Origin of the sequence: Streptomyces sp. NPDC052079 (assembly GCF_040680275.1) — a bacterium.
In the GTDB taxonomy this organism is placed as follows: Bacteria; Actinomycetota; Actinomycetes; order Streptomycetales; family Streptomycetaceae; genus Streptomyces.
In genome coordinates this window covers 113,893-341,943 of the sequence record NZ_JBFAWL010000004.1, presented here as the reverse complement: position 1 = coordinate 341,943, position 228,051 = coordinate 113,893, and the positions used below count along the sequence as shown (strand labels likewise).

At 71.4% G+C, this 228,051-nt stretch carries 194 protein-coding genes, 1 tRNA gene and 16 pseudogenes (2 of these 211 cut by a window edge); 89 read left to right on the top strand and 122 right to left on the bottom strand.

Going from position 1 to position 228,051, the window contains the following annotated elements; translation table 11 throughout:
* The 4 genes and pseudogenes from AB0L56_RS10815 to AB0L56_RS10800 all read left to right on the top strand — a co-directional run.
* Window positions 1-382: the final stretch of a DUF2510 domain-containing protein gene (locus AB0L56_RS10815; protein WP_365421370.1), read on the top strand. Its footprint begins 530 nt before the window's first position; 382 of the gene's 912 nt are visible here — the last part of the coding sequence; its start codon lies beyond the left edge, outside the window; the stop codon is at window positions 380-382.
* Between the two features lie 554 nt (window positions 383-936).
* A complete protein-coding gene (locus tag AB0L56_RS10810; RefSeq protein WP_365421367.1) occupies window positions 937-2,241 on the top strand; it encodes a GNAT family N-acetyltransferase in 1,305 nt (434 codons plus the stop codon).
* Window positions 2,242-2,431: 190 nt separating this feature from the next.
* Window positions 2,432-2,989 carry a winged helix-turn-helix domain-containing protein gene (locus tag AB0L56_RS10805; protein ID WP_365421364.1) on the top strand — a complete coding sequence of 186 codons (558 nt, stop codon included), beginning with the start codon at window positions 2,432-2,434 and terminating at the stop codon, window positions 2,987-2,989.
* Window positions 2,990-3,007: 18 nt separating this feature from the next.
* Window positions 3,008-3,778: pseudogene (locus AB0L56_RS10800) on the top strand (sulfite exporter TauE/SafE family protein); the annotation flags it as partial.
* 242 nt (window positions 3,779-4,020) lie between these two features.
* Here AB0L56_RS10800 and AB0L56_RS10795 read toward each other — a convergent pair.
* Complete coding sequence (locus AB0L56_RS10795; protein ID WP_365421362.1) at window positions 4,021-4,680, bottom strand: hypothetical protein; 660 nt, start codon at window positions 4,678-4,680, stop codon at window positions 4,021-4,023.
* 223 nt (window positions 4,681-4,903) lie between these two features.
* On the opposite strand from AB0L56_RS10795, the gene AB0L56_RS10790 reads away from it, so the two are divergent.
* From AB0L56_RS10790 to AB0L56_RS10780, 3 genes are all read left to right on the top strand, one after another.
* Window positions 4,904-5,560 carry a helix-turn-helix transcriptional regulator gene (locus AB0L56_RS10790; protein ID WP_361029607.1) on the top strand — a complete coding sequence of 219 codons (657 nt, stop codon included), beginning with the start codon at window positions 4,904-4,906 and terminating at the stop codon, window positions 5,558-5,560.
* Between the two features lie 31 nt (window positions 5,561-5,591).
* Window positions 5,592-6,134, top strand: a complete 543-nt coding sequence (locus AB0L56_RS10785; RefSeq protein WP_365421436.1) for a toxin-antitoxin system, toxin component — start codon at window positions 5,592-5,594, stop codon at window positions 6,132-6,134.
* A gap of 80 nt (window positions 6,135-6,214) precedes the next feature.
* Window positions 6,215-6,430, top strand: a complete 216-nt coding sequence (locus tag AB0L56_RS10780; RefSeq protein ID WP_361029604.1) for a hypothetical protein — start codon at window positions 6,215-6,217, stop codon at window positions 6,428-6,430.
* A gap of 162 nt (window positions 6,431-6,592) precedes the next feature.
* Here the strand turns inward: AB0L56_RS10780 and AB0L56_RS10775 are convergent, their stop codons facing one another.
* Together AB0L56_RS10775 and AB0L56_RS10770 are read right to left on the bottom strand one after the other, a co-directional pair.
* Entirely contained in the window at window positions 6,593-7,279 is a 687-nt protein-coding gene (locus AB0L56_RS10775; protein ID WP_365421358.1) for a 4'-phosphopantetheinyl transferase superfamily protein, read from the bottom strand.
* Window positions 7,276-8,133 carry a metallophosphoesterase gene (locus tag AB0L56_RS10770; RefSeq protein WP_365421355.1) on the bottom strand — a complete coding sequence of 286 codons (858 nt, stop codon included), beginning with the start codon at window positions 8,131-8,133 and terminating at the stop codon, window positions 7,276-7,278. The genes AB0L56_RS10775 and AB0L56_RS10770 overlap by 4 nt, the downstream gene beginning before the upstream one ends.
* A gap of 236 nt (window positions 8,134-8,369) precedes the next feature.
* Here AB0L56_RS10770 and AB0L56_RS10765 point away from each other — a divergent pair, with 236 nt between their 5' ends.
* The gene (locus AB0L56_RS10765) at window positions 8,370-9,503 is read left to right on the top strand and encodes an ATP-grasp domain-containing protein (RefSeq protein ID WP_365421352.1); all 1,134 of its coding nucleotides are present in this window, start codon (window positions 8,370-8,372) and stop codon (window positions 9,501-9,503) included.
* A gap of 175 nt (window positions 9,504-9,678) precedes the next feature.
* Here the strand turns inward: AB0L56_RS10765 and AB0L56_RS10760 are convergent, their stop codons facing one another.
* Window positions 9,679-11,016, bottom strand: a complete 1,338-nt coding sequence (locus tag AB0L56_RS10760) for a 6-phospho-beta-glucosidase (RefSeq protein ID WP_365421349.1) — start codon at window positions 11,014-11,016, stop codon at window positions 9,679-9,681.
* Window positions 11,017-11,294: 278 nt separating this feature from the next.
* On the opposite strand from AB0L56_RS10760, the pseudogene AB0L56_RS10755 reads away from it, so the two are divergent.
* The 7 genes and pseudogenes from AB0L56_RS10755 (at window position 11,295) to AB0L56_RS10725 (ending at window position 20,800) form a co-directional block, all read left to right on the top strand.
* Window positions 11,295-12,264 (top strand): annotated as a pseudogene (locus AB0L56_RS10755) (transaldolase family protein).
* Entirely contained in the window at window positions 12,261-13,976 is a 1,716-nt protein-coding gene (gene zwf / locus AB0L56_RS10750; RefSeq protein ID WP_365421346.1) for a glucose-6-phosphate dehydrogenase, read from the top strand. Before AB0L56_RS10755 ends, zwf begins: the two are co-directional and overlap by 4 nt.
* Entirely contained in the window at window positions 13,973-14,908 is a 936-nt protein-coding gene (gene opcA / locus AB0L56_RS10745; protein WP_361029586.1) for a glucose-6-phosphate dehydrogenase assembly protein OpcA, read from the top strand. The genes zwf and opcA overlap by 4 nt, the downstream gene beginning before the upstream one ends.
* Window positions 14,901-16,547: a glucose-6-phosphate isomerase gene (gene pgi / locus AB0L56_RS10740; RefSeq protein WP_365421344.1), complete on the top strand. Its 1,647-nt coding sequence runs from the start codon at window positions 14,901-14,903 to the stop codon at window positions 16,545-16,547. The genes opcA and pgi overlap by 8 nt, the downstream gene beginning before the upstream one ends.
* Window positions 16,548-16,553: 6 nt before the next feature.
* Window positions 16,554-17,438 (top strand): phosphogluconate dehydrogenase (NAD(+)-dependent, decarboxylating), encoded by an 885-nt coding sequence (gnd, locus tag AB0L56_RS10735; protein WP_361029580.1) that lies wholly within the window; start codon window positions 16,554-16,556, stop codon window positions 17,436-17,438.
* 4 nt (window positions 17,439-17,442) lie between these two features.
* Window positions 17,443-18,027, top strand: coding sequence for a histidine phosphatase family protein (locus tag AB0L56_RS10730; protein ID WP_365421341.1), 585 nt, complete (start codon window positions 17,443-17,445; stop codon window positions 18,025-18,027).
* Window positions 18,028-18,421: 394 nt separating this feature from the next.
* On the top strand, window positions 18,422-20,800 hold the full coding sequence (locus AB0L56_RS10725) for an excinuclease ABC subunit UvrA (protein WP_365421338.1): 2,379 nt from the start codon (window positions 18,422-18,424) through the stop codon (window positions 20,798-20,800).
* A gap of 75 nt (window positions 20,801-20,875) precedes the next feature.
* Here the strand turns inward: AB0L56_RS10725 and AB0L56_RS10720 are convergent, their stop codons facing one another.
* Window positions 20,876-21,322, bottom strand: coding sequence for a PPOX class F420-dependent oxidoreductase (locus AB0L56_RS10720; RefSeq protein ID WP_361029570.1), 447 nt, complete (start codon window positions 21,320-21,322; stop codon window positions 20,876-20,878).
* 48 nt (window positions 21,323-21,370) lie between these two features.
* Between AB0L56_RS10720 and AB0L56_RS10715 the strand changes: the two genes are divergently transcribed.
* Entirely contained in the window at window positions 21,371-22,597 is a 1,227-nt protein-coding gene (locus AB0L56_RS10715; protein WP_365421335.1) for a serine hydrolase domain-containing protein, read from the top strand.
* A 16-nt stretch (window positions 22,598-22,613) separates the two neighbouring features.
* On the opposite strand, the gene ribA is transcribed toward AB0L56_RS10715, so the two are convergent.
* The gene (ribA, locus tag AB0L56_RS10710) at window positions 22,614-23,270 is read right to left on the bottom strand and encodes a GTP cyclohydrolase II (protein WP_365421433.1); all 657 of its coding nucleotides are present in this window, start codon (window positions 23,268-23,270) and stop codon (window positions 22,614-22,616) included.
* Between the two features lie 41 nt (window positions 23,271-23,311).
* On the opposite strand from ribA, the gene AB0L56_RS10705 reads away from it, so the two are divergent.
* Complete coding sequence (locus tag AB0L56_RS10705) at window positions 23,312-24,079, top strand: creatininase family protein (protein ID WP_365421332.1); 768 nt, start codon at window positions 23,312-23,314, stop codon at window positions 24,077-24,079.
* Window positions 24,080-24,333: 254 nt separating this feature from the next.
* Here the strand turns inward: AB0L56_RS10705 and AB0L56_RS10700 are convergent.
* The 5 genes and pseudogenes from AB0L56_RS10700 to AB0L56_RS10680 all read right to left on the bottom strand — a co-directional run.
* Window positions 24,334-25,245, bottom strand: a pseudogene (locus AB0L56_RS10700) (lysylphosphatidylglycerol synthase transmembrane domain-containing protein); the annotation flags it as partial.
* Window positions 25,242-26,210, bottom strand: coding sequence for a class I SAM-dependent methyltransferase (locus AB0L56_RS10695; protein WP_365421329.1), 969 nt, complete (start codon window positions 26,208-26,210; stop codon window positions 25,242-25,244). The pseudogene AB0L56_RS10700 and the gene AB0L56_RS10695, both read right to left, overlap by 4 nt.
* Window positions 26,207-27,424, bottom strand: coding sequence for a glycosyltransferase family 4 protein (locus AB0L56_RS10690; protein ID WP_365421430.1), 1,218 nt, complete (start codon window positions 27,422-27,424; stop codon window positions 26,207-26,209). The genes AB0L56_RS10695 and AB0L56_RS10690 overlap by 4 nt, the downstream gene beginning before the upstream one ends.
* Window positions 27,425-27,441: 17 nt before the next feature.
* Window positions 27,442-27,840 (bottom strand): 6-carboxytetrahydropterin synthase, encoded by a 399-nt coding sequence (locus AB0L56_RS10685; RefSeq protein ID WP_365421326.1) that lies wholly within the window; start codon window positions 27,838-27,840, stop codon window positions 27,442-27,444.
* A gap of 115 nt (window positions 27,841-27,955) precedes the next feature.
* On the bottom strand, window positions 27,956-28,951 hold the full coding sequence (locus AB0L56_RS10680) for a zinc-binding alcohol dehydrogenase (RefSeq protein WP_365421323.1): 996 nt from the start codon (window positions 28,949-28,951) through the stop codon (window positions 27,956-27,958).
* A gap of 108 nt (window positions 28,952-29,059) precedes the next feature.
* Here AB0L56_RS10680 and AB0L56_RS10675 point away from each other — a divergent pair, with 108 nt between their 5' ends.
* A complete protein-coding gene (locus AB0L56_RS10675) occupies window positions 29,060-29,827 on the top strand; it encodes a CDP-alcohol phosphatidyltransferase family protein (RefSeq protein WP_361029552.1) in 768 nt (255 codons plus the stop codon).
* Window positions 29,828-30,187: 360 nt separating this feature from the next.
* Here AB0L56_RS10675 and AB0L56_RS10670 read toward each other — a convergent pair whose 3' ends face one another.
* Window positions 30,188-30,727: a hypothetical protein gene (locus AB0L56_RS10670; protein WP_365421320.1), complete on the bottom strand. Its 540-nt coding sequence runs from the start codon at window positions 30,725-30,727 to the stop codon at window positions 30,188-30,190.
* A gap of 1,026 nt (window positions 30,728-31,753) precedes the next feature.
* Between AB0L56_RS10670 and AB0L56_RS10665 the strand changes: the two genes are divergently transcribed.
* Window positions 31,754-32,668, top strand: a complete 915-nt coding sequence (locus tag AB0L56_RS10665; RefSeq protein ID WP_365421318.1) for a YceI family protein — start codon at window positions 31,754-31,756, stop codon at window positions 32,666-32,668.
* A 69-nt stretch (window positions 32,669-32,737) separates the two neighbouring features.
* On the opposite strand, the gene AB0L56_RS10660 is transcribed toward AB0L56_RS10665, so the two are convergent.
* Complete coding sequence (locus AB0L56_RS10660; RefSeq protein WP_365421315.1) at window positions 32,738-32,884, bottom strand: hypothetical protein; 147 nt, start codon at window positions 32,882-32,884, stop codon at window positions 32,738-32,740.
* Window positions 32,885-33,048: 164 nt separating this feature from the next.
* On the opposite strand from AB0L56_RS10660, the gene AB0L56_RS10655 reads away from it, so the two are divergent.
* The 3 genes from AB0L56_RS10655 (at window position 33,049) to AB0L56_RS10645 (ending at window position 34,380) form a co-directional block, all read left to right on the top strand.
* Entirely contained in the window at window positions 33,049-33,219 is a 171-nt protein-coding gene (locus tag AB0L56_RS10655) for a hypothetical protein (RefSeq protein WP_365421312.1), read from the top strand.
* Window positions 33,220-33,670: 451 nt separating this feature from the next.
* Window positions 33,671-33,985 (top strand): hypothetical protein, encoded by a 315-nt coding sequence (locus AB0L56_RS10650; protein WP_361029790.1) that lies wholly within the window; start codon window positions 33,671-33,673, stop codon window positions 33,983-33,985.
* On the top strand, window positions 33,982-34,380 hold the full coding sequence (locus AB0L56_RS10645; protein ID WP_365421309.1) for a PIN domain-containing protein: 399 nt from the start codon (window positions 33,982-33,984) through the stop codon (window positions 34,378-34,380). Before AB0L56_RS10650 ends, AB0L56_RS10645 begins: the two co-directional genes overlap by 4 nt.
* Window positions 34,381-34,629: 249 nt before the next feature.
* On the opposite strand, the gene AB0L56_RS10640 is transcribed toward AB0L56_RS10645, so the two are convergent.
* Window positions 34,630-35,262 (bottom strand): hypothetical protein, encoded by a 633-nt coding sequence (locus AB0L56_RS10640; RefSeq protein WP_365421306.1) that lies wholly within the window; start codon window positions 35,260-35,262, stop codon window positions 34,630-34,632.
* Between the two features lie 37 nt (window positions 35,263-35,299).
* Window positions 35,300-36,526, bottom strand: a complete 1,227-nt coding sequence (locus AB0L56_RS10635) for a DNA sulfur modification protein DndB (protein WP_365421303.1) — start codon at window positions 36,524-36,526, stop codon at window positions 35,300-35,302.
* A 147-nt stretch (window positions 36,527-36,673) separates the two neighbouring features.
* Here AB0L56_RS10635 and AB0L56_RS10630 point away from each other — a divergent pair, with 147 nt between their 5' ends.
* The 4 genes from AB0L56_RS10630 (at window position 36,674) to AB0L56_RS10615 (ending at window position 48,348) form a co-directional block, all read left to right on the top strand.
* Complete coding sequence (locus AB0L56_RS10630; protein ID WP_365421300.1) at window positions 36,674-38,818, top strand: N-6 DNA methylase; 2,145 nt, start codon at window positions 36,674-36,676, stop codon at window positions 38,816-38,818.
* Between the two features lie 183 nt (window positions 38,819-39,001).
* A complete protein-coding gene (locus tag AB0L56_RS10625) occupies window positions 39,002-40,234 on the top strand; it encodes a protein kinase (RefSeq protein ID WP_365421297.1) in 1,233 nt (410 codons plus the stop codon).
* Window positions 40,235-40,376: 142 nt separating this feature from the next.
* On the top strand, window positions 40,377-43,265 hold the full coding sequence (locus AB0L56_RS10620; RefSeq protein ID WP_365421295.1) for a DEAD/DEAH box helicase: 2,889 nt from the start codon (window positions 40,377-40,379) through the stop codon (window positions 43,263-43,265).
* 25 nt (window positions 43,266-43,290) lie between these two features.
* Window positions 43,291-48,348 carry a class I SAM-dependent DNA methyltransferase gene (locus tag AB0L56_RS10615; protein ID WP_365421292.1) on the top strand — a complete coding sequence of 1,686 codons (5,058 nt, stop codon included), beginning with the start codon at window positions 43,291-43,293 and terminating at the stop codon, window positions 48,346-48,348.
* Window positions 48,349-48,420: 72 nt separating this feature from the next.
* Here the strand turns inward: AB0L56_RS10615 and AB0L56_RS10610 are convergent, their stop codons facing one another.
* The 5 genes from AB0L56_RS10610 to AB0L56_RS10590 form a co-directional block, all read right to left on the bottom strand.
* On the bottom strand, window positions 48,421-48,624 hold the full coding sequence (locus AB0L56_RS10610; protein ID WP_365421289.1) for a DUF397 domain-containing protein: 204 nt from the start codon (window positions 48,622-48,624) through the stop codon (window positions 48,421-48,423).
* A complete protein-coding gene (locus AB0L56_RS10605) occupies window positions 48,621-49,385 on the bottom strand; it encodes a helix-turn-helix transcriptional regulator (protein WP_365421428.1) in 765 nt (254 codons plus the stop codon). Before AB0L56_RS10605 ends, AB0L56_RS10610 begins: the two co-directional genes overlap by 4 nt.
* A 701-nt stretch (window positions 49,386-50,086) precedes the next feature.
* Window positions 50,087-50,467 (bottom strand): hypothetical protein, encoded by a 381-nt coding sequence (locus AB0L56_RS10600; RefSeq protein WP_361029517.1) that lies wholly within the window; start codon window positions 50,465-50,467, stop codon window positions 50,087-50,089.
* Window positions 50,467-51,855, bottom strand: coding sequence for a hypothetical protein (locus AB0L56_RS10595; protein WP_365421286.1), 1,389 nt, complete (start codon window positions 51,853-51,855; stop codon window positions 50,467-50,469). Before AB0L56_RS10595 ends, AB0L56_RS10600 begins: the two co-directional genes overlap by 1 nt.
* The gene (locus AB0L56_RS10590) at window positions 51,852-52,286 is read right to left on the bottom strand and encodes a hypothetical protein (RefSeq protein WP_361029511.1); all 435 of its coding nucleotides are present in this window, start codon (window positions 52,284-52,286) and stop codon (window positions 51,852-51,854) included. Before AB0L56_RS10590 ends, AB0L56_RS10595 begins: the two co-directional genes overlap by 4 nt.
* Before the next feature lie 541 nt (window positions 52,287-52,827).
* On the opposite strand from AB0L56_RS10590, the gene AB0L56_RS10585 reads away from it, so the two are divergent.
* Complete coding sequence (locus AB0L56_RS10585; protein WP_361029508.1) at window positions 52,828-53,208, top strand: hypothetical protein; 381 nt, start codon at window positions 52,828-52,830, stop codon at window positions 53,206-53,208.
* 24 nt (window positions 53,209-53,232) lie between these two features.
* On the opposite strand, the pseudogene AB0L56_RS10580 reads toward AB0L56_RS10585, so the two are convergent.
* The 6 genes and pseudogenes from AB0L56_RS10580 to AB0L56_RS10555 all read right to left on the bottom strand — a co-directional run.
* Window positions 53,233-53,388 (bottom strand): annotated as a pseudogene (locus AB0L56_RS10580) (IS5/IS1182 family transposase); the annotation flags it as partial.
* A gap of 12 nt (window positions 53,389-53,400) precedes the next feature.
* Entirely contained in the window at window positions 53,401-54,390 is a 990-nt protein-coding gene (locus tag AB0L56_RS10575; protein ID WP_365421283.1) for a hypothetical protein, read from the bottom strand.
* 353 nt (window positions 54,391-54,743) lie between these two features.
* Complete coding sequence (locus AB0L56_RS10570) at window positions 54,744-55,154, bottom strand: hypothetical protein (RefSeq protein ID WP_365421280.1); 411 nt, start codon at window positions 55,152-55,154, stop codon at window positions 54,744-54,746.
* Between the two features lie 729 nt (window positions 55,155-55,883).
* Complete coding sequence (locus AB0L56_RS10565) at window positions 55,884-56,132, bottom strand: hypothetical protein (RefSeq protein ID WP_365421277.1); 249 nt, start codon at window positions 56,130-56,132, stop codon at window positions 55,884-55,886.
* Between the two features lie 174 nt (window positions 56,133-56,306).
* A complete protein-coding gene (locus tag AB0L56_RS10560; protein WP_365421274.1) occupies window positions 56,307-57,524 on the bottom strand; it encodes a hypothetical protein in 1,218 nt (405 codons plus the stop codon).
* Window positions 57,509-58,354 (bottom strand): hypothetical protein, encoded by an 846-nt coding sequence (locus tag AB0L56_RS10555; protein WP_365421271.1) that lies wholly within the window; start codon window positions 58,352-58,354, stop codon window positions 57,509-57,511. The genes AB0L56_RS10560 and AB0L56_RS10555 overlap by 16 nt, the downstream gene beginning before the upstream one ends.
* Before the next feature lie 642 nt (window positions 58,355-58,996).
* Between AB0L56_RS10555 and AB0L56_RS10550 the strand changes: the two genes are divergently transcribed.
* The 4 genes from AB0L56_RS10550 to AB0L56_RS10535 all read left to right on the top strand — a co-directional run bounded on the left by AB0L56_RS10550 (window position 58,997) and on the right by AB0L56_RS10535 (window position 69,350).
* On the top strand, window positions 58,997-59,488 hold the full coding sequence (locus tag AB0L56_RS10550) for an ATP-binding protein (protein WP_365421268.1): 492 nt from the start codon (window positions 58,997-58,999) through the stop codon (window positions 59,486-59,488).
* A 144-nt stretch (window positions 59,489-59,632) separates the two neighbouring features.
* The gene (locus AB0L56_RS10545; protein ID WP_365421265.1) at window positions 59,633-59,965 is read left to right on the top strand and encodes a hypothetical protein; all 333 of its coding nucleotides are present in this window, start codon (window positions 59,633-59,635) and stop codon (window positions 59,963-59,965) included.
* Window positions 59,966-60,225: 260 nt separating this feature from the next.
* The gene (locus tag AB0L56_RS10540) at window positions 60,226-67,113 is read left to right on the top strand and encodes a DEAD/DEAH box helicase (RefSeq protein ID WP_365421262.1); all 6,888 of its coding nucleotides are present in this window, start codon (window positions 60,226-60,228) and stop codon (window positions 67,111-67,113) included.
* Window positions 67,110-69,350, top strand: coding sequence for a UvrD-helicase domain-containing protein (locus AB0L56_RS10535; RefSeq protein WP_365421259.1), 2,241 nt, complete (start codon window positions 67,110-67,112; stop codon window positions 69,348-69,350). The genes AB0L56_RS10540 and AB0L56_RS10535 overlap by 4 nt, the downstream gene beginning before the upstream one ends.
* 294 nt (window positions 69,351-69,644) lie before the next feature.
* Here the strand turns inward: AB0L56_RS10535 and AB0L56_RS10530 are convergent, their stop codons facing one another.
* The 3 genes from AB0L56_RS10530 to AB0L56_RS10520 all read right to left on the bottom strand — a co-directional run bounded on the left by AB0L56_RS10530 (window position 69,645) and on the right by AB0L56_RS10520 (window position 71,581).
* The gene (locus AB0L56_RS10530) at window positions 69,645-70,589 is read right to left on the bottom strand and encodes a serine/threonine-protein kinase (protein WP_365421256.1); all 945 of its coding nucleotides are present in this window, start codon (window positions 70,587-70,589) and stop codon (window positions 69,645-69,647) included.
* A gap of 125 nt (window positions 70,590-70,714) precedes the next feature.
* Complete coding sequence (locus AB0L56_RS10525) at window positions 70,715-70,864, bottom strand: hypothetical protein (protein ID WP_365421253.1); 150 nt, start codon at window positions 70,862-70,864, stop codon at window positions 70,715-70,717.
* A gap of 189 nt (window positions 70,865-71,053) precedes the next feature.
* A complete protein-coding gene (locus AB0L56_RS10520; protein WP_365421250.1) occupies window positions 71,054-71,581 on the bottom strand; it encodes a hypothetical protein in 528 nt (175 codons plus the stop codon).
* 336 nt (window positions 71,582-71,917) lie between these two features.
* Here AB0L56_RS10520 and AB0L56_RS10515 point away from each other — a divergent pair.
* A pseudogene (locus tag AB0L56_RS10515) lies at window positions 71,918-72,145 on the top strand (MerR family transcriptional regulator); the annotation flags it as partial.
* Between the two features lie 173 nt (window positions 72,146-72,318).
* On the opposite strand, the gene AB0L56_RS10510 reads toward AB0L56_RS10515, so the two are convergent.
* The 5 genes from AB0L56_RS10510 to AB0L56_RS10490 form a co-directional block, all read right to left on the bottom strand.
* Window positions 72,319-72,921, bottom strand: a complete 603-nt coding sequence (locus AB0L56_RS10510; protein ID WP_365421247.1) for a hypothetical protein — start codon at window positions 72,919-72,921, stop codon at window positions 72,319-72,321.
* A 105-nt stretch (window positions 72,922-73,026) separates the two neighbouring features.
* Window positions 73,027-73,527 carry a hypothetical protein gene (locus AB0L56_RS10505; RefSeq protein WP_365421244.1) on the bottom strand — a complete coding sequence of 167 codons (501 nt, stop codon included), beginning with the start codon at window positions 73,525-73,527 and terminating at the stop codon, window positions 73,027-73,029.
* Between the two features lie 48 nt (window positions 73,528-73,575).
* Window positions 73,576-73,974, bottom strand: a complete 399-nt coding sequence (locus AB0L56_RS10500; RefSeq protein WP_365421241.1) for a hypothetical protein — start codon at window positions 73,972-73,974, stop codon at window positions 73,576-73,578.
* Between the two features lie 136 nt (window positions 73,975-74,110).
* On the bottom strand, window positions 74,111-75,769 hold the full coding sequence (locus AB0L56_RS10495) for an N-6 DNA methylase (protein ID WP_365421238.1): 1,659 nt from the start codon (window positions 75,767-75,769) through the stop codon (window positions 74,111-74,113).
* 122 nt (window positions 75,770-75,891) lie between these two features.
* Window positions 75,892-76,920 (bottom strand): alpha/beta hydrolase family protein, encoded by a 1,029-nt coding sequence (locus AB0L56_RS10490; protein WP_365421235.1) that lies wholly within the window; start codon window positions 76,918-76,920, stop codon window positions 75,892-75,894.
* Window positions 76,921-77,242: 322 nt separating this feature from the next.
* Between AB0L56_RS10490 and AB0L56_RS10485 the strand changes: the two genes are divergently transcribed.
* Window positions 77,243-78,694 (top strand): hypothetical protein, encoded by a 1,452-nt coding sequence (locus tag AB0L56_RS10485; RefSeq protein ID WP_365421232.1) that lies wholly within the window; start codon window positions 77,243-77,245, stop codon window positions 78,692-78,694.
* 195 nt (window positions 78,695-78,889) lie between these two features.
* Window positions 78,890-79,042, top strand: a complete 153-nt coding sequence (locus AB0L56_RS10480; protein ID WP_365421229.1) for a hypothetical protein — start codon at window positions 78,890-78,892, stop codon at window positions 79,040-79,042.
* 14 nt (window positions 79,043-79,056) lie between these two features.
* Here the strand turns inward: AB0L56_RS10480 and AB0L56_RS10475 are convergent, their stop codons facing one another.
* Window positions 79,057-80,709, bottom strand: coding sequence for a phosphodiester glycosidase family protein (locus AB0L56_RS10475; RefSeq protein ID WP_365421425.1), 1,653 nt, complete (start codon window positions 80,707-80,709; stop codon window positions 79,057-79,059).
* Between the two features lie 203 nt (window positions 80,710-80,912).
* Between AB0L56_RS10475 and AB0L56_RS10470 the strand changes: the two genes are divergently transcribed.
* From AB0L56_RS10470 to AB0L56_RS10450, 5 genes are all read left to right on the top strand, one after another.
* On the top strand, window positions 80,913-81,431 hold the full coding sequence (locus tag AB0L56_RS10470; protein WP_361029441.1) for a hypothetical protein: 519 nt from the start codon (window positions 80,913-80,915) through the stop codon (window positions 81,429-81,431).
* Window positions 81,431-82,828: a hypothetical protein gene (locus AB0L56_RS10465; RefSeq protein ID WP_365421225.1), complete on the top strand. Its 1,398-nt coding sequence runs from the start codon at window positions 81,431-81,433 to the stop codon at window positions 82,826-82,828. Before AB0L56_RS10470 ends, AB0L56_RS10465 begins: the two co-directional genes overlap by 1 nt.
* Before the next feature lie 86 nt (window positions 82,829-82,914).
* Window positions 82,915-84,342: a VWA domain-containing protein gene (locus AB0L56_RS10460; RefSeq protein WP_365421422.1), complete on the top strand. Its 1,428-nt coding sequence runs from the start codon at window positions 82,915-82,917 to the stop codon at window positions 84,340-84,342.
* Window positions 84,343-84,402: 60 nt separating this feature from the next.
* Complete coding sequence (locus AB0L56_RS10455; protein ID WP_365421222.1) at window positions 84,403-85,527, top strand: AAA family ATPase; 1,125 nt, start codon at window positions 84,403-84,405, stop codon at window positions 85,525-85,527.
* On the top strand, window positions 85,524-88,436 hold the full coding sequence (locus AB0L56_RS10450) for a hypothetical protein (RefSeq protein ID WP_365421219.1): 2,913 nt from the start codon (window positions 85,524-85,526) through the stop codon (window positions 88,434-88,436). Before AB0L56_RS10455 ends, AB0L56_RS10450 begins: the two co-directional genes overlap by 4 nt.
* Before the next feature lie 383 nt (window positions 88,437-88,819).
* Here AB0L56_RS10450 and AB0L56_RS10445 read toward each other — a convergent pair whose 3' ends face one another.
* The 4 genes from AB0L56_RS10445 to AB0L56_RS10430 all read right to left on the bottom strand — a co-directional run bounded on the left by AB0L56_RS10445 (window position 88,820) and on the right by AB0L56_RS10430 (window position 94,535).
* Window positions 88,820-91,909, bottom strand: a complete 3,090-nt coding sequence (locus tag AB0L56_RS10445) for a glycosyl hydrolase (protein ID WP_365421216.1) — start codon at window positions 91,907-91,909, stop codon at window positions 88,820-88,822.
* Window positions 91,910-92,088: 179 nt separating this feature from the next.
* Window positions 92,089-93,153: a kelch repeat-containing protein gene (locus AB0L56_RS10440; RefSeq protein WP_365421213.1), complete on the bottom strand. Its 1,065-nt coding sequence runs from the start codon at window positions 93,151-93,153 to the stop codon at window positions 92,089-92,091.
* A gap of 137 nt (window positions 93,154-93,290) precedes the next feature.
* Window positions 93,291-93,500, bottom strand: coding sequence for a hypothetical protein (locus AB0L56_RS10435; protein ID WP_365421210.1), 210 nt, complete (start codon window positions 93,498-93,500; stop codon window positions 93,291-93,293).
* A 174-nt stretch (window positions 93,501-93,674) separates the two neighbouring features.
* Entirely contained in the window at window positions 93,675-94,535 is an 861-nt protein-coding gene (locus AB0L56_RS10430; protein ID WP_365421208.1) for a helix-turn-helix transcriptional regulator, read from the bottom strand.
* Between the two features lie 86 nt (window positions 94,536-94,621).
* Here AB0L56_RS10430 and AB0L56_RS10425 point away from each other — a divergent pair, with 86 nt between their 5' ends.
* The 3 genes and pseudogenes from AB0L56_RS10425 to AB0L56_RS10415 all read left to right on the top strand — a co-directional run.
* Window positions 94,622-95,383, top strand: coding sequence for an SDR family oxidoreductase (locus AB0L56_RS10425; RefSeq protein WP_361029417.1), 762 nt, complete (start codon window positions 94,622-94,624; stop codon window positions 95,381-95,383).
* A 79-nt stretch (window positions 95,384-95,462) separates the two neighbouring features.
* Window positions 95,463-95,672 carry a tautomerase family protein gene (locus AB0L56_RS10420; protein ID WP_361029414.1) on the top strand — a complete coding sequence of 70 codons (210 nt, stop codon included), beginning with the start codon at window positions 95,463-95,465 and terminating at the stop codon, window positions 95,670-95,672.
* Window positions 95,673-95,723: 51 nt separating this feature from the next.
* Window positions 95,724-96,074 (top strand): annotated as a pseudogene (locus AB0L56_RS10415) (coagulation factor 5/8 type domain-containing protein); the annotation flags it as partial.
* A gap of 117 nt (window positions 96,075-96,191) precedes the next feature.
* Here AB0L56_RS10415 and fusA read toward each other — a convergent pair.
* Complete coding sequence (fusA, locus tag AB0L56_RS10410; protein ID WP_365421203.1) at window positions 96,192-98,240, bottom strand: elongation factor G; 2,049 nt, start codon at window positions 98,238-98,240, stop codon at window positions 96,192-96,194.
* A 484-nt stretch (window positions 98,241-98,724) separates the two neighbouring features.
* Here fusA and AB0L56_RS10405 point away from each other — a divergent pair, with 484 nt between their 5' ends.
* Window positions 98,725-100,131, top strand: a complete 1,407-nt coding sequence (locus AB0L56_RS10405; RefSeq protein WP_365421200.1) for an MFS transporter — start codon at window positions 98,725-98,727, stop codon at window positions 100,129-100,131.
* Window positions 100,132-100,229: 98 nt separating this feature from the next.
* On the opposite strand, the gene AB0L56_RS10400 is transcribed toward AB0L56_RS10405, so the two are convergent.
* The 3 genes and pseudogenes from AB0L56_RS10400 to AB0L56_RS10390 all read right to left on the bottom strand — a co-directional run.
* A complete protein-coding gene (locus tag AB0L56_RS10400) occupies window positions 100,230-100,409 on the bottom strand; it encodes a DUF397 domain-containing protein (RefSeq protein ID WP_365421197.1) in 180 nt (59 codons plus the stop codon).
* 242 nt (window positions 100,410-100,651) lie between these two features.
* The gene (locus AB0L56_RS10395) at window positions 100,652-101,050 is read right to left on the bottom strand and encodes a hypothetical protein (protein WP_365421194.1); all 399 of its coding nucleotides are present in this window, start codon (window positions 101,048-101,050) and stop codon (window positions 100,652-100,654) included.
* A 147-nt stretch (window positions 101,051-101,197) separates the two neighbouring features.
* A pseudogene (locus AB0L56_RS10390) lies at window positions 101,198-101,280 on the bottom strand (IS5/IS1182 family transposase); the annotation flags it as partial.
* A gap of 253 nt (window positions 101,281-101,533) precedes the next feature.
* Here AB0L56_RS10390 and AB0L56_RS10385 point away from each other — a divergent pair.
* Window positions 101,534-102,265 (top strand): EcsC family protein, encoded by a 732-nt coding sequence (locus AB0L56_RS10385; RefSeq protein ID WP_365421191.1) that lies wholly within the window; start codon window positions 101,534-101,536, stop codon window positions 102,263-102,265.
* Between the two features lie 232 nt (window positions 102,266-102,497).
* Window positions 102,498-102,596: pseudogene (locus tag AB0L56_RS10380) on the top strand (ABC transporter substrate-binding protein); the annotation flags it as partial.
* A gap of 116 nt (window positions 102,597-102,712) precedes the next feature.
* Here AB0L56_RS10380 and AB0L56_RS10375 read toward each other — a convergent pair.
* From AB0L56_RS10375 to AB0L56_RS10255, 25 genes and pseudogenes are all read right to left on the bottom strand, one after another.
* The gene (locus tag AB0L56_RS10375; protein WP_365421188.1) at window positions 102,713-103,327 is read right to left on the bottom strand and encodes a GAF domain-containing protein; all 615 of its coding nucleotides are present in this window, start codon (window positions 103,325-103,327) and stop codon (window positions 102,713-102,715) included.
* Complete coding sequence (locus tag AB0L56_RS10370; protein ID WP_361029348.1) at window positions 103,290-103,913, bottom strand: ATP/GTP-binding protein; 624 nt, start codon at window positions 103,911-103,913, stop codon at window positions 103,290-103,292. Before AB0L56_RS10370 ends, AB0L56_RS10375 begins: the two co-directional genes overlap by 38 nt.
* Window positions 103,891-104,277, bottom strand: coding sequence for a DUF742 domain-containing protein (locus tag AB0L56_RS10365; RefSeq protein ID WP_361029345.1), 387 nt, complete (start codon window positions 104,275-104,277; stop codon window positions 103,891-103,893). Before AB0L56_RS10365 ends, AB0L56_RS10370 begins: the two co-directional genes overlap by 23 nt.
* A 3-nt stretch (window positions 104,278-104,280) precedes the next feature.
* A complete protein-coding gene (locus AB0L56_RS10360; RefSeq protein WP_221759108.1) occupies window positions 104,281-104,673 on the bottom strand; it encodes a roadblock/LC7 domain-containing protein in 393 nt (130 codons plus the stop codon).
* Window positions 104,674-104,750: 77 nt separating this feature from the next.
* A complete protein-coding gene (locus AB0L56_RS10355) occupies window positions 104,751-106,211 on the bottom strand; it encodes an ATP-binding protein (protein WP_365421183.1) in 1,461 nt (486 codons plus the stop codon).
* 430 nt (window positions 106,212-106,641) lie between these two features.
* Window positions 106,642-106,726, bottom strand: a tRNA-Leu gene (locus tag AB0L56_RS10350).
* A gap of 235 nt (window positions 106,727-106,961) precedes the next feature.
* Entirely contained in the window at window positions 106,962-108,149 is a 1,188-nt protein-coding gene (locus AB0L56_RS10345; RefSeq protein ID WP_365421181.1) for a sugar phosphate isomerase/epimerase family protein, read from the bottom strand.
* 115 nt (window positions 108,150-108,264) lie between these two features.
* Window positions 108,265-109,644 (bottom strand): nucleotide pyrophosphatase/phosphodiesterase family protein, encoded by a 1,380-nt coding sequence (locus tag AB0L56_RS10340; protein WP_365421178.1) that lies wholly within the window; start codon window positions 109,642-109,644, stop codon window positions 108,265-108,267.
* Window positions 109,641-110,810, bottom strand: coding sequence for a metabolite traffic protein EboE (gene eboE, locus AB0L56_RS10335; protein ID WP_365421175.1), 1,170 nt, complete (start codon window positions 110,808-110,810; stop codon window positions 109,641-109,643). Before eboE ends, AB0L56_RS10340 begins: the two co-directional genes overlap by 4 nt.
* Window positions 110,811-110,813: 3 nt before the next feature.
* Window positions 110,814-111,704 (bottom strand): TatD family hydrolase, encoded by an 891-nt coding sequence (locus AB0L56_RS10330; protein ID WP_365421172.1) that lies wholly within the window; start codon window positions 111,702-111,704, stop codon window positions 110,814-110,816.
* Entirely contained in the window at window positions 111,704-112,444 is a 741-nt protein-coding gene (locus tag AB0L56_RS10325; protein WP_365421169.1) for an EboA domain-containing protein, read from the bottom strand. Before AB0L56_RS10325 ends, AB0L56_RS10330 begins: the two co-directional genes overlap by 1 nt.
* A complete protein-coding gene (locus AB0L56_RS10320; protein ID WP_365421166.1) occupies window positions 112,441-113,418 on the bottom strand; it encodes a sugar phosphate isomerase/epimerase family protein in 978 nt (325 codons plus the stop codon). The genes AB0L56_RS10325 and AB0L56_RS10320 overlap by 4 nt, the downstream gene beginning before the upstream one ends.
* Complete coding sequence (locus AB0L56_RS10315; protein ID WP_365421419.1) at window positions 113,415-114,332, bottom strand: SCO3242 family prenyltransferase; 918 nt, start codon at window positions 114,330-114,332, stop codon at window positions 113,415-113,417. The genes AB0L56_RS10320 and AB0L56_RS10315 overlap by 4 nt, the downstream gene beginning before the upstream one ends.
* Before the next feature lie 242 nt (window positions 114,333-114,574).
* Complete coding sequence (locus AB0L56_RS10310; protein ID WP_365421163.1) at window positions 114,575-115,750, bottom strand: inositol-3-phosphate synthase; 1,176 nt, start codon at window positions 115,748-115,750, stop codon at window positions 114,575-114,577.
* Window positions 115,751-115,905: 155 nt separating this feature from the next.
* Window positions 115,906-119,607 (bottom strand): ThuA domain-containing protein, encoded by a 3,702-nt coding sequence (locus AB0L56_RS10305; protein ID WP_365421160.1) that lies wholly within the window; start codon window positions 119,605-119,607, stop codon window positions 115,906-115,908.
* Between the two features lie 277 nt (window positions 119,608-119,884).
* Window positions 119,885-120,883, bottom strand: coding sequence for a sugar phosphate isomerase/epimerase family protein (locus tag AB0L56_RS10300; protein WP_365421157.1), 999 nt, complete (start codon window positions 120,881-120,883; stop codon window positions 119,885-119,887).
* 14 nt (window positions 120,884-120,897) lie between these two features.
* Entirely contained in the window at window positions 120,898-122,106 is a 1,209-nt protein-coding gene (locus AB0L56_RS10295) for a Gfo/Idh/MocA family oxidoreductase (protein ID WP_365421154.1), read from the bottom strand.
* A 79-nt stretch (window positions 122,107-122,185) separates the two neighbouring features.
* Window positions 122,186-123,229, bottom strand: a complete 1,044-nt coding sequence (locus tag AB0L56_RS10290) for a substrate-binding domain-containing protein (protein WP_365421151.1) — start codon at window positions 123,227-123,229, stop codon at window positions 122,186-122,188.
* A gap of 16 nt (window positions 123,230-123,245) precedes the next feature.
* Window positions 123,246-124,217, bottom strand: a complete 972-nt coding sequence (locus AB0L56_RS10285) for an ABC transporter permease (RefSeq protein ID WP_365421148.1) — start codon at window positions 124,215-124,217, stop codon at window positions 123,246-123,248.
* 133 nt (window positions 124,218-124,350) lie between these two features.
* Window positions 124,351-125,892 carry a sugar ABC transporter ATP-binding protein gene (locus AB0L56_RS10280; RefSeq protein WP_365421145.1) on the bottom strand — a complete coding sequence of 514 codons (1,542 nt, stop codon included), beginning with the start codon at window positions 125,890-125,892 and terminating at the stop codon, window positions 124,351-124,353.
* Between the two features lie 136 nt (window positions 125,893-126,028).
* The gene (locus AB0L56_RS10275; protein ID WP_361029772.1) at window positions 126,029-127,210 is read right to left on the bottom strand and encodes an ROK family protein; all 1,182 of its coding nucleotides are present in this window, start codon (window positions 127,208-127,210) and stop codon (window positions 126,029-126,031) included.
* A gap of 257 nt (window positions 127,211-127,467) precedes the next feature.
* Window positions 127,468-127,548: pseudogene (locus AB0L56_RS10270) on the bottom strand (GntR family transcriptional regulator); the annotation flags it as partial.
* 18 nt (window positions 127,549-127,566) lie between these two features.
* On the bottom strand, window positions 127,567-128,514 hold the full coding sequence (locus tag AB0L56_RS10265) for a beta-ketoacyl-ACP synthase III (protein WP_365421143.1): 948 nt from the start codon (window positions 128,512-128,514) through the stop codon (window positions 127,567-127,569).
* Window positions 128,515-128,657: 143 nt separating this feature from the next.
* On the bottom strand, window positions 128,658-128,798 hold the full coding sequence (locus AB0L56_RS10260) for a hypothetical protein (protein ID WP_361029301.1): 141 nt from the start codon (window positions 128,796-128,798) through the stop codon (window positions 128,658-128,660).
* Window positions 128,767-130,107, bottom strand: coding sequence for an OFA family MFS transporter (locus tag AB0L56_RS10255; RefSeq protein ID WP_361029298.1), 1,341 nt, complete (start codon window positions 130,105-130,107; stop codon window positions 128,767-128,769). The genes AB0L56_RS10260 and AB0L56_RS10255 overlap by 32 nt, the downstream gene beginning before the upstream one ends.
* Window positions 130,108-130,325: 218 nt before the next feature.
* Between AB0L56_RS10255 and AB0L56_RS10250 the strand changes: the two are divergent.
* From AB0L56_RS10250 to AB0L56_RS10240, 3 genes and pseudogenes are all read left to right on the top strand, one after another.
* Window positions 130,326-130,511, top strand: a pseudogene (locus AB0L56_RS10250) (Fe-S-binding domain-containing protein); the annotation flags it as partial.
* 17 nt (window positions 130,512-130,528) lie between these two features.
* Window positions 130,529-131,377, top strand: a complete 849-nt coding sequence (gene fdhD, locus AB0L56_RS10245) for a formate dehydrogenase accessory sulfurtransferase FdhD (RefSeq protein ID WP_365421139.1) — start codon at window positions 130,529-130,531, stop codon at window positions 131,375-131,377.
* A gap of 47 nt (window positions 131,378-131,424) precedes the next feature.
* Window positions 131,425-131,961: pseudogene (locus tag AB0L56_RS10240) on the top strand (hypothetical protein); the annotation flags it as partial.
* Here AB0L56_RS10240 and AB0L56_RS10235 read toward each other — a convergent pair.
* Complete coding sequence (locus AB0L56_RS10235; protein ID WP_365421136.1) at window positions 131,897-132,949, bottom strand: bile acid:sodium symporter family protein; 1,053 nt, start codon at window positions 132,947-132,949, stop codon at window positions 131,897-131,899. The pseudogene AB0L56_RS10240 and the gene AB0L56_RS10235 overlap by 65 nt on opposite strands.
* Window positions 132,950-133,107: 158 nt before the next feature.
* Between AB0L56_RS10235 and AB0L56_RS10230 the strand changes: the two genes are divergently transcribed.
* From AB0L56_RS10230 to AB0L56_RS10220, 3 genes are all read left to right on the top strand, one after another.
* A complete protein-coding gene (locus AB0L56_RS10230) occupies window positions 133,108-133,989 on the top strand; it encodes a LysR substrate-binding domain-containing protein (RefSeq protein WP_365421133.1) in 882 nt (293 codons plus the stop codon).
* A gap of 295 nt (window positions 133,990-134,284) precedes the next feature.
* Window positions 134,285-136,111, top strand: a complete 1,827-nt coding sequence (locus AB0L56_RS10225) for an AMP-binding protein (RefSeq protein WP_365421130.1) — start codon at window positions 134,285-134,287, stop codon at window positions 136,109-136,111.
* Window positions 136,112-136,251: 140 nt separating this feature from the next.
* Window positions 136,252-137,043 carry an aldo/keto reductase gene (locus tag AB0L56_RS10220; RefSeq protein ID WP_365421416.1) on the top strand — a complete coding sequence of 264 codons (792 nt, stop codon included), beginning with the start codon at window positions 136,252-136,254 and terminating at the stop codon, window positions 137,041-137,043.
* 21 nt (window positions 137,044-137,064) lie between these two features.
* Here AB0L56_RS10220 and AB0L56_RS10215 read toward each other — a convergent pair whose 3' ends face one another.
* Entirely contained in the window at window positions 137,065-137,952 is an 888-nt protein-coding gene (locus AB0L56_RS10215; protein ID WP_361029766.1) for a class I SAM-dependent methyltransferase, read from the bottom strand.
* A 342-nt stretch (window positions 137,953-138,294) separates the two neighbouring features.
* Between AB0L56_RS10215 and AB0L56_RS10210 the strand changes: the two genes are divergently transcribed.
* A complete protein-coding gene (locus AB0L56_RS10210; protein WP_365421127.1) occupies window positions 138,295-138,870 on the top strand; it encodes an AAA family ATPase in 576 nt (191 codons plus the stop codon).
* Between the two features lie 110 nt (window positions 138,871-138,980).
* Window positions 138,981-139,673 (top strand): peptidase E, encoded by a 693-nt coding sequence (locus tag AB0L56_RS10205; protein ID WP_365421413.1) that lies wholly within the window; start codon window positions 138,981-138,983, stop codon window positions 139,671-139,673.
* Here AB0L56_RS10205 and AB0L56_RS10200 read toward each other — a convergent pair.
* On the bottom strand, window positions 139,663-140,415 hold the full coding sequence (locus AB0L56_RS10200) for a methyltransferase domain-containing protein (RefSeq protein ID WP_365421124.1): 753 nt from the start codon (window positions 140,413-140,415) through the stop codon (window positions 139,663-139,665). The two genes, AB0L56_RS10205 and AB0L56_RS10200, sit on opposite strands and share 11 nt — an antisense overlap.
* Window positions 140,416-140,420: 5 nt before the next feature.
* Complete coding sequence (locus AB0L56_RS10195) at window positions 140,421-140,726, bottom strand: 4a-hydroxytetrahydrobiopterin dehydratase (protein WP_365421122.1); 306 nt, start codon at window positions 140,724-140,726, stop codon at window positions 140,421-140,423.
* A 62-nt stretch (window positions 140,727-140,788) separates the two neighbouring features.
* On the opposite strand from AB0L56_RS10195, the gene AB0L56_RS10190 reads away from it, so the two are divergent.
* Window positions 140,789-141,610, top strand: a complete 822-nt coding sequence (locus AB0L56_RS10190; protein WP_365421119.1) for a helix-turn-helix transcriptional regulator — start codon at window positions 140,789-140,791, stop codon at window positions 141,608-141,610.
* Here the strand turns inward: AB0L56_RS10190 and AB0L56_RS10185 are convergent.
* Window positions 141,592-142,017, bottom strand: coding sequence for a hypothetical protein (locus AB0L56_RS10185; RefSeq protein WP_365421116.1), 426 nt, complete (start codon window positions 142,015-142,017; stop codon window positions 141,592-141,594). The two genes, AB0L56_RS10190 and AB0L56_RS10185, sit on opposite strands and share 19 nt — an antisense overlap.
* Before the next feature lie 238 nt (window positions 142,018-142,255).
* On the opposite strand from AB0L56_RS10185, the gene AB0L56_RS10180 reads away from it, so the two are divergent.
* Window positions 142,256-143,119 (top strand): helix-turn-helix transcriptional regulator, encoded by an 864-nt coding sequence (locus tag AB0L56_RS10180; RefSeq protein WP_365421113.1) that lies wholly within the window; start codon window positions 142,256-142,258, stop codon window positions 143,117-143,119.
* Window positions 143,120-143,141: 22 nt separating this feature from the next.
* Here AB0L56_RS10180 and dnaK read toward each other — a convergent pair whose 3' ends face one another.
* From dnaK to AB0L56_RS10155, 5 genes are all read right to left on the bottom strand, one after another.
* Complete coding sequence (gene dnaK, locus AB0L56_RS10175) at window positions 143,142-145,016, bottom strand: molecular chaperone DnaK (RefSeq protein WP_365421110.1); 1,875 nt, start codon at window positions 145,014-145,016, stop codon at window positions 143,142-143,144.
* An 86-nt stretch (window positions 145,017-145,102) separates the two neighbouring features.
* Window positions 145,103-145,846: a glycerophosphodiester phosphodiesterase family protein gene (locus AB0L56_RS10170; RefSeq protein ID WP_365421107.1), complete on the bottom strand. Its 744-nt coding sequence runs from the start codon at window positions 145,844-145,846 to the stop codon at window positions 145,103-145,105.
* A gap of 79 nt (window positions 145,847-145,925) precedes the next feature.
* Window positions 145,926-146,354 (bottom strand): OsmC family peroxiredoxin, encoded by a 429-nt coding sequence (locus AB0L56_RS10165; RefSeq protein ID WP_365421104.1) that lies wholly within the window; start codon window positions 146,352-146,354, stop codon window positions 145,926-145,928.
* 140 nt (window positions 146,355-146,494) lie between these two features.
* Complete coding sequence (locus AB0L56_RS10160; protein WP_365421101.1) at window positions 146,495-148,579, bottom strand: phage holin family protein; 2,085 nt, start codon at window positions 148,577-148,579, stop codon at window positions 146,495-146,497.
* A 91-nt stretch (window positions 148,580-148,670) separates the two neighbouring features.
* Window positions 148,671-149,078: a hypothetical protein gene (locus AB0L56_RS10155; RefSeq protein ID WP_361034751.1), complete on the bottom strand. Its 408-nt coding sequence runs from the start codon at window positions 149,076-149,078 to the stop codon at window positions 148,671-148,673.
* Between the two features lie 83 nt (window positions 149,079-149,161).
* Here AB0L56_RS10155 and AB0L56_RS10150 point away from each other — a divergent pair, with 83 nt between their 5' ends.
* On the top strand, window positions 149,162-149,935 hold the full coding sequence (locus AB0L56_RS10150; protein WP_361034748.1) for an MBL fold metallo-hydrolase: 774 nt from the start codon (window positions 149,162-149,164) through the stop codon (window positions 149,933-149,935).
* A 44-nt stretch (window positions 149,936-149,979) separates the two neighbouring features.
* A complete protein-coding gene (locus AB0L56_RS10145) occupies window positions 149,980-150,603 on the top strand; it encodes a VTT domain-containing protein (RefSeq protein ID WP_361034792.1) in 624 nt (207 codons plus the stop codon).
* Window positions 150,604-150,615: 12 nt separating this feature from the next.
* Here the strand turns inward: AB0L56_RS10145 and AB0L56_RS10140 are convergent, their stop codons facing one another.
* From AB0L56_RS10140 to AB0L56_RS10120, 5 genes are all read right to left on the bottom strand, one after another.
* On the bottom strand, window positions 150,616-151,680 hold the full coding sequence (locus AB0L56_RS10140; protein ID WP_361034744.1) for an MBL fold metallo-hydrolase: 1,065 nt from the start codon (window positions 151,678-151,680) through the stop codon (window positions 150,616-150,618).
* Window positions 151,680-152,924 (bottom strand): aminotransferase class I/II-fold pyridoxal phosphate-dependent enzyme, encoded by a 1,245-nt coding sequence (locus tag AB0L56_RS10135; protein ID WP_361034741.1) that lies wholly within the window; start codon window positions 152,922-152,924, stop codon window positions 151,680-151,682. Before AB0L56_RS10135 ends, AB0L56_RS10140 begins: the two co-directional genes overlap by 1 nt.
* 157 nt (window positions 152,925-153,081) lie before the next feature.
* A complete protein-coding gene (locus AB0L56_RS10130; protein WP_365421095.1) occupies window positions 153,082-153,957 on the bottom strand; it encodes a hypothetical protein in 876 nt (291 codons plus the stop codon).
* A gap of 182 nt (window positions 153,958-154,139) precedes the next feature.
* Complete coding sequence (locus AB0L56_RS10125) at window positions 154,140-154,937, bottom strand: RNA polymerase sigma factor SigF (RefSeq protein ID WP_361034735.1); 798 nt, start codon at window positions 154,935-154,937, stop codon at window positions 154,140-154,142.
* Between the two features lie 150 nt (window positions 154,938-155,087).
* Window positions 155,088-155,231: a hypothetical protein gene (locus AB0L56_RS10120; RefSeq protein WP_361034732.1), complete on the bottom strand. Its 144-nt coding sequence runs from the start codon at window positions 155,229-155,231 to the stop codon at window positions 155,088-155,090.
* A 157-nt stretch (window positions 155,232-155,388) separates the two neighbouring features.
* Here AB0L56_RS10120 and AB0L56_RS10115 point away from each other — a divergent pair, with 157 nt between their 5' ends.
* The 3 genes from AB0L56_RS10115 to AB0L56_RS10105 all read left to right on the top strand — a co-directional run bounded on the left by AB0L56_RS10115 (window position 155,389) and on the right by AB0L56_RS10105 (window position 156,893).
* Complete coding sequence (locus tag AB0L56_RS10115; RefSeq protein WP_361034729.1) at window positions 155,389-155,781, top strand: DUF2795 domain-containing protein; 393 nt, start codon at window positions 155,389-155,391, stop codon at window positions 155,779-155,781.
* A gap of 91 nt (window positions 155,782-155,872) precedes the next feature.
* Window positions 155,873-156,337: a CBS domain-containing protein gene (locus tag AB0L56_RS10110; RefSeq protein WP_365421090.1), complete on the top strand. Its 465-nt coding sequence runs from the start codon at window positions 155,873-155,875 to the stop codon at window positions 156,335-156,337.
* Between the two features lie 7 nt (window positions 156,338-156,344).
* On the top strand, window positions 156,345-156,893 hold the full coding sequence (locus tag AB0L56_RS10105) for a type 1 glutamine amidotransferase domain-containing protein (protein ID WP_365421088.1): 549 nt from the start codon (window positions 156,345-156,347) through the stop codon (window positions 156,891-156,893).
* Window positions 156,894-157,020: 127 nt separating this feature from the next.
* Here AB0L56_RS10105 and AB0L56_RS10100 read toward each other — a convergent pair whose 3' ends face one another.
* Window positions 157,021-157,308 carry a DUF6158 family protein gene (locus tag AB0L56_RS10100; protein ID WP_361034720.1) on the bottom strand — a complete coding sequence of 96 codons (288 nt, stop codon included), beginning with the start codon at window positions 157,306-157,308 and terminating at the stop codon, window positions 157,021-157,023.
* 61 nt (window positions 157,309-157,369) lie between these two features.
* Here AB0L56_RS10100 and AB0L56_RS10095 point away from each other — a divergent pair, with 61 nt between their 5' ends.
* The gene (locus tag AB0L56_RS10095; RefSeq protein ID WP_361034717.1) at window positions 157,370-158,476 is read left to right on the top strand and encodes a Vms1/Ankzf1 family peptidyl-tRNA hydrolase; all 1,107 of its coding nucleotides are present in this window, start codon (window positions 157,370-157,372) and stop codon (window positions 158,474-158,476) included.
* 37 nt (window positions 158,477-158,513) lie between these two features.
* On the opposite strand, the pseudogene AB0L56_RS10090 reads toward AB0L56_RS10095, so the two are convergent.
* Window positions 158,514-159,845, bottom strand: a pseudogene (locus AB0L56_RS10090) (ATP-binding cassette domain-containing protein); the annotation flags it as partial.
* Between the two features lie 108 nt (window positions 159,846-159,953).
* Here AB0L56_RS10090 and AB0L56_RS10085 point away from each other — a divergent pair.
* Window positions 159,954-160,775: a methyltransferase domain-containing protein gene (locus AB0L56_RS10085; RefSeq protein WP_365421083.1), complete on the top strand. Its 822-nt coding sequence runs from the start codon at window positions 159,954-159,956 to the stop codon at window positions 160,773-160,775.
* Between the two features lie 42 nt (window positions 160,776-160,817).
* A complete protein-coding gene (locus AB0L56_RS10080; protein WP_142192056.1) occupies window positions 160,818-160,988 on the top strand; it encodes a hydrophobic protein in 171 nt (56 codons plus the stop codon).
* Between the two features lie 90 nt (window positions 160,989-161,078).
* Here AB0L56_RS10080 and AB0L56_RS10075 read toward each other — a convergent pair whose 3' ends face one another.
* From AB0L56_RS10075 to AB0L56_RS10015, 13 genes are all read right to left on the bottom strand, one after another.
* Window positions 161,079-161,402: a gas vesicle protein K gene (locus AB0L56_RS10075; protein WP_365421080.1), complete on the bottom strand. Its 324-nt coding sequence runs from the start codon at window positions 161,400-161,402 to the stop codon at window positions 161,079-161,081.
* Entirely contained in the window at window positions 161,399-161,587 is a 189-nt protein-coding gene (locus tag AB0L56_RS10070; protein ID WP_149550895.1) for a gas vesicle protein, read from the bottom strand. The genes AB0L56_RS10075 and AB0L56_RS10070 overlap by 4 nt, the downstream gene beginning before the upstream one ends.
* The gene (locus AB0L56_RS10065) at window positions 161,584-162,363 is read right to left on the bottom strand and encodes a GvpL/GvpF family gas vesicle protein (RefSeq protein WP_365421075.1); all 780 of its coding nucleotides are present in this window, start codon (window positions 162,361-162,363) and stop codon (window positions 161,584-161,586) included. Before AB0L56_RS10065 ends, AB0L56_RS10070 begins: the two co-directional genes overlap by 4 nt.
* Complete coding sequence (locus AB0L56_RS10060) at window positions 162,360-162,695, bottom strand: gas vesicle protein (RefSeq protein WP_361034700.1); 336 nt, start codon at window positions 162,693-162,695, stop codon at window positions 162,360-162,362. Before AB0L56_RS10060 ends, AB0L56_RS10065 begins: the two co-directional genes overlap by 4 nt.
* Window positions 162,692-163,894: an SRPBCC family protein gene (locus AB0L56_RS10055; protein WP_365421072.1), complete on the bottom strand. Its 1,203-nt coding sequence runs from the start codon at window positions 163,892-163,894 to the stop codon at window positions 162,692-162,694. The genes AB0L56_RS10060 and AB0L56_RS10055 overlap by 4 nt, the downstream gene beginning before the upstream one ends.
* The gene (locus tag AB0L56_RS10050; RefSeq protein ID WP_365421069.1) at window positions 163,891-164,511 is read right to left on the bottom strand and encodes a DNA primase; all 621 of its coding nucleotides are present in this window, start codon (window positions 164,509-164,511) and stop codon (window positions 163,891-163,893) included. Before AB0L56_RS10050 ends, AB0L56_RS10055 begins: the two co-directional genes overlap by 4 nt.
* Window positions 164,508-164,771, bottom strand: coding sequence for a gas vesicle protein GvpG (locus tag AB0L56_RS10045; protein ID WP_361034691.1), 264 nt, complete (start codon window positions 164,769-164,771; stop codon window positions 164,508-164,510). The genes AB0L56_RS10050 and AB0L56_RS10045 overlap by 4 nt, the downstream gene beginning before the upstream one ends.
* Before the next feature lie 4 nt (window positions 164,772-164,775).
* A complete protein-coding gene (locus AB0L56_RS10040; RefSeq protein ID WP_361034688.1) occupies window positions 164,776-165,549 on the bottom strand; it encodes a GvpL/GvpF family gas vesicle protein in 774 nt (257 codons plus the stop codon).
* A complete protein-coding gene (locus AB0L56_RS10035) occupies window positions 165,546-165,980 on the bottom strand; it encodes a gas vesicle structural protein GvpA (RefSeq protein ID WP_365421066.1) in 435 nt (144 codons plus the stop codon). Before AB0L56_RS10035 ends, AB0L56_RS10040 begins: the two co-directional genes overlap by 4 nt.
* Before the next feature lie 76 nt (window positions 165,981-166,056).
* Window positions 166,057-166,446 (bottom strand): gas vesicle protein, encoded by a 390-nt coding sequence (locus tag AB0L56_RS10030; RefSeq protein WP_361034682.1) that lies wholly within the window; start codon window positions 166,444-166,446, stop codon window positions 166,057-166,059.
* 82 nt (window positions 166,447-166,528) lie between these two features.
* On the bottom strand, window positions 166,529-167,455 hold the full coding sequence (gene ligD / locus AB0L56_RS10025; protein WP_361034679.1) for a non-homologous end-joining DNA ligase: 927 nt from the start codon (window positions 167,453-167,455) through the stop codon (window positions 166,529-166,531).
* The gene (locus AB0L56_RS10020; RefSeq protein ID WP_365421062.1) at window positions 167,452-169,299 is read right to left on the bottom strand and encodes a transketolase; all 1,848 of its coding nucleotides are present in this window, start codon (window positions 169,297-169,299) and stop codon (window positions 167,452-167,454) included. Before AB0L56_RS10020 ends, ligD begins: the two co-directional genes overlap by 4 nt.
* Window positions 169,296-170,942, bottom strand: coding sequence for an FAD-dependent oxidoreductase (locus AB0L56_RS10015; RefSeq protein ID WP_365421059.1), 1,647 nt, complete (start codon window positions 170,940-170,942; stop codon window positions 169,296-169,298). Before AB0L56_RS10015 ends, AB0L56_RS10020 begins: the two co-directional genes overlap by 4 nt.
* A gap of 142 nt (window positions 170,943-171,084) precedes the next feature.
* Here AB0L56_RS10015 and AB0L56_RS10010 point away from each other — a divergent pair, with 142 nt between their 5' ends.
* Together AB0L56_RS10010 and AB0L56_RS10005 are read left to right on the top strand one after the other, a co-directional pair.
* The gene (locus tag AB0L56_RS10010; protein WP_365421056.1) at window positions 171,085-172,047 is read left to right on the top strand and encodes a TIGR03557 family F420-dependent LLM class oxidoreductase; all 963 of its coding nucleotides are present in this window, start codon (window positions 171,085-171,087) and stop codon (window positions 172,045-172,047) included.
* 20 nt (window positions 172,048-172,067) lie between these two features.
* On the top strand, window positions 172,068-173,159 hold the full coding sequence (locus tag AB0L56_RS10005) for an enolase C-terminal domain-like protein (RefSeq protein WP_365421053.1): 1,092 nt from the start codon (window positions 172,068-172,070) through the stop codon (window positions 173,157-173,159).
* 381 nt (window positions 173,160-173,540) lie between these two features.
* On the opposite strand, the gene AB0L56_RS10000 is transcribed toward AB0L56_RS10005, so the two are convergent.
* Window positions 173,541-173,993 carry a phage holin family protein gene (locus AB0L56_RS10000; protein WP_365421050.1) on the bottom strand — a complete coding sequence of 151 codons (453 nt, stop codon included), beginning with the start codon at window positions 173,991-173,993 and terminating at the stop codon, window positions 173,541-173,543.
* 121 nt (window positions 173,994-174,114) lie between these two features.
* Here AB0L56_RS10000 and AB0L56_RS09995 point away from each other — a divergent pair, with 121 nt between their 5' ends.
* Window positions 174,115-174,462 carry a VOC family protein gene (locus AB0L56_RS09995; RefSeq protein WP_365421048.1) on the top strand — a complete coding sequence of 116 codons (348 nt, stop codon included), beginning with the start codon at window positions 174,115-174,117 and terminating at the stop codon, window positions 174,460-174,462.
* 15 nt (window positions 174,463-174,477) lie between these two features.
* On the opposite strand, the gene AB0L56_RS09990 is transcribed toward AB0L56_RS09995, so the two are convergent.
* From AB0L56_RS09990 to AB0L56_RS09945, 10 genes and pseudogenes are all read right to left on the bottom strand, one after another.
* On the bottom strand, window positions 174,478-176,442 hold the full coding sequence (locus AB0L56_RS09990; protein ID WP_365421045.1) for a DUF5107 domain-containing protein: 1,965 nt from the start codon (window positions 176,440-176,442) through the stop codon (window positions 174,478-174,480).
* A gap of 29 nt (window positions 176,443-176,471) precedes the next feature.
* Complete coding sequence (locus AB0L56_RS09985; protein ID WP_365421042.1) at window positions 176,472-177,026, bottom strand: GNAT family protein; 555 nt, start codon at window positions 177,024-177,026, stop codon at window positions 176,472-176,474.
* Between the two features lie 71 nt (window positions 177,027-177,097).
* Window positions 177,098-178,030: an LD-carboxypeptidase gene (locus tag AB0L56_RS09980; RefSeq protein ID WP_365421039.1), complete on the bottom strand. Its 933-nt coding sequence runs from the start codon at window positions 178,028-178,030 to the stop codon at window positions 177,098-177,100.
* Window positions 178,027-179,991: a prolyl oligopeptidase family serine peptidase gene (locus tag AB0L56_RS09975; protein ID WP_365421036.1), complete on the bottom strand. Its 1,965-nt coding sequence runs from the start codon at window positions 179,989-179,991 to the stop codon at window positions 178,027-178,029. Before AB0L56_RS09975 ends, AB0L56_RS09980 begins: the two co-directional genes overlap by 4 nt.
* 4 nt (window positions 179,992-179,995) lie before the next feature.
* Window positions 179,996-181,300 carry a M20/M25/M40 family metallo-hydrolase gene (locus AB0L56_RS09970; protein WP_361034649.1) on the bottom strand — a complete coding sequence of 435 codons (1,305 nt, stop codon included), beginning with the start codon at window positions 181,298-181,300 and terminating at the stop codon, window positions 179,996-179,998.
* The gene (locus AB0L56_RS09965) at window positions 181,293-182,126 is read right to left on the bottom strand and encodes a M55 family metallopeptidase (protein WP_361034646.1); all 834 of its coding nucleotides are present in this window, start codon (window positions 182,124-182,126) and stop codon (window positions 181,293-181,295) included. Before AB0L56_RS09965 ends, AB0L56_RS09970 begins: the two co-directional genes overlap by 8 nt.
* 114 nt (window positions 182,127-182,240) lie before the next feature.
* A complete protein-coding gene (locus AB0L56_RS09960) occupies window positions 182,241-182,966 on the bottom strand; it encodes a methyltransferase domain-containing protein (RefSeq protein ID WP_365421033.1) in 726 nt (241 codons plus the stop codon).
* Window positions 182,967-183,114: 148 nt separating this feature from the next.
* Window positions 183,115-185,595, bottom strand: a complete 2,481-nt coding sequence (locus tag AB0L56_RS09955; RefSeq protein WP_365421030.1) for a SpoIIE family protein phosphatase — start codon at window positions 185,593-185,595, stop codon at window positions 183,115-183,117.
* A gap of 144 nt (window positions 185,596-185,739) precedes the next feature.
* Window positions 185,740-186,177 (bottom strand): annotated as a pseudogene (locus AB0L56_RS09950) (carboxypeptidase-like regulatory domain-containing protein); the annotation flags it as partial.
* 434 nt (window positions 186,178-186,611) lie between these two features.
* Window positions 186,612-187,055, bottom strand: coding sequence for an SRPBCC family protein (locus AB0L56_RS09945; protein WP_365421027.1), 444 nt, complete (start codon window positions 187,053-187,055; stop codon window positions 186,612-186,614).
* 161 nt (window positions 187,056-187,216) lie between these two features.
* On the opposite strand from AB0L56_RS09945, the gene AB0L56_RS09940 reads away from it, so the two are divergent.
* From AB0L56_RS09940 to AB0L56_RS09930, 3 genes are all read left to right on the top strand, one after another.
* On the top strand, window positions 187,217-188,254 hold the full coding sequence (locus tag AB0L56_RS09940; protein ID WP_365421025.1) for an Rv2578c family radical SAM protein: 1,038 nt from the start codon (window positions 187,217-187,219) through the stop codon (window positions 188,252-188,254).
* Window positions 188,255-188,389: 135 nt separating this feature from the next.
* A complete protein-coding gene (locus tag AB0L56_RS09935; protein ID WP_365421023.1) occupies window positions 188,390-189,973 on the top strand; it encodes an alpha/beta hydrolase in 1,584 nt (527 codons plus the stop codon).
* A gap of 128 nt (window positions 189,974-190,101) precedes the next feature.
* On the top strand, window positions 190,102-190,620 hold the full coding sequence (locus tag AB0L56_RS09930; protein WP_365421410.1) for a GNAT family N-acetyltransferase: 519 nt from the start codon (window positions 190,102-190,104) through the stop codon (window positions 190,618-190,620).
* Here AB0L56_RS09930 and AB0L56_RS09925 read toward each other — a convergent pair.
* Entirely contained in the window at window positions 190,617-191,222 is a 606-nt protein-coding gene (locus tag AB0L56_RS09925; protein WP_361034625.1) for an adenylosuccinate lyase, read from the bottom strand. The genes AB0L56_RS09930 and AB0L56_RS09925 overlap by 4 nt on opposite strands.
* 360 nt (window positions 191,223-191,582) lie before the next feature.
* On the opposite strand from AB0L56_RS09925, the gene AB0L56_RS09920 reads away from it, so the two are divergent.
* The 9 genes from AB0L56_RS09920 (at window position 191,583) to pssA (ending at window position 202,551) form a co-directional block, all read left to right on the top strand.
* The gene (locus tag AB0L56_RS09920) at window positions 191,583-193,388 is read left to right on the top strand and encodes a 3-hydroxybutyryl-CoA dehydrogenase (protein ID WP_365421020.1); all 1,806 of its coding nucleotides are present in this window, start codon (window positions 191,583-191,585) and stop codon (window positions 193,386-193,388) included.
* A 163-nt stretch (window positions 193,389-193,551) separates the two neighbouring features.
* Window positions 193,552-194,361 carry a TetR family transcriptional regulator gene (locus tag AB0L56_RS09915; protein WP_361034619.1) on the top strand — a complete coding sequence of 270 codons (810 nt, stop codon included), beginning with the start codon at window positions 193,552-193,554 and terminating at the stop codon, window positions 194,359-194,361.
* A 403-nt stretch (window positions 194,362-194,764) separates the two neighbouring features.
* Window positions 194,765-196,102, top strand: coding sequence for a crotonyl-CoA carboxylase/reductase (gene ccrA / locus AB0L56_RS09910; protein ID WP_361034789.1), 1,338 nt, complete (start codon window positions 194,765-194,767; stop codon window positions 196,100-196,102).
* A 10-nt stretch (window positions 196,103-196,112) separates the two neighbouring features.
* A complete protein-coding gene (locus AB0L56_RS09905; RefSeq protein WP_361034616.1) occupies window positions 196,113-198,140 on the top strand; it encodes a protein meaA in 2,028 nt (675 codons plus the stop codon).
* Entirely contained in the window at window positions 198,137-199,156 is a 1,020-nt protein-coding gene (locus tag AB0L56_RS09900; protein WP_365421015.1) for a CoA ester lyase, read from the top strand. Before AB0L56_RS09905 ends, AB0L56_RS09900 begins: the two co-directional genes overlap by 4 nt.
* Window positions 199,157-199,161: 5 nt before the next feature.
* Entirely contained in the window at window positions 199,162-199,674 is a 513-nt protein-coding gene (locus AB0L56_RS09895) for a MaoC family dehydratase (RefSeq protein WP_361034610.1), read from the top strand.
* A 3-nt stretch (window positions 199,675-199,677) separates the two neighbouring features.
* On the top strand, window positions 199,678-200,883 hold the full coding sequence (locus tag AB0L56_RS09890) for an acyl-CoA dehydrogenase family protein (protein WP_361034607.1): 1,206 nt from the start codon (window positions 199,678-199,680) through the stop codon (window positions 200,881-200,883).
* Window positions 200,884-201,053: 170 nt separating this feature from the next.
* On the top strand, window positions 201,054-201,710 hold the full coding sequence (locus AB0L56_RS09885; RefSeq protein WP_361034604.1) for a phosphatidylserine decarboxylase: 657 nt from the start codon (window positions 201,054-201,056) through the stop codon (window positions 201,708-201,710).
* Between the two features lie 58 nt (window positions 201,711-201,768).
* On the top strand, window positions 201,769-202,551 hold the full coding sequence (gene pssA, locus AB0L56_RS09880; RefSeq protein ID WP_361034787.1) for a CDP-diacylglycerol--serine O-phosphatidyltransferase: 783 nt from the start codon (window positions 201,769-201,771) through the stop codon (window positions 202,549-202,551).
* Between the two features lie 456 nt (window positions 202,552-203,007).
* Here the strand turns inward: pssA and AB0L56_RS09875 are convergent, their stop codons facing one another.
* Entirely contained in the window at window positions 203,008-204,126 is a 1,119-nt protein-coding gene (locus AB0L56_RS09875; protein WP_365421406.1) for a glycerate kinase, read from the bottom strand.
* A 203-nt stretch (window positions 204,127-204,329) separates the two neighbouring features.
* Between AB0L56_RS09875 and AB0L56_RS09870 the strand changes: the two genes are divergently transcribed.
* The 3 genes from AB0L56_RS09870 to AB0L56_RS09860 all read left to right on the top strand — a co-directional run bounded on the left by AB0L56_RS09870 (window position 204,330) and on the right by AB0L56_RS09860 (window position 206,835).
* Entirely contained in the window at window positions 204,330-205,403 is a 1,074-nt protein-coding gene (locus AB0L56_RS09870; protein ID WP_365421011.1) for an ADP-ribosylglycohydrolase family protein, read from the top strand.
* 132 nt (window positions 205,404-205,535) lie between these two features.
* Window positions 205,536-206,039, top strand: coding sequence for an NUDIX hydrolase (locus AB0L56_RS09865; RefSeq protein ID WP_365421008.1), 504 nt, complete (start codon window positions 205,536-205,538; stop codon window positions 206,037-206,039).
* A 70-nt stretch (window positions 206,040-206,109) separates the two neighbouring features.
* The gene (locus AB0L56_RS09860; protein WP_365421005.1) at window positions 206,110-206,835 is read left to right on the top strand and encodes a Sir2 family NAD-dependent protein deacetylase; all 726 of its coding nucleotides are present in this window, start codon (window positions 206,110-206,112) and stop codon (window positions 206,833-206,835) included.
* 6 nt (window positions 206,836-206,841) lie between these two features.
* Here AB0L56_RS09860 and AB0L56_RS09855 read toward each other — a convergent pair whose 3' ends face one another.
* Together AB0L56_RS09855 and AB0L56_RS09850 are read right to left on the bottom strand one after the other, a co-directional pair.
* Window positions 206,842-207,324, bottom strand: a complete 483-nt coding sequence (locus AB0L56_RS09855) for a methylated-DNA--[protein]-cysteine S-methyltransferase (protein WP_365421002.1) — start codon at window positions 207,322-207,324, stop codon at window positions 206,842-206,844.
* A gap of 21 nt (window positions 207,325-207,345) precedes the next feature.
* Window positions 207,346-208,815 carry an AlkA N-terminal domain-containing protein gene (locus AB0L56_RS09850; RefSeq protein ID WP_365421403.1) on the bottom strand — a complete coding sequence of 490 codons (1,470 nt, stop codon included), beginning with the start codon at window positions 208,813-208,815 and terminating at the stop codon, window positions 207,346-207,348.
* A 139-nt stretch (window positions 208,816-208,954) separates the two neighbouring features.
* Between AB0L56_RS09850 and AB0L56_RS09845 the strand changes: the two are divergent.
* Window positions 208,955-209,098 (top strand): annotated as a pseudogene (locus tag AB0L56_RS09845) (transcriptional regulator); the annotation flags it as partial.
* Here the strand turns inward: AB0L56_RS09845 and AB0L56_RS09840 are convergent.
* Together AB0L56_RS09840 and AB0L56_RS09835 are read right to left on the bottom strand one after the other, a co-directional pair.
* A pseudogene (locus AB0L56_RS09840) lies at window positions 209,079-209,925 on the bottom strand (DUF72 domain-containing protein). The pseudogenes AB0L56_RS09845 and AB0L56_RS09840 overlap by 20 nt on opposite strands.
* A gap of 35 nt (window positions 209,926-209,960) precedes the next feature.
* Window positions 209,961-213,866, bottom strand: coding sequence for a glycoside hydrolase family 2 TIM barrel-domain containing protein (locus AB0L56_RS09835; RefSeq protein WP_365421000.1), 3,906 nt, complete (start codon window positions 213,864-213,866; stop codon window positions 209,961-209,963).
* Between the two features lie 354 nt (window positions 213,867-214,220).
* On the opposite strand from AB0L56_RS09835, the gene AB0L56_RS09830 reads away from it, so the two are divergent.
* Entirely contained in the window at window positions 214,221-214,652 is a 432-nt protein-coding gene (locus AB0L56_RS09830) for an NfeD family protein (RefSeq protein WP_361034583.1), read from the top strand.
* Window positions 214,653-214,656: 4 nt separating this feature from the next.
* Window positions 214,657-215,712 carry an SPFH domain-containing protein gene (locus tag AB0L56_RS09825; RefSeq protein WP_365420997.1) on the top strand — a complete coding sequence of 352 codons (1,056 nt, stop codon included), beginning with the start codon at window positions 214,657-214,659 and terminating at the stop codon, window positions 215,710-215,712.
* Between the two features lie 36 nt (window positions 215,713-215,748).
* Here the strand turns inward: AB0L56_RS09825 and ssuE are convergent, their stop codons facing one another.
* Entirely contained in the window at window positions 215,749-216,309 is a 561-nt protein-coding gene (gene ssuE / locus AB0L56_RS09820; protein WP_365420994.1) for an NADPH-dependent FMN reductase, read from the bottom strand.
* A gap of 60 nt (window positions 216,310-216,369) precedes the next feature.
* Here ssuE and AB0L56_RS09815 point away from each other — a divergent pair.
* Window positions 216,370-216,546: pseudogene (locus tag AB0L56_RS09815) on the top strand (TauD/TfdA family dioxygenase); the annotation flags it as partial.
* 17 nt (window positions 216,547-216,563) lie between these two features.
* On the opposite strand, the gene AB0L56_RS09810 reads toward AB0L56_RS09815, so the two are convergent.
* The 4 genes from AB0L56_RS09810 to AB0L56_RS09795 all read right to left on the bottom strand — a co-directional run bounded on the left by AB0L56_RS09810 (window position 216,564) and on the right by AB0L56_RS09795 (window position 221,565).
* Complete coding sequence (locus tag AB0L56_RS09810) at window positions 216,564-217,076, bottom strand: O-acetyl-ADP-ribose deacetylase (protein WP_365420991.1); 513 nt, start codon at window positions 217,074-217,076, stop codon at window positions 216,564-216,566.
* Complete coding sequence (locus AB0L56_RS09805) at window positions 217,073-218,482, bottom strand: NAD(P)/FAD-dependent oxidoreductase (RefSeq protein WP_365420988.1); 1,410 nt, start codon at window positions 218,480-218,482, stop codon at window positions 217,073-217,075. Before AB0L56_RS09805 ends, AB0L56_RS09810 begins: the two co-directional genes overlap by 4 nt.
* A 97-nt stretch (window positions 218,483-218,579) precedes the next feature.
* Entirely contained in the window at window positions 218,580-219,428 is an 849-nt protein-coding gene (locus AB0L56_RS09800; protein ID WP_361034569.1) for an inositol monophosphatase family protein, read from the bottom strand.
* A gap of 310 nt (window positions 219,429-219,738) precedes the next feature.
* The gene (locus tag AB0L56_RS09795) at window positions 219,739-221,565 is read right to left on the bottom strand and encodes a gamma-glutamyltransferase (RefSeq protein ID WP_365420984.1); all 1,827 of its coding nucleotides are present in this window, start codon (window positions 221,563-221,565) and stop codon (window positions 219,739-219,741) included.
* 392 nt (window positions 221,566-221,957) lie between these two features.
* Here AB0L56_RS09795 and AB0L56_RS09790 point away from each other — a divergent pair, with 392 nt between their 5' ends.
* From AB0L56_RS09790 to AB0L56_RS09775, 4 genes are all read left to right on the top strand, one after another.
* Window positions 221,958-223,151, top strand: coding sequence for a hypothetical protein (locus AB0L56_RS09790; protein WP_365420982.1), 1,194 nt, complete (start codon window positions 221,958-221,960; stop codon window positions 223,149-223,151).
* Window positions 223,152-223,241: 90 nt separating this feature from the next.
* Window positions 223,242-224,306 (top strand): biotin/lipoate A/B protein ligase family protein, encoded by a 1,065-nt coding sequence (locus AB0L56_RS09785; protein ID WP_365420979.1) that lies wholly within the window; start codon window positions 223,242-223,244, stop codon window positions 224,304-224,306.
* A gap of 180 nt (window positions 224,307-224,486) precedes the next feature.
* Window positions 224,487-225,149, top strand: coding sequence for a hypothetical protein (locus AB0L56_RS09780; protein WP_365420976.1), 663 nt, complete (start codon window positions 224,487-224,489; stop codon window positions 225,147-225,149).
* A 363-nt stretch (window positions 225,150-225,512) separates the two neighbouring features.
* Window positions 225,513-226,373, top strand: a complete 861-nt coding sequence (locus AB0L56_RS09775) for a CAP domain-containing protein (RefSeq protein ID WP_365420973.1) — start codon at window positions 225,513-225,515, stop codon at window positions 226,371-226,373.
* A gap of 22 nt (window positions 226,374-226,395) precedes the next feature.
* On the opposite strand, the gene AB0L56_RS09770 is transcribed toward AB0L56_RS09775, so the two are convergent.
* Both AB0L56_RS09770 and AB0L56_RS09765 read right to left on the bottom strand, forming a co-directional pair.
* Window positions 226,396-227,925, bottom strand: a complete 1,530-nt coding sequence (locus AB0L56_RS09770; protein ID WP_365420970.1) for an NCS1 family nucleobase:cation symporter-1 — start codon at window positions 227,923-227,925, stop codon at window positions 226,396-226,398.
* 29 nt (window positions 227,926-227,954) lie between these two features.
* Window positions 227,955-228,051, bottom strand: partial view of a TIGR03842 family LLM class F420-dependent oxidoreductase gene (locus tag AB0L56_RS09765; RefSeq protein ID WP_365420968.1) — the 3' end only. It continues 905 nt past the right edge of the window; only the last 97 of its 1,002 coding nucleotides appear in the window; its start codon lies beyond the right edge, outside the window — the gene reads right to left on this strand; the stop codon is at window positions 227,955-227,957.

Genomic DNA, 228,051 nt, shown 5'->3' with positions numbered 1-228,051 from the left:
GGGCGGCGCGTACTCGGCGCCCGCCCTGGCGCTCGGCGCCCGTGGCTCCACCGCCGAGGAGGTCGCCAAGGCGGACATCGCCGCCAACGCCGAGGAGAGCTACGGCGGCGACTCCTACGGGAAGATCACCTCGCACGACGTGCTCGCGTCCAAGGCGGTGACGGTGGCCGGGCAGAAGGGCTACCTGGTGCGCTGGAAGGCGGTCACCAGCAAGGGCTCCGACGGGTACGTGCAGTCGCTCGCCTTCCCGTCCCCCGCACAGCCGAAGCAGATCGTGGTGGTCCGCTTCGGGGTCGACACCGACCAGACGCAGGCCGTCCTCGACGAGATCACCGAGGGCATCGAGGTGTCGTCGGGCGGCGGCAGGGGCCAGGACGTCTGACGGCGGCGCATGACGGCCGGGTGGGCCACCTCTCCGCTCCAGAGGTGACCCACCCGGCCGGGCGCCCTGACGGCTCGTCGGAGGGGTCGCCGGTCGGGGAGTAACCGAACGAAGGGAGCTCAAAGGCGGCAGGTCCGCCGGCTTCGACCGACGGCACCGTCGCGGCCGCAGTGATCCGACCTGGCTCCGGCAGTGTTCCGCCGGACAGAACCTGGACCACATGTTCCTTCAGCCCGTGCTTCCAAAAGGTGAAATCCGGTGTCACGCCGTCGTCACGGCACATGAGAAGGCACACCATTCCTCTCGACAGGGGGAGCAGCGCCATCGGCCGGACACTGCGTCGGTGACGGGACCGCCCCGCGATCGACACGTCACAACAATCACCATTTGTCACGATACATCACTAACAGCTACATGCCCCATGTGCGTGCATACTGGCCAGAGCCTGGACATCGGCGAGCCTTTCCAGCAGTTCTGGCCCAAGCCCTACAAGCTTCCGGCGCGCGAGCCCGGAGCGGATATTCGGTTGCTCAAACGCGAACGTGGGGCATGCAATGTCCGGCATGGTGACTGAGGTTCGCATGCCGCGACACGACGAGATGACCGCGTACTACCGCGCATTGCCGTTCGCGAACGGATTGCCGCACTGGGAGCCCGCGGACGCGGCGTGGCACGGTGGCCCCGAACCATGGCCTCCACCACGCACACCCGCCGGCGTGGAGCAACTCGAGGAGTGGGCAGCGGCCGATATCAAGGACGACGCCTTCCATCCGATTGCGACCTTCGTCGACGGCAGATGCGTCGGCGCATCGGCGACCATCTCCTTCGAGGTGACGGTTCCGGGCGGGAGAACGGCGAGGATGGCCGGTGTCACTGCCACCGGAGTGATCGTGACACACCGCCGGCGTGGGTACCTACGGCAGATGATGCAGGCCATGTTCGAAGCAGCCCTGGAGCGAGGCGAGCCGTTGGCGATGCTCAGCGCGAGCGAGGGCAGCATCTATGGACGCTTCGGATTCTCGCCCGCGACGTACCGCACCCGCTGGGAGCTGGCCCGCCACGAAGCCGCCCTCCTGCCGGCGGAGCCCGATCCGGGTTCGCTGGAACTGGTCGACGCCGCGCAGGCGAAGGAGGTCTGGCCCGGGGTGCATGCGGAGGTGCGTGCCCACCGCGTCGGGGAACTCAGCCCTCAGCCCGGGCGCTGGGACGGGCTGTCCGACGAAGCAGACGGCACCAAGGGGCCGCTGCGCTATCTCGTCCACCGTAACCAGCGCGGCACTGTGGACGGCATAGCCAACTTCCGACTGCCATGGTCGCCGACCAGGGAGCATGCCGGAACGCTCGTGGTGGAAGCCCTGGAGGCGACGAACCCGGTGGCCTACCGTGCCCTGTGGGGAGTACTGATCGACTTCGACCTCACCAAAACCGTCGTGGCAGCCGGCCGTCCGCGTGACGAACCCCTGCGGTGGATGCTCACGAACCCGCGGGCGATGCGGGTCACCCGCCAGACGGACAACCTCTGGGCGCGCCTTCTCGACGTCCCCCGAGCCCTGACGCAACGCTCGTACCCGACGCCCGGCGAGCTGAGCTTCACGATTCGCGACGACCGGATGTGCCCGGCGAACAACGGAACCTGGCATCTGGAAGCGGACGGCCCCGTGGCGACGTGCGTTCCCACCGACAAGGCGGCAGACCTCACCCTCACGCTCCCAGCGCTCAGCTCCCTTTACTTGGGAGGCATGTCGACGAGTCACCTGGCGTATGCGGGCCACATCACCGCGCACACCGACGGCGCGATCGACCGGCTGGCTCGCATGTTCCGGACCGACCCCGAACCGCACAACTCCTTCGGCTTCTGACGAGGCGGTGCGTGGAGAGAGTAAGTCCCTCTCTCAACTTTGGTCACGTCGTCAGTGCCGCCTGCTGTCGCGCGTAAGGCACGCGGCCCGCACCCGAGCCCACGCCGCTCCGTCGCCTGCCCAGGCGTTCCGGCGCATGCGCACTCGCTGCGTCCGACCGGCCCGACACACACTGTGAGGGACAACCGCCATGACCACGGCATTTCCGGCCGCTCCGCTTCTTTCCGGCTCACCCCGTCTCCGGCTGGTGGGCGACACCGCTCGGCCTTTCCCCCAGGGACACCCCTCCGCGCCGCTCCTCGGCTACCTCGTGCTCGTCCCCGAGGGCACCGACCCCGCGGAGCTCTTCGCCAAGGACAGGCCACGGCCCGAGTTCCGGCCGGTCGTCGCCGCCACGGACCCGGACCCCGTCCGGGAGACGGCGGACGACGTCGTCCAGATCGATCCCGAGCGACATGTCGCCTTCGTCGACGGTCGCGAACTCGACCTCACCTACCTGGAGTTCGCGCTGCTGGCGCATCTCGTCCGGCATCCCCACCATGTGCAGGCACGTGAGCGGCTGGTGACCGCCGTCTGGGGCTACGACCACGTCGGCGACGGCCGCACCGTGGACGTCCACATCGCCCGCCTGCGCCGCAAGCTGGGCGAAGCGCACCGGCACCGCATCGTCACCGTCCGGCGCGTGGGCTACAAGTACGTGCCCGGTCAGCCGGAGAGCTCCAACGCCGCGCCCTGCGGCCGACCTTGAGGAGACCACGAGCCCGCCGTGAGTTGGTCGACGGGGGTGGCCGGGCTGGCCGCCGGGCTGCTCATAGCGATGGTGACCGCGCCGGTGGGGGTGTCCGGTGCGGTCTTCCTGCTGCCCGTGCAGCTGAGCGTCCTCGGCGTGCCCAGCCCGGCGGTCACTCCCACCAATCTGCTGTTCAACGTGGTGGCCGGGCCCGGCGCCCCGCTGCGCCACCACCGCGAGGGACTGCTGCGCGGCCCCCTGACGCGCCGTCTCGTGACCGGCACTCTGCCCGGCGTGGCCGTCGGCGCCGTCATACGCGTCTTCGCCGTCCCGGGAGCCATCGTCTTCCGGCTTCTGGTCGCCGCTCTGCTGCTGCCGCTGGGCCTGTGGCTCGTGGGGCGCACGCTGCGGCCCGCCCGGCGGGCCAGGGCCGCGGAACCCTCCCCCCGTGCGCTCACGGGACTGGCCCTGGCGGTCGGCGTCATCGGCGGGATCTACGGAATCGGCGGCGGGTCGCCCGTCGGCCCCGTCCTGGTCGGCCGGGGCATGCCCGTCGCCCGCGTGGCACCGGCCGCCCTCGCCTGCACCTTCGCCACCTCCGTGGCCGGCGCCGCGGCCTTCGCTCTGCTGTCCCTGACCGGCTCCGGTGACACCGCCCCCGTCTGGTCCCTGGGCCTGACCTGCGGCCTCGGCGGACTGATCGGCGGCTACCTCGGGGCACGTCTGCGGCCCCGTCTGCCCGAGACGGCACTGCGTCTCCTGCTCGGCGCCCTGGCCGCCCTCCTCGGAGCCGTCTACGCCGCTCAACAAGGTCCTCAAGGACGAGGGCAAGGAGGCGGCCGACGACGCCGGTCTCGGCGTCAAGTGACGGCACGGCGGTCTCAGGCGCGCAGCCAGACCGCCGTGTCCTTCGGCAGTCGTCCGTCCTCCGTGAGCGTGCCGCCGGCGCTCGCGGGCGGCCCCGTACTTCCGCCCCGGCCGCGGGGCGGCGGCGAGCTTGTGGGCAGCTGACCGGCCGTCCGCCCTGGGGGGTGCGACCGCGGGGGCGTTCAGTCGACGGCGGGGACCACCCGGAGGTGGGAGGCGGTGCGGCGGGTCCTGCGGCCGGCGGCCGCCACGGGGTGGGGCTCGCGCAGCACCAGGGTCAGCCGGACACACCCCATCTCCTGGAGGGTTCCTGTCGTCTCCACGACGATGCGGCAGTCGGTGGCGCCCCAGCGCGGGTCGGGGTGCAGCAACGGCCGTACCGCGCCGTCGTGTTCGGCGGCCCGCTCGCCGACGGACCGGAGCCAGTGCGGCAGCCCGTGCCGGTAGGCGGCCTCCATGATCGGGTCCTGGGCGATGTCGCGGCGGATGGACTGCAGCCCGTGGTCGTGGCCGTGCTGCTCGACGGTCTTGGCGAAGTGGGCCAGCATCGGCAGGCACCAGCTCGACTCGTGGTCGCCGAGGACCGTGGCGGCATCCGGGTGGAAGAGCACGAACCGCAGGAAGTTGTCGCTGGGCGCGGCCGTGGGATGCGGCTCGACCTCCCCGAAAAGTGACCGGAAAGCACCGTTGGTCAGCAGTACGTCCCAGCGGTGGTCCACCACCAGTGAGGGGAACGGGGCCGCTTCCAGAAGAGCGGCGTAGTCCTGCAGATAGGCCTGGGCCTCGGGGGTCCCGGGGACGGGCCGCGGTACCGGCCGCTGCCCTCCTGCCTGATATGCCATCGGGAGGTCACCCCTCTTGCCTGTGCGGCCCTGACGCGGCGCCCCGATCCTGGTGCCCGGACACGCGGCATGTCAACTATCGTGGCATTCCACGACGGTTGACGGCCGAAATTGGCCACAGTTGTGGCGAGACCTGGATGTGAGTTCGAAGCACCGGCTAGTCTCCGTGAAGTTCACGGCAATCGCTTGTGAGAAGCCTGTGAGAGACGTAGGAGATCTTTCGGTGACGGGTGGCTTCGAGGGTCCGGGCACCGCGCCGACGACCGCGCTGCCGGCCGTCGTCGCCCGCGTCTCCGCACTCGCCGACCGGCTGGGCGTGGCGCACACCGAGGTCTTCGACGTCGGCCGGCTGTCCGTGGCCTCCGGTGTCCCGGAGCCCGTGGTCAAGGCGCTGCTGAGCGGCCGGTCCGCGGGCGAGCCCGATGTGCAGGCCCGGTTCGTCCAGCGGCTGGACCTGCTGCGCCGCACCCGGCTCAAGCCCAACGGCCGCAAGTACACGCAGCAGGAGATCGCCGACGGGGCGGGCATGTCACGGCAGCAGGCGGGCGCGCTGATCAACGGCGACCGGCGGCCCACCATGGAGCACTGCGACGCCATCCAGCGGTTCTTCCAGGTCCACGCCGGTTTCCTCACCGCCGAGGACCCCGAGGCGCTCGCGAACGCCCTCCAGCACACCGAGCAGGACCTGCTCCAGAAGCTCGCGGACCGGGAGCGGGGCGCCGCGGACGTCGCCGACGACCCCCTGGAGCGGCTGCTGCAGGACCACGGTGTGCGGGGAATCGCCTGGCGGGCCGCGCAGCTGCCCACCGACCAGCACCGCGACAAGGTCGCGGAGTGGCTGGACATGCTCCTGGAGAGTGTCCAGCGGCCCAAGTCGTGACCCGGGGAGAACTGTGGGCATCGGTAGGGAAATGCGCCGCCTGTGCGGCGAGTTGGTCGCGGAGCTGACGCTTCCCGTCCCGGCGCGGCCCGCCGATCTGTACGCCGCCCTGTGCGAGGCGATGAGCAGGCGCCGCGGCCGGCCCGTGCTGTTCCGTACGGCCGTCTTCCCGCCGGGGACCGCGAGCGGGCTGTGGCTCGACATGACGGACCTGGACCTCGTGGTGATCGAGGAACGCACGGCACCCGACCACCAGTTGGTGATCCTGGGGCACGAACTGTGGCACATGAAGGCGGGCCACAGCGGTCATCATGTCGCGGGCGCGCAGGTCGCGACCCGGCTCCTGGGTGCGGTGCCGCTCGACGAGGACATGCTGCGGGCGACGGTCCTGAAGGTCGCCGCGCGCACCCGGTTCGACCTGGCAGAGGAGAAGGAGGCCGAGGCGTTCGGTCTGCTGCTGGCCAGCAAGTGCCGGACGCTGCTCGCCGGTTCGTCCCTGCGCGGGCCGGTGCGCCGGGACCATCTGGCGGGCCGCATCGGGGCGTCGCTCGGATACCTGGGTCCGCAGAGCTGAGCGGGCGCCCCGATTGTCAGTGGTGGGCGGCAAGCTGGATGTGCGTGCACCGACGACCACGACACGGGGAGAGCCGAGCGATGCCCACCGCCGTACTGACCGACCGCGAGCGCACCGCCGTCCAGGCCTATCTACGACTGCTGAGCACCGTACGCGCCGCCCTCGACACCCACCCGGGCACACCGGTCCCCCCGCTCGTCCTCACCGAGGCAGAAACCGCCCTGGCGGAAGCAGGCCTAACAGGCAACGAGGAGGCCTTCTTCCGCCTCCTCAGAGCCTGGCACCCCACCCAGTAGCCCTGGGAGACCACACGGGGGCCACCACCCGCCCCACCACCCCACGCGCATCAGGCATGCGCAAAATCCACCTACCCTGCCCCAAAAAACCCGCGTCGGACGGGGAACTACGCGACCAACCCCCGCGCACCCGCAGCCACCCCACCACCCCCCGCAGCAGCGTCAGGTGTGCGGAACCACGACCGCCGTGGCCACGAAACCCCCCGCTGCGGTCCAGCGCCCGGTGAAGTGGTTGACGCGGCGCCCGCCCACCCACGGCCCGGGGACGAGAAGCGCGGCCCGGAAGCCACCCCCGGACACCCCGGCGTCGTCGGGTTCGTCCGCGAACAACTCAATGTCCGCCTCCAAGAAGTCCAGCCACTTGCCAGTGAGCGGAAACCACGCCTTGTACACCGCCTCCTTGGCACTGAACAGCAACCGGTCCCAGTGCACGGCGGGCAACTCACGGGCCAGCCCGCCGATCCGCGCCGCCTCCCCGGGCAGCGCCACGGACGACAGCACCCCCTCCGGCAACGGCCCATGCACCTCGGCATCGATACCGATAGACGCCAGATCCCCGGCACGAACGAGCGCGGCGGCGCAGTAACCCGCGCAGTGCGTCATACTGCCCACCAGCCCCTCCGGCCAGATCGGCGCACCGCGTTCCCCCGGCAGCACCGGCCGCGGCGGCACACCAAGCTTCGACATCGCACGGCGCGCGCAGCACCGCACGGCGGTGAACTCCCGCCGCCGCTTGAGGACGGCCCGCTCCACCAGCGCCGCCTCCTCGGGATACAGCGGAGCGTCGGCACCCTCCTCGCCGTAGGCCTCGACGGCCACCACCGTCTGCGGCAGCAGTTCCCCAATCATCGCGACGCGTCCTCCCGGGGCACGATCCGCCGCAACCGCCCCGGTGGCCGGTCCCGCTTGCGCCACTCGCGCGGGTAGCCCACAGACACCTCCTCGAAGCGGACCCCGTCCTGCCAGGTGGTGCGGGGGATGTGCAGATGGCCGTAGACCACGGTGTGGACGGGGAACCGGCGGTGCCAGTCGTCGGTCAGCACGGTGCCGCACCACATGGCGAACTCCGGGTACCAGAGCACCTCCGTCGGATGACGGTGCAGCGGGTGGTGGTTGACGAGAACGACGGGCAGATCGTCCGGGAGTTCCCCGAGCCGGCGCTCGGTCTCGCCGACCCGGGCCCGGCACCACTCCTCCCGGGTCGGATACGGGTCGGGGTGCAGCAGATGTTCATCCGTGCAAACAACCCCGGTGCCGTTCGCGTACTCCAGCCCCTCCTCCTTGGTGGCGCAGCCGGCCGGCAGGAACGTGTAGTCGTACAGCAGGAAGAGCGGCGCGACGGCCACCGGCCCGCCCGGTCCGTCCCAGACGGGGTAGGGGTCCTCGGGGGTGACCACCCCGAGGTCGCGGCACTGCTGGACCAGATGGTCGTAGCGGGCGACGCCGCGGAGTGTGACCGAATCACGCGGATGGGTCCACAGCTCGTGGTTGCCGGGCACCCAGACAACCTTGGCGAACCGCCCGGCCAGGGTCTTGAGGGCCCAGCGGATGTCCTCGACGGTCTCCGCCACATCACCGGCCACCAGCAGCCAGTCCTCGTCGGACTCCGGCCGCATGCCCTCGACCAGGGCACGGTTCTCGGCGTAGCCGATGTGCAGGTCGCTGATGGCCCACAGCTGTCCGCCGCCGCCCGTCCCCGACATTCCCCGTCGTCCCTTCAGCCGTCACCGAACGCCACCACGAGATCACAAGCGTGCCGTCGGAACAAGCGCGACCCGTGCGCCGCACGTGGTATCAGGACCGGCTGCCGAAGCCCTATGATCCCCCTACACCACCGCCGTGAAACGTCTTTCGGACAGGGCGGTTCGGTGACCCTCCATACGTCTGCCCGGGCAACGGGCCGCTCAGCCCTGCCCGCGAACCCTGAAAGGCGGCCTGCATGGTCTCTCGCGTACGCGTCTGGCTCAACCGCACGTACGCGGAGAACGTGTTCTTCATGGATCAGCTGAGGAGAAATCCCAGCGACCGGGCCGTCGAGATCCATGCCACCCACGGCGACCTCGACTCCCCCGTGCTGGCCGCCGCCGACACCGCCGAACTGGAGCCCGAGGGGCTGTCCCCGTCCGCGTACGTCGAGTACGCGCTCATCCAGTGCCGGCGGCGCGGCATCGACGTGTTCGTCCCCCGGCTGCACCAGGCGGCGATCGTCGCGCACCGCGCCGAGTTCCAGGCGGTCGGTACGGCACTGCTGGCGCCGCCGCCCGAGGCGGTGGCCGTGTTCCAGGACAAGGTGATCGCCTATGAGGCGGTCCAGGCCATCGGCGTGCCGGTGCCGCCGTGGTGGCGGGTGCGCGGCGCGGACGAACTCATCGCGGCGGTCGACGAGTTGGAGGGGCTCGGACACCGGGCCTGTCTGAAACCCGCGTCCGGCGCGGGCGGTGTCGGCTTCCGCATGATCACCCGTGCCCCCTTCTCCCTCACGCAGTTGAGCGGCTACCCGAGCCCGTGCGTGCCCCTCGGCCTGGTGCTGGACGCCATGCGGCGGGCGGAGGAGCCGGTGGACTGGCTGGTGATGCCGCGCCTGGAGCAGCCCGAGGTGTCGGTGGACTGTCTGACCGGGCCCGACAACCGGGTCCGGCTGGCGGTGGGACGCACCAAGAACGGCAGGCGCAGGGGCTTCACGCTGCACGAGCAGTGGCTGGAGCCGGCCCGGCGGATCGCGGAGGGCTTTGGTCTGCATCACCTGTCGAACATCCAGTTCCGGATGCTCGGCGAGCGGCCCGTGCTCATGGACGTCAACACCCGGCCGGCGGGCGGGCTGCACCAGCTGTCGCTGTGCGGGGTGAACGCCCCGTGGGCCGCCGTACGGCTGGCGCTGGGCGACGATCCGGGCGAGATCGTGCCGCCGTTCCTGGGCCAGGACTATTCGGTGGTGTCCGGTCCGCGTCCGCTGCTGCCGGTGACGCTGCCGCAGCAGCGTGCCGAGGTGCCCGCGCCCCGGTCCGCGCTGGGTGCGGTACCTGCCCCGGCGGCGCCCGCCGGGCCGAGAACGACAACCGGGGCGCGGTCGTAGGAACTTCGCGGAAAAATTTTCCGCCGAGGGTGTATCAGGGGCCGGGCCACGGACTCTTGATGGTGAAGGCGACTGGGGAAGCCGCCGGGGGGAAACACGGGGGAACGGGGGCTCGGGTCGGTCGGTCGCTGTCACGGGGGGCGACCGGTCGGCCCGAAGCCCTCTTCGGTCTCGGCTAGTTGAGGTAGGCGAGGCCGGGATGGACAGCCGTGTAGCCGTCGACGAGCCGGCGGGCCACGGTGACGGAGTCCACGAGCGGGTGCAGCGCGAACGCCTTGACGGCGCTCGCGCGGGAGCCCGACCGGGCGGCGGCGAGCACCTCGCGTTCCACGGCCTTGACGGCGCAGACCAGGCCGGTGGCGTGGTCGGGCAGCGGGTCGACGGATACCGGGTGCGCCCCGTTGGCGTTCACGAGGCAGGGCACCTCGATCACGGCCTCCGCGTCCAGGGGCGAAAGGGTGCCGCGGTTGCGGACGTTGAGGATCAGCGTGGTGCGTTCGTCGCGGGCGATGGCCCGCATCAGGGCGAGGGCCACCTTCTCGTAGCCACCGGACAGATCGTCGGCCTCGCGCTCCCCCGCGCCCGCCGCCTCCCGGTTCTCGGACATATACGTGGCCTCGCGTTCGGCGCGGGTTCGCTCCCACAGGGCGAGGGCGGAGACGCCGGGGTCGCCGGTGCCGGCGTAGAAGGCGGTCTGCTGGTCGTGCAGGAACGCGCCCCGGGTCCGCTCGGCCCGCCGGTAGGCCTCTACGGCCTCACGGCTGAAGTAGTAGTAGTGCAGGTACTCGTTGGGGATCGCGCCCAGGGAACGCAGCCAGTCGGCGCCGAAGAGCCTGCCTTCCTCGAAGGAGCCGAGCAGGGCGGAGTCGGCGAGCAGGCGCGGCAGTTCGTCCCGGCCGGCGACCCACAGGCCGCGCACCCAGCCGAGGTGGTTGAGGCCGGCGTAGTCGATCCACGCCTCCCGCGGCGATGCGCCGAGCACCCGGGCGATACGGCGGCCGAGGCCGACCGGTGAGTCGCAGATGCCGATGACGCGGTCCCCGAGGTGGCGGGCCATGGCCTCGGTGACCAGTCCCGCCGGGTTGGTGAAGTTGATGACCCAGGCGTCGGGGGCGACGCGGGCCACCCGGCGGGCGATGTCGACGGCGACCGGCACGGTGCGCAGACCGTAGGCGATGCCGCCCGCGCCGACGGTCTCCTGGCCGAGCACGCCCTCCGCGAGGGCGACCCGTTCGTCGTTCGCCCTGCCTTCCAGGCCGCCGACCCGGATCGCGGAGAAGACGAAGTCGGCGCCGCGCAGCGCCTCGTCGAGGTCGGTGGTGGTGGTCACCCGGGGGGCGTCGGGCACGCCGTCGGCCTGCTCGGCCAGGACCCGGGCGATCGCGCGCAGCCGGCCGGCGTCCACGTCATGCAGGACGACCCGGGTCACCCGTCCCTCCGCGTGGTCCGCGAGCAGTGCTCCGTAGACCAGCGGAACGCGGAACCCTCCGCCGCCCAGAATCGTCAGCCTCACATCCGCACCCTTCCCACCACGACGAACGCGGACGACCCTACTCGCGGGGCGGACATCACCGCGGGCCGCACGCCCCCGCCGCCCGCGCCCTGCGCCGGCCCGCCCCGACCCCCGGGAGACCGCCGTCCATCCCGGCCGAGTCGCATGCCCCGGATGCCAGGTCCGCGCCCCACCCGAACGGACCAGCACGTCGAGTCCGAGGCGGGCCCGCGTGGTACCCGTTCACGCGAGTACCGATTCGCCCGGTGCGCGCGGTTGCCGCCATCGCGGGAGAGAAGATGATCAATGTGAGCGAAGCGACCGCGAGCGCGGGAGCACTGAACCGACGGCCGGACGCGGGCGTGTCGGTCCGGCTCGACGGCCTGTCCCGCGAGCACCTCACCTCCGGCGCTCTCGGGGCACTGGTCCGGTCCGGCAGCGTCACCGGCGTCACCACCGACCCGTCGGTCCCGCGGGCGGGTGTCGCCTCCGGAGCGGGCTACGAGGAGCAGCTCGCCGGCCTGGCGGTGCGGGGCGTGACCGCGGACGAGGCCGTTCGGATGATGACCACTGCGGACGTCCGAGGGGCCGCCGAACGTGCTGATCGGCATCCCGGTGACCAGGGCCGGACTCGCCGCGATCACCGAGGTGACGGCGCCGGCATCGGCGTCCACGTCACGCTGATCTTCTCCCTGGAGCGCTACCGCGAGGTGATGGACGCCCACCTCACCGGTCTCGAGCGGGCACGGACTCACGGACACGACCTGGCCGCCCTCCACTCCGTCGCCTCCCTCTCCGTCTCCCTCATGGACGGCGAGATCGACAAGCGGCTGACCGTGCCGGGCACGGACGAGGCGCTCGCGAACGCGCGGCTCGCCTACGCGGCGTACGAGGAGTTCTTCTCCTCGGAGCGCCGGCTGGCGGTGGCCAGTGGTACCCGGTCCGACAAGCAGCGGGCCGCTGTGGGCGTCCACCGAGGTGAGGGACCCCGCTCACCAGGACACCCGGTATGTGGAGGAGCTGGTCGCACCCGGCACCGTCAGCACGATGTCCGAGGCCACGCTGAGGGCCACCGCCGACCACGGGGTGGTCCGGGGCGACACCGTCACCGGCGGTTGCGCCCAGGCGCGGGCCGATCCGGCCGCCGTGGAGCGGCTCGGGATCTTGTACGACGAGGTGGTGCGACAGCTGGAGGACGAGGACGCCTGGCAGGAGCTGCTCGACGCGGTGACGCAGCCGCTCGACGGCAAGGGAGTTGACGCGCAATGACCGACGACACGACCCGACCCGGGGCGCAGCCTCCCGGCGGCAGGACCGAACCGGAGGCGGCGCCCGACGCGGGGGCCGCACCAGGCACCCGGCCCCCCGGCACACCGGCCGAGGCGGAGACGGACGCCCCGGCGGCCGAGGGCACCGCCCCGCAGGAGCCGCGCCCGGCCGCCCTCACCGCGCCCCCGGTCGGCTGGTCCAACCCGCTGCGCGACCCCCGGGACCGCCGGCTGCCACGGATCGCGGGCCCCTCCGGGCTGGTCATCTTCGGGGTGACCGGCGACCTGTCCCGCAGGAAGCTGATGCCGGCCGTGTACGACCTCGCCAACCGGGGTCTGCTGCCGCCCGGCTTCTCGCTGGTCGGGTTCGCCCGCCGGGACTGGGAGGACCAGGACTTCGCCGAGGTGGTGCATGACGCCGTCAAGGAGCACGCGCGGACCCCGTTCCGCGAGGAGGTCTGGCAGCAGCTCTCCGAGGGCATGCGGTTCGTCCCGGGCGACTTCGACGACGACCACGCCTTCGAACAGCTGCGCAAGGCGGTCGACGAGCTGGACGCGTCCCGGGGCACCAGCGGCAACTACGCCTTCTACCTCTCCGTACCGCCCAAGTTCTTCCCGAAGGTCGTCCAGCAGCTGAAGCGGCACAGGCTGGCCGAGGCCCCCGAGGGCTCCTGGCGGCGCGCCGTGATCGAGAAGCCGTTCGGGCACGACCTGAAGTCGGCCCAGGAGCTGAACGCGATCGTGCACGACGTGTTCGAGCCGGAGCAGGTCTTCCGCATCGACCACTACCTGGGCAAGGAGACGGTCCAGAACATCCTGGCGCTGCGCTTCGCCAACCAGCTGTTCGAACCGATCTGGAACCGGTCCTTCGTGGACCATGTGCAGATCACCATGGCCGAGGACATCGGCATCGGCGGCCGGGCCGGCTACTACGACGGCATCGGCGCCGCCCGCGACGTCATCCAGAACCACCTCCTGCAACTGATGGCACTCACCGCGATGGAGGAGCCGGTATCCTTCGACGCGGACTCGCTGCTCACCGAGAAACTGAAGGTGTTCCGGGCCGTGCGGCTCCCCGAGGACCTGGGCCGGCACACGGTTCCCGGGCAGTACGCGGCCGCCTGGCAGGGCGGTGCGAAGGTGCGCGGCTATCTGGAGGAGGAGGGCATCGCCCCGTCCTCCACCACCGACACCTACGCCGCGATCAAGCTCGGGGTGGACAACCGCCGCTGGGCGGGCGTGCCCTTCTACCTGCGCACCGGCAAGCGGCTCGCCCGCCGGGTCACCGAGATCGCGGTGGTCTTCCAGCGGGCACCGCACTCCCCCTTCGACTCCACCGCCACCGAGGAGCTGGGCGAGAACGCCGTCGTGATCCGTGTTCAGCCGGACGAGGGCATGACGGTCCGGTTCGGCTCCAAGGTGCCGGGTACCTCGATGGAGCTGCGGGACGTGACCATGGACTTCGCCTACGGCGAGTCGTTCACCGAGTCCAGCCCGGAGGCGTACGAACGGCTCATCCTGGACGTGCTGCTCGGGGACGCCAACCTGTTCCCCCGTCACCAGGAAGTGGAGGAGTCCTGGAAGATCCTCGACCCGATCGAGGAGTACTGGGCGTCGCACCGCCGGCCGGCCCGGTACGCGGCGGGCACCTGGGGGCCCGTGGAAGCCGACGAGATGCTCGCACGAGACGGACGGAGCTGGCGCAGGCCATGAAGATCGACCTGACCGACACCACGGCAAGTGACGTCAACAAGGCGCTGGTGCAGGGCCGCCGCGCCATCGGCACCCCGGCCGTGGGCATGGTTCTGACGATGGTGATCGTCACGGACGAGGAGAACGCCTACGACTCGATCAAGGCGGCCGAGGAGGCCTCGCACGAGCACCCCTCGCGCACCCTGGTGGTGATCAAGCGGCATGCCCGCAACCCGCGCGAGCGCACCCACTCCCGGCTGGACGCCGAGGTCAGGGTGGGCTCGGAGGCGGGCACCGGGGAGACGGTGGTGCTGCGGACGTACGGCGAGGTGTCGGACCACGCCGACTCGGTGGTGCTGCCGCTGCTGCTGCCGGACGCCCCGGCGGTGGTCTGGTGGCCGACGGAGGCGCCCGAGAACCCCGCGAAGGACCCGGTGGGCGCCCTGGCCCAGCGCAGGATCACGGACCTGTACGCCGCCGAGGACCCGATCGAGATGCTGGAGACCCGGATGCGTACCTACGCGCCCGGCGACACCGACCTCGCCTGGACCCGGCTGACGCTGTGGCGCTCCATGCTGGCGGCGGCGCTGGACCAGGCGCGGGCGACGGTGACGTCGGCGGCCGTGGAGGCGGAGGCCGACAACCCCTCCGCCGAGCTGCTGGCGCGCTGGCTGGAGGCACGGCTGCGGGTCACCGTCGACCGGGTGGTGACAGGGGGCCCGGTGGTCACCGCGGTACGGCTGAGGACCGAGGACGGCGAGGTCGTCATCGACCGGCCCGAGGGCCCGCTGGCCACCCTGACCCTGCCCGGGCAGCCCGCGCGCCGGCTCGCGCTGAAGGTCCGCTCCACCTCCGAGCTCATCGCCGAGGAGCTCAGGCGCCTGGACGCGGACGAGATGTACGCCGTCGCCCTGCGTGGCGAGGACCTCGAGGAGGCCCCCGCCCATGTCTGACGTCCCCGAGCCGACCCGGCGCCCCGAGTGGGCCGCCCTGGAGAACCACCGGTCGGACACCCTGCCGCAACCGGACCTGCGCACCTTTTTCGCCGACGACCCGTCCCGCGCACAGCGCTACGTCGTGGACGTGGGCGATCTGCGCATCGACTACTCCAAGCACCTGGTCGACGACGAGACGCTCGCGCTGCTGCTCGAACTGGCCGAGGCCACCGACGTGTACGGCCTGCGCGACGCCATGCTGCGCGGCGAGCGGATCAACGTCACCGAGGACCGGGCCGTGCTGCACACCGCGCTGCGCGCCCCGCGGGACGCGGTGATCGAGGTCGACGGGGAGAACGTCGTCCCGGCCGTGCACGCCGTGCTCGACCGGATGGCCGACTTCGTCGGACGGGTCCGTTCCGGCGAGTGGACCGGCCACACCGGCAGGCGCATCCGCACCATCGTCAACATCGGCATCGGCGGCTCCGACCTCGGCCCGGCGATGGCGTACGAGGCGCTGCGCGCCTACACGGACCGAGAGCTGGCCTTCCGCTTCGTGTCGAACGTGGACGGCGCCGACCTGCACGAGGCGCTGCGCGATCTGGACCCGGCGGAGACGCTGTTCATCGTGGCGTCCAAGACGTTCACCACGATCGAGACGATCACCAACGCCACCTCCGCGCGGACCTGGCTGCTCGACGCCCTTGGCGGTGGAGACAGCGCGGTGGCACGGCACTTCGTCGCCGTGTCGACGAACGCGGAGAAGGTCAGGGACTTCGGTATCGACACGGCGAACATGTTCGAGTTCTGGGACTGGGTCGGCGGACGCTACTCCTACTACTCGGCGATCGGACTGTCGCTGATGATCGCCATCGGCCCGGACCGCTTCCGGGAGATGCTCGACGGGTTCCGCGTCGTCGACGAGCACTTCGCCGGCGCGCCGGCCGAGGCCAACGCTCCCCTGATCATGGGCCTGCTGGGGATCTGGTACAACAACTTCTTCGACGCGCAGTCGCACGCGGTGCTGCCGTACTCGTACTACCTGTCGAAGTTCCCCGCCTACCTTCAGCAGCTGGACATGGAGTCCAACGGCAAGTCCGTGGACCGCCAGGGCCGTCCCGTCTCCTGGCAGACAGGACCGGTGGTGTGGGGCACTCCCGGCACCAACGGGCAGCACGCGTACTACCAGTTGCTCCACCAGGGGACGAAGCTGATCCCGGCCGACTTCATCGGCTTCGCCCGTCCGGTCGCCGAACTGAGCGACGAACTCAAGGCGCAGCACGACCTGCTGATGGCCAACTTCTTCGCCCAGACCCAGGCCCTCGCCTTCGGCAAGACCGCGGACGAGGTGCGGGCGGAGGGCGTGCCCGAGGAGCAGGTGCCGCACCGCACGTTCAAGGGCAACCGCCCCACCACCACGATCCTGGCCACCGAACTGACCCCCTCGGTGCTCGGTCAGCTGGTCGCGCTCTACGAGCACAAGGTGTTCGTACAGGGCGCGATCTGGAACATCGACTCCTTCGACCAGTGGGGCGTCGAACTCGGCAAGGTGCTCGCCAAGCGCGTCGAGCCCGCCCTCACCGAGGGCGCCGACGTCCCCGGCCTCGACCCGTCCACGGCCGCGCTGGTGGCCGCCTACCGCGAACGCAGGAAGTGAACTGACATGCAGATCGGTCTTGTTGGTCTGGGCAAAATGGGCGGCAACATGCGCGAGCGGCTGCGCCGCGCAGGCCACACCGTCATCGGGTACGACACCAACCCCCTTGTGTCCGACGTACCGCACCTGCCCGACCTGGTCGACCAGCTCGAACAGCCGCGCTCGGTCTGGGTGATGGTCCCGGCGGGCGGCCCCACCCAGGAGGTCATCGACCGGCTGGCGAGCCTCCTCAGGCACGACGACATCGTGGTGGACGGCGGCAACTCCCGCTGGACCGACGACGAGAAGCACGCCACAGAGCTGGCCGCCCGGGGCATCGGCTTCGTCGACGCCGGTGTCTCCGGCGGCGTATGGGGCCTGGAGCACGGCTACGCCCTCATGGTCGGCGGCGACAAGGACCACGTGGAGCGGCTCGAGCCGATCTTCGAGGCCCTCAAACCGGACGGCCCGTACGGCTACGTCCACGCGGGCAAGGTCGGCGCCGGGCACTTCGCGAAGATGGTCCACAACGGCATCGAGTACGCGATGATGCAGGCGTACGCCGAGGGCTGGGAGCTCCTGGAGAAGGTCCCCTCGGTGGACAACGTCCGGGAGGTGTTCCGCTCCTGGCAGGCGGGCACCGTCATCCGTTCCTGGCTGCTCGACCTGGCGGTCGACGCCCTCGACGAGGACGAGCACCTGAAGCGGCTGCGCGGCTACGCCGAGGACTCGGGCGAGGGCCGCTGGACGGTGGAGGCGGCCGTTGCCAACGCCGTGCCGCTGCCCGCGATCACCGCGTCCCTGTTCGCGCGGTTCACCTCCCGCCAGGAGGACTCGCCGCAAATGAAGATGGTCGCCGCCCTGCGCAAACAGTTCGGCGGGCACACCGTCGAGTCGGTGACGGAAGCCTGACGTAGTGGGCGATCTGCTACTGGCACGGCACGGTGAGACGGAGTGGAGCCGCGACGGACGCCACACCGGCCGCACCGACCTGCCACTGACCCCGCGGGGCGAGGACCAGGCCAGATCCCTCGCCCCGCTCCTCACGAACCTGACCTTCGCCCTGGTCCTCACCAGCCCCCTCCTCCGCGCCCGCCGCACCGCCGAACTGGCGGGCCTGACGGCCGCCGAACCGGAGCCCGCCCTCCGGGAGTGGGACTACGGCGCCTACGAGGGCATCACCACAGCAGAAATCCGCCGCACCCGCCCCGACTGGAACCTATGGACGGACGGGGTACCCCCCGGCCGGGAATTCCCCGGCGAATCACCGGCCGAGGTCGGCGAACGCGCGGACCGCGTCCTGTCCCGGGTCGCGGGAGCCCTGACCAAGGGAAACGTAATGCTGGTAGCCCACGGCCACCTACTACGCGTCCTAACAGCCCGCCGCCTAGGCCTCCCCCCATCCACCGGCCGCCTCTTCCGCCTGGAAACAGGCACGCTCTCCCGCCTCTCCCTGGAACACAACACCCCAGTCATCGCAGAGTGGAACACCCGCCCCTGAATCAGGGGCACAGGGAACCGCACGCCCTCAGGGGCGCGGGGAACTGCGCAAAGGGGGTCCGGGCCTTCAGGGGCGCGGGGAACTGCGCGCCCTTGGGGGCGCGGGGAACTGCGCAAAGGGGGTCCGGGGGCGAAGCCCCCGTGGACGGGACGGGAAGGGGCGGCGGGGGCGAAGAAACCCTGAGGCCGCGAGCGGACGGCCCGCTCCCATCGCACCCCACCCACCCCCACCCCGTCAGGAATGAAGAAGCGCAGATGGCCACCACCCGCCTAGCCTAGCCTTGGCGCGAGCACCGACCGGGGGACGCCACTCGGGCGAAGACGTAGGCGAACGGTGACCACCCCACGGCCGTACGGGGCCGCCCGCGCCCGACCACGGAGACGGATGGAGACCGATGAGCAACCCCACGAGCACGGACCGGCACCCCGCCGACACCCACGACCTGATCCGCGTACACGGCGCCCGCGAAAACAACCTCAAGGACATCAGCGTAGAACTCCCCAAGCGCCGTCTCACGGTATTCACCGGCGTCTCCGGCTCCGGCAAGAGCTCACTCGTCTTCGACACAATCGCCGCAGAGTCCCAGCGCATGATCAACGAGACCTACAGCGCCTTCCTCCAGGGCTTCATGCCCACCCTCGCCCGCCCCGAAGTCGACGTACTAGACGGCCTGACCACCGCAATCACGGTCGACCAGCAGCGCATGGGCTCCGACCCCCGCTCAACCGTCGGCACCGCCACCGACGCCAACGCAATGCTCCGCATCCTCTTCAGCCGCCTCGGCAAGCCCTACTTCGGCCCACCCGGCGCCTTCTCCTTCAACGTCGCCTCCGTCTCGGCCAGCGGCGGCTTCACCGTCGACCGCGGTGCCGACAAGACCAAAACCGAAAAGGTCTCCTTCAACCGCACCGGAGGCATGTGCACGCACTGCGAGGGCCGAGGCACGGTCTCCGACATCGACCTGTCCCAGCTCTACGACGACTCCAAGTCGCTCTCGCAGGACCCCTTCACCATCCCCACCTACACCGGGGGCGGCTGGGTCGTACGGGTCATCGCCGAGTCGGGCTTCTTCGACCCGGACAAGCCGATCCGCGAGTACACGAAGAAGGAGCGGCACGACTTCCTCTACCGCGAACCGACCAAGGTGAAGATCAACGGCATCAACCTCACCTACGAGGGCCTGATCCCCAAACTCCAGAAGTCGATGCTGAACAAGGACCGGGAGGCGATGCAGCCGCACATCCGGGCCTTCGTGGACCGGGCGGTCACCTTCGCCACCTGCCCGGAGTGCGACGGCACCCGGCTCACCGCGGGGGCGCGCTCGTCAAAAATCAAGAACATCAGCATCGCCGACGCCTGCGCGATGGAGATCAGGGACCTGGCCGCATGGGTGCGAGACCTCGACGAGCCATCCGTAAAGCCGCTGCTCACCGCACTGCAGCACACCCTCGACTCCTTCGTGGAGATCGGTCTCGGCTACCTCTCCCTGGACCGCGCCTCGGGCACGCTCTCAGGCGGCGAGGCACAGCGCGTGAAGATGATCCGCCACCTCGGCTCCTCCCTCACCGATGTCACCTACGTCTTCGACGAGCCCACCGTCGGCCTCCACCCGCACGACATCCAGCGGATGAACAACCTGCTGCTGCGTCTGCGGGACAAGGGCAACACGGTGCTGGTCGTCGAGCACAAGCCGGAGGCGATCGCGATCGCCGACCACGTCGTCGACCTGGGCCCCGGCGCGGGCACGGAGGGCGGCACCGTCTGCTTCGAGGGCACCGTCGAGGGGCTGCGGGCCAGCGACACGGTCACCGGCCGCCACCTGGACGACCGGGCCTCCGTCAAGGAGACGGTCCGCAAGCCGGCCGGCACGCTGGCGATCCGCGACGCGACGGCGAACAACCTCCAGGACGTCGACGTCGACATCCCCCTCGGGGTGCTCACCGTCGTCACCGGGGTCGCGGGCTCCGGCAAGAGCTCCCTGGTGCACGGCTCGGTCCCCGCCGACCAGGGCGTGGTCGCGATCGACCAGACCCCCATCCGCGGCTCCCGGCGCAGCAACCCGGCCACCTACACCGGACTGCTCGACCCGATCCGCAAGGCCTTCGCCAAGGCCAACGGCGTAAAGCCGGCGCTGTTCAGCGCCAACTCCGAGGGCGCCTGCCCCACCTGCAACGGCGCCGGCGTGATCTACACCGACCTGGGCATGATGGCCGGGGTCTCCACCACCTGCGAGGACTGCGGCGGCAAGCGGTTCGACGCGTCCGTGCTGGAGTACCGCTTCGGGGGCCGCGACATCAGCGAGGTGCTGGCGATGTCGGTGGCGGAGGCGGAGGAGTTCTTCCGCGAGGGCGAAGCGCGGATCCCGGCCGCCCACCGGATCGTCGAGCGGATGGCGGACGTGGGACTCGGCTACCTCACCCTGGGCCAGCCGCTCACCACCCTGTCCGGTGGTGAGCGCCAGCGGCTCAAGCTGGCCACGCACATGGGTGACAAGGGCGGGGTGTACGTCCTCGACGAGCCGACCACCGGCCTCCACCTCGCCGACGTCGAGCAGCTCCTCGGCCTGCTGGACCGGCTGGTCGACTCCGGCAAGTCGGTCATCGTCATCGAGCATCACCAGGCGGTCATGGCGCACGCCGACTGGATCATCGACCTCGGTCCCGGTGCCGGCCACGACGGCGGCCGCGTGGTCTTCGAGGGCACCCCCGCCGAGCTGGTCGCCGCCCGCTCCACCCTCACCGGCGAGCACCTCGCACAGTACGTCGGCGCCTGACCCGCCGCCCGCACGGACGCCGGGGCGGAGGCTACGCCCCGGCGCGCCGCGGGATGCCGTACGCCACCAAGACCGCTACGCCCCGGCCCCGCGCGGGATGCCGTACGCCCGCTCCACCCTCAGCCGCAGCACCAGCCGCCGGTCGCGGACCATCGCCGCCCGGTAGTCGCCCCAGTCCCCGTGCTCGCCGTTGATGTCGCGGTACAGCCGGATGAGTTCCTCCACCGTCTCGTCGTACGGGTCCCCGGCGACGGGCGACAGCTCGGCGGTGCCCTCGGCGACCGTGTACGCCCACCGGTCCGGGGTGGTGACGTGGTAGGACGCCCGGGGATCCCGCCGCAGGTTGCGGGTCTTGGCCCGGTCGTCGGTCACCGAGACGCGGATGACGCGCTCATCGGGGTAGTAAGCGTGCATGACGTTCGACAGCTGCGGCCGTCCGTCGCGTTTCAGCGTGACGAGCACTCCGCCGTTCCCCTCGGAGAGCAGGGCGAGCAGTGCGTTCTGTTCGGCGTCCTGAGTCATGACTCGATCAACGGTCCGCACCGGGCCGGCGTTCCCCGAAGGAGTCCGATGGGAGTACTGCGGCAGGAGATCCGACCCGAGGAGGCCGGGCTGGACGCGGGGGCGCTCGACCGTCTGGACCGGCATTGCGCCCGCCTGGTCGACGCCGGGAAGCTGCCCGGTTTCCTGGTGTCCCTCGCCCGGGGCGGACGCGTCGCGCACCTCACGGCGTACGGGGCGCGGGACGCGGCCGGGCTGCCCGTGGAGAACGACACGCTGTGGCGGATCTACTCCATGACCAAGCCGGTGACCACGGTGGGCGCGCTGATGCTGGTCGAGGAGGGCCTGCTGTCGCTGGACGACCCGGTCGGCCGCCACCTTCCCGCCTTCGCCGCACCCCGCGTGTACGACGGCGGCTCCGGTGACTCGGTGCGCACCCGTCCGGCCGCCGGCCCCCTCCTCGTACGGCATCTGATGACGCACACCGCCGGGCTGACGTTCGCCTTCTACCACGCCCATCCCGTCGACGCGTTGTACCGCGGGGCCGGGCTGGAGTCGTCGGTGGCGCCCGGGGCGGACCTCGCCGGGACCACCGATGTGTACGCGAGCCTGCCCCTGCAGTTCGATCCCGGGACGCAGTGGAACTACTCGGTCGCCTCGAACGTGCTGGGCCGGATCATCGAGGTCGTGTCGGGCCGTCCGCTCGACGAGTATCTCGCCGAGCGCGTCTTCCGGCCGCTCGGCATGACGGACGCCGGTTTCGAGGTCACCGACGAGCAGGCGGGGCGCCTCGCCGAGATGTACGGCGAATCGGACACCGGCGGCATCCACCCCATCCCCGGTCTCCCCCTGCGGGGCCGCCCCCGTTTCCTGTCCGGCAGCGGCGGCATGGTGGCCTCCGCGCACGACTGGCACCGTTTCATGGAACTGCTGCGCCGGCGCGGCGAGCTGGACGGTACGCGTCTGCTCGACCCGGCGACGGTCGACCTGATGACCCGCAACCACCTCCCGGGCGGCGCCGACCTGCGGGCCTCCGGCAGCCGCCCCGCACACGACGAACCGGGCAACGAGGGTGTCGGCTTCGGCCTCGGTGTCAGCGTCGTCATCGACCCGTGCCGTACCCAGTCCCCGTCGGCTCCCGGCGCCTACGGCTGGAGCGGGGTGGCCACCACCACCTTCTGGGTCGACCCGGGCCGCGACCTGACCGTGCAGTTCCACACGCAGGTGCGGCCCAGGTCCTCCCACACCGTCTTCCGGGACCTCAAGCGGCTGGTGCACGAGGCGGTGACGCACTGACGGGGGTGGGCCGCCGTCAGGAGAGGTGCGCCACGGCGTCCAGGTGGGGCAGATGATGGTCGAGGCGCTCCCGCTTGGTGCGCAGATAGGTGATGTTGCTCTCGCACGGCGGAATGAGCAGCGGCACCTGCTCGGCGACCTGGACGCCGTGCCGGAGCAGTGCCTCGCGCTTGCGCGGGTTGTTGGACATCAGCCGCACCGACCGCACGCCCAGGTCCTTGAGCATGCCGGCGGCGACCGCGTAGTCACGCGCGTCCACCGGCAGGCCGAGGGCGAGGTTGGCCTCGACGGTGTCCAGGCCGTCCGCCTGCAGGGCCATCGCCCGCAGCTTGGCGAGCAGTCCGATGCCGCGGCCCTCGTGACCGCGCAAGTAGACGACCACGCCCGCCCCTTCGGCCACGACCGCGCGCAGCGCCGCCGCCAGCTGGTCCCCGCACTCGCAGTGCTGAGAACCGAAGGCGTCGCCGGTCAGGCACTCCGAGTGCAGCCGGGTGAGCACCCGGTCCGCGCCCAAGTCCCCATACACAAGGGCGACTTGTTCATCCCCCCGATCATGGTCCAGGTAGCCGACCGCCTGGAACTTTCCGTACACGGTGGGCAGCGGCGCATTCACGACGCGTTCCACACCGGTCCGCTGAGGCTTCTTGCCGAGTACGCCTACTTCTTCTGTCATCATTCTCGAGTTCCTAAGCAGAGACGAAAGGCCGTGACGATATGGGTGGTTCACAAAAGCGTTCGGCGGCATACGGCCCGGTGCACGGTCTGTTGCCGGCGGATACTACTGAGGATGTACGGACACGGGGAGCGTCCGTCTCACGGCAGATCGCGGTACTTCCGGTCGGGAGTTTCGAGCAGCACGGCCCGTTTCTTCCGCTGGCGACCGACACGCTGGTCGCCTGTGCGATCGCACGGGAGATCGCCGACGCCTACCCGGTGCACCTCGTTCCTCCGGTGACGATCTCCTGCTCGCACGAGCATGCGGCCTGGCCGGGGACCGTCTCCCTCTCCTCCGTGACCCTTCACGCGGTGATCCGGGACATCGCCGACTCGCTCCGCCGGTCGGGCGTGGACACCCTGGTGCTGGTCAACGGCCACGGCGGAAACTACGTACTGGGCAACGCCGTTCAGGAAGCCTCCGCCCGCGGTGAGCGGATGGCCCTGTTCCCGGCCCCGGAGGACTGGGAGACGGCACGCGAGCGGGCCGGTGTCGCAACCTCTCTCCTCACCGACATGCACGCGGGCGAAATCGAGACCTCCATCCTTCTGCACACCCATCCCGATGTACTCCGACCCGGCTACGAAACCTCCGATCACATCGCCGACGACCGACGCCATCTCCTGACCCTGGGCATGTCCGCCTACACGGATTCCGGCGTCATCGGCCGCCCTTCCCTGGCGTCGGCGGAAAAAGGCAAGGAACTCCTGTCCAGCCTGACGGATTCCTTCGGCGCATATCTCTCGCTACTGACCCCCGAAGCCTGACCCTGAGCCCCAACTCGGGTCCCAACTTCCACCCCGTCCAGTGCAACATCCAGCCCGCCCGGCGTTTGAGGACGAGGCCGAAGGCCGACAGGGGGTCCGGGGGCAACGCCCCCGGGGACGATGGGGGTCCCGCCGCTCGAGCGAAGCCGAGAGTGGGGGAGGGAAGGGGCGGCGGGGGCGACAACCTCCGGGCCGGCACCACCCCGCATTCCCGCATACCACCGCACAACAAGCACGACCGCCCCCGGCAGACTGGCCACAAGACTGAGCACGCCGTACACGACGGCGACCGTCAACCCCCGCCCAGCCCCCAGCCCCGCCGCCCCGAACGCCCAAGCAGTAACCCCCTCCCGAGGCCCCCAGCCCCCCACGTTCAACGGCAACCCCATCGCCAGCAACGCCAGCACAGCCAACGGCACTAGCTCCCCCACAGACGCCCCAACCCCCACGACATCCGCGGCGAGAACGAACATCGCCACATACCCCGCCAGCACCACAACCGAAGAGACAAGCACCCCAGGCGCGTTACGCCGGGAAAACAACCCCTCACGCGCCTCCCCCAGCACCCCCCGCAAAACCCCCCGCTTCCCCCCAGAGCCCACCCCCGCCCGATTCATCCGCAGAGCCAGCCCCACCGCACAGACCCCCACCACCCCGAGCAAGACCACCGGCAACACCTGCCGCACCTCACCAAGCACCGGAGACGGCATACTCACCAACACCACACCCCCGGCAACGAACAGCGCGAGCTGTCCCGCCGTACGCTCCAACACCACCGCCCGCACCCCCCGCCCCATGTCCCCCGCGTCCTTCCCATGCCGCACGGCCCGGTGCACATCGCCCAGAACACCACCAGGCAACGCCGCGTTGAGAAACAGGGCCCGGTAGTAGTCGGCGACGGCGGCCCCCAGCCGCAACCGAATACCGATCCCCCGCGCCACCAGCGCCCACCGCCACGCGCTGAACGCGGTGGTCACCACCCCGATACCCAACGCCCCGACCACAGCGGCCACGTCAATGCGCCGCACCCCATCCACGAAGGCCCCGGTACCAAGCCGCCAGAACAGCACCGCGAGAATCGCGATACCGGCGACGGTACCGAGACGCGTCCGCACGGCACGGGTGTTGAGCCGCGCCCACACCGCCCGCGCCCCCACGACTTTCATACGGCCCCGCCCGCCGGCCGGCACAGGGCAAGCAGATCACTGTGATGCACGACGACCCGCAACTCCCCCGCCGCACAGGCCTCCAGCCGCTCGGCCAAATACCCTTCGGCCCGCCCCTTCAGCTCCGGCCGCTCCTCCACCGCCGCACCGACCCACCCCCGCAGCCACTGCTCCATGAGCGCCGCGTCCCCCGGCCCGAGACGCCAGGGGCTCGGATTCAGCCGTACGGTGGCGCCGTGCTCGGCGAACGCCTCGGCCGCGACCGTGACGGCGTCCGGTCCGAGCAGATCGCCCCGCCGCTGATGGGCGTTGAACGCCTCGGTGATCTCCTCATCCATGGGATGCGACGCGGTCAGCTCAACACGCCCGGCCACCGACAGGGTCAGCAGGGCCGGACAGCCGGCCCCCGCGCACGCGGCGGCGAGGGCGCCGATCTCCTCGCGGGTGAGAACGTCGAGCAGGGCGGACGCGGTCACCAGGGAGGCCCCGGACAGCGCGTCCGACGTGAGCAGGGCGACATCGCCACGCCGGGTCTCGACGGTGACATGGCTGCCGTCGGCGGCGGAGCGCGGGGAGGCGACGGCGGCGAAGTGCAGCAGGTAGGGGTCGCGGTCGTGCAGGACCCAGTGCTGGGCGCCGTCGAGGTGCGGGGCGAGCCAGCGGCCCATCGAGCCGGTGCCGCACCCAATGTCATGGATGACGAAACCATCCGCCCGCCCGGGGAGGTTGGCGAGCCGGATACGCAGCGGGTCCAGCAGGTCGTAGGAGCGGGCGGCGGCGTCGGCTGGTTCGCGCAGTTGCAGCCACTCGGGGGCATAGCGGGCCGGTTCCTCGTCGCCGGTCTCCCGCAGCCGCAGCGTGGCCCGCTCCCCCTGGCGGGGTACGGCGGGCCCGGCGCCGGGGATGACGGACGCCTGGGTCGGGATCGTACCGCCGTGCTGTGTGGTGGTCGCCGGGTTGGTCATGCGGCCCTCCGAGGTTCGGTCGGGAGCCGGCGCAGTACCGCCGCCAGGCTCTGTGCGGTGCTCGCCCAGCCGCCGAGCGCGGCCCGCCGGCTGCGGGCGGCGGCCTTCAGCCGGCGCCGTACGTCTGCCTCGCCGAACCAGCCGCGCAGTTCGGCGGCGATGGCGGCGGAGTTCTCCGGCGGCACGAGGATGCCGGGCACTCCGCCGTCGGGTGCGCGGCCGACCGCCTCCGGCACCCCGCCGACGTCGGTGGCCAGCACCGGGATGCCGCGCGCCAGTGCCTCGGTGACCGCCATGCCGTAGGTCTCCGCGTAGGAGGTGAGCACCATGAGGTCGGCGGAGGCGTAGCTGGCGTCGAGTGCGGCGCCGGTCTGCGGTCCGGCCAGCTCCAGCCGGTCGCCGAGGCCGTGCTCGCGGATGAGGTTGCGCAGGTGGGTGACGTACTCGGGGTCCTGGCCGAGTCCGCCGACGAGCGCGCAGCTCCAGGGCAGGTCGGCGACCGCGGCCAGTGCCTCCACGAGCCGGTGCTGCCCCTTGCGCGGGGTGACGGCGGCCACGCACAGCAGCCGTGAGACGCCGTCGGTGCCGGGCGCGAGGGGCGCGATGTCGGCGCCGGGGGCGGCGACATGGACCCGGTCGGGGGCCAGGCCGTGGTGGGAGACCAGGCGGCGTACGGCCCAGTCGCTGGTGGCGATGACGGCGGGGACGGCCCTGAGCACCGCGCGTTCGCGTGCGTCGAGTTCGGCGGCGACGTCGGCGTCGAGGCCGGTCTCGTCGCCAAGCGGGAGGTGGACGAGTACGGCCATGTTCAGCCGTCCCTCCTCCGCCTCCGGGACGACGATCTCGGGCACCGCGCAGGCGACCAGCCCGTCGAAGAGGACGACGGCGCCGTCCGGCAGTTCGCGCAGGGTGCGGGCGAGTTCCGCCCGGGCTCCGGCGTCCGGGCGGGGCCAGTCACCGGCCACGGTGTGCCGCTGCACCTGCCAGCCGAAGCCGGGCAGGTCGAGGCAGGCGCGGCGGTCGTAGGCGTTGCCGCCGCTCGGCGCGGACGGGTCGTCGACACCGCCCGGCATCACGAAGTGGACCGTACGCAGGGACATGGGGATGATCCCGCCGTTCCTCGGGAAGGACGCCTGCTGCGGAACATATCCCAGGCGGGCGGTTCCGGCCCGGTCGCCTGCGGTGTCGGCCGTGCCGGTGGTCGCGTGTGTCATGGCGACGGTCGTGTCGCTCACAGCGCACGCTCGTAACTCGCCCAGGCGATGTGCGACTCGTGCAGCGTGACGGCGATTTTCGCGATGCCCTTGGCGCCCTCGCCCAGCGCTCCCTTGTGGACGCGTTCGGCGAGCCGGTCGGCGATGACCTTGGCCAGGTACTCCGTTGAGGTGTTGACCCCCGCGAAGTCGGGCTCGTTGTCGAGATTGCGGTAGTTCAGCTGGCCGACGACGGCCCCGAGTTCCTGTGTGGCCAGGCCGATGTCGACGACGATGTTGTCCTCGTCCAGCTGTTCGCGCCGGAACGTGGCGTCCACGAGGAAGGTGGCCCCGTGAAGGCGCTGGGCCGGTCCGAAGACCTCGCCGCGGAAGCTGTGGGCGATCATGATGTGATCGCGGACGGTGATGCTGAACAACGGACGACCCTCCAGGTGCGGCGCGTCTGTGCCCCGGCCGATCTCCGGCGGGGATTGCCGTGTAGTACGGCTGACTCCCTTCCCCTGTTCAGCGCCGGTTACGTCTTTTCTCAGGTCAGGCGTGTTTCTTTCGGTCCTGGCCGGTGTAGCGCACGCGGTGGCACAGTGCGGGGATCTCTCCGGAGGCGAGGCGGGGCATGACGTCGGGCAGCTCCTCGAAAGGGGATTCGCCGGTGATCAGGGCGTCCAGGGCCGGGTCGGCGAGCAGGTCGAGGGCGAGGGCGAGCCGGTCGCCGTAACTGCGGTCGGCGCGGGCCGGGGAGACGGTGCCGACCTGGCTGCCGCGGATGGTCAGGCGCCGGGAGTGGAAGGCCTCGCCCAGCGGGAGGCTCACCTTCCGGTCGCCGTACCAGCTGAGTTCGACGACGGTGCCCTCGGGGCGGAGCAGTTCGAGTGCCCTGTTCAGTCCCTGTTCGGTGGCGCTGGCGTGGACGACCAGGTCGCAGTCGCAGAGGGCGTCCGCGGGCAGTGCGAACCCGACGCCGAGGGCGTCGGCGGTCTTCGCCCGTGCGGGGTCCGCGTCGACGAGCTGGACGCGTACGCCCGGGAAGCGGGCCAGCAGCGCGGCCACCGAGCAGCCGACCATCCCGCCGCCGACCACGGCGATGCGGTCGCCGACCAGCGGGGCCGCGTCCCACAGGGCGTTGACCGCGGTCTCCACGGTGCCGGCGAGCACGGCCCGTCCGGCGGGCACACCGTCGGGCACGGGGGTGACGGCGCTCGCCGGGACGACGTACCGCGTCTGATGCGGATAGAGGCAGAAGACGGTGCGCCCGGTGAGCGCCTCGGGGCCCTCCTCCACCACTCCCACATTGAGGTAGCCGTACTTCACCGGTCCCGGGAAGTCGCCCTCCTGGAACGGCGCCCGCATCGCCGTGTGCTGGCTCTCGGGCACACCGCCCCGGAACACGAGCGTCTCGGTGCCGCGGCTCACGCCGGAGTAGAGCGAGCGGACGAGCACCTCCTCCGCGCCGGGTGCGGGCAGGGTGACCTCACGGATCGCCCCCCGGCCAGGTGAGTCGAGCCAGAAGGCGCGTGCGGTGCGGTTCATCGAAGTCCTCCTGAACGATCGGGATCCTGCACGCGTACCGAGTGGTGCACAGGCCGCGCACAAGGTAGCGGCCTTGATCGACTCTGTCACACGGCCGGAGGATGTTCGGTGGCCCTGAACAACAGTTACGACGCGAGGCTCGTACAGCAGGAGACCGCCGTGGGCGCGGGCGTACAGATCCTGCTGCTGGCCCTGATCGGTACGGCGATCGGCATGGGCCCTGCGGGCTGGCTGACCGGCCTCGCGTTCGCGATCGCCACCTGGGCGGTGCTCTCCCGGGCCCTGCACCGGTCCCGGCTGCGGTCGTTCGGCCCGGCGAACCGGGTCACCCTCGGCCGGGCCACCCTCGTCGGCGGGGTCACCGCGCTGGTCGCTGACTCGTTCCAGGACTCACCGCCCGTCTCCCTCTTCGTGGGTCTGACCGCCGTGGCCCTGATCCTCGACGGCGTCGACGGCAAGGTGGCCCGCAGGACCGGCACCGCGACTCCGCTCGGCGCCCGCTTCGACATGGAGGTGGACGCATTCCTGATCCTGGTCCTCAGTGTGTACGTATCGATGGCGATGGGCCCCTGGGTCCTACTGATCGGCGGTATGCGCTACGTCTTCGTCGCGGCGGCCCGCGTCTGGCCCTGGCTCACCGCCCCGCTGCCCCCGAGCACGGCACGCAAGACGGTGGCCGCGCTCCAGGGTGTGCTGCTGCTGGTGGCAGGCGCGGCCCTGCTCCCGCACGCGGTCAACGTCGCGGTGGCGGCACTGGCACTGGGCCTCCTGATCTGGTCCTTCGCCCGCGATGTGCTGTGGCTGTGGCGCACGTCGAGGGTGACGACGGAGGCGCCGTCCGCACGCGAGGTGCGACGCGAACTGGTCGCGAGCTGACGGCCGGCACGGCGCGCTGTCGTGGGCGAGGTGAGCGGCCAGCCAGCCGAGTTGAGCCACCCTGCACCCGCACGACACGGTTGCCGTCACGGGGTGCGAGGCAACCGTCGCCTCCCCCGGCCACCGCTCGTGGCGAAGGGCGGACCAGGCCACACCGCCCGTGACCGCGCGGCACCCGGTCGTAGTGGGTCCGCGCGGGGAGAGGACGGGCGGCTACACCGCCCCGGTCACGGTCTCCGGGGCAACAGCCGCAGCAGCGGGGAGAACCGCAGGACCGGCCCGGCGCCTCGCGCGGACGTGTGATCCCCGGCCCGCCCGCGCGCAGTCAACCGACAAGACCCCACCACCTCCGCTCGCCGCTCACTCGATGCCCGCCGCGTCGAGCAGCCGGACCAAGTCCTTGCGCCGGTAGCCGAGTACGCGGGCCCGGTGGATCGCCGTCAGCATCAGGTGAGCGGCGATCACCGCCCCATGGCCGTCCCGGTCGGCCCCGTACCACTCGTCCGGCTTCTCCACGCCCAGGCTGTTCATCACCAGCCCGTGCTCACGGCGGACCTCCGCGACCGTACCGGCGACCGCGTCCAGGAGCGTCCTCCCCGGCCGCTCGCACTTCAGGGCGAAACAGCCCCAGTCGACCGGCACGCACCCCTCCGGCGGACGCGCCCGGAGCCCCGCGTACCGCTCGTCCGCGAACCCGGTGTGCTCGAACTCCTCGTGCACCAGCGCGAACCGGTGGAACCCGGGCGGCACCGGAGGCGGTGGCGGCGTGTACGCCCACCCCGCGTCCTCGTACAACTGTCGCTTCACCTCCTCCTCTTCGGCGTGCGTCACGGTGAAGCCGGTGGCCTCGTTCCGCCCGGTCGTCGTGCCGTCGGGGTTGCGGTGAAAATGCAGGCTCATGATGCGCTCCGGTCGTCCGTGCCGTGAGGGGACCAGGAGATGTCCCCGTCACCGGATCGAACGGATCGCCCGCTTCGCACGTGCCCGCATCGCACAGCACCACCCGATCGTGTGACATCGCCCGCCGACGACGCCACCACCGGCCACGACATCACCGCCCCGACGGACCGCTGTTGCGCCGGGGGCGATTGTCGGGGGTGGGAGTTATCCTCACAAGGCGCTTGTGACACATGTGTCTTGCGACCACGGGGGGTGTCCATGCAAGGCCGTGACCAGAGTTTCCTTCAGGACTGCCCGGGCGGTCACCCGGGCATGTCGACCGAGGCGGGGACCGACGTCCAGCGACAACTGGAGTCCCTGATCCAGGCCTAGGAGAAGGTCACCGCCTTCCAGGCCCTGCGAGCGGAGTTCGGCGACCCGGACCTCGACCGGCCGGTGCCGTACGGGGGTCCGTCCGCCCGCCCGTGAGCGCTGCCGGGCGCCGACCGCACGCCATCGGACGGACACCCACGCCTTAACGGGCTCCGTCGGCTTCGCCGACGGTGCGCCGGCTGTCGGCCTCGACGGCCGGCCACCTTATACCACCCACCGCCATCACCGCCGCCGCCCGTACGCTCACGCAGCGTACGGGCTTTCCCCTTCTGCGCGGACGGACGGAGCCGACCGGCGTGGTGGCGCGGCGCACGCGATGTGGGAACCGCGTGACGGGACCGGGAGCCACGTGTGAATCCTCCACGGTTTCAGGTGGCGTTCACCACAGCATCGGAGCAAAGCTCCGCAGCCGGCGGGCGCGGTACGACCCGTTGAATACCCGGGATGGCGGCGGTACACGTCATTCCGGCACACGGGTAAGGCGTGCAGCACTCCGACCGCGGTGACGAACCACCCCGCTCCGCCTACCCTATGATCCTTTAACAGTTGACTTCATCGCGCTTGCAACCACTCCCCGGCGGTTCTCGACGACCGCGAACACGTCCGGCGGCGCGGGTCTCGCGGTGGTGACACGTAGGAAGAAAGGTGAACCGCATGGCCCTCGGACTGCTCCGGCGTCGGCGCTCCCGCGGCGCCCCCGGCGCCGCACCGGACCTCTCACTGCCCCTGCCGGCCGGCGCCGGCGCGTACAGCTGCGAGGTCGTCGATCCCATGGGACAGCCCCTGGGCGGCTCCGAGGTCACGGTGACCGCCCTGGACACTCACCGGGTCGCCGCCCACGGCAAGACCGATCCGTACGGCCTGTTCATGGCGGTGCTCCCGCCCGGCTCCTACAGCGTGATGGTCGCGGCGGAGGGCCTCACTCCGGCCCGCACCAACGTCGACATAGCCGCCGGCGCCGTCCTCCCGCCGGCGCGCGTCGCACTGCTGCCCGCACGCCAGCTGGAGCTGCCGCCGGCCGGCACCTGGCTGTTCGACCCGCCGCACACCGCGATCCGCTTCATCGCCAAGCACGTGGGCATGGCCCACGTCCACGGACGCTTCACCCGCTTCACCGGCGGCATCCGCGTCATGCCGGACATGGGCGACTCCCAGGTCTCGGTGCGCATCGACGCCGCCAGCATCACCACGGGCAACAGGACCCGTGACAACCACCTGCGTTCCGCCGACTTCCTCGACGTCGAGCGCTACCCGTACATCGACTTCACCAGCACCCGGTTCGTCTACCGGGGCGGCTCCAGGTGGACGCTGAACGGCACGCTGACCATGCACGGCACCAGCCGCTCCATGGGCCTCGACACGACGTACCTCGGCACGGTGAACGGCGGTTACGAACAGGAGCTGCGCTGCGCGGCACTGGCGAAGGCGGAGCTGCACCGCGAGGACTTCACCCTCAACTGGCGCTCGATGCTGGCCCGCGGCATCGCGGTCGTCGGCCCGACCGTGCAACTGGAGCTGGACGTCCAGGCGATGTACCGCACCCCCGAAACCCCCACGCCCCCGGAGTAGGCCGGCGCGGGCCGTCGCCGACCGTCGGGCGGCGGCCTCTCACCGGGAGGTGCCCGCGCGGCCCCCGGCTCACGCGTAGGGGTCGGGAATCACCTCGGTCGCCGACTCCAGGACCTTCTCCAACCGCAGGACCGCCCTGCGGACGGCTCCCGACTCCGCGACCAGCACATCGGGGACGCGGGACTCGTAGAAGCGGAGGTACCCGACGGTGCCCACGGTCCGCCGCCCTTCTTCACCGAGGTGCTGGCCGGTCTGGGCTGGAAAGCCGGTCTCTCCACGGCCAAGGTCGCCGATATCTGGGCCCGCGAGCAGCGGACGGCGTACACGAGCGTGTGGCGGTACTGGTCGCCGTGGACCGCCACTCGGGATCACACGGTGTGATGCTGTCCTCGCTCCTGATCTCCGCCGATCACACACCCGTCCCCTACTTCGCCGACATTCTGCGCGGCCTCGGCCGCCCGCATGACTTGCGGCCTATCGAGCTTGGCCGGCTGCGGAAGGTGGAACAGGCACGCGCTTTCGCCGCCTACCAGGAGGGAGCCGAGAGCTGATCCTCTCTCGGCCTGTTGCGCACCGGGCGTCGATGCGTGCCAGGGCCCGCGCCGGCAATCTCCCACAATATGCGTCCGTACGGTCACGCTGCGTACGGGGCTCTCCTCTGGAACACGCCCCCGCGCGCCCGCCACGGTGGCCCCATGAGACAACACGGCGCTGCACGGCCGCGTCCAGGGCCGCGACTTTCCGTCTCGCCCTGACCCACGACCCCGCCGCCGGCGCCCTGTGCATCGCGGTCACCGACGCCCGCGGGGACCGGTTCCCCTCCCCGTGACGGACTTCGTCACGCCGCCGGACGACGAGTCGGGCCGGGGCCTGCGTCACCGCCTGGCCGACAGCTGGAGTACGGAGCCGTGTCTGCCGGGCGGCAAGACCTACACGCTCGATGGGGTGAGGCGGCTGCCGCTCGAGTCTCCTATCAGGGATGAGACCGGTATGGTCGATGGTATGGCAACGAAGAAGTACACCGTCACGCTTCCCGAAGAACTTGCCGAGGCCATTCGGGCCGAGGTGGGCCCTGGCGGGTTCAGCCGCTACGTCACTCACGCCATAGAGCGTCAGCGGGAGCAGGACCGTCTCGGAGAGGCGGTCGCCTGGTGGGAGGAGGAGTACGGCGAGGCCACCGAGGCCGAGCTGGCGGAGGCGGAGGCGGAGCGCCGGGAGATCGAGCGCAGGCATGCCGAGCTGGCCCGCGCGCAGCGGGTGGCCGCCGGTGGGCCGGTCGAGGGCACACCGGAAGGGCAGCGGGGGGCGGCAGCGTGACGGGGGACCCGGTCTACCTTCTGGACTGCGAAGGTCTGTCCCGCTGGGTGAGGGGCGAGCGCCGGACGGGCGTCCGGATCAAGGACGCCCACCGGCTCGGTATCCGCGTCATGACCACTTCGATGACGTTGATCGAGGCGTACGACGTACGGACCTATCTCCCAGCATGGCACTGGGCCCTCTCCCGGATCCACGTCGAGCCGGTGAGCGAGGACATCGCCGAGGACGCGATCCGTCTGCTCAAGGAAGCCGGCCTCCACGGCCACAAGTACGCCATCGACGCGGCCCTGGCCGCCGTCGCCCTGCGACAGCCGGGTCCGGTCACCGTCTTCACCTCCGACGAGGACGGCCTGCGCAAGCTGTGCGGGGACCGTGTGGTCGTCATGGGTCTGTGACGGGCCTGTCCGCCGCTTCCACCTCCGAGGGAGACCGCGGACCGGCAGCCCCGTCCTTGCGTCGCCGTGCTCGGCGTGACCGCCGGTGCGCTGCTGTTCGGCCGGGAGGTGACGCCGGCGTCCGTGGACGTCCTGCAGCACGAGTCGGCGAGGTCTGCTGGTGAAGGTGGAGGACTGGCCGGTCCGTTACACCGCGGTGCGGGCGGACTGAGGAGACCGTGCGGCGTGCCCGGCCTCGGGGCTCACCCGTCAGTGGACGGGGTGCCAGTGCTCCAGCGCATCGTCCAGCGAAGGCGCCTCGGGGTCGTCCCAGACCAGACAGCCCCACACCAGCCCAGGAACATCCGAACCCATGGCATCGGCCGGCCCTTCGGTGAGCGTGCGGTGCACGGCATCGAGGTAGGCGGCGATCGACGGGAAATCCGGCTTGTCACAAGCCAGGTTGTCCGGCACCGACCAGCGGCCGACACCGTCCGCCCCCACGTAGTGCCCGGACTCCGGCCCCGCTTCGTCGCCCGTGAGCCACGGCACCACAGCGGCACCGCCCCACGCATCCCCGCGGCCGGTCTCAGGCAGCCGCGCCCTGAGCGCGTCCGCCGGGCCGAGCAGGATCCCCCCGGGCAGGAACGCCCCCGAGCCGACCTCGCCCGCTTCCTCGTTGGCCTCGATGTACTGGTGCTCCACACCGCCGCACAGCCGCCACAGAGCACCCAGCTCAGCGGGAAGACCGAACCCGAGGTACTGCCTCAGTTGCGCATCGGCGGCCTCAATGGTGTGCTCCGGGGCCGGCGGCAGCAGGGAGGCGTACGAAACCGGCGCATGCGCTTCCAGCCAGTCCGTGACGCGACGCCAGACCAACTCCAGATCCCGTTGGTCACTCATCCCGCCCACCTACTGGGCCCCCCGTTTCAGCCGACCCTCAGAAGCCGCGGATCCGACGGCCCGCCTCCGTCGCCGGGTACAGGATCGCCTCCGCGACCCGGCCGCCGGAGTCCTTGACGCCGCCGCTGAAGTTGAGGCGGCCGGAGGTTCCCGTCTTGGCGGCGACGCCGTCCCAGTACCTCGCCTCGCGCTCCCAGCGGATGTCGCCCAGGAGGCGGATCAGGTCGTCGGTGCGGAAGGCGGACGCCGTGTCGGTCCACGGCATGGTGTGGTGGGCGGCGATGCCGATGCCGGCGAGGACGGCGGGCGCGGTGATGGCGCTGCGTGAGGTGAAGTGGTGGACGTGGCGGGCGATGAGCTGCGCCAGGATGGGGACGACGGTGGCTTCCACGCGCTCGGGGCGGTAACGGGAGGGCAGTTCGTCCTCGTGGACGGAGTCGGCGGAACGCTGGAGGCCACCCCGTCCGTAGAGCGTGGTGACGACGAGGGCGCGCAGCGCGGAGAGGGTGACGACCTCGCGGTCGCTCGCGGACACCTGCCGCTTGCTGACGTTGACCAGCCGGGCGAAGGGTACGCGCTGCCCGTCCAGGTCGACGGTCACCGCGTCGGCGACCAGGTGGGCGAGGCGGGTGCCGTAGTCGCGCTGGTCCATGGACATGGCGAGGTTCTTGGCGACGGCGACGCCCTGCACGTTGCGGTCGTAGAAGATCTGCCGCGCGTCGGCGGGCGCGAGGTCGATGTACAGCTCGAACGGCAGGCGCACCTGGGCGAGTTGAGGGTAGGTCAGGCCGTACGCCTCGGGGTCGTCGTAGAGGTCGTGCCAGGCGGTGGTCTGGGTCTCGCCGTCGATGGCGATGACCATCGTGCCGGGCGCGACGGTGAGGGTGCGCAGGCCGCTGCCGGGGACGAGTTCGTCGCTGAGCGCGGCGAGCGGTCCGGCGTGCCACAGGGTGACGGGCGGCGTGGACCATGCCGCGCCGAGTTCGCCCTTGAGTCCGGCGGCGATGTACTCGGCGTACGGGCCGACGTTCTTGCCCTTCTGGGACGACTTCAGCGTGCGCTGCACGGTGGCCCGCAGTTCGGCGTGCCGCCGTACCAGGCCGGACGCCGCCTTCAGTCTGCGCGGGTCCTCCTCGGCGCGGGGCGAGGGCACGAGCTGGACGAGCGTGGGCACGGACATCGTTCCGACGACGGCGTCGGGGCGGAACGGCATCACCGTGAGCTGGGTGCCTTCGACGACGGCCGTCGGCATGGTCAGAAGCATGGGACTCCCCCCGGAGAACGTGCGGCTTCCATGCGGAAGCGACACCAGAGAAGCATGACGCTGAAAGCGTCGTCAATCTCGTTGACAGATTTGACGAACGCTGTAGGTTGTTGACCGTTCGCTCCAGAGAGGCTCAGGACTCCCGAGATGCCCCAGTCATCCGCGTCATCCGCACAGGTGACCGCCGCCGAGATCTCCCGCATCGCGGGCGTCACGCGCGCCACGGTCAGCAACTGGCGCCGTCGGCACGAGGACTTCCCGGCGCCGTCCGGCGGCACGGACAGCAGCCCGCTGTACGACCTGGAGTCCGTGCGCGCATGGCTCGCCTCACGCGGTCACGCCTCGGCGGCGAGCCCCTCGGAGGAACTGCGGACGACGCTGCGCCTGCGCACGCAGAGCGGTGGCAGCGGTACGTCGGAGGGGCTGCTGCTCCTCGTCCTCGCGGCGGCGGGGCATTCGGTGGAGGAACTGACGGCCGCCACAGAGCTGTCGGACACGGATCTTGTCACGCGCGCGCAGCGTGACGTGGTGACGGCCGGCGAGTCCGTGCCGGCCGCCGACCCGGTGCGTTTCGGGACGGGTGACGCGCCCGTACTGCGCGCGCTGTACGCGTGCGTACGGGACGAGGGCGGCGAGGCCGCGTTGGGCGTGCTCGCGGAACGCGAGCTGGAGGACAGCGCCGCGTCCGGCGCGTATCTGACGCCCGCACCGCTGGCCGAACTGCTCGCCCGCCTGATCCCGGGCTCCCCGGCCCGTGTCCTGGACCCCGCCTGTGGTGGCGGCACCCTGCTGGCGGCCGCCGCCCGGCGCGGAGCACGGGAGCTGTACGGCCAGGACCACCTCCCCGTGCAGGCCCGGCGCAGTGCCGTGAGCCTGATGCTCACCGCACCGGAGACCACGGTCACCGTGCGCGCCGCCGACAGTCTCCGGGCGGACGCGTTTCCGGAGCTGGTCGCGGACGCGGTGCTGTGCAATCCGCCGTACGGCGTCCGGGACTGGGGGCACGACGAGCTGGCCTACGACCCGCGCTGGGCATACGGCGTACCGGCCCGCGCGGAGTCCGAGCTGGCGTGGGTGCAGCATGCCCTCGCGCATCTCGCGCCCGGTGGCTACGCGGCGCTTCTGCTGCCGCCGGCCACGGCCGGGCGTGCGTCGGGACGGCGGGTGCGGAAGGAGCTGGTGCGCAGTGGGGCGCTGCGGGCGGTGATCGCGCTGCCGGTGGGTGCCGCGGTGCCGTTGCACGTCGGGCTTCAGGTGTGGGTGCTGCAACGGCCCGAGCCCGGTGGTCCGGAGCGCACGTCGGTCTTGTTCGTGGACACAGTGGACACGGCGGGCGGTACGGCGGCGAGCCGTACCCGGGGCGTGAGCCGCTCCGCCTCCCTGGACTGGCCGGGCGTGACGGCCCGGGCGCTCGGTGCGTGGCGGGCGTTCACGGAGGACCCGGACGCGTTCGAGGGCGAACCGGGTGTCGCGCGCGCGGTCGGTGTGGTGGACCTGCTGGACGACGTGGTGGATCTGACCCCGGCCCGGCTCGTACGGGCGTCACGGTCCGAGGTCGATCCGGCGGAACTGTCGGCGGAGGTCGACGCCACCCGCCGGGACCTGGCCGGGGCGGCGAAGGCGCTGGCGCGGGCGGCCGGTCGCGAGGAGTGGAGCGCGGCGGGGGCGCGGCCACGGGAGTGGCGGACGGCCACGGCGTCCGACCTCGCGCGCGGTGGGGCGCTCACACTGCTGCGTACGGTGCCGGAGGGTGCGCGGGGGCGCGCTGAGGACGCGGGCGGGGAGCAGGCCGCGGCCCGTGCGGTGCTCACCGGGTCGGACATCTCGCGGGGTTCGGGTCCCTCGGGAGACCCGGCGGAGCTGCGCAGCGACACGGCGCCCGTGGTCGCCGTGGGGGACGTTCTCGTACGTGCGGTGGTGAGCGGGGACGGGCCGATGGCGCGGGTGGCGGGCGAGGAGGACGCCGGGGCGCTGCTCGGCCCTCACGTCCACCTGTTCCGTCCGGATCCCAAGCGCCTGGACGCCTGGTTCCTCGCCGGTTTCCTGGGCGCCGACGAGAATATCGCGGGCGCGTCCACGGGCAGCACGGTGCTGAGCGTCAGCCCGGGCCGGCTGCGGGTGCCGCTGCTGCCGCTGGAGGAGCAGCGGCGGTACGGCGAGGCGTTCCGGCATGTGCACGCGCTCCGGGCGGAGGCGCGGCGGGCGACGCGGCTGGCGGAGGAGACGGCACGGCTGCTGGCCGGCGGGCTGACCGGGGGTCAGCTGCTCCCGGCCCGGCACGCGACGCCATAGAGACGCCATAGAGACGCCATAGAGACGCCATAGCGAATCCTCCACCACTTCCTCACCCATAGAGGTTGATATCTCCATTCCGCAACCCCTGTTCCTGACCCCGCCCCCATCCACTACCGTGTCCCCAGGCACGCATCGCCGCTGATCGGACGCGCTTGCCAGGACCGAATGCCGAGGACACACGTGCAGATCACGCCCCTGAACCCCGAGGATCCGCGCTCCCTGGGCGACTTCGAGCTCCTCGGCCGGATCGGCCAGGGCGGCATGGGCCAGGTCTTCCTGGGCGAGTCGCTCGGCGGTGAGCCCGCCGCGGTGAAGGTGATCAAACCGTCGGTGGTGGACTCCGAGTCCCGGCAGCGGTTCGCGCAGGAGATCGAGGTGCTCAAGACCATCTGGGGTCCGCGCATCGCGGCCTTCCTGGGCGCCGACGCTGAGGCGGAGCAGCCGTGGCTGGCCACGGAGTACGTGGACGGACCGGACCTCGCGCGGCATGTGACGACGCACGGGCCGCTGCCGTCGGTCCTCACGGCGGCGCTGGGCGCGATCCTCGCCGAGGCGCTGTCGGCCGTGCACGCGCAGGAGTTGCTGCACCGTGACCTCAAGCCGGCCAACGTGCTGCTGGGACCGAACGGTCCGAAGATCATCGACTTCGGCCTGGCGGCGTTCACCGAATCGTCCATCTCCCTCACCGCCCCGCACCAGGTGGTCGGCACCCCGATCTGCATGGCCCCGGAGCAGGCCGCCGGTGTGAAGCCGCTGACGGCGGCGGTGGACGTGTACGCGCTGGGGGCCCTGCTGCTGTTCGCCGTCGCGGGTCACTATCCGCATGAGGCGAAGACCCCGTACATGGTGTTCCACCTGGTTACGGACCCGGGTACGGCGCCTGACCTGTCCGGCGTGCCGGACGACCTGGCACCGCTGCTGACCGGCATGCTCGCCCACGGTGCCGAGGACAGGCCGTCGCTGACCGAGGTGGTGCAGCAGTGCCGCTCGGTGATCGAGGCCCAGGGCATGAGGATCGCTCAGGCGCGTCGCCGGCTCACCGCGCATACGACGGAGCGGCGCCGGCACAGGCCGGCACCCGCCGACAGCGTCCCCACGGTCGCCTGGCCCGCCCCCGCGAACGACACCCCGGTCACAGAGATCAGCCCGGCCGAGCTGGAGACACCGGCCGACATACCGGCGGCGGCCCCTCCCACCTTGATCGAGACCGCCCCCGGGCCCGCAGACGCCCCCCGGCCCGCGGACACCCCCGCCGCCGCCCGCCGCGACCGCCCCGCCCCCGGCCGCCGCCCGCCCACAGACCCCCGGCGGACCCCGGAGCCGAAGCCGACGCACACCCTGCGCCACTCCGTGCAGGCCCGCAGAACGGCGGCACGGCTGCGCACCGCGTACGCGGCAAAGGCCCCGTTCTGACACCCCCCGCCGGGCCGCCCGCTCCAGGCCCCGTCTCCCCTCCCCCACCCACCCCACATCCCCCGGCCCGGCCGCGGAACCCACCGCCGGCCCGCCTCACCCCCGTCCACCCCACCGACCCGACCGCCCAGGAGGCACCCGCGTGACCGCCGACGTGAGCACCGCTCCCGCGACCACCGGCGAGGACGCCCAGTTCCCGCCGGGCGCCCAGATCCTCGTACGGGACGAGGTGTGGCTGGTCCGCAACGCGACGCGCAGCGAGCACGACGGGGCCAGGATCGAAGCGGTGGGCGCGTCGGACTTCGTACGCGATCAGGAAGCGGTGTTCTTCACCGGCCTCGACCGGATCGAGCTGCTCGACCCGAGGCGGACCCGCCTGGTGCGGGACGACTCGCCGAACTTCCGCCGCTCCCGCCTGTTCCTGGAGGCCGTGCTGCGCAAGACACCGCTGCCGCAGGCGGAGCGCGGCCTGGCGCTGGCGGACTCCTTCCTCCTGGACGCCCTCCCCTACCAGCAGCGCCCCGCCGAGCTTGCCCTGTCGGGCCGCAATCTGCGCCCGCGCCTGCTCATCGCGGACGTGGTGGGCCTCGGCAAGACCCTGGAGATCGGCCTCACCCTGGCCGAGCTGATCCGCCGGGGCCGGGGCGAGCGCATCCTCGTGGTCACCCCGCAGCATGTGCTCGAGCAGTTCCAGCATGAACTGTGGACGCGGTTCGCGATCCCGCTGGTGCGGCTGGACTCGGTGGGCATCGAGCGGATCCAGCGGGAGATCCCGGCGGGCCGCAACCCGTTCACGTACTTCAAGCGGGTCATCGTCTCCATCGACACCCTGAAGAACACCGACCAGTACAAGCATCATCTGGAGCGCATCAACTGGGACGCGGTCGTCATCGACGAGTCGCACAACCTGATCAACAGGGGTTCCCTGCGCAACCAGCTCGCCCGCACCCTCGCCCCGCACACGGACGCCCTGCTGCTGGCCTCGGCGACCCCCCACAACGGTGACGCCCGCTCCTTCGCCGAGCTGATCTCCCTGCTCGACCCGGCCGCGATCCGCGACCCGGACCACTACCGCGCCGACGACATCAAGCACCTGTTCATCCGGCGCACGAAGGTCAGCCCCGAGGTGCGGGAGCAGATGAAGGGGCAGTGGGCGGACCGGGGCCCGTCGCGTTCGATCCGGGTGACGGCCACACCCGCCGAGGAGAAGATCTTCGAGGAGCTGGCGGCGGTGTGGCTGCCGGCCGACGGGTCGACGTCGGTCAGCGACGTCCCCCTGTTCCCGTACACGCTGCTGAAGTCCTTCCTCTCCTCCCATACGGCGCTGAAGGCCACGGTCACCACACGCATCAGGACGCTGGAGAAGAAGAACGCCCCCAAGTCGACGGCCGCCGAACGTGCGGCGCTGCACCGGTTGCTGGAGCTGGCGTCGGGGATGACGGAGACGGACTCGGGCAAGTTCGGGGCGCTGGTCGGACAGTTGCGGGAGATCGGGGTCGGGCCGAGGTCGGACACCCGGGTGGTGGTGTTCTCCGAGCGGGTGCAGACGCTGGAGTGGCTGGCGCGGACGGTACCGGCGGCGCTCGGTTTCAAGGGGAAGGCCGCCGAGCAGGCGGCCCGGGTGATGCACGGCGGCCTGTCGGACGAGCAGCAGATGCAGTGCGTGGAGGACTTCGGCCTCGCGGACACGCCCGTACGCATCCTGTTCACGGGCGATGTCGCCTCCGAGGGCGTCAACCTGCACCGCCAGTGCCATCAGCTCGTCCACTACGACGTGCCGTGGTCGCTGATCCGCATCGAGCAGCGCAACGGCCGTATCGACCGCTACGGGCAGGCGCACCAGCCGCAGTTCCGGGCGCTGATCCTCACCAGCGGCGTCGACGGCGCCAAGGACGACACCCTCGTCTCCGAGCGCCTGCTGGAGCGCGAGGCCGAGGCGCACCGGTCGCTGGGGACGGCGGAGGCGGTGTCCGGGCTGTACCGGGCGGAGGCCGAGGAGAAGTCCCTCATCCAGGATCTGCTGCGGGGGCGTGACGTGGACGAGTCCCTGGACGCCGACCGCACCTCCGGGAGCGGCGACAGCGACGGCGTGGACGACTTCCTCGCCGACTTCTTCGGCGCCGTGAACGACGAGCCGGAGGAGGACGCCGGCGCCTCCTCCGACGCGGGCGGCACCGGCGCGGTGCCCCGGGCCGACGTGCCCCGGCTGTTCGGCTCCACACGTGAGTTCCTCGACGAGGCGTTGCGCGAGGTGTATCCGGACGCGCACGACCGGCTGGACCTGTCCGCCGACCCGGACACCGGTCTGCTGTCCTTCGTCCCGCCCTCCGACCTGATCCACCGTCTCAAGGCGCTGCCTCCGGAGTACGTCCGTGAGCAGGGCCTGCGCGACCGGCTGAAGGTGACCTTCAACCGGCGGCTCGCCGACAGCAGTTTGACGCGGGCCCGTGCGTCCGCGACGTCGAGCTGGCCCGACATCTCCCTGCTGACCGATCTGCACCCGGTGATGGAGTGGCTCACGGACAAGGTCCTGGTCCGCCTGGACCGGCAGGAGGCGCCGGTCCTGACGGCGGACGTGCGGCGGCCTACGTATCTCGTCCAGGGCATCTACTCCAACGCCCTCGGCCGGCCGACCGTCGTCAAGTGGATGGCGGTCACCACGGACGGCGAGGTCGACGACGACATGGTGGCGGTGCTGCGCCGCGCCCAGGTCGGCCCGACGATGGCGAACCCGGGCCTCGCCCACGACACGGAACTTCTCGCCCAGGCCATCCCCGCCGTCCTGGACACGGCGGAGGCGTTCCTGGAGCGGCACCGTGAGGCATGGGACGAACCGTTGCGGGCGCCCATCGAGGAGTACAAGACGCGTCTGGGAGCGTGGGAGCAGCCGACGCTGAATGCGGGCGGCGGCTCCGGGCCGACCGCCACGCGCGACCGGCTCACCTCGCTCGCGGACTCCCTCCTCACCACCGGCCGCCCGATGCTCCGCGTCCTCGCCGTCCTCGCCCCGGCCGCGCACCCCGCCGCCTGACCGACACACCCAGAGGTTTCTCACGATGACGTTCGACTCCCTGGTCAACCGCGGCGACTACTTCTCCGCGCACTACCTCGCCGAGGTCCTCCCCAAGGATCTCAAGTCCGGTCTGCTCGCGGAGTGGAAGCAGCGCGAGGACGACGCCGCCGGCGCCGAGCGGCCCGAGGGTGCGCTGCCCGTCACCCCGCGCGCGGGCCTGCGGGCGCTGCGCCGTACCTACTTCGCGGCCCGGTCGTACTTCACGATGGACGAGGAGCGGGCGGCGACCGGCGATGACGCCGTGACGTACGACGCCCCCGAGTGGCGCGAGCGGGTGCGGACGCTGAACGCGGAGGTGCTGCGCGCGCTCGGTTTCGACGCCAAGCCGGGCACGCTCACCGTCGTCCGCGCGGACCAGTCGTACGAGGTGACGGTCGCGCACGCCGAGAAGGATCTCGTCGCCCTGGACTGCGGCTGGTCGGCCGAGCCGGACGACGCGCTGGACCCGGATGGGGCGGGGCGGCTGCTGGAGGAACTGCGTCTGGACGGCCAGCACACGGTCGCCACGGGGTCCAAGCTCGCGTCGTTCCTGTTCGCGTGTGAGGACGCGCCGCGTTATGTGCTGCTGCTGGTCGGCGGTGTCGTCGTGCTCGCGGACCGGGCGGTGTGGGGTGAGGGCCGGTACCTCGCGGTGTCGCTGGACACAGCGCTTGAGCGCAACGACACCAAGTCGGGCGGCGAACTCGACACGGTGGCCGCCCTGTTCGGCGCGGACTCGCTGCGTACGCCGGAGGAGGGTGGGGAGAACCCCCTGGCTTCCCTTGTCGACAAGTCCACGAAGCACGCGGTGGGCGTTTCGAGTGAGCTGCGGGACGGGCTGCGGCTGAGCGTCGAACTGATCGCCAACGAGGTCCTCGACCGGATCCGGGAGGGCGGTGTCCGCCCGGAGGAGGTCAAGGAACTGCCGGAGCTGGGACGGCAGTTGACGCGGGAGTCGCTGCGGTATCTGTACCGGATCCTGTTCCTGCTGTACGCCGAGGCCCGCCCGGAGCTGGGCATCCTGCCCTCGGACTACCCCGAGTACCAGATGGGGTACGGGCTGGGCCGGCTCGGTGAGTTGATCGCCGAGCGGGATCTGGTCGACGAGAAGTCCCGCAAGGGGTTCTACCTGTACGAGTCGCTGGATCTGCTCTTCGGCAAGGTGCAGGAGGGGTACCGGCCGCGCCGTACGCACGGGGTGGTGGAGGACGAGAAGGCGTCGGAGGACGTGGGGCTGCGGTTCGAGCCGCTGCACTCCAAGCTGTTCGAGCCGGAGGCGATCCGGCTGATCGGCGCGCGTGCGGTTCCCGACCCGCGCGTCGAGGGTGAGGGCGAGGGCGGGGAGCGGTTCATCGACACCCGGTTGCGCAACGAGACGCTGTACCGGGTGCTGCGGCTGCTGATGCTCACGCGGGGCAAGAAGCGGGAGCGCGGTGGCTTCATCTCGTATGCCCAGCTCGGGATCAACCAGCTCGGGGCCGTGTACGAGGGGCTGATGTCGTACTCGGGCTTCGTCGCGGGTGAGGAGCTGTACGAGGTCGCGAAGCACGGTGATCCGAAGGACGGTTCGTGGCTGGTTCCGGCGGCGAAGGCCGACGAGTACCCGGATGAGGTGTTCGTCCGGCAGAAGGACGAGGACACGGGCGAGGAGCGGCGGGTTCGGTATGCGCCGGGTGCGTTCGTGTACCGGCTGTCGGGGCGTGACCGGCAGACGTCGGCCTCGTACTACACGCCGGAGTCGCTGACCCGGGTGACGGTGCAGCTCGCGTTGCAGCACCGGTTGGACCAGGACGACACGGTGACCCAGGCCCGTGAGCTGCTGGACTGGAAGATCTGCGAGCCGGCACTCGGCTCGGGTGCGTTCCTCAACGAGGCGATCAACCAGGTCGCCGCGGAGTATCTGCGGCGGCGGCAGGACGAGTTGGGCGTCGCCATCGACACGGAGAAGTACGCGGTCGAACTGCAGAAGGCCAAGGCGTACATCGCGCTGCACAACTCCTACGGCGTCGACCTCAACAACACGGCGGTGGAGTTGGCGGAGGTGTCGCTGTGGCTCAACACGATGCATCCGGGGATGGAGGCGCCGTGGTTCGGGCTGCACCTGCGGCGCGGTAACTCGCTGATCGGTGGGCGTCGGGAGATCTACTCGGCTGAGCGTCTGAAGAAGGGCGGTTGGCTGGGGGCGACTCCGGAGCGCTTCCCGTTGTCGGAGGCGATGGCGGGGGCCGAGCTGCCTGATGGGGCGGTGCATCACTTCCTGCTTCCGGCGAAGGAGTGGGGCGCGGTCGCGGCCGAGAAGGAGGCGAAGGCGCTGGCGCCGGCGGAGGCGAAGGCGCTGGGTGCTTGGCGGAAGGCGATCACCAAGTCGCCGAGCGCCGCGCAGACGAAGCGGTTGCAGGGGTTGGCCCGGCGGGCCGAGTACCTGTGGGGGCTGGTGGTGCGGCGGCTGGAGATTTCGGAGCGGGAGATTTCGCGGCGGGTAGATGTGTGGGGGGCGGAGGACGGGTGGCTGCGTTCGCCTGAGGTCGCGGTGCCGAGGGAGAAGGTCAAGGCGGACTTGGAGGCGGTGGATACGCCGTATTGGCGTCTGAAGACGCTGATGGACGCGTGGTGTGCGCTGTGGTTCTGGCCGGTGCAGAGCGCTGCGCTGCTGGATGGTTCGCATGAGGCGTACGCGCGGGCGGCGGAGGTCGCCTCGCAGTCGGCGGGGTGGACGGTGTCGGCGGTCCCGGTTCCGGGGCAGGCGGGTGCGCCCGCGCGGGAGACGTACGAGTCGGAGGACCTGTTCGGTGACGTCCAGGTCGTCGAGGTCAAGGCGAAGGCCGCGCGGAGCGGTAGTCGCAAGGAGCAGATTCGCGGTGAGCGGCGGGCTGTGATTCCGCTGGCCTCGCTGGATGACTGGCTGGACTTCGCCGAGTCGTTGTTGGGGACGCAGGATGTGGCTGCGGACTCGTTGGTGGCTCAGTTCGACACGTTGGACGAACTGGAGCGGTACGAGGACGAGTTGCCCGAGTGGATGGGCATGGAGCGGTTCACCTCGCTGGAGTCGCGGTATCCGTGGGCGGGGGTTGCTCGGGATGTGGCTGAGCGGCAGGGGTTTTTCCATTGGGAGTTGGAGTTCGGCAGCGTTTTCGGCACACAAGGTGGGTTTGACTTGCAGGTGGGAAATCCCCCCTGGGTTCGGCCGGATTGGCAGGAAGATGCTGCCCTCGCCGAGATCGAACCATGGTTCAAACTGGCTTCGAAGCCCAGCGCAGAGGAGTGGCGGCTCCGAAAGACAGGTGCACTCGCGAGCGCGGCGACTCTCAGGCAGTACACGAAGGAATTCTCCGGGGTTATTGGCACAGCTACACTGCTTAGCTCTGAGTCAATGTACCCACTCCTCAGCAAGACACGCCCAGACCTCTATCGAGCATTCATGACTCGAGTATGGACCAACGCAAATATGCCTGGAATCACTGGACTCCTTCATCCAGATAGCCACTTCAGTGGAGTGAAAGAAGGAGCCTTGCGTTCCGCCGCATACAAGCACCTTCGAATCCACGCACATTTCGTCAATCAACGTCGACAACAGCTCTTTACCGAAGTCGACAATCACGTGGAATTCGGCATCCACATCTACGGGGCCGCTCAACGTGTTTCGTTCCTTCAAGCAGCATGGCTATACGCCCCCGAGACACTCATGGAGTCGCTCAAACACAATGGGTCCGGTTCGATCCCCGGACTCAAATATCGGGGCGACTGGGACCTTCGCCCCCACCAGGCTCGACTCGTACATATTGACGCCACCCGACTTCGCCAGTGGAACTTGCTTGCAGGTGACGATAGTACGCCGCCTACTGAAGCAGCGCTGTTGTACCCTGTGACTTCACTTGAGGAAGGAGCTATACACGCTCTGGCTTCGACTCAGAAGCGCGTCGGCGAGCTAAACCCCTTCATCAGTGGTGGCTACAACGAAAAAACCGCAAAGGATGACGGTCTAATCCGCTGGAATTCGTCTGCCCCAACTTCACTTAGTGAGGTCATCCTTCAAGGACCGCATTTCAGCGTCGGGACACCTTTCAATAAGCAGCCGAACATCCCCTGTAAGAGCAATAAGGACTACACCACTTGGGACTTGACAGAAATCTCTGCGGATGCCAAGCCCCACACCAACTACGTACGCGAGTGTGACTCAGGAAGGTACCTGTCAGCGCAAGACCGCTGGAATGGCGCTCCCTATACCGAGTACTTCCGTCTAGTGTGGCGCGAAATGGTTCCACCAGCCAACGAACGCAGCCTTTTCGGTGCGCTCTTCCCGCCTGGTCCCGCCCATATTCACGCTGTCCGTAGCATGGCTTTTTCCGATGACACGATGACAACGCTAGCAGCAGGGTTCTGGTCCTCTCTGCCTCTTGATTACCTGATGCGAATCACCGGCCGAGGGCATCTTGACGTCGCCGAGACCAAGAAAATGCCGGCGCCTAATCGTGATCACCCGCTGGCGTCTCCTCTTCTCCTTCGCACTCTACGCCTCAATTCGCTAACCAACGCCTACGCGCCCCTCTGGAATGGCTTGTTCGATCCCACATGGCCAGCCTATGAAGACTGGGCGAACCCAAATTGGCCTGGCGTCGACCCGCTAGCCACTCATCTAAAGCCATCCTGGAATTGGGACACACCCCTTAGAACCGAGCATGAACGCCGCGCCGCTCTTGTGGAAATCGACGCTCTTGTGGCCGTTTGGCTCGGGATAAGCGCTGACCAACTCGCAGCAATCTACACTGCCCGGTATGCCGTCCTCCATGAATACGAGTCAGAAATGTACTTCGACGCCGAAGGACAGAAGATCGCAAAGGCGTACCATGCTCGAGGGGTTAAGCAAAAGACGACTGACTACGCGGATCTAGCAGCCTATTTCGAGAATCCTGATGCGGTCCCGCCACCCCAGGGCTACACCGCCCCCTTCTACAAGGCCGACCGCGAGGCTGAGATGCGGGCCGCGCACGCGCACTTCCAAGCTCGCTTGGACAAGGAGATCGCTGCTGGTCGCCTGGCTCCCCCTGGGAACCGCGAGGCCTGAGGGCCGTTCGTCACAACGGCGGTCGGTGCTTCCTTGAAGGAAGAACCGACCGCCGTGGGCAGCCGTACAACCTCACATCTTCTCAAGCAACGCAACCCACGCCGCCGAACCCACCCTCAGCACGGGCGCTGCCTCCACCACCTGCTTCGAGTCCCGCACGTGAACGACCCCGCCAGCGACAGCGACTTCCACGCACTCGCCACCCTCGCCGCTGCTGTAGGTGCTCTTGTGCCAGACCAGTTCACCGTTCGCCCTAGCTTCGTCCACGGCGTTCATCTCTCTCCCAGTAGCTTCTCAACCAGTTGCAACGACTCGCGGGGCGTCAGTGCTTGCGCCCGAAGGATGCCGTACTGCTCCTCATGCTCGCGCACCGAAGCCCGTTCGAGGAGTAGGCGGCTTTCCTTCTGCACCTCCACATAGGCGATCCTCTGCCCTTTGGCCGTTTCGATCAAGGTGAACGGACCAGCCAGCGCCGCATGTTCGCTGACCTCGGTCGGCATGATCTGAACCTCGACGTTCCGACTCCGCCCTCGGAGGCAGATCTCCTCCAACTGCCCACGCCAGACTCTCCACCCGCCGATCGGCCGCCGCAGCACCGTCTCCTCGATCACAAAGCTGATCGTAGGCAAGGGCTTCCGGCCGAAGATCTCCTGCCGTGCGACACGCGCTGCCACCCGCTCGGAGATGACCGTCTCGTCCAGCAGAGGGCGCCGCGCGTCGAACACCGCCCGCGCGTACTCCTCCGTCTGCAACAGACCCGGCACAGCCTGGTTGGCGTAGACATGCAACTCAACCGCCTCCGCCTCCAACTTCGCCGCATCGCGGAAGAACGACGGATACCGCGCCCGAGCCACCTCCTCCTTCATCACCACCAACAGCCCGCCGGCCTCCAGCGCCGCGTCCGCCCGCTCGATGAACTCCGGCTTCGGAATCCGCCGCCCCAACTCGACCGACGCCACCATGTCCTCGCCGTAACTGAGCTTGGCTCCCAACTCCGCCCGCGTCAGCCCCCTGCTCGTCCGCAGCAACCGCAGCATCTGCCCGAAACACCGCAGGATGCCCGTCTCGCCGTCACCGTGAGTCGTAGTCACCGGTGCCCTCACCTCGCCCACCCGCACAGTGGCGCCGCCCGCACCACACCCGTCCATCACTCACAGCTCACTCTAGAGACACGCACCGTAGCCTTCGCGCCACTTGGCCCCTATTCCCCCGTACCGGGGACGAGCGCCCGCCCTCCCCGTACAGCCCTCGCCTGTACATGCCCTCATGCCAGGCCTCCGCCCCCGCCCCCGTCGACCTACTGATCGGCGAGGACCTGCACGTTCATCCCGTGCCTCTTGCGCTTGCCGAGAAGGGTCGGTCCGCGGCCGTGCAAGTGATCGGCCGGGCGTGCGCTCCAGGAGCGGCCAAGTCGTCGTCGTGATGCGGGCGACGCCGGCCAAGGGCGGGGTGTGAGGGCGACAGAGCGAGACCAGGAGGCCGACGGGGGCCCCCGGTGGCGTAGCAGGTGGGCGAGTGAGGAACGATCAAGTGCCGGGCAGGAATCGCAACGATGAGGTGGCACCTGCGGGATGGACGACGTCCGACGCCACGTCGTCACGAAACAGCGTTCGACCTGACAAGTCGGCTTGCCGCCGACCGAGTGCTCCTCGGTCCACATCGCGGGCCCGAGGCCGAGGGTGACGTCGGTGATGCCGAGTGCCTCGCGGGTCCCTTGTGTTCGCGGGGCAGTGGGCATTCACGCTCCGCTGGACACCCAGCGCGCCACCGCCGCCACTCCCAGCACCACAGCCGGTACCGCCCACGGCCACCGCATCACCCGCCGCACCGAGGGCGCCAGCCACAGTGCTCCCACCGCGCCTACCGAGACGACGGCCAAGGCACTGGCCAGCTCGATCCCACCGTACGCGGCCTGGTCCCAGTCGCCGTCCGGACGGGTGTTGATCGCCAGCCAGAGGAAGAACGCCGACACCAGGGTCAGCAGCACCACCGGCACGGCGAGGATCACGCGGAGCAGGCGGCGGTCGTCGTCGGGGTGGTGCGGGCGGTCGTCCATCGGGTGACGGGAGTGACCGATCTCCTGCCTGTCTCCGGTGTGCGAGGGTTTCGAGGACTGCATCAGCGGATCGCGTTCCTTGCCTGGTCCAGGTGATGGGCGAAGTCCCGGCCATAACGCTGCGCCTGGTCGTTCTCCCAGTACGGTCCCCCGTTGTACCGCGCGGCGAGCTCCTGTTGCTGCTCCACCGTCATTTCCTCCGGGGATACGTGGGCGAAGCCGCTCTCCGCTTTGAGCTGAGCCAGGTACTCGGCGGCGATGAAGATGTTCTGTCCCGGCTCCTGGAGCGACTCCTCCACGATGGTTCGCTGTTGACCGGTGAGGTTCTCCGGGTCGTAGCCGAGCACCTCGGCGCCACGCCGTACCTGGATGGCAATCGGCCCGAAGGACGTCTCGTCGGGGTCACCGCCCAGTCGTGACGGCAGGTTCTCCGGCGCGATGGGGCTCAGCGGGGAGGCCGCTTGTTCCCGGAGGGTGTCGGTGATGTCGTCGAGTGGGCCGGGCTGGCCGGCGATCTCCTTCCAGGCGATACCCGCCACCATCGACGGCGGCAGCCCGGAGTTCTGCGCAGCGGCCTTGATGATGTCCTTGTTGGCCCGTATCCATTCGGTCTTCTCCTGGTCACTGGAGGGCGGAATCCAGTAGCTGTCCGTTGCGCCCGGCAAAGAAGCGAGTTGTATCCGGATGCTTTGGAGCGTCGGGGAGACCAGCTTGTCCCCGGCCGTCGGGTAGTAGTCCTGCTTGGGACCGCTGCCCGGCAACCGGGTCACCGGGTTCCTGCTCGCCTCGGCCGCCTCGCGCCGGAGGTCGGGCATGGCAGCGGCGACGTCCACCCGCTCGGTGAGGAATACCCGGAAGTCTGGCAGCAGGTCGTACGCCTGCTTGAGTTCGTGGACACAGAGGGCGCGGGCCTCCGCCTCGGTGGTCCGCGCCAGGTCGAAGTCGCCGCCCGCCGCATCGTGCAGCCGGTTGGCCTCGTCTCGGATGTCGTCGACGTCCATGGTCAGCTCCGCAAAGAAGTCCAGGACGCCGGTGGTGGCGCGCATGTCCTCCCACTGGCGCATCGGCTCGGCCTCCTGAGCCGTGCGGGTGATCGCGGTGCCCTTGGTGTGGATCAGGTTCGCGAGCGCCTGCTCGTTGACCAGACCATTGGAGTAGTACGCCTTCGCCACCGTCAGCGCCTCCGCGTAGCGACGCAGCCCACCCGCGGCGTGCCCGTAAGCTTCGGCGAGCTCGTCCACCAGGCGGCGGCCCTCCACGAGTCTGGCTGTGTAGTGCGCGCTGCCTTTGCTGCGCCACTCGGTGTGCTTCTCTGCCCGCTCGGCCGCAGGAGCGACAGCCGTCAGGAGCGCCTGGATGCGGCCGAATTCGTCCGCGTTACGCTCCACCAGTGGCGGATTGCAGTTCTCCAAGAACTCGACGTCCTTGCGGTAGCTGAGTCCGTCGCTCATCGCGTTCCCGGCGAGACGTAACGGCCGTCGAGCACGGCCTCCAGGAACCGGCGGGCGGTCTCGTCCTCGATCTCCGCGAAGTCCCCGCCAGCCATCCGCAGTCGGGTCGACAGCGCTGCGAACAAGGCCATGGTGTCCAGGAACTGGTCACCCGCGAACTCGGCGAAGCGCTCCACCTGACGTGCCACGTCCTCGTGCGCCCTGGGATTCCGCGCCAGGGTGGTCAGCTCGGCGTCCGGGCGACCCTCGTGGAGAAGCCCGGCGATCTCCACCAGCAGGTTGGCGTTCCCGTTGATGGAGTCAGCCTTCGCCACCAGATCCGGCGCGCCTCCGCCAGAGTCTGCCGGCAGTTGGTTGAGCCGCATGCTGCCCTCAGCCTGCCGCGCCAACGCATCGACTTTCAGCTGCGCCCATTCTTGCTCGAAGGACACCCCGTCTCCTTCTGTTCCATCTGCATCTCTGCATGTCTATTGACGCCCTGTGGGCCGAAAGAGTTCAGGAGAAGTGCATCTCTACCGAACCCGGAACGGTTCAGGTTGCGCGGTCAGCACCGCGCAGGCCGCCAGTGCCGGGACGTACACCAGGCTGTGGCGCACCCCGCGCGGCTTCCGGGGGCCGGGAACCGGGGCCAACCGGCCCGGCAGCCCGGGCCGTTCGACCTCGGCGACGTCAGGCTGATCGCGGAGTTGCAGGACAACCCGCTCAACCCGCGACTACGCCGAAGCCCTGGTGTGCCGGTGACGGTGTTCGTGCGGGGTCTCCATACGCCCTTCCCTGGGCCTGCGGCAAGGACAAAAGAAGCCGCATATGGGCAGTGATTGGCGTGGAACCGCTCTTCCGAGCCGGGTGACCACCTTGGCATGATCAGGTCACATTCAGATGCAGGCGATGCATCTCTTACCGGCCCTTGCCTACGACTGGCGAAAGCTGTCGGACAGCGGAAAAGGCCTGGACGAGCACCAAGGAGAACCTATGAAGCTCAGGCAGTATGTGTGCGTCCTCCTGGCAACCACGGCGACGGCGCTGGGCGTAACAGTGGCCGCACCCAATCAGGCCGCAGCCGACACCGCTTACGGTTGCGGCTACCCGCAGGTCTGCTTCTATGACTCATATGAGGACTGGCAGGCCCGGCGCTGGGATGCGGCCTACAAGGACATCACCTCGACCTATCAGAACCTCACGCCTCAGGCGTACGGGAGCTACGCGATCTACAACTCCCGTAATGACGACGGGGTACTGCTCCACCACACCGACGGCTGGACCAAGTGCCTGGGTCCCGGCGGGGTGATGACGTATGGCCTCGCCGTGGTCGACAAGATCCGCATCATGAATTCCCCCACCTGCTCCTACTGACCTGCTCTCTGCAGTGAGCCATTTTCATCCTGGCTGACGGGCGGTCTCGGTGTCGTGCAGGACGAGGACGGCCTGCACGACCGCGGTCGCCCGGCGTGGGCAGCAGCGCGGCTTGGTCAGGATCTTCCAGGTCTTGAGGGTGGCGACGGCGCGTTCGCCGAGTGCCAGGGCCTTGGCGTGGAGGCCTTTGACTCATTCCCCGTGCGGCAGGTTCCACAGGTGGAGGGTGGTCTGGTCCTTGGAGACCGTGTACCAGGCGCCCTGCCCTGCCGATCGGGGAGGTCCCGAGACAGCGAAGGGATAGGCGATCCGGCCGCGCAGGGCCATCGTCTGCGGGTCGACCAACCAGTGGCGGGGGTCCTCCGCGGAGTACTCGGTGCCGACCATGGCGGTGCCGTCGTAGGGGAACGCCGCCGCCTCGTAGTCCCAACGAACGCGCTCGCCGGCCGCGCTTGCGGAATGGGGAACGGCTTCCGCGGCGTCCAGGCTCCGCAATTCCGTGCCATCCTCCGCCCGGTGCAGGTAGAGGGACCACTGCCCCGTATCCGTGGTCACGAAGTACTCCCCGGACGGGCCCACGGCGAGGAGGACCTCCTCGGCGAACCGCTGGACGGTGAGGTCCGCGCCGTCCCACTGTCCCCACAGCACGGACGCGTTCTCCTCGTCCGCGAGAACAGTCAGCCCCATGTACGCCGAGTTCGGATGGGGGAAGTGGAGGGAGCCCGATCCCACGGTCATCGTGTCGGCCCGGGTCAGCACCGTGCCGTCCGCGGGGTCGAGGATCAGCCATTCCTCATTGATGTCGCGCCCCGCGCGGTTGCGGACGTGTGCCCACAGGAGCTTGCCGTCCGAGGAGAAGGCCGCCGAGCCGCTGTCCGCGTGGCCGTGGCGGTAGTCGTCGGCGTACTCGGCGAACGAGGCATGGGCCCCGGTGCACACGGCGGCGGACCAACAACCGTGCCGGATCTCCCACCGCACGGCGCCGGTCGCGTCCACGGCTCGCAACGCGTGCACGCCGGCGAACATGGCAACGTCACCCGTGGGCGAGACTGTCACCGAGCCGTACCGGCGAGGCCAGGGCGCGGGGAAGCGGACCACCGTCCCCTCCCCGTTGAGGTCGCGGACGGCCAACTCGGTGTCCCCGCGCTGGAGGAGAAGCCTGCGCCCGGGCCAGTGCAGCACCTGGGGGGCGTCCGCCGATACAGGGTCGAGCGGGGCCGCGGCGGTCGCTACGAGACGGGCAGCGACCTGGGCGGGACCCCCGTGAGCAGCATCGTTTGGCATCGTCGCATGCTTTCACACTCGTCGGATGGTGCAGCTGACCTGAAGCCGCCCGCTTTGACCTCCGCGGCAAGATCGCGAAGCCGTGCGGCAGTATTCAGGAGTTCCCTACCGGGAATCGACGACGGGGGAGAGGGCCTTCCGATCCCCTCCCCCACGCGCGTCCGGACACCGCCGCTCTCAGTGCGGCAGTGGGGGCCCGTTTCCGGTGGTGATCCTGCGGCTCTCTCCGGGCGCCGCAGGGGAGTTGGGACTTAAGGGATCACCACGTACGGGCTGTAGTAGTAGGCGCCGCTGTTGACGTCCTTCATGCGCACTCTGCAGGATCCCTGGTCGCCGACCGAGAAGACGAAGCTCTTCCGCTGACCTGCGGAGATGGAGAAGGCGCCGTTGTCGTCCTTCTGGAACCCGTTGATGCACATCAGTCTGAACCGCACGGTCACAGTGGAGCCCGAATACTTTGCGTAGGCTGCGTCGTATCCGTCGGGGGAACCCGAGATGCCAGTGGCGCAGAGGTCGCCATTCGTGAGGTACGAGCACTTCGTCGGGCCGAAGCCGAGGGTGCCCATCGTTCCGGCTTGGGCTTCGGTTGCGGAGAAGGCGGTGAGCGGTACGGCACAGGCCACCGCCAGTACGAGAGAGCTCAGCTTACGACGGAGTGTCACTTGTCGCTTCCTTTCGTGGGGTGGATTTTCATGCGCGCTGGCGCACTTATTGCCCGCCCGCCCTTCCGGGCGGTTTTCGCTGCCCGTCCGGCCGGCGGACAGCTGGGACTGATTCATGGCGACGCCGTGGACCGACCGCTTCGCACCTCAGCCGTCGTCAGCCCCGTTTCCGTCGCCGTCGAGTAGCTCTTCGACGGTGATGTGTCACGTGTGGACGCCGAGATCGTCATCCCTTGGATCGCGGGCTTGAAGCAAGGTGTCGTAACCGCATGTCTTGACGAAATCGACCGCGGTTCCCTTGAGATGGACGACTGCCCTTACGTCCGCCACGGTTGCCGGGATTGTGGCGAAGAGTCTCCTGCCTCGCCGCCGCACCAGCGGCCCCGTTACGCGAAACGACACGGCCATCTGACCCTTCTGACCAGGCAACGGACGCCTGGCCGACATGTCACTCACGGGCAATGCTGCACCTTGTAATGTGCATGATCATGCCGTGGTCATAGTCCTCCCGGGTAGGCGAAAACCGGACAGCGAGTCCCGGGTCCACTGGCTGGTTACCGACCCTTCAAAGCGTGATGTCCTCATGATGATTGGGGCAGGCCGGTGCCGGTGAGGCAGCCGTCGAGGACGTCGTGTCGCTACTGGAGCCGGCGTAGTGGCCCAGCGGGCTAGGAGACGGCTTCGGCAGCCCCTGCTTCCTGGCGGGCCGGCCGCCCGCCGTGCCCGTCCTCAGTCGGCCTCCCGGACGCGGGCAGCGGTCCGCTCGGCGAGCTCGCGGACGCCGTTCGCGGCGTTGTCCGAGAGTTCGCCGAGTACGGCATCGGCGGCGGTGAGGAGGGCACGGGCCTCCTCGGGGCGGCCCGCGTCGGCCAGGGCGAGGGTGAGCTGGTAGTGCTCCTCGGCGATGAAGCGGCCGAGGTTGACCCGGTGCCAGTGGCGCAGTGAGTCGTCGCCCGGGGTGGCCAGGGCGTCGCGCACGGCGGCCAGGCTGTCCGCCGCCTGCGGCAGCCGGCCCGCCTCCCGCTCCAGGCGGGCGAGGGTGTGCCGGGCCGAGGCCCGATCCCACGCCGTCTCGTTCGCGGATCAGCGTCACCCGCGCGAGGTCCGCCCTCCCACGTACAGCCCCCGCCTGTACACCCGCACCCGCGTGCTTCAGCGCCACTCCAGGAACACCGTGTCGTTGGTCAAGGACTCGGCGGAGACAGGAACCGCGGCCCCTTCCCCCGAGGTCGACACCACCCGGAAGTCGCCCAGGCCCAACGGCTGCCCCGAGCGGTCGTTGGGCGAGTGAACGGACGCGATGAACTTCTCACCGCCCGCCGCGACCACCATCCCCTCGGCGACCCTCCCGTCGTCCTCGCGCACCACGGCGACGGCGTTGCCCTCGGCACGGCCGGTACGGGCGTCCACGGTCCGGAAGGTGCCGGACTGGGCGCGGCACAGCACCCGTTCATCCGCGACCCAGCCGACGATGCCGACGCACCCGCTGAGCAGGGTGGCGGAGCGGCCCGACGCCGCGGTGAGCGGTCCCGAGGAATCCCGGGTGTAGAAAACGTGCCCGTAGATCTTCGGCGCGGTCGCGGTGAGGCGGCGGCCGTCGGGAGCGAGGTGGACCATGTTGGCCTGGACGGCGCGCGAGGGCTTCCCGGTGACGGTCAGGGGGAGGTCGTGCCCGATCGCCGGGCCCTCGTCCGACAGCCGGTGATCCCCTTCCGTGGACCGCGAGCCGATCCTGCGCTCACCGTCGGCGGTGATGTACGAGAACCACACGCTGCGCCCGTCGGGCGCCATCACCGCGTTCTGCTCGTCGTCGCCCTCCGCGTCGCTCAGACTCACGAAGTCGTCGGCGTTGCCCTCGCTCTCCACGTAGCCGGCGTGCGTCGTCCTGCCGTCCGGGTCCCGGAGCACCACCGCCATGCGCGTGTACGCCAGGTCGAACAGGGCGCGGACCCGGGGAGTCACGTACTCGAGATCGTCCACGGCGTAGGGCGACGGGCTGTCCGAACTCACTCCGCAGAGATCCACGAGAGGACTGTTGACGTTTTTGACGTCCGGGTAGTTGGTGAACGCGGCGTCGACCGGGATGAAGAAGCCCCGCGTCCCGCGCAGTTCCCACCGCTCGGGATCCCAGGCCTGCACGGTGACCCCGGCGTACCGTGCGCCCATGCTGCACGTGGCGGTGACGACCGTGTCCTCGCGGGTGAACGGGCTGTCCGGAAGGGTGTATCCGCGGTTGCCCCAGTAAGGCGCCGAGGGACCCGGCTCCGGCCCTTCCTCCTCCTCGGACTGCGAGGAGCCGCACCCCTGGACGCACAGGATGGCCAGCACGGCGGCCAGGACCGCGGCCTTGCCCGTCAGAGCCCGTAACACTGCCCCTCCTCGGGCATGTCGTCACACGACGTCCAGGGCATGGCCCCGAAGACCCAGCTCTGCCGGGGGTTCTCCGGGACGGACTCCGTGCGGATGCGCAGCGGCTCGCCCTTGTCGTCCTTCAGTTGGACCCACCGTCCTTCCGGCCGGTAGGTGTCGTTGTAATGGACCTGGATGCCCCATTCGCAGATCTGTCCCCGCGGCGCGATGACCTCCGCCCGGAGCCCGCCCGAGGACTGACCGTTGCCGACCTCGACGAAGCGGTTCTCGAAATAGGGCTCGCCCTGTCCTTCGGTTTCGTCGGTCAGCACCGGTTCGTCGGCGCGGGGCGGAAGGTGCAGCCGGATACCCTCATAGGCGGCCCCACCCTGCGGCGGAAGGCCGACGACGGCCTGCGCGGTGCTCTCCCGGCACGAGAGGTCCGTGACCTTCCAGTCGTTGATGGTCACCGCGTACTGGCGTGTGCTCATCACGGTCATCTTGAAGTTGTCCGAGAACTCCATGCGCCCACTGGAGGTCTGCCCCTCCAGGTAGCGCTGCGGAGCGTGCTCCAGCAGCGGCGCGTAGGCGAGCGGCCGGCCCCCCAGGGACTTGAGGTAGGAGAAGACGTCCGAACTGGCCTTCATCTTCCGGATCTCTTCGTCGGTCAGCGTCCGGTCGAGCACCATCGCCCACTCCCGGGGCTCACTCTGCTCGGGCTGGACGGACACCGTGAACGGCGGCTGGGAGGCGTCGTACGCCTTGTTGGAGTCGTTCTCCTTGGTGACGCTCGGCCCGATCATGGCGTACGCCAGCAGCGCACCGCCCAGACCTCCCAGCACAGCGCTCACCGCCGCCACCGTCAACCACAGCCTCCTCTTGCGCCGGGAGGCTCCGGCAGGCACGCCGAGCGCTTCGGGAAGGACCGTCCGCAGACCGTCGTCGGCCCCGCTGCCCGCGCCGGGGGACGCCGGGGGCTGAGGAGGAGGCGGAGGCGGCACGTCCGGGGGCCGCGTCGGCGGGGGCGGTACGGGGGCGGGCGGTGAGGTACCGTCCGGGGTTCCGTTCTGCCCTGCCGGTCCCGGAGTGGTGCTGCCCCCGGTGATCCCGGCGGTGTCCGGCCGGGGTTCCGGTGTCCCGCCCGCTGGCGCGGTCGCCGTCATGCCGTCCCCTCACGACGTGATAGGTGGTGTTCCCGCTCGGCGGCCCGGCGCGGAGCCCCGTGCGGAACCCCCGTCGAGGGCCGACCGTCCCTCATCACCCACCCTAGGGACAACGGCTCTTGCTGTCCGCAGGGTTGACAGCGGCGGGTCGTGGAGGCGGGCCGCCGGTGAGGAGCCGCGGCAGGTCGAGCAAGCGGCACATACCGTATACACACCGACACGGCGCCTCTTCCCCCCACACCCCGTACCGGCGTCCCACCGGCGTACAGCACCCCGTCGTACAAGCGTCGCTGCTGGTGGCGGCACCGACGCAGCCACAACGCTGAGCACATGCGCACCTCATCCTCTCCGCTCCGCCCCTCTCGCCCCACCGACACCGTGGAGTTCGCGATGGCCTTCACCTCCACTCCGCGAGGAGCCCGGCTGGCCCGGCTGTTCGTCTCGCACTGCCTGAACGCTTGGGGGCACCCGTATGACAGCGGCGTCAACGAGACGCTGGCCCTGATCACCGCCGAGCTCTGCGCCAACGCCGTCCAGCACGGACGCGTCCCCGGCCGGGACTTCCACGTCCGGCTCGCCGCCGAGGCGGACGGCGGGCGGCTGCGCGTGGAGGTCTCCGACACCCGCACCGAACGCCGGCCCACCGCCACCGCCCCCACGGACCCCAACCCCGACTCCGAGTCCGGCCGCGGCCTCCTCCTCGTCGCAGCCCTCGCCGACGACTGGGGCGTCACCGACCGCCGCGACGGCCCCGGCAAGACCGTGTGGGCGGTGACGAACACCGCGCCGAAACACCGGGAATCTGGGCTGTGCTGTCCGTAACGTGCTTGTCCGCTGCCCGAACGGCGCTGCGCCGGGCGCCGACCGAAGAGCTGGAAGCAGCCCGGGCGGCCATCGGGAGCTGCCCAATCGGGCACACTGGCAGCACGTGCGGCTCTGCTGTTCACGAGGGGACGAGGGGACCTTATGGACGTTTGGGCCATTATCGCTGCGCTGTCGGCGGTCCTGGGAAACCTGATTGCGATTGTGGTTGCTTTGACGAGCCTGCGAAGGGCAGATAAGGCACTCGAGCAGGCGCAGGAGATCGCTCGCGAGGCTCGGGACGCTCACTATCGCATTGAGGGGGCCGCGTCGGCGATCGCGTGGCGTGAACAGGTCGTCGGCCTGCACGACCGCGGTCTCACGCCTGAGCAGATCAGGCGAATCATGGAACTGGAAGACGAGGGCGAGGGATACGAGGAGGGGAACGGCCGTATCGACGACATCCTGCGTGATGTCCCTCGGCGACAGGGCGGATGAGACATGAGGTAGGCGTAGCGACTCTGGCCGGGAGCTGCTTTGGCGCCGTGGAGCCCACGGGGCCTCCGCCCACCAAGTCGGCGGTGGGCCGGGAGCCGTGAGTCGCGTCCGGTGCGGTCGGCGGTTGCGGGATGGGACCAGGTGGGTACGGATGTCCGAGGTGGGCGGTATTTTTGACGCTGGTCGTCATGGGGCCGCGTCGGCTGTGACGACGCCGCGTGCCCGACGGTCCCGGTAGTCGTCCCGCCCGAAAGGTCCTCGTGAAGCCCACCCTGGCCGCCGCGCAGCTCCGCGGCAGTCTGACGCAGTACCTCACGACGACGTACGCGCTGGCCGACGAGGACACGCGGCTCGCGCTGGAGCGGTTCCTGGGGGACCCGGAGACGGGGATATTCCGGGGGCCGTACCTGCGGATCAGGACGCCGTTCCATCCCGCCGGGGACGGGTGGCAGGCGGCGCTGGAGTGGCAGCCGGCGTTCACGCCGTGGCGGCACCAGGCGAAGGCGTGGCAGCGGCTGAGCACCTACCGGGGGGCGGCCGAGCCGACGCTCGTGACGACCGGCACCGGGTCCGGCAAGACGGAGTCGTTCCTCATCCCCGTACTCGACCACTGCCGGCGGCAGAAGGCCCTGGGGCGGCGCGGGGTGAAGGCCGTACTGCTGTATCCGATGAACGCGCTGGCCACCGACCAGGCGGGCCGTATCGGGGAGTATCTCGCGCAGCCGGAGCTGGCGCAGGTGACGGCCGGTCTCTACATCGGGGACAGGCCGGACACCGATTTCCGGCGGGTGATGACACGGCGCGAGGAGATGCGGCAGGCGCCGCCGGACGTGCTCATCACCAACTACAAGATGCTGGACCTGCTGCTCCAGCGAGCCGAGGACCGGCCGCTGTGGGAGGGCGCGGACCCGGCGTACGTGGTGCTGGACGAGTTCCACACCTACGACGGTGCGCAGGGCACGGACGTGGCGATGCTGCTGCGGCGGCTGGCGTCCGCCGTGGGCGCCTCGAAGCCGGAGCGGCCGCTCGGGTCGATCTGCCCGGTGGCGACCTCGGCGACCCTCGGTGAGGGCGGCGGCGACGGCAGCGGCATCCTCGCGGTCGCCGAGCAGGTCTTCGGCGTACCGTTCGGGCCGGACTCCGTGATCGGCGAGGAGCGGCTGAGCGCCGGCGACTTCGTCGGTGACATCGACTACGAGCTGCCCGAGCCCCCGGACCCCAAGGAGGTCATCGAGGTCTCCGGCGGACCGGGCGTCGAGTCCGACCCCGACCGGCTCGACCTGGACGGGCTCGCCGAACGGCTACTGGGGCGGCGCGGGTTGGACGCCTTCCAGATCGGAAGGCTGCTGCGGAAGCACGACTTCACCCACGGGGTGCTCGCGCTGCTGAACGGCGAGCCGCTCGACGCATGGGGGCTGCGCGACCGCATGGCCCGCTTCGGGTACGCGTGGGCGCGCACCGCGCGGGAGACCCCGCGGCTCGCCCTGGAGGCGCTGTCGAGGTTCGTGGCGCTGCTGTCGTCCGCGCGGGACCCGGAGTCCGACGAGCGCCGGCCGCGTCCGCTGCTGCACATCGAGGCACATCTGTGGGTGCGGCCGGTGGGGCGAGTGCTGAGCGGGGTGGGCGCCCGGCCGGAGTTCCGCTGGTACGAGGACGAGCGGACGATCGCCCGGCGCTCCGCGCTCACCGCCGCGTCCGCGTCCGAGGACTCCTCCGACGGCGACGAGTGGCCGACGGCGGACTCGCGGCGGCCCGACGCACTGCCCGGTTCGGACACCGTGCAGCGGCCGGCCCAGACGCATCTGCCCGCCGTCTACTGCCGCGTCTGCGGCCGCTCGGGGTGGGCGGCGCTGTCCCCGGAGGCCGATCCGCAGAAGCTGGAAACCGGCCCGCAGAAGATCTGGAACGCCGCCGTAGGACGGGACAAGCGCCGGCTGCGGTACTTCGTCTCGGCGACACCGGCCGAGGCGCGGGACGCCCTCGCGGCGCTCACCGGCAGCGCGCCGAAGGCGGCGGGCGGCGTGGACCCGCAGTCCGTGGTGGTGCTGGACGGCGCGCAGGGCACGTACCGGATGCCCGTCGCCGAGGACGGGGAGGGACTGCAGGACGCCTGGTTCGCGCGGGCCGTCCTCGACAAGAAGACCGCCGACCAGGCCGCCAAGGACGACACCTGCCCGGCGTGCAACGCCGACAACGGCATCCGCTTCCTCGGCACCGCGCTCGCCGCCCTGGCGTCCGCCGCCGTCACCCAGCTGTTCACAGGCGGCCAGGAGATCGCGCTGGCGCCGGAGGAGCGCAAGACGCTGCTGTTCAACGACTCCACGCAGGACGCGGCCCACCGCGCCGGATACGTCGCCAACGCCTCGTACAAGTTCTCGCTGCGCTCCCTGCTCGCCCACCGGCTGGACGACAACGGGGCGCCGCTCCCGCTGAACGACCTGATCGGCGACGTGCTGGACTCCGTCGACGACCCGCAGACGCTGGCCGCGGTCGTCCCGCCGGATCTGCACGACGAACCGGGCGTGGACCGGCTGCTGTCGGGGCGGGGCACGGGCGACGCGCGGACCTGGAAGCTCATCGGGGAACGGCTCGCGTTCGCCACCGTCATGGAGTTCGGGCTGCGCTCGCGCCTCGGGCGCACCCTGGAGCTGACCCGGACCACCGCCGCCGAGGTGGTGATCGCCGAACCCGACCGGATCGTCGCGCTCGCCCGCGACCTGCACCTCACGCTGCCGGGGCAGCTCGGCCTGGACGGCGGCCTGCCCACGCCCGACCGGTATCTCGCGTATGTGCGGGGCCTGTTGGAGCGGATGCGGCTGCGCGGCGGCGTCCGGCACCGGTGGCTGGACACCTGGATCAAGGAAGCCGGTGTCAACCAGTACCTCATCTCCGGCCGCCGTCCGGAGGGGATGCCCGCCTTCCCCGAGGGGTATGTGGCACCGCCGAGGTTCCTGCTCGCCGGGCCCAAGGAGAAGACCAAGTTCGACACCATCGCCGGCCGCGGCAACTGGTACCAGGACTGGACGCGGCGCTGCCTCGGCCTGGACGCCGCCCAGGCGACGGAGTACCTGCGGCGGCTGCTGCCCGTCCTCGCCGAGGAGGGCGTGGTGTCGGCGCGCACCGCCAAGGACCGCGCCACCCGCGTGTACGGGCTCCAGCCCGGCCACATCGAGGTGCGGCTGCTGGCGGACGACCTGGTGAACAAGGCGTTCGTGTCCTGCGAGGAGTGCGGTTGGCAGCAGGTCGTACCGCCCGAGCGGCGCACCCGCTGGTACGGGCACCCCTGCCCGCGCTGGCGCTGCACCGGCGTCCTCACGCCTCCCCAGTACGGCATGTCGTCGACCGGGGCGGGCAGCGGAGGCTTCGGCGGGAAGCTGGAGCGCGACTACCGGGAGGACTACTACCGGCGCCTGTATCTGACCGGCGGCACGTACCGGGTCGTCACGGCCGAACACACCGGCATGCTGACCCGGCCCGAACGGGAGCGCGTCGAGCGGACGTTCCGGCAGGGCGTCCACTACACCGACCCCAACCTGCTGTCGTGCACGCCCACTCTGGAACTGGGCATCGACATCGGCGACCTGTCGGCGGTGCTGCTCGGTTCGCTGCCGGGCGGCCCGGCCAACTACGTGCAGCGCGCGGGGCGTGCCGGGCGCCGGACCGGCAACGCCCTGGTGGTCGCCTTCGGCGGGCGGCGGGCCCGCGACAAGTACTACCTGGACGACCCCACCGAGATGATCGCCGGTGACATCGTGCCGCCCGGCTGTTACCTGTCGGCCGTCGAGATCCTGCGGCGCCAGTACACGGCACATCTGCTGGACCGGGCGGCACGCGGCGAACTGACCACGGCGGACGGCGAGTTGCTCACGTCCGTGCCCCGCCTGTCGTCGGCGCTGTTCGGCACGACCGGCTGGTGCCAGGACCTGTCGGACGCGGCGCTCACCCACGGCGCCCGGCTGGTCGAGGAGTTCCTGGCGCTGTTCCCGCAGGCGCCGGGCGGCCCCGACGACGACCGGGGGGTGTCCCCGCACGCCGCCGACGAGCTGCGCGCGTACGCCACCGGCGGCATCGCGCGCACCCTGGCCGAGGCCGAGGAGGAGTGGACGGCGCGCCGCGAGGAACTGCGCCGCCGTATCGCCGCCATCGACGAGGCAGTGGACGGGCTGCTCGCCGAGGACCGTGAACAGGGCGCCGAACGGCGCGAGTTGCTCGCCGAGCGACGCGCCACGACCGAACTGCTGCGCCAGCTCAGCCAGACGGGCGCGCACGGTGCCCTCGTCGAACTCGGGCTGCTGCCCAACTACAGCCTCACCGACACCACGACGACCCTGGAGGCCACCCTCTACTGGAAGGAGGCCGCCGGCGGAGAGGATGGCGCGGAGGCGTCTGGGGCGTCGGAGGACGGTGACGAGGAGCGCCGGGAGTGGGTGTACCGCAGCGACATGCGCGACTACGAGCGCTCCCGCAAACTCGCCCTGACCGAACTCGCGCCCGGCAACAGCTTCTACGTCAACGGCTACCGGCACGTCGTACGCGCCCTCGACATCGGCAGCCCCGAGCGGCGCGCCTGGTCGGTGTGGCGGCTCTGCCCGGCCTGCGGGTACGCACGTACCCACGGCGACCCCAAGAGCGACACCTCGCCGTGCCCGCGGTGCGGCTCCCGGGAGATAGCCGACGCCGGCTGCGTGCACCGCGTACTGGAGCCCCGCCGTGTCACGTCACGGGACAAGCGGGACGACGCACGGGTGCGCGACGACCGCGACGAGCGGGACCGCAAGCGCTACGCGGTGCTCACCACCGTCGACATCGACCCGGTGCATCTGGCGGCCGGATCGTGGCGGCACGACACCGCGGTCTTCGGCGCCGACTTCACCCGCAGGGCCGTCGTACGCACCCTGAACCTGGGCATCGACCGGCAGGACGGCAGCAGCACGGTTCCGCTGGCCGGGGACGACGTACGGCTCAACCCCTTCTACGTGTGCACGAGTTGCGGCGGCGCGACGGCCGACGGGCGGCCGGTCGTCGACCAGTCGCAACACGCGCTCACCGCGTCCCTCGCCCAGTCCACCCGGGCCAGCGCCCACCACCAGCTGTGGTGCCCGCGCCGGCGGCTGCGCGGCGGCGGGGAGGCGCAGGGCGCCGGCACGGACGTACCGCTGCTGCTCGCCCACGAGCTGACCACGGAGGCCGTCCGCATCCTGCTGCCGGCGTCCGTGGCACGGGCCAAGGAGCGGCTCGCCTCGTTCACCGCCGCCCTGTTCGCGGGCATAGCGGCCCGCTACGGCGGCGACCCCGACCACATCGACATCACGGCCGCGTCCATGCCGGACGGCGAGGACCGCGACTGGCCGCGCCGGTTCCTCGTGGTCTACGACCGGCTGCCCGGCGGCACCGGGTACCTGCACCGCCTGGCGACCTCCGACGGCTTCCGCGAGGTCCTGCTGAAGGCCCGGGAGGTGATCGAGGACTGCGGCTGCCGGGAGAAGGGCCTCGACGGCTGCCACCGCTGCTTGCTGCGCCGCGTCCCGCCGGCCGACTACGACAAGGTCAGCCGCAACGAGGTCCGGCAGATGCTGGACGAACTGCTCGGCGCGGACGGCGAACGCTGGGCCACCTCCCCCGTCACCACCACCCAGCACATCCCGATGCACCAGCAGGCCGAGAGCGACCTCGAGGTCCTGTTCATCGACACGCTGCGGGAGTGGGCCGCGCTGCCCGAGAGCCGCGCCAGCGGCGACGCCTACATCACCCCCGCCGGCACCCACGCGCTGGACCTGCGGCTGACGGCCGCCGACGGCACCACGCTGAGCTGGCGGGTGTCGCAGCAGCGGGTCCTCGACGGCACCCGTCCCGACGTCCTCTTCGAACGGGTCGACGCGCCCGGCCCGCGCGTGGCGCTCTATCTGGACGGCTACGAGTTCCACGCCGGCCGCGCGCACAACCGGGCCGGTGACGACGCCGACAAGCGCACCCGGCTGCGCGCGGAAGGGCTCCGGGTCTTCCAGCTCACCTACGGCGACGTGAGCGACTGGCGGCGCCGTGTCCGGGACACCGGGCGCGGGGGCGCGGGGCCGGCCGACCCGGTGTGGTTGCCGTACGGCGACGCGGCGCGCGACAAGGCGCGGGGCTACTACTCCACCGTGCGGGGCGGGCTGCCCGGGGAACTCGCGGAGACGGTGTGGGTCAACCCGGCCGTGCAGTTGGCGGAGTACCTGCGCCGGCCGGACGCGGAGCGCTGGCAGTGGCGTGCGGAGGCCGCGCTGGCGGGCTTCATGGGGACCGGCGTCCGCCCGGTCGCCCTCACCCCGGACGCCGTGGGCGGGCAGATCGCGGTGGCGCTGCGCGGGGGGACACCGGCGGGGCCGCGCGGCCCGGTGCAGCTGTTCGCGGTGACCGACCGTTCGGGGTTGCCGCTGGTCGTCGCCGCCGATGGCCGGGCCAGGCCGCCCGCGTGGACGGGCGTGGTCCTCCTCGACGACGCGTCCGGCGTCCACGCCCGGGAGGAGGCGCACAAGCGGCGCTGGCGGGCGTGGCTGTACTGGTCCAACGTGCTGCAGTTCCTGGACACCGGGGGCGGGGACGGCGTACAGCTCACTACGGGGCGGCTTGACGGGTTCGCGGTGGAGACGCTGGCGGTGACAGGTGGGGGTGGGGTGCTGGAGAGCGTTCGGGCCACGCTGGCGGGCGGCGTGCCGGAACTGGCCGCGGCGCCTGAACCTCAGGCTCCCCCAGCCGTCGAGGCGATCCCCACCCCGCGTGCGGCGCCTCCCGTCCGGGACCCGGCCTGGGACAAGGTCATCGAATACCTCGACCCGGACGAGCCCGGCCTGCACGCGCTCGCCGAGGCCCTCGCCGCACGGGGCGTCCCGGTGCCGCATGACGGCTACGAACTCGACGCGCACACCGGCTGGCAGGCCGAACTGGCCTGGCCGGACGCACGCGTCGGAGTCGTCCGGACCCCGAGCCCGCCGGAGGGCGAGGACATCGATCCGGAGGCCGCCGACCGGGACCGCGACTTCGCCGCGGCCGGCTGGGAGGTGCGTACCGCCGCGGCCTGGACGCCCGACGACCTCGCGGACCGCATTGACGGCGCACAACGATCCGACGACCGGGAAGGTCGTAACGAAGGGGAGAACGAAGAGCAGTGACCGGCAAGAACGTGACGCTGCGCCTGCTCGACAAGGCGGACCGGGAGATCCTCAAGCTCCCCCGTCCGGTCAAGGGCGCGATCTACGACTTCCAGCACAAGTTCAAGACCAACCCCGACTCGGCGGGCCTGCGCCTCAAGCAGTTGCAGGGGCACGACAAGCTGCACTCGGCGCGGGTCAACGACGAGTACCGCGCGCTGCTGCTGCGGCTGGCCGACGACGACTGGCTGATCGTCTCGGTCAAGCACCGCAAGGACGTGTACGCGCACCTGGACCGGCTCACCTACTCCGTCAACCGCGTCACGGGCGGCATCGAGTACGTGGACCTCCAGGTCGTACAGGAGGAGGTGCTAAGTCCCGCGGCCCCGCAGACGGCGCCTCCCGCCCAACCCGCTGCTCCGGAGCCGCTGTTCGCGAAGTGGTCGGAACAGGAGCTCACCGACCTGGGGGTGGCCCCCTCCCTGGTGCCCGTCGTCGCCGCGCTGACCACCGAGGACCAGCTCCTCGGGCTCGTCGAGTACGCGCCGCAGCTCTCCGGCGAGGTGCTGCTGGCGCTGTACGACGGCAAGGCGTACGGCGACGTCCTGGAGCAGGTCACCGCGCCCGTCGCGGTGCCCGATCCCGTGGACCCGGAGGACTTCCGGGCCGCCGTCGACCGCCCCGCCACCATCGTCACCACTTCCGACGACGCGCTGCGCGAGGCGCTCGAGGGCGAGGACTTCGGGCGCTGGAAGGTGTTCCTTCACCCCACCCAGGCCAAGCTGGTCGGCCGGGACTACAACGGCCCGGCGCGGGTGGGCGGCGGGCCCGGCACCGGCAAGACGATCGTGGCGCTGCACCGGGTCAAGCACCTGGTGGAGCGGCTCCCGGCCGGCCGGACCAAGCCGGTCCTGCTGACGACGTACAACAAGAACCTGGCGGCGGACCTGCGTTCACGGCTGCTGGCCCTGGGCGGCGAGGCGCTGCTGTCGCGCGTGGAGATCAGTCACGTCGACCAGCTCGCGCTGCGGACCGTCCGGGAGGCCGAACCGGGCAACCGCAAGCGCATCGTCGACGAGGCGCAGGCGGTGCGCGAATGGCGCTCGCTCCTCGACGAGCTCGGCGAGGACGGCTGGGACGCGGAGTTCCTGCACGACGAGTGGACCCAGGTGATCCTCGGCCAGGCGGTGACGTCCCGCACGGACTACTTCCGGGCCCGCCGCGCCGGACGCGGGCGTACGGTCAGCCGTGCCGAGCGTGCCGAGATCTGGCAGCTCGCCGAGCGGTTCACCCAGCGCCTGGACCGCCTCGGCGTGCAGACGTGGGACCAGATCGCGGAGCGGGCGGCACAGCTCGAGGCGGGACGCGCCCGGCGCATCCAGGACATCGAACGCCGGCGGGAGGAGGCGGGCGGGCTCGACAACGTCCACATGGCCGACGGTTCCGGGGGCTGGCTGCGCTACCGATACCGGCACATCGTGGTCGACGAGGCCCAGGATCTGCGGCCCGCGCACTGGAAGATGCTGCGCGCGATGACCGCCCCGGACCGCAACGACCTGTTCGTGGTCGGTGACACCCACCAGCGCATCTACAAGAACCAGGTGACCCTCGGCAGCCTCGGCATCAACATCCGGGGCCGGTCGTCGAGGCTGTCGCTGAGCTACCGCACCACGCGGCAGATCCTGCGCTCGGCGCTGAACGTGCTGGGCGAGGAGACGTACGACGACCTGGACGGCGCGGCCGACACGCTGGCCGGGTTCCGCTCCGTGCTCAGCGGCGGCGTACCGGACCTGCACCGGCTGGCCGACTGGCAGGAGGAGCGCGAGGCGATCGCCGCGCTGATCGCGTCGTGGGGCGAGGTGCCGCACGAGCAGATCGCCATCGCCGTACCGACCAACGACATGGCGCGCGAGGTCGCGTACACGTTGCGGCAGCACGGCATCATGGCCCTGGAGATCGGCCCGGACGGGCCCCTCGGCGACAGCGGCGTGCACATCGGCACGATGTTCCGGTTCAAGGGGCTCGAGTACCGGCGCATGATCCTGGCCGGGGTCACCGACGGCCTGGTCCCGCGCGCCGCCATCCAGCAACGCCGCACGACGGACCCGGCCCGCTACCGCACGGAGATGCAGCGCGCCCGGTCCCTGCTCTTCGTGGCGGCTACGCGGGCTCGGGACAGCTTGGACATCTTTTGGCACGGGGAGGCGAGCCCGTTCCTGAGGGAGCTGATAGAGACGCGGGGGCGGGTTACGGCGTGACGCGACGGGGGGCGCCCGGGGGCGCGGGCGTGACCCGTGGCGCGGCGTGACCCGCCGCCGGGGGGCTGGCGCGACCCGGGGGCGCGGCGTGACCCGGCCCGGGGTCGCCGCGTACACACCCCCGGGGCCGCGGCGCGACCCGCCGCCGGCGTCGCGACGTGACCCACCCCTGGGGCCACGGCGTAACCCACCGCCGGCGTCGCGGCGCGACCCGCTCCGGGTGCCTGCGGCGTAACCGCCCCCGGCGTCGCGGGCGTAACCCGCCCCCGGGGACCGCGGCGCGACCCGCCCCGGCTAACGCGGCATGACGGGTGCCTGCGGGACGAGGAACGGTCGCCGGGGGTCCTCCGGCGGCATCCTGCGGGTCGCGAGGGCCGGGTCGGGGGCCGGCAGGTACGGGGCGAGGGCCGCGTACACGTCCGCCGCACCGGCGGGACGGTCCTCGGGACACTTGGCGAGCAGGGCGTGCGTCAGGTCCTGGAGCGCGGCCGGCGCGTCGACACCGTGGTCGGCCAGCCGGGGCGGGGTCGCGGTGAGGTGCTGGGTCACCAGCTCGGCGGGCCCCTGACCGCGGAAGGGAGGGTGGCCGGTGAGCATGTAATGCAGCAGACAGCCCACCGCGTACAGATCGCTGCGTCCGTCCAACGTCCTGTCCCCGGCCAGCAGTTCGGGCGAGGCATAGGCGACGTTGCCGAGCGTCTCGCCGGTCATGGTGAGCTGCGGGTCGGCGTCCGCCAGGACCTTCACAAGACCGAAGTCGAGGATCTTCACCAGGCCACTGGTGCGGACCATGACGTTCTGGGGCTTGAGGTCACGGTGGACGAGGCCGGCGGCGTGGGCCGCGGAGAGCCCTGAGCACAGTTGCGCGGCCACCGAGACCGTGGCCGGCACGGAGAGACGCCCCTCGTCGGCACAGTCGACGACGTTGTCGAGGGTCGTCCCGTCGACCAGCTGCATCACCAGGCAGCAGACCTCCTCGGTGACGGCGGCGTCGTACACGGTGGTGACGTTGGCGTGATCCAGGCGCGCCGCGGTCTTCGCCTCCCGCTCGAACCGCGCCAACGCGGTACGGCGCCAGTCGGGCAGGGCGAGGAGATCCGCGGCGACGGTCTTGACCGCGACGGGACGCTCCAGATACGTGTCCGTCCCCTGCCAGACGTGCCCCATCCCGCCTCTGCCCAGAATCCGGTCCAGCCGGTACCTGCCGCGCAGTACCTTGCCCGCAGCGAACTGCTCCACGTGCACTTCCTTCGATGAGCCCCAGCGATGTGTTCCGCGCGGGCCGCCCGGCCGGAGGCGCACCCGGTGCCGTCGGCCTCGCGCGGAAGAAGTCAACCAGTCTCGCGCACCTGCCGTGGGGCGCGTCAGTCGTCCTGCACCTGGATCAGCACGACGAAGCGTTCACCGTCGCTGCCGGCGACGAAGCTGTCCAAGGTGGCACCGGGGACCACCAGCGGGCCCCGGGGCCGAGCGCGTCCACGCCCGGCGACGGCATCGGCCTCGCCCCGATCCACGTATGCGTGCGTCGGCCACAGCAAACCCCGCCACAGCGCGGCAGGACCTCCGCGATCCGCCAACTTGTCCCCCAGGCCCCGGCCCCCCGTCATTGCGATGGCACTCGGCTACCACGACACCACCCGCCTGGTCATCGAAGCCAGCAGAACCTGGAGCCGATACGCCCCGGCGACCACAACCGGTGAACGCTAGAGATCTCCGGTCTCGCCCGTCTCCACGAAACGGACGACGCAGCGGCGGACGTGCTCAAGGAACTCCGGCAGAGTGTCGGCGACCTTGTCGAACTCTGCATCGTCCAGGGACGCGCTCCGAGACCGGTGGATCGCGCCGCCCCGGTCTGCGACATAGAGGATGCCCCCACCATTCGAAGCGATCACCATCCCATGAGGGCCGTCCGCTTCCGAGAGGGAGACCCCTTCCTCCTCGACCCGGTGCAGGACATCGCACGCCGAGTGGACGAAGAAGCCGTTACCCACCTCTGGCAGCACGACCTCCCCGATCGACTCGTAGAACGTCAGCAGATCCTCGAATCCCTGAAGCTCCCGGCCACCGTCATGGACAGCCCGAAGATCCTCTTTACTGGCGATCCGGACTTCATTCATGCCCGGCTCATAGCCGTTCTTCTCCTCGAACGTCAAGACCATGGAGCTCACCGCATGCGTGATCTCCTCGCGCCACCGTGACAGCCATTCAGCCGAGTACGAAAGCTGATCCATGGCCCGGATCATGCCACCGTCGCCTTCACACGGACCCAGGGATGCCGCGTGCATGCGAGCCCACCAGTCCCGAGGGCCTACACGCTCAACTCGTGCGCCAGGGGCCCGATGAGCTCGGCCGGGGGTGGGAGGCGTGGCTCTTGGGGCGGACATGGCGGGCTCCTCCCATCCGCATCGGGCGTGCGACTCCCCGCCCAGCCTGGCAGACGCCCCGCCGCCTACGGGCGCGGACTCTCCCTCACGTCCGCGAGGAACATGATCCCGTCCGTGTGGGGCAGATGAGCTGGGTCGAACGGCGCGTAGCCGAACCACGGGGAGACGCGGAGGGCGGGGTGCGTCTACGACGACGCCGACGTACGCGACGCACGGCTGGCCCATCAACTCCGACGCGGCGGCCACCTACTGGAGCAGATCGCCCCGCTACTCGCACAGGTGAGGGAGGCAGGCGGACTCCAGCCGCTGGAAGACACGTTGCGCGAGTGGCACGGCCGACTGGCCGCCCGCGAGCGGGCGATGCTCACCGGAGCCGCGGAACTGGACGCCTACCTCCGCGCCCGCGCATGAAGGTCACCCGTGCGACGGGCACGGCTGGAGAAAAGCGTTCGATGGACCACCGCTCCGCTCGGTGTGATGAGCCGTAACCGCCCGCCGTTCACAGCGGGCCGACCACGAGACCGCCGACCGTCTCGGACACGATCGCGGAGGGCTGGAACATGCGGCGTGGAGCCACATGTCCGTCAATGCCAAGCCTCAGCCTCGGCGTCCTCACCGAAGAACACCAAGGGCGGCCTCGACACTCCTTGAGCCCTTCGGAGCAGAGGGTGCCGAGCCGCTACCTCCGGCCTGACTCCCAGGGCATCGGGCCATTCGGCGATCTCGACCGGCTGCCCCAGCATGACGCCGTCCCAGTCCGTCTCCTCCGTGAGACCGCGTCGGTCGAGGACCATGCCCCAGGTGCTGTCCCGGTCGGTGTCGATGAGGTGTGAGACCGCCTGGACCGCCATGTCCTGTTCGGCGCGCGACATCCCGTCGAGCCCGAATTCGACGACCATCCTGCCGTCGGCCAGGCGACGGAACCTCGTGAACAGGTCGGTCTGCTCGTTCAGCCAGAGCTGGAAGTTCACCTCTGTGCTGTTCGTCAGTGTGAGGAGCTCGATCAATGCGGCTCGCTCCATGGGGAGTTGCTGCCCCCAAGAATCCGGCCCGTTGGTGATGGCGGTGACAACCCGGGACGCGGGGTGGGCGAGGTGCACTCCGCTCGTCGCGAGTGCGTGGAGGACCTGTTCGAGACCTTCCCAATCCTGTTGGGCGCTGTACCAGTAGTAGAAGCCGTCACTCATCCCGTGTCCCCTCGTGAACGTGTGCACGTCACCGCGGCCACGCCCGCGTCCGGCCTTCCATCGACTACACGGTCCTCCTGCCCGGCACGGGGCCCTCGTCCCGGCTCAAGCCGACGCCGGTTGCCAGCGGTAGGCGTCGGCGGTCTCGTCGTACGGACGGAGCAGCGGATCGAGATCCGCTCGGAGAAGGTCCGCGTCTTCCGGCGGCAGTGCCAGCGACGCGCGCCGCATGCGGACGCTCCATGTCGTCGGGTCCGGGAAGACCGACAGCCGGGGCACCAGGTCACGCAGGACCAGCCCTTCGCGGAACGGCGCCAGGCCGGACACCTCGAGGCGGCAGCCCTCCGTGAACGAGCGGTCGCCGAAGACGACCGGCTGGTTCAGGACGCGGACGGGGCCGGCGATTGAGGCCCGGCCGATCACGCGGCCCAGGTCGCGGGTGGGGTTCCGGAAGCAGCCGCGCGTCGTGTACAGGAAGACCTCGTCGCCCTCCACCAGGGTCCGCGCCGCCTTGGCCCGCCCGGCTGGGAAAGCCATCCGCTGCTCCGTCACCACCCAGCTCAGGGCGGCCCGGTCTCCGATGATCAGCAGGTGCGCGGACGACATGCCGATCACCTTACCGAGGCTTCAGGCAGTCGACCGCCCTCCCGCCGGTCAGAGGCCCGCCCGCTCCAGCAGCACCGGTAGCGCGTGCGGCTTCACCTTCTGCACTGATCGCACCTGCCCGAGTCCCAGTTCGTCCCGGGTCACGGGGGCGCGGTAGAGCGCCTGCGTCGCATCGGTGAGCAGGGCCGCTCCGACGAGGTACCAGACACCGGGGTTCTCCGGGTCGTCCCAGGGCTTCTTGTCGACTTCGGCCACCGCGGCGACCGCCGACTCCGGGTGGGTGAAGAAGAACCAGAGGCGGTCTCCGCACTCCATACGGTTGCGACGGCTCAGCCAGAGGTCTAACTCGGGCTCCTCCTGCGCCAGCCGCCGCATCGTCTCCTTGTCGGACGGCTCCCCGTCGAGCGTGTCCTTGTTCGGATTGAGGATGTATATCCAGTCCGCCACTGTTCCCCCTCGTTCGGCACCGGCAGCTCGCCACCACGGCAGACCGCGTCATGTCGCGTCGCGTCACGCGCCGCGTACAGCCGTCCCCCCACCACATGGTGCCAAGGCTCGGCAGTAATCGCATGGGGCTTGTCGGTCAGTCGTGGGGGCGTAGGGCGCCGGTGCTGAGGGCGTCGCGGGCCAGGGTGGTGATTTGGCGGCTGAGTTCCGTCACCCGGCGGGAGCGCTCCTCGAACTCCTTCAGGGCCCGGAACGCGGATCCGTACCGGCGCTGTACGGCGATGTCCATCTGCGGGATGCGGGCGCCCTTGCTGTCCAGACGGAAGGTGCCGCTGGCGGTGGTGGAGCGGCGGGTGTTGGCGGTGCTGTGCAGGAAGCCCTGGAGGAAGTCGGTGTCCAGCTGGTCGCTGGTCGAGACCGGCTCCGGGTCGGCGAACTCGACCAGCCCCGCCCGGACCAGGTCGGCGACGCTGACACTCGGCCCGTCCAGTGCACCGGTCGGCTCGCCCGCGGTCAGCGCCGGCAGCAGTTCCGCCAGCCGGTCCAGCTGTTCGGCCAGTTCCCGGCGCAGGGCCTCGTACTCGGCTCCGTAGTCGCGGTGGGACTCCTCCACGTAGCGGCCGGGGGTGAGGTCCACGACGTCGTCCAGCAGGTCGATCCGGTCGACCTCGGTGATCTGCTCGGGCCTCGGGTCCAAGGGGGCGTCCGGGTCGTTGGACGTCAGGTCGACCATGCGCACCGTGGTGGCGGAGTCGTCCGGTGTCCGTGGCCGGCGCAGGTGCCACAGGTGCACGGGGAGGGAGTGCGCGGCGGCGGTGCCCGGAGCCAGCGCGGTGACCTGCGTCAGGATGCCGCGGCGGACGAGCTCCGCGCGGATGCGACGGCCGGCCTTGCGGTACGCCACCGAGGCGGGCATGACCATGATCACACGGCCGCCGGGGGCGGTGTGTGCGTAGGCGTGCTGGAGCCACGCCAGTTCGCCCTCCGCTCGGGACGGCGTGCCGAGTTCCCAGCGCGGGTCGAGGAGCAGCTCCTCCCGGCCCCAGTCGGTGTCGCTCACCGGCGGGTCGCAGACGACCAGATCGGCCTTCAACTCCGCCCACCGGTCGGAGCGTAGGGAGTCACCCTGTTCTACGTCGATGTGGGTCCGCTCGGCGAGATCGCCCCGCGCCTGCGCGAACCGGGCACTGCGGGCGTCCGATTCCTGACCGTGGCGTCGGACACCCGGGGCGGAGCCCACGGCGAGGAGCAGGGTGCCGATTCCGCAGGCGGGGTCGAACAGCACGACGTCGGCCGCCGTGTCCCCGGCGAAATGCCGGACGGCACGGACCACTCGAGGCGAGGTGACCTGATCGGAGCCCGCGCGCCGTACGGAGTCCGTGAAGCGTTCGGCGAGGTCGTTCATCACCTCGGCGGGGGAACGGTCCTCCGCCAGGCGTCGGGCAAGGACCAGAGCCTGCTCCGGGAGCGTGGAGGGCTTGTCGGTTCCCCGGCCGGTGAGGGTTTCGGCGACGTCCGCGAGCCCGCCGAGGATGTCGTCGCCGTAGGCGCCGCGCAGCACCTGCCACAGATGCACCTCGTCGGTGACGTCCTGTCCCTTGCGCTGCTTGTCCAGCCAGGCCTGCACTTCGGCCAGATCGAACAGGGGACTGTGGGCCCCGCCGCCGGCCGGCGCCGGGAAGTCGTCGTACCGCCGCCTCCAGTTGGATACGGCGGCACGGGTGACACCTGCGATACGGGCGATCTCGGAACCGGTTACCAACGGGTTCGTCGGAGTGGCCGGGGTCTGTGGCATGCAGCCACCGTACACAGCGCGACGCCGGGCATTCAATAGCGTATGGACGTTGACGGCGTCAACGGTGCCTTAGGCATCGAGTGTCGGAAGCGGTGCGTCCAGCGTGCGGGGGTCCGCAAGCCTCAGCGGTGCACGCCGAGCGCCCCGAGCAGCATCGGGAGTGAGGCGTGCAGTTCGCGTTGCCAGTAGCGCCAGGCGTGTGTGCCGGGGCCGTAGAAGTGGGTGGTCAGGTGCCTCGCACCGACGCGTTTCAGCTCCGCGGCCAGGGCGTGGTTCTGGCGATTGAAGTCGGCCTCGAGGGCACTCGTGCTGCCCGGTGCGTCCAGGGGGCCGGTGGTGCCGTCTCCGCAGGAGAGGTATACGGGGAGGTGCTTCAGGCGCTTGGCCAGGTGGTAGGGGTCGTGCGCCCGCCAGATGTGGCGCTGGGCGACCGGGTCCCCCCAGACGCGCAGGGGGTCGTTGCCCTGGCCCGCGAAGAAGCCCATGATGCGGTCGACCGACTCGTCGTTCAGGAGCGGGTGCGCGGAGCCGGAGTAGGCGGCGGTGGCCCTGAACATGCCCGGGTGGCGGGCGGCGTACAGCAGGGCGCCCTGACCGCCCATGGACAGGCCGGCCACGACGCGGTTGCGGCCGGCGCCCCAGTCGCGCTCCAGGAGGTGCCGCAGCTCGACCGTGTGGAAGGTCTCCCAGGCGGGGTCGCCGCCCTGGCCGTGGTTCCACCAGTCGCTGTACCAGCCGTTCCAACCGGCCTCGGGCATGACGACGAGCACGTCGCGCAGACTGTCGATGGCCGCGACGTCCGTCCTGGCGGTCCAGGACGTGTAGTCGCCGCAGCAGCCGTGCAGGAGCCACAAGGTGGGCCAGTGCCGGTGTCGGTCGGCCGGGTTCCAGCCGTCGGGCGTGAGGAGACGGACGTTGACCGTCCGGCCGCCCAGGGCCGTGGAGCGGACGGTCAGGTCGAGCTGGCGGTCCGCTACCGGGGTGACCGCTACGACCTCGGCGCCGTGCGGTTTGGCGGCACCGGGGGCGGGGGGTGTGGTGGCCGGTCCGGGTGGGGCGGCGGCAAGTGCGGGGGTGATGGGCAGGAGGGTGAGGAGGAGTACGGCGAGGACGAGCCGGATGCGGGCTCGTAGGGTCAGGACGGCGGTCACGGTGGCTCCCTGCGGTGCGGTGCGGTCGCTTCATGAACGGTTCGGACCGGGCTCGGGACGGACTTGCCTCGAGGAAGGATCCACCACTGGAGCGCATTTGCGACAGGGTGCCTCGGGGGTGCCTCTTTCCAGAGGGGAACGTGCTGAGCCGTGGGGCAGATGTTCCTCGCTGCTGCGTACAACCTTTTCCCGTCGTCGCAGGTCACCTGTGGTGTGGGCCGTGGCCGGAAGCAACCTCCCGTGGCCGGAAGCAACCTCCCGCGTCCCCGCCCCGCCACCGGGCCCCGGCCCTTCGACACCCCGTTGCCTGAGGAAGCCCTCGTTGACCGACAGCACCACCCCACCCCGGGACGGATCGGCTCCCGTCCCGCCCTCGGCCGCCCCTTCCCCGTCGGAGGTGCGTGCGGAACGCCGCCGGCTCGTCGAGTCGATCGGCGCCCTGCGCCGTCTCCTCTCCAAGCGCCGCGCCTTCGAGGTCGCCGACCAGCGGCGCCTCCAGCACGAGGCACGGCAGCGCAAGCGTGTCGAGGCCGCCCACGGCGGGAAACTGCGGCGCATCGAAGAGGAACGGGCCGTCCAGGAGGCCTCGCTGAACCACCGGATCGGCGCCCTGGACGGAGAACGCGAACGCCGCGAGGGTCAGGCCCTGTCCGTCCTGCGCCGTCAGTCCGTCGAGCGGGCCCTCGGCAGCACCTACCTCAATGCCCGCGACGTGAACGGCATCGGCGAAGGCCTCGTCCGCAGCCTGTCGGCGCAGGGCATCAGAACCGCGGCCGACTTCGACGACGTGAGCTGGGACAAGGCGCCGAACGGCAAGGGCGGCGACGTCCTTTACATCCACCGCACCAAGGGCGGCAAGGTCCACATCAACGGCATCGGCGAGCACCGTGGCCGCCCGCTGCTGGAGTGGCGCCGGGCCGCCCTCGCCCGTGCGCAGGCCCGCGCCCCGCGCACGCTGCCGCCGGACGAACGGCACCGCATCACCGAGATCATCGAGGCCGAACGGCGCCGTCTGCGCCAGGAGTTGGCGGAGGTGCCGCGGACCGCCGAGACGGCCCGCAAGGAGGCCGTACGGCTGCATACCGAGGCCCTCGGCCTGCTCGACGGCGCCGCGAGCGAGGCGGCGCGGCTCGCCGCCGAACGCCGGGCGGAGTTCGACACGATGGCCGAGCAGCTGAGGGACCTCCAGGACCGGCTGTCCGCCCACATGGAGGCGTACGGCGATGTCGGCCGCCGGGTCCGCCGCGCACAGAAGCGCGCGCTGCGGCCGGTCGCCGAGGTGCCGCGGTCCCTTCCCGGCATTCCGTCTCCCCGTACTCCGGGGGATGCGGCGCCGGCGGTCGGTCTCGCCAAGGTCACGGGCCGCAACGGTCACCGTCCGGTTCCCCGCGTGCGGGCACACCCCGGCTGGCTGATTCCGGTTCTCTACTTCGGCCTGACGGCCGTCGTGGGTGTGGGTGAAATGGGCGGCAACACGGCTCACCCGTACACGATGGTCGCCTCCCGGCTCGTCGCCCTGGCCGCCGTGGCCGAACTCCTGCGGCTGTGGCTGCCGCGCGTACGCACTCGGTCCGCGGGTCGGATGCCCGACGGCACCGGATGGCAGACCTCCGGTGTCTTTCTGGCGCTGACTGCGACCGGCATGTTCGAGGACGAGCAGTCCGATGTCTTCGGGGCGGCCTGCGTCGTATCGGTCCTCGCCGCCGTGCTCTTCCTGGCGGGGACCGTCAGCCGCATGGCGAAGACGGACGAACGCACCGGCGAGTCCACCTGACCCGACTTCGAGCCCCGCATGACCGATAGCACGCCCGAGAGCCTGGACACCACTCCCCCGCCGAGCTCCAGGGCAGGCGCGAGCTGTCCGACATCGCGTCCGTGAAGGTCGCCTGCGTGGAGCGCGTCGCGCTGGCCAACTGAGCCGACGGGCCTGGCGGCTGTCGTCACACCCCAGCGACCGCCGGGACACAGGGTGCCGGGACTCACCATCGTCCTCACCGACGCCGGGCCTCGGGCCATCATCGCCGTGCGCCCCGGCCTGGAAGCCGCCGTGCGCCGCCTCTTCACCGACAAGCTCACGGCGCGGGAGATCGCAACACTGCGCTCCGTGCTCCGTCGGCTGTAGCCGCCGGGGCGGGATCAGTGGCCCTCGGCCTCCGCCGTCCGCCCGTCCCTGTCGGGGAGGACCAGCAGCGCGTCACCGACCGGGCGTTCGCCCGCCGCGTCGGACGGGTCGTTGATCACCTGGCCGCGCGCCACCATCGTCGTCGAGCCGCCGCCGTCGAGGTTGACCGCCTCGCGCAGGCCGAGGGAGTGGGCGACGCTCGCGGCCTCGGTGATGCTCAGGCCGAGGGCGTCGGTGCTGCGGCCGTCGGCGGTGACGAGGACCGTGCGGCCGGCGCCGTCGACGCCTGCCAGGGTGCGCGGGTTGCGCTTGTGCACCCAGCCGTAGTACCAGCTCGGGTCGCCCGGGTGCACCATGCCGTCGGTCCTGGGGGTGACGTGGAGGCGGCCGTCGCGGACGAGTTCCGGGCCCGCGTTGACGATGGTCGTCCCCCGGGACGGCGTGACCCGGTGTCCGCGGTCGTCCAGCAGGGTGGTGGTCAGGTGCAGACGGGCACCCGGTCGCGCCAACTCCGCCAGTTCCGCGACGCGTTGGCCGGTCGCCTGGACGGAGCTGCCGCCGGGCGGGAGCGGGCCGCCGCGCGGGGAGCGCAGTGCGACGACCCGGTCGTGGGCGTCCAGTACGGCTTCCGTGCCGTCGCCCCGCGGGGTGCTCGCACCGTAGTCGGGTGTGAAGGCGACGAGTTGGTCGGGGTTCGTGCAGGTCACGTCGTGGAGCGGCAGCGCGGTCGGGGTGTCGCCCTCGCTGCCGCCGCAGTTCCTGATCAGGCCGGGTACGCGGTTGATGCCGTCCAGGGACAGCGAGGTGCGGCCGGCGGTGACCCGCCCCTGCCAGGTGAGGCGGGAGACGTCGGTGCGGCGGCCGTCGTCGTGGACGATCAGGCTGGGGCGCCCGCGGACCGGCTCGCTCAGCAGGCGGCCGTCGTACACGCCGACGCCGGCCGGGTCGCCGGGGGCGCCCGCGCGGGGGTCGAGGACGAAGAAACCGGCGTTGACCGCCGCCGTCGCGCCCGCGGCGGCGGAGAGTTCGCTGGTGGTCTCGCGGTTCTCCAGGTCGGGGCCGTAGGAGGCGTCGAGTGTGCCGCGGAACGTGCGCGGGTCGATGGTGAGGACGTCCACGCGCCACGGGCCACGGTCGGTGGTGGCGCCGTCCCAGCCGGTGTAGGTGACCGATCCGGTGAATCCGGCCGCTTTGAGCCGTGCGCGTTCCGCCGTCGCGGCGGACTGCGCGTCAAAGGTGCCGATGCGGACCCGCCAACCGAGGGTGCCGCCCGCGTAGTCGGCCGTCCTCGGTGTCGTCACCCGCTCCACCCGCGCCGCGAAACCCTGGTGTCGCAGGTCCCCGGCTAGTTCGTTGGCGCTCGCCCTGTCCTTGAGGGTGCTCGGGGGTGCGTCGGGGTCCGGTGAGGTGTCACCGCCGGGGATGGATGCCTCGACCGTCCAGTGGTGTGCCGGGTCGACGGCGCCGCGCACGATACGGGTGAGGGTGACGCCCGGCTGCAGCGTCCGCGTCGTGCGGGTCTCCGCAAGGCCGGACGCGCCCAGGGCCAGCGCCTCGGTTCTCCCGGGTGGCCGGGATTCGGCGGATGCCTGGACCGGCGGTCCGGTCAGCGACACCGCCAGGACGGTACCGAGGACGGCGCCGGCGCCGCACAGTCTCTTGGTCAGCCGCACACGCGTCACTCTCCCACCACGCACCGAGAAGCACACGAACCGTCACTTGACACACGGTGGACAAGTATTGGCCGGTTCCGTCGTACGTCAAGAGCGCTCGCGGGGGCACGGGTCCGCGTCCGGACGGCGTTGTCAGTGGTCGTCGATAGATTCTTTTTCGTCCCGCCGGTCCGGCGAGGACATCCCCTTTCGCATGCATGGGAGATGGTGCGTTGTCCGTACGGGAGAGGTCGAGCACGGCGCGGGTGGTGCCGTCCGCGCGGCCGCGGAAGCTTGCCAAGGTGCCGTTCGTCGAGTTGGCCGACGGGCGGTTGCAGGGGGTGGTGTCCAGTGGGTCGGACATCGGGCGGGTGTATGTGTCGTCGGTCGCGGCGGGGACGTACGCGTTCGCGTGCAGCACCAACAACAACCGGCCCTGCGGTGGGGCGCGCGGGTCGTTCTGCAATCACATACGCGCGCTGATCGGTGAGGCCGTGCTCCAGTACGGGGTCGAGCGTGTGGCCCGGTATCTGAAGGCCGAGGTGTCGGGCGAGGGGGCCGACGCGGGCAGCGTCACCGGCGCCATGACGTCGACGCGGCCCGCGCAGGGGGACAGTTCAGCCGCGGCTCAGGTGTTCAGCCGCTTCCTGCGGCATCTGGCCTATCTCGAACTCGCGCCGACCACCGCCCCGTTGCCCGAGATGCAGTGGTTCCCGACGACCAGGGCGGTGGCTTGATGCGTGCCGATCTGCTGACCGACGTCATCGACGGGCTCGACGAGGCCCTCGCCGCCGTGGACGGTTTCGACGGGGCTCTCGTGGACGGTCTGCTGCGTCCCCAGCCCGCCCAGGCGGCCGGTCTGGCGGGGATCGCCGAGGCACTCGCCGGGTCGCCGCTGGCCGGGCGGGTGGCCGAGGCGGCAGAGAAGACGGCTGCGGGTGCCGCCGGCGAGGACCACTTCATCGCGCTCGCCGCCGCGCGCACCGCGCTGCTCGGTTCCGTGCACGACGCGCTCGTGGCGCGGGTCGAGGAAGCCGTCGGACGGCCGCCTGCGGAGGAGGCCGGCACCGCCACGGCCGACGGTGCGGAGCCCGCGCTCAATCTGCTGATAGCCGCCCGCAGTTGGCTGTGCGATCTCTCGCGTGCGGGATGGCGCGGTATCGACCACGAACTGGTCGCGGGAGCGTCCGCCGTCGTATCCGCGATGCTGCCCGAGCCGGGGCTGCGCCGCCTCGCCGCGCTGCTCGACGGATTCGCCGCCGAACTCGCCGCGTCCTGTCCCGGGGCGACGCTGGAGCAGGTTCCGGTACGGCGGTGGGCCGACCTGTGGTCGCGGGCCGTGCTGCTCACGCTGCCGGGCGCCGCCTCCGCACCGGCCGTCGCCGAGGTCACCGGACGGCTGCTGCCGCTTGGGGTGGACCTCCAGGAGCATGCCACCGCCGTGCAGGCGCAGGTGCACGCCGTGTTGGAGCCGGACGGCGGCGGGACGCCCCGGCTGGTGCGGGCCAGTGTGTCCGCGCCGAAACCCGACACCGTCGTCGGAGCGGGACTGTGGCAGCTCCTGCGGCCCCATATGTCGCTGCTGGCCGCCGTGAGTGAGGGGCATGCCATGGAGCTCGACGGCATGCCGGTCACCGGTGAGGGCGATCTCGTCTGGGAGGACGCCCGGGCCCGGATGGGCGAGCCCGCCGACGTCTTCGCCACGGCACGGGTGGCGCTGCCCTCCGCGGCGGCTTCCGCGACCGCGCCGTTGGACCGCCATCCCGCCCGGATCGCCGTGCCCGTGCTGCTGGAGGGGTACGCGGTGGAGGAGGGGGACGACGGACGGGTGGCCTTCCAGGTCGCCGGGGAGCGTCTCGCCGTCGACGTCGACCGGGTTCCGGCGGCCGGTCCGCTGACTCCGGAGTCCGTCGCCTCGTCCGGTGCGTGTGTCGGGCTGCTGCGCTGGGACGACGGGGAGTTTCTGCTCCAGCCGCTGGCCGTGGAGCGGACCGTACGGAAGAAGGCCGTCGCCTTGCACGCCGGGGCCTGGGCCGGGGGTACGGCGGACAAGGCCGGTGTGCGGGCCGAGAAGGCGGCGACCGATGCCGTCACCGTGCTGCGCGAGCGGGCCGGAAGGCTGCTGAGGGCATGAGCGAGGCGAGCATCGGAGGGGTTGAGGCGCTTGCCGAGGAAGTGAGCGAGGCGAGCATCGGAGAGGTTGAGGCGCTTGCTGAGGAAATGAGCGAGGCGAGCATCGGAGGGGTCCCCGCGCCCGACGCGGACGAGAACCGGCGGCAGGTGCTCTACTGGCGGCTGCTGGCCCGGCTCTTCGATCCGGAGGAGCAGCCGTCGCTGGAGTCGGCGAGTCTCGGCGTGGTCGAGGACATCGGTCTGCCGCCGGCGCTGCTCGATCCCGGGGCGTCGGTCGATTCCGTGGTGCAGCGGCACCCGGAGCTCGCGGCCGAGTTCGACGGGCTGATGACACCCGGGCCGGAGGAGGACGGGGGGCGTGACCGGGCGGCTGAGGTGCGGCGCGCGGCGCTGGTGTCGAAGGTGCTGCTGAACGTCTTCGCCTCCGGCTCCGGCACCGTCACCGCCGAGCAGCTGGCCCGCTGGCAGTCCGACGCGGGGTGGCTGGAGCGGGCCCTGGGCTGCCGGCCCGGTGATCTGCGCGGCGGGCGGGGTGGCGGTGTCCGGGCGACGCGTGCCGGCGGGGGCGTCTCCCTGACCGGTACGGGGGTCGGCGGGCCCACGCCCGACCTCAGCCGGCTGATTCCCGAGATCGGGCCCGAGCTGGGCTCGATCGAGGCCGGTCTCGTCCAGCGGATGCGTCTGCGCGAGGTACTGGCCGACCCGGCGCTGGCGTCCCGGCTGACGCCGAGCATGTCGCTGATCGAGCAGCTGCTGCGGGACAAGGACAACCTGTCCGGGGTGGCCCTGGCCAACGCCAAGGCGCTGATCCGGCGTTACGTCGACGAGGTCGCCCAGGTCCTGCGCAGCCAGGTGGAGAAGGCGACGGTCGGCGAGCTCGACCGGTCGGTCCCGCCCAAGCGGGTCTTCCGCAACCTCGACCTGGACCGCACGATCTGGAAGAACCTCACCAACTGGAGCCCGGAGGAGGAGCGGCTCTACGTCGACCGGCTGTACTACCGGCACACCAGCCGCAAGACGACACCGCAGCGGCTGATCGTGGTCGTGGACCAGTCGGGTTCGATGGTGGACTCGATGGTCAACTGCACCATCCTGGCGTCGATCTTCGCCGGGCTCCCGAAGGTCGACGTACACCTGATCGCGTACGACACCCAGGCGCTGGACCTCACGCCGTGGGCGCACGACCCGTTCGAGACGCTGCTGCGCACCAAGCTGGGCGGCGGCACCGACGGGACCGTCGCCATGGCGCTGGCCCAGCCGAAGATCGCCGAGCCGCGCAACACCGTCGTGGTGTGGATCTCCGACTTCTACGAGTGGCGCACGGACGAGCTGTTCGAGAGCATGGCCGCCGTTCACCGTTCGGGGGCGAAGTTCATCCCGGTGGGTTCGGTGACCAGCTCCGGGCGCGGCAGCGTCAACCCGTGGTTCCGGGAGAAGTTCAAGGACCTCGGTACGCCGGTGATCTCCGGCCACATCAAGAAGCTCGTGCACGAGCTCAAGACGTTTCTCACGTGATCGACGCGGCGGCGTCACACACCTGTCCTCCCCCACCACCGTACGAAAGGCCATTGACTCATGTCCGACCTGCTGCGCGCTCCCGCCGAGATCAAGTACGCCGAGGAGCTCGACTGGCTGGAGTCGATCGACGACAGCCCCAAGCCGTTCTCGTGGCGCCTGTCGCCGAAGATGGTCCGGCTGTTCATCCTGGGCTCCGAGCGGGCCGACGGACTGGACCGGGAGGTGCCCCAGAAGTGGTTCGGTGACCGGAGCTTCGTGGAGCGGTCCATCGTCACCCTCGCCTCCGACCGCGGTCTGCTGCTCATCGGCGACCCCGGCACGGGCAAGAGCTGGCTGGCGGAGCTGCTGTCCGCCGCGATCTGCCGCAACTCCACGCTGGTGGTGCAGGGCACGGCCGGCACCACCGAGGACCACATCAAGTACTCCTGGAACGTGTCCATGGTCATCGCCAAGGGGCAGTCGCGGGAGTCGATGATCCCCTCGCCGATCATGACCGCGATGGAGACCGGCGCCATCGGCCGGTTCGAGGAGCTGACCCGGTCCACAAGTGACGTCCAGGACGCGCTGATCTCGATCCTGTCCGAGAAGTACATCTCGGTCCCCGAGCTGGAGAGCGGCGGCGGTGACGACAACATCGTCTTCGCCAAGCCGGGCTTCTCGATCATCGCCACGGCCAACAGCCGTGACCGGGGCGTCAACGACCTGTCCTCCGCGCTCAAGCGCCGCTTCAACTTCGTACGCATCCCGGTGGTGACCAACAAGAAGAGCGAGGCGGAGATCGTCCGCTTCCGCACCGAGGAGCTGCTGCGCCGGCACTCGATCGACCTGGATGTGCCGCCGACCCTGCTGGACGTGCTGCTGCAGAGCTTCGCCGACCTGCGTGCCTCCGCGGCGGCGGCCGGCAGCGACGACGAGAAGCTGGAGTCGGCACTGTCCACGGCCGAGCAGATCGGTGTGCTGGAGGACGCGGTCCTGCACAGCAACTTCTTCGGCGAGCGCGCCCTGACCGCCCGGACCCTGGCCTCCTCGCTGGTCGGTTCCCTGACCCGGCGCGAACCCGAGGACCTGGCCATCCTCAACAAGTATCTGCACGGGGTCGTCGAGCCGCGCAGCAAGGAGGAGGGCGGCTCCTGGCCGGAGTTCCTGGAGGGCGGCCGCGACGCGATCGCCACCCTGTCATGAGCGGGCGCCAGGAGAGCACGCAGGGCACGTCGTTCGCCGCGCTGCGCGGGCAACTGCGGGAGGCCGCCGCCGCGTTCGCCAGCGGGCCGGACGCCCTCGAGGGCATCCTCCTCGGCATGGTCGACGACGTGGACCGCGCGGTGCGCGAGCCGCTGGAGATCTTCCCCGTCTGTCACCACTCCCCCGCCTCCGCGCTCGCCATGGCGCGCAGGCTGCGGGAGAAGCAGCCGAAGGTGGTGTATCTGGAGCTGTGCGAGGACATGGCTCCGCTGCTGACCGAGCTGCGCAACTGCCGGCTGCCGGTGGCGGTGCAGGCGTTCGCCGGTGATGTCGACGGCTTCCCCCAGGAGTGGGCACCGCTGTCGGTCGTCGCGCCGATCACCGAGGCGTCGGCCGAGTACCAGGCCATCGCATACGCGCTGGACACCCCGGGCGTGGAACTGGTCCTGGTCGACCGCTCGTCGGACCACGTCTTCCAATGGGACAGCAGAAGCGAGCAGCACAAGGAGGAGAGCGACTCTCCCCAGGAGGCCGAGGCCGCGCTGCACGGTGAGGCCGTGGGGGTGGAGATCGGCGACCTGCGGCCGCGCTTCGCGGAGCTGGAGGAGCATCTGCTGCGCCACGGCAGGGTGCGGCACTGGTCGGAGTGGTGGCACCAGTACGTCGAGGTGCCGCTCGGCGACGGCACGGCCGGCCACGACACCTACCGCCAGGTGATGTTCCTCATCGGCAGCCTGTTCCGGAGGCTGGCCCCCGGCGACGGCGACCGGATACGGGTGGACGAGGACCGCGAGCGGTACATGTGGACGCGGATGCGCGAGCATCTGGCGGCGACGGGCACGGACCCGGAGGACTGTCTGTACGTGTGCGGGGCGTTCCACGCGGCCAGCCGCGTGGCGGAGTTCGGCGTGCACGGCAGCACGGACACGTTCACCATCCCGCCGCGCACGGCGACCGTCTGGCAGTACGGGCTGATCCCGTCGAGTCACGCCGCCATCGAGGCGCAGTTCGGCCTCGCGGCGGGCTCGGTGTCGATCGCGGCGACACAGTGGGCGAAGAACCTGAAGCGGACCCGGGTCGAGCCGTACCGGCTTCAGGGCCAGGCGGGGGCGAGGAGGACCGGGAGGAAGAAGGCGGCCGTTGCGGCGCCGCAGTCGCCCCACGCCGGGGACATGCTGTCCGGGTTCCTGCGCCGGCCGCCCGTGCTCGACCCCCTGGACGAGGCGGAGCTGCTGGGCTGGTCGGTGGAGATCGTGCGCGCGGCCCGGCGCAACGGCTATCTCGCCTCCACCGCCGACGCCATCGCCGTGTTCGAGACGTCGATCCTGCTGGCCGGCATGCGGGACCGGGCCAGGCCGACGCCGTACGACTTCCAGGACGCGGCAGTCACCTGCATCGAGAAGGACAGGGTCCCCGGGCGGCGGGACGTGCGGCGCCTGGTCGACATCATGATGGGCGGCGACCGGATCGGGCAGGTGGGCTACGAGGCGCTGCCGCCGCTCGCCCGGGACGTGTACGACCGGCTGGAACCGCTGGGGCTGAAGCTGCGGCAGCGCGGTGTGCAGCGGGCGTTGCTGGACATGACGTCACGGCCGGAGCTGGAAGCGTGCTCCGATGTGCTGTGGATGCTGCGGCGGCTCATGCCGCACGGGACGGCGCGGCCGATCATGGGTGAGCGACGGCTGGGCGAGCGCTCGATCCAGGAGTCCTGGGACCTGGCACTCGGCACCCATCAACGGGCCCTGATCGAGCTCGGATACGAGGGTGTCAGCATCGAGCAGGTGCTGGAGCAGCGGCTGCGCCGCGATGCGTACGGGCCGCGGGCGACCACGGCCACGGTGCTGGCGGCGGTCGAGGACACGCTGCTGTACCTGCGCGGCCGCCGTCTCGCCGACGAGCTCGGCACGCACGCGCTGAAGGTGCTGGCGGCGGAGCGCAGTGTCGACGGGGCGCCGGAGGTGCTGCGTCGGGCGCGTGCGCTGCTGGCGTACTACCGCACCGCCGAGCCGGTGCTGCCGGCGTGGATCGAGTCCTTCGTCAAGACGGGGTACGCCCACTACTGCACGCTGCTGCCGACGGCGTTCCGGGACGAGGACGCGACGGTGGGGCAGGTCGCGGCGATGCTCGGCTTCCTGTTCTCCATGGAGAGCCTGGCACTGTCGCTGGGCTGCGACCGGACCCAGCTGGAGCTGGCGGTGGCCCAGTCGCATCCCGACGACCCGGCGAAGACGGCGCTGCTGTGGGCGGCGCAGGTGCAGCTCGGCACGCTGTCCCGGGCGGAACTGCGGGCGCGATGCGCGGAGTTGCTGGACAACCCGCTGGTGGTGCCCGCCTACCCGCGCTATCTCAGCGGCTTCGTGCACGCCCTCGAGCCGGTGCCCGGGCTGGCGGACGTGGTCGTGGAGGCGGTGTCGAACGCGTTCGGGCGGCTGCCGGACGCGGTGCTGCTGCCGTGGCTGCCACTGCTGATCACCACCCTGCGGTCGGGCGCTTCAGACCTGGCCCCGCTGCTGATCCGCGAGGCGGGCCGCATCTTCCCGGCCCGGCTGGCGGCGCTGGACACATGGGTGCCGCCGTGGCGGGCGCCGGAGACGGATCCGTTCGTCACCGGGCCCGCGGCCGCCGTCCCCCGGGGCGCGACCCTGCTCACGGCCCACCCGGCGACGTGCGACGCGGTCGCGGAACTGCTCGGCTGCGACGACGGCTGGACACGGCACGGCGCCCCGGCGCCGTCGGGCGCGGGGCTGCTGGCCACGCACCCGGCTGCCTGTGACGCGGTAGCGAGGCTGCTGGGCTGCGACGACGGCTGGGCCGCGGCGGCCGGCCCGTCCTCGCCGGGAGGTACGGCGCTCACGGCCCGCCATCCGGAAACGGCCCGGGCCTTGGAGTCCCTGCTCATCAGCACGTGACGGCGAGTGTCGGGTCCCGGTCTACCGGGCCCGACCACACTGAAGGCGGTTCAGACCAAGGCGGCTGGTCCCTCCTCCGGGGCCGAGGACAGGGAGGTGACGCAGGGCCGTTCGGGTGCCCAACGCCTGAGCTCCGGACGTCGGCGCCTCAGCGTGCGGGACAGGGGTGAATCCGCCGAGGTGGACCATGACGCGTGGGCTGTCGGCCGGTGCCCCGGATCGACTCCTCTCAGACTGCGATGACCTGCTGGGCCAGCAACAGTGCCAGCGGTCGCCCTTGGAGCGGGAAGCGTCCGCCGGTGGCGGCCCGAATCGCGTCGGACATCGGCCACCACGTAAGGGGGGTCCGGTGATGTGCGGGTGTCACGCCACCGGACCGGTCGTCAGTCGAACGGGATGGTGAGCACCGAACCCGCGCCCACCTGCAGGGTGGAGGGGCCGTTGCCCAGGGCGCTCCAGACCTCCACGCGGACGGTGCCGCCGTTGAGGTCGCCCAGGGTGCCCGAGGCGGAGTGCAGACCCTGCCTCGCCGAGGAGTACTCCTCCCAGCCGGGGACCGGATCGGTGGCGAAGTAGCGGAACGTCTCCACGCGGTCGAACCTGCCGTCGCCGGTCAGGTCGTACGACACGCGGGCCTGTTGTGCGTACCCGACGGAGGTGCCCGCGTCCACCTTGAACGTGAAGGCCGTGGCGGCGCCCGACTTGAGGTCGCCGCTGACGTTCTTCACCTCGTAGACGAGGGGGTTCTTCGGGGTTCCGTCGTTGTTGGTTCCGCCGGCGGAGGGGATGGTGTCGGAGGTGGCCGTGGTGGCCGCCTCGGTGGCGAGGGCGCCGCCCGACTGCGGGTAGAAGGTGCTTCCGGTGACGTCCGGAGGGCCACCGTCACCGGTGGTGGTGACGGTCACCGTGCCGCTCGCCGGACCGACCTGGCCCGAGGTGTCACGGGCCCGGACACTGTAGGTGTACTCGGTGCCGGGGTTCAGCCCGGTGTCGGTGTGCGTGGTCGCGGTGACGGTGGCGACCTTGGCGGTGCCGCGGTACACGTCGTAGTCCTTGACGCCCTTGTCGTCGGTCGCCGCGGTCCAGGTGAGCTTGACGGAGGTGTCGGTGACGTCGCTCGTGGCCGGGGTGCCGGGGGCGGTGGGCCGCTCGTCGTCCGGCTCCTCACCGCCGCCGGTGGCGCCGCAGAGGGTGTCGAGCCTGGTGTCGTCGCCCGCGCCGGACGCGGTCGACCTGGCCGGGACGTTCAGCACACCGCCGTCGGAGAAGAGCACCGAGCACTCCTGGCCGCCGTAGTTGTGTGCGGCGTAGGTCGTGGTGCCGCTCTTGTCGAAGGCGACGGCCGTCGGTGTGTTGGCGGTGACGGTCATGTCGGGGGCGCCGAGGGAGTTCAGCGTGGCGACCCACTGGTACGTGTGCGCCTTGGTCTCGCCCGCTTCGGGCGCGTATCCGGCGTTCCCCTGGTCCCACTTGCGCATCGCGCCGGCTGGGTCGTAGAGGGCCTGGACCTCCCAGAAGATGTCGCGCCACTCGGCGGCCGGTCCTCCGTTCTCCCTCTCCATCTCCGCGACGCTGCGGCGCAGCATCTCCTTCTCGCGGGCCAGGTGCAGCGAACCACCCGTCACGGGCAGGAAGTTGATGCCGTGGATCTCCTCGGGGTTGGCGGTCCACCAGGTGGAGTAGGCGCCGCCGCTGCTCCAGACCATGCCCACGACGTCGTGGGTGAAGTTGTCGGGGTAGACCTTCTGGTCGGCGTCGAACCAGTACTGCGCGATCGACTCCGACTCGGTCATCATCATGTAGACGCCCTGGTCGCGCAGCGCCTTGTCGCCTGTGGCCGAGCCCCACAGGATCAGACCGGCGCTGAGGTTGACCGACTCCGAGGACGACTCCTGGTTGTTGCCGGCGGCGAAGGCCGCGTGGCCGGCGGCCCAACTGTGGCCGGCGTAGACGTCGAAGCCGCGCAGGAACGGGTACTTGGTGTCGTCCCTGGCCGGGTTGGCCGCGTCCTTGATGAGCTCCTCTACCATGCCGCCCCACTGCGACTCGGCGGCCCACTGCGGGTCGTACTGGGCCACGATCGCCGCGGCCATCACGTAGTAGGAGTAGTGGAAGTGGTGGTCGTTGAGCTCCTGGTCGCTGCCGTAGGAGGCCGGATAGCCGGTGAGGGTGCGCCAGTCCTTGTCGTAGGAGAACTCCGAGGGTCCGCCGGTGGTGAACCACTCCTCCATACGTCCCTTGAGCAGGCCGAGCAGCTTGTCGCGGTCCCCGGTCTCGCCGATCTGGTCGGCGAGGGGCACGAGTTGGGCGAGCTTGCCGAGGGCCTTGCCCGTCCAGTAGGTGTCGGTGGCGCCGCTGAACGGATCGGCCTGGTTCAGCACGTCGTCGATGTACGACGCGAGCCTGGCCCGGTCGACGCCGGGTGCGCTCGGCAACCCCGGCAGGACTCCGTTCACCTTCTGCACGGTGGTGAAGGAGGTGCCCTCGCGGACCTTCATCTCGCCGCGCGGTGAGACGTAGCGGTAGTCGGTCAGCGGGTCGGAGGTGTGCAGCCACTGGTGGCGGTAGAGCGCCTGGAAGGTGCCGGTCTCCTGGCCCTCCTTGGCCTCGGTGATCAGCCGGTAGATCGCCCGGACCTCGCCGTCGCCCTCCCGGTAGTCCCAGTCGACCTTGGAACCGGTCACGAAGCTGAAGGCGTACTTCTGGTAGGCGGAGAGCGCGTCCTTGTCCGGCAGGACGGCCAGGGAGAAGTAGTCCTTGGAGCCGAGGTCGGCCCGGATGGAGTTCCCGGACACGGTCCAGTCGCTGCCGCTGGGGGCGAACAGCGCGTAGTGGTGGCCGGAGATGGTGACCCCGAGGACGTTGCCGCGGTCGGCGAACACGGTCGGCGTGGCCGCCGCGCTGATCTGCGCCGCCCCTCCCCTGCCCTCGGCGTACAAGTACGGCATGCCGTGGCCGATGGTGGTCCGCAGGGTGCGTGTCCCGTCGCTCCAGTACGGAGTGACGGTCCAGTCGCTCCATCCGTCGGCCTTGGCGTCGGGCGAGTTGAGGCCGGCGAGGCCGAGGGTCAGGTCCGCCTTGTGGGCGAACTCGTACTGGCGGCCCTCACCGACGATCTCATGCGTGGTCGGGTGACCGACCTCGAGACCGCCGGACACCGCCCTGTAGGTGAGGGGGTGTCCGTACATGTTCTCGGACCAGGGGTTGCCGGCGTACCGCTGGAACGCCAGCGAGGACCACCAGTCGTTGGTGGGCACCGGCCGGTCGGCGACGGCGGGCGTGACCTTCGGTTTGACCGCCTGACCGGTGTTGTTGGTGGGCCCCTTCGTCCCGGCCGGCCGGGAGTCGCTGTAACTCCCCTTGCCCACGGGAACGGTGGCGGCGGTGGCGATGCCGGCACCTGCCGTCGCCACCAGGCCCGTGGCGGCCAGCGCGGCCGCCGACAGGAGGGCGAGACGTTTACGGAATCTCATGAGCCACCTTTCTGAGAGCGCTCTCACGAGTTACGTCAACGTAGGGGCATGACAGTGAACGGTCAATAGTTGTAACCATGAACGAGGGGACGGGCGGCCTGGGTTCAAGCGCTGACGCCCTTACGGCCTGTCCGGCGGACCATGGCCGGACAGGCCCTTGCGCGCCCGTCTTCGCGAGCTCAGTTGCGGGCGGGACGGTAGGCGTCGTTGACGTCCACCGGGGCACCGCCGCCCAGGACGCCGCCGCCGGGAATGTGGATCGTGCCGCGCACGGCGACGGCGGCTGTGCCGTGGCGCGGCACCGGCATCGGGGCCAGCCGCTCCCAGCGGTCGCGCACGGTGTCGTACACCTCGGTCTCGTCGAAGACCGCGTTCGGGTTCGCGCCGTCGTGCCGGCCCTCGCCCCCGAAGGTGTAGATCTTCGTGCCCACGGCGGCTGCGGCGATGCCGCCGCGGGCGGTGGGCATCGGTGCCCGCTCGGTCCAGCGGCGGGTACCCGGGTGGAGTGCGTAGACGGTGTCCCGCACGTTCACCTGCCCCCGGTCCCGGCCGCCGAGCACGTAGAACGTCCCGCCGACGACGGCTCCGCCCACATGGTCACGGGCCGCCGGCAGCGCCGGCAGGCTCTCCCACCGGCCGGTCACCACGTCGTACGCCGACACGGTGTACACCGTGTCCTGAAGGCCGCCCTCCTCCGGCACGAGGACGCGCATGCCGCCGGCGAGGAGGATCTTCCTCCCGAGTACGCCGATCGCGGCGCTCCCCCGCTCGGTTCCCGAGGGCATGGGTGCCAGCCGTCGCCACCGGTCGGCGCGCGGGGAGTAGACGAAGCAGTCGCGCAGGGCCTGCCACTCTGACCCGCCGGACAGCCCGCCGAGGACGTAAATCCGGCCGCGGACCACCGCCACATTGGGATGGTTCATGGGGACGGGCAGTGGTGCCGCCGGTAACCAGGTGTCGCGGCGCGTGTCGTAGACGTCGACCCGTCCGGTGGTGGTGACGCCGCCGGACTCCGCGGGGACGACGCCGCCGATCACATAGACGTCGTCGCCGACGGCGGCGACGCTGTGCTCCTGCCGGGGGCCGCTCGCGATCGGCGCCAGCGGCCGCCATCCCCTGCCGTAGGTCCCCGGTTCCGGGGGCGTGCCGCCGGGTGTCGTGGGGTGGCCCGGGTGGGCGTGGGCCTGCACGGCCGGGGACACCGCCAAGGCGGCGCCGAGAAGCAGAACTGTACGCCGCTGCATGAGAAACTCCTTGTCACAGGGGCTTGTTGGCGCGGGAAGCGGGTGGCTTCCGCGCGTTCAGTGTCTCTGCGCCGCGGCGGGCGAACCAGGGGATGTCATCCCATGGGTGGGCGCCCGGGGACCGTCCGGGACGGCCGTTAGTAGACGAGGACTCTCCAGCGCTCGACCCACAGCAGCCAGTCACCGCCCGTACCGCGTACCTGGACGCGGTCGGCCTCTACCTGCCAGGCGGTGCCATAGAGCGTGGCGTCGGGGAGGTCCACCCTGACGACGTCGTGGATCTCCAGGTCATCCTCGACCGGCCGAGACGACGTGTGCGCACAGTGATCGCAGAGATAGTCGACCACCTCGCGTCCCGCAACAGTCAGCGGCCTGCCCGGACGGACTGCCTCGACGAAGCACCGAGGGCACGGGTCGGCGGTATGCGCGCCTACTGATCGGGACATCGTTCGGTCCTGCTGTACAGCAACGACGTACAGCAAGGTCAGGACGGCGGGGCGGGTCAGGACGGCGGAGGTGGGTCAGGACGTGGAGTCGACGACCTGCTGGGTGCCGAGGACGGCGAGCAGGTCGAGCCGGTCGGCGCTGTCGGTGCCCAGGGCAGGGGTGAACCAGAGCAGCCGCTGCCGTCCGTCCTCGCTGAACAGGTGCAGGCAGTTGACCTCGACGACCCCCAGCGCGGGATGGCGGATGCGTTTGCGGTCGTCGCGCCGGAAGGCCACCTCGTGCTCGGCCCACAGCGCGGCGAACTCGGCCGATGCCTCCAGCAGCGAACGGATCATCGACGTGACCTCTGCGTCCTTGGCGTCCCGCCGGGCGGCGGCCGCCCGCAGGTCGGCGACGAACGCACGGGACTGGGCCGCGTGGTCGGCCTCGGGGTGCAGGTCACGGGCCTCCGGTTCGGTGAACCACCGGTACACGAAACTGGCCCGCGGCCCCCGGTAACCGGACTGGTCTCCCACCAGCGCCACCGCCAGCGGGTTCTGCACCAAGGTGACATGCAGATCGGTGATGACCTGCGCGGGCGTCGACGGCATCCGCTGGAGCAGATCAAGCATGCCGGGGTGGATGTGGCAGGCCGCGCTGCCCGACATCGGCACGGGGCGGCCCGCCAGGTGGTACAGATAGGCACGCTCGTCGGCGGTCAGGCGCAGCGCCCTCGCCAGTGCGGCGATCATCTGCTCCGACGGCTGGGACCCGGCGCCCCGCTCGAGCTCGTTGTAGTAGTCCACCGACGCCCCCGCGAGCTGGGCGACCTCGTCCCGGCGGAGCCCCGGCACGCGGCGCCGCGGCCCCTCGGGAAGTCCCACGTCGGCCGGGCGGATGCGGTCGCGCCGCGACCGCAGGAACGCGCCGAACTCGGTGTATTTCACAGCAGCCATGGCCCCATTCTCCGTCGCGCCGGGGCGCCGTCCCAGGGGATGACATCACCTGGTTGCGCCCGCCGGCACCGCGCATCGTGGAGGACATGACTACCAAAGACCCCCCTTTCACCCCGGCACCCGAGCGGGTTGCCGTCGTCACCGGCGGATCACGCGGCATCGGCCGCGCGGTCTGCGTCGAGCTGGCCCGCAAGGGTCTGGCCGTGGTGGTGAACTACGCCCGGGACGCGGCCGCGGCCGACGAGACGGTGAAGACGATCACCGCCGCCGGCGGGCGGGCGCTGTCCGTGCGGGCGGACGTGGCGGACGAGCACGCGGTCGCCGCGCTGTTCGACCGGGTCGAGCAGGAGTTCGGCGGCGTGGACGTCGTCGTGAACTCGGCCGGCCGGCTCGCCCTGTCGCCCATCGCCGACCTCGACCTGTCGGTGCTCGACGCCGTGCACCGCACCAACATCCGCGGCACGTTCGTCGTCGCCCAGCAGGCCGCACGGCGGCTGCGTGCGGGCGGCTCCTTCCTGGGCGTGTCGACCTCCGTGGTCGGATCGCAGTTTCCCGGTTACGGCGCGTACGTGGCGAGCAAGGGCGCCGTCGAGGCGATCACCCTGATTCTCGCCCGCGAGCTGCGGGGGCGGGACGTCACGGTGAACACCATCGCCCCCGGCCCCACGGCCACGGACCTGTTCCTCGAGGGCAAGACGCCCGAGGAGATCGACAGGCTCGCGAAGATCCCGCCGCTGGAGCGGCTGGGCACCCCGGAGGACATCGCCCGGGTCGCCGCCTTCCTCACCGGACCCGAGGGCCACTGGATCAACGGGCAGGTGCTGCGGGCCAACGGCGGCATGGTGTGAACACGGGCACGGCCAGCGCGCCAAGACGGACCATCTCAGCGCGGATCACCTGAGTACGTATCACCTGAGGAGACCACCAGTGCCTTTCGCCAATTTCAAGGTTCCCGCCGGCACCGTCAACGCCGAGGACAAGAAGAAGATCATCGAGCGCACCACCGAGTTGTACGTGGAGATCTACGGGGAGCGTGTCCGCGCCACCACCGTCGTGCTCGTCGACGAGGTCGTCGACGGGGGCTGGGGGGTGGCCGGCAACGTCCTGACCGCCGCGATACTCAACGGCGACACCTGACGCCCGGCACTGGTGGGCGCGGAGGCCGTGGGCCCCGCGCCCGCCGGCAGGAACGGCGAACGCGGGCGCACGATCTTCTTCCAGAACGAGAAGGCGTACGACGCCCCCGACCAGGCCGCCATCCAGAACGGCTCGGTCAAGGGCTACGCCGCGTACAAGGTGGGCGACCGGGTCACCACCCACGAGGGCTGGGGCATGGGCAGCTACTGCTACTACAACGTGAACCCGAGCATCGTCCAGCACCACGGCTTCGCCGCACCCGCCCGTCCGGGCGTGCGCTTCCACCACCTGCTGGTCGTCTCGCTGAGCGGGCACGGGCAGTACGAGTGCGTCATCAACGACACCGGCACGCCGACGTCGGGCAACACCACCGTGCCGTCCACGGTGGTGTCGTACCCCTGACCCCGGCGCCGGGGGCACGCCAGCGCCATGGCCGACGCCGACGGCCGGGCGCGCCCCCGCGGCACCGGTGGCGGCCTCTCCCGGCTCCGGGGACGGAAGGGGCCGCCGTGCACGGCCCTACCGCACGGGCGCGGGGGCCGGTGCGGGGGCGTAGCCGGTGGGCCGGGTGGTGAAGGTGCCGCGGCCCTGGGTGCGGCTGCGCAACCGGGTTGCGTAGCCGAAGAGTTCGGCCAGCGGCACGGTCGCGGTGACGACCGTCGCGCCCGCCCGGGCGACGGAGCCGGTCACCCGGCCGCGGCGCGCGGCCAGGTCACCGAGCACTCCGCCCACCGCGTCCTCGTGCACGGTGACCGTGACCTCGACGACCGGCTCCAGCAGGACCATCGCGCAGGCCCGCAGGGCGTCCCGCAGTCCGAACCGGCCGGCGGTGCGGAAGGCGGTGTCCGAGGAGTCCTTCACATGGGTCGACCCGTCGGTGAGCGTGACCCGCAGCCCGGTCACCGGGTGCCCGCCCAGCGGTCCCTCGGCGAGCGCGTCCCGGCAGCCGGCCTCGACGGCACGGACGTACTCCTGTGGCACGCGCCCGCCGACGACCGTCGAGCGGAACTCGAAGCCGGACTCCGGGGAGTCCAGTGGTTCCACATCGAGGACCACATGAGCGAACTGCCCCGCGCCGCCGTCCTGTTTGACGTGGCGGAACACAAACCCGGACACTCCGCCGCCGACCGTCTCCCGGTAACTGACGTGCGGCCGACCGACGTTGACACCCAGCCCGTAGTCACGCCTGACCTTCTCCACCGCGACCTCCAGATGCAGTTCGCCCATGCCGGACAGCACCGTCTGACCGGTCTCGGGGTCGGTGCGCACGACGAGCGAGGGGTCTTCCTCGGCGAGCCGCGCCAGTGCCGATGCCAGGCGCCCGGTGTCGGTGCCCTTCAGCGCCTCGACGGCCACGGAGACGACCGGTTCGGCGACGCCCGGAGACTCGAGGACCAGCGGGGCGTCCGGCGCGCACAGCGTCGAGCCGGCGCGGGCGGACTTCAGCCCGACCACGGCGACGATGTCGCCGGCGGTCGCCCGGTCCAGCCGGTCGTGCCGGTCGGCCCGCACGCGCAAAATGCGTCCGATGCGCTCGGCGCGGCGCGCGGTGGCGTCCCACACGGTGTCTCCCTTCTCGATCGTTCCCGCGTAGACGCGCAGGTAGGTCAGCCGCCCGGTGGCGGAGGCGTTCACCTTGAACGCGAGGGCGGCCAGCGGTGCCGCGGGGTCGGCGGCACGCTGCTGCTCGGTGCCGTCGTCGTGCCGGCCGCGCACCGGCGGCACGTCGAGCGGCGACGGCAGATAGGCCAGTACGGCGTCCAGCAGCGGTTCGACACCGCGGTTGCGGTAGGCGGAACCGCACAGTACGACGACGGCGTCACCGCTGCGGGTCAGGTCCCGCAGGGCTTGGGTGAGCGTGCCGGTGCCGACCGTGCCCGTGTCGCAGAACTCCTCCAGCGCGCCCGGATGCAGCTCGGCGACGGCCTCCTCCAGCAGCCGGCGCCGGCGGTGCGCCTCCTCGCGAAGGTCCTCCGGCACCGGGGCCGGATCGTTGGCCTCGCCGTCGTCGGTCCAGGTCAGGGCCCGCATGCGCAGCAGGTCGACGACGCCGGTGAAGGTGTCCTCCGCGCCGATGGGCAGCTGCACCGCCAGGGGTGAGGGGTGCAGCCGCTGACGTATGGAGGCGACGGCGGCATCCAGTTCCGCTCCGGCCCGGTCCATCTTGTTGACGAAGGCGATGCGCGGCACGCCGTACCGGTCCGCCTGCCGCCACACCGACTCGCTCTGCGGCTCCACACCGGCGACGGCGTCGAACACGGCGACCGCGCCGTCGAGGACACGCAGCGAGCGCTCCACCTCGTCGGCGAAGTCGACGTGGCCCGGGGTGTCGATGAGGTTGATGCGGTGACCGTCCCAGGTACAGCTGACGGCTGCGGCGAAGATGGTGATGCCCCGGTCGCGTTCCTGCGGGTCGAAGTCGGTGACGGTGGTGCCGTCGTGGACCTCGCCGCGCTTGTGGGTGGTGCCGGTGGCGTACAGGATCCGTTCGGTGACGGTGGTCTTGCCGGCGTCTACGTGGGCGAGGATGCCCAGGTTGCGGACGGTGGCGAGGGGGTCGGAGCGCATGGCCCGTGGCCTTTCGGTGGTCCTTGGAGCAGGGCAGCGCGATTTCCCTGACGCACACGGCGTCGGACGTCCCGGGAAGTGTGGGGCGTCGGAGGTCAGACGTGCGTCATGGGCATCCGGTACCGGGCGCGCAGCGGGCACCGGACGGACGGGGACACCTGGATCACCACGGACCGACGGGACCGGGAACGGGGAGCGGCGACAGCGGCGTGGTCACGCACGGCCGGTCTCCCCCCACTGGTCGATGAGCGCACCGTCCGACGGCCGGGCGGTGCGTGTCCGGCGAGTCTAGGGAGGGAGGGGCGAGCTGGACCACGTAATATTCGCGTCTCACATATTGGTACCAGATTCCTGCGCAGTGAGATCTCTGGGATCGTTGCATAGCCCACATTGTCCGCGCGGCCTCCCGTGAGGTGGACGCGTGGCACGGTGCGGGCCGCCGGTGTACGCCGCCGGTGACCGTTCTCCCCGGAAAGACCGTGAAATGCCCGCACCAACCACCGGCCCGGCCCCCGTCAACTCTCGGTCCCGGGTCCTCATCGCGAGCCTCATCGGCACGACGATCGAGTTCTACGACTTCTACATCTACGCGACCGCCGCCGTCCTGGTCTTCCCCAAGCTCTTCTTCCCGAGCAGCGACCCGACCACGGCACTGCTGTCGTCCTTCGCCGTGTTCGGCGCCGCGATGGTCGCCCGGCCGATCGGCGCCGTGGTCTTCGGACACCTCGGCGACCGGCTCGGCCGCAAGGGCACTCTGGTGGCCTCGCTGCTCACCATGGGCATCGCCACCTTCCTCATCGGCGTGCTCCCCACCTACGCGCAGGCGGGCTGGATCGCCACCGCGCTGCTGGTGCTGATGCGGCTCGCGCAGGGCTTCGCGCTCGGCGGCGAGTGGAGCGGCGCGGCCCTGGTCGCCACCGAGAACGCCCCGAAGCACAAGCGCGCCCTCTACGGCACGTTCCCGCAACTGGGTGCCCCGCTCGGTTTCATCATCGGCAACGGGCTCTTCCTGCTCATCGGCGCGCTGCTGCCGTCCGCGGCGGGCGCCGACCCGTCCCAGCCCTCGGACGCGTTCCTGAGCTGGGGCTGGCGCATCCCGTTCCTGTTCTCCGCGGTGATGGTCGCGATCGGCCTGTGGGTGCGGATGCGCCTGGTCGAGGCGCCGGTCTTCTCCCGGACCCGTGAGGCCGGGCTGGTGCGGAAGCTGCCGCTGGCCACCGTCTTCCGCAGCCACTGGAAGCAGCTCGTCCTCGGCACCTTCTTCATGCTGGCGACGTACGTGCTCTTCTACCTGATGACCACGTTCTCGCTGAGCTACGGCCGCACGCCCGAGGACGCCGCCGTGCCGGGCCTGGGGTACAGCTACACGACCTTCGTCCTGATGATGATCTTCGGTGTGCTGTTCTTCGCGGTCTTCACCCTGGTCTCCGGTCCGCTCGCCGACAAGTACGGCCGGCGCACCACCCTCGTCTGGGTCACCGCCGGGATCCTGGTCTTCGGACTGGTGTGGGTACCGCTGATCGGCCTGGGCACCCTTGGTGTGGTGCTGTGGCTGGTGTTCGGCTTCACGCTGATGGGCATGACCTTCGGCCCGATGGGCGCGCTGCTGCCGGAACTCTTCCCGACGAGCGTGCGCTACACGGGCTCCGGCATCTCGTACAACGTCAGCTCGATCCTCGGCGCGGCCGTCGCCCCGTTCATAGCGGTGGCCCTGTGGGAGGCCGGCGACGGCTCGCCGTGGCTGGTCGGGGTCTACCTGTCCTCGATGGCACTGCTGACGCTGGTCGCGCTGCTGCTGGGCAAGGAGACGAAGGACGTGGGTCTCGACGAGGGCGAGGCTCCCTCCAACCCCGAACCCGACGAGGTTTCGGCCGCCACCGCGGCCCGCTGAACCGTCCGCCATTCGCACTGCGGCCCCCTCTCCGTTCCCGTCCGGGCGGGGAAAGGGGGCCGCATGTGCACCGGGCCCGCTCGCGTACGTCCGCCCGTTCAGCGCTCGGCGGCCATACGCACGAAGCCACTCCATGCTTCGGGGCCGAACGCGAGCCTGGCTTCTGCGGGCTGCTTCGAGTCCCGGGCCAGGACGGCTCCGCGGGCTGCGGCGACCTCGACGCACTCACCACCGTTGCCGGTGCTGTAGCTGCTCTTGACCCAAGCGGCTTCTGGCACAGCCGCCTTGCTGGGCTGCACGCTCATGGGTCTCCCATCAGTTGCTCGATGAACGCCGCTGACTCGCTCGGGGGCAGCGCCTGTGATCGGAGGATGCGCTCGTCCACGGCCCGCGCCACGACGTGGCCGCTGAGGCCGCGGAGGTCCTGGCCATGCTCCGCAGGGAACTCGGCGGCGAGTGACGGCGTTGCCCGAACCGGGGGGCCGGATGACGGACACCCCCGGCCTGGCTGGCACTCCGATCAGTAGGCGACCTTTCCTGAGCTGGGATTGTCGAACAGCAGGTAGAACTTGGTGCCGTTCAAAACGGTAGTGGCTGCTGTGCCCCAGGTATTGGCGGAGATCGTGCGGTAACTGTTGCACGTGACCTCGTTGGTGCTGGACTTGAGGAGGCAGGCGCTCACTCTCACCGTACGGCTGGGCTTGACGTTGATGTCCACACAGTTGGACGTGGTGGTCGCCCAGGCCGTGCCAGTGGGCCAGGCGTAGGTAGTGCCGGTGCTGTAGCTCTTGGCACTGCCGTAGCAGGACAGGGCGGCAGCAGGTGCCGCCACCGCGGAGGTGCTGGTGGCGGCGTTGAGGCCACCAGCGGCCAGGGCGGCGGCAGCCGCGACGGTCATGGCGCGTGAACGGATTCGCACGTTGATCCCTCCCTTGGGCACACCGGTAAGGCCCGTGCCCCCTCGCTGTCAGCCAGCTTTGTACCGGCGTCAAGCAGTGTGGCAGTCATCAACTACTGGGTAAATAGCGGGTGTTGAGGCAACCTGGGCCCCGGGGCCGCGCGTCTGCCCGGCGAGGATGAGCTCGTGCATCCGGGCGATGCCCAGCATGGCGTGATGGACTCCTTCGCCTTGAATTGGCAGTCGCGGAGGCTCGGCGCGGGCGTGGACTTGGCATGCAAGAAGGTTTGACGGCGCTTTCACTCCATGGGAAAGTGTGACCGCTTCAGCTAGCTGAGGTGCCGCGGCGAACGACGTCGCGGTGCGAGGGGTGGACGGGCGGTAGCGAGGGGGCGCGGCTTCGGTCGTCCGTGGCCAGGCCGGAGCGGCCTGCAGCAGGTTCCTTCTCCTGCCCACAACGGTGCGGGGTGCCCCTGGGTGGGGCGCCGACGGAAGGGACGCGTAGTGGCTGACGAGAAAGCTCCCGACGAGGGAGCAGCCGAAAAGGCCGTTCAGTGGGTCCGCGGTCTCGCGGACAAGGTCATGGTGAACGGTGTCGGCCGGATCACGGGCTCGGTGACCTGGGCGGAGGAGCGTCTCGCGCGTCGGCAGGGTGACGCCTACCGGCCGCCCGGCGACGACGAGCGCCGTTCCCCCGAGGACATGGCGGATGACATCGATGCGGTCATAGCCCGTCTCATCAACGAGTCGGTGGCCGCTTCCGGGGCCCAGGGATTCGTCACCGGATTCGGAGGCCTGGTCACCGCAGGCGTGACGATACCGGCGAACGTGGCCGCGTCCTTCGCCATCAACATGCGGATGGCCGGCGCCATAGCGCACCTGCGGGGATGGGACATAGGCGATCCGCACGTGCGGACCGTCGCGATGATGCTCGCCATCGGGATGAGCGTGCAGAACGTCCTGGCGTCCTTCGGGGTCAAGGTCGGCCAGAAGATCGCCGAACAGATGATCAAGAAGGTCTCGCACGAGACGATCAAGGCGATCAACAAGAAGGTGGGTTTCCACCTCCTCGCGAAGTATGGAACCAAGCGCGCCACGATCACGCTCGCCAAGGCCGTACCCATCCTGGGTGGCGTCATCGGAGGAGCCGTGGACGCGACTTCGACCGCTCTCATCGGCCGCGCCACGGACACGGCCTTGCGCGGCGACACCCTGCGAGCCGAGGAACCGCAGTAACGAGGAACCGCTCGTGGCCGCCTGACCTTGTCAGACCTCCCCGCCGACGCACCCACGCGTGGCCGCGTCGGCGGTCGCGCCCCCCTGTCTGAGCTGAAGGGCATGGCCAACCGCACCGTCCGCCGCGACCAGGCGGACTGGGTGGACGTGCGACGGACGAACAGCAGGCGCCCGTCGCCGGCACCGGTTTCCGGGATCTTCCGCGCCGTCGGGCCGCCCCCGCGGGCCTGGCAAGTACCCCGCCCTGTACCCGAAGGGCCCCGGCCGGTTGAGGCCGGGCAGCGAGATCCCGCTCGGGCGGACCGTGTCGGCGTACGACGTCGTCCAGGCCCGCGGCCGCCTGGTCGCACTATGCACTCCCATGCCGTTCGACATCGAACGGCATGGGGTGTCCGACCCGTCCGCCCGCTTGTCGACGGCCGTTTCTTGCATGTCCGGCGGCGCTGGTCAGGTGCGGCGGCGTGCCGACTCCTCGAGTCGTTCGACCAGTTGCGCGGCCATGGCCTTGATGGTTTCCAATCCCTTGCGGCCCCATGGTTGCGGGTCCTGGTCGACCACGCAGATGGTGCCGAGGACCAGGCCGGTGCTGTCTATCAGCGGTGCGCCCAGGTAGGAGTGGATGCCGATCGCGTCGACCACCGGGTTTCCGGCGAACCGGGGGAAGTCCCGGATGTCCTCCAGTACCAGCGCCCGGCGACGCTTGACCACGTGCGGACAGATGCCCATGTCGATGTCGCGAGGCATGACTCGGCCGGGCACCGGGTCCTCCAGCAACGGGGGGCCCACGTGCACCGGGGTGTCCTGTGCGGCGCTGTACAACCCTGCGAAGAACTGGCGGTCGGCGTCGAGGAAGAAGTTGACCCCGGCATAGCAGCCGCCGGTGCGCTGTGCCAGTTCCCGTGCGAAGGCGTCGAGTTCCTTGTCCGGGCGGGCTTCGATGCCCAGCTCGCTGAGCCTCTCGGATCGGGTACGCGCCTGTGGGTCCTCCGGGGGGAGGAGCAGATGGCGTACGGCGATCCCGGAGTCAGGCCCGGAGGAGGGGTGAGGCGGTGTCGCTGCCATGGGAACTCCTTGTCGTGATCAGGTGCTGGATCAGTTCGAGCAGCACGCGGATGCCCGTGCTCTGGACGCGGGCGTCGCACAGCGCCACCGGCACCTCCTGCCTGAGGTCGAGCGCGGTCCGCACCTCCTCCGCGTGGTAGCGGTGCGCGCCGTCGAACTCGTTGACGGCGACGACGAAGGGGATGCCGCGCCGCTCGAAGAAGTCCACCGCCGCGAAGGAGTGCTCCAGCCTGCGGGTGTCGGCGAGGACGACCGCCCCGAGTGCCCCCTCGGACAGTTCCTCCCACATGAACCAGAAGCGCTCCTGTCCGGGTGTGCCGAACAGGTACAGGACATGCGACGCACTGAGGGTGATCCGGCCGAAGTCCAGGGCCACGGTGGTGGTGGCCTTGTTCTCCACTCCGTCCAGCCGGTCCGTGGCCGCGCTGACGGCGGTCAGCATCTCCTCGGTGCTCAGCGGCTCGATCTCGCTGAGCGTGTTGACGAAGGTGGTCTTTCCCACGCCGAACCCGCCGGCGATCAGCACCTTGATTCCCACCGGCAGGGCTGCGGCGGGCAGGGCGTCACAGTCGTTTGAGGAGGGCATCGCGCACCGCTTCCAGGAGGTCTCGATCAGGTAGTGCGTAGTGGTCCGCGGAGGGCGGGCGCGCCTGGCCTGCGACCACCGCGCCCCCCTCAGCCAGATCGGACAGCAGCACCTTGACCACGGCGGCCGGCACCTGCATCCGGGCCGCGACCTCGGCGACGCTGACAGGGCTCTTGCACAGCGCCAGCACCTGCGCATGCTCCAGGCCGAAGGTGCCCTGCGTCTGGACACCCGTGGCCCGCACCACGGTGACGAGCGTGAAGTCGGACGTGGCCTTGGTCCGGCCGTCGCTCACGGTGTAGGGACGGACCAGCCGCCCGACCGCTTCGTCGGTCAGCGGTCCCTCGGGGCGGACCGGAGGCATCGGTTACCCCACCACGTGCCGCGGCGGTGTGGCCAGGTGCGGGCGCACGCTCTTCACCATCATGCCCATCTCGTAGCCCAGCACCGCCGCGTCCGCCTCGCGGCCGGCCAGCACCGCCAGTACGGCGCCGTGCCCGGCGGACGAGACGAACAGCATCGAGGTGCTGAGCTCCGTCACTATCTGTCGCACGTCGCCGCCGTCGTCGAAGCGCCGGCCCGCGCTGCGCGCCAGTGAGTACAGCCCACTGGCGAGCGCGGCCAACTGGTCGGCGGCGTCCGCGTCCAGCCCCTCCGCTGCCTTCACCAGTCCGTCCGAGGACAGCAACAAGGCGCTTCGGGTGTGCGGCACCCGGTTCACCAGACCTGTCAAGAGCCAGGAAAGGTCTTCGCTCGCCACGATCGGGTACTCCTCTTTCGGCAGAAGGAAATGGCTTGGTGGGCGGGGCCCTGGGCCTTCGGCGTGGCCCTCGGGTGTCAGAGCGTTTCCGTTTCCTCGGCCCTGCGTAGTCCGGTCTGGAACGCGGCCATCAGGCCCGGGTCGTGTGCGGTGTCCTCGAAAGAACTACCGGCGCTGGGGGCCGGGTTCGGCTGTTCGGGGGTCTGGTCCCGGCGTCGCCGAGGCAGCTGCGGACGGTCGTCGTCCTCGCCGTCGGAGGACGTCGGGGCGTGCTGCGGTTCGGGATCGGACACGGGCGGATCCGCGACGACGGTGGATTCTGTCGCCGGGGGGTCCGTCGCATCGGGTTCTGCTGGGGCGTGCTGCACCGCGTCAGGGGGCGCGACAGCGGAGTGCTCCAGCGCGGGAGCTGCCGGCTGCGGGCCGAGCAGTGCCGTGGGCAAGACCATGACGGCCTGAGTGCCGCCGTACACGTTGCTCTGCAACTGCACGGCGACGTCGTGCCGCTGGGCCAGGACCGAGACCACGTACAGGCCGATCCGGCCGTCCTGCAGCAGTTCGCCGAGGGCGACCTTGTCGGGTGCGCCCAGCACCGTGTTCATTTGGTTGCGCTCGGCTGCCGACATGCCCAGGCCCCGGTCTTCGACCTCGATCGCCACCCCGGCGGCGACGGGCTCGACCCGCACATGCACGGTGGTCTGCGGCGGCGAGAAGACCGTCGCGTTCTCCAGCAGTTCGGCCAGCAAGTGGACGACGTCGACCACGGCGTGGCCGCTCACCGTTCCCACGATGGGTGGGACCAGCTTGACCCGGGAATACTGGTCGATCTCGGCGACGGCCGAACGCAGGACATCGGTCAGGCTGACCGGACGCGTCCACTGGCGGTGGGCGTTCGCGCCGCCGAGCACGGCCAGGTTCTCGGCGTAGCGGCGGATCCGGGTGGACAGATGGTCCACCTGGAACAGCCCCTTGAGCAGGTCGGGGTCCTCGACCTCGTTCTCCAGGCTGTCCAGCAGTCCTATCTCGCGGTGCACGAGTGACTCGAGCCGGCGCGCCAGGTTGGCGAACACCTCGAACTGCTCCAGCTTGGCGCTGTGTTCCGGACCGAGCGCACCGGCGGCGGTCTCCAGCAGGGCTGCCTCCGCCTGGTGCCGGGCGGCGGCGATCTCGAATTGGAGTCGGGAGAGTTGGCCGGGGCCGGTCTGCGGGGGAAGTTCCGGCCGGCGCCGCACAGGGGCCTCCCCGGCCTTCAGCCGACGGAACAGCGACTCCAGTTCGGCTCTGCCCTCGGCCGTGGTACGGATCAGCTCGGCCAGCTCGGCACGGTCCCGGTCGGCCCCACGGGACAGTTCCGTCGAATGCTTGGTGAGGGCTCGCGCCTCCGCGGAAGCCCTTACACCCGCGATTCCCGCCGCCACGGCGCCGATGAGGACCACGCTGCCGCTCATCGCCACCTGGTCCGTCCGATCCAGGTGGCCCTCACTGGCCAGCGCGGTGGCTACCGCACCGGCCACGGCGACCACGCCCGGTGGCAGCACCGACCACAGCATCTGACGACGCCTCAAGGATCCGGCTCGCGACTCGGCCGTCACACGGGCGGTCACCGGCGCTACCGACCGGTCGTCCGGTGGCGTAAAAGGATCGGGCATGACAGTCCCTGGACAGTGCGATGATCAGGTTGAACGCGCACGTTACCCCGCACCAGGGCCTCGGTGTCAGCCTCTGGCACGCACAGTGATCGAACCGTTGCCCTTATTTTCACACCACGGGCACCGACCCTGGTCAGGCCGCCCGGTCGGCATCCATCGGTGCGTCTTCCGATCTACGGCGGGTCGACCGCTTCTGACCGATCAGGTCGGGCCTCCGCCGCGCTCCGCCGCCTGATTTCCGGAGGAGGCTAGGGGGAGGCCCCAGAAACGACGAAATACCGGCGAGTCATATGACTCGGCCGGTAATTCGTCCCGTGAGTGTCCGAGGGGGGACTTGAACCCCCACGCCCGATAAAGGGCACTAGCACCTCAAGCTAGCGCGTCTGCCATTCCGCCACCCGGACCAGGTGTCTGTCGCTGCTCCAGGAGTGCTCCCCTGGGCGACATGGACAACCATACCAAGGATTCGCAGTGCCCTTCACCTGCGTTTCCTTCCTCCGGGCGGCGGTCCCGGGCCGGCGGCGACGATGCCCCTGGAGTCATACCCCGAGCGACTGGATGGTTACGCGGGGTCCGCAGGCACGGGCCGGGCGGCCCCGCCCGCTGTACGCGGGAGGGGCGCCCGGTGCGTGTGCCGGGTCAGTAGCGGCGCTTGCGCAGGGCCGCCATGTTGTCGTAGCTGATCTTGGCCTCGCGCAGCGACTGTGCGGGGTCGGTGGCGCTCGGGGAGTTGTCGTCCTCGACCATCGGGTTGCGGTAGTTGCGCTGCCCGACCCGCGAGAAGAACGTCGTGTAGTCGATGTCGCCGGTGCCGAAGGGCACCATGTCCCAGCCCATGCCGTTGGTCGTGCTGACGACGCCGTCCTTGGCGTGGAACAGCGGGTAGCGCTTGTTGTGGCGGGCGACCAGGGCGGCCGGGTCGAAGACGCTCTTGCGGGTGGAGCCGTCGTGGGCGGTGTAGGTGTGGAACTTGTACTGGGCGACGTGCGCCCAGAAGATGTCCATCTCCAGCCAGACGAGCCGGGGGTCGGTGACCTTCAGGAAGTACTCCAGCTTCCGGATGCCGGAGCTGCGGGTGGGCCGGCCCTGGTCGTCCAGCGGGCCGCCGTCGAGCAGGAAGCCGTAGGCGCTGTCGTGGTTGTGGGTGTAGAGCTTGATGCCCTCGCGGCGGGCTATCTCACCCATGGCGTTCCACTTGTCGGCGGCCACGTCCCAGTCGGCGCGGTAGGGGCTGCCGGTGGGGTCGCCGCCGGTGCCCATGTGGTCCATGCCGAGGATGTTGGCGATCTCCAGGTGCTTCTTGAAGGTGTCCTTGTCCACCTCGGTCAGCGGCCAGGAGGACGGGATGAAGCCGTGGTTGCCCTGGGCACGCAGACCGTACTCGTCCAGCCAGGAGCGCAGCAGCTTCGCGCCCTCCACGGATTCCAGGTTGGCGCCCCCGGGCGCGTTCGCGTGCTGGCGGTAGCCCGCGAACTCCACCTGGCGGTAGCCGTGGCGGGCGAGCTGCTTGAAGACCTCGCGGAAGCCGGAGGGCAGGTCGCTCGCGAGGGGGTCGCGGGCGGTGGCGTCACGGACGGTGTAGAGGATGATGCCGCGCTTGTGCGGCGGGACGAGCACCTGCCCGTGTCCATGTCCGTGGTCTCTGTCGCGGTCCTGGGCCAGGGCGGGGGCCGCGCCGAAGACGGGGGCCGCGACGGCTCCGGCCGCCACGGCGGTGCAGGTGCTGAGGAAGCGGCGCCTGCCCACACCGAGGCTGCGGCGGAGTCCCTCGTCCGGGGCGTCGGCGGTGGCGGCGTCGGTGCGGGTGGGGTCGGAATACAGGGTCACGAGTGGCCTGCCTTCTCGGTCGTGGCCGATTCCGGTGCCGCCGGGACCGGCCGTTGTCAGTGTCGTGTGTTTCACTCTCGGTAGTCGGATGTCGGCGGCCGTGCGTGGTGCGGTGTCAGCCGAGTCCGGCCAGCCGGAGCAGGAGTTGTTTCACATCGGTGGCCGCGACGCGGTCGCCGACAGCGCGGGGGGTGGAGCAGATGAGGAGCGGACCGTCGTCGTCGCTCGTGGGGAGGCGGCCGTGGCTGCCCCGAATAGGTGAGGGGTCCAGGGGCACGACCGCCATGCGGTAGCGCATGCCGAGCTTCTTGCGCGCCAGGGCCGTGGCCGCCTTGACCTTCACATAGGGGTCGAGGGGATCCATGAACAGTTCGACCGGGTCGTAGCCGGGTTTGCGGTGGATCTCGACGAGCTGCGCGAAGTCGGGCGCGCGGGCGTCGTCGAGCCAGTAGTAGTACGTGAACCAGGCGTCGGGTTCGGCGACGACGACCAGCTCGCCGGCGCGCGGATGGTCGAGGTGGTGGGCCTTCTTGCCCTCGTCGTCGAGGAGCTGCTCGATGCCGGGCAGTCCGTCGAGGGCGGCGCGGGTGGCGTCGAGGTCCTCGGGGCGGCGCACGTAGACGTGGGCGAGCTGGTGGTCGGCGACCGCGAAGGCGCGGGAGGCCATCGGGTCGAGGTACTCCATGCCGTCCTGGGTGTGCACCTCGAGCAGGCCCGCGCGGCGCAGGGCGCGGTTGATGTCGACGGGCCGGTTCACGCGGGTGATGCCGTACTCGGACAGGGCGACGACGGTACGGCCCTCGGCGCGGGCGTCGTCCAGCAGCGGGGCCATGGCGGCGTCCAGGTCGGCGGCCGCCCGCAGGGAGCGGGGGTCGTCGGGGCCGAAGCGCTGCAGGTCGTAGTCGAGATGAGGGAGGTAGCAGAGCGTCAGGTCGGGGTGCCGGGTGCGCATGATGTGGCGGGTGGCGTCGATGATCCACTGGCTGGAGACCAGGTCCGCGCCGGGTCCCCAGAAGTGGAACAGCGGGAAGGTGCCCAGTTTCTCGGTGAGTTCGTCGTGCAGGGCGGGTGGCCGGGTGTAGCAGTCGGGTTCCTTGCGGCCGTCGGCGTAGTAGACGGGGCGGGGGGTGACGGTGATGTCGGTGTCCGCGCCCATGGCGTACCACCAGCAGATGTTGGCGACGGTGTAGCCGGGGTGGGCGCGGCGGGCGGCGTCCCAGAGCTTGTCGCCGGCGACGAGGCCGTTGTGCTGCCGCCACAGCAGTACGTCGCCGAGCTCGCGGAAGTACCAGCCGTTGCCGACGATGCCGTGCTCCGAGGGCATGGTGCCCGTGAGGAAGGTGGACTGGGCGGCGCAGGTGACGGCGGGCAGGACGGTGCCCAGCGGGGCGCGGGAGCCGGACTGCCCGAGCGACTTGAGGTGGGGCATGTGGTCGAGCAGACGGGGGGTGAGGCCCACGACGTCGAGAACGAGAAGGGGGGTGGGGTCGCTCATGGGAGTTCCTTCAGGCCGAGGTCCGTCAGGAGGTCGCGGGCCAGGGTGAGTTCCGCGGCGATGCCGTCGGCGAGCCGGCCGCGGCCGCGGGGGCGCAGTGCGGGTGGCAGGGCCTGCCAGGTGTAGGTCTCGACCTCGAGGTGGTGGGTGAGCGGGTGCGGGCCGCCGACGAGCCGGGTCAGCACGGATTTCAGGACCGGCAGCGTGGAGGTGAGGGGCGCGGTGGGAGCCGCGTGCAGCGGGACGTGGAAATGGGCCCGCCAGGGTGCCGCGTCCGGCAGGGTGTCGCCGGCCAGGGCCTCGTCGAGGTCGTCGGTGCCGCGCAGGCCGGCGAGGGTGGCGGTGCGGGTCTGGTGCAGGAAGCGGGGTTCGGCGAAGGCGGCCAGGGCCTCGCGGACCTCGGGGAGGTGGGGCTGTTCGGCGTGCAGGGCGGCGGAGAGCTGCGACTTGACCACGGGCACACCGGCCCGGGCGAGGTCGTCCAGGGCGGTGTGCGGGTCTTCGAAGGAGGTGGCGAGGTGGCAGGTGTCGACGCAGATGCCGATGCGGTCGTGGCCGATCGCGGTGAGCGGGGCGATGGCGTCGCGGGTGGTCTCGACGACGCAGCCTGGTTCGGGTTCCAGGCCGACGCGGATGGAGCGTCCGGTGAGTTCCTGGAGTGCGTCGAGGCGGTCGGCGAGGGTGCGCAGGGCGGTCCGGGCGGTCGCCGCGCGCTGTTCGTCGTAGGCGGTGCGCCAGGCGAGGGGCAGGGTGGAGATGCTGCCGTCGGTGACGTCGTCGGGGAGCAGTCCGGCGAGGAGCCGGGCCAGCGCGGCGGTGTGTTCCAGGCGTTCGGGGTCGGCCCAGTCCGGCGTGTACACGCGGTACTTGACCTCCTCGGCGCCGAAGCCCTCGTAGGGGAAGCCGTTGAGGGTGACGACTTCGAGGCCGCGCCGCTCCAGTTCGCAGCGCAGGCCGCGCAGGGCGGACGGGTCGGTGACGAGGGCATGGGCGGCGTCCTTGGCGAGCCACAGGCCGATGCCGAGCCTGTCCCGGCCGAGGCGGCGGCGGACCGGCTCGCAGTGGTCGCGGAGCTGGGCGAGGACGCCGTCGAGGGTCTCGGCGGGGTGCACGTTGGTGCAGTAGGCGAGGTGGACGGTGGAGCCGTCGGGGTGGCGGAAGCGCATGGCTCACGCCTCCATGGCGGCGGCGCCGGCCGGCCCCGGCTCGTCTCTCGGTGCTCCGCGCAGGATGGAGTTGCCCTCGTGGGTGGCGTCCGTGGCCGTGACGTCGAGGTCGAGGCGTCCGCTGAGCCCGTAGAAGGCGACGGGGTTGCGCCACAGCACCAGGTCGACGTCGTCCTCGGTGAAGCCTTCGGCGAGCATCAGGTCGGCGACCTTGCGGGTCTTCAGCGGGTCGCTCCTGCCCCAGTCGGCGGCGGAGTTCACCAGGACCCGTTCGGGGCCGTGGGCGCGCAGGATCGCGACCATCCGCTCCTCGTCCATCTTGGTGTCCGGATAGACGGAGAAGCCGAGCCAGGCGCCGCTGTCCTTGGCCTCCTTGACGGTGGTCTCGTTGAGGTGGTCGACCAGGACGCGGTCCACGGGCAGCGCGGACTCGCGGACGACGTCGAGGGTGCGGCGCAGTCCGGCGAGCTTGTCGCGGTGCGGGGTGTGCACCAGCGCGGGCAGGCCGTGGTCGGCGGCGAGTTGGAGCTGGGCGGCGAGGGCGGTGTCCTCGGCGGGGGTCATGGAGTCGTAGCCGATCTCGCCGACGGCCACCACGTTGTCCTTGACGAGATACCGGGGCAGTGCGTCGAGGACGGGTGTGCAGCGCGGGTCGTTGGCCTCTTTCGGGTTGAGGGCGAGGGTGCAGTGGTGGGCGATGCCGTACTGGGCGGCGCGGAACGGCTCCCAGCCGAGGAGGGAGTCGAAGTAGTCGAGGAAGGAGGCCGGGGAGGTGCGGGGCTGGCCGAGCCAGAAGGCGGGTTCGACGACGGCGCGGACGCCCGCCGCGTACATGGCCTCGTAGTCGTCGGTGGTGCGCGACGTCATGTGGATGTGGGGGTCGAAGATGCGCATCAGGACTCCTTGCCGTGGGGGTCGTCCGTGCCGTCTGCGGGAGTGGCGGGGGCCGCCCCGGTCAGGGCCAGAACGCGATGCAGGTCCTCCGGTACGGGGCGGCCGGCGGCGCGGCGTTCCTCGGCGTAGTCGCCGAGCATGCGGCCGAGTTCGGCGTCGCCCCGGGCGCGCGGGGCCAGGTCCGCCACCTGGTCCAGGCCGACGCCGGTGAAGAGACACTTCAGTACGGCGTGCCGCCAGGCGTGGGCGTCCAGGTGGCGGGCGCCGTAGGGGCCGAGGGCGGCGGCGACGAGCCGGGTGTCGTTGGTGCGCAGGGCGTCCTCGACGAGCGGCAGGGCGTCGGGGCTGTCCGGCACGAGGTGCGGCAGGGCGTGCAGGACGGCGCGGCGTTCGTCGGCGGTGCCCTGGTAGTAGACCCGGGTCAGCGCGTCGGCGTCGGCGTGGGCCGCGTGCAGGATGAGCACGCGGGCGGCGTCGGCGTGGGCGGAACCGCAGCGGCGGCCGGCCTCCGCCAGGCGCAGTTCCCACACCGAGATGGGCCCGTGGGTGCCGGGGTGGGCGGCGGCCTCGTCCAGGGCCTGGTCGAGCCAGGCACGGGCGGCTCCGCCCAGCAGGCCGGCGAGGCGGGCGCGCAGTTCGGCGGGCGGGGTGAGGGCGGGGGTGGTGCCGTCACCGGTGGCCGCGGGTCTGCCGGTGGTGCCGGCCTCCGGGGTGGCCGGGGTGGCCCGGGGGTGGTTCATGGGGTGCTGCTCCCTTCGGGGGTGGCGGAGGGATCGCCGTGCGGTGGGACGGAGGCGGAGGGGGTGGCGGACGCCGCGAGTCGGTCGGCCCGGCGGAGGAACGGGAGGGAGTGGGCGGCGAAGTGCGGGCCCGCGTGGGAGTGGCGGGGCAGTTCGACGACGGTCAGGCCCTGGTACCCGGTGGCGGCCAGGGCCGCGAGGACGGGCGGGAAGTCGATCTCGCCGTCGCCGAAGGGGAGGTGTTCGTGGACGCCCCGGCGCATGTCCTCGATCTGGACGTGGCGCAGCCAGGGGGCGGCGTCGCGCACGCAGTCCGCGGGAGGGGCGGGTTCGAGGCACTGGCAGTGGCCGATGTCCAGGGTGAGGCCGAGGGGCTCGGGGTCGCCGAGCGTGCGGCGCAGACGGTGGAAGTCGGCGAGGGTGGCGAGGAGGTGGCCGGGTTCGGGTTCTACGGCGAGGGGGACGCCTGCGCTCGCGGCGGCGTCCAGAACGGGGGTGAGGGTCTCGGCGAGGCGTTTCCAGGCGGTGTCCTCGTCGGTGCCGTCGGGGACGACGCCGCTGAAGCAGTGCACGGCGTGGGCGCCGAGTTCGGCGGCGACACGGACTGCGCGTACGAGCAGGTCGACGCGGCGGGCGCGGTCGTCCGGGTTGGGGTCCAGCAGGGACGGGCCGTGCTTGCGGCGCGGGTCGAGCACATAACGGGCGCCGGTCTCCACGGTCACGCCGAGCCCGAGCTCGTCCAGCCGGTGCGCGACCCGGCGGGTGCGGGCGGCGAGGTCCGGGGCCAGCGGGTCGAGGTGCATGTGGTCGAGGGTCAGACCCACGCCGTCGTAGCCGAGGTCGGCGAGGAGGGCGAGGGCGTCGTCGAGCCGGAGATCGGCGAGCCCGTTGGTGCCGTAGCCGAAACGGAGCGGCGTACGGTCACGTCGCCCGACGTCCACGCTCCCACCCGGCGCGGGGTCCCTCCGGCTCATGTGATGCTCACCTTCCTCATGGTGGCTCTCCTGGCAAACGCTCGGCCGGCGGGGGTGAGGGCCGCGGTCAGGAGGGCGGTGACGGCCGAGCCGGAGCGGGCGGCGAGCGCCGCCTGGAGCGGGATCGTGGCCCGGATCCCGCCGCCGACGGCGCGTTGGGTGAGCGGGGGTGAGGGGTTGAGCGCGGCGTGGAAGTAGGGCCGGGCGGCCGTGGCCGCGTAGGCGGTGGCGAGGGCGGTGGCGAGGGCGCCGGTGGTGCTCGGTTTCCCGGCCGGGCCGGAGCCCGGCAGGCCGGGGGCGGCTGCTGCCCGCCGGCCTGCCGGGAGTCGGGTGCGGTGGTGCGTGACCAGCCGGGTCAGCAGCCCCGTGGTCGCGAGCGCCGCCAGGGGGGCCAGGACCGAGCCGCCGGTGGTTTCCCTACGGGACACAGCCGTGACGGCCAGCGTGTGGCTGCCGAGCAGCGCGGCGGAGGGCAGTGCGGCCCGGGTGCCGCCGCCGGTCGCGGCCGCGCCCAGGAGGAGGTCCAGTCCGCGGGCCGCGGCCATGGCCGCGGGTCCGGCGGGGGTGTGCTTCAGCGCCAGGTCGTACGACCAGACGGTCGCCGCCAGCGGAGCGGCAACGGCGAGCGCGGGCCGTCCCGCGCGGGCGGCGAGCACCAGACCGGCCCCGGTAAGGCCGCAGGCGGCGGCGAGGGCCGCGGCCGGCTTGACGCGGCCGGAGGGGATCGGGCGGTGCGGGCGCTCCACGGCGTCTTCGGCGCGGTCGGCCCAGTCGTTGAGGGCCATGCCCGCCTCGTACAGGCACAGGGAGGAGCCGACGGCGAGCAGGGTCCGTGGACCGGGCCGCGCGCCGGCCGCGGCCGCGCCGGCCAGGGCGTCACCGGGGACGGTGAAGAGGGCGGGCAGCCGCAGCAGTTCGGCCCACGCAGCCGCTCGGGCCGACCGCGGACGCGCGGTACGGGACGCGACTCCCTCCCCAAGCCCGTCCGCGGCGACCGGCACGGGCGGGCGCACCGGCCCACCCCCCGTGCCCGCCCGGCCGGACCGGCACCCGGGGTCGCGTTGCGCGGCACCCTGGGCGGGAGTCGGCGTGGGCGGACGGAGCCGGGCGGTCCACGTGGTGGTGCGGGACCGGTGCCGTGGAACGGGTGGGCGGTTCATCGCGGGGTCCCGGGGGTGGCGGTGTCGTCGCGGAGCCGTGCGGCGAAGCTCCTCAGCCGCGCGTACTGCTCGGCCAGTGCCGACGGGCCGTCGCCGACCGGGTCCTTGAAGTAGAAGCCGAGTTCGCTCAGGGGCCCGGTCAGGCCCTTCTCCCGGGCGCGTACGGCGAGGCGGGCCAGGTCCAGGACGAGCGGGGCGGCGAGGGCCGAGTCGCAGCCCTGCCAGATGGTCTGGAGGATCATGCGGGAGCCGAGGAAGCCGTCGAAGGCGATGTGGTCCCAGGCCGTCTTCCAGTCACCGAGGGCGGGTACGTCGTCGATGTGGACCTCGCCCTCCGGAGTGGCGCCGAGGGTGTCGGCGAGGACGCGTTCCTTGCCGGCGTTCTTCGCGGCGGCGGCCGCCGGGTCGGCGAGGGCGGCGCCGTCGCCCCCGCCGAGCAGGTTGGTGCCGGACCAGGCGCGCACGGTGAGGGCGCGTTGCAGGAACATCGGGCCGAGTACCGCGCGCAGGAGGGTCTGACCGGTCTTGCCGTCACGGCCCGCGTACGGCACGCCCGAGGACGCGGCGAGTTCCGCCAGCGTCGGGTGGTGCAGGCCCGTGGACGGGGTGAAGTTGACGTAGGGGCAGCCGGCGCGCAGGGCGGCGGCCGCGTAGAGGGAGCTGGGCGGCAGTGAGCCGTCGGCGGGCGCGGGCTCGGTGGAGGCGACGTTCACCACGACGGCGCCCGCGAGGTCCTGGCGGCGGACGAAGTCGCGGATGTCATCCGCGAACACGTCGATCCAGTCGTCGTCGGTGCGGGCGGGGCCGTCGTCCGTGTCGCCGGGCACGGGGCCGCCGGACCTGATCTCGCGGTCGGCGGCGACGAGTTCGGTGTGCACCGCGGACGGCAGGCCGTGCGGCAGCACACCCCCGTCGGCGAGGTGTTCCGCACGCTTGGGGAGCGGGCAGTCGACGGTGTCGTGACCGCCGAAGACGAGGGACGACAGCGCCGGCAGACCGCACGAGGCGAAGTCGGGGGTCTCGGTCACCATGCCGGTCGGCGGGTGGAGCCCGGCGGCGACGGCGGCGCAGCCCGCGATGGCGGTCGTGGCCACGGATCCGCGTGCGCCGATGAACCAGACGCCGAAGCGCGGGGCCGGGGAGGGGGTGGGGAGGGACGGTTCGGCGGACATGGGCAGCCTCCTTGTCGTACGCGAACCTGGTGCGAGTGCCGGCGGGGGACGAGCGGGGGCCGGGCTGGGCGGGCGGGCCCGGCGGGACGGCGGGCGGAGGTCCGGCGTCCTCCGCCCGCCGCCGTCTGGGTCGCCCTCAGGAGGGCAGTTCGCCCTTAGGAGGGCAGTTCCTTCAGCTGGATGTTGCGGAAGGAGACCTGGTCGCCGGCGCCGTGGTTCTGGAGGCCGATGTAGCCGTCGGTCAGGCTCCGCTCGGGGTCCTTGTTGGTGAAGTCGTTGATCTTGACTCCGTTGAGGAACACCTCGAGGCGTTCCCCGCGGACCTTGATCTCGTAGGAGTTCCACTGGCCGGGCGGCCGCAGGACCTGGTCACGGGCCTTGATGTCCGCCGACTGGAAGGAGTAGACGGAGCCCGTGGTGCGGTCGGGCGCGTCCGTGGCGTCGATCTGGATCTCGTAGCCCTTGTTCACCGCGGACCAGGGGTCGTCGGAAGCGGGGAAGCCCACGAAGACACCGGAGTTGTCGTCGCCCTGCATCTTCCAGTCGAGCTTGAGGGAGTACGACCCGAGCTCCTTGGCCTGGTACCAGAGCAGCCCCATGCCGCCCTCGGTCTCCATCACACCGTCCTTGACGACGAACTTGCCGGGACCGGCCTGCTTCCAGCCGTCCAGGGTCTCGCCGTTGAAGATCTCCCGGTAGCCCTTGTCCGGCTTGCAGTCCGCCTTGACCTGGCCGGTGGCGTACTGCAGACCGCCGAGCAGGTGGGCCTGGAAGGCCTCGTCGGCGTAGGACTCCTTGGTGTGGCCGCCGCCGGTGTAGAAGGAGCGGCCGCCGCCGTAGCTCTGGCACCAGGCGATCGGGTGGTCGCCCTTCATGTTCCCGCCCTGGTAGGTGGTCTCGTCGAGGGTGGCGAGGACCTTGGCCTGCTCACGCGGGTTGGTGCGGTAGTTGTACCACTCGTCGGTGCGCTCCCAGGTGTCGCCGAGGTGCGCGGTGGACGGGTGGTCGTGGTCGTGGACGCGCACGGTGGCCTTCTGGATGGCCGGGTGCGAGTGGAAGTAGGCGCCCACGAGACCGCCGTAGAACTCCCAGTCGTACTCGGTGTCGGCGGCGGCGTGGATGCCCATGTAGCCGCCGCCGTTCTTGACGTAGTCCTCGAACGCCTTCTGCTGCTCGGCGTTCAGAACATCGCCGGTGGTGGAGAGGAAGGCCACCGCGTCGTAGTTGGCGAGGTTGGCGGTGGTGAACTGCCGGGCCTCCTCGGTGGCCGTGACGGAGATGCCGGCCGGACCGCCCAGCTCCTTAAGCGCGGCGACGCCTGCGGGGATGGAGTCGTGCCGGAAGCCCGCCGTCTTGGAGAAGACCAGGACCTTCTTGCCGCCCTTGAACGGCTCCTTGGAGAACTCGAAGTCGTCGATGTCGTACAGCGCTCCGTCGCCGCCCCGGAAGACCAGGTAGATCTCCGTGGTGCCCTTGGGCAGCGACCGCAGCGGCACGTCGACGTTCTGGAACGTCTCCCAGCTGCCGGTCGGCGGGATGTACGCGGAGCCGTGCAGCTTGCCGTTCGGCGAGCCGGTGCGCAGCTCGACGAAGCCGCCGGTGCCGCCGGAGGAGGCGCGGACGGTCATCTTCTTCTGCCCGTCGAACCGGTAGGGGCTGAAGGAGATCCAGTCGCCGTCGTCGATGTTGCCGACGGTCTTGCCGCCGTGCGCGCCGGTCTTGTTGATCACCGAGACGCCCTGCTGGGTGCCGAAGTGCTCGGCCTGGCGGTGCGGCGGCTGGATCACGGTGCGGGCGGTGCCGGTCAGGGCCTCCTGGCCGTTGGCCCCGCCGTCGGTGTAACTGGCGCCGACGACACCGTAGATGTTGGCGTTGGGGTCGTGACCGCCGTCGCCGGCGGGGGGCTTGAGGGTGCCCTCACAGCCCATTTCGCTGGTCAGCTCGTGGGCGTGGGAGTCGTGGCCGATGCTGTAGGCGACCTTGACCTTGGAGCAGTCGACGGTCTCCTCGGGGTCGGTGACCTTGACCTTGAAGGGGACGGGCTCCCCCATGGGCAGCAGGGTGCCGTTGCCGGGGACCTCGATGGTCACCTTGGGCTCGGTGTTGCCGACCACGATGCGGACGCTGGCGTTGCCGGTGTTGCCCTCGGGGTCCTTCGCGGTGAAGGTCGCGGTGTAGGTGCCGGTCTTCTTGTACGTGTGGGTGGGGGTGAGTCCCTCGCCCTTGGTGCCGTCGCCGAAGTCCCAGCCGTAGGTGAGGTCCGGGGAGTCGGCGTCCTTGGCGGAGGCGGTGAACTTGACCTTCAGGCCCGCCGCACCCGATGTCCTGTCGGCGCGGGCCTCGGCGATCGGGGAGAAGCCGTCCTCGGCGTTCTCGATCCGGTACAGCGCGGAGTTCTCGTCGCCCTGGAACCAGGAGAGGCCGTAGTCGAGGACGTAGAGCGCGCCGTCGGGGCCGAACTCCATGTCCATGATCTGGGTGCCGGTCCACGGGAAGTCGTTGATCTTCGCGACGGAGCCGTCTTCGGTCTGCTCGATCCGCTTGATCCAGCGGCGGCCGAACTCGCCCGCGAAGAAGTCGCCGTCGAACTCCTCCGGGAACTTCACCGAGGAGTCGAGCTCGGCGTCGTAGCGGTAGACCGGGCCGGCCATCGGCGACTCGGAGCCGCTGCCGAACTCGGGCACGGAACCGCCGTCGTACGGAATCCAGGCGGGCTGGGCGGGCGGCAGGTCGACGAGGCCGGTGTTGTGCCGCGAGGTGTTCTTCGGGGCACCGCAGTCGAACTTCTCGCCGGAGGCGCCGGTGGCGAAGTCGTAGTCGGTGTAGGCGTCGTTGTCGCCGGTGCAGAATGGCCAGCCGAAGTTGGCGGCCTTGGTGACCTTGGCGAACTCGACCTGGCCGCCCGGGCCCCGGTCCGGGTCGGCGGCGCCGGCGTCGGGACCGTAGTCACCGACGTAGACGGTGCCGGTCTTCTCGTCGACGCTCATCCGGAACGGGTTGCGGAAGCCCATCGCGTAGATCTCGGGGCGGGTCTTCTCGGTGCCGGGTGCGAAGAGGTTGCCCTCGGGGACGGTGTAGGAGCCGTCCTCGGCCACCTTGATGCGCAGGATCTTGCCGCGCAGGTCGTTGGTGTTGCCGGAGGTGCGGCGGGCGTCGAAGGCCGGGTTGCGGTCGGCCCGTTCGTCGATCGGCGTGTAGCCGTCGGAGGCGAAGGGGTTGGTGTCGTCGCCGGTGGACAGGTAGAGGTTGCCCTCGGCGTCGAAGTCGATGTCGCCCCCGACGTGGCAGCAGATGCCCCGGGAGGCCGCGACGTCCAGGACCTTCTTCTCGCTGGCGAGGTCCAGCGTGCCATTGGGGTTGAGGACGAAGCGGGACAGGCGGTTGACCCCGTCGAACTTCTTGAAGTCCTCGGCGGTGCCCGTCTCCGGGGCGTCGCCCGCGGGGGTGTCGAGGGGCGGGGCGTAGTACAGGTAGATCGCCCGGTTGTTCTCGAAGTCCGGGTCGACGCCGACGCCCTGCAGGCCCTCTTCGTCGTGGCTGTAGACGTCGAGCCGACCGGCGACCTTGGTGACGCCGCCCTGGTCGGTGATCCGCAGGGTGCCGTCGCGCGAGGTGTGCAGGACGCTGCGGTCGGGGAGCACGGCGAGCGACATCGGCTCGCCCATCTCGGGCTCGCCCTTGGCGAGCGGCACCTGCTGGAACTGCCCTTCCGCGGCCGCCGGTTCGGCGTCCGGCTGGGCGCCGGCGATGGTCGCCGGGGTGCCCACGGCCAGCAGCAGGCCGGTGAACAGGGCGAGGGGGGTGCGAAGTCTGTGACGCCTGGTGGCGTTGCTGGATTTGACTCTGCTTCTGTGCACGAAGTCCCTCCGGGAACGAGGTGGGGCCTTGCGGAACAGGTGCGAAGACGAGTGGTGGGTGCGGTCTGTGCGGGCGCCGGGGTGCGCCGTCACCCCGGAGACGTGGGTGTCCTGAACACTGCAGGGACGTTAACCGCGTTCTTCCGGGGCCAACACCCCTTGAACCGAATCTGGTTGAACTTTTTCCCAACCCAGGACAAAGCGGGACGCGGGCAGGCCGGACCGGGGACCGGCGCTGTCGCCGGCCCCCGTCCCCGACCTGCTGTCGGTCCTGCGGTCAGCTGTTGAAGGCGGCGTCGAAGGAGGCGCTGGGCGGCTCGAAGTCGAAGGCCTTGAGACGGTTCAGCGCCTCGGGTGCGCCCTGGAGCCGGTCCATGCCCGCGTCCTCCCACTCGACGGACACCGGACCCCGGTAGTCGATGGAGCGCAGCATGCGGAAGACGTCCTCCCACGGGACGTCCCCGTGGCCGGCGGAGACGAAGTCCCAGCCGCGCCGGGGGTCGCCCCAGGGCAGGTGGGAACCGAGGCGGCCGTTGCGGCCGTCGAGGCGCTTGCGGGCCTCCTTGCAGTCGACGTGGTAGATCCGGTCGCGGAAGTCCCACAGGAAGCCCACCGGATCGAGGTCCTGCCATACGAAGTGGGAGGGGTCGAAGTTGAGGCCGAAGGCCGGCCGCCGGCCCACCGCGTCGAGGGCGCGGACGGTGGTCCAGTAGTCGTAGGCGATCTCGCTGGGGTGGACCTCGTGCGCGAAGCGCACGCCCTCGGCGTCGAAGACGTCCAGGATCGGGTTCCACCGCTCGGCGAAGTCCTCGTAGCCGCGCTCGATCATCGACTCGGGGGCGGGCGGGAACATGGCCACGAGGTGCCAGATGGCGGAGCCGGTGAAGCCGATGACGGTGTCGACGCCGAGGAGGGCCGCGGCGCGCGCGGTGTCCTTCATCTCGGCGGCGGCCCGCTGCCGTACGCCCTCGGCCTCGCCGTCGCCCCAGATGCGGGCGGGCAGGATCGCCCGGTGGCGTTCGTCGATGATGGCGTCGCAGACCGCCTGTCCGACGAGATGGTTGGAGATTGCCCAGCACTTCAGCCCGTACTTCTCGAGCAGTTGGTGACGGGACTCGACATAGGAGGGGTCGGCGAGGGCCTTGTCCACCTCGAAGTGGTCGCCCCAGCAGGCGAGCTCGAGTCCGTCGTAGCCGAAGTCGCGGGCGAGTCGGCAGACCTCCTCCAGCGGCAGGTCGGCCCATTGGCCGGTGAACAGCGTGAAGTTGCGCGGCATGCGTGTCCGTCCTCTCAGGCGGCGATCGGTGTGTAGACGGAGTTCTTCTCGGCGCTCTCCTCCACCGCCGCCAGGACGCGCTGCACCTGCAGCCCGTCGGCGAAGGAGGGGTCGGGGTCCCGGCCTTCGGCCACCGCGTGGACCAGATCGCGGGCCTGGTGCACGAAGGTGTGCTCGTAGCCGAGGCCGTGGCCCGGCGGCCACCACGCCTCGAGGTAGGGGTGGTCGGGTTCGGTGACGAGGATGCGGCGGAATCCGGCGTGCGTCGCCGGCTCGGTGCCGTCGTGGAACTGAAGCTCGTTGAGCCGCTCCAGGTCGAAGGCCAACGACCCCCGTTCGCCGTTGAGTTCGATGCGCAGGGCGTTCTTGCGTCCGGTGGCGTACCGGGTGGCCTCGAAGGAGGCGAGGGCGCCGGAGGCGAAGCGGCCGGTGAACAGGGCGGCGTCGTCGACGGTGACCTGTCCGGTGCCGGCGGCGGAGACGGCGGCCAGGCCGCTGCTGGGGGCGCTGGGCAGCGGCCGCTCCCGTACGAACGTCTCGGTGAGCGCGGAGACGCCCGCGAGCTGCTCGCCCGCCAGGTACTGCGCCAGGTCGACGATGTGTGCGCCGAGGTCGCCGAGCGAGCCCGAGCCGGCCTGCTCCCGGCGCAGCCGCCAGGTGAGTGGGAAGGCGGGGTCGACCAGCCAGTCCTGCAGATACGCCACCCGGACGTGCCGCAGGGTGCCGATCCGGCCCTCGGCCACCATCCGCCGGGCCAGTGCGGTCGCCGGCACCCGGCGGTAGTTGAAGCCGACCATCGCCAGCCGGCCGCGCGAGCGGGCCTCCTCGGCGGCGCGGGTCATGGCCTCGGCCTCGGCGACGGTGTTGGCGAGGGGTTTTTCGCACAGCACGTGCTTGCCCGCGGCGAGGGCGGCCAGCGCGATCTCGGCGTGGCTGTCACCGGGGGTGCAGATGTCGACGAGGTCGATGTCGTCCCGCTGGACCAGGGCGTGCCAGTCGGTCTCGGCCTCCGCCCAGCCGTGCCGGTCCGCCGCCGCGCGCACGGCGTCGGCGTCCCGGCCGCAGATCACGGCCAGTTCGGGGCTGAGCGGCAGGTCGAAGACGCGGCCCGCGGTGCGCCAGCCCTGGGAGTGGGCGGCGCCCATGAAGGCGTAACCGACCATGCCGATGCGCAGCGGTGGCTTACCCGTCCGATCCCCTTCGGACGCTTGCGGCTGTGCCATTCGGATGTCCTCCTCGTCGTCGTGTCGGGCGGGGTGGGCCCCGCCCGGTGGGCTGGTCAGGCCCGTGGGGCGGGGCTCCTCACTTGAAGCCGGTGGACATGTACTGGTCCACGTTCTCCTTGTCGACGACGGCCGAGTAGCAGGTCACCGACGAAGGGATCTCGAACTCGGCGAGGCCGCCGACGCCCTTGCCCTGGCCGAGGGCGCGGGCCAGGTCGATCGCGGAGGCGGCCATGGTCGGCGGGTACAGGACGGTGGCCTTCAGGACACCGTTGTCGGCCTTGATGGCCTCGAAGGCGGAGAGCGCGCCCGCGCCGCCCACCATCAGGAACTCGTCGCGCCCGGCCTGTTCGATGGCGCGCAGCGCGCCCACGCCCTGGTCGTCGTCGTGGTTCCACAGCGCGTCGATCCCCGACTGGGCCTGGAGCAGCTGGGCCATCTTGGCCTGGCCGGACTCGACGGTGAACTCGGCGGCCTGGCGGGCCACTTTCTTGATGTTGGGGTAGTTCTTCAGAGCGTCGTCGAAGCCCTGGGTGCGCTGCTTGGTCAGCTCCAGGTTGTCCAGGCCGGCCAGCTCCACGACCTTGGCGTTCTTCTTGCCCTTGAGCTTCTCGCCGATGTAGTGGCCGGCGTTGAGACCCATGCCGTAGTTGTCGCCGCCGATCCAGCAGCGGTACGCCTGGGGGGTGTTGAAGATCCGGTCGAGGTTGACGACCGGGATGTTGGCGCGCATCGCCTTCAGCCCGACCTGGGTGAGCGCCTTGCCGTCGGCGGGCAGGATCACCAGGACGTCGACCTTCTTGTTGATGAGGGTCTCGATCTGGCCGATCTGCTGGGCGGTGTCGTTGGAGCCCTCGGTGATCTCCAGGGTGACGTCCGAGTACTTCTCGGCGCGCTTCTTGGCGTTGTCGTTGATGGCGTTGAGCCAGCCGTGGTCGGCCTGGGGTCCGGCGAAGCCGATGGTGACCGGCTTGCCGGGCTTGTCGTCGGCGGCGGGCTGGTCGTTGGCGGCCGGCTCGTCGCTGGACTCGTTGCTCGTGCAGCCGGTGACGAACGCGCCGGCGGACACGGCGGCCGCTCCGAAGAGCAGTCCTCTGCGGCTGGCGAAAGGTGTCTCTGGCATGGCGGTGAACCCTTTCCTAGGTCGTGCTCGCGGTACGGCGCTGGACCAGCACGGCAGCGACGATGATCGCGCCCTTGGCGATCTGCTGGACGTCGGTCTGCAGGTTGTTCAGGGCGAAGATGTTGGTGATGGTGGTGAAGATCAGGACGCCGAGGACGGAGCCGACGATGGTGCCCCGGCCCCCGGTGAGCAGGGTGCCGCCGATGATCGCGGCGGCGATGGCGTCGAGTTCGTAGAGGTTGCCGTTGGTGTTCTGGCCGGAGCCGGCCAGGACGATCAGCAGGAAGGCCGCGATGCCGCAGCACAGCCCGGACAGCAGGTACAGATAGAGCCGTTGGCGGCGTACGTCGATGCCGGCCAGCCGGGCGGCCTCCGCGTTGCCGCCGACGGCGACGGTGCGGCGGCCGAAGGTGGTGCGGTTGAGGACCAGCCAGCCGATGACGGTGACCGCGGCGAACACCAGGACCAGCGGCGGTATGCCGAGGATGTAGGAGTCGCGTTCACCGAGGTCGAGGACGCTGTCGACGGTGACGATCTGCGTCCGTCCGTCGGTGATCTGCAGGGCGAGTCCGCGGGCGGAGGCGAGCATGGCGAGGGTGGCGATGAACGGGACCATCCCGCCGTACGCGATCAGCACCCCGTTGACCAGTCCGCATCCCAGTCCGACCAGTACGGAGGTGAAGAGGATGCCGCCGAAGCCGAACTCCTGGGTGGCGACTGTGGTGGCCCACACCGAGGCGAGGGCGACGATCGCGCCGACCGACAGGTCGATGCCGCCGGAGATGATGACGAAGGTCATGCCGACGGTGACGACACCGATGACGGACGACAGGGTGAGGATCAGCTGAAGGTTGCGGGTGTCCAGGAACTGGTCCGGTTTGGTGATGCCGCCGATGAGGATCAGTACGGCGAGTACGCCGAGCAGCGACATCGTGCGGACGTCGGCGCGGAACAACACGGCGCGCCAGGCGGGCGTTTCGGCGGCCACTTGATCGGCCTTACGTTCGCCCGTCGGCCCCCTCGGGTGAAGTTTGCTGAGCACAGGCAATTCCCCTCAATGAGCGCCCTATATTGGCTAGTGCCTTCAGGCGACGGTCAGGGCTTGACCGCCATGAGGCCGATCAACGGCCGCTTGGGAAGCCATCTCCTTCGGGAAACGGCGGAGTCACGACCAGGTCGAGTACACGAAACTCGTCCAGTTCCTGCGAAGGGCCGGAGTGGACAACCCGGCCCTCGCGGAGAACTACCACCCTGTCGGCCAGCCCCAAGACCTCGGCGATCTCACTGGAGACCAGCAGCACGGCGAGGCCCTCGTCCGCCAGCCGGCGGACGACCGCGTACAGTTCGGCGCGGGCGCCGACGTCGACGCCGCGGGTGGGTTCGTCGAGCAGCAGCACCCGGCAGCCGCGCAGCAGCCAGCGGGCGAGCACGGCCTTCTGCTGGTTGCCGCCGGACAGGGTGCGCACGGGCACGTCGGGGTTGTCGGGCCGCAGGGACAGTTCGCGGACCGCCGCGCGCGCCGCCCCGAGTTCGGCGCCGCGGTCGATCCAGCCGGCCCGTGCGAAGCGGGACATGGAGGAGACCGACACGTTGCGGGTGACGGACTCCAGCATGAGCAGGGCCTGCGCCTTGCGTTCCTCGGGGGCGAGCCCCAGCCCGGCGCGTACGGCGGCCCGCACACTGCCCGGCTTCAGCGGCCGCCCGCCGACGAGGACCCGGCCGGTGTCGGGCTTGCGGGCGCCGTAGATCGTCTCCAGGATCTCGGAGCGTCCCGAGCCGACGAGTCCGGCGAGCCCGACGATCTCCCCGGGGCGCACCTCGAGGTCGAGCGGGGCGAACTCGCCCCGCCGGGACAGTCCTTCGACGGTCAGCACCGGTTCGCCCCGCGGTGCGGTGGCGGGCCGCTGCGGGAAGACGTACTCGACGTCGCGTCCCGTCATCAGCGCGACGACCTCACGGGTGGGCGTCGACTCGGCGGGCAGTCCGCCGGCCACGGCCCGGCCGTCCTTGAGGACGGTCACCCGGTCGCCGATGCGCCGGATCTCCTCCAGACGATGCGAGATGTAGACGACGGCGACCCCGTCGGCGGTGAGGTCCCCGACGATCCGGAAGAGGTTGTCGACCTCGTCCGGGTCGAGCGCGGCGGACGGCTCGTCCATCACGATGAGCCGTACGTCGTGGGAGAGCGCCCGCGCCATCGACACGATCTGCTGCTGTGCCGCGGACAGGTCCCCGACCAGCCGGGCCGGGTCGATCTCCGGGTGCCCGAGCCGCTTGAGGAGTTCGGCGGTCGACGCCCTGGCGGCCTTTCCCCGGACGACGAACCCGGCGGTGGTGGGTTCGTGGCCGAGGTGGACGTTCTCGGCGACGGACAGGTGTTCCACCAGGTCGAGTTCCTGGTAGATGGTGGCGATGCCGAGACGCATGGCGGCGATCGGCGAGCGCAGGGTGACGTCGTCGCCGCGCCAGCGGATGGTGCCCGAGTCGGGCTGGTGGGCGCCGGCCAGCACCTTGATCAGGGTGGACTTTCCGGCGCCGTTCTGGCCGAGCAGGCAGTGCACCTCGCCCGCCTGGACGTCGAGGTCGACGCCGTCCAGGGCCCGGACTCCGGGGAAGGACTTGGTGATGCCGGTCATGCTGAGCAGCGGTGGTTCTGATGCCATGCGGATTCCCCTCGGCGGGCGTACGGGCCGGTGTCAGGGCGATCCCCTTGCGGGGCAGGCGTTTTCAGGCAGGGCGGAGCAGAGCGTTGGCGGGGGCCTGTTGATGGTGGTTGGGTTTGGCGGGGGGCAGTGCTGCTTACGCGGGTGAGAACAGGTGGTCGCTGATGAGCCGGGCTCCGCCGATGACTCCGGCGGTGGGGCCCAACTCCCCCAGCACGATGGGCAGGTTGCCCGTGGCCAGGGGCAGCGACCCGCGGTAGACCTGGGTGCGGATGGCGGCGAGCAGGTTGTGGCCGAGGCCGGTCACCCCGCCGCCGATCACCACCAGGCCGGGGTTGAAGAAGCTGACCAGGCCGGCGATGACCTGGCCGGTGCGGTTGCCGCCCTCGCGGATGAGATCGAGGGCGGTGGCGTCACCGGCCGCGGCCGCGGCGGCGACGTCGACGGCGCTGAGCGTGCCGTTCGCCTCCAGCCGGCTCGCGAGTTCGGCGGAGAGTTGCTGCTGGGCGGCCTCGGTGGCGTCCCGGGCGAGGGCCGCTCCGGAGAAGTGCGCCTCCAGACAACCCCGGTTGCCGCAGGCGCACGGGCGTCCGTCGGGCACGGCCTGGATGTGCCCGATGTCGCCCGCACTGCCCGTCGTACCGCGGTAGACTTCCCCGCCGACGACGATGCCGCAGCCGATACCGGTGCCGATCTTGACGACGAGGAAGTCGTGCACGGTGCGGGCGACGCCCGCGTGCTGCTCCCCCATGGCCATCAGGTTCACGTCGTTGTCGACCATGACCGGGCAGCCGAGGTCCTGGCTGAGCGCCTCCCGCACGGGGAAGCCGTCCCAGCCCGGCATGATCGGCGGAGCCACCGGAATGCCCTCGGGGAAACGGACCGGGCCCGGGACGCCGATGCCGGCGCCGTCGAACCCCTCCGCGAGCCCCGAGGCCTTCAACTTGGCGGCCATGGACAGTACTTGCTCGAAGACCGCGACCGGTCCCTCGCGTACGTCCATGGGCTGGTTGATGTGCCCGAGGATCTCCAGTTCGGCGTTGGTGACGGCGACGTCGACCGAGGTCGCGCCGATGTCGACGCCGAGGAACCGCAGATGCGGGTTGAGCCGGATGTTGTGGGAGCGCCGGCCGCCGCGCGAGGCGGCGAGTCCGTCGGCCACGACGAGTTCCGTCTCCAGCAGCCGGTCCACCTCCACAGCCAGTTTCGACCGGGAGAGGTCGACCTGGTCACCCAGCTGGGCACGGGAGTTGGGGCCACCGTCGCGCAGCAGCCTGAGCAGTCGTGCCTGGTGGGCGTTCGCGGGTCGCGCGGTCATACGTCTCACGAGCCCCTCCCCGCCTCATCGGCCTGTGCGCGCCGGATTCCGGCCACGTTCTGTGGCGTTCCTTCGGATGGGAAAGTAGCAGCGCTTGCCCGAGGTGGGAAGAAGTCGCGCAGGAATTGACCCCTACTTTTTCCACTCACAGGACAAAGAGTGGGCGTAGCTGCGGGCAGTCGTGCCGCTGGGGCGGCACGGGTGGGCGCAGCGGCACCCGGCAAGCGCCGGTGGCCGAAAGTGTTGCGCGGCGATCAGTGGAACCGGGCGTTGAGGAGGACGGCGGCGTCCACGTCGTCGGAGTCGACGGCCTTGAGGCCCTCGGCCAGGATCTCCTCATCGCGCAGCGGGCCGGGTCAGGGGCAGCGTACAACCTGGCCCGCGTACGACAGGTTTCCGCCGAAGCCGAACAGCAGCACCGGGTCGCCGGTCGACAGCGCGCCCTGCTCGAGGAGTTTGGAGAAGGCCAGCGGGATGCTCGCGGCGGAGGTGTTGCCGGAGTCGGTAACATCGCGGGCCACAACGGCGTTGACCGCGCCGAGCCGGCGAGCAAGGGGTTCGATGATCCGCAGGTTGGCCTGGTGCAGCACCACACCGGCGAGGTCCTCGGGCACGAGCCCCGCCTTCTCGCAGGCCTGGCGGGCGATGACCGGCAGTCGGGTGGCCGCCCAGCGGTAGACGCTCTGGCCCTCCTGCGCGAACCGCGGCGGCGTCCCCTCGATCCGCACCGCGTGGGCCATCTCGGGCACCGAGCCCCACAGCACCGGTCCGATCCCGGCCTCCTCGCCCGGTGCGCAGGCCTCCACCACGGCCGCGCCCGCCCCGTCGCCGACGAGGACGCAGGTGGAGCGGTCGGTCCAGTCGGCCACGTCGGACATCTTGTCGGCGCCGACGACCAGCACCCGGCTCGCGCCGCCGGCCCGGACGGTGTGGTCGGCGGTGGCGAGGGCGTGGGTGAAGCCCGCGCACACCACGTTGAGGTCCATGACGGCGGGGCCGGGCATGCCGAGGCGGGCGGCGACCCGGGCGGCCATGTTGGGCGAGCGGTCGATCGCGGTGGACGTGGCCACCAGGACCAGGTCGATCTCGGCGGGAGTGCGGCCGGCCGCCGCGAGTGCCTTGGCGGCGGCGTGGGCGGCCAGCTCGTCGACGGGTTCGTCGGGGCCCGCGATGTGACGGGTGCGGATGCCCACCCGGCTCGTGATCCACGCGTCGCTGGTGTCGACCATGCCCGCCAGGTCCTCGTTGGTGAGGACCCGGGCGGGCTGATAGTGGCCGACGGCGGCGATGCGCGAGCCGATCATGGGTGATCCCCTCGTTTCCAGTTGCGGGATGCACCAGTCTGATCAGTGACTCACGGGTACGAGGGCAGGTGAAGCGACAGGAAACGGGCGCCGGGCTTGTCGGCTTCCCTCAGCCTCCGAAAGGCCGTCCCGGCCGTCCGCGGTCAGCCCGTGAACAGCTGTGTCGCCTTGCGCACGAGCTCGTACAGACCGTAGACGAGCGGAACGCCCACCCACAGCCAGGAGAAGGCGATGAGACCACGGCGGTCCCCGCTAGGCGGACTCTGACTGCTGTCGCCGGTCATCGGCGGCCTCCTTCGGCGTCCCGGGGCCGGGCTCGTGGTGACGGGGATGGACGGGCCGGACCAGTTCGTTGGCGACGAAGCCGATGACGAGCAGTCCGATCATGATGGCCAGCGACGTTCCGTAGAGGGACGGCCCGTGCTTGCCGGCCTCCTCCTGACGGTCGGCGACCCAGTTCACGATCAGCGGCCCGAGCACACCGGCGGTGGACCAGGCGGTGAGGAGCCGGCCGTGGATGGCGCCCACCTGGTAGGTGCCGAAGAGGTCCTTGAGATAGGCGGGGACGGTGGCGAAGCCGCCGCCGTAGAAGGAGAGGATCACCAGGGCGCAGAGCACGAACAGCGGCTTGGAGGTGTCGCCGAGCAGCCAGATGAGGGCGTACATCAGCGCGCCGGCGCCGAGGTAGACCCGGTAGATGTTCTTGCGGCCGATGAGGTCGGAGGTGGTCGACCAGCCGATGCGGCCCGCCATGTTGGCCGCCGACAGCAGGGCGACGAACCCGGCGGCGGCGGTCGCCGACACCGGCGCGGAGGTGTCCGCGAAGAAGTCGGTGATCATCGGGGCGGCCTTCTCCAGGATGCCGATGCCCGCGGTGACATTCAGGGTGAGCACCAGCCACAGCAGCCAGAACTGCGGGGTGCGCACCGCGGAACGGGCCGAGACCTGCGGCCCGTCCGACACGGCGGGCGCGTCGGCGACCGGGCGCGCGGTGCGCGGCACCCGGACCAGCAGCACGCCGAGCAGCATGAATACGGCGTACACGAGCCCGTGCACGAGGAAGGCGCGCGCGATGCCAACGTTGTCGGAGCCGAAGGACTCGAGCATCCGCGCCGACCAGGGCGAGGCGATCAGCGCGCCACCGCCGAAGCCCATGATGGCGATGCCGGTGGCCATGCCGGGCCGGTCGGGAAACCATTTGATCAGCGTCGAGACGGGTGAGATGTAGCCGATGCCCAGGCCGATGCCGCCGACGAAGCCGTAGCCGAGGACGATCAGCCAGTACTGCTCGGTGGCCGCGCCCAGCGCGGAGAGCAGGAAGCCGGAGGAGAAGCAGACCAGGGCGACGGTCATCGCCCAGCGCGGGCCCCGGCGTTCGACGAGGGTGCCGCCGAACGCGGCGGACAGGCCCAGCATCACGATGCCGAGCTGGAAGGGCAGCGCGCTCTGGGTGCCGCTGAGGCCGAGCGCGGACTCGAGCGGCGGCTTGAACACACTCCACGCGTAGGCCTGGCCGATGGACAGGTGGACGGAGAGGGCGGCGGGCGGGACGAGCCAGCGGCTCCAGCCCGGGGGTGCGACGGGGGGACTCATGAGTCCACAACCGTAGGGAGACGGCGGGCCGTTGAGAAGACGGTTGAGCAGACAACCACTGGTCCTGCACAAAGCCTTGCTGGGGCGTGCGGGCCGCTGATCGAGCCCCTGCTGCATGACACCACGGCCGTCGTGGCGGACCGGAACGGCATCCCCTGGGCTGCGCGAGGTGGGCCGCGCCATGCGGGACGCCTCGCTCTGCGGTCTGGTCCAGACCGCTGTCGTTCAGGTCGGAGTTCGAGATGCGGGCGGCGGGTACCTGGGACGAGTCGCGGCAGACGGAGATGACGACCGTGTGCGCGTACTGCGGTGTGGGCTGCAACCTCACGCTGTAGGTGCAGGACAATGAGATCGTGAAGGTCACCTCGCCGCACGGCAGTCCGGTGACCCACGGCCGGCACTGAGCGGAACTGGTAGGGACATGGGACGAGTCACGGAACGACGCAAGGTGCTCCGCATACGGGACGGGGCGGTCTCCAGCCGCCCGGACACGCTCGTCGCCGAGGAACCCCTGGAGATCCGGCTGAACGGCAAGCCGCTGGCGATCACCATGCGCACGCCCGGGGACGACTTCGCGCTCGCCGCCGGCTTCCTGGTCAGCGAGGGGGTCCTGGCCGACGCCTCCGACCTGCAGAACATCGTCTACTGCGCGGGGGCCACGGCCGACGGTTCGAACACCTACAACGTCGTCGACGTGAAGACGGCCCCCGGCGTGGTGGTCCCGGACATCACGCTGGAGCGCAACGTCTACACCACCTCCTCCTGCGGCCTGTGCGGAAAGGCCAGCCTGGACGCGGTGCGCACCACCGCCCGCCATCCCATCGCGGACGCTCCCCCGCTGTCGCTGGAGCCGGAGCTGCTGGCGAGCCTGCCGGACCGGCTGCGCGCGGCCCAGCGGGTCTTCGACCGCACCGGCGGCCTGCACGCGGCGGCCCTGTTCGACGAGCGGGGCGAACTGCTCGACGTACGGGAAGACGTGGGCCGGCACAACGCGGTCGACAAGCTGGTCGGCCGGGCCCTGCAGAGCGGCGGCCTGCCGCTGTCCCGCGGCGTCCTGCTGGTCTCCGGCCGGGCCTCGTTCGAGCTGGCGCAGAAGGCGGTCATGGCCGGCATACCGGTGCTGGCGGCGGTCTCGGCACCGTCCTCGCTGGCGGTGGACCTGGCGGCGGAGACGGGGCTGACCCTGGTGGGCTTCCTGCGCGGCAGTTCCATGAACGTGTACGCGGGTGAGAACCGCATCGCCCTGCGGGCCGCGACCGCCCGGGGCTGACCGGTCCCGCGCGCGGTACGGCGGCGGGGTGGGCCGGCGCCAGCAGGCTCTGGGTGCGTGACTCCGCTCGGCCCCCGTGGATCGACGGCATGCGCACCCCCACCGAGGTCGCCACCCTCTCCCTGCCCGGTCTGCGTTTCGAGTCGGTCGTGACGACGGCCGCCCCGCCGCCCGCCCGGCCTCGCACGCCTACGTGGCCCCCGTCCCGGAGGCCGGGCTCGCCGACCCGGCGGCCTGGGAGTACTGGAACGGTTCGGCCTGGCAGACCCGCGCCCGTCCACGCCCCGTGCTCGGCGACGGGCGGCGCACCGGTGTGGGCAGCGTGTTCCCGGTGGTGCGGGACGAGGGGACGTATGTGCTGTTCACCATGGCCGCGGGTGCCAAGAGGCTGACCACGGTGGCGTCGTACTGGGCCTGCTCCCGACCGGTACGGTTCACCCCCGCGCTGCCGCAGGGCGGGACCGCTGCCCACACCCCGCAGACGCCCCCGGAGAGACGGCCGGACCGGCCGGGATGCCCTCAGCCGGGACGTGTCCCTGTACCGGCCGCGGTTTGTGAGCGTCCGGCTCGGTCCGGGGCGGTGATCTCCCCGGCGGCCGCGTCGACCGGGTCGTGCGACCGGCGCTTGGCGATCACCGCGCACACCATCAGCTGCATCTGGTGGAACAGCACCAGGGGCAGCAGGGCCAGCGAGGCCTGCGCCCCGAACAGGACGCTCGCCATGGGCAGACCGGCGGCCAGGGACTTCTTCGAACCGGCGAACTGGATCGCGATGCGGTCCTCCCGGCCGAACCCCAGTGCCCTGGCGCCGTACCAGGTCAGCAGCAGCATCACCGCGAGCAGCATGGCCTCCACCGCGAGCAGTCCGCCGAGCCGGGCCGGGCTCACCCGCTCCCAGATGCCCTGGACCATGCCCTCGCTGAACGCCGTATAGACGACGAGCAGGATGGACCCCCGGTCGACCAGCCCCAGCGCCTTCCGGTGCCGGGCGACAAACCCGCCGATCCAGCGGCGCAGCAGTTGCCCGGCGACGAACGGCACGAGCAGCTGGAGCACGATCCTCACCAACGAGTCCGCCGAGAACCCTCCCCCGCCGCCGCCCAGCAGCGTCGCCGCGAGCAGCGGGGTGACGACGATGCCGACCAGCGAGGAGAAGGAGCCGGCGCAGATCGCGGCGGGCACGTTGCCGCGGGCGATCGAGGTGAACGCGATCGACGACTGGATGGTGGACGGGACGAGGGTGAGGAAGAGCAGGCCCTGGTACAGCGGGTCGGTGAGAAGCACCGGAACGAGCCCGCGGGCCGCCAGACCCAGCACCGGGAACACGACGAACGTGCAGGCCAGCACCGTGACGTGGAGCCGCCAGTGCCTGAGCCCGTCCAGGGCCTCGCGAGTGGAGAGCCGGGCGCCGTAGAGGAAGAAGAGGAAGGCGATCGCGGCGGTGGAGGCACCGGAGGCGAGGTCCGCGCCGGTGCCCCGTGCGGGCAGCAGCGCGGCGACGCCGACCGTCCCGAACAGGAGCAGGAGGTACGGGTCGATCGGCAGCCGGCTCGGCCAGTGCAGGCGTTTCACTGTGCTCCACTTGCTCGTACTCGCACGCTCGGTGTCCGGGGAAGCCCTCACCGGTGGCGTCCCTTCCTCATCCTGCGCCCCGCCGCCGTGATCGGGAATCCCATACACCGCTCTCACTGTCATCATGTTCCGCGATGACCGCGGACTACCCTGGCGGCATGTACGACCCCACGCAGCTGCGGACGTTCCTGTCGGTGGCGCAGACGCTGAGCTTCACGCAGGCGGCGCGGCGGCTCGGGCTGCGTCAGTCGACCGTGAGCCAGCATGTGCGGCGGCTGGAGGAGGCGACCGGGCGGCAGCTGTTCACCCGGGACACGCACTCGGTGGAGCTGACCGAGGACGGCGAGGCGATGCTCGGCTTCGCGCGGCGGATCCTGGACGTGCACGAGCAGGCGACGCAGTTCTTCACCGGCACCCGGCTGCGCGGGCGGCTGCGGTTCGGGGCGTCGGAGGACTTCGTGCTGACGCGGCTCCCGGAGATCCTCGAACGGTTCCGGCATGAGCACCCGGAGGTCGATCTGGAACTGACGGTCGAACTGTCGGGCATCCTGCACGAGCGGCTGGCCGCGGGCCGGCTGGACCTGGTGCTGGCCAAGCGGCGGCCGGAGGACCCGCGTACGGATCCGCAGCGGCTGGTCTGGCACGACGAACTGGTGTGGATCGGGGCGTCGGGGCTGCGGCTGGACCCGCACCGCCCGGTGCCGCTGATCGTCTACCCGCCGCCGGGCATCACCCGGGCGCTGGCGCTGCGGGCGCTGGAGCGGGAGGGCCGGGAGTGGCGGATCGTCTGCACCAGCGGCAGCCTCAACGGTCTGCTCGCGGCGGCCCGGGCCGGGCTCGGGGTGATGGTGCACTCGCGCGGGCTGATGCCGCCGGGACTGGTGCCGATGCCGGAGCGGGCCGGGCTGCCGGCACCGGGCGAGGTGGACTTCGTGGTGGCGCACGGGCGGCGCCGGCCGTCCGCGCAGGGCGCGGCCGAGGCCCTGGCGGCGGCGATCCTCGCGGGCGGTGACCGGCTGCACCGCAGTGGGCGGGAGTGACGTTACGGCGCGCGCGCACGCTGGGATCAGTGGGGCGCGGCAGGTCGCTCAAGGCGCGGTCACGGCCTCGTACAGATTCGGTGGAGATTGGTGCACCGAAACTTACTCCACCGTCAGGTTTGTGTCCGACCCCTCCGCATGTGCGCGCATTTTCCTCCCCTGACCAGCGCGGACGAGAGCTCCGCTCAGCTTTCGCCCCCCTCCCGCCGCCCCGTCCCGTGGGGTACCTTTCACGGCGCTGTGCGGGACGGCGTTGTCCCGCACCAGTCCGAGCGCTCAGGAGCGGGGAGCGGGATTGCGCGAGTTCACCAACCCTCCGTTGGCCTTGGAGCCTCCGGTGGGCGGTCTGGCCGACGTGGTCTTCCGGTATGCCGAGGAAGATCCGTCGCGCGCCGCGCTGGGCCGTAAGGAGGACACCGGCAACTGGCGGGACGTGTCCAGCGCCGAGTTCCGCGACGAAGTGCTCGCCCTGGCCAAGGGCCTGCTGGCGGGCGGCATCCGGTTCGGCGACCGGGTCGCGATCATGTCCCGCACCCGCTACGAGTGGACCCTCTTCGACTTCGCGCTGTGGACGATCGGCGCGCAGGTCGTCCCCGTCTACCCCACCTCCTCCGCCGAGCAGTGCTGGTGGATGCTGCACGACGCCGAGGTGACCGCCGCGGTCGTGGAGCACGAGGACCACGCGATGACGATCGCCACGGTCATCGACCGGCTGCCGCGGATGCGCAGGCTGTGGCAGCTGGACGCGGGCGCGGTGCAGGAGCTGTACGACGCGGGCGCGCACCTCGACGACGAGGTGGTGCACCGGCACCGGCGGGCGGTCACGCCCGAGTCCGTGGCGACGGTCATCTACACCTCGGGCACCACCGGCCGCCCCAAGGGCTGTGTGCTCTCGCACCGCAACTTCATGTACGAGTCGGACACCGTCATCGCGCGCTGGGAGCCGGTGTTCCACTCCCGCAGGGGCGACGAGGCGTCGACGCTGCTGTTCCTGCCGCTCGCGCACGTCTTCGGGCGGATGGTGGAGGTGGCGGCGTTCCGCGGGAAGGTGAAGTTCGGCCATCAGCCGCAGCTGAACGCGGCGGCGCTGCTGCCCGACCTGGCCGCCTTCCGGCCGACGTTCTTCCTGGCCGTGCCGTACATCTTCGAGAAGGTGTTCAACGCGGCGCGGCGCAAGGCGGAACGGGAGGGCCGCTCGGGGCCGTTCGAGAAGGCCGTCGAGGTGGCCGTGAAGTACGCGGACGCGGTGGAGGCGAAGGCCTGGGGCGACGGGCCCGGGCCGTCCGCGGCGCTGCGGATGCAGCACCAGATCTTCGACAAGCTCGTCTACTCCAAGATCCGCGCGGCGATGGGCGGCAGGATCCGGCACGCCATGTCGGGCGGTTCCGCGATGGACCGCCGGCTCGGGCTGTTCTTCGCGGGCGCCGGCGTGCAGATCTACGAGGGGTACGGACTCACCGAGTCGACGGCGGCGGCCACCGCCAACCCGCCCGAACGCACCCGTTACGGCACCGTCGGCCGGCCCATCCCCGGGGTCACCGTGCACATCGCGGACGACGGCGAGATCTGGCTGCACGGCGACAACGTCTTCGAGGGGTATCTCAACCATCCCAAGGCCACCGACGAGGCCCTGCACGACGGCTGGCTGGCCACCGGGGACCTCGGTTCCCTGGACGAGGACGGCTATCTGACCATCACCGGGCGCAAGAAGGAGATCCTGGTGACCTCGGGCGGCAAGAGCGTGTCGCCGGCACTGCTGGAGGAGCGGGTGCGGGACCACCCGCTGGTCAACCAGTGCATCGTGGTCGGCAACGACCGCCCGTACGTCGCGGCCCTGGTCACGATCGACCAGGAGGCCGTCGAGCACTGGCTGACGATGCGCGGCAAGCCGCAACTGCCGCCGGCCCAGCTGGTGCGGGACGCGGACCTGGAGACGGAGGTGCGGCGCGCCGTGGTCGCGGCCAACACCCTGGTCTCCCAGGCGGAGTCGATTCGTACGTTCCGCATCCTGGCGCAGCCGTTCACCGAGGAGCACGGGCTGCTCACCCCCTCGCTGAAACTGAAGCGCAGGGCGATCGAGAAGGCGTACCAGACAGAGGTCGAGGCGCTCTACCGCGCGTGAAATGCGGCGGCGTGAATACGGCGATCAGGAATGCGGCGCGGGCCGTGATCGTTGACCATGGGGGTAACACCTGACCACAAACGAAGGATCGAGAGCTCGTGAGCAAGGTCCCCCCGATCATCCTGAACAACGGCGTCGAGATGCCTCAGCTGGGGTTCGGCGTCTGGCAGGTACCGGACGCGGAGGCCGAGACGGCCGTGGCGACGGCGCTGGAGGCGGGCTACCGCAGCATCGACACCGCGGCGATCTACGGCAACGAGGAGGGCACCGGACGGGCGATCGCCGCGTCGGGCATCCCGCGTGAGGACATCTTCGTCACCACCAAGGTCTGGAACAGCGACCACGGGTACGACTCCACGCTGCGCGCGTACGACACATCGCTGGCGAAGCTCGGCCTCGACTACGTGGACCTGTACCTCATCCACTGGCCCACGCCCGCCCGCGACCTGTACGTCGAGACGTACAAGGCGCTCGAGAAGCTCTACGCCGACGGCCGGGTCCGTGCCATCGGTGTGTCCAACTTCCTGCCGGAGCACCTGGAGCGGCTGATCGGCGAGACGTCCGTCGTCCCGGCGGTCAACCAGATCGAGCTGCACCCGCATCTGCAGCAGCACGCCGCGCGTGAGTACCACGCCGAGCGGGGCATCGCCACGGAGGCGTGGTCGCCGCTGGGCTCCGGCAAGGGCATCCTCGAGATCCCGGCGATCGTGGCGATCGCGCAGAAGCACGGCCGTACGCCGGCCCAGGTGGTGCTGCGCTGGCACATCCAACTGGGCAACATCGTCATCCCGAAGTCGGTGACGCCGTCCAGGATCGCGGAGAACATCGACGTCTTCGACTTCAGCCTGGACGCCGAGGACCTCGCCGCGATCAGCGCGCTCAACGAGGACCGGCGACTGGGTGCGCACCCGGCGGAGTTCAACGCCGCCTGACCCGCCCTTCAAGTCACGCCGTCACACGGGCCGCACGCCCGTGTGCACGGTGTGGGCCGCCAGGACGAACACGTCCGGGCGGTGGTGCAGGCTCGCCGTGTCGTCGGGGTCGAGGAGGCGGTCGAGGGCGGCGCGGTCGTCGGCGTCCAGGTCCTCGGCCATGCCCTCGCGGGCGCGGGTGAGGACGGCGACGGCGTAGGCGCGGGCGCGGTCCGTGGCCGGGGCGGGCAGGTCGAGAAGGAACGTGCGCGTGCGGGTGTGGTGCAGGCCGGCCGAGGCCAGCAGTGCCGGCCAGTCCTCGACGACGGCCACCGAGTCCGGCAGTTCGGCGCGCATACGGCTGAACCGCTCCTCCTCCGCCGCGTCGAGGCGCGCCTGGAGGCCCGGCCGGCCGAACCCGATGTCGCGGGGCAGGAAGCGGGTGGGCAGGCCGCCCTCCATCACCGCCAGGGTGCCGGCGGGCGCCAGGCGCTCGGCGCAGGCGGCGAGGGCGGCGCGCTGGTCGCCCAGGTGGTGGATGCTGCGGCTGGCCCACAGCAGGTCGGCCGGGTAGTCCAGTTCGTCGAGCACGCCGGGGAGTTCACCGGCGAGGGTGCCGAAACGGTCGGCCGCCCCCTGCCGCTCCGCCCGGGCGCGGGCCCGCTCCAGCAGCGTTTCGGAGCCGTCGACGGCCAGGACCCGTGCCCCCGGGAACGTCTCGGCGAACAGAGCCGCGATGACACCGGGACCACTGCCCGCGTCCACGATCAGCCCCGGTTCGGTCACCTCCTTCGCCAGCCAGTTCAGGGCGCGCTCGTACAGCGGGGTGAACAACTCCGCCTGGCTTTCGAGCAGAGGCGCCATCTCGGCCCAGTCGATGTCCTCGTGGCCATGTCCGTGTCCCTGCCCGTGCTCCTGGTCGTGCCCCATGATGATCAGCCTCTCCGCTCGCTTGCCGTCAGGGTGCGCCGACGCACCGCACCGGAGCAACCGATGTTGCCGGTCGCGCAAAAACGGGCGGGCGCTGCAGTTGGCCGTGTCGGCGATCAAGCCGTGCACGTCGGCGACGGTCGCGCCCTCGGCATTCGCGGTCTGCTGCTCGTACGCGGAGTTCTCGAACAGCCCCGACGCCGCTCCGCGCACCGGCCCCGGCACCTGACGCCCTCCCACACGGAGAGCCACCCGGCTCCCGCACGCCCATGCACTCTTCCCCGGAAACCCGCTACTGGAGAATGGTGCCTCCACTCCACCGTCGACAGCGAGGGAGCCCGGGTGCCCGGCCGGATCATCTTCCTGAACGGCACGTCCAGTTCGGGGAAGTCGAGCATCGCGCAGGAACTGCTGCGGACACTGGACGAGCCGTACTTCCACATGCCCGTGGACTCCTTCCACGCGATGCGCTCGCGCCGGGAGACACCCGCGGAGGAACTCCCCGACGTGCTGCACCGCACGTGGAAGGGGTTCCACCGGGCGGTCGCCGGCATGGCCGCGGCGGGGAACAACGTGGTGGTCGACCATGTGCTGAGTGAGGAATGGCGCCTGCTGGACTGCCTGGAGCTGTTCCCCGCGCGGGACGTCGTGCTGGTGGGAGTCCGCTGCTCCCTCGAGGAGCTGCGACGGCGCGAACAGATACGCGGCGACCAGCCGGCCGGGCTCGCGGCCCGGCAGTTCGAGCGGGTGCACGCACACGGCCGGTACGACATCGAATGCGACACCACCACGGCCGGTGCGGCGGACTGCGCCCGCCGGATCCGTGCCTTCCTGCCGCACCGGCCGTTCCCCACCGCGTTCGAGACGCTCCGCGCCGAACTGCGCCCCGGCGCGGGCGCGCGGGCGGCCGTTCGATGAGCCGGGATGGGGGCGAGCCGCGGCCCGCTGAAGGGGTGCCGCCTGCGCCCACCCGTGCCGCCCCAGCGGCACGACTGCCCGCAGGCTACGCCGGCGGTCCCCCGCGGCGTCTGGCTCTGCTCGGGGGAGGTTTTTCCACCGAGGACGACGGGTTGCTGGATGGATGGGTGTTGGGTCATGCCCGGGGGGACCGGCCCAAGGTGTGCTTTGTGGCTACGGCGAGTGGGGACGCACCCGCGTACGTCGAGAAGTTTTTCGACGCGTTTCGGGCGCGGGACTGTGAGCCGTCCGTACTGTCGCTGTTTCGGCGGGAGTTGGACGATGCGGCGCTGCGGGCGTACCTGCTCGCGCAGGATGTCGTGTACGTCGGGGGTGGCAACACCGCCAATCTGCTGGCGGTCTGGCGGGTGCACGGTGTGGACCGTCTGATGCGGGAGGCGTACGAGGGCGGGACGCTGCTGTGCGGGATCAGTGCCGGGGCCAACTGCTGGGCCGAGGGGTCGCACACCGACTCCTTCGGCCCGCTGACGTATCTGCGGGACGGGCTGGGGCTGCTGCCGGGTTCGGTGTGCCCGCACTACGACAGCGAGCCCGGCCGCCGGGACTCCTACCGGGCGGCCGTGGCGGGCGGCCGGCTGCCCGCCGGGTGGGCGGTGGACGACGGGGTGGGGGCCCTGTTCACGGACGGCCGGCTCGTCGAGGTGGTGACGCGGGCACCGGAAGCCCGGCTGTACCGGGTGCGGGCCGGGGCGGGTGGTGGGGTCGAAGAGCGGGCCGTGGGGGGCCGGGCGCTCAGGGCGTGAGTGCCGGCTTGCGGTAGGCGTGGAGGGTGAATACGGGGTCGGGGCGGGGGCGGTCCTGGTCGGGGAGTTCGGCCAGCCGGGCGGCGAACTCCTCGGCGAGCGGTTCCCCGGGCGGCAGCGTGACGAACCAGCCGCGGCGCAGGTCCGTGATGGTGCGGCGGGGGCTGCGGCCCTGACCGTGGCCCCGGAAGCGGGCCTGCCCGGCGGGGAGCAGTCCGTGCCCGGCGGCGCAGGCCGTCACATCGGCGGGGGCGTCGGGCACCGGGCTGGGCGGGCGGGCGGCGAGCACCACGTCGATGTCACTGCCCACGTTGTGGGAGGCCCCCTTGTGCACGCTGGTGATGTAGACCCCACCGGGCCGCAGCACACGGGCGCACTCGCCGACGACCGTCGGGACGTCCCCCGGGCCGGACAGCAGATGCAGCAGCCACACGCTGACCACGACGTCGAACCGGGCGTCGCCGAAGGGCAGCCGGCGGCTGTCCGCGCGGACGACGGCGCCGGGCAGGCGGGCGGCGGCCATCCGGGTCATCGACGGCGCGAGGTCGGCCCCCGTCACCCGCAGACCGGCGCGGGCGGCGGGAAACCGCCGGGTCACCAGGCCGGTGCCGCAGGCGACGTCCAGCAGATCGCGCGCACCGCCGGGTATGAGACTCAGTACGGCGTCGGCGGCGGCCGCCGCCCGGGCCTCGCCGCCGCGCAGGGCGTCGTACCGTTCCGCTTCCTTGTCGTAGTCCAGCACGCGCCTCAGTGTGCACCGTGTCCGGGCGCCAGGTCCTCCACCCTGCGGGCGAGCTCTACATCCTTGGCGGTGACGGCGCCGCCCGCGCTGTGGGTGTGCACGGACAGGGACACGGTGTCGTAGCCGAGGGTGAGGTCGGAGTGGTGGTTGAGCTCCTCCTGCACCTGCGCGATGTGCACGACCATCGCCGTCGCCGCGAAGTGCGAGCCGAGCCGGTAGGAACGGGTGAGGCGGCCCTCGTCGAGCGACCAGCCCGGCAGCTCGGCCAGCCGGTCCTCGATCTCCTTCTGTGACAGCGGTTCGACGGGCATGGGCTGCGCTCCTTCGCCGGGTTCGGGTCTCATTTGCCGGATTCCCAGACTACGGTCCTGGCATGACCACAGTCCCGTCCGACGCCACCGCCGGCACCGAAGGCGTGGGCCCGCTGCTGCGTGCCTGGCGGGAGCAGCGGCGGGTCAGCCAGCTGGAGCTGGCCCTGCGCGCCGACTCCTCCGCCCGGCACATCAGCTTCATCGAGACCGGCCGCTCCCGGCCCAGCGAGGAGATGGTGCTGCGGCTGGCCGAGGAGCTGGACGTCCCGATGCGGGAGCGCAACGCCCTGCTGCTCGCCGCGGGGTACGCGCCCCGGTTCCCGCACACCCCGCTGGACGACCCCGCGCTGGACGCGCTGCGGGACGGCATCAAGCGGCTGATCAGCGGCTTCGAACCGTATCCGGCGCTGGTGGTGGACGCGATGTATGACGTCGTGGCCGCCAACCGGGGGGTGATGATGCTGTTCGACGGGATCCCGGAGTCGCTGCTGACGCCGCCGCTGAACGCGATGCGGCTCACCCTGCACCCGCAGGGACTGGCACCGAGGATCCGCAATCTGCGGGAGTGGCGAGGGCATCTGCTGGACCAGATGCGGCGGGACATCGCGCTGCGCCGCTCCGGGCCACTGCGGGCGCTGTACGAGGAGGTCGCGGCGTTCCCGGTCCCGGACACCGGCGAGCGGCGCCCGGAGGAACAGGACGCGCCGGTGGCGTACTTCGCGCTGCCGATGGTGATCGAGCACGAGGGCCGGACGCTGTCGTTCGTGTCGTCGATCTCCACCTTCAACACCCCCATGGACGTGACCGTCGCCGAGCTGGCCGTGGAGACGCTGCTCCCGGCCGACCCGGCGACGGCCAAGTACCTTCAGTTCTGGCTGAGCTGACGTGCCCTCAGCGCCAGGTGCTGCAGTACGGCGAAGCCCGCCACGGTGAGCGCCTGGAGCACCGTCCACACCGCGCCCGCCGTGGTCGGGGTGAGCCAGAGCGCGAGGGCGGCGAGACTGACGGCGGACCAGACGAGGTTGGCCTCGACGACGATCCGTACGCCCGCCGTGGGCGGGTGGCGGCGGGCGGCCAGCAGACCCACGACGGCCGCGTACCCGGCGAGGAACGCGCCGAGGCCCGTCAGCAGGCCGGACCCGGCGCCGAGGAAGCGTCCGAGCGGCCCGGAGAGGGCGAGATAGGCGAGCGCGTTGGCGCCGGTCACCACGGCGTCCAGGGCCAGGAAGCGGCGCAGCATCAGCTGCGGCTCCACGGTCCGGGCGAGCGCGGCAAGCTGGGTAGCGGACATGATGCATCACCCTCCGTCGGGATCGGTGGCGGCGGCCGGGGCCGGGTCCCGGGCCGGAGTGCGAGCCGGCCCGGGACCCGGTGCGTCCACGATCCCGTGGGGGCGGCGGCGGGTCGATTACCTGCGGGGTAATACGGCTGAGGGAGCAGGGAAACAGGGCGGTTCACCGTGGCCCGTGAGACTCTCGGAGGGACATGACAGACTGAGCGCGTGCTGGGGTGCGTTGGGGAGGCGTGGCGTGAGTGAGCGGCGGGCCGCACCGACCGTGGGCCAGGTGGTTCTGGGAAGGCGGCTGCAGGAGCTGCGGGAGGCGGCGGGCCTCTCACGGGAGGAGGCGGCCCGGATCCTGCGGGTGGCGCCCGCGACCGTGCGGCGGATGGAGACGGCCGAGGTCACGCTGAAGATCCCGTACCTCCAGCTGCTGCTGACCGCTTACGGGGTACCGGAGAGCGAGTCCGTCGCATTCGTGGAGCTCGCCGAGGAGGCGAACCGGCCGGGCTGGTGGCAGCGGTACCACGATGTGCTGCCCGAGTGGTTCCGCATGTATGTGAGCCTGGAGGGCGCCGCCCGGATCATCCGGTCCTACGAGCCGCATTTCGTGCCGGGGCTGCTGCAGACCGAGGACTACGCGCGCGCCGTCCTGGAGGCGGGGACGATCGGCACCGCGGGGCGGGACGCCGTCGAGCGGCATGTGGCCCTGCGCATGGAGCGTCAGCGTCTGCTGGAGCGCGGCGATGCCCCGCATCTGTGGGTGCTGATGGAGGAGACGGTGCTGCGGCGCCCGGTGAGCGCCGACAGCCGGGTGATGCGGGACCAGCTGGACAAGCTGCTCGAGTACGCCGAACGGGACCGCATCACCCTCCAGATCGCCGAGTTCGCGAACGGCCCGCACCCGGGGACGTACGCGCCCTTCTCGCTGTTCCGCTTCGCCGAGCCGGAGCTGCCCGACATGGTGTTCACCGAGTATCTGACGGGCGCCCTGTATCTGGACTCCCGCACGGAGGTCGCGGTGCATCTGGAGGTCCTGGACCATATGACGGCGCGGGCGGCCTCGACGCGGCGCACGGCGAAGCTGCTGCGGGAGTGCCGGGAACACTACTGAGAACCCTCGCCCGCCGTGGGGGTCAGGCCGCGCCGTCCTTCCGTCCGCCGGTGTCCTTGTCGTCGTCGACGATCTCCGCGTCCACGACCCCGTCGTCGTCCTGCGGTGAGGTGTCCGGTCCGGTGTCCTCGGTGGGGCCCGTCGAGGTCTGCGCGTACATCGCCTGGCCCATCTTCTGGCTGACCGAGGCGAGTTTCTCGACGCCGGCGCGGAGTTCGGCCGTTTCGGTGGACTCCCGCTCCAGCAGCTGCTTCAGCTCCGTGACGGCGGACTCGACCTCGCGCTGGGTGTCGTCGGGCACCTTGTCGCCGTTGTCCCGCAGGAACCGCTCGGTCTGGTAGACGAGTTGCTCGGCCTGGTTGCGGGTCTCGGCGGCCTCCCGGCGCTTGCGGTCCTCCTCGGCGTACTGCTCGGCGTCCCGCATCATACGGTCGATGTCGTCCTTGGGCAGGGCCGAGCCGCCGGTGACGGTCATCTTCTGCTCACGGCCCGTGGCGAGGTCCTTGGCGGACACATGCATGATCCCGTTGGCGTCGATGTCGAAGGCCACCTCGATCTGCGGGACGCCGCGCGGGGCCGGGGGGAGGCCGGTGAGATCGAAGACGCCGAGCTTCTTGTTGTAGGCGGCGATCTCGCGTTCGCCCTGGTAGACCTGGATGCCGACCGAGGGCTGGTTGTCCGTGGCGGTGGTGAAGATCTCCGAACGCCGGGTGGGGATCGTGGTGTTGCGCTCGATCAGCTTGGTCATGATGCCGCCCTTGGTCTCGATGCCCAGGGACAGCGGGGTGACGTCGAGGAGCAGCACGTCCTTGACGTCGCCGCGCAGGACGCCCGCCTGGAGGGCGGCGCCGAGAGCTACCACCTCGTCGGGGTTGACGCCCTTGTGCGGCTCCTTGCCGGTGAGTTCGCGGACCAGGTCGGTGACGGCGGGCATCCGGGTGGAGCCGCCGACGAGGATGACGTGGTCGATGTCGGAGAGTTTCACACCGGCGTCCTTGACGGCCTGGTGGAAGGGCTTCTTGCAGCGTTCCAGCAGGTCCTCGGTGAGCTCCTGGAACTGGGCGCGGGTGAGTTTCTCGTCGAGGTGCAGGGGGCCCTCGGAGGATGCCGTGATGTAGGGCAGGTTGATGGTGGTCTCCGTGGAGGAGGACAGCTCGATCTTCGCCTTCTCGGCGGCCTCCCGCAGCCGCTGCACGGCCATCCTGTCCTGCGTCAGGTCGACGCCGTACTGCCCCTTGAAGCGCTTGGCGAGGTACTCGACGACGCGCTCGTCCCAGTCGTCGCCGCCGAGGTGGGTGTCGCCGTTGGTGGCCTTCACCTCGATGACGCCCTCGCCGATGTCGAGCAGCGACACGTCGAAGGTGCCGCCGCCCAGGTCGAACACGAGGACGGTCTGGTCGTTCTCCTTGTCCAGGCCGTAGGCGAGGGCGGCCGCCGTGGGCTCGTTGATGATCCTCAGCACCTTGAGGCCGGCGATCTCCCCGGCCTCCTTGGTGGCCTGCCGCTGGGTGTCGTCGAAGTACGCCGGTACGGTGATGACGGCGTCGCTGACGTCCTCGCCGAGGTACGCCTCGGCGTCCCGGCGCAGTTTCTGCAGCACCCGGGCGGACAGTTCCTGCGCCCGGTAGCGGGTGCCGTCGATGGAGCCCTCGGCGGGGAACCGCCACTGCGGGTCGCCCATGTACCGCTTGACCGAGCGGGCGGTGCGGTCGATGTTCGTCACGGCCTGCCGTTTGGCGACCTCGCCGACCAGCACCTCGCCGTTCTTGGCGAAGGCCACGACGGAAGGGGTGGTGCGCGCCCCCTCCGCGTTGGGGATGACGGTGGGCTCACCGCCCTCCAGCACGGCCACCACCGAGTTCGTGGTTCCCAGGTCGATTCCGACGGCACGTCCCATCGCTGTCCCCTTCCGCCAGGGCACCTCTCCGGAATTCCAGCACAAAACTTGAGCGCCCTGTTGTCAATAGTGTGAACCGGTAGTTGTCAACGGCGGGTGTGGGCGTCCGTGTGCCCGCGCAGTTCCAGCGCGCGCCGGGGACGGTCGGTGATCAGCACGTCCACCCGCGGGTCACCGAGGAAGTTCCGCAGCGCCCCGTCCTCGTTGACCGTCCACACCATGGTGAACAGTCTGTTACGGCCAGCCTCGCGCAGCACGGTGGCGCGGGCCAGACGCTGGTGCACGGCCACCCCATGGGCGCCGCAGGCGCGGACCCGGCGCATGGGGAGCAGTTCGCTGAGCCGGGTGGCCACCAGCCGGCGCCGGTCGATGTCCCTGCCGTCGCGGCCGAGGGACAGGACGGTGCGCACCCGCGGGTGGGCGGCGGTGATGGCGGCGACGGAGCGGTCCTCGAGGGTGGTGGCGACGAAGCCGTCCTCGCCGAGGAGGGCGACCGCGCGGCCGATCAGCTCCCGCTCGTGGCCGGTCTCCTTCAGGTCGAGATGCCCCACGAGCCTCCCGGCGATCAGCTCCATGACCTCCTCCACGCGGGGCACCCGGAATCCGGCGCGTGCGTTCAGTTCGGCGTGGGTGAGCGTGGACAGGTGCGGGCCGGTGGGGCCCACCCGGGGGTCGTGGTGGACGACGAACACGCCGTCGGCCGTGCGCCGGACATCGAACTCGACGTACTCCGCGCCGGACGCGAGCGCGTCCTCGTACGCCTCCCAGGTGGCCGGGCCGGCGCGCTCGGAGCCTCCCCGGTGGGCGGAGACGGCGGGTCGTGGCGTCATGGTGGTCGCTCCCGGAGGCGTGACGTGCCGCAGGCCGCCCCCGGGGAGCGGCCTGCGGTGGCTCGACGCGGCGAGCGGGTCAGGCGAGCTTGGCCGTCAGGGTGATGTTCGTGCCCTTCAGCGCCTGGCTGACCGGGCAGTTCACCTTGGCGTCCTCGGCGGCGGCGACGAAAGCGGCCTCGTCCAGGCCGGGGACGGTGCCCTGGACGGTGAGGTGGATGCCGGTGATGCCCTCGCCCGGCACGAAGGTGACGTCGGCGGAGGTGGTCAGCTTGGCCGGCGGGTTGCCGGCCTTGTCGAGAACGTTGGAGAGGGCCATCGAGAAGCAGCTGGAGTGCGCGGCGGCGATCAGCTCCTCGGGGCTGGTTTTCCCGCTCGGCTCCTCGGCACGCGACGCCCAGGTGACCGGCTGCTCGGGGATGCTGCCGGAGGAGTCGAAGGCGACGACCCCGCTGCCCTTGAAGAGACTGCCTTCCCAAACGGTGTGTGCGGAGCGCGTGGTTGCCATGACGCATCCTTTCGAAAATGTCCGGCCGTGTGTCCGGCGGTGCTCGGTCCGGGCCCCTTGTCATCGGGTGCCCCGCCCCATCCGATCACATCCCGGCTCGGCTGACCCGGAAGACGGGCCCTCCGCGGCGAACGGTCCGCTCAGGCGGCGCGCTTGCGGTCCGGGGCCACGGCCGATTGCGCCTCGTCGGACTCCGTCAGCCACCGGCGCAGTACCCGGTGGATCTGCTCGGCGCCGGCCAGGTCCGCGCCGTCGGCGACCGGTGGGGACAGCATGAGGGGGGACAGCAGGAAGGGGCGGGCCTGGGCGCCGCCGAGGCCGCCGTGGGAGCCGATCTGCTCCTCGAAGGCGAGCACCTCGCCGTCCGCGGGGTCGTGGAAGGAGTTGACCATGATGTCGGCGGTGTGCGGGAAGGTGTGGGTGCGTCGTACGACATCCGCGGCGCCGGGCCCGAAGGCCGCCAGGGGCCCGGGGTTGTCGTCCAGCTCGTCCAGCGGGATCTCCGCGCCGTACGCGCCGAGCACCACCCCGCCGTGGCGTTCGCTGCGCACCAGGAGGAAGCCGATGCCGGGGTGGTTGGCGAGGGTCGGCAGCAGCGCGGGGTGGCGGGCGTCGATCTCCTCCTTGGTCATCCGGTGCGGCACGTCCGGGAAGGAGACCAGCCCCAGGTTGCCGGAGGCGAGCACGACGGGTTCGGAGGCGCGGGAGGGGCGGTAGTGCTCGGCGCCCTCCTCGACGGGCCGGCGCAGCGCCGCCCGGACGGCCGCGCGGGCCTCCGCACCGCTGTGGGTGCGCCCCGCGCGGCGCGGCACGGGCAGTCCGCAGCCGGCCCGCACCAGGTCGCCGAGGGTGAGGCCGTAGCGGAAGCGGAAGGTCTCACCGGGGCTCTGCCCATGGTCGGACAGGACGACGATCCGGTACGGGCGGGGGGCGTGCTCGGCAACCTTCTCGATCAGGGCGAGGGAGCGGTCGAGGCGCTGGAGGACCTTCTCGGTGTCCCGGCTCGCGGGCCCGGAGTGGTGGGCGACCTCGTCGTAGGCCACCAGGTCCGCGTAGACGGCGGTGCGGCCGGCCAGCAGGTCGCCCGTCACGGCGGCGACCACGACGTCCCGTTCGACGACGGTCGCGAAGGCCCGGACGAACGGGTAGAGCCCGCCGCGAGAGACACGCGGACGCTGTCTCCGCATCCGGGCACGGGTGGACTGGCCGATCTCCCGGCCCACCTCGGCGACGAAGGACAGCGCGGTGCGCACGGCGTTGGCGGGGTCGGAGAAGTAGGCGAAGTAGCCCGCGCGGGAGCGGGCGGCCGGGCCGCGGCGGCGGGTCGCTATGGACAGCACCAGGGCCTGCTCCTCGGCGCCGCCGCTGAACAGGTTGCCGCGGCTGGCGCCGTCGTGGGCCAGCAGCCCGGCGTGCCCGGAGTACTCGATGGCGCGGGCCTGGAGTTCGGCGGCGCTGGTGGGCCGGTTGCAGACCATGAGCTCGCGGCGGGCCTTCTCGTACCAGCGGAAGGCCGGGACGTCGTAGTTGCTGCCGTGGAGGATGCCGAGCTGGCTGGCGCCGGTCTGGCTGGACCAGTCGGTACGCCAGAGGGTGAGGCGGTGGCTGGGCCGGTCGCCGGCGGTGCCGGTGCCGAGCCAGCGGGCGATGGTGGGCATCAGCCCCTTGCCCACGGCGTCCAGCAGGACCTCGTGGCCGACGCCGTCGAGCTGCACGAAGAGAGTGCCGGGCGTGCTGGGGCAGGGCGGGGCGGAGCCCCGGCGGCGGTCGGCGAGACGGTACAGCCGGCGGCGGTAGGCGTCGTCGTCGCGTACGGCGAGGGCGCCGCCCGTGGCGGAGGCGACCGCGGACATGACCGCGGCGACCACCACCGCCGTCTCCGGGGCGGCGGCGCCCCGCTCGACGGGGTTGACGTACAGGGCCAGCCAGAGCAGGGCGCCGTTGAGGAAGAACACCAGCACGCCCAGGACGAGCGCCGGTACGAGCAGCAGGAGCCGCACCAGCAGCGGCCAGACGAGCGCGGACAGCACGCCGAAGGCGCCGGCGCCGAGGGCGGCCGTGACGGCGATGTCGGTGGCGCTGTCGCCGTCGGCCGAGCGGAGCCGGAAGTCCGGCAGGATCCCGGCGAGCACCAGCATGGTGAGGGTGGAGACCGCCCACACCGCGACACTCCGCCCGATCTGACTGACGACCCGTCGCCAACGCCCGCCACCCACGCCCCGCACCCCTCACGTCCTGGCCGCTGAGACCCGTATCCACCCTGTCACAACGGGCCGAGCGGGCGTTCCGTCCCCGGCCGCGCGGGCCGTGGGCGGCTCAGCGGCCGTCGTAGCCGGCGGTCGGCATGGACAGCCTGCGGTGCACCCGCGCCTTCATCGCCGCGTCGTACGACGGTTCCGCGCGGCCCACCGTCTCCATGCGCACCCCGCGCCGCGCGCACTCGGCGGTGAACTCCTCCACGGAGGACAGGGCACGCTCCAGTACCCGCAGACTGGGGGCCACGAACAGATCGGTGCCGGGCCGCACGCCCTCCCACAGCATGCAGTGGTCGGGCCGCAGCCCGCGCACGAGCAGTTCCCGGGCCACCACGTATCCCTGCTCGGCGGCCCAGCGGGCGCACATGGCGTGCTGGCTGCGGGAGTCCACCAGGAAGGGATCGGCGTCCAGTTCCTCCAGCGGCGTCAGACTCGCGATCGCCGTCACCCGCACCGGCACAGGCCCCATGGCGTCCCCCCTCACCTCCGGTTTCGCCGCCGACCCTACTCCTGCCCGTAGGCTTCGGGGAGTCGCACGAAGGAGGCGAAGGGGTGCCGGTGGACGTCACGTGGTGGGGTCACGCCACCTGCACGGTCGAGGACTCGCACACGCGGGTGCTCACCGACCCCCTGTTCGCCCGCCGGCTCGCACACCTACGGCGCCGGCGCGGCGCGGTGCCGCCCGCCGAGGCCCGGCACGCGGACGTGGCCCTGGTCTCCCATCTGCACGCCGATCATCTGCACCTGCCGTCCCTGGCCCGGCTCGCGCCGGGCACGCGCCTGTTCGTGCCCCGGGGCGCCGGGCGCGCGGTGCGGGGCTTGCGCCGGCTTACGCATCTCGGGGTGAGCGAGGTGGCGCCCGGTGACGCGATCAAGGTGGGCCGGCTGGTCGTACGAGTCGTGACCGCGCGGCACGACGGGCGCCGGCTGCCGGTCGGGCCGCGCCGCTCCCCCGCCCTCGGATATGTGCTGGAGGGTGAGGCGCGGACGTACTTCGCCGGGGACACCGGGCTGTTCGAGGAGATGGCCGAGGAGGTGGGGCCGGTCGACGTGGCGCTGCTGCCGGTGGGCGGCTGGGGCCCGTGCCTCGGGGAGGGGCATCTGGACGCGGGGCGCGCGGTCGAGGCGCTGGCCCGGCTGGGGGCGCCCAACGCGGTGCCGGTGCACTACGGCACGTACTGGCCGATCGGGATGGACGCGGTGCGCCCGCACGAATTCCACGCGCCGGGCCACGAGTTCGAGCGGATGGCGGCCCGGCACGCCCCCGGGGCGGCCGTGCACCGGCTAGGGCACGGGGAGCGCGTGCGCCTGAAGGTCGCGCGGTGAACCTTCCCGCCGCCCTGGGCGAGGCGACCGGTTCCCTGCCGTCGGTGGCCTCGCCGGCGTTCATACCGGTCGTGGCGCCCGACTCCACCCAGCAGGCGATCGGGTACCCCTCGCTGTTCCTCCTGGTGCTGATCGGCGCGCTGGTGCCGGTGGTGCCGACGGGCGCGCTGGTGAGCTCGGCGACCGTGGTCGCCTTCCACCGGACGGCGCCGTTCTCGATGGCGCTGGTCTTCCTGACCGCGTCGCTGGCCGCGTTCCTCGGGGACGTGGCGCTGTACTGGCTGGGCCGGCGCGGGATGAAGTCGAGCAACGGCTCGCGCTGGCTGGAGGCGATCCGGCAGCGCGCCCCGGAGGACCGGCTGGAGCAGGCGCGGCAGAAGCTGGCCGACCACGGGGTGGCCGTGCTGGTGTTGTCGCGGCTGATGCCGGCCGGGCGGCTGCCGGTGATGCTGGCCTGTCTGGTCGCCGAGTGGCCGCTGCGCCGGTTCGTGCGCGGCAATGCGCCCGCCTGTCTGGCCTGGGCGGCGACGTACCAGTTGATCGGCGTCCTCGGCGGGTCGCTGTTCGCGGAGCCGTGGCAGGGCGTGCTCGCGGCGATCGCGCTGACCGTGCTGATCAGCGCGGCGCCGAGCCTGTGGCGGCGGATGCGGGGGTCGGCGGGGGGATGACGCCGCCCGGGGTCACGTAAGGACCCGGGAGGCGCCCACCGGCAGGTCCCACAGGTCTTCGCGGGGCAGCCCCGCCCGCTCCCAGGCGGCGCGGACGCGGACGAGGGGTTCCAGGACCGGCTCCGCGGAGAGGATGAACGTGCCCCAGTGCATGGGTGCCATGCGGCGCGCACCGAGGTCCTGGGCGGCGCGGACCGCCTCCTCCGGGTCGCAGTGGACGTCGGCCAGCCACCAGCGGGGAGCGTAGGCGCCGATGGGCAGCAGGGTGAGGTCGATGCCCGGATAACGGCGGCCGATGCGGGAGAACCAGTGGCCGTAGCCGGTGTCCCCGGCGAAATGGACCCGGCGGCCCTCCCGGTCGGTGAGCACCCAGCCGCCCCACAGGGAGCGGCACGTGTCGGTGAGGGTGCGCTTGGACCAGTGGTGGGCCGGTACGAAGTCGAACCGCACGCCGTTCAGTTCGGCGGCCTCCCACCAGTCGAGCTCGGTGACCCGGGTGAACCCGCGGCGGTGGAACCAGCGGGCGAGCCCCGCGGGCACGAACACCGGGGTGTCACGCGGGAGCCGGCGCAGGGTGGGGGCGTCGAGGTGGTCGTAGTGGTTGTGGCTGATGACGACCGCGTCCACGCGCGGCAGGGCCTCCCAGGCGACGCCGACGGGCGTGATGCGCGCCGGGGTGCCGAGGATGCGGCGGGACCACACCGGGTCGGTGAGCACGGTGAGCCCTCCGATCCGCAGGACCCAACTGGCGTGTCCCGCCCAGGTGACGGCGACCGTGCGGGCGTCCACGCGGGGCAGCGGGCCGGGCTCGAAGGGCAGCCGGGGGATGTCGGCGAGGCCCTCGGGTGTGGGACGTACGGCGCCCTCGCGGGCGAAGCGGGCGAAGGCTCTGAGGCCGGGCAGCGGGGCCGTCAGCCGGTCGTGGAAGGTGCGCGGCCACACCCGGCGTTCGGCGAGCGGGCGGGGTGCGGCCGGCGGGAGGTGTGGGCCCGCGGAGGGGGTGCCGGAGTCCGGTGCGGTCTCGTCGCGGGCTGTGGTCGTGGTCGTTCTGCTGGTCGACTCGGGGCGCTGCGTCATCAGGGAGACTCCCATCGCCGGGCGTCGTCACGGAGATCGTCGAAGACCGTTGTCAGATGGGTCAACGCGCGTCGCACCTGCGGCAGTTCCAGCGGAGCGGGCGAACGCAGGCACTCAGCGCGCTCTTCAGCGGTGGCGCCCAGCATGGGGGCGGTGGACAGCCGTACGCGCGGCGCGTCGAGTTCGTCGCCGAAACGGTGCCCGCCCGGCGCGGGCATGCCCAGCCGGGCGCCGAGGAAGTCCTCCAGTTCCTGGGCGTCGCCGACGCCGTGCGCGGCGAGCGCGGGCGCCAGGGGTGTGAGGTCGACGTACAGGTGCCGGCCGCAGCGCGGGGGACGGGACAGGGCGCCGGCGGCGACGACGGCGTGGTGCGCGGCGGCGGCGAGGCTCGCGTGCAGGCGTATGCCGGCGGCGACGCGCGCGGTGACCGGTTCGGGCTCGGACAGCGCGTACACCGCGGCGGCGGCGACGGGGGCGGCGACGCGCGCGTCGAGCGCGGTGAGCACGTCGAGCACGCGCGCGTGCAGCGCGTTGCCCTCCTCTCCGGCCGGGAAGCGGGCCACCGCCGCGGGCCAGCCCGGCGGGAGCAGGGCGCCGACCAGGTCGGTGACCACGGTGACCCGGTCGGGCACCATCTCGGCGGGGCTGAGCAGCACGGTGTCGTGCGGGTCGTGCAGGGTGTCGCGCCAGGTCTCGTCGCTGACCAGGTGCAGCCCCTCGGCGACGGCGGCCTCCACGGTCTCGTGCAGCAGCTCGGGCGGGGCCACGGTGGCGGTGGGGTCGTCGGCGACGGAGAGCACCAGCAGACGCGGGTCACCGCCCTCGGCCCGCAGCCGGCGCACGGTCTCCAGCAGTGCGTAGGGATCGGGTACGCCGCCGCTCTCGGCCGGCGTCGGCACAGGGAAGGCGGGCCGGCTCAGCAGCCGGGCGTAGGGGGCCCACCACGCGGCGCAGGGTCTGGGCACCAGGACGTCGCCGCCGATGGCGGCGGTCAGGGCCACCAGCAGGGCGGGGGCACCAGGGGCGACAGCCACCCGGTCGGGGGCGGCGGGAAGTCCGCGCCGGTCGCCGTAGCCGCAGGCGGCCTCCAGCAGGGCGGGGCCGCCGCCGACCGGCTCGGCGCCGGCCCGGGAGGCCGCGGCGGCCAGGACGGCGGACAGTTCGGGCAGGACGGGGAGCCCGTCCTCGGGGTCGGGCGGCCCGAAGCGGACGGGGCCGTGGCCTTCCGGATCCGTCCGCAGCATCGCTACCTCCGCGCAGTCCCTGGCGGGCCGGTGCCCCGGCATCCGCTCGTGCCGCCCCTCGGCCAGTCAGTACCCAGAGTGCCGCGTGCCATGAGTTCCGGCCGGTCGTGCGGCTCACGGCGCGGGCGGTGACGGCCCGGGGAAGGACCCACGGACGTCAGGCGTCCCTCCGGGGTGTGCGGTCCCGGTACAGGCGGTGGGCGGCGGCGCCGAACGCGCCCGCGATGAGCAGACCGCCGGCGGCCAGTGCGGGCACGGAGTCGGTGAAGGCACCGCCCCCGCCGGCGTGGACGCCGTGGTGGGCGGGGGGTGTGGGGTGCGTGGGGTCCGTCGGGTGCGTGGGGTGCGTGGTGGGGGTGGGGGTGCAGTGGGTGCTCTTGGTTGGGGTGGGCTTGGTTGCGGTGGGCTTCGGTTCGACCGGCTTGGGTTTGACCGGCTTGGGCGGGACGGTCGCCGTCGGCTCGGCGGGCTTCGATTCCTTGGCCTTGTAGTCCAGGGCCTTCGAATCGTCTGCCTCGGACCCCGCCGGGGCGGGAATCCCGGCATCCTCCTCGGGAACAGCGTCGGGAACGAGTTCGTCGAGGGCGGTGCCCTCCGGGAGGGCCGCGTCCGGCTCGAGGCCCTCCTCCTCGAGCGTTTCCGTTTCGAGGGTTTCCAGTTCCAGGGCTTCGGATTCCAGAGAGTCTGGTTCCGAAGCGCCGGGTTCCGAAGAGTCGGGTTCCAAAGAGTCGGGTTCCCAAGCGCCGGATTTCGAGGCCTCCGGCTGGGCGGCGCCCGGAGCGGTGCTCTTGCCCGGAGCGGTGCTCTTGCCCGGAGCGGTGCTCTTGCCCGGAGCGGTGCTCTCGGAGGTGTGGCCCTCCCAGGCGTGTTCCCCGGCGTGTCCCCCGGGTGGTTCCGGACAGGGCGAGTGGGAGGCGGTGCCCCACGACGGGCCGCTGCCGGGGGCCGTTCCCGCGGACGCGGCCGGTACGAGCGCGCCGAGGAAGGTTCCGGCGACGGCGGCGAGGGACAGGGCACGGGCGGTGCGGCGCATGGTGCGGGCTCCTTGGGGCGACGGCGGGGGCAGGCTCTCGGTTGCCCCACAGCCATCACAGCCCGCCCGCCGCCGTACCGCGCGCGGCCGGACACCATTGGCGTCACCGGCCCACCCACCCGGGTGAAGCACAGCGCGGGGAGGGCAGGCGCGACGGCACCCCGTAGGCCGGACCGCCCGCGCTACTCCTCGGTGTCGCCCATGACCTCGTCGCGGACCCGGCCGCAGCTGCGGCTGATCAGGCGGGAGACGTGCATCTGCGAGATGCCGAGCTCCTCGGCGATGCCGCTCTGGGTCATGTCGTCGAAGAAGCGCATGTAGAGGATGGCCCGCTCCCGGTCCGGGAGTGCGGCAAGACCGTCCTTGACGGCCTCGCGGTCGACCACGGTGTCCAGCGCCGGGTCGGGCGCTCCGAGGGCGTCGCCCAGCGAGTAGCCGTCGTCGCTGCCGGGCAGTTCGGCGTCGAGGGACAGCGCGCTGAAGCTGTCCAGCGCCTCCTGGCCGGTGCGTACGTCTTCCTCGCTGAGGTGGGCACGCTCGGCGATCTCCGCGACGGTCGGCTGCCGGCCGGGGATGGTCTGGGAGAGGTCCTGGGCGGCGTACCGGACGCGGTTGCGCAGGTCCTGGACCCGGCGCGGTACGTGCAGGGTCCACATGTGGTCGCGGAAGTGCCGCTTGATCTCGCCGGTGATGGTCGGCACGGCGTAGCTCTCGAAGGCGTTGCCGAGCTCGGGCTCGTATCGGTCCACGGCCTTGACCAGGCCCAGCGCGGCGACCTGGCGGAGGTCGTCGAAGCTCTCACCGCGGCTGCGGAAGCGTCCGGCGAGGCGGTCGGCCATGGGCAGCCAGGCCTCGACGATCTCGTCGCGCAGCGCGTCGCGCTCCGGGCCGTCGGGAAGCGCGGCCAGCCTGCGGAAGGCGGCCGCGGTGTCGGGGGCGTCATGGTGCGGATGGTGCTTCGCGGTCGCTGGGGTCGGCATGGTGCCTCGCAACTCCCTCATGGGGTGCTCGGGGACGACGGACAGTCACCGCGGCGAGCGCACTGCGAGGACAGGCGCCCGGAGCGACGTCATGCCGCTGCCACGGGCGTGCCTCCTGTCCGAAGCACTGCCTGTTCCCCTGCCCCCGCTTCACCCTCCCAAACCACCGATCGGGGTCTCCCCGTGCTGTTCCTCCTCGGGCCGGACGGGCGGCAGCAGGAGGTCCTCGTAGCGGCCCAGCATCAGAATCACACCGAGCATCAGGGGTGGGATGACGAGGGCGAGCACCGCCATGGCCGGTCCTTTCCAGGTGGCTCGTGGGGGGCGTGTCCTCCGGGTCTCCCACCGCCCGGGGGCCAAACCCGGACCGTGACGATCCGCCGCCGGATGCCTGTGTTGGCCCGCGCTCCCCGGGTACGCGGTGCGCACCCCGAAGGATCTGGAGGGAGACATGCAGCGAGGCAGTGACCGGCTCAACGTCCACCGTGACGACGAGATGAAGCACGAACTGCAGGGCCTGCTGAGGTCCGGGCACCCCACCCGCACCGAGGAGTGGAACGACCCGGAGCCGTCCGCCGACGACGATCCCGAGGTCGCCTATGGCCCGGTGACGCCCGGCCGCGGCCCGTCGTCACTGGAGTCGGTACGGCTGGAGCTGGCGAAGGTCCTGGGCCGCGGGGTGTTCCCCGCGGGTCCGCGCGAGCTGATACGCGACCTGGACCGACGGCATGCGCCCGACGCCCTCATCGAGGCGCTGGAGCGGCTGCCGCGCGAGGAACGCTACGACAACGTCCAGGAACTCGCCGAGGCGCTGACCCGGTCCCGGGAGACGGAGACAGCGTGACCGGTTCGTCCGGGGTGCCGCGCCGTGGTCGTCCCGCCGGGGCGAGGGCGGCGGCGCCCCGGCGGCCGGGGCCGGACGGAGGGCGGAGGTCATGGCCGAATTCGTCAAGGACGTGATGACCCCGGGCGTGGTCGCCGTGCGCCCGGACGCCTCGCTGGTCGAGGCGGCGCAGCTGATGCGCGCCCAGAACATCGGCGACGTGGTGGTCGCCGACGGTCAGCTGGTCGTCGGCGTACTCACCGACCGCGACATCACCGTACGGGCGGTCGCCGAGGGCGCGGACCCCCTCGGCGTGAGCGTCGGGTCGGTGTGCACGCCGGACCCGTGGACGCTCGCCCCGAACGATCCGGTGTCCGCGGCCGTCGCGCTGATGCGGGAGCACGCCATCCGCCGGATACCCGTCGTCGAGGACGGCTTGCCCGTCGGGCTGGTGAGTCTCGGCGATCTGGCCGAGGCGCGGGATCCCGGATCCGCGCTGGCCGACATCAGCCGTGCCGAGCCGGACACAAGCGGCGTAACCGAACGAGCACAACCGAAACCTGACGAGGGGATGTGAGATCATCATGCGTATCGCATTTCTGGCCGCACCCGAGGGTGTGGAGCAGGTGGAACTGACCGAGCCGTGGCAGGCCGCCGCGGACGCCGGTCACGAGCCGGTTCTGGTGTCCACGCAGCCGGGCCGGATCCAGGCGTTCAACCACCTCGACAAGGCGGACACGTTCCCGGTGCAGGAGGTCGTCGCCGAGACGTCGGCGGACTCCTTCGACGCACTGGTGCTGCCGGGCGGGGTGGCCAACCCGGACTTCCTGCGCATGGACGAGAGGGCGGTGTCGTTCGTGCGGGACTTCTTCGAACGGCGCCGGCCGGTCGCCGCGATCTGCCACGCCCCCTGGACTCTCGTGGAGGCGGACGTCGTACGGGGCCGGGTGCTCACGAGTTGGCCCAGCCTGCGCACCGACATCCGCAACGCGGGCGGCACCTGGGTCGACGAGCAGGTGCAGGTGTGCGACCACGGACCGAACAAGCTGGTCACCAGTCGCAAGCCGGACGATCTGCCGGCGTTCTGCGAGAAGTACCTGGAGGTGTTCCAGGCGGAAATGATGGCGGCCTGACACGCACAGGTCACCCGCGGAATGAATCCGCACAGACCGCACAGTTCACAACGCCGGGGCTCGCGTACGCGCGGGCCCCGGCCGTCTGCGGCGGGCCCGGGGCGTCCGAGGCGTACGGGCCGACGGCTCAGGTCCCCGGCGTGGTGGGTGTGGTGGTGTCCGCGGGGCAGCGCTCGCGGGCTCCCTCACGGGTGCGGCCCGCGGCCACCGGGCGGCGCGGGTTGCGCCGCAGATACTCGCCCTCCAGCTGCGCCATCCGCTCGTTGTGCGTCCGCAGTGCGTCGTTGGAGCCGTACAGCAGCGTGTCATGGCGCGTGCGGTGGATCGTCTCCAGCTCCTTCATGAGCTGCGCGTCGTCCAGGCGCTCCGGCTCGACTCCGGTCATCGTGGTGCCCCGCTCGTCGTGTGCGTTCATACGGCCCGGGTACCCGCCCGGCGGCACAAGCACTACCCCGAAGCGCACCCGGGAGGGAGCCATGGAACTCGCATTCCTGCATCCACTCTACGAACGTCCCGGCCCCTGGGCCTCCGTCTACGTCGACACCTCCCGGCACACCGAGTTCACCCCCCAGGAGCGGCAGCTGACGGCTCGGGCGATGGCGAGGGAGCTCGCCGACCAGGGCGCGGACGAGGCCACCTGCCAGGCGGTGCACCAGGCGATCGAGGAACTGCGGCACTCACCGGAACCGCACGGCCGCGCCCTGTTCGCCCGGGACGGCGAGGTGGTGCTGGATCCGGCGCTGACCCGGTCCCCGGGGGGCCACTGGGCACAGTGGGAGCGGCTGCCGCGGGTCGCGCCGCTGGTGGAGCTGGCGGGTGAGGACCCGGTGTGCATCGTCGCCTACATCGACCGCAGGGGCGCCGACTTCGAGCTGCGCAGCGCGCTCGGCCGGGACTACGCCGGCGGCGTCACCGGGCGCCAGTGGCCGCTGCACCGGACCGGCTCCGCCGACTGGTCGGAGCGCCATTTCCAGCTGAAGGTGGAGAACACCTGGGAGCGCAACGCCGCGGAGGTCGCCGACGCGCTCGCCGTCTGCCAGGAGGAGACCGGGGCGGACCTGCTCATCCTCGTCGGTGACGAGCGGGAGCGGCGGTCGGTGCACGAGCGGCTGCCGAAGCGGCTGCAGGGCATGGCGGTCGAGACCCCGCGCGGCCCGGGCAGCAGGCTGCTGGACGAGGAGGTGGAGCGGATCCGCGAGCAGCACGTCCGCGACCGTGCCGCCGAGGAGCTGGAGCGGTTCCTGGCCGCCCGGGTCCCCGACGACGCGGGCCGGCCGGCTGCCGTGGAGGGCGTTCCGGCACTGGTCGAGGCCGCGCGCGAGCACCGGATCGACGAGTTGCTGATCCGGACGGACGGACCCGACACGCACCGGGAGGTGTTCATCGGCGAGGATCCGGATTACGTGGCGGTGCAGCCCACGGATCTCCAGGTGCTGGGTGAGCAGAACGCGTGGCCGGCGCGGGCGGATGACGCGTTGCTCCGCTCGGCGGTCGAGACGGGCGCGGTGGCGGTGGCGGTCGACGAGGTGGCGGCGGAGGACGCGCCCGCTGGGGGGCTGGGGGCGTTGCTCCGCTGGAAGTGACGCGAGCCGCACCACCGCCCCGTGATGCTTCCTGCGGTCAGCGGGTGCGTTGCACCCGGCGTTCGTCCCAGACCGGGGCCGGGGTTTCTCTGACGTGGCCGTCGGCGGCGAAGACGAGGTAGCGGTCGAAGGAGCGGGCGAACCAGCGGTCGTGGGTGACGGCGAGCACCGTGCCCTCGAATGCCTCGAGCCCCTCCTGCAGCGCCTCCGCCGACTCCAGGTCGAGGTTGTCCGTGGGCTCGTCGAGCAGCAGGGCCGTGACGCCCTGGAGCTCCAGCAGCAGGATCTGGAAGCGACCGCCGGAGAGCCGGTCGAAGGTCTGCTCGGCCTGGCCGGTGAGCTCGTAGCGGCGCAGCCGGGACATCGCGGCGCCCCGGTCCTGGGCGTGCTCCTTCCACAGAACGTCCAGGAGGGTGCGCCCCTCCAGCTCGGGGTGGGCGTGCGTCTGGGCGAAGTGTCCGGGGACGACGCGGGCGCCGAGGCGCCAGCGGCCGGTGTGCGCCACCTCCTCCCCGGCGAGCAGACGCAGGAAGTGCGACTTGCCCGATCCGTTGGAGCCGAGCACGGCGATCCGCTCGCCGTAGAAGACCTCCAGATCGAACGGCTTCATCAGGCCGGTGAGTTCCAGCCCCTCGCAGGTGACCGCGCGGACTCCCGTGCGGCCGCCCTTGAGGCGCATGGTGATGTTCTGCTCGCGGGGCGGCTCCGGCGGGGGTCCCGCCTCCTCGAACTTGCGCAGCCGGGTCTGGGCGGCCCGGTAGCGGGAGGCCATGTCGGCGCTGTTCTCCGCGGCCTGACGCAGGGTCAGGACAAGCTTTTTGAGCTGGGCGTGTTTCTCGTCCCAGCGGCGGCGCAACTCCTCGAAGCGGGCGAAGCGTTCACGGCGCGCCTCGTGGTAGGTGGCGAAGCCACCGCCGTGCACCCAGGCGTCGGCGCCGGCGGGGCCCGGTTCGAGGGAGACGATGCGCCCGGCGGCGCGGGCGAGGAGTTCGCGGTCGTGGGACACGAACAGGACGGTCTTGCGGGTCTCCTCGAGCCGTTCCTCCAGCCAGCGCTTGCCGGGGACGTCGAGATAGTTGTCGGGCTCGTCGAGGAGAAGGACCTGGTCCGTGCCGCGCAGCAGCGCCTCGAGGACCAGGCGTTTCTGCTCGCCTCCGGAGAGGGTGCGGACCTGGCGCCACTGCGCCTTCTCGTACGGGATGCCCAGCGCGGCCGTGGTGCACATGTCCCACAGCGTCTCCGCCTCGTAGCCGCGTGCCTCGGCCCAGTCGGCGAGGGCCTGCGCGTAACGCAGTTGGGCGGCCTCGTCGTCGACCGTCATGATGGCGTGCTCGGCCCGGTCGACGGCCTGAGCGGCGTCCCGGATTCGGGTTTCCGGAGATCACCTGCGTCCATGATCTGATACCCGGGTCTCAGTATGCGGCCTTCGGGCGTACCGTGAGTGCCCTCCTACGAGAGCGGAAGGAGTGGGTTCGGCATGCCGGAAGCGCGGGAGACCGCCGTCTATACCCACGGTCACCCCGAGTCGGTGCTGAGGTCGCACACCTGGCGGACCGCCGAGAACTCCGCGGCGTACCTCCTCGGGGTCCTCGAGCCCCATATGCGGATCCTGGACATCGGATGCGGGCCCGGCACGATCACGGCCGACCTCGCGGCGCTCGTCCCCGACGGCCACGTCACCGGCCTCGACCGGGAGCCGGGGATCCTGGACCAGGCCCGCGCGACGGCCGGCGAACGGGGACTGAGGAACACCGACTTCACGACGGGGGACGTGCACGCCCTGGACTTCCCGGACGACTCGTTCTGCGTGGTCCACGCCCACCAGGTGCTCCAGCACGTGGGCGATCCGGTCCGGGCCCTGCGCGAGATGCGGCGGGTGACCAGACCGGGCGGCTACGTCGCCGTACGCGACGCGGACTACGCGGCGATGACCTGGTATCCGACGTCGGCGGGCCTGGACCGCTGGCTGGACCTGTACCGGCGGGTGGCCCGGGCCAACGGGGGCGAGCCGGACGCCGGGCGGCGGCTGAAGTCCTGGGCGCTCGCCGCGGGATTCACCGACATCACGGCGACCTCCGGCACCTGGACCTTCTCGACCGCCGGTGAGCGGGTCTGGTGGAGCGGCCTGTGGGCGGACCGCACCGTGGACTCGGCCTATGCGGAGCGTGCCGTCGGGGCGGGCCACGCCACCGGGGAGGAATTGCGGGAGGTGGCCGCGGCGTGGCGGGACTGGGGCGCGCGGGAGGACGGGTGGTTCACCGTGCTGCACGGAGAAATTCTCTGCCGCAAGGAAGTCTGAATCGAGTTTTCCGGGCAATCAGAATGTCAGGAGGTTGACATTATGGTTCCCATTCTGCTCGTTCTGCTGCTGGCGCTGATCCTTTTCGGTGCCGGGTTTGCGGTAAAGGTTCTCTGGTGGATTGCCCTGGCGGTCCTCATCGTGTGGCTGCTGGGATTCTTCATGCGCAGCACCACGGCAGGCGGTGGCAGGGGCCGCTGGTACCGGTGGTGAGGTGACGGGACTTCCCCGGGACTCGGTCCCGGGGAAGTCCCGTCCATTCAGTTCCGTGCATTCAGTCCCGTGCATTCAGTCCCCGTGCATTCAGTCTCGGGGAAGCAGCGGTCCGAGCGGCCCGAGGTCCAGATTCAGGTCCTCGGGCCGCAGTCCGTAGCGGTCCCGCAGTTCCGCCATCCGGTCCTCCAGCAGCATGAGGGTGAGCCCGACCCGCTCCTCCTGCTCCTCGCTCAGAACCCCCTCGTCGAACCGGCGCAGCGCTTGGCGCTCCATGAGCTGGCGCAGCAGTTCCACGACGGTGAGCACCAGTTTGATCAGATCGCGTTCGACCGTGTCGGGGTCCAGGTCCAGCCGATTGCGCCGGCTGCCGTGCGGCTCGAGGCGCCGGCCGTCGTCGGGGGCGGCCGTCACAGCGACCCCTCGAAGGGGGAGGGAACCTGGGCGTTGACCGAGCTGATGAGCGCGTTGAGGTCGATTCGCACCAGGTCGACGTCCGCGATGCGCAGCGTGATGTCGCCGGTGATGACCACACCGCCGGCCAGGAGCCGGTCCAGCAAATCCACCAATGCTATTTCGCGCCGTTCGACGACGGTCACGTTCCCTCCTCCTCGGTCGTTTCCTCACCGGCGAACGAATAGGCCGCCCAGGGGCCGGTGAGTTCGACGCGTATTCCGGGAACTCCGCCTTTGGCCCGTTCCACCCGCTCCACGAATTCCTCGGATTTCACGCGCGGAACAAGATAGGCGGCATTGAGCACATTGCGCCCGGATGCGCCGGAGAGCGTGGGATTCTGCGGTACGTGCAGCCGCGCGTCCTCGGCGCTCTCGGAAAGGGTCTCGTGCAGCCGGGTGGCGAAGGTCTCGGCACGCTGCCACAGGTCGTCCTGCGACTTCGTCTGCGTGCGCCGCTGCCGCAGGTAGTCCCGGCCGGACGCCGGCTTCGGCGCGGGCGCCGCGGAGGCCTCTGGCTCCCGCTCCGCCTCGACGTACACCTTGACGCCCCATTCGACCCGGCCCTCCAGTCGGTCCAGGGTGCGCAGGAAGCTCTCCTCCCGCTCCTGCACCATCGTCCGTACGCCGCTGTCGTCGCGGAACACGGTGCCGAGGCGCAGCGGCAGCGGGGTGGTGACGGTGGTGAGCGCGTCGATCACGCCCTGGTGGGCGCGGGCGACCCCGGTCAGCCAGTCGAGGTCCTCCAGATGCCGGCGCAGCGGCTCCTCTGCGAAGTCCGCCTCGGGCACATGGCTCACGACCGCCACGAGGCCGTGGTGGGTCAGCAGCCGGGGCGGGTCGCCGCCGACTCCGGTCAGCTGGGCCTGGAGCGGCGTGCCGAAGGGCCGGCAGACCGCGTAGACGTACCGCAGTCCCGTCACGTGCTCTCCTCCTGTGCGCGGCGGGGCTCCAGCTCTTCCAGCCGGGCCAGCCGCTCGCGCAGTTCCGCGTTCTCCCTTGCCAGTTCGTCACGACGGGCGCCCGAGGACAGCGCCGGGTCGGACTCCCACCAGTCGATCCCCATCTCCTTCGCCTTGTCGACGGAGGCGACGACCAAACGCAGCTTGATGGTGAGCAGCTCGATGTCGAGCAGGTTGATGCGGATGTCGCCCGCGATCACGATGCCCTTGTCCAGCACCCTTTCCAGGATGTCGGCGAGATTGGCGCTGCTGCCTTGGCCGTACGGCTCGGGGAGTCGGCTAGGCGTGGTCATCGGCGGCTCCGGCTCTCGGCACGCTCGTCCTCGGCGGCGGGCTCACCGGCCTCGTCCTCGTCTTCGTACTCCTCCTCGGGATACTCGTCCTCCTCGTATTCGTCGGCGGGTTCCTCTTCCTCGCCTTCCTCTTCTTCGTCGTACTCGTCGGCGGGTTCTTCGTCCTCGTCGTACTCGTCTTCCTCGTCGTTCTCGTCGTACTCGTCGAACGGGCCTTCGTCCTCACCGGGCTCCCTGGACTCCCCGCGCTCCCCGCGCTCCTCGCGCTCCTCGCGCTCCCTGGACTCCGCTTCCTCCTCCTCGGCCACCGCGTCCTCGTGGCTGCGGACCACCTCGGCGTCGCGGATCTCGCCCCGCCAGCTGTCCTCGGCCTCGCCCTTGAGGGTGACGTAGCGGACGAAGTTCTTCAGGTCCAGACGGGTGCGGCGGCCCTGGGCGCGCCAGATGTTCGCGGTCTTCTCGAAGAAGCCCGACGGGTAGTACTCGATGAGCAGCACGATCCGGGTGAGGTTGTCGTCGAGACGGTGGAAGGAGACGACGCCCTTCATCGTGCCCTTGGCGGCCTCCGAGGACCAGGCGATGCGGTCGTCGGGGATCTGCTCGTTGGTCGTCGCCTTCCAGCTGCGGCTGGACCACCAGATCTTCCCCTGCCAGTCCGACGTGATGTCGTCGCTCTTCTCGGCGCTCTTGACGCCCTTGGCGAAGGTGCTGAAGTCCTGGTACTGCGTCCACTGGTCGTAGGCCGTGCGCAGCGGGACCGGGACGTCGACGTACTCCAGGATGACGGTGGGCTTGTTGCCGACGGAGCGCTTGCTCTTGTCCTTCTCCTTGTCCTTGCCGCCGCCGCCCAGGCCCTTCACAGCGCCCATCACATTGTCCTTGGCGCGTGAGGCGCCCAGTTCGACGGCGCTGCGCACCGGGCCCTTGCCCTCGGCCAGTTTGCGGCCGCCCTCGGCGGCGAGCTTGGCGAAGCCCGGGCTTTTGCCGTCGGCGATGTCGTTGAGCTTGTTCGTGGTCTCGCCGAGCTTCTGGCCGAGGCCGCTCAGCAGTCGGGTGGCCTGTGCCGCGAGGTAGTCCTGCACTTCGGCCTTGAGCCGGTCGGCGGCCTCGCTGTGGGCCAGATCGGTGAGGGGGTTCTTCGCTGCCCCCTCCGCTTGCTCACGCGCGGCGGAGGTGGCCTTTCCGAGGGTCTCGGTCATCGCTCACCGCCTCCCTTCGACGTCCGGGTGGGGCCGCCCCGGGACACGGCCGCGGTCTTCCTGGCGGCCGTCTTCTTCGCGGGGGGCGTCCGCTTCGCGGCGGCCTTCTTTGCCGGAGCGGCCCTTTTCGCCGGTGCCTTCGTCGGCGGTGCCTTCTTCGCCGTCCGCTCCGGGGCCCGCTCCTCTGCGCGCTCCCCTCCGCGCTTCTCCTGTTCCGGACCGGCCTCGCCGTCCGGCTCGCGCTCCCGCTCCTCGGGTTCTTCGCCGGCCTCCTCCTCCGGCTCCTCGCTCTCCTGCGCGCCGCCGCCTACCTGCTCGCGCATCGCGGCGGTACGGCCGTGCAGCCGGTCGGCGAGCGAGCCGATCTGCCGCTCCACCAGGGCGCCGGACGCGGCCTTGCCGACTCCGCGCAGATCGCCGCGCAGCTGGTCGCCGAGCTCCTTGAACTGCGGGTTGTTCTGCAGTTGCCGGCTGACCAGTTCGGCGACCACGCGGGGGCTGACGTTGAGCTTCTTGCCCGCCACCAGGCCACCGACGACCGCCGCCGTTTTCAGCTTCTTGGTCCGTCCGAGGAGATATCCGACCCCGATCGCGAGGCCCAGTCCCATTCGGTTCATTGTGCCGTCCCGTCCCCTGTACCCGCGCCTGTGCGCGTTGCGGTCTCCAACCTGTCCAGTAGGTCGTCCTCCTGCCGGTCGAACTCCTCCTCGGTGATCTGTCCGGCCTCCAACTGTTCCTCGAGGCGGGCCAGTTCCGCCCGGATGGTGGCGGGGTCGTAGTAGATGCGCTCCGCCTCCTGGAGCACCTGCCGGATGACCCACCCGCTGCCGCGCGCCGGGGCGAGCGGCAGCAGGAACACCTCCGAGATCAGGCCCATGTCGTCACCTCGCTTCGGTGTTTGTCCCACCGGCCGCGGTGCCCGCCGGCTCGGCCGGGCCGGGCTCGACGAAGCTGTAGGGGGGCAGGGGGCCGTTCAGCCGCACTTCGAGGTGGGGCAGTTCCTCGCGGGCCTGCTCCACCGCGGCCAGGAACTCCTGCGCCGCCTCCCGCTTGACCAGATAGGACACATTGGCGAGCCAGCCCGTGGACTCCGGGCCCACGCTCACCGCGTCCGCGGCCGGTTCCAGGACGCGCTCCAGTGCGATCGCGTCCTCGGCCTCCTTGGCCTTGACGGCCGACGCGACCATCTCGCCGAGCTGGATCTTCTGTTCGTAGCTTCCGCCGCCCGACTGCCGGTTGGCCTCCGCGAGGGCGCGGATCTCCGGGTTGCCGGCCATCACGTGGTGCAGCACCGCTTCCTCGACGTGGTTGGCCTTGACGTTGTACTCGACCCGGTCGTCCAGGGCCTGCAGCCGTTCCCGGTAGTGCTCGGCGCGCTCAGTGAGGACGGCGGTGACGGCGTCGTCGTCCGGGGCGACGCTGCCGAACCGCATGGGCAGCACACAGCCGGCCGCGCCGGCCTCGCTGAGCACGTTCTGGTGGGCGAGCAGTTCCCTGCGCTTCGGACGCAGCCCCTCGGGGGCGTCGCTGACCAGGGCCGCCAGTTCACCCTCCCGCAGGACGCGCACCGGCCGCGGCGGGTCGCCCACGCCTCCCATGCCCTCGGGCAGGCCGGGGTGCGAGGTCGCCGTGATGCCGTAGATGTAGGTGCTCACTCCTGCTCCTCCTTGCGGCGCGCCGAGGTGGTCCTACGGGCTCGCGGACGGGATTCGGTCTCACGGTCGGAACCGCCCTCACGCGCCTGCTTAAAGGCGTCGGAGACGGTCTCGGCGGCGCCGGACAGCGCCCCCTTGGACTTGCCGCGGGCGCCGGACTCGGTGACCTCGCCGACGATCTCGGGCAGGCCCGGGCTCTTGCGGGGCCCGGCCTCGAGGTCGAGGCGGTTGCAGGCCTCGGCGAAGCGCAGGTAGGTGTCGACGCTGGCGACGACGACACGCACATCGATCTTGAGGATCTCGATGCCGACCAGGGACACGCGCACAAACGCGTCGATGACGAGCCCCCTGTCCAGGACAAGCTCAAGTACGTCGTAGAGGCCGCTGCTGCCGCCTCCGCCGCCGGTCTGCTGTGCCGGTACGACTGTCATTCCGCCCGTTCCTCCTTGGTGTCGGTGGGTGTGGATCGCACGCTCTTGCCGGTGGGTGCGGGTCCGGCGGGGCGGCCTAGCGGCCGCCGGGCCTGTGCGGGTCGGCACGTCCGCGTTCGTAGCGGCCCACGCGCCGGTACCCGGTCAGCTGGCCGTCGGGGTCCAGCTCGACGCGGTAACTCGCCATCAGGCTCATCGTGTCGGGCACCCGCTCGAGTTCGAGGACCTCGACCTCCAGGGACCAGCCGTCGTCCGTCCGCTCGAAGGACGAGACGGACTCGGCTTCCATCCCGGTGAGCTCCGCGAGCTGACCGCGCGCCTCGCGCAGCAGCTCCATCGGGCTCGGCCGGCGAGTGGTTCTGTTGTTCTCCGTGGGCTTGTTGGTTTCCTCGGAGTCACGGGTCTTCCGGGACTCCTGTGCGTCGTGTGAGCCCTGTGGCTCTTCGGTGTTCTTCGTGTTCGACATGGCCACCTCCCCCTCCGTGTGGCCGCAAGTCTGTTCGCCAAACATCCCTACCCTCAGCGGGTGCCGCTCCGCCGTGCCGCGTTCAGCCGCGCAGCACCGCCAGCCGGCGGCGCGCGGGGCCCAGGGCCCGTCCCCGGCGCAGCAGGCCGGCCCACGGGTCGGTGCGGGCGTGCTCCACGGCGTCGGCGACCGTCCAGCGGCGGGCGTTCAGGTCAGGGTCGTCCAGTTCGTCCCAGGAGACGGGCGTGGCGACGGGGGCGCCGGGCAGGGGGCGGACGGTGTAGGGGGCGATCGCGGTCTGCGCGTAGGCGTTGCGCTGCACGTCGATGTAGAGCCGGTCGCCGCGGTCCTTCTTGCGGGCGGCGGTGGTGAGCCGGTCGGGGTGGGCGTCGGCGAGGGTGTCGGCGACCTCGCGAGCGAAGGCCCGTACGTCGTCGAAGTCGCTCTGGCCGTTCAGCGGCACGAGCACATGCAGGCCCCGGGAGCCGGTGGTCATCAGCGCCGAGGGCAGGTTCAGCTCGTCCAGCAGTTCCCCCATCAGCCGGGCTGCCTCCCGGACCGCCCCGAAGTCGTCGCCCGGCGGGTCGAGGTCGAAGACCAGCCGGTCCGGCTGTGTGATGCGGTCCATGCGGGACAGCCAGCAGTGCAGGGTGATGCACGCCTGGTCGACGAGGAAGAGAAGCGTGGCGGTGTCGTCGCACACGGTGTGCGTGACGGTGCCGCCCTCCTTGGGGACCTTGGCGCGGGTGATCCAGTCGGGATAGCTGTCCGGGGTGTTCTTCTGTATGAACGCCGGGCCGTCGATGCCGTCCGGGCGCCGTTCCAACATCAGCGGGCGACCCCGCAGGTGCGGCAGCATGAACGGCGCGATGGCGCGGTGGTACTCGACGAGGTCGTTCTTGGTGTACTCCGCGGTGTCGCGGCCGCCGGGGAAGAGCACCTTGCCCGGCCGGTGGATCTCCACGGTGCGACGGCCGGCCCGGACGGTGCGCGACCCGTCGTCGCTCACGACACGACCGCCTCCCCCACCAGCAGCCGCCCGGCCGCACTGATCGACTCGGCGTCGATGCCGGAGGCGTGCAGCTGCTCGGCCGGGGAGGCCGAACCCGGCATGTTCCGTACGGCCAGCCGCACCAGGCGGGGCATCGGGCGTCCGTCGGTGAAGGCCTCCGCGACCGCGTCGCCGAGTCCGCCCTCCGGGTGGTGGTCCTCCACGGTCATCAGGCAGCCGGTCTCCTCGGCGGCCGTGCGCAGGGTCACGCGGTCCACGGGCTTCACCGAGTACAGGTCGATCACCCGCACGGCGATGCCCTCCGCCGCCAGCGAGTCCGCGGCGGCCAGGGCCTCGAACACGGTGACGCCCGCGGCGACGAGGGTGAGCCGGTCACCGCCGGAGGAGCGCAGCACCTTGCTGCCGCCGACCGGGAACTCCTCGTCGGGGCCGTAGATCACCGGGCTCTCGCCGCGCGAGGTGCGCAGATAGCGGATGCCGTCGAGGCCGGCCATCGCGGCGACCAGCCGGGCGGTCTGGTTGGCGTCGCACGGGTACAGCACGGTCGAGCCGTGCACCGCGCGCGTCATCGCCAGGTCCTCCAGGCCCATCTGGCTGGGGCCGTCCTGGCCGATGGCGACGCCCGCGTGCGAGCCGACGAGGTTGATGGCGGAGCCGCTGATCGACGCCATGCGGATGAAGTCGTGGGCGCGGGTGAGGAAGGCGGCGAAGGTGGCGGCGTACGGAGTCCAGCCACGCGCCGCCACGCCCACCGCCGCCGCGACCATCTGCTGTTCGGCGATGTAGCACTCGATGTAGCGCTCGGGGTGCTCCTTGGCGAAGAACTCGGCGCGCGTGGAGTCGCCGACCTCTCCGTCGAGGGCGACGACGTCGCCGTGGGCGGTGCCGAGGGCGGCCAGCGCCTTGCCGAAGGCGTTGCGGGTGGCCACCTCGTCGCCCTTGTCCCAGCGGGGCAGGACGAGCTCTGCGCGGTGCCGGGAGGGCCGGGCTCCGTCGGGTGACGGCTGCCGCACGTTCAGGCGCAGGTCGCGCGGGCCGCCGAGCTCGGCAATGGCCTCCTCGGCCTTCGGCAGCGGCTTGCCGTGCAGGCCCTCGCGGTCCTGGACCGATGCGACGCCCTTGCCCTTGAGGGTGCGGGCGAGGACCGCGGTGGGCTGGCCCCGGGTGGACAGTGCCTCGCCGTAGGCGCGGTCGATGGCGTCCACGTCGTGCCCGTCGACCTCGACCGTGTGCCAGCCGAAGGCCTGGAAGCGGCGTGCGTAGGCGTCGAGGTCGTGCCCGTGCCGGGTGGGGCCGCGCTGGCCGAGCCGGTTGACGTCCACGATGAGCGTGAGGTTGTCCAGACTCTCGTACGAGGCGTGCTCGGCCGCCTCCCACACCGAGCCCTCGGCGAGCTCGCTGTCGCCGCTCAGCACCCACACCCGGTAGTCGATGTGATCCAGCCGCTTCCCGGCCAGCGCCATGCCGACGCCCACGGGGAGGCCCTGGCCGAGCGAGCCGGTGGCCGTCTCGACCCAGGGCAGCTGCCGGGGGGTGGGGTGCCCTTCGAGGCGGCTGCCGGCATGGCGGAAGGTGAGCAGTTCCTTGTCGTCGATGGCGCCGGCCGCCTTGTAGGTGGCGTACAGCAGGGGCGAGGCGTGGCCCTTGGAGAGGATGAAGCGGTCGTTGGCCGGATCGTCGGGGCGCCCGAAGTCGTACGTGAAGTGGCGGGCGAAGAGGACGGCCACCAGGTCCGCTGCGGACATCGACGACGTGGGGTGCCCGGAGCCCGCGGCGGCCGCGGCACGCACGCTGTCCACGCGCAGCTGCTGCCCCAGCTCGACGAGTTCACCGGTGTTCATGAGTCTCCTTCGGGGGAGGGGTCGGTGCGCCTGACGGGTCCGGGCGCGACATCCGGACCGGGCGGCGGCTGGTCGGGCGGGGGCGCGACGGCGGGCTCGCTCTTGGCGGGCTCACCACCGGGCTGGCTCCTGGCGGGTTGCCCGCTCGGCTGGTTCCTGGCGGGCTCACCGCCCGGCTGATTCTTGGCGGGCTCACCACCGGGCTGGTTCCTGGCCGGCTCACCACCGGGCTGGTTCCTGGCGGGCTGACCGCCCGGCTGGTTCCTGGCGGGCTCACCACCGGGCTGGTTCCTGCCCGGCTCACCACCCGCCTGTTTCGTGCCGGGCTCGCCGCCCGGCCCGCCCGGCATCCGTGGCAGTTCCGGGGACGCCGTGTCCAGCGGCACCGCCCAGGACCGTACGAGGCCCAGCTGGACGGCCTGACGCGGCAGTACGGCGTCGAGCAGCCAGTCGGCGGCCACCCGGACCCGGTTGCCCGGCATCGCGGCGAGGTGGTAGCCGCGGGTGACCACTCCCGCTGCCACCCCGGAGAGGTGCACGCCGAGCGGATTGGCGGCGGCCTTGGCGCCCCCGAGGTCCACCACGAACCCCATGTCCTTGTGCCGGTAGGCACGCCGCTCACCGTCGCCGAACGACGCGGCGATGTTGTGCCCGCACACCTTGCCCTGGCGCCAGGCGTGCTGCGCGGTCATCGGGGTGTACGACCCCGGCTTCTCCAGATCGGGCACCGCCGCCGCGTCACCGCAGGCGAAGACCTCCGGGCGGCCCGGCACCTGGAGGTGCGGGTCCACGAGCAGCCGGCCGCGCTCCATGGACAGCCCCAGCGACTCGGTGAGCGGATCGGGGCGCACGCCCACGCACCACACCAGTGTCCTGGTGGGGACGAACTCCCCGTCGGTCAGCAGCACTCCGTCGTGCGTCGCCTCCTTCACGGACGTGCGCATCCGCACGTCCACGCCCCGCTCGCGCAGAACCGTGTCGGCGGTGCGGGAGAGCCGCTCGTCCAGCTCGGGCAGCACCCGGTCGGCGATGTCCAGCAGCATCCAGCGCGGCCGCATCCCGGTCCGCATCGGATGCTTGGCGACCTGCGCGTCGGTGAACAGCTGCCCGTGCGCGGCGACTTCGGTGCCGGTGTAGCCGGCGCCGACCACGACGAAGGTGCAGCGGGAGGAACAGGTCCTGGGGTTGCCGGTGGCGGTGGCGATCTCCACCTGGCGTGTCACGTGGTCGCGCAGGTACAGGGCCTCGGGCAGACCGCGGAAGCCGTGGGCGTGCTCGGCGACACCGGGGATCGGCAGCAGCTTGTTGACGCTGCCGGCCGCGACCACCAGCCGGTCGTAGGAGAGGGTGCCGCTCTCGCCCTCGGGCCCGGTGTAGTGCACCTGCCGCGCGTCGAGGTCGATGCGGTCGGACTCCCCCAGCACCAGCCGCACGTGCGGCAGCGTGCCGGCGAGGGAGATCGTGACCCGGCGCGGCTCCAGAATGCCGGCGGCGACCTGCGGCAGCAGCGGAAGGTACAGGAAGTAGTCGGTCGGGTTGAGCAGGACGATCTCGGCGCGGCCACGGGCCAGCCGGGAGAGGGTCTGGGCCGTGCGGTATCCGGCGAAGCCGGCACCGACGATCACTATGCGGGGTCGACTCACGGTTCGCCTCCGGCGCTGTCGCGTACGTCGGGAGACTTCCGCGTCCCCCCGGCCGGGGCCGCCAAACGTCCGGCCGGTTTCCGCCGGTGCCCCCGGGTACCCGGGCCGGGACCGAACCGCCCATCTCGCGGAGGCACCGCCCATGCCCGAGTACGGCTATTTCCTCTCGTGCGAGCAGTACGGTCCCGCCGAGCTGATCGAGCAGGCGCGGATGGCCGAGCAGGCCGGGTTCGAGGCGCTGTGGATCTCGGACCACTACCACCCGTGGAACGACGAGCAGGGGCAGAGTCCCTTCGTATGGTCGGTGATCGGCGCACTGTCCGAGGCGGTGTCCCTGCCGGTGGGTACGGCGGTGACCTGCCCCACCGTGCGGACGCACCCGGCGGTGGTGGCGCATGCGGCGGCCACGAGCGCGGTGATGTGCCCGGGGGAGTTCCGGCTGGGCGTGGGCACCGGGGAAGCGCTGAACGAGCACATCCTCGGGGACCGCTGGCCGCCCGCCCATGTGCGCCTGGAGATGCTGGAGGAGGCCGTACAGGTGATGCGCCGGCTGTTCACCGGCCGGCAGGTCAACCACCACGGCACGCACTACACGGTGGAGAACGCCCGGCTGTACACCGTCCCGGACCACCCCGTGCCGATCGACATCTCGGGCTTCGGCCCGGCGGCGACCAAGCTGGCGGCCCGGGTCGGCGACGGCTACATCACGACGATGCCGGAGGCCCCGATGGTGGATCAGTACCGCAAGGGCGGGGGCGGCGGGAAGCCGGTCAGCGGCGGCACCAAGGTCTGCTACGGCACCGACCGCGACGCGTGCGTGCGCACCGTGCACCGGCTCTGGGCGAACGAACTGCTGCCCGGCGAACTGGGCCAGGTGCTGCCCTCGCCGAAGCACTACGAACAGGCGCAGACCCTGGTCACCGAGGACATGGTGCGCGAGAACCGGGTGTGCGGCGACGACGTGGACGAGCATGTCGCCGAGCTCCGCCGGTTCGCGGACGCGGGCTTCGACCGGATCTACGTCAACCAGATCGGCCCCGATCTGCGCGGCTTCTTCGACTTCTACCGCACCAAGGTGCTGCCGCAGCTCCAGCAGGCCGGCTGACCGGGGAGGACGGGCCGACGATGAAACTGCACCGCCCCGGGGTCTCCGTCTACACCGTGCCGACCGACGCTCCCGAGGCGGACGGAACGCTGGCGTGGGAATCCACGACAGTCGTGATCGCGGAGGTGTCGGCGGGTGACGCCACCGGAACCGGCTGGACGTACGGTCCGCCGACGGTCGGCGACTTCCTGAGCGGGCATCTCGCACCGCTCGTGGAGGGCATGAGCGCGCTGGACATCCCGGCCGCGCACGACGCCATGTGCCGCTCGGTGCGCGACATCGGCAGGCCGGGCATCGCGGCCTGTGCGATCTCGGCGCTGGACATCGCGCTGTGGGACCTCAAGGCGCGGCTGCTGGAGCTTCCGCTGGTGCGGCTGCTGGGGGCGTGCCGGGAGCGGGTGCCGGTATACGGCAGCGGGGGTTTCACGACGTACCACGACACGCATCTGGCCGCGCAGCTGAACGGGTGGGTGCACGGGCAGCACATCCCGCGCGTGAAGATGAGGATCGGCGAGAGCTGGGGGCGGGCGGTGGCCCGCGATCTGCACCGGGTGCGCACCGCCCGGCATGTCATCGGGGACGATGCGGAACTCTATGTGGACGCCAACGGGGCGTACGCCCGCAAGCAGGCGGTGCGCGTCGGGCACACCCTCGCCGAGTACGGAGTGGGCTGGTTCGAGGAACCGGTGTCGGCTGATGACCTGACCGGGCTGCGGCTGGTCCGTGACGCGGTGGTGAGCGACGTGACCGCCGGGGGGTACGGGTTCGACCTGCCGTACTTCGCCCGCATGATCACCGCGGGGGCGGTGGACTGTTTCCAGGTGAACGCGACGCGCTGCGGCGGGCTCACCGGGTTCCTGCACGCGGCGGCGCTGGCGGAGGCGCACGGCCTGGAGGTCTCCGCCCAGTCTGCCCCCCACGTCCACGCGGCGGTGGCGGCCACGGTCCCGAATCTCCGCCACATCGAGTGGTTCCACGACCACGTCCGAATCGAGGACATGCTCTTCGACGGCGCCCTGGACCCCACCGGGGGCACGGTCGCCCCCGTGGCGGGCCTCGGTCATGGCCTGACGCCGCGCACGCAGGACGTCGCCGAGTACAGGGTGGGCTGAGCGCGGGGGCCGCGGACGAGGCGGGAGGACCTGCGGACGGCACCGGCGGGATCGGGGCGCCCCTTGCCCGGCCGGTGCGCCGGGCTGCCCAGGGACCATCCACGGGCGAGGCGGGAGGACCCGTCAGGCCCGGCCGGAGTCGTCCGGCCGGGGCGGTACGACACCCGCGGTGGGCGGCGCGGACGGCACCGGCGGAATCGGGGCGCCCCCTGCCCCCGCAGGTGCGCCAGCCTGCCCGGGAACCGGCCGCGGCCGAGGCGGAAGGGACCGGTCAGGCCCGGCCCGAGCCGTCCGGCCGGGGCGCTACGACACCCGCAGTGCGCGGCGCGGATGGTGCGACGGACTGCCCCGGGACCGGGCGCGGGGCGGCGGGAGGACCGGTCAGGCCCGGCCCGAGTCGTCCGGCCGCGGCGGTACGACACCCGCAGTGGGCGGCGCGGACGGTACCGGCGGGATCGGCCGCGGGCGACCGCCAGTCGGCGGGATCGGGGCGGCCCCTTGCCCCGCGGGTGCGACGGGCTGCCCGGGGACCGGCTGCGGGGCGGCGGGGCGGGCCGCGGCGCGCAGGGTGTGGGCCAGCGCGGCCAGGATCACGGCCGTGATCAGCGCGGCGGCCCAGCCCGGCAGGACCAGGGCCAGCGCGAGTCCCACGGCCAGCGCGACCGCCGCGCCCGCGTACAGGGCGACGGCGCCGGACGCGGCGTAGAAGGCTGCCTTGCGGCGCTGCCCCCGCGCCTGTTCGCGCAGTTCGTCGCGTACGGTCTCGCGGGCCACCTGCGCCAGCTCGTCGGCCAGGTGTTTGTCCAGATGTTCCAGGTGCTCCAAGCGCTGCATGGCGGCCGGGTACCCGTGGCCCGGGGGCGCCTAACGCCCCTCGGTACGGCAGGCGTTACGGCATGTGGAGATCGTCCGGGGGCGCACCCGCCGTCCCGGCCGCCCCAACTAGGCTCCTCCCATGGAGATTCTGGGTGCCACACTGCGCGTCTGCGTCGACGACATCGAGACCGCCATCCCCTTCTACGAGCGGCTGGCGGGCGGCAGAGCCCTCCGCTTCGAGCGGGCCGGCGTCCAGGTCGCCGCGGTGGGCTGCTTTCTGCTGATGAGCGGTCCCGCGGCGGAACTGGACGTGCTGCGCAGGGTCGCGGCGACCATCGCGGTGCAGGACGTCGACGAGGCCCGGGAGGTGCTCGCGGAGATGGGTGCCGACATCATCGCGGGCCCGGTCCCCACGCCGGTGGGCCGCAACCTCATCGCACGGCACCCGGACGGGGCGGTCTACGAGTACGCGGACCGCCGTGCCTGACGCCCGGTCAGCCGGTCACGGCGTGGGCCGCATCCGGAAGTCGTACCGCTCCGGGAGGGGTTCGTCGGTGAGGCCGCTCCACAGCCGCCCGATGGCCTCGTCCCCCTCGCGCAGGTCGGCGACCTCGAAGCCCGCGTCGAACACGGCGCGGGCCTCCTCGCGCCGGCCCTCGGCGAGCAGCAGCGCCGCCTCGGTCAGCCGGAAGCGTCCGCGGGCCCGGGTCTCCGGCTCCAGCCGCTGCCACACGGATCGCGCGTCCGCCGTGCGCCCCACCGCGAGCAGCGCCTCGATCGCCTCCCGGCCGAGCGCCGCGGTGACGGCGGTCCACTCGCCGTCCGCGTCGCCGGCCTCACGGCAACGGCACAGATCGTCGAAGGCTTGCGCGTAGCGGTCGGCGGCGCGCTCGGGATGGTGGGCCTCCTGGTCGGCGACGGCGAGGCAGCGCAGCGCCGGCCAGGCGGAGGACGCCCGCGTGAGCCCCCGCTCCCAACTTCGCTCCGCCTGTGCGCGGTCGCCGGCGTGCCACTGGGCGACGCCCAGGTGGTACTCGGTGAGCGGGGTCGCGGGCGCGGTCTCCAGCATGTCCCGCCAGTGCCGGGCGACCAGGCTGGCGCCGGGCGGCCGGCCGCCGTCCGGTTCGGGGAAGGAGCCGGCCCGCAGCAGATGCAGCCAGGGTGCCTGTTCCTCGCCCAGGGTGGTCTCGTCGAAGGGCGTGCCCGGCAGCTTCCAGCCGGCGCGCAGCACTTCCAGCGCTCCCCAGCCGGAACCGGTCGCGAGCCGCTCACCGGGGTCGGTGTCGGCGTACGCCCGCCAGGCCGCGTACGCGGCGTCGACGTCGGCGCGCGGGAGGTCCGCTTCGAGGCGGGACTCCGCCTCGTCCAGTACGCCGTGCCAGTCCCCCTCGGGCCGGGCGGTGAAGGGTCCGTACGCCTCCAGCCAGGACACCTCGCTCTCGGCCTCCAGCCGGACGTGTTCCAGCTGGGTGCGGGCGAGCCCCGCCTGGATCTCGCAGTAGCCGCCGGTGCCGGGCTCGGCGAGCCAGCGCTGCCAGCTCCGCCCGCCGGGGCCCCGGCCCCAGACGAACAGCTTGCGGCCCCGCAGCGCGTCGGTGGAGGTCTGCACGAGACCGTGCCCCTCGGCGTCCAGGGCGGCGATCCAGGGCCTGCGGTGGCCGGGGACCTCGTAGAAGTAGTCGGCGGCGTAGGTGCTGTTCGGCGGGTAGGTGCGGTCGATCCCGTCGTACTCCGGTACGGGTACCCGGCGCAGGCGCCGCTCGTAGCCGAAGTGCCAGGCCTCCTCGGCCGGTGCGAGGACGCGGCACACCTCGGGGACGGCGATGTTGGACCACCAGTACGTCGGTACCGGCGTGGCGTGCGGGTTGCGGATCCGGACGCCGACGTGGAGGAAGTCGGAGCCGTCCGGCAGCCACAGATCGACCTGGAAGGGCAGGTCGCGCAGCCGCTCCCACTCCCACAGGCGCAGCATCTCCCCGCCGCCGGGGGCGGGGACGCGGGCGGCGTGCACGGGGGAGCAGGACAGCGTGGTGTGGCCGGTGGCGCCGATGTTCCACTCGATGCCGCCGGAGAACCAGGCGCCGTTGAGGGCGAAGTTGGCGGGCTGGAACACCGGGTTGCGGTAGAGGAGTTCGCGGCCCGTCGGCTTGTGGAGGAGGGAGGCGATCCGGCCGCCGAGGCCGGGCAGCACGGTGGCGCGCAGCCGGTCGTTCTCGATCACGAGGGCGTCGAGGGAGCGGGGTGTGCGCCGGCGGTCGTAGCCGTCACGGACGGGGACGGGCAGCAGACTGTGCAGGGGGGCGTAGCCGATCTGCCGCGCCATGTCACGCGGCAGTTCCTCCTTGTCGCGGTCCTCGATGCGGTGCATCTCGTCGAGGGGCCGTAGTGCGGGCAGCGGGTTGTCGGGGCCCAGGTGTGCGGCCGGCAGCGTCAGTACCTCATGTCGGATCGTCGTCACGGTCTCCATGGAAGCCGCTGCGGGCCCGCCTGAACAGGTCAACGACCTGCCGTCATCTCCCTGGTGATCGCCCAGCGCTGGTGGTCGCGCCAGGCCCCGTCGATGAAGAGCAGCTTCGGGGAGAAGCCCTCCAGACGGAACCCGCAGGAGCGGGCGAGCGCGATGGAGGCGGCGTTGCCGGGCTGTACGTTGATCTCCAGGCGGTGCAGCCGCATCGGGCCGAAGGCGTGCCGCACCACGAGGTTCAGTCCCTCGCGCATCAGCCCGCGCCCCGCCGCGTGCGCGAAGGCGCCGTAGCCCAGCGCACCGCACAGGAAGCCGCCCTCGACGATGTTGTTGATGTTGATGAATCCGGCGAGGGCTCCGTCCGCCTCCTTCTCGCAGACCAGGAACCCCGCCTTGGTGGGGTCCTCGATCAGCCGCTCCGCGTAGGCGGCGTAGGCCGACGCGCTGTCCGGCGGGAACAGCCAGGGGTGGTGCAGGTCCTTGCTCTCCCGGGCACGGGCGGTGAACTCGGCGCCGTCCGCGTGGCTGAAGTGGCGCAGTCCCACGCGGGCGCCTTCGGCGAGATAGCGGGAAGCGGTGTGCGGCACCCTGCCACCCTACGACGGCCCGCCGGACCCGTGCGCGGCCTCGGCCTGCCCCGCACGGGTCCGGCGGCGGCTCACTCCAGGGCCGGTTCGTCCAGCGTCAGCGTGCCCGCGTCCGCGTCGAGTTCGGCGGCGACGCCGAAGGGGACGGTGAGCGCGTCGTCGCAGTGCCCGAACCCGAACTGCTCGGCCACCGGCACGCCGAGGCCGCCGAGGCGGTCGGCGAGCAGCGCCCGCACCCCGTCGTACGGCTCGCACTGCGCCCAGGACCCGAGCACCAGCCCGGCCACCCCGTCCAGCCAGCCGGCCCGCAGCAGCTGGGTGAGGTAGCGGTCGAGCCGGTAGGTCTCCTCCCCCACGTCCTCCAGGCACAGCAGTCCGCCGCGCGCGGACGGTCTGGCGTGCGGGGTGCCGAGGTCGGCCGCGAGCAGGGAGAGACAGCCCCCGAGGGTGACGCCGCGCGCCCGCCCGGGGGCCAGGGCCGTGCCGTCCGAGTGCAGGGTGCGGACCGTCTCGGGGGCGAAGAGGGTGGCCCGGAGGTGGTCCTGCGCCCGGGTGCTCTTCACGAAGTCGAGGCCCGCGGCCATGGGTCCGTGCAGGGTGACCAGTCCGAGCCGGACGGCGAACGCCTCGTGCAGCGCGGTGATGTCGCTGAAACCGACGAGCACCTTCGGCCCGGCCGCCCGCATCGCCTCCCAGTCGAGCGTGTCGACCATGCGCTGTACGCCGTAGCCGCCGCGGGCGCAGAGCACCGCGTCGACGGCCGGGTCGCACCACGCGGACTGCAGATCGGCGGCCCGGTCGGCGTCGCTCCCCGCGAGGTAGCCGAACTCGGCGTCCCGGTCGAGGACATGGGGTCCCACCACCGGGTCGAGGCCCCAGCCGCGCAGCACATCGAGCCCGGCCGACAGCCGGTCCTCGGGCACCGGGCCGCTGGGCGCGACGACGGCCACCCGGGCGCCGGGGGCGAGCCGGGGCGGCCGCCGCAGCGGTCCGACCCGGCTCACTTGCCGAGCTCCAGCGTCGGGATGCCGGGCGGTCGCATCCCGAACACCTGGGCGTACAGGGACATCTCCGCCTCCAGGGCGCGCACCATCGTCTCCGCCCGCCGGAAGCCGTGTCCCTCGCCCTCGAAGGTGAGATACGCGTGCGGCACGCCCCGGCCGGCCAACCGGGCCAGGAACCGCTCGCACTGCACGGGAGGGCAGATCACGTCGTCCAGGCCCTGGAGCATGAGGAAGGGCACGGAGAGCCGGTCGGCGTGTTCTACGGGCGAGCGCCGCACATAGAGCTCGGGGACCTCGGCCCGCGGTCCGATCAGGCTCTCCAGGTACTGGGACTCGAAGTCGTGGGTCTCCCCCGTTCCCCAGCCGGCGAGGTCGAGCACCGGGTAGATGATGGTGCCGCAGGCGTAGACGTCGGTGGTGGTGAGCGAGGCGGCGGTGGTCCAGCCGCCGGCGCTGCCGCCCCGGACGGCGAGCCGGTCGCGGTCGGCGGTGCCCTCGTCGGCGAGGGCCAGCGCGACGGCGGCGCAGTCCTCGACGTCGACCACGCCCCACTGTCCGCGCAGCCGGTTGCGGTACGCGCGCCCGTATCCGGTCGAGCCGCCGTAGTTGACCTCGGCGACGCCGATGCCGCGCGAGGTGAAGTAGGCGATCTCCAGGTCGAGCACGAGCGGGGCGCGGCCGGTGGGGCCGCCGTGTGCCCAGATCACATACGGGGGACGTTCGTCCGCGGGCCCCGTGCAGCCGGGATGGTGCGGCGGGTAGACCTGGGCGTGGATCTCCCGTCCGTCGGGTCCGGTGAACGTGCGGACCTGCGGTTCGGGGTAGTAGGCGGGGTCCACGGCGTCCCGGTGCGGGGAACCGATCACCCGGGCCCGGCCCGTCCTGGTGTCCAGTTCCACCACCTCATGGCCGCTGCGCGGGCCGGCCCCGATGGCGACGACCCGCTCGCCGTTGGCCGCCACGGAGGGCGTGAACTCGGTCCAGGGGCCCGCGGCGTCGACGACCTCACCGCTCTCCGGGTCGAGTATGCCCAGCCTGGGGGCGCCCCGGCCGTGCAGGACGGCGATCAGCCCGCCCTCCAGCGGGGCGAACCAGCGGTGCCCCAGCTTCCACAGCGGGCCGCCGAACTCCTCCTCGCGCGGGCAGAGCGCCTCCCCGTCCCGGTAGAGGTTCCACCAGCCGGTGCGGTCGCCGGCGTGCAGCAGCCGTCCGTCGTGGGTCCAGTCGACCTGGGCGATGGACTCCTCGGGTCCGCCGGCCACCGTGCGGGCGTCGCGCAGGGTGCCGTCTTCGGCGACGTCGGCGAGGATCAGTTCGGTGCCGTCCCACGGCATACGCGGATGGTCCCAGCCGAGCCAGGCCGCGCGCCGCCCGTCGGGCGAGAGCCGCGGCCCGGTGACGAACCGATGCCGTCCGTCGCTCAGTTCCCGCACGGCGTCCCGGTCGTCGGCGGCGGAGCCGTCCAGCGGGACGGCGGCCAGGACGCGGCGTACGTCGCTGGGACCGTCGCCGGTGAACTCCTCCAGGACGCACCACACCTCGCCGCGCTCCGGCAGCAGCACCGGATCGGCCCAGCGGAGCCCCTCCCCGACCGGCGACACGGGGGTGAGCGGGCGGTGCTCGCCTCCCGGGTCGTAGCGGTAGAGGCGCTGGTCGGCGAAGTTCACGAACACCAGCAGCGGGCCGCCTTCGCGCACGGCGCCGGCCCAGGGGCGGCCGCCGTACTCGATGACCCGGGTCCGCACGTTCCACGGCGCCTCCAGGACCGACTCCTCGGTGCCGTCGTCGTGCCGGCGCACCAGGGTGCGCCGGCCGGCCTCGGTGGGCCGGGGCTCGGTCCACCACACCTCGTCGCCGACGAAGTCCGCGAACTCGGGACTGCCGTCGTGGGCCGCGGCGGTGGCCGCGTCGATGGGCGAGGGCCACTCGCCGTATGCCAAGGTCTGCACTGTCTCCCCCACTCGCTCAGGCCGAACGCAGGAACCGGTCGAGGACCCGGACACCGAAGTGGAGCGCCTCGACGGGGACGCGCTCGTCGACACCGTGGAAGAGGGCCTGGTAGTCGAAGCCCTCGGGCAGCTTCAGGGGCGCGAAACCATAGCCGGTGATGCCGAGCCGGGAGAACTGCTTGGCGTCCGTGCCGCCGGACATGCAGTACGGCACAACCTGCCCCTCCGGGGCGAACTCCTCCACGGCGGCCCGCATCCGGGCGAACGTCGGCGAGTCCACCGGCGCCTGGAGGGCCACCTCATGGTGCTCGAACTCCCAGTCGACGTCCGGCCCGGTGAGCCGGTCCATGGTCGCGCGGAACTCGTCCTCGCCGCCCGGGAGATACCGGCCGTCGACCCGCGCCACAGCCTCCCCGGGGATCACGTTGACCTTGTATCCGGCGTCCAGCATGGTCGGGTTGGCGCTGTTGCGGACGGTGGGCTCGACGAGCTTGCCGGCCGTGCCGAGCTTGTCGAGCAGCGTGTCCACGTCCGCCAGGTCCGTGTCGATGCCGTACACGGCGGCGAGTTCGGTGAGGGCGGCCCGCACCGTCGGGGTGAGCCGCAGGGGCCACTGGTGCTCGCCTATGCGGGTGATGGCGGCGGCGAGGCGGGTCACCGCGTTCTCCCGGTTGACCTTGGAGCCGTGGCCGGCCCGGCCGCGCGCGGTGAGCTTCAGCCATGCGGTGCCGCGCTCGCCGGCCGCGATCGGGTAGAGCTGCCGCCCGGCGCCGTCATGGAAGGTGAACGCGCCGGACTCGCTGACGCCCTCGGTGCAGCCCTCGAAGAGGTGGGCGTGCCGGTCGGCGAGGAACCCGGCGCCGTCCGCGGCGCTGGCCTCCTCGTCGGCGGTGAACGCGATGACGATGTCGCGGCGGGGCCGCACGCCCTGGCGGGCCCAGGCGCGCACCACGGCGAGAATCATCGCGTCCATGTTCTTCATGTCGACGGCGCCGCGTCCCCAGACGACGCCGTCGCGGACCTCCCCGGAGAACGGGTGCACGCTCCAGTCGGCGGCCTCGGCCGGGACGACGTCCAGATGCCCGTGGACGAGCAGCGCGTCGGCCGACGGGTCGGTGCCCTCCAGCCGCGCGACGACGTTGGTCCGGCCCGGGGTTCTCTCCAGGAGCACCGGCTCCAGGCCGGCCTCGGCGAGCCGGGCGGCGGCGTACTCGGCGGCGGGCCGCTCCTGGCAGTCCCCCCCGCCCCTATTGGTCGTGTCGATCCTGATCAGGTCGGATGTGAACGTCACGACCTCGTCCAGGGCGCGCTCGTCAGCCATACTGCTCCTCCACCGCGGCCGAGGCGATCGTGGTGACCGCCTTGAAGGTGCGGATGCCGTCGTACATGGTCCCGCTGGTGTACGCCACCTTGCGCTCGCCGGTCCGGGTCACGCCCGGCACGACGGTGGCGGCCATCGCCAGGTGCTCGGCGTCGAACTCCACCGCCACGGTGAAGGGCCCGGCGTCGGCCGGCTCCCGGCGCACCGCCAGCGCGGCCGCGTCCTTGGCCGCCGCGCGGATGTCGGCAGCCGTCCTGGCCGGTGTGCGGCACACCGCCGCATAGCGGGACACATGGTCCTTCACGGCCACCTTCAGCGCCTCGGGGGCGTAGCCCAGGGCGTCCTCGCAGGCCACGTCGTCACCGGTGACCAGGACCACCGGCACGCCGTACTCGGCGACCACGTGCGCGTTGAGCAGGCCCTCGCTGGCCCGTACGTCGTTCACCCAGACCCCGGTGATGGAGTTGGCGAGGAAGGTGTGCGCGAGGACGCCCTCCATGCCGGCGCCGGCGTGGTAGCCGATGAACGCGATGCCGTCCACGTCGCCGTGCTGCACGCCCTCGACCATGGACAGCGACTTGTGCCGGCCGGTGAGCATCTCGGCCCGGTCGTCCAGCTGCTCCAGGAGCAGGTTGCGCATGGTCCAGTGGGCCTCGTTGATCAGCACCTCGTCGGCGCCGCCGTCGAAGAAGCCCTGCACGGCCGCGTTGACGTCCGAGGTGAACATGGACCGACACCGCTCCCACTGGGGAGTCCCCGGCAGCACGTCGGCCGGCCAGGTGACACCGGTGGCGCCCTCCATGTCGGCGCTGATGAGGATCTTCATGCGGGACACGCTACGTGGTTCCGCCGAATTCGGGCCAGCCTGTGGACAACTCCCACTGGTCCAGACCAGTGACGGGCCCGTCCGCTGCCGTCCGGGCCCGCCGACCTGCGGATCCTACGCGGCGCGGCCCGTCACGAACCAGAGTGACGGCAGTTCGATGCGGGTGCCGTCGGGGCCGTACTCGGTGGTGGTCAGCGGCAGGGTGCCGGTCGCCAGCACGGTGAGTCCGGCCGCGGTCAGGAACTCCGGCACCGCCGCGTCGGCGACCTCGCCGGGGGCTATGCCGTGCCGGAGGACCGGCGCCAGCTTGGGCGGCGGGCCGCCGGGGCCGGCGGCGAAGCCCCGCAGCACCGCTCCCGCGGCCTCGGACGGCTCGACGAGGAAGGCGCGGCCGCGCTCGCCCACGAGGGTGCCGATGCCGTCCGCCAGCGCCTGCCGGTCGTCGGCCTCGCACTGGTGCAGGACGCCGCGCATATAGACGTTGGCGTCGCCGAGTTCCGCGTGCAGCGCCTGCGTCTCGGCCTTGTCCACGGCGTTCATCTGACGGTACGACGCCTGCCCCGCCGGGTCCGCGCGGCGGGCGTGGTCCAGGGCGGCGGCGGACAGGTCGGCGCCGAGGACGCGGGGGAAGCGGTCGGCGAGGAAGCGAGTCTGGGTGCCGTTGCCGCAGCCCAGGTCCACCAGCGCGAGCCCCGGATCGGTGAGATGCGGTTCGAACAGGGCGAGGTGGCGGGCCACGGTCAGGGCGGGCTCCGCGTCCCAGAAGACGGCCCCCTCCTCGTCCGGTGCCTCACGCCAGAAGCCCTCCCAGGCCTCCCGGTACCGACTCGTCACGCTCATACCGACTCCCCAGGGTGCGACACCGGCCCGCCCCGTGTGACGGGCCAGTCCGGTGTATCGCGCCCCGGGCGCACGGACAAGCGCGCGAGCGCATTCCTTCACGGCTCGTTCGCCCCGTAACGCGCCCCTGTACCACCGGAGTCGGCGGTCACCGCGTTCGGCGGCGCGGCAGTGTCAGCTCGAACCACACGGTCTTCCCGGACGTCGTCCGGCTCGTCCCCCACTCACGGGCGAGGGTGCTGACCACGCGCAGCCCGCGCCCGGTCTCGTCCGTCGGCCGCGCGTTGAGCAGCGTCGGCAGCTCGTGGTCGTCGTCCTCCACCTCGCACAGCAGGGTGTCCCCGCGCACCAGCCGCAGGGCGACAGGCCGGGCGTGGGAGTGCCGTACGGCGTTGGTGACGAGCTCGCTCACCATCAGTTCGGCGCTGTCGGCGAGCTTTGGCAGCCGCCAGTCGTGCAGCTGTTCACGGACCGCCGCGCGGGCCCGGCCGACCTCGGACGGTTGGGGCGTGAACCGCCATTCGGCGACGTCGTCGGGTTCGATGCCGCTCAGGCGGGCCATCAGCAGCGCCACGTCGTCCTTGCGGCCGCCCCGGCCCGCTTCGGAGAAGGTCGCGGCCAGGGCCCGGATGATGGTGTCGCAGGCGTCGTCCATGGACGCGGCCGGGTGGGCGGCGGACTCGCACAGCGTGGCGAGGCCGACACCGATGTCCTCGCCGCGCACCTCGACGAGTCCGTCGGTGCACATCACCAGCCGGTCGCCGGGCTCCACGCGCACCCGCACCGCCTCGAAGGGCACCCCGCCGACGCCGATGGGCGCGCCCGTGGGCAGGTCCAGCAGTTCGCTGCGCCCGTCCGCGGCGCGCACCAGCACCGGCGGGATGTGTCCGGCGTTGGCGAGCCGCAGTTCGCTCGCGATGGGGTCGTAGACGGCGTAGAGGCAGGTCGCCAGGTAGCCGTCGCCGAGCCGCTGCGCCAGGTCGTCGAGGTTGCGCAGCAGTTGTGCGGGCGGCAGGTCCAGGGCCGCCATGGTCTGCACGGCGGTGCGCAACTGCCCCATCATGGCGGCCGAGTTCAGTCCGTGCCCCATGACGTCGCCGACGACGAACGCGGTGCGGGCGCCGGGGAGTTTCACCGAGTCGAACCAGTCGCCGCCGACCCGGCCGAGCAGGGTGCCGGGCAGATAGCGGGTGGCGATGTCGCAGCCCGCCATGCGCGGCGGGATGTGCGGCAGCATGCTGTCCTGGAGCGTCTCGGCGACGTTCTCCTGATACGTGTACATGCGCGCGTTGTCGAGCACGAGCCCCGCGCGGGCGGCGAGTTCGGCGCCGGTGACCCGGTCCATGTCGTCGAACAGCCGGCGCTCCGGATGGCGCAGCAGGATCATGAACCCGAGGACGACCTGACGCGCCTTCAGCGGGACGACCAGCATGGAACGGCCGGTGATCAGGGGCCGGATGTCGCGCTTGTCGAACTGCGAGGCGATGGCGTGGCCCATCTCCTCGCTGATGTGCGGCACGAGGACGGGTTCGCCGGTGGTCATGCACTGGAAGAACGGGGTGTGCGCCGGAAAGGGCATGGCCTCGCCGACGGGCACGACGTCGTCCCAGCGGCCGGGTTCGTCGGTGTGCTCCAGGGCGACCCGATGCCACATGGTGGTGGTGTCCGGGACCCCCTCGTCGAACCCCTCACCGGCGACGACCTGTTCGCGCAGATAGGTGCCGGCCACGTCGGTGAAGCGGGGCACCACGGCCTTGCTGACCTCGACGATGGTGCGGGCGAGGTCCAGGGAGGTGCCGATGCGGGAGCTGACCTCGTTGAGGAATTCCAGGCGCTCGCGGACGGCGGCGTACTCGAGGTCCTCGCTCTCGTCCCGCAGTTCCTCGGGCAGCGTTTCGCCCGCCGCCAGGGCCCGCGCGGCCCGTTCGCGGCGGTCCCTGCGTTCCACGCGCCGGGGCACGCCCCAGTCGGGGGTGACCGGCACCCGGTTGTTCTGGCTGAACTCCAGGATGGGGTAGCCCAGTTCGAGGACCTGGGCGACGATGCGCGCGCTGTCGTCGACGCTCATGCTGGGGAGGATCTCGGGGAGCCGTCGGGCGAGCTCCTCGGAGCCGGGGAAGTCGGTGTGCAGGGCGAAGCCGGGCGCGATGCGCTCGCACACCCCGGCCTCCTGGGTGCGCAGCCCGTCCGCGTCGGCGGCCAGCACCAGCAGCCGCTCCTCGCCCGGTCCGACGAGCGGATACGCCCACCACAGCACGTCGACGCGGGCCGTCCCGGGTCCCGCCAGCCGGGCCCGGCCGGCCGCCGGGTAGGCCAGGCCCCCGCCGAGTGAGACGCCGAGGCCGGGTCCCAGACCGTCGTAGGGCGCGTACGCCCCGTACGGGGTGTCCTCGTCCTCCTCGGGCAGGGCCCCGGTGACCGGCAGCAGGTCGGCGGCCGGGCGGCCGAGGGCCTCCTCCTTGGTGAGCGCGAAGAGGCGCCGCGCGCCCGTGCTCCAGTGCGAGACGAGTCCGTCGCGGCCGACGACGACCACGGCCAGCGGGATCCGGCCGAGGCCGCCCCGCTCGGTCGCCGTGCCGTCATCGGTGCGGCGATCGGGAGGTGCGTTCCGCTCGGTGCCACGTTCCATGGCCCAGGCCCTCTCTCCCCCGGCTGCGCAAGATCTGTACCGCCGTCACCACCGTACGGCCACGGTCGGTTGCGATGTGTGGCATTGCTGGAATTGCCCGCCCGGTCGCCCACCGGCGCGCGTTTCCCCGTGTGAGGGACCGTTTCAGTCCTCGTGGCCGAGCTGGAGGTCGCGTTCCGTGCGGCCTCCGCCGGCCACCTGGAGCACGGTCGCGACGGGCGGGTATCCGGCGGTGATGACGGTGTACTCGCCGGACGCCAGGTCGACGAACCGGAAGGTGCCGTCGGCCCCGGTGGTGAGGGTGTCGACGACGTTGCCCGCGGCGTCCAGGAGGGTCACGCGCGCCTCCTCCACGGGCCGTCCGCCCCCGGCGCGCACCGTGCCGCGCAGCAGGGCGCCGCCGGCCGGCTCGATGTCCTGACGGGTCTCGCGGGCCGCCTGGACGGTGACGGGGAGGGCGGCCGGGCGGAAGGCGGGGGCGCTCGCCGCGAGGGTGTACTCGCCGGCCACCAGCTCACCCATGACGTACCCGCCCTCGCGCCCGCTACGGGTGCCGGCGACGACCTCCCCGTGGACATTGGTAGTGCGACGGTCGCGGTGAGCAGAGAGGCGGTGATCACCCAGGACATGGAGTCCAGGCCGTGCAGCTCGCCGACGATCTCCGGGAGCGCGGTGGCGACGATCATCTGCTCGAGGGCGGCGAGCATGAGGGCGAGCAGCAGGGCGCCGAAGACCAGGCGGACCCGACGCGGGCTCAGGCCGGGCTCCACGGCCGGTGCCGGGAGCGGCGGACCGCCGGCCGGAGGCACCGTGACCGGCGGCTCGTCCTGCGTCGGAGTGATTCCGCCCACGTGCCGCTCCCCTCGTCGCACCGCCGGACATTTCCCGCGTAAAAGCGACAACTACGAGCAAGCAGGGCGAGTTACGGGACAGAGGCGGTCCGCCGGCAGATCACCCGAACCGGCGAGGAGCCAACTCCCCACCGGTTCTCGGGCTTTGAGGAGGTCCCGCGGCGGCTACTTCTCCACCTCGGCGGCCAGCCTGGCCAGCAGGGCGTCGTAGATCCGGGCCAGGCCCTTGGGGGCAAACGTCCTCTCGAAGAAGCCGCCGATGCCCCCGGCGCCGTTCCAGACCGTGGTCACGACGACCCGGGACCGGCCCTCGCCGGCGGGGGTGACGCGCCAGGTGGTGACCATGGAGGAGTTGCGGTCCTTCTCGACGAGTTCGCCGTCGGTCGGCTCGGTGACCTCCAGGAGGCAGTCGCGTACGCGCTTGCTGGTGGCCTGGAGCTTCCAGTGCACGAGGGTGCCCTCGCCGTCGCCGCCCTCGCTGACCTCGTACTCGCTGAACTGCTCGGGCAGCACCTTCGCGCGGGTGCCGCTGTAGTCGGCGAGGGCGTCGAACACCGTTTCCGCGTCCGCCGCGACGATCCGCTCCGTAGTGGCCTCGACCTGCGCCATCGCAATCCTCCAGGGCATGGGTTCTCGGGGTCGGGGCAAGCCAACCACCCCTGTGCCCGGCCACCCAAATCGGGGTTACGGATCTGACCGAACATGGTCACTCGCACGATCAAGGGAACACATGTTCTATTGTGTGCGGCAGTACAGCCAGAGGAGGCGTCATGCGCTGGGAGAACCTCACACCGGACTCCGAACACAGCCGGGCCGACGCCGCGCTGTTCGGCGCGGAGGCGGTGATCACCCGCACCTTCGACACGCCGGAGTTCCGCGGCATCACCTTCCACGAGATCCGGGCCCGCTCGATCGTCAACCGGGTGCCGGGGGCCTCCCGCATGCCCTTCGAGTGGACGGTGAACCCCTACCGGGGCTGCACACACGCGTGCGTCTATTGCTTCGCCCGCAAGACCCACAGCTACCTCGACCTCGACACCGGCCTGGGCTTCGACAGTCAGATCGTGGTCAAGACGAACGCGCCCGAGCTGCTGCGCCGCCGGCTCTCGTCCCGCAGCTGGCAGGGCGAGCACATAGCGATGGGCACCAATGTCGACTGCTACCAGCGCGCGGAGGGCCGCTACCGGCTGATGCCGGGCATCCTGACCGCCCTGCGTGACCACGCGAACCCCTTCTCGATCCTCACCAAGGGCACGCTGATCCTGCGGGACCTCCCGCTGCTGCGGCAGGCGGCCGAGGTGACCGACGTCGGCATCTCGGTCTCGGTGGGTTTCACCGACGAGACACTGTGGCGCACGGTGGAGCCGGGCACCCCGGCCCCGGAGCGGCGGCTGGACGTGGTGCGCACGCTCGCCGAACACGGCATCGGCTGCGGGGTCCTCATGGCCCCGGTGATCCCGTTCCTGAGCGACCGGCCGGACCAGCTGCGGGCGACCGTGCGGGCCATCGCCGCCGCGGGCGCCACCTCCGTCACCCCCCTGGTGCTGCATCTGCGGCCCGGCGCCCGCGAGTGGTTCATGTCCTGGCTCGCGGCCCATCATCCGCACCTGGTCAACCGCTACGAGCGGCTGTACGCGGAGGGGGCCTACGCGCCGAAGTGGTACCAGCGCCGGATCACCCGTCAGGTGCACGAGCTGGCCCAGGAGTACGGCATCGGCCCCGCCCGCGCGGGCATGCCACGCCGGATCCGCCCCGCCGAGCCCGCCGAACCCCCGACGTCCGAGCCGACCCAACTGACGCTTCTTTAGGAGCGTTCGAGCGCATCCGGCGGCCCAATTGGGTCAACAATCAACCGGACATGTTCATGGGGGTCCCCATACCGGGACATTGCCGCGAGAACCGTGAGCCCCGCGGTCCGCGCCACCTCCGTCCCGGGAGGACCCATGAGTAAACGCGCAGCCGTGCTGTGCGCTGCCGCCGTCGTCATGGCCGGAAGCCTCGCGGCCGTCCCCGCCGAGGCCGGCACACCACGCGCCGCGCAGCCCTTCCATGCCGCGAAACCCGCGTGGAAGAAGTGCGGCACCGACGACTACCCGACGCTCCAGTGCGCGTCGGTCAAGGTACCGCTCGACCACTCCGGCTCCACCGGGCGACGGACGATCACGCTCGCCCTCTCCCGGGTGCCGCACACCGCGAAGAAGTACCAGGGTCCGTTGCTGGTGAACCCGGGCGGGCCCGGCGGCAGCGGGCTGACGCTGGCCGGGTTCGTCGCGTCGGCGCTGCCGAAGAAGGTGGCCGCCCAGTACGACGTCATCGGCTTCGACCCGCGCGGGGTCGGCGCGAGCGAGCCGGCACTGGACTGCGCGCCGGGCCACTTCGGCCCCGTACGCCCCGACTCGGTCCCCACCTCGCCCGAGGTGGAGCAGGCCAACCTCCGGCGCGTGCGCGCGTTCGCCGAGGCCTGCGGCAGGAAGTACGGGCATCTGCTGCCGCACCTCAACACGGACGCCGCGGCGCGCGACATCGACGTGATCCGGCGGGCCCTCGGCGCCAAGAAGATCAACTACTTCGGCTACTCCTACGGCACCTACCTGGGCGCCGTCTACGCCAAGCTGTTCCCGGAGCGGGTGCGGCGGCTGGTCCTCGACTCGGTGATCGACCCCACCCAGGTCTGGTACGACGCCAATCTGAACCAGAACCACGCCTTCAACGACCGCCACCGCGCCTTCATGGCCTGGGTGGCCCGGCACGACAGGACGTACGGCCTCGGCACCGACCCGGAGAAGGCCGAGGCCACGTGGTACGCGATGCGCGCGGCCCTGAAGAAGGAGCCGGCCGGCGGCAAGGTGGGCGCCGCCGAACTCGAGGACACCTACATCCCGGGCGGCTACTACAACGGCTACTGGCCCTATCTCGCGGAGGCGTTCTCGGCGTATGTGAACCACGAGGACGCCGAGCCGCTGATCGAGGCGTACGAGAACTTCGGCACGAACGACGCCACCGGGGACAACGGCTACAGCGTCTACACGGCGGTCCAGTGCCGGGACGCCTCCTGGCCGCGGGACTGGCGGCAGTGGCGCAAGGACCACTGGGCGGCCTACGCGCGGTCGCCGTTCCTGACCTGGAACAACGCCTGGTACAACGCGCCGTGCGCGTTCTGGCCGACCGAGTCCGTGCGTCCGGAGCGGGTCCGCAACAGCGAGCTGCCGCCGGCGCTGCTGTTCCAGGCGACGCAGGACGCGGCGACCCCGTACCAGGGCGGCGTCACCGTCCACCGGCTGCTGTCCCGTTCCCGCCTGGTGGTCGAGTCGGGCGGCGGCAACCACGGCATCACGCTGAGCGGGAACACCTGCCTGGACCGGCACCTGACCGCCTATCTCACCGACGGGACCGTGCCGCGCGGACGTCGGGGCGAGGCCGACGCGGTCTGTGCCGCGCTGCCCGACCCCAAGCCGCTGACGTCGAAGGCGACCCCGCGCTCGGCCCGCGGATCGACCCTGCACGGCCTGCTCGGCTTCCGGAGCTGACTGCTGACGCACCGTCGGGGCCGGGCTGTCGTACCCATGGTCCATCATGAACGCATGAGCGACCTGTTCCCGATGGAGATCGAGGCGCCGGCGGTGGTGGGCGCGTGAGCGCGTTCCCGGTGCGGCCGATGACCGTCGACGACTGCGAGGGCGTCGCCGGGATCCGGACGGACGGGTGGCGGCACGCGTACCGCGGCCTCGTCCCGCAGCCGTATCTCGACCGCATGGACATCGGGGCGGACGCCGAGCGGCATCGCGCGCGCCTGCTGGGGAGCGACGGCCGGGTGGTCGACCTCGTCGCCGAGGACGAGGGCGGCGACCTCGTCGGATGGGCCGCGTTCGGGCCGTACCGGGACGGTGACGTGCGCACCGACGGTGCCGAGTTGTACGCGCTGTACCTGCGCCCGGGGCACATAGGCCGGGGCGTGGGACGGACCCTGCTCACCGAGGCCACCCGGCGCTGTGCCTCCGCCGGTCACCGGCGCATGTACCTGTGGGTGCTCAAGGAGAACACCCGCGCCCGCCGGTTCTACGAGCGGGCGGGGTTCGGCGCGGACGGCACGGAGGAACCCTTCGAGGTGGACGGCGTGGCGGTACCCGAGGTGCGCTACGCGAAGCGGCTGCCCGGCCCGGGACAGCACACCTAGCGCTGTCCGGGGATCCGCGGCCGGGGGCCGCCCTGGCGGGGAATGCGGGCCAGGGCGTGTACCGCCGCCTCGGCCAGCGCCGGGTGGGCGAGGGCCTCGTTCAGTACGGGTGCGGCGCGCGGGTCGCCGAGTTCGCCGAGGCCTTCGACGCAGGCGAGCGCGACCCGGCGGTAGGGGTCGTGGGGGCGCAGCCGGCGCCGCAGCGTGGTGATCAGGGCCGGCACCGCCTCGGGGGCGCGCAGTGCGGTGAGCAGCCGGACCGGGTGCAGGGCGTAGGCGACGCGGAGTTCGTTGGTGGCGAGCGCGGCGGCGGCGCGGGCGGTGCGCGGGTCACCGAGGCGGGCGAGGGCGTGGGCGGCGGAGGCGCAGCGTGGCGGGTCGCGGTGGTTGAGGAGGAGGACGAGGGCCTCGAAGGCCCTGCGGTCCCCCGCCAGTCCCAGCCGGAACGCGGCCAGTTCGCGGGCCCACAGCGGCTGCCCGGGAGCGGTGAGGACGCCGGCCAGGGTGTCGGGGTCGTCGGTGCCGAGGAGACGGTCGTACGCCGCCGATCCCCCCGACTCCGCCCGTAAGCGCTCCGTGAGCGATCGCAACTCATCGTCCATGCCCCAGAGATTAGGGGACCCGGCCCGGGCGGTGCGCTCGGGAGCTACATCACAAACCCGGGGGCTGGCGCGCTCGTTACCCACGGGTTAAGCTCAGACGAGCGAGTTACCCACTCGCTACCCTCCTCGCGGCGGTCTGGTGACGCGGCCGTCGTGAGTCGCAGTCGGTTCGGTGCCCCGTGTACCGCAGTACGGCTCGGCCCCGGGACAGGGCCGGTCGGATCCGCCGTCGCTCCGCCGACGGCACCGGGCGTGTGCGCTCGCAGCCCGGTCCACACCCGCATTCCGCACGCACCCGGTGCGCCCTTCGGCGCACCCGGGCGTGTATCCCGTCGTCACCCTCATTCCTGGAGTCCCGCGATGGCCACTCCCCTGTCCGACACCTCTCTGTCCCCGCTTCAGACCATCGCCGTGGTCGGCCTCGGCACGATGGGCACCGGCATCGCCGAGGTCCTGGCCGGCGCCGGCCGCGACGTCGTCGGCATCGACATCGACGAGGCCCGGGCCGCCCGGTGCGTTACCGCGCTGGAGGCCTCGACCGCCCGCGCCGTGGAGCGCGGCCGGCTGACCGAGCAGCAGCGCACCGACCTCCTGGCCCGCGTCACCACCGCCACCGGCCTGGCGGCCGCGGCCGACGCCGATCTGGTGATCGAGGTCGCCCCGGAGTCGTACGAGATCAAGCAGCAGATCATCCGGGAGCTCGACGGGATCGTGCGGCCGGAGACCATCCTGGCGACCGGCACGAACGCCCTGTCCGTCACCCGCCTCGCCGCCGATTCCGCCCGCCCCGAGCGGGTGCTGGGCATGCACTTCTTCAACCCGGCGCCGGCGATGAAGCTGGTGGAGATCGTCTCCTGCGTGCTGACCGCCCCCGCGGCCGTCACCGCGGTCACCAATCTGGCCCTGGACCTGGGCAAGGAGCCGGTGGCGGTCGGCGACCGGCCGGGATTCGTCGCCGACGGGCTGCTGTTCGGCTACCTCAACCAGGCCGCCGCGATGTACGAGGCCAACTACGCCTCCCGGGAGGACATCGACGCCGCGATGCGGCTGGGCTGCGGTCTGCCCATGGGCCCGCTGGCGCTGCTCGACCTGATCGGCATCGACACCGCCCGCACGGTCCTGGAGGCCATGTACGCCGAGTCGGGTGACCGGCTGCACGCCCCGGCCCCCGTCCTCAAGCAGCTCAGCGAGGCGGGCCTGACGGGCCGCAAGGCGGGTCGCGGCTTCTACACGTACGAGGCGCCGGGCAGCGCGGCCGTCGTGGCCGACGCCCTCACCCCCCGCGAGGACGGCTCCGCGGCCGAGGGCCGTCCGGTGCGCGCGGTGGGCGTGGCGGGGTCGGGCACGATGGCCTCCGGGATCGCCGAGGTCTTCGCGAAGGCCGGATACGACGTGGTCCTGGCCGCCCGCAGCGAGGAGAAGGCACTCGGTGCCAAGGCGCGGATCGGCAAGTCCCTGGCGCGCTCCGTCGACAAGGGCCGGATGACCGCCGAGGCGGCCGCCCAGACCCTGGAACGGGTCCGTCCGACGGGCAGCTACGACGACTTCGCCGACGTCGATCTCGCCGTCGAGGCGGTCGCCGAGGACCTGGAGGTCAAGCGGCAGCTGTTCGCGACGCTGGACAAGGTCTGCAAGCCGGGGGCGGTGCTCGCCACCACCACGTCCTCCCTCCCGGTCGTCGCCTGCGCCCGCGCCACCTCGCGCCCGCAGGACGTGATCGGCATGCACTTCTTCAACCCCGCGCCGGCCATGAAGCTGGTCGAGGTGGTCCGCACGGTGCTGACCGCCGACGACGTCCACGCCACCGTGCGGGAGGTCTGCACCACCATCCGCAAGCACGCCGTGGACTGCGGTGACCGGGCCGGGTTCATCGTGAACGCGCTGCTGTTCCCGTACCTCAACAACGCGATCAAGATGGTCGAGGAGCACTACGCGTCGCTCGACGACATCGACGCGGCGATGAAGCTGGGCGGCGGCTACCCGATGGGCCCCTTCGAGCTGCTGGACGTCGTGGGTCTCGATGTGTCGCTGGCCATCGAGAAGGTGCTGCACCGCGAGTTCCGCGACCCCGGTCTCGCCCCGGCGCCGCTGCTGGAGCACCTGGTGGCCGCGGGCTGCCTCGGCCGCAAGACCGGCCGTGGCTTCCGCGAATATGCCAAGCGCTGAGCAGCCTCCCGGCGACCGGTTCCGGGGCGGCGCGGAGTGGGGCGGACTGCTCGACCCCGACCGCTTCCCGCCTCCCGCCCCCGGTGCGTCTCCCCCGCCCGCCGAGGGCGGGGGAACCCCCGGGCACGCGCATCGAGCTGCGCACATGCAGTACGTTCAGGGCATGTCCCAGCCCGCCAAGTCCGCACGTACGTCAGCCACGACCGAGCCGCCGGAGAGCACCGCAGGCTCGCGTGCCGCCGCCCAGCGGCTCAAAATGCGCCGGGAACTTGCGGCCGCCGCGATGGAGCTGTTCGCGACCAAGGGGTACGAAGCCACCACCGTCGACGAGATCGCGGCCGCCGCCGGGGTGGCCCGCCGTACCTTCTTCCGCCACTTCCGCTCCAAGGAAGAGGCGATCTTCCCCGACCACGACGACACGCTCGTCCGCGCCGAGGCCGTGCTCAACGCCGCCCCCGCGCACGAGCACCCGCTCGACACGGTGTGCCGCGGCATCAAAGAGGTCATGAAGATGTACGCGGCCCGGCCGGAGATCTCGGTCGCCCGCTACAAGCTGACGCGCGAGGTGCCCACCCTGCGCGAGGCCGAGATCGCGTCGGTGGCCCGGTACGAGCGGCTGTTCACGCGGTATCTGCTGGGCCACTTCGACGAGCACGCGCACGACGACGTGGGCGACGACCCGCTGCTGGCGGAGGTCGCCGCGTCCGCGGTGGTCACCGCGCACAACCATGTGCTGCGGCGCTGGCTCAGGGCCGGCGGCCAGGGCGATGTGGAGGCCCAGCTGGACCACGCCTTCGCGATCGTCCGCAAGACCTTCGGCAGCGGCATCATGGCGGGCCGGCGCACCGCGCCGCCGAAGCCGCCGGCCGCCACCGCGTCCACGCACGGCGAGGTCCTGGTGACGGTCGCCCACGTGGACGCCTCGCTGGACGAGGTGATGCGGACCATCGAGCAGGCGCTGAAGGAGCGCTGAGCGGCCCTCCGGCCCCGCGTCGGCCCCTGTGACAACGGCCACCCCACGGGGTGGCCGTTTTGCCATGTCAGGAACCGTTTTCGCACCGCTTTCAGAGCCCGTTCGATCGATCATCGCTCATCTGATGAGTAAAGATTTCACCTGAGCCCAGGTTCTGACACTCAGTGCCTTGCGAGCTGACACGGCGTGCCATACGTTGAAGGAGTCCGGGCGAACCGTCCCGGCGGGCCCACCGCCCGCACCGTCCGGACGCCTGCGTCACAGGCAACCTCCCGCGCCCACCAAGCGCTGCCGAAGCACCACCCGCCGAACCGACGGCAACCCCCGACCCTCAGCAGCACACCGACGTAACCCTCAGCGCCCCTCCCTCAGGGCGCTCATCGCCGGAGGCAACACCGTGACCATCAAGGACATCCTGGCCGCCATCCAGTCGCCCGACTCCACGTCGGCGGACTTCGCCGCCCTGCCGCTCCCCGAGTCCTACCGCGCGGTCACCGTGCACAAGGACGAGACGGAGATGTTCGCGGGCCTCGAGACCCGCGACAAGGACCCCCGCAAGTCGATCCACCTCGACGACGTGCCGCTGCCCGAACTCGGCCCCGGCGAGGCGCTGGTGGCCGTCATGGCCTCCTCGGTCAACTACAACTCGGTGTGGACCTCGATCTTCGAGCCGATGTCGACGTTCGGCTTCCTGGAGCGCTACGGCCGCACCAGCGAGCTGGCCAAGCGCCACGACCTGCCTTACCACATCATCGGCTCCGACCTCGCGGGCGTCGTGCTGCGCACCGGTCCCGGCGTCAACTCCTGGAAGCCCGGTGACGAGGTCGTCGCGCACTGCCTGTCCGTGGAGCTGGAGTCCTCGGACGGCCACAACGACACGATGCTCGACCCCGAGCAGCGCATCTGGGGCTTCGAGACCAACTTCGGCGGTCTCGCCGAGATCGCCCTGGTCAAGTCCAACCAGCTGATGCCCAAGCCGGACCACCTCAGCTGGGAGGAGGCCGCCGCCCCGGGCCTGGTCAACTCCACCGCGTACCGCCAGCTGGTCTCCCGCAACGGCGCCGGCATGAAGCAGGGCGACAACGTCCTCATCTGGGGCGCGAGCGGCGGACTCGGCTCCTACGCCACCCAGTTCGCGCTGGCCGGCGGCGCCAACCCGGTCTGCGTCGTCTCCAGCGAGCAGAAGGCGGACATCTGCCGGTCGATGGGCGCGGAGGCGATCATCGACCGCAGCGCCGAGGACTACAAGTTCTGGAAGGACGAGAACACCCAGGACCCCAAGGAGTGGAAGCGCTTCGGCAAGCGCATCCGTGAACTCACCGGCGGCGAGGACATCGACATCGTCTTCGAGCACCCCGGCCGCGAGACCTTCGGCGCCTCGGTGTTCGTCACCCGCAAGGGCGGCACCATCACCACCTGCGCCTCGACGTCGGGCTATATGCACCAGTACGACAACCGCTACCTGTGGATGTCGCTGAAGCGCATCATCGGCTCGCACTTCGCCAACTACCGCGAGGCCTGGGAGGCCAACCGGCTGATCTCCAAGGGGAAGATCCACCCGACCCTGTCGAAGGTGTACTCCCTCCAGGACACCGGCCAGGCCGCCTACGACGTGCACCGCAACCTCCACCAGGGCAAGGTCGGCGTGCTGTGCCTGGCCCCCGGGGAGGGCCTGGGCGTGCGCGACCACGAGAAGCGCGCGCGGCACATCGACGCCATCAACCGCTTCCGGAACATCTGAGGGCCGGGACATGACAGAGCGTCAGAAGGACCGGCCGTGGCTCATGCGGACGTACGCCGGCCACTCGACCGCCGAGGCGTCCAACGAGCTGTACCGGCGCAACCTCGCCAAGGGCCAGACGGGTCTGTCGGTCGCGTTCGACCTGCCGACCCAGACCGGCTACGACTCCGACCACATCCTCGCCCGCGGCGAGGTCGGCCGGGTCGGGGTACCGGTGGCCCACCTCGGTGACATGCGCCGGCTGTTCCAGGACATCCCCCTGGAGCAGATGAACACCTCGATGACGATCAACGCCACCGCCATGTGGCTGCTGGCGCTCTACCAGGTCGTCGCCGAGGAGCAGGGCGCGGACATCACCAAACTCCAGGGCACGACGCAGAACGACATCGTCAAGGAGTACCTGTCCCGGGGGACGCATGTCTTCCCGCCGGGGCCCTCGCTCCGCCTGACGACGGACATGATCGCGTACACGGTCTCCCACATCCCGAAGTGGAACCCGATCAACATCTGCAGCTACCACCTGCAGGAGGCCGGGGCCACACCGGTCCAGGAGATCGCGTACGCGATGTCCACCGCGATCGCCGTGCTCGACGCGGTGCGCGACAGCGGCCAGGTGCCGCAGGAGCGCATGGGCGACGTGGTCGGCCGTATCTCCTTCTTCGTGAACGCGGGCGTCCGGTTTATCGAGGAGATGTGCAAGATGCGCGCGTTCGGCCGCATCTGGGACCAGGTCACCCGCGAGCGGTACGGCATCGAGAACCCCAAGCACCGCCGCTTCCGCTACGGCGTCCAGGTCAACTCGCTCGGCCTGACCGAGGCGCAGCCGGAGAACAACGTCCAGCGGATCGTGCTGGAGATGCTGGCCGTCACCCTCTCCAAGGACGCCCGCGCGCGGGCCGTGCAGCTGCCGGCCTGGAACGAGGCCCTCGGCCTGCCCCGGCCCTGGGACCAGCAGTGGTCGCTGCGCATCCAGCAGGTCCTGGCGTACGAGAGCGATCTGCTGGAGTACGACGACATCTTCGAGGGCTCGAAGGTGATCGAGGCCAAGGTGGAGCAGCTGGTCGCCGACTCGCTGGCGGAGATGGGGCGGATCGAAGAGATGGGCGGCGCGATGGCCGCCGTCGAGTCGGGCTACCTCAAGTCCCAGCTGGTCTCCTCGCACGCCGAACGCCGCGCCCGGATCGAGTCCGGCGAGGAGAAGATCATCGGTGTCAACGCCTTCGAGGGCACCGAGCCCAACCCGCTGACCGCCGACCTGGACACCGCGATCCACACGGTGGACCCGGCGGTGGAGGCCCGGGTCATCGCCTCGCTGCAGAACTGGCGCGACACGCGCTACCAGCCGCCCTTCAACCACCCGCGCCCCTGCAAGGCGCTGGAGAAGCTGAAGGAGGCCGCGCGCGGCACCGACAACCTCATGGAGGCCACCCTGGAGTGCGCCCGCGCCGGCGTCACGACCGGCGAGTGGGCCGGGGCGCTGCGGGAGGTGTTCGGCGAGTTCCGGGCGCCGACCGGTGTCTCCTCCGCCCCGGTGGCGGTGGCCGCCGAGGAGGGCTCGGCACTGTCGGCGGTCCGCCGCAAGGTGGAACTGACGGCCAAGGACCTCGGCGTGGGCAAGCTGCGCTTCCTGGTGGGCAAGCCGGGCCTGGACGGGCACTCCAACGGCGCCGAGCAGATCGCCGTGCGGGCCCGCGACGCCGGGTTCGAGGTGGTCTACCAGGGCATACGGCTGACCCCGGAGCAGATCGTGGACGCCGCCCTCGCCGAGGACGTGCACGCAGTGGGCCTGTCCATCCTGTCCGGCTCGCACGCCCAGCTGGTGCCGGACGTGCTGGAGCGCCTGCGTGTGGCCGGTGCCACAGATATACCGGTGATCGCAGGTGGCATCATCCCGAACGGCGACGCCGAACAGCTCAGGGCCGCGGGCGTGGCCGCGGTGTTCACCCCGAAGGACTTCGACATCACCGGGATCATCGGCCGCATAGTCGACGAGATCCGCACAGCGAACAGCCTCGACCCCCTGGAGGTCCCCGCATGACCACGGTCAACCGCCCGCCCGTCTCCCACCACCACCCTCAGACGGCGTCCCTGCGGGACGGCACCTCCAGACTTCGCCCCCGGCGTTCCTGCCTGGCGGTACCGGGCTCGAACCCGCGCTTCCTGGAGAAGGCCCAGGGCCTCCCGGCGGACCAGGTCTTCCTGGACCTGGAGGACGCGTGCGCGCCGCTCGCCAAGCCCGAGGCGCGGCACACCGTCGTGAAGTTCCTCAACGAGGGCGACTGGACCGGCAAGACCCGCGTCGTGCGTGTCAACGACTGGACGACCGAATGGACGTACCGCGACGTCGTGACGGTCGTCGAAGGCGCCGGCCCGAACCTCGACTGCATCATGCTGCCGAAGGTCCAGGACGCCCAGCAGATCGTGGCGCTGGACCTGCTGCTGACGCAGATCGAGAAGACGATGGGGTTCGAGGTCGGCAGGATCGGCATCGAGGCGCAGATCGAGAACGCGCAGGGCCTCAACAACGTCAACGAGATCGCGCAGGCCTCCCCGCGTGTCGAGACCATCATCTTCGGCCCGGCCGACTTCATGGCGTCCATCAACATGAAGTCCCTGGTCGTGGGCGAGCAGCCGCCCGGCTACCCGGCGGACGCCTACCACTACATCCTGATGAAGATCCTGATGGCCGCCCGCGCCAACAACCTCCAGGCGATCGACGGCCCCTACCTGCAGATCCGCAACGTGGACGGCTACCGCGAGGTCGCCCAGCGCGCCGCCGCGCTCGGCTTCGACGGCAAGTGGGTGCTGCACCCGGGCCAGGTCGAGGCGTCCAACGAGATCTTCTCGCCGTCGCAGGAGGACTACGACCACGCCGAGCTGATCCTGGACGCGTACGACTACTACACGTCCGAGGCGGGCGGCAAGAAGGGCTCGGCGATGCTCGGCGACGAGATGATCGACGAGGCCAGCCGCAAGATGGCCCTGGTCATCGCGGGCAAGGGACGCGCCGCCGGCATGCGGCGCACGTCGAAGTTCGAGACCCCGGAGGCCTGAGGCTCATGCAGTTCGGACGCACCTACGAGGAGTTCGAGGTCGGGGCGACGTACAAGCACTGGCCCGGCAAGACGGTCACCGAGTACGACGACCACCTGTTCTGTCTCCTCACCATGAACCACCACCCGCTCCACATGGACACGAACTATGCGGAGAAGACGACGGACTTCGGCAAGAACGTCGTCGTCGGGAACTACATCTACTCGCTGCTGCTCGGCATGAGCGTGCCGGACATCTCCGGCAAGGCGATCGCCAACCTGGAGATCGAGTCGCTCAAGCACGTGGCGCCGACCTTCCACGGCGACACGATCTACGGCCAGACCACCGTCCTCGACAAGTGGCCGTCGAAGTCGAAGAACGACCGCGGCATCGTGCACGTCGAGACCAAGGGCTACAAGCAGGACGGCACCCTGGTCTGCGTCTTCCGCCGCAAGGTGATGGTGCCCACCGAGACGTACATCAAGGAGCGCGGCGGCGAGCAGCCGGGCCGGCCCGAACTGAGGGAACAGGGGAAGTAAGCGATGGCCCGTCTCGCCCAGACCGCCGGTCTGACCGACGTCCAGCAGGAGATCCTCTCCACCGTCCGCGACTTCGTGGACAAGGAGATCATCCCGGTCGCCACCGAGCTGGAGCACCGCGACGAGTACCCGCAGCAGATCGTCGACGGGCTGAAGGAACTGGGCCTCTTCGGCCTGATGATCCCCGAGGAGTACGGCGGCCTGGGCGAGTCCCTTCTCACGTACGCGCTGTGCGTGGAGGAGATCGCCCGCGGCTGGATGTCGGTGTCCGGCATCATCAACACCCACTTCATCGTCGCGTACATGCTCAAGCAGCACGGCACGCAGGAGCAGAAGGACCACTTCCTGCCGCGTATGGCGGCCGGCGACATCCGCGGCGCCTTCTCGATGTCGGAGCCGGGCCTGGGCTCCGATGTGTCGGCGATCACGTCGAAGGCGGTGAAGGACGGCGAGGAGTACGTCCTGAACGGCCAGAAGATGTGGCTGACGAACGGCGGAACCTCGTCCCTGGTGGCCGTTCTGGTGCGGAGTGACGAAGGACACCCCGAGGGCACCGCGCCGCACAAGTCGATGACCACCTTCCTGGTGGAGAAGGAGCCGGGCTTCGGCGAGGTCCGCCCCGGCCTGACCATCCCCGGCAAGATCGACAAGATGGGCTACAAGGGCGTCGACACGACCGAGCTCATCATGGACGGCCTGCGGATTCCCGCCGACCGGGTGCTCGGCGGGGTCACCGGCCGAGGTTTTTACCACATGATGGACGGTGTCGAGGTCGGCCGCGTGAACGTCGCGGCGCGTGGCTGCGGCGTGGCTCAGCGTGCCTTCGAGCTCGGCGTCCAGTACGCCCAGCAGCGTCACACGTTCGGCAAGCCGATCGCGCAGCACCAGGCCATCCAGTTCAAGCTGGCGGAGATGGCTACCAAGGTGGAGGCGGCGCATGCGATGATGGTGAACGCAGCGCGCAAAAAGGACTCCGGTGAGCGAAACGACCTCGAAGCAGGGATGGCGAAATATCTCGCCTCCGAGTACTGCAAGGAGGTCGTGGAGGACGCCTTCCGGATCCACGGCGGCTACGGCTTCTCCAAGGAGTACGAGATCGAGCGCCTCTACCGTGAGGCTCCGATGCTGCTGATCGGCGAAGGCACGGCCGAGATCCAGAAAATGATCATCGGCCGCCGGCTGCTCGAAGAGTATCGGTTCCAGGGCTAAACGTCCGGATACGGGGTGTTTTCTTGGAGAAGAGGATCACACCCCGTATGCACTCTTCGGCCGTCGACTTGGCTGCCTGGCTTACCCAGTTGCGGCCCGGAGCCGCTACGATCGCCGGAAAGCCGCCGTCCCCCGCAGTTGCGCGGCATCATCCGCTACGAAGGTCATCCATGCCCCACAGCCAAACCTCTGCACCTCGCGACAGCCTCGCCGGCGTACGCCTCGCGCGCGGAGCCTCGCCGTGGCTTCTGCCGACCGTCGCCACCGCAGCCGTGAGTCTGCTCCGCGCCCGCCGCTCGGGTGCCGCCAAGGCCGTCGCCGTCCCCGCCACCGCACTCGCGGCGGGGATGCTGTGGTTCTTCCGCGACCCCGAGCGTGAGATCGCCACGGGCAGGGTCATCTCGCCCGCCGACGGTGTGGTGCAGAGCATCATGCCGTGGAAGGACGGACGCACCCGCGTCGCGATCTTCATGAGCCCGCTCAACGTCCACGTGAACCGCGCCCCGCTGGCCGGCACGGTGACGTCGGTCGAACACATCCCCGGTGGCTTCGTTCCCGCCTTCAACAAGGAGAGCGAGAACAACGAGCGCGTGGTGTGGCACTTCGACACCGAGCTCGGCGACATCGAGATGATCCAGATCGCCGGCGCCGTGGCCCGCCGTATCGTCCCGTACGTGCCCCAGGGCACCAAGGTCGAGCAGGGCGAGCGCATCGGTCTCATCCGCTTCGGCTCGCGCGTCGACATCTACCTGCCGGAAGGCGTGGAGGTGGCCGTCGAGGTCGGTCAGAAGACCGTGGCTGGGGTGACTCGCATTGACCGTGGTTGATCCAGAAACACAGGCCGGCTGGGCGCCGGAGGCCGACGAGACGGACGACGACGAGGAGATGCCCCTCTCGCTCCGCCTCTCGATAGCGGACACCCTCACCCTGGGCAACGCCACCTGCGGCTTCATGGCGGTGTACTTCACCACCACCGGCATTCTGATCCCGCATCTCCAGGGCAGCCAGGAGACCGGCATGGCCCGCCACAGCGCGGCCACCGCCGTCATCCTGATGCTGTGCGCTGCGGTCTTCGACCTCTTCGACGGCCTGGTGGCGCGCAAGCTGCGCTCCTCGCCGATGGGCGCGGAGCTGGACAACCTGTCCGACCTGATCAGCTTCGGCCTGGCGCCGGCGTACTTCGTCCTCGTCTACGGCATGGTCGCCAACGACGCGCACCAGAGAGTGGCCGCGGTCGGCGCGATCGTGGTGCTGCTGGCGGTGGTGCTGAGACTGGCGAGATTCTCCTGCGTGACCGTCAAGGACGGCACGTTCCAGGGGATGCCGTCGCCGTTCGGGGCGCTGACGGTCGTCTCCATCGTGCTCCTCGAGCTGCCGTTCGAGGCGACGCTGCTGGCGATCATCGGTACGGCCTGGCTGATGGTGAGCCGGGTGGAGTACCCGAAGCCGCGGGGCCGGCTCGCGGTGGCGATGCTGTCGTGGATCGTGCTCAGCATGGGGCTGCTCGCGGCATGGGCGTTCGACGCGCCGGGCGGTCAGCTGCTGCTGCAGGCGGGCTGTGCGCTGCAGCTGGTGATGGGTGCGGTGATCCCGCTGTTCGCCACGGCTCGCCGTGTGAACAACTTCCGCGGCAACCGCCGTGAGGCACGGGCGGCGCAGCTGCCGTAACGCCGGCCGCGTTGTGGGCCCCGGACCTTGGTCCGGGGCCCGTTTGCTTTCCGCACCCGGCGCGGCTGCCGACCCCCCTGGGGGCTCCGCCCCCAGACCCCCGGGCCTACGCCCACCCACCACCGGACTCGGGCGTTACATCCACCCCGTCCGGCGTTCAAGCACACGGCGTCCTGACCTGACCCCCTGGGGGCTCCGCCCCCAGACCCCCGGCCTATGCCCACCCACCACCCGACTCGGGCGTTACATCCAGCCCGTCCGGCGTTTCAGGACGGGGGTCTGAGGGCGCAGCCCAATCAGCCCGTCCGGCGTTTGAGGACGGGGGTCTGAGGGCGCAGCCCAATCAGCCCGTCCGGCGTTTGAGGACGAGGCCCGGTAGGGCCGAAAGGGGGGTCTGGGGGCGTAGCCCCCAGGGACGGGACGGGAAGGGGCGGCGGGGGCGAGAAAAACGTCCGGTCAGAGCAAGTAGTCCCGGGCGATTCGTTCTGCCGTGCGTTCCAGAAGACGCCCCGCATCGGCGATGCACACCGCCACGTCCGGCTCGACATCCGTCAGCGCATACGCCCGCCGAATCCCCGCCCGCCCCAACACCTCCGGCGGCAACGCCAGCCGCCCACACACGGCAACGACCTCCTTGCCCGCCGCCCGCGCCGCCGCAGCAACCCCCGCCGGCGCCTTCCCATGCAGCGTCTGCCGATCCAGCGACCCCTCACCGGTAATCACCAGATCCGCCCGCTCCAGCGCCCGCGCGAACCCCAGCACGTCCAGCATGACCTCGATGCCCGGCCGAAACACGGCACCCAGCAGCATCGCCCCGTAGCCGACACCACCCGCCGCCCCCGCCCCCGGCGACGCAGCGTACTCGGCGCCCTCCGCCCCGACCACGGTCTCCAGCACCTTCGCGAAATGCTCGAGCGCCGCATCCAGCGTCTCGACGTCCGCCGGCGAGGCACCCTTCTGAGGCCCATACACCGCAGGCGCGCCCGCCGGCCCCGTCAGGGGATTGTCGACATCGCTGGCCAGCACGAACTCCACCGACGACAGCCGCGAGTCCAGCCCGGACAAATCGGCGGACGCCAGCTCAACCAGCCCCCCGCCCCCCGGCCGCACCGGCTCCCCCTCCGCCGTCAGCAACCGCGCCCCCAGCGCCGACAGCATCCCCGCACCACCATCCGTGGTGGCACTGCCGCCCACCCCGAACACGATCCTGCGCGCCCCCGCGTCCAGCGCGGCCCGCAGCAACTCCCCCGAGCCGTACGTCGACGCGGTGAGCGGTGCGTAGACCCCGTCCGGGAGCCGTTGCAGCCCGCTGGCCTCGGCCATCTCCACCACCGCGGTGCCGTCGCGCAGCGCGTACGCCGCGGTCACCGTGTCCCCCAGCGGGCCGCTGACCCGTACCTCCCGCCGCTCGAACCCGGCCGCCACCGCCGCGGCGACGGTGCCGTCACCGCCGTCGGCCACCGGCAGCGCCTCGACGACCAGGCCCGGCACGATCCGGCGCAGCCCTGCCGTCACCCGCTCGGCGACCTCCACGGCCGTCAGCGACCCCTTGAACTTGTCCGCGGCGACGAGCACCCGCCGCGCCGACCGCGTCGTACGAGTGCCGCTCCCTGCAACGTCCGCCACGTGCCTTCCCCTCGCTCTCCGGGCCTCAAGCATGTCAAGGCCAGTCGCGCCGCTGCGACCCTAACCGGCGGGCACCGCCGCCGCCATGCCCCGCCCACCTCGTGGAACGGCGCGGACCGCCCGGAATCGGGTACACCGGTCCCATGACCGCCATGAGCGCTGTGGACACGGAGCCAGGACTCGCCGACCGCATCCTCGGAGGCTGGCTGGGCCGGATCGCGGGCAACATGCTGGGCAAGCCGGTGGAGCAGGGCGAGGTGTGGACGCGTGACCGCATCGACCGCTACCTCCGGCGGACGGGCGCCCTCCCCCTCACCGACTACCTGCCCGAGCCGCCGACCGAGAGCGAGGGCCTCCAGCTGCGCCCCGAGTGGCGGTCCTGCGTCCGCGGGCGCATCCACGGCAGCTGCCGCGACGACGACATCGACTACGCGATCCTCGGCCTCACCCTGCTGGAGACCCACGGCTTCGCGTTCAGCACCGAGCAGGTCGGCGACCTGTGGCTGCTGCGGCTGCCGTATCTGCAGACGTTCACGGCGGAGCGGGCGGCGTACCGGAACCTCGCGAACGGACTCCGGCCGCCGCTGACGGCCACGTACGACAACCCCTACCAGGAGTGGATCGGCGCCCTGATCCGCGCCGACATCCACGGCTGGACCTCACCGGGCGCCCCGCGCCGCGCCGCCTCGCTGGCCCGCCGGGACGCGGTGCTGTCCCACACCGGCAACGGCGTGTACGGGGCGATGTGGGCGGCGGCGCTGATCTCGGCGGCGTTCACGGCGGTCACGGTGCGCGAGGCGGTGGAGGAGGCGCTGACGGTGATCCCGGCGAGCAGCCGCCTCGCCCGGACGGTGCGCAGAGTGTGCTGCCTGCACGAGGCGGGGCTCGCCTGGGAGGACACCCTCACCACGCTCGACGAGGAGACGGCGGGCCTCGGCTGGATCCACACGGTGCCGAACGCGGCCGTGCTCACCGCGGGGCTGCTGTACGGCGACGGCGACTTCACCCGCACCGTCGCGCTCACGGTGCGCGGCGGCCTGGACACGGACTCGAACGGGGCGACGGCCGGCTCGGTGGCCGGGGTACTGTGCGGCGCCGCGGCCGTCCCGGACCAGTGGAAGGACCCGCTCCAGGACACGGTGCGCAGCGCCGTCTTCGGTTTCGACGGGGTACGGATCAGCGAACTCGCGGAACGGACGCTGCGGCTGGCGCGGGCGGAGGCCTGACGGGTCCCGCCCCGTGCACCCGGCGTGTGCGCCGCCGTGTGTCGATCACGGGACCGGCGTGTGCTGTGGTGCGCCCCGGGAGCCGGTCGCCGTCCCCGGCGGGCGGCCCGGTACCGCCGTTACGCTTGCCGCATGGCCACCACCCAGGACGCCCAGGGCTTCGCCGCCTACCTCGCCTCGCTCCCCCGTGTCTTCGCCGGCGCCGCCGCTCTCTTCCGGGACGAGGAGGGCCGGGTGCTGCTGGTCGAGCCGAACTACCGGGAGGGCTGGGCGCTGCCCGGCGGAACGATCGAGTCGGACGACGGGGAGAGCCCGCGCGAGGGGGCGCGGCGCGAGACGGCCGAGGAGATCGGGCTGGACCGGGAGCTGGGACGGCTGCTGGCGGTGGACTGGGTGCACGGGGAGGGCCGGCCGCCGCTGGTGGCGTACCTGTACGACGGCGGCGTGCTCGGTGCGGACGATCTCGCGGCGATCCGGCTGCAGGAGTCGGAGCTGCTGTCCTCGCGGCTCGTGCCGCGCTGGGACCTGGCCGAGTACCTCCACGGCCCCCTGAGGCGCCGGGTGCTGGCCGCCCTGGACGTCCTGGCGGACGGTTCGTGCACCGCGGAGCTGGAGGACGGGCACCGAGTTCACTGAGCCCGCACGGCCATCGCCACCCGCGCCAATCCGTTCGCCGGGCGGACGCGTCGCCGCCTACCCTCGCCCCATGAGCAAGCCCCTCGTCGCCCTCCTCACCGGTGCCGGTATCAGCACGGACTCCGGCATCCCGGACTACCGCGGGCCGAACGGGCTGTGGCGCCGCGATCCCGAGGCCGAGAAGCTGGTGACGTACGAGTACTACATGGGCTACCCGGAGATCCGCCGCCGGTCGTGGCAGATGCGGCGGAGGACCTTCGCGCTCGCCGCGGAGCCCAACGCCGCGCACCGCGCCGTGGCCGGGCTGGAGCGGTCCGGGGTGCCGGTGCGGGTGATCACCCAGAACGTGGACGGGCTGCACCAGCTGGCCGGAATGCCGGACCGCAAGGTGCTCGAACTGCACGGCACGGTACGGAGCGTGGTGTGCACCGAGTGCCATGCGCGCAGTGCGATGGAGGACGCGCTCGCCCGGGTCGAGGCCGGTGAGGACGATCCGCCGTGTCAGGACTGCGGCGGCGTTCTGAAGCCGGCCACGGTGATGTTCGGCGAGCCGCTCGACCCGGTGGTGCTCGGCGAGGCGGCGGCGATCAGCAAGGCCTGTACCGTCTTCGTCGCCGTCGGGACCAGTCTCCAGGTCCACCCCGCCGCCGGTCTCGCGGACGTGGCCGCCGACCACGGCGCCCGTCTGATCATCGTCAACGCCGAGCCGACCCCGTACGACGACCGGGCGAACGAGGTCATCCGGGAGCCGATCGGCACCGCGCTGCCCGGGCTGCTGCGCCGGATCGCGTCCTGAGCCGCCTCAGAAGAGCGCGGCTCCCCGTTCGAAGTCGAGCAGGCGCTGTTTGCGGGGCAGGCCGCCGCCGTAGCCGGTGAGGCTGCCGGTGGAGCCGATGACGCGGTGGCAGGGGACGATGATGCTGATCGGGTTGCGGCCATTGGCGAGACCGACGGCGCGGGAGGCCTTGGGGTTGCCCAGGGCGTCGGCGAGTTGGCCGTAGGTGCGGGTCTCGCCGTAGGGGATGCGCGCCAGCTGCTCCCACACCCGGCGCTGGAACGGGGTGCCGTGCAGCCGGAGTTCGAGGGTGAACTCCTTCAGGTCGCCCGCGAAGTAGGCGGCCAGTTGGTCCTTCGTCTCCGTGAAGGGAGCGTCGTCGGGGGCGCCGAAGGTCTCCTCCGGCGGGCGGTGGCGATGGTCGCTCATGTAGAGGCCGCACAGGATGCCGTCGTCGGCGACGAGGGTCAGGGGGCCGTAGGGGCTGTCGATCACCGTGTGCTGCTTCATCGGCTGTGTGTCCTTGGCTTCTCAGACCGGCAGGAAGTTGATCGGGTGGCTGTCCGTCGCCCAGAGATACTGCACCGCGTACGCCCGCCAGGGCCGCCAGGCCGCCGCGCGTGCGGTGAGGGCCGCCGGGGTGGAGGGCAGGCCGAGGTCCCGGGCGGCGCGGCGGATGCCGAGGTCGGTGGGGAGGAACGCGTCGGGGTCGCCGAGGGCGCGCATGGCGATGACGTCCACCGTCCAGGGGCCGAAGCCGGGGAGGGCGAGGAGCCGGGTCCGGGTCTCGGGCCAGTCGCTCCCGGCCCCGAGGCGGAGGTCGCCGTCGGCCAGCCGGCGGACCAGGGTGGTGAAGGTGGTGCGGCGGGTGCGGGGCAGGGCGAGTGTCCCGGGGTCGAGCGCGGCCAGCGCCTCGGGGGTGGGGAAGAGGTGGGTGAGGCCGCCCTCGGGGTCGTCCACCGGTGTGCCGTGCGCGGCGACCAGGCGGGCCGCGTGGGTGCGGGCGGCGGCCGTGGACACCTGCTGGCCGAGGACGGCCCGTACGGCGAACTCGGCCGCGTCGACCGTGCGCGGCACGCGGCGGCCGGGTGCCTTGTCGACCAGGGGGGCGAGCACCGGGTCCGTGCGCAGATGGTCGTCGACGGCGACGGGGTCGGCGTCCAGGTCGAGCAGGCGGCGGCAGCGGCTGATGGCGACGGTGAGGTCGCGGGGGTCGCTGAGGGCGAGGCGGCAGGCGATGTGGTCCGGGTGGGGGGTCAGTGCCACGATGCCGTGCCCGTACGGCAGTCGCAGCGTGCGCCGGTAGGCGCCGTCCCGCCATTCCTCCACCCCGGGTACGGCGGTGGCGGCGAGGTGGCCGAAGAGGTTGTCGGGGTTGAGCGGGGCGCGGAACGGCAGGCGGAGGCAGAGCACGCCCGGGGTGGTGCGGGTGGCGTTCCTCGGTGCCCGGGTGCGCAGGTCGCTCGGGGAGAGCGCGAAGACCTCGCGCACGGTGTCGTTGAAGGTGCGGACGGAGGAGAAGCCGGCCGCGAAGGCGATCTCCGCCATCGGCAGCCCCGTCGTCTCGATGAGCAGCCGTGCGGTCTGTGCGCGCTGGGCGCGGGCGAGGGCCAGGGGGCCGGCGCCGACCTCGGCGAGCAGCTGGCGTTCGACCTGCCGGGTGCTGTAGCCGAGGCGGGCGGCGAGTCCGGGGACGCCCTCGCGGTCCACGACGCCGTCGGCGATCAGCCGCATGGCGCGGGCCACGAGGTCGGCGCGGTGGTTCCATTCCGGTGAGCCGGGGCTGGCGTCGGGACGGCAGCGTTTGCAGGCCCGGAACCCGGCCTGCCGGCATGCGGCGGCGCTCGGGTGGAAGACCATGTTCTCGGGCTTGGGCGGCACCACCGGACAGCTGGGCCGGCAGTAGATGCCGGTGGTGAGGACGGCGGTGAAGAACCAGCCGTCGAACCGCGCGTCCTTCGACCGCACGGCGCGCACGCAGCGCTCGGTGTCGGTGTGCATCCCCTTGTGCATGTCTCAAGGATCGGTGATGGGCGGCACGCGGGTCCGGCGGGAATCCGACATCGACGTCACGTGTCCTGCGGCTGCCCGGATCGCCCCGCCGACGCGCGGAGCGGCCGCAGTCCTTCAGCCTGGCCTGCACTGCGGAGCGCTTGTGGCCGGCGAGCGCCGGGGCCGCTCCGTCGTCCACGCGATGCACGCCCACCATGTCGCCGAGCTGCTCGACCACGCCGTCCACCACGTGGAGCATCCCCGGCCGGCGATCAGCGACACGGCCGGGTGAGCAGCCCCCGCATGGTCTCGGCCGCGCGTACGGCGGCGTCCGCGCAGCAGTTGTTGAACAGCACGTGCAGCTCCTCCGTCCGCCGGGCCGCGCGACGCAACCGGGGCACCCAGGCGGCGAGTTCGGTCACGTCGTAGTCGTGCCGGAAGCGGTCCTCCTTGCTGCCCCTCCCCCAGGCCGCGCTGCGGCCATGGAACCGCACGACGGCCGGCGCGGGACGGGTGACGGGCACGACGCGCGGCAGGGACCCGGTGAGCCCCTGGGCCATGTCCACACCGACCGCCGCGGCTCCCAAGCTGGACAGCAACGCACGCGTGTCCTCCGCCCGTTCCGCCGCCCACCACGCGGGGTGCCGGAACTCGACGGCGAGCGGCCAGCCCGCCGTGCGCCGCGCGCAGTCCTCCAGCGCCCGCTCGGCGACGGCTCCCGGCGCGAACCGGGGCGGGAACTGGAACAGCACGGCTCCCAGCCGGCCGGCCCGGCGCAGCGGCTCGACCGCCTCCGCGAACCTCCCCCTCCAGCAGCGCGCCGTCCACCGGCCGGTTCCGCAGGTCCGCGGGGAGCGCCTGCTGCCGGGTGGGGTGGCCGGTCAGCAGCGAGAACGCCTTGACGTCGAAGCGGAATCCGTCCGGTGTGCGCTCCACCCACAGCTCGCTGTTGCGGCGGCTGGGCAACGCGTAGTAGGCGGAGTCCACTTCGACGACGGGCAGCCTGGTGGCGTAGTGCCGCAGCCGGCCCTCGGCGTCCCGCCGTCCGCGCGGATACCAGCCGCTCGCCACGAGTTGACGGTCCGTCCATGAACATGCCCCGACCAGAATGTCACCCATGGAGCCCGGTTACGGGCTCCCGCGGGTGTGTCCCGCTACCGGGTCGCCGTGGGACGGCGCGAGGCCGCCGTCGCCTCCTCGACATCGGTGAGCGGACGCAGCCGGTAGGTGTACGCGTAGTCCCGGTCGGCGAACAGCTTGAACTCGTCGTGGGTGTGCGCGCCCCAGCTGTTGTCGCCGCCCACGCCCATCTGACGGTGGTTGACCCGCAGCACGACCGCGTCCCGCGGGGTCAGCTGGTAGTCGTGCCGCACACCGGCCGACAGGTCCTCCGGGGTGAAGTGCGAGGCGTTGATCTCCAGGAGGGGTTCGCCCGACACCAGCAGACCGCGCCCGCCCCGGTCGGTCAGGGCCGCCCAGCGGACGTCTGTCTTGTTGCCGTTCTCCTGCGGGCGGATGTACGGGGTCCACTGGTCGGCGACGGTGGAGGAGTAGAGCCCCACGTCGGTACCGGTGTTGCGGTCCCAGTGGTTCTCCTCCGGGCCGCGGCCGTAGTAGTGCAGGCGGTCGAGGCGGCGCGGCAGGAACAGCAGCGTGCCCACCTCGGGGATGTACGGCAGGTTCGGGGCACCCGGGTGGAGGGTGTTGTCGATCTTGATCTCGCCGTTGCCGAAGACGGTGTAGGTCGTGGACCAAGTGGATTCCACGGTGGTGGGCAGGGTGCCGGCGACCCTGATCTCGACGGCGCGGTCGTCGAGCGTCCGCACGGTGACGTCCGTGACCTTCCGGCGGGCGCCCGCGTCGCGCCAGGTCTGGTTGCGGAGGTGCTGGCCGTTGCCCCTGTCGTTGTCGGTGGGCGCCCGCCAGAAGTTGGGCACGGGCCCGGAGGTGATCAGACGGGTGCCGTTCGCCTCGTAGGAGGTGAGGATGCCGCTGCTCCGGTCGACGGTGACCGAGAAGCCCCGTCCGGTGATCCGGATGTCGCCGTCGCGGTCCTCGTGGCGCAGTGCCGGGACGCGTGAGAGGGGAACAGGCGTCACGGCCGGGGTCGCGGCGTCGAGTGGGAGCTGGTGCCGGGCCACCTCGAAGCCGGCCTTCGCCCACTTCGTGGACTCCCTGGTGGTGAAGGAGAGCTGGAGGAAGTACTCGGTCCCCGGGTCGGGGTTCTCGGGGAGGCCTACGGGGAGACTGATCTCCTTGCCCGATCGCGGCGGCACGTCCAGCTGGTCCCGGGTGAGACGTCCGCGCCGTACGACCTGGCCGTCCGCGACGAGTTCCCACCGGCCGTCGAACGCGCGCAGGCCGGTGAACAGGTGCTCGTTGGTGAGGGTGACGTCGCCGGGGCCGCCGCCGGGGGTGCGGGCGGCGCCGATCGCCTGGTAGACGCGCTTGATCTCGACGGCCTTGCCGGTGTGCCCGCGGTCGGCGGTGACGATGCCGTCCGCGACGAAGGCGCCGTCGTTGGGGTTGTCGCCCCAGTCGCCGCCGTAGGCGAGGAACGACTTCTGCCGCGGCCGCTTGGTCTCCGTCCGGACGGTGGCCGCGTCGAACCAGAACCGCACGCCGTCGTCGCCGGGCCCCCGGGCGTCGGAGGCCAGTTCGGCGGCGGTGAGGGGGCGGGCGTAGACGCGGGCGCGGCGGATGGTGCCGCTGAACTCCCGGGTCTGGTGGTCGGCGTCCGAGGCGAGCGCGAGCGGCGCGGTGTTGCTGCTGGGCCGCCGGTCGGTGGTGCGGGTGGCCCGGACCGCGCCGTCGGCGTACAGGGTCAGGGTGCCGGCTTCGGCGTCGAAGACGCCCGCGATGTGGTGCTCGCGTCCGGTCCAGTCGTCCGGGAGCTGCCAGTTCGCGGTGATCCACTGCCCCGCGGAGTGGATGAAGAACTCGAGTCTGCGGTCGGTCTGCTTCAGCGCGTACTGGGTGTCGCCCTTGGCGATGATCGGCTGGTGGTACCCGGTCACGTCGGGGGTGATCCAGGCCTCGAGGGTCAGTGAACCCGTGAGGTCGAGGCTGTCGGCGCGTTCGAAGACGGTGATGCCGGACAGGCCCCGGTCGCGGTCGAGGCGGCCGCGCGTGGCGAGGATCTCGCCGCGCAGGCCGGACGGTCCCGACTCGGTGAGCAGGGTGCGGGCGGGGACCGGCGTGTGGAGGGACTGGTCGACGAAGTCCCAGATCCAGCCGCCCTGGAGTACGTCGTGACGGCGGACGACGTCCCAGTACTTCTTGAAGTTGCCGTTGGAGTTCCCCATCGCGTGCGAGTACTCGATCATGACGTACGGCCGGGTGTCGGCGGTGTCCCGGGCGCGCTGCTCGACGCGTGAGGGGCTCTCGTACATCTCCGAGCGGATGTCGCTGATGCCGGGCCGGTCGTCTCCCTCGTACTGGATGACGCGGGTGGGGTCGTAGGAGCGGATCCAGTCGTGCATGGCGGTGAAGGTGGAGCCGCCGCCGGCCTCGTTGCCGAGCGACCAGATGACCACCGAGGGGTGGTTCTTGTCGCGGTGGACCATGTTCTGGGCGCGGGCGACGCAGGCCGCCGTCCACTCGGGGTGGTCGCCGGGGTAGGAGGAACGGATGCCATGGGTCTCGAGGTTGGTCTCGTCGATGAGGTAGAGGCCGTACTCGTCGGCGAGTTCGTACCACAGCGGGTTGTTGGGGTAGTGCGAGGTGCGGACGGAGTTGATGTTCAGCCGTTTGATGAGGGTGATGTCCGCGATCAGGTCCTCGCGGGTGAGGGCGGTGCCGCGGGCCGGATGCATCTCGTGGCGGTTGGTGCCGCGGAAGGAGACGGGTTCGCCGTTGATGCACATCAGCCCGTCCTTGATCGTGAACTCGCGGAAGCCGACGCGGTGGGACAGCGTCTCGGTCACTTCCCCGGCCGGGTCGCGGAGCCTTAGTACGGCCGTGTAGAGGTTCGGCTGTTCCGCCGACCACAGCCGGGGCCGCGGCACGGCCTTCGACGCCCGTACGGTGACGTCCTCGCCGGCGCCTGCCGTACCGAGGTCGGCGGTCTGCTCCAGCGGCCGGGACCAGACCGCGTGTCCGCGCGCGTCGTAGAGCTGGGTCTCGACGGTGTACCGGCCGCTCGCGCCGTCGCCGTACGCCCGCACGCTCGCGGTGACGGCCAGCTCGGCTTGCGTGTAGGTGTCGTTCAGGGGCGTGTCCAGTGTGAAGTCGCGCAGGTGCACGGCCGGGGTGGAGTACAGGTGGACCGAGCGGAAGATGCCGCTCAGCCGGATCATGTCCTGGTCCTCCAGCCAGTCGCCGTCGGCGTAGCGGTACACCTCCACGGCGATCTGGTTGGTACCGGGCTTCAGCAGGTCCGTGATGTCGTACTCGGAGGGTGTGTAGGAGTCCTCGTCGTAGCCGGCCAGTTCGCCGTTGATCCATACGTAGTGCGCGGACTTGACGCCCTCGAAGTGCAGGAAGGTACGGCGGCCCCGCCAGTCGCGCGGGACGGTGAAGGTGCGCCGGTACTGGCCGACGGGGTTGTAGCGGGTCGGGGCGGCGGGCGGCTGTGGGTCCTCGCCGCGGCCGTTGGGGCCCCAGTACGGGTAGGTGATGTTGAGGTAGATGGGGAAGTCGTGGCCGTGCAGTTGCCACACGGACGGCACCGGGATGGTCTCCCAGTCGCTGTCGTCGGTGTCGGTGCGGTGGAAGTCGACGTCCCGGTCGTCGGGGCGGTCGGCGTAGGCGAACTTCCAGTCGCCGTCGAGGCTCAGCCGGTAGGGCGAGCGGGTGCGGTCCCCGGCGACGGCCTGTCTCACGTCCGCGTACCGCGTGAGAGTGGTGTGCGGCGGCTCGGTGCCGAGCCGGAAGACACCGAAGTCGTTCCACTCGGGGGGCGCCGCGGCGGCCGCCCGCCGGCCGGCCGCGTGCACGGCTCCGGCCGGGGCGGACAGGGCGAGGGCGCCGAGCACGGCGGCGCCCGACTCCAGGAGCCGGCGGCGGCTGACCACCGGCCGGGCGGGCCGGTCGGCGGGGGACACAGGGGGGTGCGGCATGACCGTGGCCTTCCTCGGTACGACAGGGCGCTGCGCGGACTGAGGGCACGCGGATTCCCCCTCGGCACCTCGTCCGGGACGGGGACGTTGCCCCAGGGAAGAATCACAACGGCTGGTGACGGAGAAACTACTGAGCCAGCGACACCCTAGGACTCGAACACAACCGAAGCAATGATGCCGTCGGACTCTGTGCGGTCCTGATGGTTCCCTCCGTCCGGCCGTCTTCCTCGCGCACACCCCTCGGCACCTGGCCTACCCGCGGGTAAAATAGGGGCAAAGGTGTCGGTTGTCGTCCGTAGCGGCCGGCACCGCGGTTCATGCCCTCAGACCCGTACCGGTGAGAAGAGGCGCGTCATGGATCCATGGCTGATCTGGCTGATCGTCGCGGCCGTCCTGGCGGTGGCGGAGGTCCTCACCCTCACTGCCGCCCTGGGGATGCTCGGTGTGGCCGCTCTGGTCACTGCGGGAGCGGCGGCGGTCGGGCTGCCGATATGGCTGCAGTTGCTCGTGTACGCGCTGGTCGCTTCCGGCACGCTGCTGTTCGTACGCCCGCTCGCCCTGAGCCATATGCGCGGGCCGCAGACCGCGCGCTTCGGCACGGACGCCCTGATCGGCAAGCCCGCCTATGTCGTCTCCGACGTGACGGGCACCGGCGGCAGGGTCCGTATCGGCGGCGAGGAATGGACGGCCCGCAGCTACGACGAAACCCTTGTGATCACCTCCGGAACAACCGTCGACGTCATAGAGATCAGCGGCGCCACCGCGCTCGTCTACCCCCGGGACTGAAGCCATGGACATCAGCGCCTCTCTCATCGCCGGCCTGATCATCGCGCTCTTCGCGATCTTCACCGTCGTGCGGGCCGTCCGTATCGTGCCGCAGGCACGCGCTCGCAACGTCGAGCGACTCGGCCGCTACCACCGGACCCTCACCCCCGGACTCAGCCTCGTCATCCCCTACATCGACCGGGTGCACCCCCTGATCGACCTGCGGGAACAGGTGGTCTCCTTCAAACCGCAGCCGGTCATCACCGAGGACAACCTGGTCGTCGAGATCGACACCGTGCTCTACTTCCAGGTCACCGATCCGCGTGCGGCCTTCTACGAGATCGCCAACTTCCTGCAGGCCGTCGAGCAGCTCACCGTCACGACGCTGCGCAACGTCGTGGGATCCATGGACCTGGAGAAGACCCTCACCTCGCGGGACACCATCAACAGCCAGCTCCGCGGGGTGCTGGACGAGGCCACCGGCAAGTGGGGGCTGCGGGTCAACCGCGTCGAGATCAAGGCCATCGACCCGCCGACGTCCATCAAGGAGGCGATGCAGAAGCAGATGCGGGCCGAGCGGGACAAGCGGGCGGCGATCCTTGGCGCCGAGGGGCAGCGGCAGTCGCAGATCCTCACCGCCGAGGGCGACAAGCAGGCGGCCGTGCTGCGCGCGGAGGGCAACCGGACCGCTGCGATCCTCCAGGCCGAGGGCCAGTCCCGGGCCATCGACGAGGTCTTCCAGGCCGTGCACCGCAACGACCCCGACCCCAAGCTCCTCGCCTACCAGTACCTCCAGGCACTTCCCCAGCTCGCGCAGGGCTCGGGCAACAACTTCTGGGTCATTCCCAGCGAGATCACGTCCGCGCTCCAGGGCGTGTCCAGGGCCTTCACCGAAACACTGCCCCCGTCGCCCGCCACCCGCGAGAAGCCGTCGGCCGACGAGAGCGCCGCCAAGGCCGCCGACGACACCGCACAGGCGGCCCGGGCGGCGGCAGAGGCCGTGGCGGACGCCGCGGAGGCCGACACACCGGGGAGTCTGCGGCACCGGAGCCTGGCCGAAGGGGGCGGGACCGGCGCGTGACACCCGCGGGACCGGGCGGCCCCGCGGGTGTCACGCTCAGGCCGCCTGTCCGGCGGCCGCGACGAGGGACGTACGGCTATCGAGGGCGTCGGAGAACTGGTCGACGACCTGTGCGAGTGCCTCGGCCGCACCCTGAGTGACTGTCAGGGTGCCGTCGTCGCCCACCGTGATGTCCTTGTCGAGGGTGAACCAGCCCTGGACGATGTGCGCGGCACCCATGGAACTGAGCACCGGGCGCAGTGCGTAGTCGATCGCCAGGACGTGTGCCGTCGTCCCGCCGGTCGCCAGCGGCAGGATCGTCTTGCCGGCCAGCCCGTACCGCGGCAGCAGGTCCAGCAAGGACTTCAGCAGCCCCGAGTAGGCGGCCTTGTACACGGGCGTGCCGATCACCACTCCGTCGACGCGGGCGAACAGCTGGGCGGCCTCGACGATCGCGGGGTGCCGGACATCGGCGCCGAGGAGTGCCTCGGCGGGGAGGGTGCGGACGTCGAGCGGGATCACCTCATGGCCCTGAGCGGCGAGCCGGCGGTCGAGGTGGCGCAGCAGCCGGGCGGTTCGCGAGGTGGCGGAGGGGCCTCCGTGGACGGCCGGCCCCACATCCTGCCCGTCGACGGCGACGAAGGCATCCGCGCCAACCAGTGGCACACCGACGTCACCCTGGTGATCTTCGACAACCGCAGCACCCAGCACTACGCCCCCGACGACTACGGTGACCTGCCGCGCCTGCTGCACCGGGTGACCGTCGCGGGTGACGTTCCCGCCGGGATCGACGGCACCCTCAGCCATGTCCTCGAGGGTGACGACGCCTCCCGCTACACCCCCGCCGTGGCCTGACCCGGCCGCGACGGGCGTCAGTGCAGCTGCGCGGCGAACGCCTTGTGGGCGTGGTCGTCGAAGAGGACGAAGACGACCTCTTCGACGGCCGTGTCCGCCGCTCTGACCGTCTCGACGGCGATGCGGGCCGCGTCCTCCATCGGCCAGCGGTAGACACCCGTGGAGATGGCGGGGAACGCGACCGTGCGGGCGCCGAGTTCGTCGGCGGCGCGCAGGGACTCGCGGTAGCAGGAGGCGAGGAGCTCCGAACGGTCCTCGGCGGCGCTGAACACCGGGCCCACGGTGTGGATCACCCAGCGGGCGTCCAGGTTCCCCGCGGTGGTGGCGACCGCCTGGCCGGTGGGCAGGCCCTTGCCGTACCGGGAGGCGCGGAGCCTGCGGCAGTCCTCCAGGATCGCCGGGCCGCCCCGGCGGTGGATCGCGCCGTCGACGCCTCCCCCGCCCAGCAGGGAGGAGTTGGCCGCGTTGACGATCGCGTCGGCGCTCCGGCGGGTGATGTCGCCCTGGACGAGCGTGATCGTGGTGGTCATGTCCGACGGAGCCTCCTCCAGACCGCCTTCGCCGCGTTGTGTCCGGACATGCCGTGCACGCCGGGGCCGGGCGGAGTGGCGGACGAGCAGATGAAGACGGCGGGGTGCGGGGTCGCGTAGGGGAACAGGGAGAGCTTCGGGCGCAGCAGCGCCTGGAGTCCGGAGACGGCGCCGGTGGCGATGTCGCCGCCCACGTAGTTGGCGTTGCGGGCGGCGAGTTCCGGCGGTCCGGCCGTGGCGCGGGCGAGGACGCGGTCGCGGAAACCGGGGGCGTAGCGCTCCAGTTGGCGCTCCATGGCGTCGGTGAGGTCGCCGGTCCAGCCGTTCGGCACATGGCCGTAGGCCCAGAAGACCTGCCGGCCGGCCGGGGCGCGGCTGGGGTCGATGACGCCGGGCTGCACGGTGATGAGGAAGGGGGCGTCGGGGGCGCGGCCCTCGCGGGACGCGGCGCGCAGGGCGGCGCCGATCTCGGCGCTGTTCGCGCCGATCTGCACGGTGCCGGCGGCGCGGGCCTCGGGGGCGGTCCACGGCACGGGGCCGTCCAGCGCATAGTCGATCTTGAAGACGCCGGGGCCGTAGCGGTAGTTCGCGTAGTGGCCGCCGAATCCGGCGATGCGGGCCAGGGCCGTGGGCGAGGTGTCGAAGACATACGCGCGGGCGGGCGGCAGGTCGTCGAGCCGCTTGACCTCGTAGTCGGTGTGGATGGCGCCGCCGAGGTCCTTGAGATACGCGGCGAGGGCGTCGGAGATCGCCTGGGAGCCCCCGCGGGCGACGGGCCAGCCGCGGGCGTGCGCGGCGAGGGCGAAGACCAGGCCGACGGCGCCGGTGGCGAGGCCGTTCAGGGGGGCCATGACGTGAGCGACGAGGCCGGCGAACAGGGTGGGTGCCCGCTCGTCGCGGAAGCGCCGGGTGAGCCAGGTGGAGGGCGGCAGGCCGGTCAGGCCGAAGCGGGCCAGGGTCAGCGGGTCGCGCGGCAGCGCGGACAGGGGAAGGGACATGAAGTCGCGGACCAGGGTGTCCCACTTGGGCAGGAAGGGTTCGACGAGGCGGCGGTAGGTGCCGGCGTCGCGCGGGCCGAAGGAGGCGGCGGTCTCGCCCACCGACCGGGACAGCACGGCCGCCGTGCCGTCGGGGAAGGGGTGCGCCATGGGGATGGCGGGGTGCAGCCATTCCAGGCCGTAGCGGTCCAGCGGGAGGTCGCGGAACGCGGGCGAGCTGATGGCGAGGGGGTGTGCGGCGGAGCACGGGTCGTGGCGGAAGCCGGGAAGGGTGAGTTCCTCGGTGCGGGCGCCGCCGCCGACGGTGTCCTTCGCCTCGAACAGGGCCACCGAGAAACCGCGCCTGGCCAGTTCCACGGCTGCGGTCAGCCCGTTCGGCCCCGCACCCACCACGACCGCATCGAGCATCGACGGCACCTTCGGACTCCTTGTCAGCCGGCGGCCACAGGGGATCAGGATATGCCGGGCGCGGAACGAACGCCCGGGGCGTCGCGCCCGGGGTGGGTCAGGCCCCCTCCGACAGCAGGGAGACCACCCGCCGCGCGGTGGCCGCGTCCCGGGCCGCCGTGAAGGGCAGGGCGTTGCCTCCCCTGATGTCGAAGGGCCTGCCCGCGCGGGTGAGGTGGGCGCCTCCGGCCTCCGTCACGAGGAGCAGCCCGGCCGCATGGTCCCAGGCGGCTTCCCAGGAGAATGCGGTGGCGTCGGACGCGCCGCGGGCGACGGCCAGGTACTCAAGGCCGGCCGAGCCGCAGGAACGCGGGGCCACGCCGTCGGTCCGCAGGCCGAGCAGGGCGCGCTTCTGTTCGTCCGTGGTGTAGTCCGGGTGGGAGGTGGCGACGCGCAGATCGCTGCCGGGGTCCGGGGAGCCGGCGCGCAGCGGCTCGCCGCCGAGGCGGGCGCCGTGTCCCCGGACGGCCGTGGCGAGTTCCTCGTGGACGGGGGCGTAGGTCCAGGAGGCGTACATGACGCCGCGCACGGCGAGGGAGACCAGGGTGCAGAAGCCGGTGTCGCCGTGCACGAACTGGCGGGTCCCGTCGACGGGGTCGACGATCCAGACCGGGGCCTCGCCCCGTAGCGCCTCGTAGGACGCGGGATTGGCGTGCACCGCCTCCTCGCCCACGACGGCGGAGCCGGGCAGCAGGGCGGCGAGGGCCTCGGTGAGATACAGCTCGGCCTTGCGGTCGGCGTCCGTCACCAGGTCGTGCGGGCCGGTCTTGAGGTCCACCTCGTGCTCAGCGAGACGGCGCCAGCGCGGCATGATCTCCTGCGTGGCGGCCTTGCGGATGGCCTCCTCCACGTCGGAGGCGTGCCGGGCGAGAAACCCGTCGATGGTGTCGCTGTCGTTCTCGATCATGACTCCATGAGAGCACGCCGCACTGACATTCCCATCCCTCCCGGTGCACTCCGGGTGGAATCAGCCGGAACATGAGGTGTCCGTCCGCCCTTAGGCCTGTCCGGCGGATCATGCCGGGGACGCGGAGTCTGGCACGCCCATCTGCGGCGTCGGTCGCCGTACTCCCCCACGCTCGAGCGGGGACCCCCGTCGCGTCGGCTCCCTCCTCCGCCGTGCGGCTGGACGCACCGGACCCCGCTCACACCTGGGTTGTAAGGCGCCGCGCCTTTCCCCCGACTTGATCCGCCGGACAGGCCCTCGCTCCGTGGGTTCAACGGCCCACCGCGTAGCCCTGCTGGCCGCGTGGGTTGGCCGCCGCGGACAGGATGCCGGTGGCCGGGTCCCGTGCGACGGCGCACAGACGGCCCTCCGACCAGGCGTCGCCGACCGTCACCTCGTGGCCGCGCCGACGCAGCGCCTCCACCACCACCGGGTCCATGCGGGACTCGACGGTGACGCTGCCCGGACGCATGCCGCGCGGGTAGAAGGAGCCGGGGAAGCTGTCGTTGTGCCAGTTCGGGGCGTCGATGGCGCCCTGGAGGTCGAGTCCGCCGCGCACCTTGGGGCGCAGGGCGACGGCGAGGAAGAAGTGCAGCTGCCACTGGTCCTGCTGGTCCCCGCCGGGCGTACCGAACGCCATGACAGGGACGCCGTCGCGCAGCGCCAGGGACGGTGTCAGGGTGGTCCTGGGGCGCCGGCCCGGGGTGAGGGTGTTGGGCAGGCCCTCCTCCAGCCAGGTCATCTGCAGCCGGGTGCCGAGCGGAAAGCCCAGCTCGGGCACGACGGGGTTGGACTGGAGCCAGCCGCCGCTGGGGGTGGCCGCGATCATGTTGCCCCAGCGGTCCACGATGTCCAGGTGGCAGGTGTCGCCGCGGGTGCCGCCGTCGGCGCGGACGTCCGGTTCGCCGGGCACGGGGGACGTGGGGCTCTTGGCGACCGTGGGCTCCCCGACGCCCATCGGGAGGGAGCCGGGAGCGTCGGTGGCCACCACCCGCGCGTGGGCGCTGAGCCGTGGCGCGCGTCCGCCGGGGCTGCCCGGCCGCAGGTCGTGGGAGGCGCGGGGGCCGACCTTGGTCCGCCGCTCGGCGTTGTACTCGGCCGACAGCAGGTCGTCGAGCGGCACCTCGGCCGCGTCCCCGTACCAGGCCTCGCGGTCGGCCATGGCCAGCTTGCAGCCCTCGATCAGCAGGTGCAGGTAGTCGGCGGAGCCGGAGCGGGGCAGTTCCGGCGGGAGCAGGGCGAGCTGCTGGAGCAGCACCGGACCCTGGCTCCAGGGTCCGGCCTTGCACACGGTCCAGCCGTCGAAGTCGTACGTCACCGGGGTCTCGTAGGTGGCGGACCAGCCGGCGAGGTCCGCGGCGGTGAGCGTGCCGGTGTGGCGTTCGCCGCTGGTGTCCATGGTCGGGCGTTGCGCCTGCCGGACCAGGGCCTCGGCTATGAATCCGCTGCGCCACACCTCCCGCGCGGCGTCGATCTGCGCCTCCCGGTCACCGGCCCCGGCGACCTCGGCGAGCAGCCGCTTCCAGGTGGCGGCGAGGGCGGGGTTGCGCAGCAGCTCGCCGGGGCGCGGTGCCCGGCCGCCCGGCAGATACACCTCGGCCGAGGAGGTCCACTCCGTCTCGAACAGCTCGCGTACGGTCTCGATCGTCCCGGAGACCCGCTCGACGGGCGGATGCCCGTCCTCGGCGTACCCGATGGCGTACTTCAGGACGTCGGCGAGGGGCTTGGTGCCGTGGTCGCGCAGGAGGAGCATCCAGGCGTCGAAGGCGCCGGGCACGGCGGCGGCGAGCGGTCCGGTACCGGGGACGAGGTCCAGTCCGAGCCCGGTGTAGTGGGCGACGCTAGCCCCGGCCGGTGCGACACCCTGCCCGCACAGCACCCGCACCTCACCGTCGGCCGGCGCCAGCAGGATCGGCACCTCGCCCGCCGGGCCGTTGAGGTGCGGTTCGACGACGTGCAGGACGAAGGCTCCGGCCACGGCCGCGTCGTAGGCGTTGCCGCCGTCCTCCAGCACCGCCATCGCCGACTGCGAGGCCAGCCAATGGGTGGAGGACACCATGCCGAAGGTGCCCTGAAGGGTGGGGCGGGTGGTGAACATTGGGCCTCCCTGGGAAACGTGCGCCGGGAGCCTCCTCCTCCCGCTGCCCCAGCAGGCTATCGATCGCCCCGCGCCCCTTCGTCCCCGCCTCCGGCCGGCGTGATGTGGCTGATGTGGGGCGGCGTACGGGCGGTTCGCGACCGGCGCGAGACCTCGTCTTCGAGCGGTGCGTTTCCTGCCGTGCGTCGGGAGGGCACGTAGTGGTGGTTTCGGCTGGAGGCACTGGTTCCGGACCGGAGCGAGAGGGCTGAATGGAGGGGAAGCCGGAGCCCGCGGCCCTGCCCCGCCCGACTTCACCACTCCTGGCCCAACACCCCCTCCGGAGGACGTTTTTGGTGCAGCAGATGGCATCACGCCCCTACCGACTGGCCGTGGCACCGACCGTACGGCGCATGTCCATCGTGGCCCGGGTGTACGGGTATCCGCCGGATCACAACGCAGGCTCGGAGTGGATGCTGCACTCGATGCTGCGCCCCCTGGCCGACCGCGGCCACCAGGTCTCGGTGTGGCTGTCCCACCCCGGCAGGAGCGAGAAGACCTACGAGATGGACGGGGTGCGGGTCGTTCCCTTCCAGGAGGAGCGGGGCGAGTACAGCCGCACCTACCGGCTCGGCGTGAAGGTCGACCTCAGCGACGGCTCGACCCGCACCACCCATGTGGACGTGGAGGTCCTGTGGCCGGGCTACGACCCGAACAACGGGCGGATCGGGCGGCCCTTCGTCCGTCTGCCCTATGACACGGGCTGGGGTGGGACCCCCAACAGCCAGGCCGGCTTCGGCTGCGTGGCGGACAACGGCTACATCGCCGACAAGTTCATCGTCGACCTGGTCAACCCCCGGCAGGACAGGCCGAACCTGCCCGGCAACAACAGCGACCACGTGTTCTACCAACTGGTCCACGAGGACGGCACGCCGTCCCACCTCACTCCCGATCCGGTCAAGCTCACCGTCAAGGGCCACTCGGACGCCGGGACCCGCAACAAGCGCATCCTGGACGCCGTGAACCTGCTCGACGAGGGTGACCGGCCCGGCTACTACCGGTTCCTGGTCTGGCCGCAGTCCACCAACACCTCCGACGGCAAGGCCAGCGCCCTGAGCTGGAATCCGCAGAGGCCGGAGGACGCCTTCCAGCTCGGAAGCGTCTACTTCCGGTATACGGCCGCCCGCACCGCGCACTTCTCCGTGACCCCGGGCGGGCCGCCGGACGTACGGCTGACCGCCGGTGGCCCCGTGGGCTACCCGGGGGTGCACCTGACCACGCACGAAGGACCGGTCGCCGAGCAGACCGTCACCGTCACCCTGCCCCAGGGGATGGGACTGCGGTTCGTGGAGCAAGGCAATCCCGGCTACCAGCTGACCGTGCAGGACAGTGACGGAGCCACCAAGCAGTTCATCGGCCGGCTCTCCCCGGACGGCCAGACCCTCACCTTCAAGGTCAACCTGGCGCTGTCGGGCAAGGTCTCGGAGTCCCGCGCGTGGGTGGCGGTCAGGGCCGTCGACCCGACCATCGCGGGCCGCACGTCCCTGACGTTCCAGGTGGGGAGCCAGACGAGCGCGAGCACCCCCGTCGAGGTCGGCGCCCGCTGACCGATCCCCGGCGCAAGGAGCCGGTAGGGGGCGGGGAACAACCCCGCCCCCGTCGGTGTTGGTGCGGGCGGCGGAAGGGAAGGCGGAGTCGTGCACGGTGAGTACAAGGTTCCCGGCGGCAAGCTCGTCGTCGTGGACGTGGACGTGGAGGACGGCGTGCTGCGGCACCCCCGGGTGGCGGGCGACTTCTTCCTCGAACCCGACGAGGCACTGGACGCCGTGAACCGCGCGCTGGACGGCGCCCCCGCCGGCACCGACGCCGCCGGCCTGGCCGCACGGATCGACGCCGCCCTCCCCGAGGGCACCGTGATGTACGGGCTCACGTCGGAGGGTGTCGGCGTCGCGGTGCGCCGCGCGCTGGCGCACGCCACCGACTGGACCGACTACGACTGGCAGTTCCTCCACGAGGGGCCGCGGTCCCCCGCGTTCCACATGGCGCTGGACGAGGTGCTGACCGCCGAGGTCGCCGCCGGCCGGCGTCCCCCGACGCTGCGGGTGTGGGAGTGGGGCGCCCCGGCGGTGATCATCGGCAGCTTCCAGTCGCTGCGCAACGAGGTCGACGCCGAGGGCGCGCGGCGGCACGGCATCGAGGTGGTGCGCCGGATCTCCGGCGGCGGCGCGATGTTCGTGGAGCCGGGCAACACCATCACCTACTCGCTGTCGGTGCCCGAGGCGCTGGTGCAGGGGCTGTCGTTCCAGGACAGCTACGCCTATCTCGACGACTGGGTGCTCGGCGCCCTCGGCGAGATGGGGATCCGGGCCTGGTATCAGCCGCTGAACGACATCGCCACCGACCAGGGCAAGATCGCCGGCGCCGCGCAGAAGCGGGTCGTCGGTCCCGACGGCGGCCCCGGTGCGGTGCTGCACCATGTGACGATGGCCTACGACATCGACGCCGACAAGATGCTCGAAGTGCTGCGCATCGGGCGGGAGAAGCTGTCCGGCAAGGGCACGAGGAGCGCGCAGAAGCGGGTCGATCCGCTGCGCCGGCAGACCGGTCTGCCGCGCGAGGCCGTCATCGAGCGGATGGTCGACTCGTTCCGCGCCCGGTACGGTCTCGCCGACGGGAAGGTGACGGACGAGGAACTGGCTCGCGCGCAGGAGCTGGCGGAGACGAAGTTCACCGCGCCGGAGTGGATCGCGCGCGTGCCCTGACCGCTCAAATCGCCTGTTTCCCAGAGGAATCGAGGCAACCGGCCGCCCCGGACGGTACGCCCCCGTCACCGCGCGCCTACGGAACGAGTTGACCCTTCCGCACCACAACAATGCGTGTGACACTGGCGTCCCGTCCGCAGTGCGGACTCCCTCCGCACCTTCCCCCACGAGATGTGCGCCGTGCCTTCCTTTTCTCTGCCGATCGCCCTGACCGCGCGCCTGTCCCCGGTGGTAGTCCTCGCCGCGGCGGGCTGGGCCCTGTCGTCCGGCCCGCTGGCCGCTCCGCAGGCCGCCGCCGACAAGAGCCCCACCGAGAAGACGAAGACCCAGTCGGCCTCCGCCCCCTCCGAAAGCCAGGCCGTGAAGACGTACGCCGCCGCACCCGCGCCGTGCGACAGCATCGCCGCCAAGACCGTCAACTCCCTTGTGCCCGGCACCAAGACGGCCGGCAAGGAGATACCGTCCACGGACGCCAAGCTGCGCCGCACCTGTTCCTGGAACGCGCTCAAGGGCTACGAGTACCGCTGGCTCGACGTGTCCTTCGAGGTGCTGGCATCGGACGAGGCGGCGGAGCGGTCGTACCAGGGGCGGCTGGAGGAGAAGAGCGGCGGGGGCGCGGTTCCCGGGCTCGGGGACGCGGCGTACTCGGTGGTGAACCTGGCCACCGAGGACAAGCAGCAGACCCGTGAGGGCGTGGTGGTGGCGCGCGCCTCCAACGCGCTGGTGATCGTGACGTACAACGGCAGCGACTTCGAGTCGAAGAAGGCGCCGGGCACGGACGAGATCAACAAGGGGGCCATCAAGGCCGCCAAGGAGGCCGTGGCCGCCCTGGGCGACGCCTGACGCTGATCCGGAATTGATGGTTCCGTGACATCTGTCACACCGGTTTCGCGATCTGACCGGGTCGCTTAGTAGGAACCGCACCGACGACATGGGGGACTTGTCCGGCTTGCCGGGAAAGAGGACCGGGCCCGGGCGGGTGGCGACCGGGCGGGGAGCCGGTAGCCGCGCCTTCTGGGGCGCATGAGGGTTTCTGACGCGGCGGAAGGTGTCCCGAGGAGCCCCTCACCAGGGGGTCGGCACGCTCCCCCGGCCCATCGCAAGCCCCTGCGGAGCTACGAAGCCGGGTAGGAGAAGAGCCCTTTGCGCCCGGCGCCGGGCCGTCCGAAGAATGACCAGCCTCCGACAGCAGGGGTGAGGTCACTCATGGGAAAGCACCGCCATCAGCAGAAGTACCGCCGCACGGTCGTCGCGACCGTCGCCATCGGCGTCATAGGCATCCCCTCGGTCGCCATGGCCTGTACGGACTGGCCCGGCGCTGAGGAACAGCAGGGCCGGGACGCCACCGCCGCGGCCACGAACAGCCACCGGTGGAACGGACCCGACTGGTACCGCCAGTGGAGCAGCCAGCAGCACGGCAAGCCCTCGGCGGCACCGTCGGACACGGCGGCCGCCACCGCGAGCGCTTCGAAGCCCGGCACACCCAAGGGCGGCACCGAGGCGTCGCACGCGCCGCAGAAGAAGAAGTCGACGGCCCCCAAGGTGCCCGCCGCCAAGCCCACCACCGCGGCCCCGAAGCCCACCACGGCGGCCCCGAAGCCGAGCACGGCCGCTCCGAAGCCCACCACGGCCGCTCCCAAGCCCTCCGCCACCACCTCGAGCCCCGCCCCGACGGGCGGCGCCCAGGCATCCGGCGCCGTCGCCAAGGTCGTGGAGCTCGTCAACGCCGAACGCGGCAAGGCGGGCTGCTCCCCGGTGAAGCTGAATGCCACCCTGACCAAGGCGGCGCAGGACCACAGCAAGGACATGGCGGCGAGCGGCACCATGTCGCACACCGGCTCCGACGGCTCCTCCCCCGGCGACCGCATCACCCGCGCCGGCTACAACTGGAGCACCTACGGCGAGAACGTCGCCTACGGCTACTCCACGCCGGAGCAGGTGATGCAGGGCTGGATGAACAGCTCCGGCCACAAGGCGAACATCCTGAACTGCGCGTTCAAGGAGATCGGCGTCGGCCTCGCCCAGCCCGGGTCCTACTGGACCCAGGACTTCGGCACGGCCCGCTAGAGCCAGTCCGCCGTACGGCCGCTCACCCGCGCCGGTGCCGGGCCATCAGTCCCACGTACACCACCAGCGACGCGGCGAGGCCCACCGCCCAGCCGTAGTCCGCGAGGGGCTTCAGGAAGGGGATCAGCCCGTCCTCGGGGAAGGGTCCCTTGCCCGGGGCCGAGTGGGAGCCGCCGACCGCGAGCACCCCGCCGATCAGGAAGGCGCCGACGGCGCGCAGGTTCCAGCCGGAGGTGTACCAGTAGCGCCCTCCGGGGGTGTACAGGCCGGGCAGGTCCAGGGCGGTGCGGCGGACCAGCCAGTAGTCGGCGATGAGGATGCCGGCGACGGTGCCCAGGAGCCCGCCGACGAGCCCCAGCCAGGTGAAGATGTAGAGCTCGGGCGTCTCGGTGAGCTTCCACGGCATGATCAGCACGCCGACGACACCGGTGACCAGGGCGCCGGTGCGGAAGTTGATGAACCGGGGCGCGAGGTTCGCCAGGTCGTACGCGGGTGAGACCACGTTGGCCGCGATGTTCACCGAGATGGTGGCGACGAGCACCGTCACCAGGGCGAAGAGCAGCCCGAAGACGTTGTCCGTCCGCCCGGCGAGTGCGACGGGGTCCCACACCGGGGCCCCGTACACCGCCTGCGAGCCCGACGTGACGAACACGGACAGCAGCGCGAACAGGGTCATCGTGGTGGGCAGTCCGAGGGTCTGCCCCCAGACCTGGGCGCGCTGGCCCGCGCCGAAGCGGGTGAAGTCGGGAATGTTCAGACTCAGGGTCGACCAGAAGGCGATCATGCCCATCAGGGACGGGAAGAACACCGGCCAGAAGTCCGCGCCCCAGCCGAGCCGCGAGGGCTGGTCGAGGAGCGGTCCGAGGCCGCCGGCCTTCGTGGCGATCCAGGCCAGCAGCACCAGCGCGCCGACGATCACGAACGGGGCGGCCCAGTTCTCGAACCGGCGCAGGGTCTCCATCCCCCGGTAGATGATGGCGAGTTCGAGGCCCCAGAACAGCACGAAGCACACCCACAGCGTCCACGGCTGTCCGCCGACCTCCGACGCCTCGGCCCAGCCGCCGAAGAGCTTGTCGAGGAGGACGAAGATGCCCTGGCCGCCGATCCAGGTCTGGATGCCGAACCAGGCACAGGCCACCCCGGCCCGGATCATCGCCGGCAGATTGGCGCCGCGCAGCCCGAACGAGGCCCGGGCCAGCACGGGGAACGGGATGCCGTACTTGGGGCCGGCGTGACCGGTCAGCAGCATCGGCGCGAGCACGATGACGTTGGCCAGCGCGATGGTGAACACGGCCTGCTTCCAGTCCATGCCCAGGGCGACGAGACCGGAGGCGAGCAGCCAGGAGGGGATGTTGTGGGCCATCCCCACCCACAGGGCGGTGAAGTTGTACGTCGTCCAGCGGCGGCGGGCCAGCGGCACCGGCAGCAGGTCGTCGTTGACGAAGCGGCTGTCGGTGAGGGCGACGCCCGGCGGGAGCTCGACGCGTCCCGCCGGGTCGGGTATCGGGTTCTCGGGTGGTACTGGCGGCACGGGCGGGACGGTCGCGGTCATGGGCGTGTCCTTCGGGCGGTGGTACCTGTTCAGCGGTTGAGTGCCGGGATGATCTCCGCGCCGTACGCGTCGATCGTCGTTTCCTGCGCGTCGTGCATGTTGTAGACGGCGAACTGGTCCACGCCC

Excerpts from the sequence above, each read along its gene's own strand:
- AB0L56_RS10810 (WP_365421367.1), top strand. The coding sequence starts at position 937 with ATGTCCGGCATGGTGACTGAGGTTCGCATGCCGCGACACGACGAGATG.
- AB0L56_RS10805 (WP_365421364.1), top strand. The coding sequence starts at position 2,432 with ATGACCACGGCATTTCCGGCCGCTCCGCTTCTTTCCGGCTCACCCCGT.
- AB0L56_RS10795 (WP_365421362.1), bottom strand. The coding sequence starts at position 4,680 with ATGGCATATCAGGCAGGAGGGCAGCGGCCGGTACCGCGGCCCGTCCCC.
- AB0L56_RS10785 (WP_365421436.1), top strand. The coding sequence starts at position 5,592 with ATGCGCCGCCTGTGCGGCGAGTTGGTCGCGGAGCTGACGCTTCCCGTC.
- AB0L56_RS10780 (WP_361029604.1), top strand. The coding sequence starts at position 6,215 with ATGCCCACCGCCGTACTGACCGACCGCGAGCGCACCGCCGTCCAGGCC.
- AB0L56_RS10775 (WP_365421358.1), bottom strand. The coding sequence starts at position 7,279 with ATGATTGGGGAACTGCTGCCGCAGACGGTGGTGGCCGTCGAGGCCTAC.
- AB0L56_RS10770 (WP_365421355.1), bottom strand. The coding sequence starts at position 8,133 with ATGTCGGGGACGGGCGGCGGCGGACAGCTGTGGGCCATCAGCGACCTG.
- AB0L56_RS10765 (WP_365421352.1), top strand. The coding sequence starts at position 8,370 with ATGGTCTCTCGCGTACGCGTCTGGCTCAACCGCACGTACGCGGAGAAC.
- zwf (WP_365421346.1), top strand. The coding sequence starts at position 12,261 with ATGACCGACGACACGACCCGACCCGGGGCGCAGCCTCCCGGCGGCAGG.
- opcA (WP_361029586.1), top strand. The coding sequence starts at position 13,973 with ATGAAGATCGACCTGACCGACACCACGGCAAGTGACGTCAACAAGGCG.
- pgi (WP_365421344.1), top strand. The coding sequence starts at position 14,901 with ATGTCTGACGTCCCCGAGCCGACCCGGCGCCCCGAGTGGGCCGCCCTG.
- gnd (WP_361029580.1), top strand. The coding sequence starts at position 16,554 with ATGCAGATCGGTCTTGTTGGTCTGGGCAAAATGGGCGGCAACATGCGC.
- AB0L56_RS10725 (WP_365421338.1), top strand. The coding sequence starts at position 18,422 with ATGAGCAACCCCACGAGCACGGACCGGCACCCCGCCGACACCCACGAC.
- AB0L56_RS10720 (WP_361029570.1), bottom strand. The coding sequence starts at position 21,322 with ATGACTCAGGACGCCGAACAGAACGCACTGCTCGCCCTGCTCTCCGAG.
- AB0L56_RS10715 (WP_365421335.1), top strand. The coding sequence starts at position 21,371 with ATGGGAGTACTGCGGCAGGAGATCCGACCCGAGGAGGCCGGGCTGGAC.
- ribA (WP_365421433.1), bottom strand. The coding sequence starts at position 23,270 with ATGACAGAAGAAGTAGGCGTACTCGGCAAGAAGCCTCAGCGGACCGGT.
- AB0L56_RS10705 (WP_365421332.1), top strand. The coding sequence starts at position 23,312 with ATGGGTGGTTCACAAAAGCGTTCGGCGGCATACGGCCCGGTGCACGGT.
- AB0L56_RS10695 (WP_365421329.1), bottom strand. The coding sequence starts at position 26,210 with ATGACCAACCCGGCGACCACCACACAGCACGGCGGTACGATCCCGACC.
- AB0L56_RS10690 (WP_365421430.1), bottom strand. The coding sequence starts at position 27,424 with ATGACACACGCGACCACCGGCACGGCCGACACCGCAGGCGACCGGGCC.
- AB0L56_RS10680 (WP_365421323.1), bottom strand. The coding sequence starts at position 28,951 with ATGAACCGCACCGCACGCGCCTTCTGGCTCGACTCACCTGGCCGGGGG.
- AB0L56_RS10670 (WP_365421320.1), bottom strand. The coding sequence starts at position 30,727 with ATGAGCCTGCATTTTCACCGCAACCCCGACGGCACGACGACCGGGCGG.
- AB0L56_RS10665 (WP_365421318.1), top strand. The coding sequence starts at position 31,754 with ATGGCCCTCGGACTGCTCCGGCGTCGGCGCTCCCGCGGCGCCCCCGGC.
- AB0L56_RS10655 (WP_365421312.1), top strand. The coding sequence starts at position 33,049 with ATGCTGTCCTCGCTCCTGATCTCCGCCGATCACACACCCGTCCCCTAC.
- AB0L56_RS10650 (WP_361029790.1), top strand. The coding sequence starts at position 33,671 with ATGGCAACGAAGAAGTACACCGTCACGCTTCCCGAAGAACTTGCCGAG.
- AB0L56_RS10640 (WP_365421306.1), bottom strand. The coding sequence starts at position 35,262 with ATGAGTGACCAACGGGATCTGGAGTTGGTCTGGCGTCGCGTCACGGAC.
- AB0L56_RS10635 (WP_365421303.1), bottom strand. The coding sequence starts at position 36,526 with ATGCTTCTGACCATGCCGACGGCCGTCGTCGAAGGCACCCAGCTCACG.
- AB0L56_RS10630 (WP_365421300.1), top strand. The coding sequence starts at position 36,674 with ATGCCCCAGTCATCCGCGTCATCCGCACAGGTGACCGCCGCCGAGATC.
- AB0L56_RS10615 (WP_365421292.1), top strand. The coding sequence starts at position 43,291 with ATGACGTTCGACTCCCTGGTCAACCGCGGCGACTACTTCTCCGCGCAC.
- AB0L56_RS10610 (WP_365421289.1), bottom strand. The coding sequence starts at position 48,624 with ATGAACGCCGTGGACGAAGCTAGGGCGAACGGTGAACTGGTCTGGCAC.
- AB0L56_RS10605 (WP_365421428.1), bottom strand. The coding sequence starts at position 49,385 with ATGCTGCGGTTGCTGCGGACGAGCAGGGGGCTGACGCGGGCGGAGTTG.
- AB0L56_RS10600 (WP_361029517.1), bottom strand. The coding sequence starts at position 50,467 with ATGCAGTCCTCGAAACCCTCGCACACCGGAGACAGGCAGGAGATCGGT.
- AB0L56_RS10595 (WP_365421286.1), bottom strand. The coding sequence starts at position 51,855 with ATGAGCGACGGACTCAGCTACCGCAAGGACGTCGAGTTCTTGGAGAAC.
- AB0L56_RS10585 (WP_361029508.1), top strand. The coding sequence starts at position 52,828 with ATGAAGCTCAGGCAGTATGTGTGCGTCCTCCTGGCAACCACGGCGACG.
- AB0L56_RS10550 (WP_365421268.1), top strand. The coding sequence starts at position 58,997 with ATGCGCACCTCATCCTCTCCGCTCCGCCCCTCTCGCCCCACCGACACC.
- AB0L56_RS10545 (WP_365421265.1), top strand. The coding sequence starts at position 59,633 with ATGGACGTTTGGGCCATTATCGCTGCGCTGTCGGCGGTCCTGGGAAAC.
- AB0L56_RS10520 (WP_365421250.1), bottom strand. The coding sequence starts at position 71,581 with ATGGATCAGCTTTCGTACTCGGCTGAATGGCTGTCACGGTGGCGCGAG.
- AB0L56_RS10510 (WP_365421247.1), bottom strand. The coding sequence starts at position 72,921 with ATGAGTGACGGCTTCTACTACTGGTACAGCGCCCAACAGGATTGGGAA.
- AB0L56_RS10505 (WP_365421244.1), bottom strand. The coding sequence starts at position 73,527 with ATGTCGTCCGCGCACCTGCTGATCATCGGAGACCGGGCCGCCCTGAGC.
- AB0L56_RS10495 (WP_365421238.1), bottom strand. The coding sequence starts at position 75,769 with ATGCCACAGACCCCGGCCACTCCGACGAACCCGTTGGTAACCGGTTCC.
- AB0L56_RS10470 (WP_361029441.1), top strand. The coding sequence starts at position 80,913 with ATGGGAGATGGTGCGTTGTCCGTACGGGAGAGGTCGAGCACGGCGCGG.
- AB0L56_RS10465 (WP_365421225.1), top strand. The coding sequence starts at position 81,431 with ATGCGTGCCGATCTGCTGACCGACGTCATCGACGGGCTCGACGAGGCC.
- AB0L56_RS10460 (WP_365421422.1), top strand. The coding sequence starts at position 82,915 with ATGAGCGAGGCGAGCATCGGAGGGGTCCCCGCGCCCGACGCGGACGAG.
- AB0L56_RS10455 (WP_365421222.1), top strand. The coding sequence starts at position 84,403 with ATGTCCGACCTGCTGCGCGCTCCCGCCGAGATCAAGTACGCCGAGGAG.
- AB0L56_RS10450 (WP_365421219.1), top strand. The coding sequence starts at position 85,524 with ATGAGCGGGCGCCAGGAGAGCACGCAGGGCACGTCGTTCGCCGCGCTG.
- AB0L56_RS10445 (WP_365421216.1), bottom strand. The coding sequence starts at position 91,909 with ATGAGATTCCGTAAACGTCTCGCCCTCCTGTCGGCGGCCGCGCTGGCC.
- AB0L56_RS10440 (WP_365421213.1), bottom strand. The coding sequence starts at position 93,153 with ATGCAGCGGCGTACAGTTCTGCTTCTCGGCGCCGCCTTGGCGGTGTCC.
- AB0L56_RS10430 (WP_365421208.1), bottom strand. The coding sequence starts at position 94,535 with ATGGCTGCTGTGAAATACACCGAGTTCGGCGCGTTCCTGCGGTCGCGG.
- AB0L56_RS10425 (WP_361029417.1), top strand. The coding sequence starts at position 94,622 with ATGACTACCAAAGACCCCCCTTTCACCCCGGCACCCGAGCGGGTTGCC.
- fusA (WP_365421203.1), bottom strand. The coding sequence starts at position 98,240 with ATGCGCTCCGACCCCCTCGCCACCGTCCGCAACCTGGGCATCCTCGCC.
- AB0L56_RS10405 (WP_365421200.1), top strand. The coding sequence starts at position 98,725 with ATGCCCGCACCAACCACCGGCCCGGCCCCCGTCAACTCTCGGTCCCGG.
- AB0L56_RS10375 (WP_365421188.1), bottom strand. The coding sequence starts at position 103,327 with ATGGCAGCGACACCGCCTCACCCCTCCTCCGGGCCTGACTCCGGGATC.
- AB0L56_RS10370 (WP_361029348.1), bottom strand. The coding sequence starts at position 103,913 with ATGCCCTCCTCAAACGACTGTGACGCCCTGCCCGCCGCAGCCCTGCCG.
- AB0L56_RS10365 (WP_361029345.1), bottom strand. The coding sequence starts at position 104,277 with ATGCCTCCGGTCCGCCCCGAGGGACCGCTGACCGACGAAGCGGTCGGG.
- AB0L56_RS10340 (WP_365421178.1), bottom strand. The coding sequence starts at position 109,644 with ATGAGCGACCCCACCCCCCTTCTCGTTCTCGACGTCGTGGGCCTCACC.
- eboE (WP_365421175.1), bottom strand. The coding sequence starts at position 110,810 with ATGCGCTTCCGCCACCCCGACGGCTCCACCGTCCACCTCGCCTACTGC.
- AB0L56_RS10330 (WP_365421172.1), bottom strand. The coding sequence starts at position 111,704 with ATGCGCATCTTCGACCCCCACATCCACATGACGTCGCGCACCACCGAC.
- AB0L56_RS10325 (WP_365421169.1), bottom strand. The coding sequence starts at position 112,444 with ATGAACCACCCCCGGGCCACCCCGGCCACCCCGGAGGCCGGCACCACC.
- AB0L56_RS10320 (WP_365421166.1), bottom strand. The coding sequence starts at position 113,418 with ATGAGCCGGAGGGACCCCGCGCCGGGTGGGAGCGTGGACGTCGGGCGA.
- AB0L56_RS10310 (WP_365421163.1), bottom strand. The coding sequence starts at position 115,750 with ATGTCCGCCGAACCGTCCCTCCCCACCCCCTCCCCGGCCCCGCGCTTC.
- AB0L56_RS10300 (WP_365421157.1), bottom strand. The coding sequence starts at position 120,883 with ATGCCGCGCAACTTCACGCTGTTCACCGGCCAATGGGCCGACCTGCCG.
- AB0L56_RS10295 (WP_365421154.1), bottom strand. The coding sequence starts at position 122,106 with ATGGCACAGCCGCAAGCGTCCGAAGGGGATCGGACGGGTAAGCCACCG.
- AB0L56_RS10290 (WP_365421151.1), bottom strand. The coding sequence starts at position 123,229 with ATGCCAGAGACACCTTTCGCCAGCCGCAGAGGACTGCTCTTCGGAGCG.
- AB0L56_RS10280 (WP_365421145.1), bottom strand. The coding sequence starts at position 125,892 with ATGGCATCAGAACCACCGCTGCTCAGCATGACCGGCATCACCAAGTCC.
- AB0L56_RS10275 (WP_361029772.1), bottom strand. The coding sequence starts at position 127,210 with ATGACCGCGCGACCCGCGAACGCCCACCAGGCACGACTGCTCAGGCTG.
- AB0L56_RS10265 (WP_365421143.1), bottom strand. The coding sequence starts at position 128,514 with ATGATCGGCTCGCGCATCGCCGCCGTCGGCCACTATCAGCCCGCCCGG.
- AB0L56_RS10260 (WP_361029301.1), bottom strand. The coding sequence starts at position 128,798 with ATGACCGGCGACAGCAGTCAGAGTCCGCCTAGCGGGGACCGCCGTGGT.
- AB0L56_RS10255 (WP_361029298.1), bottom strand. The coding sequence starts at position 130,107 with ATGAGTCCCCCCGTCGCACCCCCGGGCTGGAGCCGCTGGCTCGTCCCG.
- fdhD (WP_365421139.1), top strand. The coding sequence starts at position 130,529 with ATGGGACGAGTCACGGAACGACGCAAGGTGCTCCGCATACGGGACGGG.
- AB0L56_RS10230 (WP_365421133.1), top strand. The coding sequence starts at position 133,108 with ATGTACGACCCCACGCAGCTGCGGACGTTCCTGTCGGTGGCGCAGACG.
- AB0L56_RS10220 (WP_365421416.1), top strand. The coding sequence starts at position 136,252 with ATGCCTCAGCTGGGGTTCGGCGTCTGGCAGGTACCGGACGCGGAGGCC.
- AB0L56_RS10215 (WP_361029766.1), bottom strand. The coding sequence starts at position 137,952 with ATGGGGCACGACCAGGAGCACGGGCAGGGACACGGACATGGCCACGAG.
- AB0L56_RS10195 (WP_365421122.1), bottom strand. The coding sequence starts at position 140,726 with ATGCCCGTCGAACCGCTGTCACAGAAGGAGATCGAGGACCGGCTGGCC.
- AB0L56_RS10190 (WP_365421119.1), top strand. The coding sequence starts at position 140,789 with ATGACCACAGTCCCGTCCGACGCCACCGCCGGCACCGAAGGCGTGGGC.
- AB0L56_RS10185 (WP_365421116.1), bottom strand. The coding sequence starts at position 142,017 with ATGTCCGCTACCCAGCTTGCCGCGCTCGCCCGGACCGTGGAGCCGCAG.
- dnaK (WP_365421110.1), bottom strand. The coding sequence starts at position 145,016 with ATGGGACGTGCCGTCGGAATCGACCTGGGAACCACGAACTCGGTGGTG.
- AB0L56_RS10170 (WP_365421107.1), bottom strand. The coding sequence starts at position 145,846 with ATGACGCCACGACCCGCCGTCTCCGCCCACCGGGGAGGCTCCGAGCGC.
- AB0L56_RS10165 (WP_365421104.1), bottom strand. The coding sequence starts at position 146,354 with ATGGCAACCACGCGCTCCGCACACACCGTTTGGGAAGGCAGTCTCTTC.
- AB0L56_RS10155 (WP_361034751.1), bottom strand. The coding sequence starts at position 149,078 with ATGGGGCCTGTGCCGGTGCGGGTGACGGCGATCGCGAGTCTGACGCCG.
- AB0L56_RS10140 (WP_361034744.1), bottom strand. The coding sequence starts at position 151,680 with ATGACGCAGCGCCCCGAGTCGACCAGCAGAACGACCACGACCACAGCC.
- AB0L56_RS10135 (WP_361034741.1), bottom strand. The coding sequence starts at position 152,924 with ATGCTGCGGACGGATCCGGAAGGCCACGGCCCCGTCCGCTTCGGGCCG.
- AB0L56_RS10130 (WP_365421095.1), bottom strand. The coding sequence starts at position 153,957 with ATGCGCCGCACCGCCCGTGCCCTGTCCCTCGCCGCCGTCGCCGGAACC.
- AB0L56_RS10125 (WP_361034735.1), bottom strand. The coding sequence starts at position 154,937 with ATGCCGACCCCAGCGACCGCGAAGCACCATCCGCACCATGACGCCCCC.
- AB0L56_RS10120 (WP_361034732.1), bottom strand. The coding sequence starts at position 155,231 with ATGGCGGTGCTCGCCCTCGTCATCCCACCCCTGATGCTCGGTGTGATT.
- AB0L56_RS10115 (WP_361034729.1), top strand. The coding sequence starts at position 155,389 with ATGCAGCGAGGCAGTGACCGGCTCAACGTCCACCGTGACGACGAGATG.
- AB0L56_RS10110 (WP_365421090.1), top strand. The coding sequence starts at position 155,873 with ATGGCCGAATTCGTCAAGGACGTGATGACCCCGGGCGTGGTCGCCGTG.
- AB0L56_RS10105 (WP_365421088.1), top strand. The coding sequence starts at position 156,345 with ATGCGTATCGCATTTCTGGCCGCACCCGAGGGTGTGGAGCAGGTGGAA.
- AB0L56_RS10100 (WP_361034720.1), bottom strand. The coding sequence starts at position 157,308 with ATGAACGCACACGACGAGCGGGGCACCACGATGACCGGAGTCGAGCCG.
- AB0L56_RS10095 (WP_361034717.1), top strand. The coding sequence starts at position 157,370 with ATGGAACTCGCATTCCTGCATCCACTCTACGAACGTCCCGGCCCCTGG.
- AB0L56_RS10085 (WP_365421083.1), top strand. The coding sequence starts at position 159,954 with ATGCCGGAAGCGCGGGAGACCGCCGTCTATACCCACGGTCACCCCGAG.
- AB0L56_RS10080 (WP_142192056.1), top strand. The coding sequence starts at position 160,818 with ATGGTTCCCATTCTGCTCGTTCTGCTGCTGGCGCTGATCCTTTTCGGT.
- AB0L56_RS10060 (WP_361034700.1), bottom strand. The coding sequence starts at position 162,695 with ATGACCACGCCTAGCCGACTCCCCGAGCCGTACGGCCAAGGCAGCAGC.
- AB0L56_RS10055 (WP_365421072.1), bottom strand. The coding sequence starts at position 163,894 with ATGACCGAGACCCTCGGAAAGGCCACCTCCGCCGCGCGTGAGCAAGCG.
- AB0L56_RS10050 (WP_365421069.1), bottom strand. The coding sequence starts at position 164,511 with ATGAACCGAATGGGACTGGGCCTCGCGATCGGGGTCGGATATCTCCTC.
- AB0L56_RS10045 (WP_361034691.1), bottom strand. The coding sequence starts at position 164,771 with ATGGGCCTGATCTCGGAGGTGTTCCTGCTGCCGCTCGCCCCGGCGCGC.
- AB0L56_RS10035 (WP_365421066.1), bottom strand. The coding sequence starts at position 165,980 with ATGACAGTCGTACCGGCACAGCAGACCGGCGGCGGAGGCGGCAGCAGC.
- AB0L56_RS10030 (WP_361034682.1), bottom strand. The coding sequence starts at position 166,446 with ATGTCGAACACGAAGAACACCGAAGAGCCACAGGGCTCACACGACGCA.
- AB0L56_RS10020 (WP_365421062.1), bottom strand. The coding sequence starts at position 169,299 with ATGAACACCGGTGAACTCGTCGAGCTGGGGCAGCAGCTGCGCGTGGAC.
- AB0L56_RS10010 (WP_365421056.1), top strand. The coding sequence starts at position 171,085 with ATGCCCGAGTACGGCTATTTCCTCTCGTGCGAGCAGTACGGTCCCGCC.
- AB0L56_RS10005 (WP_365421053.1), top strand. The coding sequence starts at position 172,068 with ATGAAACTGCACCGCCCCGGGGTCTCCGTCTACACCGTGCCGACCGAC.
- AB0L56_RS10000 (WP_365421050.1), bottom strand. The coding sequence starts at position 173,993 with ATGCAGCGCTTGGAGCACCTGGAACATCTGGACAAACACCTGGCCGAC.
- AB0L56_RS09995 (WP_365421048.1), top strand. The coding sequence starts at position 174,115 with ATGGAGATTCTGGGTGCCACACTGCGCGTCTGCGTCGACGACATCGAG.
- AB0L56_RS09990 (WP_365421045.1), bottom strand. The coding sequence starts at position 176,442 with ATGGAGACCGTGACGACGATCCGACATGAGGTACTGACGCTGCCGGCC.
- AB0L56_RS09970 (WP_361034649.1), bottom strand. The coding sequence starts at position 181,300 with ATGGCTGACGAGCGCGCCCTGGACGAGGTCGTGACGTTCACATCCGAC.
- AB0L56_RS09965 (WP_361034646.1), bottom strand. The coding sequence starts at position 182,126 with ATGAAGATCCTCATCAGCGCCGACATGGAGGGCGCCACCGGTGTCACC.
- AB0L56_RS09960 (WP_365421033.1), bottom strand. The coding sequence starts at position 182,966 with ATGAGCGTGACGAGTCGGTACCGGGAGGCCTGGGAGGGCTTCTGGCGT.
- AB0L56_RS09955 (WP_365421030.1), bottom strand. The coding sequence starts at position 185,595 with ATGGAACGTGGCACCGAGCGGAACGCACCTCCCGATCGCCGCACCGAT.
- AB0L56_RS09945 (WP_365421027.1), bottom strand. The coding sequence starts at position 187,055 with ATGGCGCAGGTCGAGGCCACTACGGAGCGGATCGTCGCGGCGGACGCG.
- AB0L56_RS09940 (WP_365421025.1), top strand. The coding sequence starts at position 187,217 with ATGCGCTGGGAGAACCTCACACCGGACTCCGAACACAGCCGGGCCGAC.
- AB0L56_RS09935 (WP_365421023.1), top strand. The coding sequence starts at position 188,390 with ATGAGTAAACGCGCAGCCGTGCTGTGCGCTGCCGCCGTCGTCATGGCC.
- AB0L56_RS09930 (WP_365421410.1), top strand. The coding sequence starts at position 190,102 with ATGACCGTCGACGACTGCGAGGGCGTCGCCGGGATCCGGACGGACGGG.
- AB0L56_RS09925 (WP_361034625.1), bottom strand. The coding sequence starts at position 191,222 with ATGGACGATGAGTTGCGATCGCTCACGGAGCGCTTACGGGCGGAGTCG.
- AB0L56_RS09920 (WP_365421020.1), top strand. The coding sequence starts at position 191,583 with ATGGCCACTCCCCTGTCCGACACCTCTCTGTCCCCGCTTCAGACCATC.
- AB0L56_RS09915 (WP_361034619.1), top strand. The coding sequence starts at position 193,552 with ATGTCCCAGCCCGCCAAGTCCGCACGTACGTCAGCCACGACCGAGCCG.
- AB0L56_RS09905 (WP_361034616.1), top strand. The coding sequence starts at position 196,113 with ATGACAGAGCGTCAGAAGGACCGGCCGTGGCTCATGCGGACGTACGCC.
- AB0L56_RS09900 (WP_365421015.1), top strand. The coding sequence starts at position 198,137 with ATGACCACGGTCAACCGCCCGCCCGTCTCCCACCACCACCCTCAGACG.
- AB0L56_RS09895 (WP_361034610.1), top strand. The coding sequence starts at position 199,162 with ATGCAGTTCGGACGCACCTACGAGGAGTTCGAGGTCGGGGCGACGTAC.
- AB0L56_RS09890 (WP_361034607.1), top strand. The coding sequence starts at position 199,678 with ATGGCCCGTCTCGCCCAGACCGCCGGTCTGACCGACGTCCAGCAGGAG.
- AB0L56_RS09885 (WP_361034604.1), top strand. The coding sequence starts at position 201,054 with ATGCCCCACAGCCAAACCTCTGCACCTCGCGACAGCCTCGCCGGCGTA.
- pssA (WP_361034787.1), top strand. The coding sequence starts at position 201,769 with ATGCCCCTCTCGCTCCGCCTCTCGATAGCGGACACCCTCACCCTGGGC.
- AB0L56_RS09870 (WP_365421011.1), top strand. The coding sequence starts at position 204,330 with ATGAGCGCTGTGGACACGGAGCCAGGACTCGCCGACCGCATCCTCGGA.
- AB0L56_RS09865 (WP_365421008.1), top strand. The coding sequence starts at position 205,536 with ATGGCCACCACCCAGGACGCCCAGGGCTTCGCCGCCTACCTCGCCTCG.
- AB0L56_RS09860 (WP_365421005.1), top strand. The coding sequence starts at position 206,110 with ATGAGCAAGCCCCTCGTCGCCCTCCTCACCGGTGCCGGTATCAGCACG.
- AB0L56_RS09855 (WP_365421002.1), bottom strand. The coding sequence starts at position 207,324 with ATGAAGCAGCACACGGTGATCGACAGCCCCTACGGCCCCCTGACCCTC.
- AB0L56_RS09850 (WP_365421403.1), bottom strand. The coding sequence starts at position 208,815 with ATGCACACCGACACCGAGCGCTGCGTGCGCGCCGTGCGGTCGAAGGAC.
- AB0L56_RS09835 (WP_365421000.1), bottom strand. The coding sequence starts at position 213,866 with ATGCCGCACCCCCCTGTGTCCCCCGCCGACCGGCCCGCCCGGCCGGTG.
- AB0L56_RS09830 (WP_361034583.1), top strand. The coding sequence starts at position 214,221 with ATGGATCCATGGCTGATCTGGCTGATCGTCGCGGCCGTCCTGGCGGTG.
- AB0L56_RS09825 (WP_365420997.1), top strand. The coding sequence starts at position 214,657 with ATGGACATCAGCGCCTCTCTCATCGCCGGCCTGATCATCGCGCTCTTC.
- AB0L56_RS09810 (WP_365420991.1), bottom strand. The coding sequence starts at position 217,076 with ATGACCACCACGATCACGCTCGTCCAGGGCGACATCACCCGCCGGAGC.
- AB0L56_RS09805 (WP_365420988.1), bottom strand. The coding sequence starts at position 218,482 with ATGCTCGATGCGGTCGTGGTGGGTGCGGGGCCGAACGGGCTGACCGCA.
- AB0L56_RS09800 (WP_361034569.1), bottom strand. The coding sequence starts at position 219,428 with ATGATCGAGAACGACAGCGACACCATCGACGGGTTTCTCGCCCGGCAC.
- AB0L56_RS09795 (WP_365420984.1), bottom strand. The coding sequence starts at position 221,565 with ATGTTCACCACCCGCCCCACCCTTCAGGGCACCTTCGGCATGGTGTCC.
- AB0L56_RS09790 (WP_365420982.1), top strand. The coding sequence starts at position 221,958 with ATGTCCATCGTGGCCCGGGTGTACGGGTATCCGCCGGATCACAACGCA.
- AB0L56_RS09775 (WP_365420973.1), top strand. The coding sequence starts at position 225,513 with ATGGGAAAGCACCGCCATCAGCAGAAGTACCGCCGCACGGTCGTCGCG.
- AB0L56_RS09770 (WP_365420970.1), bottom strand. The coding sequence starts at position 227,925 with ATGACCGCGACCGTCCCGCCCGTGCCGCCAGTACCACCCGAGAACCCG.